Source organism: Streptomyces sp. NPDC050732 (assembly GCF_040654255.1).
Lineage (GTDB): Bacteria > Actinomycetota > Actinomycetes > Streptomycetales > Streptomycetaceae > Streptomyces.
In genome coordinates, this window is the sequence record NZ_JBFAHP010000013.1 from 1 (window position 1) to 193,647 (window position 193,647).

The 193,647-nt window shown below is 71.1% G+C and carries 166 protein-coding genes and 2 riboswitches; of the genes, 65 read left to right on the forward strand and 101 right to left on the reverse strand.

What is annotated here, in order from left to right; all coding sequences use genetic code 11:
• Positions 1-151 precede the first annotated feature (151 nt).
• The 3 genes from AB0H82_RS13955 to AB0H82_RS13965 are packed head-to-tail and all read right to left on the reverse strand — an operon-like array spanning position 152 to position 3,596.
• Positions 152-1,684 carry a precorrin-2 C(20)-methyltransferase gene (locus AB0H82_RS13955; protein WP_362992229.1) on the reverse strand — a complete coding sequence of 511 codons (1,533 nt, stop codon included), beginning with the start codon at positions 1,682-1,684 and terminating at the stop codon, positions 152-154.
• A complete protein-coding gene (locus tag AB0H82_RS13960; RefSeq protein ID WP_362992512.1) occupies positions 1,681-2,307 on the reverse strand; it encodes a precorrin-8X methylmutase in 627 nt (208 codons plus the stop codon). Before AB0H82_RS13960 ends, AB0H82_RS13955 begins: the two co-directional genes overlap by 4 nt.
• A gap of 11 nt (positions 2,308-2,318) precedes the next feature.
• Complete coding sequence (locus tag AB0H82_RS13965; protein WP_362992514.1) at positions 2,319-3,596, reverse strand: cobalamin biosynthesis protein CobG; 1,278 nt, start codon at positions 3,594-3,596, stop codon at positions 2,319-2,321.
• Between the two features lie 105 nt (positions 3,597-3,701).
• A riboswitch (cobalamin riboswitch) is annotated at positions 3,702-3,840 on the forward strand.
• A 33-nt stretch (positions 3,841-3,873) separates the two neighbouring features.
• Here AB0H82_RS13965 and cobN point away from each other — a divergent pair.
• Positions 3,874-7,491, forward strand: a complete 3,618-nt coding sequence (gene cobN / locus AB0H82_RS13970; RefSeq protein WP_362992231.1) for a cobaltochelatase subunit CobN — start codon at positions 3,874-3,876, stop codon at positions 7,489-7,491.
• Here cobN and AB0H82_RS13975 read toward each other — a convergent pair.
• A complete protein-coding gene (locus tag AB0H82_RS13975; protein WP_362992233.1) occupies positions 7,443-8,732 on the reverse strand; it encodes an amidohydrolase in 1,290 nt (429 codons plus the stop codon). The genes cobN and AB0H82_RS13975 overlap by 49 nt on opposite strands.
• Before the next feature lie 126 nt (positions 8,733-8,858).
• Here AB0H82_RS13975 and AB0H82_RS13980 point away from each other — a divergent pair, with 126 nt between their 5' ends.
• The gene (locus AB0H82_RS13980) at positions 8,859-9,503 is read left to right on the forward strand and encodes a histidine phosphatase family protein (protein WP_362992235.1); all 645 of its coding nucleotides are present in this window, start codon (positions 8,859-8,861) and stop codon (positions 9,501-9,503) included.
• 22 nt (positions 9,504-9,525) lie between these two features.
• On the opposite strand, the gene AB0H82_RS13985 is transcribed toward AB0H82_RS13980, so the two are convergent.
• Positions 9,526-9,738 (reverse strand): hypothetical protein, encoded by a 213-nt coding sequence (locus AB0H82_RS13985; protein WP_362992237.1) that lies wholly within the window; start codon positions 9,736-9,738, stop codon positions 9,526-9,528.
• Positions 9,739-9,919: 181 nt separating this feature from the next.
• Between AB0H82_RS13985 and AB0H82_RS13990 the strand changes: the two genes are divergently transcribed.
• Complete coding sequence (locus tag AB0H82_RS13990) at positions 9,920-10,120, forward strand: hypothetical protein (RefSeq protein WP_362992516.1); 201 nt, start codon at positions 9,920-9,922, stop codon at positions 10,118-10,120.
• Positions 10,121-10,266: 146 nt separating this feature from the next.
• Here AB0H82_RS13990 and AB0H82_RS13995 read toward each other — a convergent pair whose 3' ends face one another.
• A complete protein-coding gene (locus AB0H82_RS13995; RefSeq protein WP_362992239.1) occupies positions 10,267-10,464 on the reverse strand; it encodes a hypothetical protein in 198 nt (65 codons plus the stop codon).
• Positions 10,465-10,725: 261 nt separating this feature from the next.
• Between AB0H82_RS13995 and AB0H82_RS14000 the strand changes: the two genes are divergently transcribed.
• Positions 10,726-11,094 carry a hypothetical protein gene (locus AB0H82_RS14000; protein ID WP_362992240.1) on the forward strand — a complete coding sequence of 123 codons (369 nt, stop codon included), beginning with the start codon at positions 10,726-10,728 and terminating at the stop codon, positions 11,092-11,094.
• Here AB0H82_RS14000 and AB0H82_RS14005 read toward each other — a convergent pair.
• Complete coding sequence (locus AB0H82_RS14005) at positions 11,091-11,447, reverse strand: STAS domain-containing protein (protein WP_362992242.1); 357 nt, start codon at positions 11,445-11,447, stop codon at positions 11,091-11,093. The two genes, AB0H82_RS14000 and AB0H82_RS14005, sit on opposite strands and share 4 nt — an antisense overlap.
• Before the next feature lie 156 nt (positions 11,448-11,603).
• A complete protein-coding gene (locus AB0H82_RS14010; RefSeq protein WP_362992244.1) occupies positions 11,604-12,344 on the reverse strand; it encodes a GAF and ANTAR domain-containing protein in 741 nt (246 codons plus the stop codon).
• 290 nt (positions 12,345-12,634) lie between these two features.
• Here AB0H82_RS14010 and AB0H82_RS14015 point away from each other — a divergent pair, with 290 nt between their 5' ends.
• The 6 genes from AB0H82_RS14015 (at position 12,635) to AB0H82_RS14040 (ending at position 17,889) form a co-directional block, all read left to right on the forward strand.
• The gene (locus AB0H82_RS14015; protein WP_362992246.1) at positions 12,635-13,375 is read left to right on the forward strand and encodes an ANTAR domain-containing protein; all 741 of its coding nucleotides are present in this window, start codon (positions 12,635-12,637) and stop codon (positions 13,373-13,375) included.
• The gene (locus AB0H82_RS14020; RefSeq protein WP_362992248.1) at positions 13,372-14,100 is read left to right on the forward strand and encodes a GAF and ANTAR domain-containing protein; all 729 of its coding nucleotides are present in this window, start codon (positions 13,372-13,374) and stop codon (positions 14,098-14,100) included. Before AB0H82_RS14015 ends, AB0H82_RS14020 begins: the two co-directional genes overlap by 4 nt.
• 122 nt (positions 14,101-14,222) lie before the next feature.
• Complete coding sequence (locus AB0H82_RS14025; protein WP_362992249.1) at positions 14,223-14,909, forward strand: GAF and ANTAR domain-containing protein; 687 nt, start codon at positions 14,223-14,225, stop codon at positions 14,907-14,909.
• A 163-nt stretch (positions 14,910-15,072) separates the two neighbouring features.
• Positions 15,073-16,926 carry a thiamine pyrophosphate-requiring protein gene (locus tag AB0H82_RS14030; protein WP_362992251.1) on the forward strand — a complete coding sequence of 618 codons (1,854 nt, stop codon included), beginning with the start codon at positions 15,073-15,075 and terminating at the stop codon, positions 16,924-16,926.
• 208 nt (positions 16,927-17,134) lie between these two features.
• On the forward strand, positions 17,135-17,461 hold the full coding sequence (locus AB0H82_RS14035) for a plasmid stabilization protein (RefSeq protein WP_362992253.1): 327 nt from the start codon (positions 17,135-17,137) through the stop codon (positions 17,459-17,461).
• A 14-nt stretch (positions 17,462-17,475) separates the two neighbouring features.
• Positions 17,476-17,889, forward strand: a complete 414-nt coding sequence (locus tag AB0H82_RS14040) for an SRPBCC family protein (protein ID WP_362992254.1) — start codon at positions 17,476-17,478, stop codon at positions 17,887-17,889.
• 77 nt (positions 17,890-17,966) lie between these two features.
• Here AB0H82_RS14040 and AB0H82_RS14045 read toward each other — a convergent pair whose 3' ends face one another.
• From AB0H82_RS14045 to AB0H82_RS14060, 4 genes are all read right to left on the reverse strand, one after another.
• Positions 17,967-18,950 (reverse strand): TIGR03557 family F420-dependent LLM class oxidoreductase, encoded by a 984-nt coding sequence (locus AB0H82_RS14045; RefSeq protein WP_362992256.1) that lies wholly within the window; start codon positions 18,948-18,950, stop codon positions 17,967-17,969.
• A gap of 130 nt (positions 18,951-19,080) precedes the next feature.
• Entirely contained in the window at positions 19,081-20,724 is a 1,644-nt protein-coding gene (locus tag AB0H82_RS14050) for an AMP-binding protein (RefSeq protein ID WP_362992258.1), read from the reverse strand.
• A gap of 111 nt (positions 20,725-20,835) precedes the next feature.
• Positions 20,836-22,635 (reverse strand): hypothetical protein, encoded by a 1,800-nt coding sequence (locus AB0H82_RS14055; RefSeq protein ID WP_362992260.1) that lies wholly within the window; start codon positions 22,633-22,635, stop codon positions 20,836-20,838.
• A gap of 128 nt (positions 22,636-22,763) precedes the next feature.
• Positions 22,764-23,249 carry a peptidoglycan-binding domain-containing protein gene (locus tag AB0H82_RS14060; protein WP_362992262.1) on the reverse strand — a complete coding sequence of 162 codons (486 nt, stop codon included), beginning with the start codon at positions 23,247-23,249 and terminating at the stop codon, positions 22,764-22,766.
• Positions 23,250-23,589: 340 nt separating this feature from the next.
• Between AB0H82_RS14060 and pglW the strand changes: the two genes are divergently transcribed.
• On the forward strand, positions 23,590-28,314 hold the full coding sequence (pglW, locus tag AB0H82_RS14065; protein ID WP_362992264.1) for a BREX system serine/threonine kinase PglW: 4,725 nt from the start codon (positions 23,590-23,592) through the stop codon (positions 28,312-28,314).
• Positions 28,286-31,909: a BREX-2 system adenine-specific DNA-methyltransferase PglX gene (gene pglX, locus AB0H82_RS14070; RefSeq protein ID WP_362992266.1), complete on the forward strand. Its 3,624-nt coding sequence runs from the start codon at positions 28,286-28,288 to the stop codon at positions 31,907-31,909. Before pglW ends, pglX begins: the two co-directional genes overlap by 29 nt.
• A gap of 62 nt (positions 31,910-31,971) precedes the next feature.
• On the opposite strand, the gene AB0H82_RS14075 is transcribed toward pglX, so the two are convergent.
• Positions 31,972-32,181, reverse strand: a complete 210-nt coding sequence (locus tag AB0H82_RS14075) for a DUF397 domain-containing protein (RefSeq protein WP_362992268.1) — start codon at positions 32,179-32,181, stop codon at positions 31,972-31,974.
• Positions 32,163-33,005 carry a helix-turn-helix transcriptional regulator gene (locus tag AB0H82_RS14080; RefSeq protein WP_362992270.1) on the reverse strand — a complete coding sequence of 281 codons (843 nt, stop codon included), beginning with the start codon at positions 33,003-33,005 and terminating at the stop codon, positions 32,163-32,165. Before AB0H82_RS14080 ends, AB0H82_RS14075 begins: the two co-directional genes overlap by 19 nt.
• Positions 33,006-33,363: 358 nt before the next feature.
• Between AB0H82_RS14080 and AB0H82_RS14085 the strand changes: the two genes are divergently transcribed.
• The 7 genes from AB0H82_RS14085 (at position 33,364) to AB0H82_RS14115 (ending at position 48,065) form a co-directional block, all read left to right on the forward strand.
• Positions 33,364-33,495: a hypothetical protein gene (locus AB0H82_RS14085; RefSeq protein ID WP_362992272.1), complete on the forward strand. Its 132-nt coding sequence runs from the start codon at positions 33,364-33,366 to the stop codon at positions 33,493-33,495.
• 370 nt (positions 33,496-33,865) lie between these two features.
• Positions 33,866-35,806, forward strand: coding sequence for a DUF2075 domain-containing protein (locus AB0H82_RS14090; protein WP_362992274.1), 1,941 nt, complete (start codon positions 33,866-33,868; stop codon positions 35,804-35,806).
• Positions 35,807-35,896: 90 nt separating this feature from the next.
• Complete coding sequence (locus AB0H82_RS14095; protein ID WP_362992276.1) at positions 35,897-39,787, forward strand: phage resistance protein; 3,891 nt, start codon at positions 35,897-35,899, stop codon at positions 39,785-39,787.
• Entirely contained in the window at positions 39,784-42,702 is a 2,919-nt protein-coding gene (gene pglZ, locus AB0H82_RS14100; RefSeq protein ID WP_362992278.1) for a BREX-2 system phosphatase PglZ, read from the forward strand. Before AB0H82_RS14095 ends, pglZ begins: the two co-directional genes overlap by 4 nt.
• Before the next feature lie 42 nt (positions 42,703-42,744).
• Positions 42,745-44,493, forward strand: coding sequence for an AIPR family protein (locus AB0H82_RS14105; RefSeq protein WP_362992280.1), 1,749 nt, complete (start codon positions 42,745-42,747; stop codon positions 44,491-44,493).
• Positions 44,494-44,526: 33 nt separating this feature from the next.
• The gene (brxD, locus tag AB0H82_RS14110) at positions 44,527-45,876 is read left to right on the forward strand and encodes a BREX system ATP-binding protein BrxD (RefSeq protein WP_362992282.1); all 1,350 of its coding nucleotides are present in this window, start codon (positions 44,527-44,529) and stop codon (positions 45,874-45,876) included.
• On the forward strand, positions 45,876-48,065 hold the full coding sequence (locus AB0H82_RS14115; RefSeq protein ID WP_362992284.1) for a DEAD/DEAH box helicase: 2,190 nt from the start codon (positions 45,876-45,878) through the stop codon (positions 48,063-48,065). Before brxD ends, AB0H82_RS14115 begins: the two co-directional genes overlap by 1 nt.
• Before the next feature lie 194 nt (positions 48,066-48,259).
• On the opposite strand, the gene AB0H82_RS14120 is transcribed toward AB0H82_RS14115, so the two are convergent.
• The 3 genes from AB0H82_RS14120 to AB0H82_RS14130 all read right to left on the reverse strand — a co-directional run bounded on the left by AB0H82_RS14120 (position 48,260) and on the right by AB0H82_RS14130 (position 54,170).
• Entirely contained in the window at positions 48,260-49,621 is a 1,362-nt protein-coding gene (locus AB0H82_RS14120; protein ID WP_362992286.1) for a class I SAM-dependent RNA methyltransferase, read from the reverse strand.
• A gap of 121 nt (positions 49,622-49,742) precedes the next feature.
• A complete protein-coding gene (locus tag AB0H82_RS14125) occupies positions 49,743-51,797 on the reverse strand; it encodes an APC family permease (RefSeq protein WP_362992288.1) in 2,055 nt (684 codons plus the stop codon).
• 60 nt (positions 51,798-51,857) lie between these two features.
• The gene (locus AB0H82_RS14130) at positions 51,858-54,170 is read right to left on the reverse strand and encodes an MMPL family transporter (RefSeq protein ID WP_362992290.1); all 2,313 of its coding nucleotides are present in this window, start codon (positions 54,168-54,170) and stop codon (positions 51,858-51,860) included.
• A 170-nt stretch (positions 54,171-54,340) separates the two neighbouring features.
• Between AB0H82_RS14130 and AB0H82_RS14135 the strand changes: the two genes are divergently transcribed.
• From AB0H82_RS14135 to AB0H82_RS14150, 4 genes are all read left to right on the forward strand, one after another.
• Positions 54,341-54,691 (forward strand): winged helix-turn-helix domain-containing protein, encoded by a 351-nt coding sequence (locus AB0H82_RS14135; RefSeq protein WP_362992292.1) that lies wholly within the window; start codon positions 54,341-54,343, stop codon positions 54,689-54,691.
• Positions 54,691-54,930 (forward strand): hypothetical protein, encoded by a 240-nt coding sequence (locus tag AB0H82_RS14140; RefSeq protein ID WP_362992294.1) that lies wholly within the window; start codon positions 54,691-54,693, stop codon positions 54,928-54,930. The genes AB0H82_RS14135 and AB0H82_RS14140 overlap by 1 nt, the downstream gene beginning before the upstream one ends.
• Positions 54,931-55,091: 161 nt before the next feature.
• Entirely contained in the window at positions 55,092-55,760 is a 669-nt protein-coding gene (locus AB0H82_RS14145; RefSeq protein WP_356249822.1) for a TrkA family potassium uptake protein, read from the forward strand.
• Positions 55,760-56,428, forward strand: a complete 669-nt coding sequence (locus AB0H82_RS14150; RefSeq protein WP_362992296.1) for a TrkA family potassium uptake protein — start codon at positions 55,760-55,762, stop codon at positions 56,426-56,428. Before AB0H82_RS14145 ends, AB0H82_RS14150 begins: the two co-directional genes overlap by 1 nt.
• A gap of 147 nt (positions 56,429-56,575) precedes the next feature.
• Here the strand turns inward: AB0H82_RS14150 and AB0H82_RS14155 are convergent, their stop codons facing one another.
• Complete coding sequence (locus tag AB0H82_RS14155; protein WP_362992297.1) at positions 56,576-57,373, reverse strand: serine protease; 798 nt, start codon at positions 57,371-57,373, stop codon at positions 56,576-56,578.
• A 214-nt stretch (positions 57,374-57,587) separates the two neighbouring features.
• Here AB0H82_RS14155 and AB0H82_RS14160 point away from each other — a divergent pair, with 214 nt between their 5' ends.
• Positions 57,588-58,481 carry a hypothetical protein gene (locus tag AB0H82_RS14160; RefSeq protein ID WP_362992299.1) on the forward strand — a complete coding sequence of 298 codons (894 nt, stop codon included), beginning with the start codon at positions 57,588-57,590 and terminating at the stop codon, positions 58,479-58,481.
• A gap of 21 nt (positions 58,482-58,502) precedes the next feature.
• On the opposite strand, the gene AB0H82_RS14165 is transcribed toward AB0H82_RS14160, so the two are convergent.
• The 3 genes from AB0H82_RS14165 to AB0H82_RS14175 all read right to left on the reverse strand — a co-directional run bounded on the left by AB0H82_RS14165 (position 58,503) and on the right by AB0H82_RS14175 (position 61,610).
• Positions 58,503-59,405, reverse strand: a complete 903-nt coding sequence (locus AB0H82_RS14165; protein WP_362992301.1) for a pentapeptide repeat-containing protein — start codon at positions 59,403-59,405, stop codon at positions 58,503-58,505.
• 242 nt (positions 59,406-59,647) lie between these two features.
• Positions 59,648-61,264: a DEAD/DEAH box helicase gene (locus AB0H82_RS14170; RefSeq protein ID WP_362992303.1), complete on the reverse strand. Its 1,617-nt coding sequence runs from the start codon at positions 61,262-61,264 to the stop codon at positions 59,648-59,650.
• 142 nt (positions 61,265-61,406) lie between these two features.
• Entirely contained in the window at positions 61,407-61,610 is a 204-nt protein-coding gene (locus tag AB0H82_RS14175; RefSeq protein ID WP_037661310.1) for a cold-shock protein, read from the reverse strand.
• 345 nt (positions 61,611-61,955) lie between these two features.
• Between AB0H82_RS14175 and AB0H82_RS14180 the strand changes: the two genes are divergently transcribed.
• The gene (locus AB0H82_RS14180; RefSeq protein WP_362992305.1) at positions 61,956-62,897 is read left to right on the forward strand and encodes a tyrosine-protein phosphatase; all 942 of its coding nucleotides are present in this window, start codon (positions 61,956-61,958) and stop codon (positions 62,895-62,897) included.
• Here the strand turns inward: AB0H82_RS14180 and AB0H82_RS14185 are convergent.
• Positions 62,894-63,655, reverse strand: a complete 762-nt coding sequence (locus AB0H82_RS14185) for a VWA domain-containing protein (RefSeq protein WP_362992307.1) — start codon at positions 63,653-63,655, stop codon at positions 62,894-62,896. The genes AB0H82_RS14180 and AB0H82_RS14185 overlap by 4 nt on opposite strands.
• An 80-nt stretch (positions 63,656-63,735) precedes the next feature.
• On the opposite strand from AB0H82_RS14185, the gene AB0H82_RS14190 reads away from it, so the two are divergent.
• Positions 63,736-64,467, forward strand: a complete 732-nt coding sequence (locus AB0H82_RS14190) for a glucose 1-dehydrogenase (protein WP_362992309.1) — start codon at positions 63,736-63,738, stop codon at positions 64,465-64,467.
• Between the two features lie 39 nt (positions 64,468-64,506).
• Here AB0H82_RS14190 and AB0H82_RS14195 read toward each other — a convergent pair whose 3' ends face one another.
• The 10 genes from AB0H82_RS14195 to AB0H82_RS14240 all read right to left on the reverse strand — a co-directional run bounded on the left by AB0H82_RS14195 (position 64,507) and on the right by AB0H82_RS14240 (position 78,856).
• A complete protein-coding gene (locus tag AB0H82_RS14195; protein WP_362992311.1) occupies positions 64,507-64,860 on the reverse strand; it encodes a hypothetical protein in 354 nt (117 codons plus the stop codon).
• Positions 64,861-65,037: 177 nt separating this feature from the next.
• Complete coding sequence (locus AB0H82_RS14200) at positions 65,038-66,147, reverse strand: hypothetical protein (protein ID WP_362992313.1); 1,110 nt, start codon at positions 66,145-66,147, stop codon at positions 65,038-65,040.
• A 43-nt stretch (positions 66,148-66,190) separates the two neighbouring features.
• Positions 66,191-66,418 carry a hypothetical protein gene (locus AB0H82_RS14205; protein WP_362992315.1) on the reverse strand — a complete coding sequence of 76 codons (228 nt, stop codon included), beginning with the start codon at positions 66,416-66,418 and terminating at the stop codon, positions 66,191-66,193.
• Positions 66,419-66,481: 63 nt separating this feature from the next.
• Positions 66,482-68,053, reverse strand: coding sequence for an MFS transporter (locus AB0H82_RS14210; protein ID WP_362992317.1), 1,572 nt, complete (start codon positions 68,051-68,053; stop codon positions 66,482-66,484).
• 277 nt (positions 68,054-68,330) lie between these two features.
• A complete protein-coding gene (locus AB0H82_RS14215) occupies positions 68,331-69,164 on the reverse strand; it encodes a carbohydrate ABC transporter permease (RefSeq protein WP_362992319.1) in 834 nt (277 codons plus the stop codon).
• Entirely contained in the window at positions 69,161-70,153 is a 993-nt protein-coding gene (locus AB0H82_RS14220) for a sugar ABC transporter permease (protein WP_362992321.1), read from the reverse strand. Before AB0H82_RS14220 ends, AB0H82_RS14215 begins: the two co-directional genes overlap by 4 nt.
• 48 nt (positions 70,154-70,201) lie before the next feature.
• Positions 70,202-71,467 (reverse strand): sugar ABC transporter substrate-binding protein, encoded by a 1,266-nt coding sequence (locus AB0H82_RS14225; RefSeq protein WP_362992323.1) that lies wholly within the window; start codon positions 71,465-71,467, stop codon positions 70,202-70,204.
• Positions 71,468-71,760: 293 nt separating this feature from the next.
• Positions 71,761-73,221 carry a glutamate synthase subunit beta gene (locus tag AB0H82_RS14230; protein ID WP_362992325.1) on the reverse strand — a complete coding sequence of 487 codons (1,461 nt, stop codon included), beginning with the start codon at positions 73,219-73,221 and terminating at the stop codon, positions 71,761-71,763.
• The gene (gene gltB / locus AB0H82_RS14235; protein ID WP_362992517.1) at positions 73,214-77,734 is read right to left on the reverse strand and encodes a glutamate synthase large subunit; all 4,521 of its coding nucleotides are present in this window, start codon (positions 77,732-77,734) and stop codon (positions 73,214-73,216) included. Before gltB ends, AB0H82_RS14230 begins: the two co-directional genes overlap by 8 nt.
• Before the next feature lie 390 nt (positions 77,735-78,124).
• Positions 78,125-78,856 carry a VIT1/CCC1 transporter family protein gene (locus tag AB0H82_RS14240; RefSeq protein WP_362992327.1) on the reverse strand — a complete coding sequence of 244 codons (732 nt, stop codon included), beginning with the start codon at positions 78,854-78,856 and terminating at the stop codon, positions 78,125-78,127.
• Between the two features lie 287 nt (positions 78,857-79,143).
• Here AB0H82_RS14240 and AB0H82_RS14245 point away from each other — a divergent pair, with 287 nt between their 5' ends.
• The 7 genes from AB0H82_RS14245 to AB0H82_RS14275 all read left to right on the forward strand — a co-directional run bounded on the left by AB0H82_RS14245 (position 79,144) and on the right by AB0H82_RS14275 (position 87,335).
• Positions 79,144-80,148, forward strand: coding sequence for an ADP-ribosylglycohydrolase family protein (locus AB0H82_RS14245; protein WP_362992329.1), 1,005 nt, complete (start codon positions 79,144-79,146; stop codon positions 80,146-80,148).
• Between the two features lie 368 nt (positions 80,149-80,516).
• Positions 80,517-81,920, forward strand: coding sequence for an ADP-ribosylglycohydrolase family protein (locus AB0H82_RS14250; protein WP_362992519.1), 1,404 nt, complete (start codon positions 80,517-80,519; stop codon positions 81,918-81,920).
• Positions 81,904-83,079: an ADP-ribosylglycohydrolase family protein gene (locus tag AB0H82_RS14255; protein WP_362992521.1), complete on the forward strand. Its 1,176-nt coding sequence runs from the start codon at positions 81,904-81,906 to the stop codon at positions 83,077-83,079. Before AB0H82_RS14250 ends, AB0H82_RS14255 begins: the two co-directional genes overlap by 17 nt.
• A complete protein-coding gene (locus AB0H82_RS14260) occupies positions 83,076-84,407 on the forward strand; it encodes an ADP-ribosylglycohydrolase family protein (protein ID WP_362992331.1) in 1,332 nt (443 codons plus the stop codon). Before AB0H82_RS14255 ends, AB0H82_RS14260 begins: the two co-directional genes overlap by 4 nt.
• Positions 84,404-85,315, forward strand: a complete 912-nt coding sequence (gene rbsK / locus AB0H82_RS14265; protein WP_362992333.1) for a ribokinase — start codon at positions 84,404-84,406, stop codon at positions 85,313-85,315. The genes AB0H82_RS14260 and rbsK overlap by 4 nt, the downstream gene beginning before the upstream one ends.
• On the forward strand, positions 85,312-86,499 hold the full coding sequence (locus tag AB0H82_RS14270; RefSeq protein ID WP_362992335.1) for a CoA transferase: 1,188 nt from the start codon (positions 85,312-85,314) through the stop codon (positions 86,497-86,499). The genes rbsK and AB0H82_RS14270 overlap by 4 nt, the downstream gene beginning before the upstream one ends.
• Positions 86,496-87,335 (forward strand): CoA ester lyase, encoded by an 840-nt coding sequence (locus AB0H82_RS14275; RefSeq protein WP_362992337.1) that lies wholly within the window; start codon positions 86,496-86,498, stop codon positions 87,333-87,335. Before AB0H82_RS14270 ends, AB0H82_RS14275 begins: the two co-directional genes overlap by 4 nt.
• A gap of 22 nt (positions 87,336-87,357) precedes the next feature.
• On the opposite strand, the gene lgt is transcribed toward AB0H82_RS14275, so the two are convergent.
• The 10 genes from lgt to hisI all read right to left on the reverse strand — a co-directional run bounded on the left by lgt (position 87,358) and on the right by hisI (position 96,071).
• The gene (lgt, locus tag AB0H82_RS14280) at positions 87,358-88,332 is read right to left on the reverse strand and encodes a prolipoprotein diacylglyceryl transferase (RefSeq protein WP_362992339.1); all 975 of its coding nucleotides are present in this window, start codon (positions 88,330-88,332) and stop codon (positions 87,358-87,360) included.
• 88 nt (positions 88,333-88,420) lie between these two features.
• Positions 88,421-89,203 (reverse strand): thioredoxin domain-containing protein, encoded by a 783-nt coding sequence (locus AB0H82_RS14285; RefSeq protein WP_362992341.1) that lies wholly within the window; start codon positions 89,201-89,203, stop codon positions 88,421-88,423.
• A 63-nt stretch (positions 89,204-89,266) separates the two neighbouring features.
• Complete coding sequence (gene trpA / locus AB0H82_RS14290; protein ID WP_362992343.1) at positions 89,267-90,082, reverse strand: tryptophan synthase subunit alpha; 816 nt, start codon at positions 90,080-90,082, stop codon at positions 89,267-89,269.
• On the reverse strand, positions 90,079-91,365 hold the full coding sequence (trpB, locus tag AB0H82_RS14295) for a tryptophan synthase subunit beta (RefSeq protein WP_362992345.1): 1,287 nt from the start codon (positions 91,363-91,365) through the stop codon (positions 90,079-90,081). The genes trpA and trpB overlap by 4 nt, the downstream gene beginning before the upstream one ends.
• Before the next feature lie 296 nt (positions 91,366-91,661).
• Positions 91,662-92,471 carry an indole-3-glycerol phosphate synthase TrpC gene (gene trpC / locus AB0H82_RS14300; RefSeq protein ID WP_362992347.1) on the reverse strand — a complete coding sequence of 270 codons (810 nt, stop codon included), beginning with the start codon at positions 92,469-92,471 and terminating at the stop codon, positions 91,662-91,664.
• 140 nt (positions 92,472-92,611) lie between these two features.
• Positions 92,612-93,037 (reverse strand): DUF2752 domain-containing protein, encoded by a 426-nt coding sequence (locus tag AB0H82_RS14305; protein WP_362992349.1) that lies wholly within the window; start codon positions 93,035-93,037, stop codon positions 92,612-92,614.
• 100 nt (positions 93,038-93,137) lie between these two features.
• Positions 93,138-93,362: an HGxxPAAW family protein gene (locus tag AB0H82_RS14310; protein WP_362992351.1), complete on the reverse strand. Its 225-nt coding sequence runs from the start codon at positions 93,360-93,362 to the stop codon at positions 93,138-93,140.
• A 131-nt stretch (positions 93,363-93,493) separates the two neighbouring features.
• Positions 93,494-94,141, reverse strand: coding sequence for a TIGR02234 family membrane protein (locus AB0H82_RS14315; RefSeq protein WP_362992353.1), 648 nt, complete (start codon positions 94,139-94,141; stop codon positions 93,494-93,496).
• A gap of 7 nt (positions 94,142-94,148) precedes the next feature.
• Entirely contained in the window at positions 94,149-95,666 is a 1,518-nt protein-coding gene (locus AB0H82_RS14320; protein WP_362992355.1) for an anthranilate synthase component I, read from the reverse strand.
• Positions 95,667-95,675: 9 nt separating this feature from the next.
• On the reverse strand, positions 95,676-96,071 hold the full coding sequence (hisI, locus tag AB0H82_RS14325) for a phosphoribosyl-AMP cyclohydrolase (RefSeq protein WP_362992357.1): 396 nt from the start codon (positions 96,069-96,071) through the stop codon (positions 95,676-95,678).
• An 82-nt stretch (positions 96,072-96,153) separates the two neighbouring features.
• Here hisI and AB0H82_RS14330 point away from each other — a divergent pair, with 82 nt between their 5' ends.
• On the forward strand, positions 96,154-96,789 hold the full coding sequence (locus AB0H82_RS14330) for a TIGR03085 family metal-binding protein (RefSeq protein ID WP_362992359.1): 636 nt from the start codon (positions 96,154-96,156) through the stop codon (positions 96,787-96,789).
• A gap of 24 nt (positions 96,790-96,813) precedes the next feature.
• Here the strand turns inward: AB0H82_RS14330 and AB0H82_RS14335 are convergent, their stop codons facing one another.
• The 10 genes from AB0H82_RS14335 to hisD all read right to left on the reverse strand — a co-directional run bounded on the left by AB0H82_RS14335 (position 96,814) and on the right by hisD (position 104,460).
• The gene (locus AB0H82_RS14335) at positions 96,814-98,055 is read right to left on the reverse strand and encodes an MFS transporter (RefSeq protein ID WP_362992361.1); all 1,242 of its coding nucleotides are present in this window, start codon (positions 98,053-98,055) and stop codon (positions 96,814-96,816) included.
• Positions 98,052-98,645, reverse strand: a complete 594-nt coding sequence (locus tag AB0H82_RS14340; RefSeq protein ID WP_362992363.1) for a helix-turn-helix domain-containing protein — start codon at positions 98,643-98,645, stop codon at positions 98,052-98,054. The genes AB0H82_RS14335 and AB0H82_RS14340 overlap by 4 nt, the downstream gene beginning before the upstream one ends.
• A 72-nt stretch (positions 98,646-98,717) precedes the next feature.
• On the reverse strand, positions 98,718-99,473 hold the full coding sequence (gene hisF, locus AB0H82_RS14345) for an imidazole glycerol phosphate synthase subunit HisF (RefSeq protein ID WP_362992365.1): 756 nt from the start codon (positions 99,471-99,473) through the stop codon (positions 98,718-98,720).
• Positions 99,470-99,865 (reverse strand): Rid family hydrolase, encoded by a 396-nt coding sequence (locus AB0H82_RS14350; RefSeq protein ID WP_362992367.1) that lies wholly within the window; start codon positions 99,863-99,865, stop codon positions 99,470-99,472. The genes hisF and AB0H82_RS14350 overlap by 4 nt, the downstream gene beginning before the upstream one ends.
• Positions 99,862-100,587: a bifunctional 1-(5-phosphoribosyl)-5-((5-phosphoribosylamino)methylideneamino)imidazole-4-carboxamide isomerase/phosphoribosylanthranilate isomerase PriA gene (gene priA, locus AB0H82_RS14355; protein WP_362992369.1), complete on the reverse strand. Its 726-nt coding sequence runs from the start codon at positions 100,585-100,587 to the stop codon at positions 99,862-99,864. Before priA ends, AB0H82_RS14350 begins: the two co-directional genes overlap by 4 nt.
• The gene (gene hisH, locus AB0H82_RS14360; RefSeq protein WP_362992370.1) at positions 100,584-101,225 is read right to left on the reverse strand and encodes an imidazole glycerol phosphate synthase subunit HisH; all 642 of its coding nucleotides are present in this window, start codon (positions 101,223-101,225) and stop codon (positions 100,584-100,586) included. Before hisH ends, priA begins: the two co-directional genes overlap by 4 nt.
• 17 nt (positions 101,226-101,242) lie before the next feature.
• A complete protein-coding gene (locus AB0H82_RS14365; RefSeq protein WP_055563286.1) occupies positions 101,243-101,407 on the reverse strand; it encodes a hypothetical protein in 165 nt (54 codons plus the stop codon).
• 4 nt (positions 101,408-101,411) lie between these two features.
• A complete protein-coding gene (gene hisB / locus AB0H82_RS14370) occupies positions 101,412-102,005 on the reverse strand; it encodes an imidazoleglycerol-phosphate dehydratase HisB (protein WP_362992372.1) in 594 nt (197 codons plus the stop codon).
• Positions 102,002-103,123: a histidinol-phosphate transaminase gene (locus AB0H82_RS14375; protein WP_362992374.1), complete on the reverse strand. Its 1,122-nt coding sequence runs from the start codon at positions 103,121-103,123 to the stop codon at positions 102,002-102,004. Before AB0H82_RS14375 ends, hisB begins: the two co-directional genes overlap by 4 nt.
• A complete protein-coding gene (hisD, locus tag AB0H82_RS14380; RefSeq protein ID WP_362992376.1) occupies positions 103,120-104,460 on the reverse strand; it encodes a histidinol dehydrogenase in 1,341 nt (446 codons plus the stop codon). The genes AB0H82_RS14375 and hisD overlap by 4 nt, the downstream gene beginning before the upstream one ends.
• Before the next feature lie 223 nt (positions 104,461-104,683).
• Here hisD and AB0H82_RS14385 point away from each other — a divergent pair, with 223 nt between their 5' ends.
• The 4 genes from AB0H82_RS14385 to ybaK all read left to right on the forward strand — a co-directional run bounded on the left by AB0H82_RS14385 (position 104,684) and on the right by ybaK (position 108,632).
• Positions 104,684-106,198, forward strand: coding sequence for an oxidoreductase (locus AB0H82_RS14385; RefSeq protein WP_362992523.1), 1,515 nt, complete (start codon positions 104,684-104,686; stop codon positions 106,196-106,198).
• A 191-nt stretch (positions 106,199-106,389) separates the two neighbouring features.
• A complete protein-coding gene (locus AB0H82_RS14390) occupies positions 106,390-107,361 on the forward strand; it encodes a hypothetical protein (protein ID WP_362992525.1) in 972 nt (323 codons plus the stop codon).
• A 2-nt stretch (positions 107,362-107,363) separates the two neighbouring features.
• Positions 107,364-108,110, forward strand: a complete 747-nt coding sequence (locus tag AB0H82_RS14395) for an LON peptidase substrate-binding domain-containing protein (protein ID WP_362992378.1) — start codon at positions 107,364-107,366, stop codon at positions 108,108-108,110.
• A gap of 21 nt (positions 108,111-108,131) precedes the next feature.
• Positions 108,132-108,632: a Cys-tRNA(Pro) deacylase gene (gene ybaK / locus AB0H82_RS14400; protein ID WP_362992380.1), complete on the forward strand. Its 501-nt coding sequence runs from the start codon at positions 108,132-108,134 to the stop codon at positions 108,630-108,632.
• Positions 108,633-108,801: 169 nt separating this feature from the next.
• Here ybaK and AB0H82_RS14405 read toward each other — a convergent pair whose 3' ends face one another.
• The 4 genes from AB0H82_RS14405 to AB0H82_RS14420 form a co-directional block, all read right to left on the reverse strand.
• Positions 108,802-109,485 (reverse strand): DUF2567 domain-containing protein, encoded by a 684-nt coding sequence (locus AB0H82_RS14405; RefSeq protein ID WP_362992382.1) that lies wholly within the window; start codon positions 109,483-109,485, stop codon positions 108,802-108,804.
• A 46-nt stretch (positions 109,486-109,531) separates the two neighbouring features.
• Positions 109,532-110,329, reverse strand: coding sequence for an ABC transporter permease (locus AB0H82_RS14410; RefSeq protein WP_362992526.1), 798 nt, complete (start codon positions 110,327-110,329; stop codon positions 109,532-109,534).
• A 73-nt stretch (positions 110,330-110,402) separates the two neighbouring features.
• Positions 110,403-111,365, reverse strand: coding sequence for an ABC transporter ATP-binding protein (locus AB0H82_RS14415; protein WP_362992528.1), 963 nt, complete (start codon positions 111,363-111,365; stop codon positions 110,403-110,405).
• A gap of 135 nt (positions 111,366-111,500) precedes the next feature.
• Complete coding sequence (locus tag AB0H82_RS14420; protein WP_362992384.1) at positions 111,501-112,739, reverse strand: NYN domain-containing protein; 1,239 nt, start codon at positions 112,737-112,739, stop codon at positions 111,501-111,503.
• Positions 112,740-113,032: 293 nt separating this feature from the next.
• On the opposite strand from AB0H82_RS14420, the gene AB0H82_RS14425 reads away from it, so the two are divergent.
• Positions 113,033-113,212, forward strand: a complete 180-nt coding sequence (locus AB0H82_RS14425; protein WP_362992386.1) for a hypothetical protein — start codon at positions 113,033-113,035, stop codon at positions 113,210-113,212.
• An 81-nt stretch (positions 113,213-113,293) separates the two neighbouring features.
• Here the strand turns inward: AB0H82_RS14425 and dnaE are convergent, their stop codons facing one another.
• Entirely contained in the window at positions 113,294-116,836 is a 3,543-nt protein-coding gene (dnaE, locus tag AB0H82_RS14430; RefSeq protein ID WP_362992388.1) for a DNA polymerase III subunit alpha, read from the reverse strand.
• Positions 116,837-117,059: 223 nt separating this feature from the next.
• Between dnaE and AB0H82_RS14435 the strand changes: the two genes are divergently transcribed.
• The 4 genes from AB0H82_RS14435 to AB0H82_RS14450 all read left to right on the forward strand — a co-directional run bounded on the left by AB0H82_RS14435 (position 117,060) and on the right by AB0H82_RS14450 (position 121,764).
• A complete protein-coding gene (locus tag AB0H82_RS14435) occupies positions 117,060-118,388 on the forward strand; it encodes a DUF2252 domain-containing protein (RefSeq protein ID WP_362992390.1) in 1,329 nt (442 codons plus the stop codon).
• A 75-nt stretch (positions 118,389-118,463) separates the two neighbouring features.
• Positions 118,464-119,147, forward strand: coding sequence for a hypothetical protein (locus AB0H82_RS14440; RefSeq protein WP_362992530.1), 684 nt, complete (start codon positions 118,464-118,466; stop codon positions 119,145-119,147).
• Positions 119,148-119,191: 44 nt separating this feature from the next.
• Positions 119,192-119,992: a DsbA family protein gene (locus tag AB0H82_RS14445; RefSeq protein WP_362992392.1), complete on the forward strand. Its 801-nt coding sequence runs from the start codon at positions 119,192-119,194 to the stop codon at positions 119,990-119,992.
• Positions 119,993-120,090: 98 nt separating this feature from the next.
• Positions 120,091-121,764 (forward strand): alkaline phosphatase D family protein, encoded by a 1,674-nt coding sequence (locus AB0H82_RS14450; protein WP_362992394.1) that lies wholly within the window; start codon positions 120,091-120,093, stop codon positions 121,762-121,764.
• A 22-nt stretch (positions 121,765-121,786) separates the two neighbouring features.
• Here the strand turns inward: AB0H82_RS14450 and AB0H82_RS14455 are convergent, their stop codons facing one another.
• On the reverse strand, positions 121,787-122,356 hold the full coding sequence (locus AB0H82_RS14455; protein WP_362992396.1) for a dienelactone hydrolase family protein: 570 nt from the start codon (positions 122,354-122,356) through the stop codon (positions 121,787-121,789).
• A 69-nt stretch (positions 122,357-122,425) separates the two neighbouring features.
• On the opposite strand from AB0H82_RS14455, the gene AB0H82_RS14460 reads away from it, so the two are divergent.
• Positions 122,426-123,517: a mechanosensitive ion channel domain-containing protein gene (locus AB0H82_RS14460; RefSeq protein ID WP_362992398.1), complete on the forward strand. Its 1,092-nt coding sequence runs from the start codon at positions 122,426-122,428 to the stop codon at positions 123,515-123,517.
• A 17-nt stretch (positions 123,518-123,534) separates the two neighbouring features.
• Here the strand turns inward: AB0H82_RS14460 and AB0H82_RS14465 are convergent, their stop codons facing one another.
• From AB0H82_RS14465 to AB0H82_RS14485, 5 genes are all read right to left on the reverse strand, one after another.
• Positions 123,535-125,121 (reverse strand): Na+/H+ antiporter, encoded by a 1,587-nt coding sequence (locus AB0H82_RS14465; protein WP_362992400.1) that lies wholly within the window; start codon positions 125,119-125,121, stop codon positions 123,535-123,537.
• Positions 125,122-125,176: 55 nt separating this feature from the next.
• Positions 125,177-125,653, reverse strand: a complete 477-nt coding sequence (locus AB0H82_RS14470) for a GNAT family N-acetyltransferase (protein ID WP_362992402.1) — start codon at positions 125,651-125,653, stop codon at positions 125,177-125,179.
• Entirely contained in the window at positions 125,650-126,591 is a 942-nt protein-coding gene (locus AB0H82_RS14475; RefSeq protein WP_362992404.1) for an RluA family pseudouridine synthase, read from the reverse strand. Before AB0H82_RS14475 ends, AB0H82_RS14470 begins: the two co-directional genes overlap by 4 nt.
• Before the next feature lie 70 nt (positions 126,592-126,661).
• Positions 126,662-127,303 (reverse strand): signal peptidase II, encoded by a 642-nt coding sequence (gene lspA, locus AB0H82_RS14480; RefSeq protein ID WP_362992406.1) that lies wholly within the window; start codon positions 127,301-127,303, stop codon positions 126,662-126,664.
• A gap of 78 nt (positions 127,304-127,381) precedes the next feature.
• Positions 127,382-128,425: a TraR/DksA family transcriptional regulator gene (locus tag AB0H82_RS14485; RefSeq protein ID WP_362992408.1), complete on the reverse strand. Its 1,044-nt coding sequence runs from the start codon at positions 128,423-128,425 to the stop codon at positions 127,382-127,384.
• Between the two features lie 594 nt (positions 128,426-129,019).
• Between AB0H82_RS14485 and ileS the strand changes: the two genes are divergently transcribed.
• Positions 129,020-132,166 carry an isoleucine--tRNA ligase gene (gene ileS / locus AB0H82_RS14490; protein ID WP_362992410.1) on the forward strand — a complete coding sequence of 1,049 codons (3,147 nt, stop codon included), beginning with the start codon at positions 129,020-129,022 and terminating at the stop codon, positions 132,164-132,166.
• 155 nt (positions 132,167-132,321) lie between these two features.
• Here ileS and AB0H82_RS14495 read toward each other — a convergent pair whose 3' ends face one another.
• The 16 genes from AB0H82_RS14495 to rsmH form a co-directional block, all read right to left on the reverse strand.
• Positions 132,322-133,437, reverse strand: coding sequence for a DivIVA domain-containing protein (locus AB0H82_RS14495; protein WP_362992412.1), 1,116 nt, complete (start codon positions 133,435-133,437; stop codon positions 132,322-132,324).
• 58 nt (positions 133,438-133,495) lie between these two features.
• Positions 133,496-133,780 (reverse strand): YggT family protein, encoded by a 285-nt coding sequence (locus AB0H82_RS14500; protein WP_150166801.1) that lies wholly within the window; start codon positions 133,778-133,780, stop codon positions 133,496-133,498.
• A gap of 80 nt (positions 133,781-133,860) precedes the next feature.
• Entirely contained in the window at positions 133,861-134,496 is a 636-nt protein-coding gene (gene sepF / locus AB0H82_RS14505) for a cell division protein SepF (protein WP_362992414.1), read from the reverse strand.
• A 124-nt stretch (positions 134,497-134,620) separates the two neighbouring features.
• Positions 134,621-135,340, reverse strand: coding sequence for a YggS family pyridoxal phosphate-dependent enzyme (locus tag AB0H82_RS14510; RefSeq protein ID WP_362992416.1), 720 nt, complete (start codon positions 135,338-135,340; stop codon positions 134,621-134,623).
• 6 nt (positions 135,341-135,346) lie between these two features.
• The gene (gene pgeF, locus AB0H82_RS14515) at positions 135,347-136,078 is read right to left on the reverse strand and encodes a peptidoglycan editing factor PgeF (protein WP_362992418.1); all 732 of its coding nucleotides are present in this window, start codon (positions 136,076-136,078) and stop codon (positions 135,347-135,349) included.
• A complete protein-coding gene (gene ftsZ, locus AB0H82_RS14520; protein ID WP_362992420.1) occupies positions 136,075-137,313 on the reverse strand; it encodes a cell division protein FtsZ in 1,239 nt (412 codons plus the stop codon). The genes pgeF and ftsZ overlap by 4 nt, the downstream gene beginning before the upstream one ends.
• 275 nt (positions 137,314-137,588) lie before the next feature.
• Complete coding sequence (locus AB0H82_RS14525; RefSeq protein WP_362992422.1) at positions 137,589-138,380, reverse strand: FtsQ-type POTRA domain-containing protein; 792 nt, start codon at positions 138,378-138,380, stop codon at positions 137,589-137,591.
• 14 nt (positions 138,381-138,394) lie between these two features.
• The gene (murG, locus tag AB0H82_RS14530; protein WP_362992424.1) at positions 138,395-139,489 is read right to left on the reverse strand and encodes an undecaprenyldiphospho-muramoylpentapeptide beta-N-acetylglucosaminyltransferase; all 1,095 of its coding nucleotides are present in this window, start codon (positions 139,487-139,489) and stop codon (positions 138,395-138,397) included.
• 6 nt (positions 139,490-139,495) lie between these two features.
• A complete protein-coding gene (gene ftsW / locus AB0H82_RS14535) occupies positions 139,496-140,791 on the reverse strand; it encodes a putative lipid II flippase FtsW (RefSeq protein WP_362992532.1) in 1,296 nt (431 codons plus the stop codon).
• A gap of 63 nt (positions 140,792-140,854) precedes the next feature.
• Positions 140,855-142,294, reverse strand: a complete 1,440-nt coding sequence (gene murD, locus AB0H82_RS14540; RefSeq protein WP_362992426.1) for a UDP-N-acetylmuramoyl-L-alanine--D-glutamate ligase — start codon at positions 142,292-142,294, stop codon at positions 140,855-140,857.
• A complete protein-coding gene (mraY, locus tag AB0H82_RS14545; RefSeq protein WP_125512299.1) occupies positions 142,276-143,346 on the reverse strand; it encodes a phospho-N-acetylmuramoyl-pentapeptide-transferase in 1,071 nt (356 codons plus the stop codon). Before mraY ends, murD begins: the two co-directional genes overlap by 19 nt.
• Positions 143,343-144,758, reverse strand: a complete 1,416-nt coding sequence (murF, locus tag AB0H82_RS14550) for a UDP-N-acetylmuramoyl-tripeptide--D-alanyl-D-alanine ligase (RefSeq protein ID WP_362992428.1) — start codon at positions 144,756-144,758, stop codon at positions 143,343-143,345. Before murF ends, mraY begins: the two co-directional genes overlap by 4 nt.
• A gap of 4 nt (positions 144,759-144,762) precedes the next feature.
• On the reverse strand, positions 144,763-146,415 hold the full coding sequence (locus AB0H82_RS14555; protein ID WP_362992430.1) for a UDP-N-acetylmuramoyl-L-alanyl-D-glutamate--2,6-diaminopimelate ligase: 1,653 nt from the start codon (positions 146,413-146,415) through the stop codon (positions 144,763-144,765).
• A 19-nt stretch (positions 146,416-146,434) separates the two neighbouring features.
• Positions 146,435-148,414, reverse strand: coding sequence for a penicillin-binding protein 2 (locus tag AB0H82_RS14560; protein WP_362992432.1), 1,980 nt, complete (start codon positions 148,412-148,414; stop codon positions 146,435-146,437).
• 5 nt (positions 148,415-148,419) lie between these two features.
• Positions 148,420-148,977, reverse strand: a complete 558-nt coding sequence (locus AB0H82_RS14565) for a septum formation initiator family protein (RefSeq protein WP_362992434.1) — start codon at positions 148,975-148,977, stop codon at positions 148,420-148,422.
• A gap of 50 nt (positions 148,978-149,027) precedes the next feature.
• Positions 149,028-149,987, reverse strand: a complete 960-nt coding sequence (rsmH, locus tag AB0H82_RS14570) for a 16S rRNA (cytosine(1402)-N(4))-methyltransferase RsmH (RefSeq protein WP_362992436.1) — start codon at positions 149,985-149,987, stop codon at positions 149,028-149,030.
• 419 nt (positions 149,988-150,406) lie between these two features.
• On the opposite strand from rsmH, the gene AB0H82_RS14575 reads away from it, so the two are divergent.
• The 4 genes from AB0H82_RS14575 (at position 150,407) to AB0H82_RS14590 (ending at position 156,044) form a co-directional block, all read left to right on the forward strand.
• Positions 150,407-150,964 (forward strand): carbonic anhydrase, encoded by a 558-nt coding sequence (locus AB0H82_RS14575; RefSeq protein WP_362992438.1) that lies wholly within the window; start codon positions 150,407-150,409, stop codon positions 150,962-150,964.
• Positions 150,965-151,184: 220 nt separating this feature from the next.
• A complete protein-coding gene (locus AB0H82_RS14580) occupies positions 151,185-152,216 on the forward strand; it encodes a MoxR family ATPase (protein ID WP_362992440.1) in 1,032 nt (343 codons plus the stop codon).
• Positions 152,216-153,583, forward strand: a complete 1,368-nt coding sequence (locus AB0H82_RS14585) for a DUF58 domain-containing protein (RefSeq protein ID WP_362992441.1) — start codon at positions 152,216-152,218, stop codon at positions 153,581-153,583. The genes AB0H82_RS14580 and AB0H82_RS14585 overlap by 1 nt, the downstream gene beginning before the upstream one ends.
• Before the next feature lie 34 nt (positions 153,584-153,617).
• Positions 153,618-156,044, forward strand: coding sequence for a DUF3488 and transglutaminase-like domain-containing protein (locus AB0H82_RS14590; RefSeq protein ID WP_362992443.1), 2,427 nt, complete (start codon positions 153,618-153,620; stop codon positions 156,042-156,044).
• A 103-nt stretch (positions 156,045-156,147) separates the two neighbouring features.
• On the opposite strand, the gene AB0H82_RS14595 is transcribed toward AB0H82_RS14590, so the two are convergent.
• From AB0H82_RS14595 to AB0H82_RS14605, 3 genes are all read right to left on the reverse strand, one after another.
• Positions 156,148-156,561, reverse strand: coding sequence for a DUF3040 domain-containing protein (locus tag AB0H82_RS14595; protein WP_362992445.1), 414 nt, complete (start codon positions 156,559-156,561; stop codon positions 156,148-156,150).
• A 275-nt stretch (positions 156,562-156,836) separates the two neighbouring features.
• Positions 156,837-157,616 (reverse strand): methyltransferase, encoded by a 780-nt coding sequence (locus AB0H82_RS14600; protein ID WP_362992447.1) that lies wholly within the window; start codon positions 157,614-157,616, stop codon positions 156,837-156,839.
• A 97-nt stretch (positions 157,617-157,713) separates the two neighbouring features.
• Positions 157,714-158,262: an SAV_6107 family HEPN domain-containing protein gene (locus AB0H82_RS14605; protein ID WP_362992449.1), complete on the reverse strand. Its 549-nt coding sequence runs from the start codon at positions 158,260-158,262 to the stop codon at positions 157,714-157,716.
• Positions 158,263-158,434: 172 nt separating this feature from the next.
• On the opposite strand from AB0H82_RS14605, the gene AB0H82_RS14610 reads away from it, so the two are divergent.
• The 5 genes from AB0H82_RS14610 (at position 158,435) to AB0H82_RS14630 (ending at position 164,386) form a co-directional block, all read left to right on the forward strand.
• The gene (locus AB0H82_RS14610; protein WP_362992451.1) at positions 158,435-159,184 is read left to right on the forward strand and encodes an ATP-binding cassette domain-containing protein; all 750 of its coding nucleotides are present in this window, start codon (positions 158,435-158,437) and stop codon (positions 159,182-159,184) included.
• On the forward strand, positions 159,156-161,240 hold the full coding sequence (locus AB0H82_RS14615) for a YhgE/Pip domain-containing protein (protein ID WP_362992453.1): 2,085 nt from the start codon (positions 159,156-159,158) through the stop codon (positions 161,238-161,240). Before AB0H82_RS14610 ends, AB0H82_RS14615 begins: the two co-directional genes overlap by 29 nt.
• A 17-nt stretch (positions 161,241-161,257) precedes the next feature.
• A complete protein-coding gene (locus AB0H82_RS14620) occupies positions 161,258-161,878 on the forward strand; it encodes a TetR/AcrR family transcriptional regulator (protein WP_362992455.1) in 621 nt (206 codons plus the stop codon).
• Between the two features lie 363 nt (positions 161,879-162,241).
• Entirely contained in the window at positions 162,242-162,856 is a 615-nt protein-coding gene (locus AB0H82_RS14625) for a DUF4126 domain-containing protein (RefSeq protein ID WP_362992457.1), read from the forward strand.
• A gap of 30 nt (positions 162,857-162,886) precedes the next feature.
• Entirely contained in the window at positions 162,887-164,386 is a 1,500-nt protein-coding gene (locus AB0H82_RS14630; protein WP_362992459.1) for an NAD(P)/FAD-dependent oxidoreductase, read from the forward strand.
• A 27-nt stretch (positions 164,387-164,413) separates the two neighbouring features.
• Here AB0H82_RS14630 and AB0H82_RS14635 read toward each other — a convergent pair whose 3' ends face one another.
• The 5 genes from AB0H82_RS14635 to AB0H82_RS14655 all read right to left on the reverse strand — a co-directional run bounded on the left by AB0H82_RS14635 (position 164,414) and on the right by AB0H82_RS14655 (position 168,765).
• Entirely contained in the window at positions 164,414-165,340 is a 927-nt protein-coding gene (locus tag AB0H82_RS14635) for a hypothetical protein (protein ID WP_362992461.1), read from the reverse strand.
• Between the two features lie 51 nt (positions 165,341-165,391).
• Entirely contained in the window at positions 165,392-166,309 is a 918-nt protein-coding gene (metF, locus tag AB0H82_RS14640) for a methylenetetrahydrofolate reductase [NAD(P)H] (RefSeq protein ID WP_362992463.1), read from the reverse strand.
• A 103-nt stretch (positions 166,310-166,412) separates the two neighbouring features.
• Positions 166,413-167,069, reverse strand: coding sequence for a thiamine phosphate synthase (gene thiE / locus AB0H82_RS14645; RefSeq protein WP_362992465.1), 657 nt, complete (start codon positions 167,067-167,069; stop codon positions 166,413-166,415).
• A 43-nt stretch (positions 167,070-167,112) separates the two neighbouring features.
• Positions 167,113-167,478, reverse strand: coding sequence for an Rv2175c family DNA-binding protein (locus AB0H82_RS14650; RefSeq protein ID WP_362992467.1), 366 nt, complete (start codon positions 167,476-167,478; stop codon positions 167,113-167,115).
• A 51-nt stretch (positions 167,479-167,529) separates the two neighbouring features.
• Positions 167,530-168,765 carry an FAD-dependent oxidoreductase gene (locus AB0H82_RS14655; RefSeq protein WP_362992468.1) on the reverse strand — a complete coding sequence of 412 codons (1,236 nt, stop codon included), beginning with the start codon at positions 168,763-168,765 and terminating at the stop codon, positions 167,530-167,532.
• A 130-nt stretch (positions 168,766-168,895) separates the two neighbouring features.
• Positions 168,896-169,009: riboswitch (TPP riboswitch) on the forward strand.
• Between AB0H82_RS14655 and thiO the strand changes: the two genes are divergently transcribed.
• The 5 genes from thiO to AB0H82_RS14680 all read left to right on the forward strand — a co-directional run bounded on the left by thiO (position 169,007) and on the right by AB0H82_RS14680 (position 174,368).
• Positions 169,007-170,236: a glycine oxidase ThiO gene (gene thiO, locus AB0H82_RS14660; protein ID WP_362992470.1), complete on the forward strand. Its 1,230-nt coding sequence runs from the start codon at positions 169,007-169,009 to the stop codon at positions 170,234-170,236. Its footprint overlaps the riboswitch before it by 3 nt.
• The gene (gene thiS / locus AB0H82_RS14665) at positions 170,233-170,445 is read left to right on the forward strand and encodes a sulfur carrier protein ThiS (protein WP_362992472.1); all 213 of its coding nucleotides are present in this window, start codon (positions 170,233-170,235) and stop codon (positions 170,443-170,445) included. The genes thiO and thiS overlap by 4 nt, the downstream gene beginning before the upstream one ends.
• Positions 170,446-170,451: 6 nt before the next feature.
• On the forward strand, positions 170,452-171,255 hold the full coding sequence (locus tag AB0H82_RS14670; protein WP_362992474.1) for a thiazole synthase: 804 nt from the start codon (positions 170,452-170,454) through the stop codon (positions 171,253-171,255).
• A gap of 174 nt (positions 171,256-171,429) precedes the next feature.
• Positions 171,430-173,397: a Stk1 family PASTA domain-containing Ser/Thr kinase gene (pknB, locus tag AB0H82_RS14675; RefSeq protein WP_362992476.1), complete on the forward strand. Its 1,968-nt coding sequence runs from the start codon at positions 171,430-171,432 to the stop codon at positions 173,395-173,397.
• An 86-nt stretch (positions 173,398-173,483) separates the two neighbouring features.
• On the forward strand, positions 173,484-174,368 hold the full coding sequence (locus tag AB0H82_RS14680; protein WP_362992478.1) for a deoxyribonuclease IV: 885 nt from the start codon (positions 173,484-173,486) through the stop codon (positions 174,366-174,368).
• 13 nt (positions 174,369-174,381) lie between these two features.
• On the opposite strand, the gene AB0H82_RS14685 is transcribed toward AB0H82_RS14680, so the two are convergent.
• A complete protein-coding gene (locus AB0H82_RS14685) occupies positions 174,382-175,014 on the reverse strand; it encodes a sulfite oxidase-like oxidoreductase (protein ID WP_362992480.1) in 633 nt (210 codons plus the stop codon).
• A 165-nt stretch (positions 175,015-175,179) separates the two neighbouring features.
• On the opposite strand from AB0H82_RS14685, the gene bfr reads away from it, so the two are divergent.
• Positions 175,180-175,659 (forward strand): bacterioferritin, encoded by a 480-nt coding sequence (bfr, locus tag AB0H82_RS14690; protein WP_362992482.1) that lies wholly within the window; start codon positions 175,180-175,182, stop codon positions 175,657-175,659.
• Positions 175,660-175,670: 11 nt separating this feature from the next.
• Here bfr and AB0H82_RS14695 read toward each other — a convergent pair whose 3' ends face one another.
• Both AB0H82_RS14695 and AB0H82_RS14700 read right to left on the reverse strand, forming a co-directional pair.
• On the reverse strand, positions 175,671-175,907 hold the full coding sequence (locus tag AB0H82_RS14695) for a (2Fe-2S)-binding protein (protein ID WP_362992534.1): 237 nt from the start codon (positions 175,905-175,907) through the stop codon (positions 175,671-175,673).
• A 197-nt stretch (positions 175,908-176,104) separates the two neighbouring features.
• On the reverse strand, positions 176,105-177,457 hold the full coding sequence (locus tag AB0H82_RS14700; protein ID WP_362992484.1) for a class II 3-deoxy-7-phosphoheptulonate synthase: 1,353 nt from the start codon (positions 177,455-177,457) through the stop codon (positions 176,105-176,107).
• A gap of 286 nt (positions 177,458-177,743) precedes the next feature.
• On the opposite strand from AB0H82_RS14700, the gene AB0H82_RS14705 reads away from it, so the two are divergent.
• Positions 177,744-179,657 carry an anthranilate synthase family protein gene (locus AB0H82_RS14705; protein WP_362992536.1) on the forward strand — a complete coding sequence of 638 codons (1,914 nt, stop codon included), beginning with the start codon at positions 177,744-177,746 and terminating at the stop codon, positions 179,655-179,657.
• On the opposite strand, the gene AB0H82_RS14710 is transcribed toward AB0H82_RS14705, so the two are convergent.
• The 5 genes from AB0H82_RS14710 to AB0H82_RS14730 form a co-directional block, all read right to left on the reverse strand.
• Positions 179,600-180,604 carry a 2-hydroxyacid dehydrogenase gene (locus tag AB0H82_RS14710; RefSeq protein WP_362992486.1) on the reverse strand — a complete coding sequence of 335 codons (1,005 nt, stop codon included), beginning with the start codon at positions 180,602-180,604 and terminating at the stop codon, positions 179,600-179,602. The genes AB0H82_RS14705 and AB0H82_RS14710 overlap by 58 nt on opposite strands.
• Before the next feature lie 81 nt (positions 180,605-180,685).
• Positions 180,686-181,723, reverse strand: coding sequence for a 6-phosphofructokinase (locus tag AB0H82_RS14715; protein ID WP_362992488.1), 1,038 nt, complete (start codon positions 181,721-181,723; stop codon positions 180,686-180,688).
• 146 nt (positions 181,724-181,869) lie between these two features.
• A complete protein-coding gene (locus tag AB0H82_RS14720; RefSeq protein ID WP_362992538.1) occupies positions 181,870-182,523 on the reverse strand; it encodes a response regulator transcription factor in 654 nt (217 codons plus the stop codon).
• Positions 182,524-182,591: 68 nt separating this feature from the next.
• Complete coding sequence (locus AB0H82_RS14725; RefSeq protein ID WP_362992490.1) at positions 182,592-183,830, reverse strand: DUF5931 domain-containing protein; 1,239 nt, start codon at positions 183,828-183,830, stop codon at positions 182,592-182,594.
• A 43-nt stretch (positions 183,831-183,873) separates the two neighbouring features.
• Positions 183,874-184,656, reverse strand: a complete 783-nt coding sequence (locus tag AB0H82_RS14730; RefSeq protein WP_362992492.1) for a lysophospholipid acyltransferase family protein — start codon at positions 184,654-184,656, stop codon at positions 183,874-183,876.
• Positions 184,657-184,809: 153 nt separating this feature from the next.
• Here AB0H82_RS14730 and AB0H82_RS14735 point away from each other — a divergent pair, with 153 nt between their 5' ends.
• Together AB0H82_RS14735 and AB0H82_RS14740 are read left to right on the forward strand one after the other, a co-directional pair.
• Complete coding sequence (locus AB0H82_RS14735) at positions 184,810-185,589, forward strand: alpha/beta fold hydrolase (RefSeq protein ID WP_362992494.1); 780 nt, start codon at positions 184,810-184,812, stop codon at positions 185,587-185,589.
• Complete coding sequence (locus AB0H82_RS14740; RefSeq protein WP_362992495.1) at positions 185,582-186,223, forward strand: hypothetical protein; 642 nt, start codon at positions 185,582-185,584, stop codon at positions 186,221-186,223. The genes AB0H82_RS14735 and AB0H82_RS14740 overlap by 8 nt, the downstream gene beginning before the upstream one ends.
• 61 nt (positions 186,224-186,284) lie before the next feature.
• Here the strand turns inward: AB0H82_RS14740 and AB0H82_RS14745 are convergent, their stop codons facing one another.
• The 6 genes from AB0H82_RS14745 to AB0H82_RS14770 all read right to left on the reverse strand — a co-directional run bounded on the left by AB0H82_RS14745 (position 186,285) and on the right by AB0H82_RS14770 (position 191,239).
• Complete coding sequence (locus tag AB0H82_RS14745; RefSeq protein WP_362992497.1) at positions 186,285-187,046, reverse strand: endonuclease/exonuclease/phosphatase family protein; 762 nt, start codon at positions 187,044-187,046, stop codon at positions 186,285-186,287.
• A gap of 102 nt (positions 187,047-187,148) precedes the next feature.
• Complete coding sequence (locus AB0H82_RS14750) at positions 187,149-188,102, reverse strand: ROK family glucokinase (RefSeq protein WP_362992499.1); 954 nt, start codon at positions 188,100-188,102, stop codon at positions 187,149-187,151.
• Between the two features lie 52 nt (positions 188,103-188,154).
• Positions 188,155-188,592 carry a DUF5304 domain-containing protein gene (locus tag AB0H82_RS14755; protein WP_362992501.1) on the reverse strand — a complete coding sequence of 146 codons (438 nt, stop codon included), beginning with the start codon at positions 188,590-188,592 and terminating at the stop codon, positions 188,155-188,157.
• A gap of 34 nt (positions 188,593-188,626) precedes the next feature.
• The gene (locus AB0H82_RS14760) at positions 188,627-189,811 is read right to left on the reverse strand and encodes an ArsA-related P-loop ATPase (RefSeq protein ID WP_362992503.1); all 1,185 of its coding nucleotides are present in this window, start codon (positions 189,809-189,811) and stop codon (positions 188,627-188,629) included.
• 131 nt (positions 189,812-189,942) lie between these two features.
• On the reverse strand, positions 189,943-190,389 hold the full coding sequence (locus AB0H82_RS14765) for an SRPBCC family protein (RefSeq protein WP_362992505.1): 447 nt from the start codon (positions 190,387-190,389) through the stop codon (positions 189,943-189,945).
• Positions 190,390-190,462: 73 nt separating this feature from the next.
• Positions 190,463-191,239, reverse strand: coding sequence for a metallophosphoesterase (locus AB0H82_RS14770; RefSeq protein ID WP_362992507.1), 777 nt, complete (start codon positions 191,237-191,239; stop codon positions 190,463-190,465).
• A gap of 296 nt (positions 191,240-191,535) precedes the next feature.
• On the opposite strand from AB0H82_RS14770, the gene AB0H82_RS14775 reads away from it, so the two are divergent.
• Complete coding sequence (locus AB0H82_RS14775; protein WP_362992509.1) at positions 191,536-193,332, forward strand: AMP-dependent synthetase/ligase; 1,797 nt, start codon at positions 191,536-191,538, stop codon at positions 193,330-193,332.
• 127 nt (positions 193,333-193,459) lie between these two features.
• Positions 193,460-193,647, forward strand: a 188-nt coding sequence (locus AB0H82_RS14780) for a hypothetical protein (protein ID WP_362992510.1), incomplete at its 3' end; no start/stop codon positions are given.

The following is a 193,647-nucleotide window of genomic DNA, read 5'->3' on the forward strand; positions in this document are numbered from 1 at the left end:
GGGGGCCCTGGCCGGGGCGGGTGGTGGTGGGGGTCGGTCGTGCCCGGTCGCCCCGTCCCCCGCCCCCCTAAAAAACCGGGCCGCGCCCCGTAAGGGGCGCGGGGAACTGCGCGGTCAGCCCCCACGCACCCGCAGGTGACACACAAGAGCGTCACCCCTCGGGGGGATACCTCCGCGGTGTCCAGACGATCTGCTCCGCGCCCCCGCGCCGCCGCGACACCCGCGTCTGCGAGGAGCCGACGATCAGCAGCGTCCGCATGTCGACCTCGGCGGGGTCTAGATCACCCAGCCGCACCACCCGCACGCTCTCCTCGGGCCCGCCGACATCCCGCCCGAGGACGACCGGCGTGTCCGGCGCCCGGTGCTCCAGGAGCAGCTCACGTGCCTTGCCGACCTGCCAGGTGCGGCTGCGCGAGCCCGGGTTGTAGAGCGCGAGGACGAGATCCGCGGCGGCCGCCGCGGCAAGGCGCTCCGCGATGACCTCCCAGGGCTTGAGCCGGTCGGAGAGGGAGATCGTGGCGTAGTCGTGGCCGAGCGGGGCCCCGGCCCGGGCCGCCGCCGCGTTCGCCGCCGTCACACCGGGCAGCACCCGTACGGGAACGTCCGCGTACGCGTCCTGCGAGGCCGCCTCCAGGACCGCCGTGGCCATCGCGAAGACGCCGGGGTCGCCGCCCGACACGACGGCCACGCGGCGTCCGCGGCGCGCCAGTTCCAGGGCGAACTCGGCGCGTTCCGACTCGACGCGGTTGTCGGAGCCGTGCCGCCGTTGTCCGGGGCGGTGCGGCACGCGGTCGACGTACGTGGTGTAGCCGACGAGGTCGTCGGCGGCGGCGAGCGCGCCGCGCGTCTCGGGGGTCAGCCAGAGCGGCCCCGCGGGGCCGGTGCCGACCACGACGACCTCGCCGCGCTGCTCCGCGGGCGGTTCCGGCGCGGGCCCGCCGGTCAGCGGCGCCACCCGGCTCGGCAGCACCGCCACGGAGAAGTACGGCACCGAGTCGGGGTCCACGTCGGCGAGGCGGCCGGTGCGCTCGCCCTCCATGGTGGCGCGCTCGACGTAGCGGGCCTCGTCGAGGCGGCCCGCGCCCTCCAGGGCGCCGCGCACCTTCCCGAACGTACGGCCGAGCTTCATGACGACCGCCGAGTCCGTCGCCGCGAGGCGCGCGGCCAGCTCCTCCTCGGGGAGCGTGCCCGGCAGGATCGTGAGGATCTCCTCGGCCTCCACGAGGGGCTCGCCGAGCCGGGCCGCCGCCGCGCTCACCGAGGTGACGCCGGGGATCACCTCGGTCGGGTAGCGGTGCGCGAGGCGCTTGTGCATGTGCTGGTAGGAGCCGTAGAAGAGCGGGTCGCCCTCGGCGAGGACGGCGACGGTGCGGCCCGCGTCGAGGTGGACGGCGAGGCGGGCCGCGGCCTCCTCGTAGAACTCGTCGAGGGCGCCGCGGTAGCCGCCGGGGTGGTCGGTGGTCTCCGTCGTGACGGGGTAGACCAGCGGCTCCTCGATGTGGTCGGCCGTGAGGTGCTTCGCCGCGATGGAGCGGGCGATGGAGCGGCCGTGCCGGGCCGAGTGGTACGCGACCACGTCGGCGGACGCGATGACCTCGACGGCGCGCACGGTCATCAGGGAGGGGTCGCCGGGCCCGAGCCCGACACCGTACAGCTTCCCCGGGGCAGTGGTCTCGGTGTTCACTCCGCCTCGCTCGCAATCGCGTTGATCGCCGCCGCGGCCATCGCGCTGCCGCCGCGACGCCCCCGTACGACCAGGTACTCCAGGCCGGAGGAGTGCTCGGCCAGCGCGTCCTTGGACTCGGCGGCGCCGACGAAGCCGACCGGGATGCCGAGGACGGCGGCCGGGCGCGGCGCGCCTTCCTCGATCATCTCCAGGAGGCGGAAGAGGGCGGTGGGCGCGTTGCCGATGGCGACGACGGAGCCTTCGAGGCGGTCGCGCCAGAGTTCCATGGCGGCGGCGCTGCGGGTGGTGCCGAGCTCGGCGGCGAGGTCCGGCACCGACGGGTCGGCGAGGGTGCAGATCACGTCGTTGTCGGCGGGCAGCCGCTTGCGGGTGACGCCGCTCGCGACCATGTTCGCGTCGCAGAGGATCGGCGCGCCGTCGCGCAGCGCCTTGCGGGCGTCGGCGATCACCCGCGGGCTGTAGGCGAGATCCTTCACGAGATCGACCATCCCGCAGGCGTGGATCATCCGGACCGCGACCTGGCTGACGTCGGCGGGCAGGCCGTGGAGGTCCGCCTCCGCGCGGATGGTGGCAAAGGACTCGCGGTAGATCGCCGCGCCGTCCTTCTCGTAGTCGAACACTGTGCTCTCGCTCATCTCGTGGCCGTCGTTTTCATGGTGTTACGTGCCGTGGTGACCGTCTCGGTCAAGGTGCCGCCCGTTACGGGCACGGTCGAGCCGCCGGTGCGCACCGTCACCTCGTAGCGGTCGTCCCCGGTGGCGAGGACGTCGACCCAGTCGCCGTGCGGGTGCCCGCAGCGCCGCTCGCAGCCGGACCAGTGGACGGGGAGTCCGCCGGTGCCCGGCACGGCGTCGGCGCGGACGTCGGCGAGGGACTTGGCGCAGCCCGGGCGGCCGGTGCAGGCGCCGACGCCCAGCCAGGGCGAGTCGGGCGCGGTGACGTATCCGGCGTCGGCCAGCGCGGCCAGCCGTGCGCGGGCGGCGGCGCCGTCGGCGAAGCCGGGGAGCACGAAGCCGCGCCAGGGCGTGACCCGCAGCTCGTCGGCGGGGAGCGGGAGGAGGGCCCGCCACTGGGCGGCGCTCACGCGGCCGAGGGGCGCGTGGACCACCACCGCGCGGCCGACGACGCCCGGGGCGGGTGGCGCGGTGACCGGCGGCCGCGGGACGTCGGCGGGCGTGGCGGCGACGTCGGCCCGGGCCAGCGCGCCGGCCAGGTCCACGGCCTGCCCGGGGGGCAGTTCGCGCACGCGCCAGGCGCCGTTGCCCGCCTCGCGCGCGGCGTCGAGGAAGGCCCCGGCGGCGGCGAGCGCGGCGCGCGGGACGTCGGCCCCGGCGACCCGGAGGGCGTGCCCCCCGAGGCGTACGACCGCGGTCCCGCCCGATTCTGCGACCAAGGTCACATCGCCGCCGGGCCCGGCCACGTCCCCGCGGCCGTCGTCGAGGGCGAACAGGAAGCGGCCGGAGAGCGCTGTCGTCCACTCTTCGGCGCACAGGAGCCGGTCCAGGTCACGGGCCCACAACTGCACGTCGGCGTGGCCGAGTCCGTCGGTTCCTGCGAGCGGGGACGCCACCACGTTCCGCACCCGCTCGTGCCGCTCGGAGGGCAGCAGGCCGGCCTCCGCGAGCAGCCGGGAGAGTGCGTCGCCGCACGCGTCGCCGAGGCCGCGCAGCTCGATGTTGCCGCGCGAGGTGACGCTGAGGTTCCCGTCCGCGAGACGCTCCGCCGCGACCCCGAGCACCTCGGCCTGACGGCCCGTCAAAAGGCCGCCGGGCAGCCGGAGTCGGGCGAGGCGCCCGTCGTCCGCGAGGTGCAGTCGGAGGGCTCCGGGGCAGGCGTCGCCCCGGTCGCGTATGAGGGATTCGCCCTGGTCTGGGGATGGTGCTCGGGTGGGCGGCATGGCGGCGAGCATACCCACGCGGATCCGGCCGGTCGCCTCCCGAGACGGACCGTCCTGGCAGGTGGCCGCCCCATCGGCGGCGGCCAGGACTTACTATGCAGGCGGCGGGCTACCAAGTCCGTCGACGCCAGCGACGGCGTGGGTCCACCAGGACCCGAGGGAGGAAGCCCGGTGCGAATCCGGCGCGGTCCCGCCACTGTGAGCCCCACCCGCGTGGGGTGAGCCAGGAACTCCTGCCGTCCATACGACCACCCGGGGCGCGGACACCCCGAGGAAGGCCTGCGCCCGCATGCTTCTGCTGTTGTCGACCTCCGACACCGACCTGCTCAGCGCCCGTGCGGCGGGAGGCCCGGTCGACTACCGGTTCGCCAACCCGTCCCGCCTCGACCTCGACGGGCTGCCCGCCCTGCTCGACGGCGTCGACCTCGTCGTCGTACGCCTCCTCGGCGGCGTCCGCGCCTGGCAGGACGGCCTGGACCAGCTCATCGCCACCGGCCTCCCGGTCGTCGTGCTCACCGGTGAACAGGCACCCGACGCCCAGCTGATGGCCTCGTCGACCGTGCCGATCGGCATCGCCGCCGAGGCGCACGCCTATCTGGCGCACGGCGGCCCCGCCAACCTGGAGCAGCTGGCCCGCTTCCTCTCCGACACCGTGCTGCTCACCGGCCACGGCTTCGAGCCGCCCGCCGCCGCCCCCTCCTGGGGCCCGCTGGAGCGCACCGCCCGCGCCGGTGTCGAGGGCCCGACCGTCGCGGTGCTCTACTACCGCGCCCACCACATGAGCGGCAACACCGCCTTCGTGGACGCGCTGTGCGGTGCGATCGAGGACGCGGGCGCCCGCCCGATGCCGCTGTACGTGGCGTCGCTGCGCGCCCCGGAGCCCGAGCTGATCGACGAGCTGCGCGCCGCCGACGCCATCGTGACGACCGTCCTCGCGGCGGGCGGCACCAAGCCCGCCGAGGCCTCGGCCGGCGGCGACGACGAGTCGTGGGACGCGGGCGCGCTGACCGGCCTCGACGTGCCGATCCTCCAGGCGCTCTGCCTGACCGGGTCGCGCTCGGCGTGGGAGGAGAACGACGAGGGCGTCTCGCCGCTGGACGCCGCGAGCCAGATCGCGGTGCCGGAGTTCGACGGGCGCCTCATCACGGTTCCCTTCTCCTTCAAGGAGATCGACGAGGACGGGCTTCCCGCGTACGTGGCCGACGCCGAGCGGGCGGCCCGGGTCGCCGGCATCGCCGTACGGCACGCGCGTCTGAAGCACATCCCGGCCGCCGACAAGCGCCTCGCGCTGGTCCTCTCCGCGTACCCCACCAAGCACTCCCGCATCGGCAACGCGGTGGGTCTGGACACCCCCGCGTCCGCCGTCGCGCTGCTTCGCAGGCTCATCGCCGAGGGCTACGACTTCGGGCCCGAGGCCGAGATCCCGGGTCTCGTCTCCGGTGACGGCGATGAGCTGATCCGCGCGCTCATCGACGCGGGCGGCCACGACCAGGAGTGGCTCACCGAGGAGCAGCTCGCCGCCAACCCGGTGCGCATCCCGGCCGCCGACTACAAGCGGTGGTACGCGACGCTCCCGCAGGAGCTGCGCGACTCCGTCGAGCAGCACTGGGGGCCGCCGCCCGGCGAGATGTTCCTGGACCGCTCGCGCGTGGGCAACGGCGGTGACCCGGAGGGCGACATCGTGCTCGCCGCGCTGCGCCGCGGGAACCTCCTCATCCTCATCCAGCCGCCGCGCGGCTTCGGCGAGAACCCCATCGCGATCTACCACGACCCGGACCTGCCGCCTTCGCACCACTACCTGGCGGCGTACCGCTGGATCGCGGCGTCCGCGGCGGACGGCGGCTTCGGCGCCGACGCGATGATCCACCTCGGCAAGCACGGCAACCTGGAGTGGCTGCCCGGCAAGAACGCGGGCCTCTCCGCCGCCTGCGGCCCGGACGCCGCGCTCGGCGACCTGCCGCTGATCTACCCCTTCCTGGTCAACGACCCGGGCGAGGGCACGCAGGCCAAGCGCCGCGTGCACGCCACGCTCATCGACCACCTGGTCCCGCCGATGGACCGCGCCGACTCCTACGGCGACATCGCGCGCCTGGAACAGCTCCTCGACGAGTACGCGCAGATCAGCTCGATGGACCCGGCGAAGCTGCCGGCGATCCGCGCGCAGATCTGGACGCTCATCCAGGCCGCGAAGCTCGACCACGACCTGGGTCTTGAGGACCGTCCGGACGACGACGGCTTCGACGACTTCCTGCTGCACGTCGACGGCTGGCTCTGCGAGATCAAGGACATGCAGATCCGTGACGGTCTGCACGTGCTCGGTACCGCCCCGGCGGGCGCCGCCCGCGTCAACCTCGTCCTCGCGATCCTGCGGGCCCGCCAGATCTGGGGCGGCACGACCGCCCTGCCCGGTCTGCGCGAGGCCCTCGGTCTCGACGAGTCCGCGGCGACGCGCACCACCGCCGACGCGGCCGAGGACAAGGCCCGCGCGCTGGTCCAGGCGATGGACGACGCGGACTGGGACCTCGCCGCCGTCCCCCGCGACCAGGGTGAGCAGGTCGCCGCCGTCCTGGAGTTCGCGGCCCGCGAGGTGGTCCCGCGCCTCGCGGCCACCACCGCCGAGCTCGACCACTCCGTGCACGCCCTGAACGGCGGCTTCGTCCCCGCGGGCCCCTCGGGCTCCCCGCTGCGCGGCCTGGTCAACGTCCTGCCGACCGGCCGCAACTTCTACTCGGTCGACCCGAAGGCCGTCCCGTCCCGCCTCGCGTGGGAGACGGGCCAGGCCCTGGCCGACTCCCTCATCGAGCGGTACAGGACGGACAACGGCGAGTACCCCACCTCCGTCGGCCTCTCCCTGTGGGGCACGAGCGCGATGCGCACGGCGGGCGACGACGTCGCCGAGGCCATGGCGCTGCTCGGCGTCCGCCCGGTCTGGGACGACGCGTCGCGCCGCGTCACGGGCCTGGAGGCCATCCCGTACGAGGAGCTCGGCCGCCCCCGCATCGACGTGACGCTGCGCATCTCGGGCTTCTTCCGCGACGCGTTCCCGCACACGATCGGCCTGCTCGACGACGCGGTGCGGCTCGCCGCCTCGCTCGACGAGCCCGCCGACCAGAACTACGTACGGGCGCACGCCCAGGCCGACCTGGCCGAGCACGGCGACGAGCGCCGGGCCACCACCCGCATCTTCGGCTCGCGTCCTGGCACGTACGGCGCGGGTCTGCTCCAGCTCATCGACTCCCGCGACTGGCGCACCGACGCGGACCTCGCCGAGGTCTACACGGTGTGGGGCGGTTACGCCTACGGCCGCGGGCTCGAAGGCCGCCCGGCGCGCGCCGAGATGGAGACCGCGTACAAGCGCATCGCCGTGGCCGCGAAGAACACCGACACCCGCGAGCACGACATCGCGGACTCGGACGACTACTTCCAGTACCACGGCGGCATGGTCGCGACCGTGCGCGCGCTGCGGGGCACGGCCCCGGAGGCGTACATCGGCGACTCGACGCGCCCCGAGACGGTCCGCACCCGCACGCTGGTGGAGGAGACGAGTCGCGTCTTCCGCGCCCGTGTCGTCAACCCCAAGTGGATCGAGGCGATGCGCCGCCACGGCTACAAGGGCGCCTTCGAACTCGCCGCCACCGTGGACTACCTGTTCGGGTACGACGCCACGACGGGCGTCGTCGCCGACTGGATGTACGACAAGCTCACCGAGACGTACGTCCTGGACCCGACGAACCGGCAGTTCCTCCAGGAGGCCAACCCCTGGGCCCTGCACGGCATCGCGGAGCGCCTCCTGGAGGCGGAGTCGCGCGGCATGTGGGCCAAGCCGGACCCGGCGGTGCTCGAAGCGCTGCGGCAGGCCTACCTGGAGACCGAGGGCGACTTGGAGGACGGCGGCGACGAGGGCTGAGCCCCGAGCCAGGCGAGCGCGGCCGTCGTCAGCGCCGTGACACCGGTGGTGACGGTCGGCTCGACCAGCGGGGCGAAGAACGGCGAGTGGTTGGACGGGATGTCGCGCTCGAAGGTCCCGGCCTTCCGCGCGGCGGCCACCTCCGCCGGGTCGGCGCCGCCGAACAGCCAGTAGCAGAGCGGGACTTCGCGATTCGCGCAGGTCGCGAAGTACCCGACGTCCTCACTGCCGGTCACGGGACCCGGATCGAGGATCCGGTCCTCGCCGAGCACCGCGCCGATGGCCGCCATCGTCCTCCCGACGGCGGCCGCGTCGTTGTCGAGGACGGGGAACGCGTCGATCTCCGTGATCTCGGGCTCCCGCTCCGCCCCCGCCGTGACCGCCTCGCCCTTGACGATGCGCTCGACGGCGGCGAGGACCCGCGTGCGGACCTCGGGTGTGTACGTCCGGATGTTGATCTTCAGCTCGGCCTCGTCCGGGATGATGTTGTCCTTCGTGCCCGCCTGCAGCGAGCCGACGGTGACCACGGCCGTCTCGCCGCCCGCGATCTCCCGGGACACCACCGTCTGCAGCCGCATCACGGTCGCGGCTGCCATCACGACGGGGTCGATCGACGCCTCGGGGCGCGAGCCGTGCGCGCCCTTGCCGAACATCCGCACGCGCAGGGCGTCGGTCGCCGCGAAGGCGTGCCCCGGATGCGCCCCGATCATGCCGACGGGGAGCGGCGCGACGTGCTGCCCGAGCACGACGTCCGGGATGCCGAACCGCTCGTAGAAACCGTCCTCGACCATCGCCCGCGCGCCCTGCGCGGTCTCCTCCGCGGGCTGGAAGACCCCGACGATCCTGCCCGACCAGTCGGCGCGGGCGTCCGCGAGCAGCCGCAGCGCGCCCAGCAGACAGGTGACGTGCATGTCGTGGCCGCAGGCGTGCATCACACCGTCGTTGACGGACGCGTACGGCAGCCCGGTGCGCTCCGTCACGGGCAGCGCGTCGAAGTCGGCGCGCAGCAGGACGGTCGGGCCCTCGCCGTTCGCCAGGACGGCGACCACACCGGTGCGGCCGACGCCGGTCGTGACCTCGTACCCGTACGAGGCAGCGCGACGGGCGACCTCGGCGGCGGTGCGGTGTTCCTCGAAGGACAGCTCGGGGTGGGCGTGCAGATCGCGGTAGAGATCGCCGAGCTCCCCCTTGATGGCGTCGAGGCCCCGCAGGGCGGAGGCGTTCCGTTCGGCGGCGGTCATGTCACGCTCCTCGTCTGTCGTACTCCCGCCACCCTACGTACGACGTTCCCGGGACGCCCGGAACCGGTCACCCTGCGCGCACGTCACCCCTGTCAGCACCGAAGATCGGAAAGGGACCGCCGCGCCATGACCACATCACGCTCGACCGCCCCCTACACCACGCGTCACCTCTACATCGCCCGGCACGGCGAGGCCACGCCGGACGAGAGCGGGCTGACGGAGGGCGGCCTCAGACAGGCGGTGCTCCTCGGCGAGCGACTCCGGAGCGTGCCCCTCTCGGCGATCCACCACGGCCCGCTCCCCCGCGCCGAACAGACGGCCCGCCTGGTGGCCGACCGGCTGAACGGCGCCGTCCCCCTGCACCCCTCGGCCCCGGCGGGCGACTACCTCCCCCACATCCCGCACCCCGACGAACTGCCGCCCGAGACGGCCGACGCGACGCTGGCACGCCTGGCCGAGTTCCCTGAGGCCGAGCGCCTGGACGGCCCCTCCCTGGCCCGAGAGGCCCTCGCCCGCTTCACCGGCCCGGTCCCCGGCGACGAGCCGCGCCACGAACTGCTCGTCACCCACAACTTCCTGATCGGCTGGCTGGTCCGCGCCGCACTGGAGGCCCCACCGGCGCGCTGGCTCGGCCTCAACCACTGCAACGCGGCCCTGACGGTCATCCGCTACGCCCCGGGCCGCCCCGCCGCCCTGGTGTTCTACAACGACATGCGCCACCTCCCCGAGGAACTGCGCTGGACCGGCTTCCCCCCTGAGCTCCGCGCCTGAGCTCCGCGCCTGAGCACGCCCGTCACGGCGCGTTCGGCAGCACGATGTTGTTGATCAGCGGCCCCTCGACGGACACCCCCTCGTTGATCAGCGTGTCGACGACGGGCAGCGGAATGGGATTCGCCGAAACCGCGGCACCGCCCGGTGAGGCGACGGCGGTTGCGCCAGGGAGGGCGACCCCACCCACGAGCGCGACGGCAAGGGCGGCGATGGCAACGGCGTGCCGAGACGACATACAACAGCCTTCCTGCGTACGGCGGTTGGAGACGAACCGAGAAGCGGGCGACAACCCGTTCGTATGATCGTCGGTGACTTCCTGCCCGCGCCGGGGTTACACAGGGCGAACGGGCCGTGCTCGACGGCCCGGACGCGCACGTTTCAAGGAGGCCGCAGTGAACGGCAGTTGGGCCCGGAAGATGACCCGTTGGGCACTGGTCGCGGCGGTGACGGCCACGCCGGCCGTCCTGTGCTCCGGCACGGCACACGCCGACGAGGAGAACCACCACGCGCACAACGGCCCCAGGGTCGGGCTGATCAACACCGGCCAGATCGACGACCCGCTGGAAGACGTGCTGGAGCACACCCTGAACTTCGGCGACGGCTACCGCTGGGGCTGACGGCCCGGGCACCCCGAACACCAGGACGCGGGCGCGCCACGCCCCGAGCACCGCTCCCCGAGCGCCACGTCACGGGCGCCGACCCGCACTTGCGCGCCCCGGCCCGGGAAACGCAAGTGCGGTGCGGGTGCGGGCGGGCGCTCAGCTCACGGCGCGAGGCACGCCGCGCCCGGGACCTCCGCGGGGACGCCGGGGCTCGCCGGGTCGATGAGCGACGTGACGTCCCCGGCTGCCTGCGCCAGGCAGTCGACGGTCGCGACGGGGTCCGGCACGGCGCTCGCGGGCGCCGCGAGGACTCCCAGCAACGCGACGGCACCGAGGATGACGGCGGCGGTACGGCGCATGTGAACTCTCCTTCATGTCAACGGAGTTGCCTCCGGCTCGACGATCGGCGCGAGCCGCTCCGTGCCTCCCCAACCCCCGAACCCGATACGCCCCATATCACCCGTACGTGAAAGAAGTAACGATTCACCTGCTGTCCCGGGTCCGGGTATCGCGTTGACACGGGCCGCCGCCGGACGTTGACTGACTGCACGGCGCAGAGCCATGTCGCTACGGAACGCCGGCCAGGAACGGGCCCGCCGAGAAGACCGAACAACGCCTACATGCGGACGGAAGCGGCACCGATGATGTACGACCAGAGACGCGCCCAGCAGCCCGCGGACCAGCCGCGGGACCGTACCGAACCCGCCGCGGCGGGCTCCGGGCCGCTGCTGCCCGCGGACGAGCGCGACAGGATCATCCGGCGCCTCGGCCACGCCATCAACACCTTCGCCGACACCCCGCGCGACGCGCTGGAGGAGGCGGACGCCGCTCTGGACGAGACCTCCGCCCTGCTGACGGAGTCCATCGCGGAATTGCGGCGCGCACTGCGCGCGGACTGGCAGGAACAGGACCCCGGCACGGAGGCCGTCGAACTCCGGCTCGCACTGCGGCAGTACCGAGAGATCACCCAACGGCTGCTGCGCCTCTAGGCCACTGTCCGGGGTGCCGGTGGCGGGAGACGGTCCAGGATCTCGAAGTGCAGCCGCAGGCTCGGGTGGCGGAGCAGCCGGAGGGTGATCGACTGCGTGCAGATCAGGCGCAGCCGCCCGCCCTGTCTGGCACGGGCACGGGTCAGCACCCGTACGCCGGAACCGTCCATGAACGTGACCTGACGCAGGTCGATCAGCAGCCCGGCGCCGTGCGCTGTCGTCAGTGTGTCGAGGTACGAGGTGATGGCGGGCGCGGTGGAGACATCGATCTCCCCCCGCAGGCTGACCACGAGGTCGCGTCCATGCGCGTGCACGGACTCGACGCAGGACGTCGTGGGCGTCGAAGACGACATGACCCTCATTTGGCTGAGTGCGGTGCGTCCCTGGGGACCGGACGCCAACGGGGTCTGGGCCGGCGCTTCACGGTAATGGCCGGGAAGCGCCTGTCGCGACACTTCGGTCGATCGTCTGCGGCGCCCGCCCGGCACCTGCTAATGGGTCCACCGGGCCTAGAGGGCGTCCGTGGGGCCGGAGGGGGGTGCGTCGGGGAGGGTGAGGCCCTCGTGGACGATGGCGTGGGCGAGGGCCGTCAGGTCCATCTGCCGGGCGTGGGCGTGGGCCCGCAGCAGGGCCAGGGCCTGGCTGCCGGTGAGCGAGTGGCGGTAGCTGATCATGCCGATGGCCTGGTGGACCGTCGCGTCGACGGGCAGCAGCCAGGCGGTGGCGAGGTCGTCCTCGCCCGGCAGGGGCGCCGCGAGCAGCAGGAGGTCGGCGGCGTCGGCGTGGTCCTGCGCGGTGTGCAGGTCGGCGTCGGAGATCGGGCCGGGACGGTGCCGGTAGAGGCAGAGGACGAGACCGGCCTGCCGTGCCGGGTCGCTGCCGTTGAGGACGGGCAGGGCGAAGACCGCGCGGATGTGATGGGCCTTGGCGTCGTGGGCGTAGAACGGCCACTCGCGGGTGACCTCCGGGTCGTCGAGGTCGTCGGCGAGGACCTGGACGCGCCGGCTCAGGGCCTGTACGCACGGCCCCTCTCCGAGGTTGATCTGCAGCGCCTCGCCCTGGGCGGCCAGCGGGCCGACGGCACACAGCGACACCCGCTGCGCCAGGGCGGCGTCGACCGCCAGCGTCAGACCCACCGAATAGGTGCCGTGCAGGGCCGAACGGCACGACGCGCCGATGCGGCCCGCCGGGTCGGCGTGGCCCGTGTGCCGGGCGGCGAGGACCACGGCCGCCGGCCGTGGGGCGGTCATCGGATTCTCGATGCGGAATCGTGCGGACGAGCCGCCCCGTGGTGCGCGGGCATCTTGGCATCCGATCTCCGGCATTCACCGCCGATGCTGCCCCGATCGGAAGCCAATGTCAGGGGGGAGGGCGGCGTTCGCCTGCGGGCAGCTGTGTCTTCACCCTACGCCCGTTGCGGGCCCGCCACAGCGTCCGGCGCCCGCGTCCGCCGGACTGTCCCTAGACTGAACCTGTCCGGAGCGCGCCCCCGCACCGCAGGGGTGCTCCTCAAGGCGGCCGCATCGGGAGGTGAAGAGCTGTGGGCACCGACGATCTGGCCACCGTACTGGGCAGCCTGCGTCCCTCCTACGGCGATGCGGGGCTGATCGGTGCCGATCCGCAGCTGTGCGCACAGATCCTGCGGGTGGACGGCATCGCCGTCTCCGCGACGACGGACAGCGGGCTGAGCGAACTGCTGTGGTCCACCGCGGGCCCCAGCGCCCGTCTTGAGGACCTGCAGTTCACCCTGGGTCAGGGACCGGGGCTCGACGTGACCGCCTCCGTCGCGCCCGTCCTCGTACCGGACCTGTCGTCCGTGCCGGCCGACCGCTGGCCCGCGCTGTTGCCGGAGGCCACGGCGCTGGGCATCGGCGCGATCTTCTGCTTTCCGCTGTCCCTCGGCTCCGCCTGCCTGGGCACCATGACCCTGCAGCGCGGGACGCCCGGTCCGATCGCGGACGCCACCATGCTGGACGTCTCGCTCGTGGCCAACGCCCTGGTCGCCCTCCTCCTCGACGGCGGTCCGCGGCAGACCTCCTTCGCCGACGCCGACGACGCCTCGGACTTCTACCGGGCCGCCGTGCACCAGGCCAGCGGCATGATCAGTGTGCAGGCCGGGACCTCCCTGGCCCAGGCTCTCCTCCTGCTGCGCGCCCACGCCTACCGGCACGGGCGGCCCGTGGTGGAGGTCGCCGAAGACGTGGTAGCCAGACGGCTGAGCTTCCAGAATGATGAGAACGGGCCGGACACACCTGCCGGCGAAGGGACTGAAGGGCCATGACACGTGAAGAGCAACTGCTGGCAGCAATGGTCGAGGCCGTAGACACCCTCGTCGACGACTTCGACCTGATCGACTTCCTGCACCAGCTGTGCGACCGGTGCAACGAGTTGCTCGACGTCTCTGCCGTCGGCGTCATGCTCGCCGACCCCACCGGCGGTCTGCAACTGATCGCCGCGTCCGACGAGCACACCCGCCTGCTGGAACTCTTCTCGATCCAGAGCGACCAGGGGCCCTGCGTGGAGTGCTTCCACAGCGGCACCGCCCAGCTCAACATCGCCCTGACCTCGCCGGTGCAGACAGCGAACTTCCCGCGCTTCGCGGAGCGCGCCCGCCAGGACGGCTTCGTCACCACCCACGCCCTGCCGATGCGCATGCGGCAGCAGGTCGTCGGGGCGCTGAACCTCTTCGACACCCGCGACCAGAAGCTCAGCCGACGTGACGCGGGGGTGGCGCAGGCACTGGCCGATGTGGCGACCATCGCCATCCTGCAGCACCGCACCATCGTGCACGGCAACGTCGAGCGGACCCAGCTGCGGGCCGCGCTGTCGAGCCGCATCGTCATCGAGCAGGCCAAGGGAATACTGTCCGAACGCTGGCAGGCCAGCCTCGACGAGTCGTTCGACGCCCTGCGCCGGCACGCCCGCAGCCACCAGCAGTCCCTGACCGAGCTGTGCCGTCAGCTCATCGACGGCTCCCTCGACACCTCCGCCATCCAACGCCGCTGACCGGACGCTCCACCGCACGCCCCGGCCCCACCCGTCCAGCCCCATATATCCGCCCCGGCCCCCGGCGGAAGGATGTGTCCCTTCGCCGCCTGCCCGGCACCTACCCGTCGTAGGGACGCCTCGTGAACCAGGACCACCACGCCGCGGCCTGGCAGCGCATCAGCGCCGCCGCCGACACCCCCACGCTCGTCACCGCCTGCCGGGCCTGTGCCGACGACCTGGGAGCCGACTTCGCCGGCGTCAGCCTCGTGACCGCCGGTGAACTGCGCCTGATGGGCGCGGCCACCGATGAGCGCGCCCGGCTGGTGGAGGACGCCCAGCTGGTCACCGGGGAGGGACCGTGCACCGAAGCCTTCACCCAGCGTGCCCCCGTCGAAGTGCCCGACCTGCACCACGCGGCCGACCGATGGCCCGCCTACACCCCCACCGCTTGCGAACAGGGCGCTCGTAGCGTCCTTGCGCTGCCCCTCGCCATCGGCACGCTCGCCATCGGCGCCCTGGACCTCTACCGCTGCGCCCCCACCCGGTTCACCCCCGCGCAGCAGGAGCGGGCCGAGGCCTACGCAGGCATCCTGGCCGTCCTCGCCCTGTACGAGCACCCCCACCTGCTCACCACCCGGACCCAGCTGACCCGGAGCGGCCCGCAGGGCTACCCGCCCACCGTCCACATGGCCGCCGGCGTCCTCGCCGCCAAGTACGGGCTCAGCCCCGACGACGCCCTGGCCCGCCTGCGGGCGCACTCCTTCCGGAACGACCAGCCCCTGCTGCGCACCGCCGAGCACGTCCTCGACCACCAGCGGCTCGACTGACCGGTTTCTCCGGCCCCCGCCCTCCCGTGCTGGCCCACATGGCGGGCTCGGTGTCATCCGTTCCCCGGGCCGTGCCGTCACGTCGGATTCCCGCATGTCACCCGGTGTTAGGGGTACAGGGCGGCCACTACCGCACATAACGACACCACTCCGGAGATTCCCCATGGCCACCACGAAGGTTTCCGACTACATCCTCCAGCGACTGCGCGAGTGGGACGTGGAGCACGTCTTCGCCTACGCCGGGGACGGGATCAACGGTCTGCTCGCGGCATGGGGGCGGGCCGACAACAAACCGAAGTTCGTGCAGGCCCGCCACGAGGAGATGGCGGCCTTCCAGGCGGTGGGGTACGCCAAGTTCTCCGGCAAGGTCGGCGTATGTGCCGCCACCTCGGGTCCGGGCGCGATCCACCTGCTGAACGGCCTGTACGACGCGAAGCTCGACCACGTCCCCGTCGTGGCGCTGGTGGGCCAGACCAACCGCAGCGCCATGGGCGGCTCCTATCAGCAGGAAGTGGACCTCGCGAACCTGTACAAGGACGTCGCGTCGGACTTCTGCGAGACCGTGACGGTGCCCGAGCAGCTGCCCAACGTCATCGACCGCGCGATGCGCACCGCCTACGCCAAGCGCACGGTCACGGCGGTCATCATCCCCGCCGACGTGCAGGAGCTGGACTACTCCCCGCCGACGCACGCGTTCAAGATGGTGCCCTCCAGCCTGGGCCTCGGGCGGTACGCGCCCGTACCGGCCGACGAGGACATCGCCCGCGCGGCCGAGGTCCTGAACGCCGGCGAGAAGGTGGCCGTCCTGATCGGGCAGGGTGCGCGCGGCGCCCGCGACGAGGTCGAGCGGCTCGCGGACGTGCTCGGCGCGGGCGTGGCCAAGGCGCTGCTCGGCAAGGACGCGCTGCCGGACGACCTGCCCTACGTCACCGGTGCGATCGGGCTGCTCGGCACGAGGCCGTCGTACGAGCTGATGCAGGAGTGCGACACCCTGTTGACGATCGGCTCCAGCTTCCCGTACGCGCAGTTCCTGCCCGAGTTCGACCAGGCGCGGGCGGTGCAGATCGACATCGACCCGCACATGATCGGTCTGCGCTATCCCTTCGAGGTGAACCTCGTGGGCGACGCGCGCGAGACGCTGCGACGCCTGCTGCCGCGCCTGCACCGCAAGGAGAGCCGGGCCTGGCGCGAGAAGGTCGAGAAGAACGTCGCGCGGTGGTGGGAGGTCATGCAGCGCCGTGCCGCCGTGGACGCCGACCCCATCAACCCGGAGTACGTGGTCCACGCCCTGGACGGCAAGCTGCCCGACGACGCCATCATCTCCGCCGACTCCGGCTCCGCCGCCAACTGGTACGCCCGGCATCTGCGGCTGCGCGGCACCATGCGCGGTTCGCTGTCCGGCACCCTGGCGACGATGGGGCCGGGCGTGCCCTACGCCATCGGCGCCAAGTTCGCGCACCCGGACCGCCCGGCGATCGCCATCGTCGGCGACGGCGCCATGCAGATGAACGGCATGATGGAGATGGTCACCGCCGCGAAGTACCACCACGAGTGGTCCGACCCGCGCCTGATCGTGGCCGTCCTGAACAACGGCGACCTCAACCAGGTCACCTGGGAGATGCGGGCCATGTCGGGCGCACCGCAGTTCGAGGAGTCGCAGCACCTTCCCGATCTGCCCTACGCCGACATGGCACGGTCCATGGGCCTCGGCGGCGTACGGGTGGAGAAGCCCAAGCAGGTCGAGGCCGCCTGGGACCAGGCGCTCGCCGCGGACCGGCCCTTCGTCATCGACTTCCGCACGGACCCGGCCGTCCCGCCGATCCCCCCGCACGCGTCCCTTGACCAGATCGAGGCCGCCGCCTCGGCGATCCTGCACGGCGACAGCGACCGCGGCTCCGTGCTCAAGCAGGGCTTCAAGGCCAAGGTGCAGGAGATGCTGCCGGGCAGCCGGCACCGCGGCGACCGGCCCGGCGCCGGTCAGGACGACAGCGGCGGCAGCGGCGACAAGGACAAGTGACCGGCCTGCTCCGGGCCGCTGCCTCATCCGTTCGGTCGCCGTCTGCTCGCACACCTCCGGCGCCCCGCATCAGATGGATTCCATCCGGTCTGCCCGGATTTCCCGGCTTACCGTGATTCCCGGATGAGAAGCCGACCGTCGGGTACGCGAGAAGTCACCGTGAAGCGGATGCGGTCAAGCAGCCCATCCGGTCTGGAAGGAGAACACCATGCCGCAGGGTTCCAGCCCGAAGCGAGAGCGTCAGTACGAGCACATCAAGGAAGGCGCCGAGAAGCGCGGCACCTCCAAGGGCCGCGCGAAGGAGATCGCCGCGCGCACCGTGAACAAGGAACGGGCCCGCTCCGGCGAGTCGAAGACCGCGAGCAAGACGTCCACCCAGGACCGGAAGTCCGCCCCGCAGCGCGGCGGCGAGCGCTCGCACAGCGGCTCCCAGGGACCGACGAAGGACCAGCTGTACGCGGAGGCGAAGAAGCGGAACATCGACGGCCGTTCGTCGATGAACAAGGACGAACTCGCCAAGGCCCTCGGCCGCTGACCGCGGCGGACGCGATGACCGAGTACGAACGTTCACGCACGATGCCCGCGCTGCCGGAGCACGTTTTCGACCAGGCCGCCGACATCGACCAGATGGACGCCTGGCTGCCGCAGGACCTGCACGTGGACGCCGGGGAACCGCCCGCCGTCACCGTGCACGAGGACCGCACCGACCAGGACGTGTCCGCCCTGCTGCGGGCCCGGCGCGAGCAGCTGCGGCTCGAATGGGGCACCCGCGAGCAGGGCGGCTACACCGGCTGGCTCCAGGTCGCCGGCCTGGACAGCGGGACCAGTGAGGTCACGGTGCACCTGTCCTTCTTCGAGGAGGGGCACGACCCGGGTGAAGAGGCCGTGCACACCGCCCTCGACCGCAGCCTTCAGCGGCTGGAGGAACAGGTCCGGCTGCGCGTCGACAACGCGGCGGGCTGACGACGCCGAAGTCGACCGACGAGCCGAGGCCGGCCGCGTGCTCCACGCGGCCGGCCTCGGCGTCGACGGGGGTCGGCTCAGCCCTGCTGCCCGTCGCTCGGCCGCAACTGCCGCATGCGACTGTCGAGTTCGCGCTGGTAGAAGTCGATGAACCCGTCCGGGTCGGGGCCGGCGTTCTGCATGACCAGCCTGTCGAAGCCCGCGTCCACGAACTTCTGCGCCACCTCGACGAACCGCGCGGGGTCCGTGCCACAGGCGAACTTCTCCAGGATGTCCTCCTCGCGCACGGTCGTGGTCGCGGCGTCGAAGTTGACCGGATTGGGCAGCTCACTCATGACCTTCCACCCGGTCATGGCCCAACGCGACGTCTCCAGGGCGGCCTTGGCCCCGGCGTGCTCGTCGGGCGCCCACGCCATCGGCACCTCCGCGTACCGCGGCCCCGAACCGCCGGCCTCCCGGTACTGCCGGACGATCTCGGGCTTGTCCTCCGTGGCGAACAGACCGTCCCCCAGCTCCGCGGCGAGCGCCGTCGAGGCCTTGCCGCTGGCGGCCACCGCGATCAGCGGAAGCGTCTCGGGGAGGTCGAACACGCGGGCGTCCGACAGCCGCAGATGCTTTCCCTCGTACGACTGGTAGCCGCCGCTCCACAGCAGCCGGATGATCTCCAGGGCTTCCCTGAACATCTCATGCCGGGTGGACACCGCATCGGGGAAGCCGACACCGGTGACGTGCTCGTTGAGCCGCTCGCCCGAACCGAGTCCGAGCACGAAACGGCCCTCCGACAGCAGGGCCAGGGTGGCGGCCGCCTGCGCGATGATCGCCGGGTGGTAGCGCACCGTCGGGCACGTCACCCCCGTCGCCAGCTCGATCCGTTCGGTCTTGGCCGCGATGCTGCCGAGCACCGTCCAGGCGAACGGCGAGTGCCCCTGATTGTCGAGCCAGGGATGGTAGTGGTCGCTGATCTCGACGAAATCGAAGCCTGCCTGCTCGGCCAGGACGGCCTGCCGCACCAGTTCCGCCGGGCCGAAGGCCTCGGCGGCGAGCTTGTAACCGATCTGCATGTGCGTCTCGTCTCCTTTTATCCTTTTGCCCGGATAGAGGTACCCGCCGTCATACGGGCATAACGCACACATCCGCCGAGGCCACGCCGACGCCGCCGAAGGTCACCCACCCGGTCCGCGACGACGACGCCTACGCCGCGCCGCTGACCGCCCCGTCCACCCACGCGGCGCGCAGCGCCTTCTTGTCGACCTTGCCGACCTTGGTCGTCGGCAGCCGGTCGAGCAGGACCGTCTTCCGGGGCGTGTACAGGTGCCCCAGCTCGGCGGTCACCGCCGCGCCGACGGCGTCCGGGTCGACGTCGGCGTCCTCGGCCGTGGCCAGGAAGACCTGGACGGCCTCCCCGTACTCCTCGTCCGGCACGCCGAGCGCCGCCGCGTTGCGCACCCCGGGCAGCGTGAGCAGGAAGTCCTCAAGGACCCGGGAGTAGACGTTGTCGCTGGTGCTGCCGGTGACGATGATGTCCTTGGCCCGGTCGACGAGGAAGAGGTGCCCCTCGGCGTCGAGATAGCCCAGGTCCCCGGTGCGCAGCCAGCCGTCGTGCAGCGCCTGCGCGGTGCGCTCGGGGTCCTCGTAGTAGCCGAGCATCACGGTCTCGCCCCGGACGCAGACCTCGCCGACCTGCCGGACGGGCAGCGCCACGGCGCTGTCCTCACCGCGGATCTCGATCTCGGTGTCGGATATCGCGCGCCCGCAGCTGCGCCACAGTTCGGGCCGCTCGGCGCCCTCCGAGGCGAGCTCCTCCGCACCGTACGCGGCGATGCCGAGCGCCTCGGACTGCCCGTACCCCTGGCTGATCACGGGCCCGAAGACCTCGACGGCCTGCTGGAGCCGGCTGGGCGACGACGCGGCGCCGCCGACGACGATCCGCCGCAGCTCGGGGAGGACGCCGCGCCCACACTCCGGATGGTCGAGAAGCGCGTACAGCATCGGCGGTACGAACATGGTGGCGGTGATCCGCTCCTCCCGCAGCACCGCGAGCGCCGCGCCCGCTTCGAACTCGGGCAGTACGACGAGGACGGACCCGGTCACCAGGGCCTGGATCGAGGTGAGGTGGCCGCTGCCGTGCGTCAGAAGCGTGGCGGCGAGCACGCGATCCGTGCTCCCCGCGGGGGCCATGGCCGACAGCCCCGCGGGCCGGAGCCCCCGCTCGTCGTCCTCCGCCAGGTCCACCAGCGCGTCGTAGAGCCGGTGGCTGTGCGCGGCGAGCTTGGGGCGGCCGAGGGTGCCGCCGGTGTAGAGGACGGTGACGGCCTCGTCGGCCCCCGGGGCGGGCGCGGGCTCGGGCCGCACGTCCGGGCACTCGTCGGCGACGGTCAGCAGATCCACAGCCTCCTTTCCCGTCTCCTCACAAGGCCCGAGGCTGAGCAGCACGGGGGCATGGACGCTACGCCCCGCGGCATCGGCGGCGCGCCGCGCGAAGAGCGGATCGGTGACGACGGCACGGGCCCGCGACTGCTCGACCAGCGCGGCGAGCTCACCGGGCCCCGGCTCCGGCGGCAGGAACACGACGCGGCAGCCGATGAGATGGACGGCGAGCTGCACCAGCACGGAGTCGACCCGGTTGGCCAGGAACAGCCCCACGCCGTCGCCGGGCGAGAGCCCCTGCCGCCGCAGTGCATGCCCCAACCCGAACAGCCGCCGCCGAGCCTCCCCCCGAGTCAACCGCCGCTCCCCCTGCACGAGCGCCTCAGCGCCCTCGTCCTCGTGCCAGTGCTCCAGGATGCGGTCCACGTACGTCCGCGGCGCGGACGGTTCCGGTGCGTAAACGATCATGAACATATGCAAACATGCGGCGGGGCAGCGGTGACATGACAGGGGGCGTCTTCGGCCATTCACCTGCGGAGTACCATGCCCCCGGCTCCGGCCCCGGGAACGCACTGGAAATTACTGGTGCCACTCGTTCCAGGTGCCCGTGGCGGCGTTGCGCTCCTTGTAGTAGAGGTTCCCGTCGGTGCCGGTGGTGCGGAGGGTGACCGCGCCACCCGTCTGTTTGACGACCTCGATGGGGCCGGTGTGCCAGCCGCCGAAGGCCTGCCACCCGGTCCACCTGCCGTCCTTGGTGACGTTGTGGAAGCCCTGGCCGTCCTTGCGGACGGTGAACGCCTCCAGGGTGCCGTTGTCGTACTTGACCATGTCGGCGTCGAAGTCGCAGACGTACTCGATGCCCGGCAGGTCCGGCATGGTGCAGACGTCGTCGCCGGTCCAGCCCGCACGCGGCGCCTTCATGCCCGTCTCCGGGCGGGACCTCTCCTTCGCCGCGAGCCGCTTTTCGTACGCGCGGTGGGACGCTTCGTGGGCCTCCCGGGTTGCCGGGACATCGACGATCTTGACGTGGAAAGCGTCGCCGCCGTGCAGGATGTGGCCCCAGGAGTAGAAGAGCCGCAGGTCTCGGCCGGCTTTGCCGTTGTCGGAGCGGGGGATCATCCGCACCGAGAACTTCCACGGCTTGGGGGCCGTCGCCCGGTCCACCGTGTACTGAGCGCCCTCCCAGGTGGAGGCGAAGGGGTACTCGTCGCACTCCGGCCGGTCCATGCCCGGCGGCGACTGGTTGACGTGGTTGCAGGCCCGGCCGACGGTGTTGCGGTTCAGGTTCACCTGCGTGCCGGCGTGCTGGCCCTGCTGACTGCGTTCGTTGTGCACACCGATGTAGATCCGGTTCAGGAAGAGGCCGTTGGACGGGGCGCCGGTCCCGCCGCCGATGTTGAAGGGGCTCGCCCAGCCGAAGGGGTTGGCAGGCGCTCCCGGCCGGTTCGGGTCGGGCGCGTACGGCTGGGTCTGCAGCGGTTTCTGCTGGGCACCGAGTACATGGTCGGCCCAGGACGGGGCGAAGCCGTGCGGCACGACGTACGTGGCGTGGGTGTCGAGCCGGCCCCTGCCCGGGTCGCGGTCGGCTTGGAGGCGCTTCCACACGCAGCCGTGCCGGGCCCGTACGTAGGCGGCGTTGTCGCAGCGGAACTGGTCGTCGGCCGTGTAATCGTCGATGTCGCCCTCGCCGTCCATCGTGATGGACATCTGGTGGTACGACACGTTGTCGCTGTCCTGCTGTGCGCCCGCCTCGGGGAACTGCTGGAGCAGGAAGGGGGTCGTCTTCGACGCCGGGGAACTGGCCGTCTGATAGGACAGCGTCATCGGCTCCGTGGCCTGGTCCCGCATCTCCCAGTACCGGAAGTCCTGCGGAGCACCCTCGAAGAACTTGGGTGTCATCGGGTCGCCCGCGCCCTTGTCGTCGCAGGTCGAGCCCTCGATGCCGACGCATTCAAGAGAGAAGCTGAAGTCGATGGACCGCACCTTCTCGCGATCCGCGAGGGTGCCACCGGCGACCTCGGCGTCTGCGATCCAGAGGTTCGAGGTGACGGTACGGGTGAAGGGGTCGGTGTTGTTCACCATGACGACCCACATGTGGCCGACCACCCCGGGGACGTTGGTCAGACTGGCTGTCGCGGAGACGACGCGGCAGGTGCTGTAGCGGTTCGAGTGGGCGGTGGTGCCTCCCACGATGACGGTCCGGTCCGGATCGTCGGGGTCGGGGCGGCTCATCGCGGCCAGGCAGGAGGCGCGGTCGAAGCGTTCGCTCATGAACGCCTTCACCAGTGAGTCCTGTTGCAGCCGCTCGCCCTCCTGCCGCGCGGCGAGCCGGTCGTGCACCTCGCGCTGACTCACCGTACGCCCGGCATCGAACCGCACCCTCACCTCCCCTTCCTTCGCCTCGGCCGCCGCGGAAGGCGCCCCGCCGAGCAACGCGGCCAGCAGCGCACCCGCCCCGGCCAACGCCCCGCCCGCGGCCCTCAACCGACGCCGCCGTACCGGCCGCCTCATCGGGCGGCCGCCGGACAGACGGAGAAGGTGCACTGGTCGTACCAGAGGGTGCCCCACTGGCTGCCGAGCTTCATGTCCCAGTGGCCCGGGTCAGCCGGGCGCTTGAAGGTGATCTGGCGGCCCTCGGCTGAGCCGTAGTAGACCAGCGTGCTGTCCGGCCCCAGCGCGAGGCTGTCGATGGCCGCCTTCTTCCAGGTGTTACGTCCGATCAGCCCGTCGGCGTCCAGGCCGTGGTCGCCCTGCCACCTCTTCGACGCGGCGGTGGTGTCGGGCCCGAACTCACCGTCGATGTCCGCCCACGTCAGATACCCGTCGGCCCACAGCAGGTGCTGCCACATGACGGTCACGTTGCCGGTGGGGTGGTTGTGCGGCAGCGCGGACACGATCTGCTCGTCCCACCAGTCGTCGAGCGGATTCCCCGCCCCGTGGAACCCTGTGGTCCCCGCGAAGGCGACACCGGAGGCGAGAACCACACTCGCCATGGCGGCCGCGCCCAGGCCGAGAACGTGCGTTACGGTACGTCTGAGTCGCATAACTGCCCCTATGCAGCGCCTAGTTGAAGTAGCTGTTGACACAGCCCCTGATAAGCGCGGGACTGTAGTGGCCGGACTCAGGCCTTGACTAGGACACGACAAGCCAGTCGTATGCGACCACGCGGTGTCCCTTGCACGCGCTCGGAAGATCCACGGACGCGGTTCAACGCACGACTTACTCAGCGTCGTAGGCCACGGCTAGGATCACGAGGTCCGTGACGTGATGAAAATGCACACGGAAACACGAACGGACAACGGCTGGGCACAGATTCAAGGGCGGGGACAGCGCATGCGGCAAGGCCGGTGGACCACGGTCACCGAGTCGGAGTTCGACCATGAACACCGTGGCCTGGAAGCCATTCGGGAGCGGCTGGCGGACGCCGAACCCTGGCGCGCGTGGTCGAACTTCACCTTCACCGCCCACACCGGCCACGTCCGCGAGGTCGACCTCCTCGTCGTCGCGCCCGGCGGCGTCCACATGATCGAGCTCAAGGACTGGCACGGCTCCTTGACCAGCGAGAACGGCACCTGGGTACAGACCACCCCCGGTGGCCATCGGCGCCCCCACGGCAACCCGCTCCACCTCGTCAACAAGAAGGCGAAGGAACTGGCGACGCTGCTGGGCCAGCACGGCAGGCGGGTCTGGGTGGGCGAGGCCGTCTGCTTCACCGACGACGGGTTACGTGTCCGCCTGCCCGCGCACGATCAGAACGGCGTCTATACGGTCGACGAGCTGGTCACCATGCTGAAGCAGCCGCCACGAGACGAACGGCGCCGCATCAACGCCGTCGATTCCCGTGAGATCAAGGCCAAGCTCGAACGGATCGGCATCCGGCGCAGTGACGCCGAATACAAGGTCGGCCCGTATCAGCTCGACCGCAAGTCCTTCGATTCCGGCCCCACTTGGTCCGACTACAAGGCGAGCCACAGCGAATTACCTGAAGTGGCCCGGGTCCGCGTCTACCTCAGCGAGCGCGGATCGGATACGTCGATCCGGCGGTCGGTGGAGAACGCGGCCCGCCGCGAAGCAGCCGTACTGCAGCGCTTCAAGCACCCGGGCGTGGTCCAGCTCAAGCAGTACTACCCGTCCGGGCACTCCGCGGGCCCTGCCCTGATCTTCGACTACGACCCGCGCACGCTGCGCCTGGACGAGTACCTGCTCCAGCACGGCAAGGACCTCGACATACTCGCCCGGATGGCGCTGGTCCGCCAGCTCGCCGAGACGATACGTTCCGCGCACTCCGCCCGCATCCACCACCGGGCGCTGGCCGCCCGCGCCGTTCACGTGATCCCCCGCGACCGGGGCCGCCGCGGCCGGGCGCTCGGGGAGGACGCTGCATGGCTCACCCCCCGCCTGGAGATATCGGACTGGCAGATCGCCACCCAGCGCGCCTCCGGAGCGGACGGCGACAGCGGGCAAGGAGCGACCCGCTTCGCGCCGACCGCGTTATCGGCGATGCACCTGGCGGAGGGATCCGACCCCTATTTCGCCCCGGAGTTGACCGCCCTCAAGGCCGACCCGGTCTACCTGGACGTATACGGCCTCGGTGTCCTCACGTACCTCCTCGTCACGGGCCGGGCCCCGGCTGCGAGTCAGGCGGAACTCCTTGCCCGCCTTGAGGCGGGCGAGGGCCTGCGCCCCAGCTCGTTGGTCGACGACCTCTCCGAGGACATCGACTTCCTGGTGCAGGCGGCCACCGCCTACCGGCCCGGTCAACGCCTGTCGTCGGTCGATGAGTTCCTGGAGATGCTGGAAATCGTCGAGGATGGGCTGACCGCCCCGACCTCGCCGCCCGACCCCGAACCGGCCGAGGGCCCGGAGAAGGACCCCCTCGAAGCGGTGGCCGGCGATGTGCTCGGCGGCCGCTGGGAAGTCCGGCGCCGCCTCGGGACCGGCTCCACCAGCCGGGCCTTCCTCGTCCGCGACCTGGAGGCCGAGGCGCGCAAAACCCGGCCCCTCGCCGTTCTGAAGGTGGCCCTCTCGGACAGCAGGGGCCAAGTCCTGGTGCACGAGGCCGAGGTGATGAACCGGCTGCGCCCCGACTCCCGCGTGATCCGGCTCGTCGAGCCGCAACCCCTGCACATCGGCTCGCGTACCGTCCTCGCTCTGGAGTACGTGGGCGACGAACGCGAGGCGACGGAGCCGGACGCCGAGACCCCCGAATCCGGCACCGGCACCAATACGCGCACCCGTCGCCGCGAGGAGACGGTCGCGCGCCAGCTGCGCGAGCACGGCCGGTTGAAGATGGACCAGTTGGAGGCGTACGGCGACTACCTGTTCGGGGCCGTGGACTTCCTGGAGGGCGAGAGCGTCTGGCACCGCGATATCAAGCCGGACAACATCGCCATACGCATCCGCCCCAACCGCACCCGCGAACTGGTGCTCATCGACTTCTCCTTGGCCGGCTACCCGGCGAAGGACTACGAGGCCGGCACCGAGGGGTACCTCGACCCGTTCATCGGCAGCCTGACCCGCACCGCGTACGACTCGCACGCCGAGCGGTACGCGATAGCCGTCACCCTCCACCAGATGGCCTCGGGTGAATTACCGAAATGGGGCAACGGCTCGCTCCCGCCGAGGATGACGGACCCGAAGGACTTCCCGTACCCGACCGTCCAGGCCGACGCCTTCGAACCCGCCGTGCGGGACAGCCTGGTCGCCTTCTTCCGAAAGGCCCTCCACCGGGACGCGACGAAGCGCTTCGCCGAGCTGAAGCCGATGCGGGACGCCTGGCGGAAGATCTTCCTGGACGCTTCGCAGACGGTGCCGTCAAGCCACCGTTCCCGCCACCCGGACCCCGCACCTCAGATGACCGTGCCTGGTGCGCGCTCTACGGCGATCGCGGATGCCGAGCCGCTCACAGCAGACGAGCAGCGTGAGCGTCTGGCTGCGGCGGTCACCCGCGACACTCACCTCTCTGCGGCCGGTCTCACCCCGGCCGCGGAGTCCTTCCTCTACGGCCTCGACATCACGACCGTCGGCGGCCTCCTCGACTACAGCCGCAGCAAGCTCCTCAACGCGCCGGGCCTCGGCACCAAGACCCGCACCGAGGTACAGCGCCGCCAGCGCCAGTGGGGGAAGCTGCTGCGCGAGGCCTCGCTCTCGCCCCTCACGCCGAAGGGCCGTGCGGAGGCGAAGGAGGAACTCGCTCAGCTCACCGCCACCGAGTCGGCGGTGGCCGGAGCCCTGGCCACGGACGAGGGAGCGGCGCGCCTGACGGAGACCGTCCTGCGCTCGGTGAGCCTGGACACCCTCGCCACCCTCTTCGTGCCTGAGCTGAACAACAACCGCTCCAACAGCAACAAGGTCGAGATGGTGAGGCTGCTGCTGCGCCTTCCCGACGAGCGCGGAGAACTGCCCGGCATCGGCGTCTGGCCCAAGCAGAAGGATGTCGCCGAAGCGCTGGGCCTGTCCGCCGGGCGCATCCCGCAGATGCTGAAGGAGGAGCGCAAGCGCTGGAAGAAGCACCCTGCGGTCCGGGCGCTGCGGGACGAGATCGTCGGCCTGCTGGTGGGCCTCGGCCGGGTCGCCCCCGCCGTGGAGATCGCCGATGCCCTCGCCGTTCGACGCGGTACGCAGCTGCCGGGACGCGAGCAGCGGCGCGCCCTGGCGCTGGCCGCTGTACGGGCCGTCGTGGAGGTGGAGCAACTCCAACCGGAGGAAGCCGAGTTTCAGCACCAGCCCAACCGCAGGGCGACGGAGGATGTACTGGCGGCGGGTCTGCTCGCGCTGGACGTGCGTGAGGGCGACGCCCCGGACACCCCGACGGCTCCGGGACTCCTCGACTACGCCACCCGCCTGGGCAGGACGGCCGACCGCCTGACCCGTCTGGACACCTTGCCGACGGCCACGACGGTCCTGAGCGAGCTGGGTGCGCTGACCCCGCCGCCCGGTGTCGTGGACTGGGACGAACGGCGACTGGTCGTACTGGCCGCCGCCGCGTCCGTGAATGCGGCAGCCACTCCCCGCCTGGAGATCTACCCGCGTGACCTGCCCTTGGTACGGGCCCTGCGCCTCACCCAGGCCGGTCTGGTGCGGCTGATCCCGGGCGTACCGGAAGAGCGGCAGCCCGGTCTGACGGGCGAGGATGTCCATGATCGGGTCCGAGCCCGCTTCCCGGAGCTGGTCATCAGGGACGCCCGGGGCGCGAGCACGCACGAACTGCCGACCGGCGGCCCGCTGACCAAGGCGCTGCGCGAGGCAGGCTTCGACCTGACCCTCTCAACACGCGAGGACACGAAGACGCTCCGCTATCTGCCGACGCGGATGGACAGTGCCTCGACCTACCTGACGGCCGCTGAATGGCGGCAGTCGACGGAGGCCGGCGCGGTGACGCGCTACTCCGACGACCCGCTCGTCGCGAGCGGCGTCCGCGCTGACGAGCGCCTCCTCGCCTCGGCCCGGCGGGACGGCTACCGGGTTCTGACCGTGCACCACGCCCGTACGGTCGAGGCGGTCCGGAGGCTGGCGGGGCAGCGCATCGGCGCACAGGCGGTGTCCATGACCGAACTCTTCCTCTCCTCGATGCACGCGCTTGTCCCGCCGGGCACGAAGCCGACGTGGGAGACGCTGCTGAAGGCGGACGTGGCAGAGCCCGGCTCGCGGGGTGCGCTGAAGTTCAGCGAGTACGCGCGGACCGCATGGGGCTCGGTGGAGCCGCGGGTACGCGAACTGTTGGCGCCGGGGCTCGCCGGTTCGGGCCCGGTGCTGCTGACCGAGGCCGCTGTTTTCGCCCGGTACGACGGCATGGGCGTCCTCGACCGACTCGCGGAGGCGGCTCGGCAGGGCGGGCGGGGGTTGTGGTTGCTGGTACCGCAGGCGGACCCGTCGCGTGAGCCGAAGTTGGGGCATAAGGCGGTGGCGTACCAGGCCGGCCTGGGCGAGTGGATCGATCTTCCGGACTCGTGGGTGAAGAAAGACTACCTGTCCGGGACGACGGGGGATGTGGGCGCAGTGGACGTGAACGCGATGAGGGGTGCGGCAAGTGATCGACCGCAAGGGGCTGTTGAATGACCTTAAGCAGCAGGTCAAGTTAGTCGAGGCCGACCTTGGCAAGCAGGTCAAGGTAGTTGCGCAGGGGGAGACGTTACGCGTTGAGTACGAGCGGGCACGCAAGCTGGGCCGCACGGGCGCTACTTGGAACTCCTGGCTGGACGAGCGAATAACCCAGGTCGCGGTGGCGTGGGTACTGGGCACGGTCTTCGTCCGGTTCTGCGAGGACAATAGGCTGATACCGGAGCCGTACCTGACGGCTCCGGAGCCGGATCGGCGGGACTTGGCGCTGGCTCGCTTCGAGGATTACGTCGCGAAGTCGGAAGACCCGACGTATCGGGGCTGGCTTGAGCGGGCGTTCGAGGAGCTGGGGGCGGGGCAGGCGGGGCGGCTGCTGTTCGACCGGCGGCACAATCCGCTGTTCCAGATTCCGCTGTCGCATGACGCTGCGCGGGATTTGGTGGACTTCTGGCGAGGGCGGGATGAAGAGGGTTACCTCGTCCATGACTTCACGGATCCGCTGGAAGAGGACGGGGACGGGACGCGGGGCTGGGACACGCGGTTCTTGGGTGACTTGTATCAGGATCTGAGCGAGGCTGCCCGGAAGACGTACGCGCTGCTCCAGACGCCGGAGTTCGTGGAGGAGTTCATCCTTGACCGGACGATGAATCCCGCGGTGCGGGAGTTCGGCTACGAGGGCTTGAAGATGATCGACCCCACGTGTGGGTCGGGGCACTTCGTGCTGGGGGCGTTCCGGCGGTTGGTGCGGCTGTGGGCGGACGGCCGTCCGGGCAAGGACGTGCATGAGCGGGTGCGGGAGGCGCTGGACTCCGTACACGGGGTGGACTTGAACCCGTTCGCGGTGGCTATTGCTCGGTTCCGGTTGTTGGTGGCGGCTATGTCGGCCAGTGGGGTGCGAACACTAGCCGAAGCCAACAGCTACGAGTGGCCAATGCACTTGGCTACTGGGGACTCATTGATCAAGCATAGGCAAGAGGCCCTGTTCTATGAGTCGACGGATCTCGGCGACAGCGATGATCATGTTGCGGACTTCAGATACGCATCGGAGGACGTGCACGAGCACCCAGAAATTCTAAAAGCGGGCCGATATCATCTCGTGGTAGGTAACCCCCCCTACATCACGGTAAAGGATAAGAGCCTCAACCAGATTTACCGGGTCCTCTACGAGAGCTGCGCTCGAGAATACGCCCTCTCGGTACCTTTCGCCCAGCGGTTCTTTCAGCTCGCCAGACAAGGCGGGGGGGACGGCCGAGGGTACGGGATGGTAGGGCAAATCACATCCAACTCTTTCATGAAACGAGAATTCGGCACAAAGTTAATTGAGGGATATTTTCGAGACTACACCGAACTGACGGAAGTGATCGACACGTCCGGCGCTTACATACCTGGCCATGGAACACCCACCGTTATCTTGATCGGACGACGTCGCTCCGGCAGCAAACGTTCCCCGTCGATTCGAGTCGTCCGAAGCATACAAGGTGAGCCATCGACACCTCAGCGCCCGGAAGACGGACTAGTTTGGAATTCGATCACGGAGCAGATCGACCAACCCGGCTCCATGAGCAAATGGACTTCTTCAGGAGATTTTAACCGCACTGAATTTTCAACCCATCCCTGGGTACTCACCGACGGCGGGCTGGAAATGTTGGAATCCTTTGAACGTTTCAGCAGTAAAACGCTCAAGCACTCAGTCGCTATGGGTATCGGAGCAGGTGGTATCAGCGGTGACGACAGCGTCTTCCTCCTTCCGAGCCATGGGGCGGCTCGGCGATTCTCCGTCGGGGAAGCGATTCCGATCATCACAGGTGGCATGATCGAAAACTATACGGCGAACACACAGAATGTGACCATATGGCCCTATTCACCGCAGCTCTCAGTCTTGGATGACGAAGCCGCCACCCCAACGATTAAGCGACTTTGGCCCTACAGGCGCTCCCTTCAGAAGCGCAAGCGCTTCGGTGTAGAGATCGAAAAGATCCCCCAGCTAAAATGGTTTGAGTACCGCGAGCTTTACAGGGCCAAATTAGCCACACCGACATTCATCTCTTTTGCCGAAGTTGCAACCCACAACAGATTCATGCTCGCTAACGAAAGGGTCTTATGCAATCAAACTGCCCCTATGATTAAGCTTGGAGCGCAGGCAAACAGGCGGGACTATGCATCATTACTCGGCATCCTGAATAGCTCTACCGCATGTTTATGGATGAAACTCAACTGTCACAACAAGGGTGGTCAGGGAGTTAACGAAGGATTCAAGTCGCAAGAATGGGAACGGTTCTACCAGTTCAACGGAACAAATATCGAACGCCTACCGGTCCCATCGGTGCTCCCGGATTTCTTGGCTAGCTCCCTGGATGATCTTGCTCAGCGGTTCCGTTCAACGTTTCCATCCGAGATAATATCCGGTAAAGTTCCGACGCCCGTCATGTTGCATGAGGCCAGCGATGCTTGGCGCACGGTGCGAGCCAAGATGATCGCTCTGCAGGAGGAGTTGGACTGGCAGGTCTACTCGCTCTACAACTTGCACTCCAAAGACCTGCGTGTCTGTGTGGACCTTGAATTCAGATCTATTCCCGATCTGGCCCTAGGAGAACGGGCCTTCGAGATCCTCCTCGCCCGGCGCGTCGCCGCAGGAGAGGCTAGTGACGAGTGGTTCAAGCGGCACGGATCCACGCCAATCACCGAGATCCCCGCCCACTGGCCCGCCGCCTACCGCGAGGTCGTCCAGAAGCGGATCGACGCCATCGAGTCGTCCCGCGCCATCGGAATGGTCGAACGGCCTGAGTACAAGCGGCGCTGGGCTACGGAAGGTTGGGACTCGCTCCAAGAGAAGGCGTTGCGGAGCTGGCTGCTCGACCGGATCGAGGACCGTGCGCACTGGTTCGACGAGAACGGGATGCCCGCCCTCGTCACCCTCTCCCGCCTCACCGACAACCTCTCCCGTGACGAAGACTTCGTCTCCGTCGCCAAGATCTACGCTCCCCGCAAAGAACTGCCCACCGTCATCGCCGAGTTGATGACGGACGAGCACGTGCCCTTCCTCGCCGCCCTGCGCTACAAACCCACCGCCCTCAAGAAGCGCGCGGACTGGGAACACGTCTGGGATCTCCAGCGGCAGGAGGACGCCGCTCCCGATGAGCCGGCCAAGCGGAAGATCCGGGACAGAATCCCCGTACCGCCCAAGTACACCTCGGCCGACTTCCTCCGCCCCTCCTACTGGCGCGCACGCGGCAAACTGGATGTGCCCAAGGAGCGGTTCATCTCGTACGCGCGAGCCAACGTGGCCACCCCCGACCTGTACGGCTGGGCAGGCTGGGACCACCGTGAGCAGGCGATCGCCCTCGACACGTACATCGCCACCCACGAGGGCCTGACCACCGAAGAAGTCACCCCCCTACTGGCCGGGATGCTCGAACTCCAGCCGTGGCTGACCCAGTGGCACAACGAGCCCGATCCGCTCTTCTCTCCGACGCCCGCCAAGTTCTTCGAAGGCGACCGGCAGATGGAGCAGGGGAAGCACGGCCTCACCGACGATGACCTGCGTGCCTGGCGCCCGGCCGCCGCGGCCAGAGGGCGACGTACCACGAAGAAGTAGCCCGCCGGCTACGCCAACGACCCCGCGATCAGAACAGATCGCGGGGTCGTTGCCTTGCCTGGTCAGTCGCTCAACTGCCCACCCTTGATCGCCGAAACGAAGGAGGACCAACCAGTAGCGGGGAACACGAGGACCGGACCGTGCGAAACCTTGCTGTCCCGTACCGGGACGGCAGCGGCAAAGTCGTCGGAGACCTCGACACAAGCTCCACCGTCCTGGTTGCTGTAGCTGCTCTTGCGCCAGGAGGCGGCAGTCAGGTCGATGGATCGCACTTTGCTTCCTCCAGAATCCGCAGGATGAACTTGCGCGACTCAGCCGGGCTGAGCGCCATGTCGCGCACCGCATCGTACGTCTTCTGCAAACGCACGACCGGGCCTGCATCCTCGATGAGTTCGCCCCGGTATCCATTCTCGGTATACGCGACGGTCCTGCCATCCGGAAGGAGCAGGTACCACATGTCGGCGCTCACGAGACCGTGTAAACCTGCACTCTGCAGAAGCACATGGACCGTCACGTTGGGACGCTCCGCCACTTCCCCCAGGTACTCCAACTGCCCCCGCCACTCCCCCACATCCCGCAACGGCGTCCGCAGCACCGCCTCCGACAGGATGGTGCGGAACGGCGGCGCATCCTCCCCCGCCAGCAACTCCCGCCGCCCCATCCGGGCCTCCACCTGCTGCTCAAGCTCCTTCCCCTTGAGCCCGCCCGCCGCAAGCACCTCCCGTGCGTACCCCGGCGTCTGCAACAACCCCGGCAGCACGCTCACCGCGAAGTGCCACAAACTCCCCGCCTCCGCCTCCAGCGCCATGTACCGCCGGTACCGCTCGCGGAACTGCGTATGGTCCCCGGCCGCCAGCTCCCACAGTGCCAGCAGCAGGCCCGGCGTCCCGTAGTGCGTGTCGAGGGCCTGGACGACCTCCGGGCTGCCGAGCGTCTCGCCCTTCTCCATCTTGCCGAACAGCGACCAGTCCCAGCACAGCCGTTCACCCAGCGCCCGCAGGCTCAGCCCGCTCGCGGCCCGCAAAGTCCGCAATTCCTCGGCGAATCGCTGACGGGGTTCCTGACTGCGACCGGTGATGACGCGTCGTTGCGACATACCGCTCCTTCCGGGGCGTTCGCGAGACCGACGTGGAACCTGTGGAACCACCTCCGCGCGACGGGGAACCACCACCCCGTCCACAACCCGGTCGCCCACATCCCGGCGCATCCTCGTAACGGCCGGGCTACTCAGCGTAATTCACCCAGCGTAGACCGGTCATGAAATCAGCGAACCGCACCCACAACCCCCACTGCCCAGCAGCCGCACCTACGAGGACCCAAATGGACCCCACCTCCCACGCCCCTCACACCCCCCAGCCCCTCCATGCTCCCCCACCCCCAAAATCGAGGAAGCCCTGGAAGCCCGCGACGCCCTCGCCGCCGCCCTCTCCCAGGTCGGCATCCAGCTCCCCGCGATGGACATCCGCACGCCCTGGGCGGACGACAGCAAGGCCGAAGCCCATTACGCCCTCGTCCACTTGGGCGTGTGCTCGGCCCCCATCGCCCTGATGCTCGCGGACGTGATCACGAAGGGGCTCTCCGGGTGACGGAGAGCGTCGACGGCATCCCCGCGGTTGGCGAAGCCGTCCACGACAGCTCCCGCGACCGCGTCGGACGGGTCATGGGGCACGAGGGCCCGTGCGTCCAACTGCGTCCACTCTCCGGAGGTCGCGAATGGGACGCCGCCCCCGGCCACCTCCGCATCCTCACGCAGGATGAGCTGCTGAGTGCCCTCCTCGCCGAGGTGAACGCACGGAGCAGGCAGCCCAGATGAGAGCACCGCTCTCATGGCCGACCTCGCACCAGGCAACCCCTCCCCGTGATCAACAGCCTCACCTAGGATGGTCAGGACCAATCTCAGCGGCCCGACGGGCTTCCTGACCGCCTCGCGAGAGCGCACGGCGGACCACGAAGGACATGCCCCCACCCGCACGAGTCTTCTTCGTGCTGCCTGGGGGCATTTCCTTGCTGTTCCGCGAGTCCGCGGCGTCCGTGGCCGCCCGCATCCTCGAAGGGTCGCTGGCGCTGTATCTGTCCGAGAACTTCCGTCACCTGCACGGCCGGAACGCCGCGCAGTCGGAAGTCAGGTCCTGGGAACGCAGCCTTCCGGCTCTCGTGCACGCCCTCATCGAGGCCGGGCTCGACGACGTCGAAGTGCTCATCGAGTACAGCCTGCCCCTCACCAGCAAGCGCGCGGACGCCGTACTAGCGGGCGTACACCCCACGACGGGTGAACCGTCCTACGTCCTCGTCGAACTGAAGCAGTGGAGCGCGGCCCACCCCGAGGAGGACGAGCCGCTGCTATGCCGGATCGACGCGTATCCGGAAGCCGTTCTCAACCCGATCGAGCAGGTCCGGGGTTACTGCGAGTACCTGCTGTCGTTCAACGGTGCGCTTGAGCGGATGCCGGAGTCACTGGCCGGGGTCGCGTTCCTGCACAACGCCGCTGAATCCCGCATCGCGGGCCTGCGGGGCGTGGACGAGGATCAGCACGGGCGCCTGTACACCGGCGAGCAGCGCGGCGCCTTCCTGGACTTTCTGCGCTCACGGCTCGCCCCGAAGCCGGGCGCACAGGCCGCAGATCTCCTGCTGGACGGCAAGATCCGGCCGTCGAAGCAGCTGATGGCCCTCGCGGCGGCGGAGATCCGCGACCGAGAGCAGTTCGTGCTCATCGCCGAGCAGCGGGTCGCGTACGAGAAGGTGATGTCCGCCGTCCGCAAGGCCAAGCGGTCCAACCACAAGCAGGTCGTCGTGGTGACCGGCGGTCCCGGCTCCGGCAAGAGTGTCGTCGCCCTGTCGATCCTCGGCGAGCTGTACCGGCGCGGGGTGACCGCTCTGCACGCCACCGGTTCCGCGTCGTTCACCAAGACCATGCGCAAGGTCGCCGGGGCACGGAAGCCCGCCGTGCAGAAGCTGTTCATGTACTTCAACAGCTTCATGGACGCCGAGCCGAACGATCTCGACGTACTGATCTGCGACGAGGCTCACCGGCTGCGCAAGACCTCCGCCAATCGCTACACCAGGGCGGAACTGCGCACGGGTCGACCGCAGGTCGCGGAGTTGATCGACGCCGCCCGGGTGCCGGTGTTCCTGCTCGACCAGCACCAAGTGGTGCGGCCCGGGGAGATGGGCACCAAGGCGGCGATCCAGCAGGCCGCCGCCGCGCAGGGGCTGGAGTGCACAGTCGTGGAGCTGGACGGGCAGTTCCGGTGCGGCGGCAGTGACGCGTACGAGAAGTGGGTCATCGACCTGCTCGGCCTCGAAGGCGGCACGCCGCACCCCTGGGAGCCGGACGGCAAGCTGCAGCTGCGGACCGCCGAAAGTCCGCAGGAGCTGGAGGACTTCCTCGTCGCCCGCCGCGCGGACGGCTACAGCGCGCGAATATCCGCCGGCTACTGCTGGAAGTGGACCACCAAGATCACCCCGGGCATGACCGAGCTGCCCGCCGATGTCGTCATCGGACAGTGGGCGCGGCCCTGGAACGTGTACGGAGAGCGGTCCGTCCTCGGAGCGCCGCCCTCGCCTCTGTGGGCCACCGACCCGGACGGATTCGGTCAGGTCGGTTGCGTATACACCGCTCAGGGCTTCGAGTACGACTGGTCGGGGGTGATCATCGGCCCGGATCTGGTCTGGCGTACGGACCATTGGGTCGTGGACCGGTCTGCGTCCAAGGATCCGATCTTCACGAAGACGACGCCGGAGAGCGAGATCAACCGGTTGATCCGCAACACCTACAAGGTGCTACTGACGCGGGGCATGGTCGGCACGGTCATCTACTCGACGGACTCGGAGACACGCGACAAGCTGCGCTCACTCGTGAGTTCGACGTCCGGGGCGGAGGCAAACGTCCTCGTGTAGTCGGGCATATGCGGAAAGAGGTCATCCGATGACCGTTGCAAGTCATACGATCAGATGAACCCGCAACCGCCCGTCGGAGAGTGATCGTCCATGGCCCAACAGCCGCTCTTACTCCGGGATGTCATAGACATCAAGGAGTCCATATCCACGTCAGACTTCGTCCTCCAGCTCTCGGAGGCGACGGCCCCGGAGGGCTCCGAGCGCGCCCTCCGGGATTACGTGGTCACGGAGCGGCTGCTGGAGAACTTCGACGAGGCACTCGGTCTTATCCGGGCCGCTCTCGACGGACACACGTCGAAGGCGGCCTACCTCCATGGGTCGTTCGGTTCCGGTAAGTCACACTTCATGGCGGTGCTCCACGCACTGCTCAGCGGGTCCCCTGCGGCACGCGCCCGAACCGACCTGGACCCGGTTCTCACCAAGCACGAGTGGCTCGGCACGGAGGGAAAGCGATTCCTGCTCGTGCCGTACCACATGCTCGGGGCCAAGGCCCTGGAGCAGCGGATCCTCGGTGGATACGTGAGCCACGTCAAGAAGCTGCACCCCGAGGCTCCGACGCCGCAGGTGTACCGGACGGACGCCCTTTTCGAGGACATCCGCGCGACGCGGTCCCGCATGGGTGACCAGGCGGTGATCGGCGGCCTCACCTCGGCGGACGGCGGCGACGGCAGCGCGGAGGAAGAGGACGAGTGGGGCGAGGCGTTCGGCTGGACACCTCAGTTGCTCGACACCGCCCTCGCCGCCGAGGAGATCCACGAGGGCGGCCAGGCTCTCAACCTGGTCAGCCCGTCGACACCCGCCGAGCTGCGGGCACGCCTTGTCCAGGACGCGAGTACGCACCTGCTGCCCGGCTTCGCGAAGAACGCCGCTGAGGACGAGCACGGGTTCGTCTCGCTCGACGCCGGCCTTTCCGTGATCGCCGAGCACGCCAAGGCGCTCGGTTACGACGGGCTGATCCTCTTCATGGACGAGCTGATCCTGTGGCTCGCGACCCTCATCCACGACCAGAAGTTCGTGGCCCGGGAAGCCGGAAAGATCACCAACTTCGTGGAGGGCGGCGACGCCCGCCGTGCCGTTCCGGTGATCTCGTTCATCGCCCGCCAGCGCGACCTTCGCGAGCTGGTCGGCGAGGAAGTGTCGGGGGCGGCCGAGGCCTCCATCCAGGACACGCTCAACCTTGCCTCGGGGCGGTTCGACAAGATCACGCTTGAGGACCGCAACCTTCCGCAGGTCGCGCACGCGCGGCTGCTCAGGCCCAGGAACGACGAAGCCGCCGCCCTCGTGAACGCGGAGTTCGAGAAGACCCGCAGGATCCGCCAGGAGGTGTGGGACACGCTCCTGGGCTCCGACCGCGGCGCCGACGGCGTTGGCGCGGACGAGGAGAGCTTCCGGCTGACGTACCCCTTCTCGCCCGCCTTCATGGACACCCTCGTGCACGTCTCGTCCGCGCTCCAGCGCAACCGGACCGGCATGAAGCTCATGGGACAGTTGCTCGCCGAGCACCGCGCCGAGTTACGGCTCGGCGACCTGATTCCGGTCGGCGACCTGTATCCGCTGATCACAGCGGGCGGCGACAAGCCGTTCACCGACAGCCTGAAAGTGGTCTTCGAGGCAGCCGACAAGCTGTACCGGACGAAGCTGCGGCCCTACCTCCTCCTCACGCACAACGTGTCGGAGGAGGACATCGAGCAGTACGCCAATCGTCCCGACAGCATCACCGCCCCGGACCTGCTCACCCGTATCAAGCAGTTCATCGGCGACAATCGCATCATCGGTACGCTGCTGCTCTCGGCGCTCGCCCCGAGCGTCCCGGCCCTGTCCGATCTGACCATCCGCCGCCTCTCCGCGCTCAACTACGGCTCGGTGGCCGCCCCGATCCCCGGTCGCGAGTACGGCATCCTCAAGAACAAGGTGGCCGAGTGGGCGGGCCGCTTCCCCGAGATCAAGGAGACCGGCACCGAGGCCAACCCGGGTGTGCGGCTCGAACTGTCCGGCGTCGATGTCGACTCAGTGATCGCCAACGCCAACGTCAACGACAACCCCGGCAACCGCGAGGCCCTCGCCAAGCGACTCCTCGTCGAGGAACTCTGCGTAGATCAGGATCAGTTGATCAATGAGCTGCGCTTCGCGTGGCGCGGCACGGAGCGCAGTGTCGAGGTGGTGTTCGGCAATGTCGCCGACGTGGACGAGCTGCCGGACCACGACCTCATGCCTCAGCAGGACGGGCACTGGCGGCTCGTGATCGACCTGCCCTTCGACGAGAGCGAGTGGGGCCCGCGCGAGGACGCCATCCGGATGCAGCGGCTGCGTGAGCGCCAGGGTGAGCCGTCCCGCAGCGTCGCCTGGCTGCCCACCCACCTCTCCAGCCAGCGGTACGCCGACTTCCGCCGCCTCGTCGTCATCGACAAGGCCCTGTCCGACAGCCAGCGATTCGACGGCCAGTACGCGAGCCACCTGAGCCCCGACAACCGCGCCCGCGCGAAGGGACTCCTGGAGACCCAGCGGGAATCGCTGCTCAAGAACGTCAAGGCGGCCTTCAAGCAGGCATACGGCCTCGCCGACAAGAAGGCCACCGATGTGGAACTCGGCTTCGCCGACCATCTGCAGTCGCTCCGCGAGGTCGAAGGACTGACGCTGTCCTTCGGCCAGTCGCTGCGGGACGGCATCCGGCACATCGCCGGCAAGCTGCTCGCGAGCCAGTACCCGGGCCACCCGGACCTCGATCCCGAAGGCACCGGCACCGTCGTCAAGCCTGCCGACGCCAAGAAGGTCTTCACGCACGTACAAGCCGCCGCCGAGGCCCGCGACGGGCGCGTCGAAGTCCCCGCCCCCGACCGGAGCCTGATGCGCCGCGTAGCTGCTCCGCTGCGCCTCGGGCAGCAGAAAGAGGCGTACTTCGAGGTGTCGGAGTACTGGGCCGATCACTTCCGGCAGCTCGCCAGGGGGCAGGGCGTGACCGGAGACCTCAGCCTGATCACCCTCACCGACTGGACGGACCGGCCGACACCGCGCGGTCTGCCGGCCTTCCTCGCCCGCCTCGTCGTGGCCTCGTTCGCCGAGATGGACGACCGGGTGTGGGTCCGCGCGGGCACGCCGCTCGACCCTGCGCCCCAACTGCACGAGATCAAGGACCATGACGCGCTGCGCAGCCAGCCGCTGCCGTCCGAGGAGGACTGGTCTGCCGCTCGCGAGCGTTTCTCCACGGTCTTCGGCGATCCTGCCCCCACGCTGCGACGCGGGCGCATGGTCAACCAGCTCGCCCGGCAGATCGCCCAGCAGGCAGGCGCCCACCTTGAGGCTGCTCGCGAGCTGGTGACCCAGCTGGAGCGGCACGCCGGTTTTCTCCAGCTCGACGAGACCGCCGAGGGCGGGCGCCTCGCCCTCGCGCGGCGGGCCATCGAACTGCTCCTGGAGCTGACGCGTTCGGCCGGTCAGGGTGCGTCCGGCGCGCGGAAGACCGTCGAGGCCCTGGCTGCCTTCGACTTCGGTTCGGTGGGTGCTGACCGGTTCGGGACCTCCATCACGCAGGCCCGTGGGGTGGCGCAGGCGCTGGACTCGGCCTCCTGGACCACCCTCGACCTGGCCACCTCGGAAGGTCCGGAGGGTGAGGCGCTCCTTGAGTCCCTGCGGAACGCCGCGCAGAGCGACCAGCGGACCAACAACCTGAAGGAGGCCCTGGCCAGGACGCAGCGCGAGGTCCTCGCGCTGGTGAAGCGCAACCGGACGACGACGGCTCCGGTGCCCGCTCCCCGGGAACCGAGCCCCGGTGACGTACGCCTCGACACGCGCACGAGTCATCCGCCGATCCCCACGCAGCGATCGGGCACCGGCACGTCCGCTCCGGAACGGGTGAAGCGTTCCGGGGGCGGACGGACGACCGCCTCCAGGGCGGTGGCTGAACTTCAGGCCGAGATAGCCGAGTTGGCCGCACGCGAACCGGGCATTGAGGTCGAGATCACTTGGAAGGCCGTCGAGGGATGAGCACGTCTGCGCCCAGCAGGGTGGCCGTGCGGCTGAACCTCGCGACGATCGCCCAGTACCTGACGACCCAGACTTCTCTCGCAGACGCCCTGGCGGGCCGGGGCCAGCGACGAGCGGTGCTGCTCCGCTCCGCACCACAGTGGGAGGGGCCCGCCGAGCACGTCTGGGACGACGGCCTTTCGGCACGGATCGTGGCGGCCCCCTCCCCGCTCGCCGTGCACGAACTGCTGCTCGACCATCTGCCGGACACGGCGTCCGGCCCCGCCCTGCTCGTAGTCCTGACCGACCGTGAACAGAACGAGCTCGACCCCGCCATCCTGGCCCGCGCCCACAAGAAGCGCATCGACACGGTGGACAGCTGGGACGTGGTGCGGGACGCCTTCGGAGCGCGTCAGGTCGACCAGCGCCTCAGGGACGACAAGTGGGCTGCGGAGGCCCTCCTCGACGCGGCGCCACCAAGGGGTGGCTGGCCCCGGCTGGGAGGCGGCATCCTGTCGCGCGGCACAGCCTTGTCCGCGCTGGCGCTGCGCCGCCTGAGGCTGGGCAGTTACGAGGACGAGGCCGCACGGCAGGACCACACCACGTCCGCGGACCGCCTGGACACCCACGCGCTGTTGGGCTGGTCCCTGCTTCCGGGGCGTCCGGAGCAGTTCCTGGCGCTCCGCGGCCCCGAGCGCGGCGGCCTGGCGCAGTTCCTGGGCGAGGACGACCGGGCCGGACTCGCGGGGCGGGCACTTCTGGACCTCGTCGAGGCCGAGCACGGTCCCGACGCGGTGGCCTTCGGCCTCGTCTGCGCCGCACTGTGGTGCCATGGCGAACCGGATGCTGCCGTCTACACGGCGCGCGGTCGCGCGGAGCGCTGGTTCGGAGAGCGCCCTTCGGCCCAGGGGGAGCAGCTGGACGCCATGGCGACCGCCTTCGGCCGGGCCTCGGAGGATTACGTGGGCACAATGCTCGCCGCAGCCGCCAGGGACCGTGCGGCAGGACCGGAAACAGCCCGCGAGGCCCGCAGGAGCAGCGACACGGTGCTGGAGCGAGCGTCGGTACTGGTGCGTCAGTTCGGCGCGGAAGCCGCCGCCAGGACCAGCCCCCTCCTGTCGGCAGGCCTGGACGCCAGATTCACAGCCGTCGGAGAGGCTCTGACGGCCGGTGTGCCGGGACCGCTCGATGCCGCCGTGCGTTCCTTGAGCAGACACCAGCTTGCACACGGGCCGGAGGTTCGATCACGCATCGAACGGGCCCGGATGGCCCAGCGGCTCGTCCGATGGCTGGCCACCGAGCCGCAGACCGAAGCGTCCCACGTGGGAGGAGCCGTCCAGCGGCACCTCAAAGAGACCGCTTGGGTGGATCGCGCCCTTGAGCACATCGAGGCCGGAGGCGACTCCGACGACCGGCTGAGAACCGCGTACGACGCACTGACCGTGCGCGTGCGCGAGCGGCGCCACGCGATCGACCGTGGTTTCACATCCGTCCTGGCGACCTGGACCGCGGCCGGCACCGATCCCGGAGGAATGCTGACGGTGGAGACGTTCCTGGACCGGGTGGTGAAGCCCGTGGTCCGCGGTGCACCCGGCCGGCGCGTGCTGCTGATCGTCCTGGACGGGATGAGCGCGGCCATCGCCACCGAACTGGGCGAGGAGCTGCGCGCCACCTGGGCCGAGTTCGATCCAGTGGCCGCTGAGGGCGCTCCGCTGCGACGCGCCATGGCGGCGGCTCTTCCCACTCTCACCTCCGTATCCCGTACTTCGCTGTTCGCGGGCAGACTGACGCAGGGAACGCAGAAGGACGAGGCCCAGCTCTTTCCCGCCCTTCCGCTCTGGAACGGTGCGCAGGCGGCCGTCTTCCACAAGGACGACCTGCGAGCCGACAGCGCGGGAGACACATTCGGGGCCGCACTCACCGAAGCTCTCATGGACGGCCGCACGCATGTGGCCGTGGTCCTCAACGCGATCGACGACCGGCTCGCCAAGGAGCAGAAGCTGGGTGACGGCGCCTGGCAGGCCGGGCACATACCGGGCCTTACGGATCTGCTGCGGATCGCCGCCTCGCAGGGGATGGCGGTGGTGCTCACCAGCGACCACGGGCATGTCGTGGACCGGCACGGAGTGAAGGTCGATGCCGACTCGCCGCTGTCCGCCCGGCACCGGGCTCCGGGCAGCGAGGTGGGCGCGACCGAGGTCGCGCTGCACGGCCCCCGGGTCGTCGCGCCGGAACCCGGGGGCTCGATCGTCGCGCTGTGGGACGCGGACTCGCGGTACACAGCGCGCAAGGCCGGATACCACGGTGGGGCGTCCCTCGCCGAGTTCACGATTCCTGTGCTGGCCTTCCTTCCGTTCGGCGCGGCCCCTCCCCCGGCCTGGCGGGAGCTGGCGGATCAGCGACCGGTCTGGTGGCTGCTGGAGGAGTCCGCTCCTTCCGCTGTCCCCCTCACCGCCCTGCCCGCCCCTACGGCTACGACAAAGCGGCAGACACGACAGAAGCCGACGAAGGCCCAGGCACAGGCGCAGGCCCAAGTGGCGCGTACGCACGACTCATTGTTCGAGGTCGCGGTGGTCCCGGCACCCGATGCCGCGGAGACACTGGTAACCACCGCCTTCGTCGGTCACGACGACGTCCTCGTCCCTGCCCTCTTCGCTTCGGAGGCGTTCCAGGGGCAGATCGGCCTGCTCGCCCGCAAGCCGCCCATGGACAAGGTCGAAGGGGCGATTCGGGCTCTGCTCGATGCCGGGGGCACGCTGCCGGTGTCCGCGCTGGCGCAGCGCGTGTCCTACCCGGTGACCCGGGCAGACGGGTTTGCCGCGACCCTGCGCCAACTCCTCAATTATGACGGCGTGCAGGTCCTGGAAACGCTGCCGGACGGGCGGACCGTTCGCCTCGATGTCTCCTTGCTCCGCATGCAGTTCGACTTGGGCTGAAATGCCCCACACCGCCACACCACCACTGATGAGCCAGGAGCCATGAGCGCCAACGACCGCGTGTTGATCAACCAAATGATCGAGGAGCGCCGCACCACTCGCTCCGTCCCTCTCTCGTTCGACGCAGCCTTCGAGAGGTTCGCCGGCGAACACGCGCTGCACGGCTTCGACCTCTCGGAGGAGGAGATCGAGGCCGGCGTGATCGGAGGCGCCAACGACGGCGGCATCGACGGGGTCTACGTCTTCCTCGGCGGCCGGCTCCTCCACGAGGACAGCGAGATCTTTCAGCAGCACTCCGCCGTCTCGAACGTGGAGCAGGGAAGCCAGCTGACCCTCTGGCTCATCCAGGCCAAGACCAGCGCCGGTTTCTCCGAAACAGCGCTGGACAAGGTGGCTTCCACCTGCGCGAACCTGCTGAACATGGAGGTCGACGACAACACCGTCGCGGTGCTGTACACCGCCGATCTCCTCGCCCGCTTCAGACTCTTCAGAACGGCGTTGACGCGGCTCCTCACCCGCCACCCGACCGTACTCATCAAGTTCTCCTACGTGACGCGCGGTGAAGCGAGCGAGGTGCACCCCAAGGTTCAGGCAAAGGCCAAGATCCTGGAGGCGCAGTTCACCAAAGCCTTCGCCATCTCCACCGGCGAGGTCGAGTTCCTCGGCCCCTCGGAACTCTGGCAGCGTGCCAGCACACTCCCCTCGTACACCCTGGAACTGCCCTACAGGGAAAGCATCACTCACGGCACAAGCCATATCGCACTCGTCGGCCTGGGCGAGTACCTGGACTTCCTCAGCCACGAGAGCGGGGCGATCAAGTCCCACATCTTCGACTGGAACGTCCGTGACTATCAGGGAAACGTCGAGGTGAACCGGGAAATCACGGCTTCCCTCCAGAACCCCGAGGCGCCGGAGTTCTGGTGGCTCAACAACGGCATCACCATCGTGTGCTCGCAGGCGACCTCCGTCGGAAAGCGGCTCAGCCTCTCCGACGTACAGATCGTCAACGGTCTTCAGACGTCGTACACGCTCCACGAGACGCTGTACGACCTCTACTTGTCCGACCCGGCCGACCCTGTCTTCGACAGGCTCGTGCAGGTGCGCATTCTCGTCACCGTGGACCAGGCCGCCAGGGACTCCGTCATCCGCGCCACCAACCGGCAGACGAGCGTGCCGGTCGCCTCGCTCCGGGCCACGGACGACATACAACGGCAGATCGAGTCGTATTTCCTGGAACACGACTGGTTCTACGACCGGCGCAAGAACTTCTACCGGAACCAGGGGAAGCCGGCCGACCGTATCGTCAGCATTCCCCTGTTGGCACAGTCCGTGATGGCCATGGCCCTTGGCCAGCCCGACTACGCCCGCGCCCGCCCCTCAAGTCTGTTGAAGTCCGACACCGACTACAGGCGCGTCTTCTCGGCGAAGACGGAACTCCCCGTCTACCTGTGGCTGGCCAAGGCGCAACGCCAGGTGGACGAGTTCCTGCAGTCGACATCGGATCCCATCTCCCGCTCACTGCACACGAACCTCCACTTCCACCTCGCCATGCTCGGTGCCGTCGACCTCATAGGCCGCGTGTTCAGCAAGCCGGAGGCCCTGGACAATGCCGCCCGGGAGGGCGTCTTCCCGAGCACGGCCCGCCTCGAGTCGTTGTGGTCGTCTCTGCAGGAGCAGTTCGAGAAGTTCCAGCGAGAGAACCGGTCGGGGGCCGACAAGACCGCGAAGAGCAGCGAATTCGTCTCCTACCTCACGGCCAACCTCGGTTACGGCAGCCTCCGCCGCAGATGACCTCGGCGGAGGGCCGAAGCCCGGTGCTTCACCATGCGCGGATGGGACAATGAGCGAGTGATCGGCCCTCGTTCTTCTCCTGTCTCCGCTGCCCGGCGACGTACCGCCCTCGACGCGCTCCGGCGCGGCGCGGTGCCCGAGAGCGGCCTGGATCTTCTCGCCACCGGCCTCGGCCGTTTCGAGTCCGCGCTCGACGCGGAACTCGACGCGGTCGTCTCGGGTGCCTCGGTCTTCAAGGCGGTACGAGGTGAGTACGGGTCCGGCAAGACGTTCTTCACCCGCTGGCTCGGAGAGCGCGCCAAGCAGCGCAACTTCGCCGTCTCCGAGATCCAGATCTCGGAGACGGAGACTCCGCTGCACAAGCTGGAGACCGTCTACCGGCGCCTCACCGAGCGGCTGTCCACCCCGAGTTTCCCCCCAAGTGCCCTGCGGCCCGTGGCGGACGCCTGGTTCTATGCTCTGGAGGAGGACGCTCTCGCGGCCGGCGCCGACGAGGACGACCTGAGCGGCGCGGTGGAGGAGTTGCTGACCGCCAGGCTGACCGAGGTGTCCCGGCACGCCCCGTCCTTCGCGACAGCGCTGCGCGGCTACCGGACCGCGCTCGCCAAGGGCGACGAGGCGACGGCAGCGGCCATCCTCGCCTGGCTCGGCGGCCAGCCCCACGTGGCGGCAGCGGCACGCCGTTCCGCGGGAGTGCGCGGCGACCTAGACCACTTCGGAGCACTCGGCTTCGTACAGGGGTTGCTCACTGTCCTGCGGGATTCCGGCCACCGAGGACTCTTCGTCGTACTGGACGAGGTGGAAACCCTCCAGAGAGTGCGCTCGGACGCACGGGACAAGGCACTCAACGCCCTGCGTCAGTTGATCGACGAAGTCCATTCGGGGCGATTCCCCGGCCTCTACCTGGTCATCACCGGCACCCCCGCCTTCTACGACGGCCAGCAGGGTGTCCAACGGCTCCCGCCGCTCGCCCAACGGCTCGCCACCGACTTCACGACCGATCCTCGCTTCGACAACCCTCGGGCAGTCCAACTGCGGCTGCCAGGTTTCACCCTGGAGTCACTGACCGGCCTCGGGACAACCATCCGGGATCTCTACGCGTCCGGAGCGGACTCGCCCGACCGGATCAAAACTCTGGCGGACGACGCGTATGTCGCTGCTCTCGCCCGTGCGGTGGGCGGGGCACTGGGCGGCAAGGTGGGAGTCGCGCCCCGGCTCTTCCTCAAGAAGCTGGTCGGCGACGTCCTCGACCGCATCGACCAGTTCCCGGACTTCGACCCACGGCAGCACTACCGGCTCACGATAGGCGGCAGTGAACTCACCGACGTGGAGCGGAACCTGGCCGGGCCTCCGTCGGCCGACGACGTCGACCTCGAGCTGTGATGACGTCGGCCGCGGACCCTGTCGACCGGCTCGACCCCGTCATCCTGCACCACGTGGTCAACACGCTCGGCTGGCCGGACCTGCGGCCCCTGCAGCGGGCCGCGATCAATCCGGTGATGGACGGCGAAGACACCGTGCTCCTCGCACCCACCGCCGGCGGCAAGACCGAGGCAGCTTGCCTGCCGATCCTGTCGGCCATGTCAGCGCAGGGCTGGACCGGCACCTCGGTTCTCTACCTCTGCCCGCTCAAGGCACTCCTCAACAACCTGGTGACACGCGTCGACGGTTACGCGCAATGGCTCGGACGGCGCGCGGCTCTGTGGCACGGGGACACGCAGGAGTCACAGCGCCAGCGCATCCGCACCGACAGGCCCGACATCCTGCTGACGACGCCCGAGTCGCTGGAAGCCATGCTGATCGGGGTGAAGACGGATCACGCGCACCTGCTCGGAGGTGTCCGGGCCGTCGTTGTCGACGAGGTGCACGCGTTCGCGGGCGATGACCGGGGATGGCACCTTCTGGCGGTCCTCGAACGCCTCCAACGGGTCACCGGGCATCCGATTCAGCGGATCGGGCTGTCGGCAACCGTCGGAAATCCCCACCAACTGCTCACCTGGCTGCAAGGATCCGGTGCCGGTCAGCGGGTGGGGCGGGTCATCGGCCCGGATCTCACGGCCCCCTCGGTCGCGGCGTCCGCGCAGGTACCGGTGGACGACACGACCGGGCCTCCACCCGGCGAAATCGAACTCGACTACGTGGGCTCGCTGTCCAACGCCGCCAAGGTCATCGCGGCACTGCACAGGGGCGAAAAGCGACTGGTCTTCTGTGAGTCGCGACGGCAGGTCGAGGAGCTGGGTGCGGCGCTCCGGGCGCGTGACGTCTCGGTCTTCCTGTCTCACGCCTCCCTCTCGGCCGACGAGCGCACCCGGTCCGAGAAGGCGTTCGCCGAGGCTCGTGACTGTGTCATCGTGGCCACGTCCACCCTGGAACTGGGCATCGACGTCGGCGACCTCGACCGAGTCGTCCAGATCGACTCGCCCAGCACAGTCGCCTCGTTCCTTCAGCGTGTCGGGCGTACGGGTCGCCGTGAGGGCCACACCCGCAACTGCCTGTTCCTGGCCACCCGCAAGGACACTCTGCTGCAGGCTGCGGCCTTGCTGCTCCTATGGGGCCGCGGATGGGTCGAACCGGTTGTCGCACCACCCGCGCCGCGCCACCTCGTCGCACAGCAACTGCTCGCCGCCACGCTCCAGGAGCACAAGCTGGGCGATCAGACGTGGCCCGAGCAGTGGAACGGTCTGGCCCCCTTCGACCGTTCCGCCGCTCCCGTCCTGCGTCACCTGACGGAGGAAGGTTTCCTGGACACCGACGAAGGCATGCTGTTCATCGGCCTGGAAGCGGAACGGCGTTTTGGACGTCGCCACTTCATCGAACTGACCGCGTCTTTCACCGCGCCACCGCAATTCACTGTCCTGTCCGGTCGCGCCGAGATCGGCCGGATGGATCCGTCCGTACTTACGGAGGAACGTCCAGGCCCGCGACGACTGCTGCTGGCGGGCCGCAGCTGGGAGGTGACGTTCATCGACTGGGGGCGCAAGCGGGTGTTCGTCGAACCGGTCGACGGCGGTGGGATCGCCAAGTGGTCCGGCGGCACACTCGTCGGCCTCTCGTACGAGCTGACGCGCGCCATGCGGGACGTCCTCCTGGGCGCCGACCCTCAGGTCTCACTCACCCGACGAGCCGAGGTCTGCCTTCAAGAGTGGCGCGACGAGGACGCCCAGCACCTCGTCCACCCCGGCGGGACGCTGATCGCACGGCGCGGAAACGACGTCCGCTGGTGGACGTGGGCGGGCTATCGGGCCAATGCGACGCTGGGCGCGACACTGTCGTCCATCGCCGATCCCGTCCAGCGGCCAACAGATCTCTACCTGCGCCTACGGGAGGACCTGAGCCCCGGCATGTGGCGCGCTGCACTGGACGCCGTACAGAACGGTCCGGTGCGGGACACATCACAGGCGGGTCCGGCATTGGTCTTGCCCGAAGTCGACCAGCGTGCAGTGCGTGGCCTCAAATTCTCGGCAGCGCTCCCCCAGCGACTGGCCGTGGCCACGCTGTCGGCAAGGCTGGCCGACTTCGACGGCGCACGGGCCGCTCTGGCGGAAGCGAAGCGATTTTTGACCGTCCAATAGCCGGAGTGTCCCAGGCGCGCCCCGCAGCGGCATGCCCTTCCCCTTCCGGCCCCTGACGGCTTTCAGCGGAACTCCTCGACAGCTGACGCAGACAGGCCAAGAGACAGAGACAACTCCGTCGCCCCGGCAAGGGCCCCAGGTCGGCTCGTGCGAGCGCGCCCCGGGCCTGCCCAAAATCCCAGAAGAGGCGCAGGTCACGCGCCCGGCTTCACCGGCTCAAGAATCGCCACACACTCCACATGATGCGTCATCGGAAACAGATCAAACGCCCGCAAAGTCCGCACCCGGTACCCGCCCTCCCGGAAGTACCCGAGATCCCGTGCCAGCGCCGCCGGATCGCAAGCCACATAAGCGATCCGCCGCGCCCCCAGCCCCGCCAGCTGGCGGACCGTCTGTTTGCCGGCGCCCGCGCGCGGCGGGTCCAGGACGATGAGGTCGACCTCCGTGATGCCCGTGCGCGGGAGGACCGATTCGACCTTGCCCTGTTCGATGCGGACGCGGTCGAACGAGGCGAGGTTGTGGCGGGCGTCCTCCACCGCGCGCTTGCTGGACTCGATGCCGAGCACCGCGCCCTTCTCGCCGACGCGATCGGCCAGCGCGCCCGCGAAGAGGCCGACGCCGCAGTAGAGGTCGAGGGCCGACTCGCCCTTGCGGGGGGTGAGGCCCTGCATGACGGCCAGCATGAGGGTCTCGGCCGCCTTGGGGTGGACCTGCCAGAAGCCGCCGCTGCCGACGCGGTACGTGCGGCCGTCGGCCCGCTCGCGGACGAAGGGGCGGCCGTGGACCCGGTGGACCCCGCCGTCCTTCTCGCCCACGCGCATCACCGAGACCGGCTTGTCCAGTTCGACGATGGGCAGGCGCGCGCCGGGGCGAGGGGCCAGGATCACCTGGCGGTCCTGGGAGCCCGTCGCCGCGATCGCCTCGACCGACGCCATGCCCGTCCAGTCGCGCTGTTCGATGCCGAGTTCGGAGACGCCCTCCGCCGCGATCATGCAGTGTTCGATCGGCTCGACCTCGTGCGAGCGGTGCCGGCGCAGGCCCGCCTTGCCGGTCGAGGCGTCCACCGCGTACTGGACGCGCGTGCGCCAGGACGGGACCTCGCCGGGCGGCAGCTTGTCGCCCTCCGCGGGCATGACCGTGCCGTCCCAGCCCGCCTCCTCGGGGGTGAGCCCGGCCAGGCGCTTGAGCTGTTCGGCGATGACCTCGCCCTTGAGGCGGCGCTGCGCGCCCGGCTTCGCGTGCTGCCAGTCGCAGCCGCCGCAGCGGCCGGGGCCCGCGTAGGGGCAGGGGGCCTCCACGCGGTCCTTGGAGGGCGTCAGGATCTCCACCGCGTCGGCCCGGATGAAGCGTGCGCCCTCCTCGCCCTCGGTCACGCGTGCGACGACCTTCTCGCCGGGCAGCGCGTGCCGTACGAAGAGCACCTGGCCCTCGTCCGTGCGGGCGATGCAGTGGCCGCCGTGTGCGACGGGGCCGATCTCGACCTCGTACTCCTGGCCGATCAGCGACGCGGCAGCTTGAGCGTTCCCCGCCTGCGGATTGTTCGGTTCTGCCTGCATGGCGGGGTGACTCCACAACGTAAAAGGAAAAGGGGGACGGCCGGACTACAGCCCACCAGTCTACGTGGGTGTCGTCCGGCCGCCTTACCAAGAGCAGGATCGAGGGTGGGGCCTGAGGGCCTCAGGCCTTCTTGCTCGGCTCCTTCGTGCGCCTCGGCTTCTCCACCGGTCCCCGCCGCACCGCTCCCGGCGCGTTCCACTCCGAACGCCTGCGAGCGCGCTTCTTCGCGGCCTCGGAGGAGTCCAGCTGGTAGGGGACGGAGGTCACCATCACGCCGGGCGTGAAGAGCAGGCGGCCCTTGAGGCGCAAGGCGCTCTGGTTGTGGAGCAGGTGCTCGTACCAGTGGCCCACCACGTACTCGGGGATGATCACGCTGACGACGTCGCGCGGGCTCTCGCGGCGCAGGTTCTTGACGTACTCGATGATCGGGCGGGTGATCTCGCGGTACGGCGAGTCGAGGACCTTCAGGGGGACCGTGATGCCGCGGCGCTCCCACTCCTCCTTGAGGGCCTTGGTCTCCGCCGGGTCGACGTTGATGCTGAGCGCCTCCAGCGTGTTGGAGCGCATCAGCTTCGCGTAGGCCAGCGCGCGCAGCGTCGGGCGGTGGATCTTGGAGACCAGGACGATCGAGTGGACCCGGGAGGGGCGCACGCTGTCGTCGCCGGGCGTCTCCGGGGCCGCGATCTCCTCGGCGACGCGGTCGTAGTGGCGGCGGATCGCCGTCATCGTCGCGTAGAAGATGCACATGCCGAGCAGGGCGACCCAGGCGCCGTGCGTGAACTTGGTGACCAGGACGACGACGAGGACGAGGCCGGTGAAGAACGCGCCGAACGTGTTGATCGCGCGCGAGCGGACCATGCGGCGGCGCTTGTTCTGGTCCTTCTCGGTGGCCAGGTGGCGGTTCCAGTGCCGGACCATGCCGATCTGGCTGAGCGTGAAGGAGACGAAGACGCCGACGATGTAGAGCTGGATGAGGCGGGTCGAGTCCGCGCCGTAGACGACCACGAGGAGCGCGGCCGCGCCGGCGAGCAGCACGATGCCGTTGGAGAACGCGAGGCGGTCGCCGCGGGTGTGCAGCTGGCGCGGCAGGTAGCGGTCCTGCGCCAGGATCGAGCCGAGCAGCGGGAAGCCGTTGTACGCGGTGTTGGCCGCGAGGAAGAGGACCAGCGCGGTGGCCGCGGCGAGGATCATGAACAGGAAGCTGCCGTGGCCGAAGACGGCCTCGGCGACCTGGGAGATCACCGGGTTCTGGACGTAGTCGCTGCCGACCGGCACGCCGTTGTGGATCAGGTCGTGGGCCGGGTTCTCGGCCATGTGGACGTTGGTCGCCATGGCGAGGCCGATGATGCCGCAGAACATCGTGACGGCCAGGCCGCCCATGAGGGCGAGGGTCGTCGCGGCGTTCTTGGACTTCGGCTTGCGGAAGGCCGGGACGCCGTTGCTGATGGCCTCGACGCCGGTGAGCGCCGCACAGCCCGAGGAGAAGGCCCGCAGGAGCAGGAAGACGAGCGCGAAGCCCGCGAGGCCCTGGTGCTCGGCCTTGATCTCGTAGTCGGCGGTCGGCGAGTCCATGGCGTCGCCGAGGACGATGCCCCGGAAGGCGCCCCACGCGATCATGATGAAGACACCGGCCACGAAGACGTACGTCGGGATCGCGAAGAGCTTCCCGGACTCCTTCACTCCGCGCAGGTTCATCACGGTGAGGAGCAGGATCACCGCCGACGCGCAGAGCACCTTGTGCTCGACCACGAACGGGACCGCGGAGCCGAGGTTCTCGATGCCCGAGGAGATCGACACGGCCACGGTCAGGACGTAGTCGACGAGCAGGGCGCTCGCGACGGTGAGTCCGGCGCGGGGGCCGAGGTTGGTGGTGGCGACCTCGTAGTCGCCACCACCGCTCGGGTACGCGTGCACGTTCTGTCTGTAGGACGCCACGACCGTGAACATCAGCACGACGACCGCGACGGCGATCCACGGGCTGAAGTGGTAGGCCGACACTCCCGCGATGGAGAGGACGAGAAGAACCTCTCCCGGCGCGTACGCCACGGACGAGAGCGGGTCGGACGCGAAGACGGGGAGTGCGATGCGCTTCGGCAGGAGAGTCTCTCCCAGCCGGTCACTGCGCAGTGCGCGCCCGATGAGGATCCGTTTGGGCACGTCGGTCAGTTTGGACACGGAGAGGATCGTAAGCGTTCGAATGGGGGCGCGCCCACCCACCACCCCCAACTGCTCCGACTATCGGCCTTGTGCGATCCTGCGCCCCTCCGGACGGGCGGCGCGCTCCGGTGAAGGAGTGCGGCGCGCCTCCGCGACCCGCGCCTCCGCGCGGCGGATCGCGCCGGACGGCCACCACGTGGCGCGGCCGAGCAGGAGGAGCGCGGCGGGCAGGATCATGACGCGGATCACGAACGCGTCGAGCAGGACGGCCACCGCGAGGACGAGGCCCATCTGCTTCATCTCCAGGATGTGCAGCATCACGAAGCTCGCGAAGACGGTGACCATCACGAGCGCCGCGCTGGTGACGACCTTGGCGGAGGAGGTGATGCCGTCGATGACCGCCTGGCGCGTGGGCACGCCGTTCAGGGCGGCCTCGCGGATGCGGCTGACCACGAAGACCTGGTAGTCCATCGAGAGGCCGAAGAGGATCACGAAGAGGAAGAGCGGCACGCGCGAGGAGATTCCGTCGAGCGAGATGAAGGAGAGCAGGTCCTCGGCCCACTCGCCCTGGAAGACGAGGACGAGCACTCCGAGCGCCGACGCGGCGGAGAGCAGGTTGAGGACGACGCCGAGCAGGCCGAGGACGACCGAGCGGAACGCGAAGACCATCATGACGAAGGTCATCAGGAGCAGGAAGCCGAGGACGAGCGGCAGCTTCTCGTTCTGGTGTCCTACGTAGTCGACGCCGCGTGCCACCTCTCCGGTGACGGCCGTCTCGACGCCGGGCAGCCCGCCGACGGTCGCGGGGAGGTGGTCATGCCGGATGCGGTCGAGCGAGTCTTCAGCGTTCTTCGAGTACGTCGGGTGCGGAGCGTTGAGTTCCAGCGTGGTCGTCCGCCGGTCCTCGGAGGTGCGGAGCAGCGGGGTGCGCGAGGGGTGCGAGAAGAGCGGGTCGGCCTGGGCCCTGCGGTCCAGCTCCCCCAGGGCCGCCCTCACGTCGGCGGCCCGCGAGGCCTCGGCCTGCACCACGACCAGGTGCCGCAGGCGCTGCTCCGGGAAGGTTTCGAGCAGCGTGTCGTACCCCCGCATCGCCGGGATCTCGCGGGAGAAGCTGTCCCGCGCGGGGTTCTTGAGGTTCATGTCCAGGGCGGGCAGCGCCAGGCCCAGCATGGCGAGGACCGAGAGGCAGAGGGTGAGCGCGGGGTGCTTGCGGGCGGGGGCGAGCAGGGCGTTCCAGGCGCGGCCGGGCTTCTTCTCGCCGGACGACCCCCGCTCCTTCTCGCCGTTCGACCCCAGCTCCTTCTCTCCGTACGACCGGACCGGCTTGCCCCGCGCCGAGCGCTTGGCCGCGCGGCGCTCGGTCCTGCGGCCGAGCTTGACCAGGAGCGCCGGCAGGACCGTCACCGAGCTGACCACGGCGACGGCGACGACCAGGATGGTGCCGGTGGCCAGTGAGTCGAAGATGACGTCACGGGCGAGGAAGAGCGCGGTGGTGGAGACGATCACCGCGAGTCCGGAGACGACGATCGCCCGGCCCGCCGTCGCGGCGGCGGCCTCGACCAGCGCTTCCGAGGTGAGGCGGCCGCCCGCGCGGGCCCGCTCCTCGCGTTCGCGCTTGAGGTAGAAGAGCGTGTAGTCGACGCCGACCGCCATGCCGATGAGCAGGATCATGCTCATCCCGACGCCGGTGTCGGGCAGCAGGTGCGAGGCCACCATCGCGAGGCCCATCGTGGCCATGATCGAGGTGATGGCGAGCAGCAGCGGTACGCCGACCATGACGACCGAGCCGAAGACCACGGCGAGCGTGATCAGCGTGATCGGCAGGGTGATCGCCTCGGAGAACTTCAGGTCCTTGTCGCGCTGGCCGTCGACGCCCTTGCTCACGGAGGCGTCGCCGGTCTCCTCGATCCGCAGGTCCGGGTGGGCTTCGGCGGCCTTCTCCGTCTGGGCCTGGAGCGGCGGGACGCGGTCCTGGTCGTCCTGTTCGGAGCCGGTGAGTTCGACCGGGACCCGCAGGACGCGTCCGTCGGTGGAGGGGACCGGAGCCTTGACCGAGGCGACCTCGGGCAGTGCGCGCATCCGGTCGGTGATGTCCTTGACGGCGGCGTCGGCCGCCGCCCTGTCCAGCGGCTCCGGCTTGTCCCAGGAGCCCGACGCGGCGCGGATGAGTATGTGTTCCGTGGAGCGGAGCGGGATGCCGCCCTCGGCGGCCAGGGCCTCGGCCCGGCCCGCCTCGCCGACGCGGAAGTCCTCCGAGGTCGCGCTGTTCATCCCGGCGGCGATGCCGCCGCCGAGGCAGAGCGCCACGAAGACCAGCCAGCCGACGACCGCCCGCCATGGGTGCAGCGCGCTCCACCGGGCCACGCGCACCGTGGCCGATCGCTTTCTCATGTCCGTCCCCCGCCCCTCACCATCATCCAGTGCTTCATGTGTCAGAGGAGACTGACAGGTGAAGGAGTGAGGCGTCAACTGTCACTCGTTTGACAGCGGTTCTCGCCATACGTAAGCCTTGGCTGACAGGTTTTGGATCTCCGGTCTCCGGAAGAGCGCGAAGGCGGACCATGGACAGCGAGGAGCTGCTGGCTTTTCTCGCGGCGGTCGGCCACGCGCAGCGCATCCGGATCATCACCGAGCTCGCGTCCGGCAGGCTGTACGTCAGCGAGCTGGCCCGTCGGCTCGGAGTGTCCCGCCCCTTGCTCTACATGCACCTCGAACGCATGGAGAAGGCAGGTCTCGTCGTCGGCCACCTGGAGCTCTCCGACGACGGCAAGGCGCTCAAGTACTTCGAACTGGCGCCGTTCGACGTGCAGTTGAACGTGGATACGATCGTCGCGGCCGTCCGCCACGACCAGTCGGACCGGACAGGTCGGCCGGGCGATGACGGACAGCACTCAGCAAAGGGGACGCCCTAGTGGACGACGTGATCATTCCCGTCGCTTTCTTCCTGATACTCGCCGGCGCGATCGTCGCCGTCGCGTACTTCCAGTCGCAGCGCAACCGCGAGCGCGACCGGCAGTACGCCGAGGCCATGCAGGGGTACCGTGAGGCCGTCGAGCGCGCCAGGTCCGAGCAGGAGTCGACCCGCCTCCAGCTCGTCGAGCTCGGCCACCGGCTGGAGAAGGTCGAGGGGCTGCTGCGCAGCGTGGACTGACTTCCCACCGCGTGAGTGCACGGACCCGGTTGCGGCTTAAGCTCGTCTCTTGGCAACGCCGCACGCTGTTGCCCCGTTGTTGCCAGCAGAGTGAGAGAGAAGAGTGAGCACGATGTTTTCGCAGGTCAGCGGGATGACCAGGAGTGCGGGGTAAAGGACAGGTGCACATCGTCATCATGGGCTGCGGGAGAGTCGGGTCCGCTCTCGCCCAGAACCTGGAACAACAGGGGCACACGGTCGCCGTTGTCGACCAGGACCCCACCGCCTTCCGCCGCCTCGGCTCCGGGTTCGGCGGCCGCCGCGTCACCGGCGTCGGTTTCGACCAGGACACCCTGCGCGAGGCCGGCATCGAGGAGGCGGGCGCCTTCGCCGCCGTCTCCAGCGGCGACAACTCCAACATCATCGCCGCCCGCGTGGCCCGCGAGATGTTCGGCATCGAGAACGTCGCGGCCCGCATCTACGACCCGCGCCGCGCCGAGGTCTACCAGCGTCTGGGCATCCCGACGGTCGCCACGGTCCGGTGGACCGCCGACCAGATGCTGCGCCGGCTGCTGCCCTCCGGTGCCGAGCCGCTCTGGCGCGATCCCACCGGCGGTGTGCAGCTCGCCGAGGTGCACGCCTCCGCGGCGTGGATCGGGCACAAGATCAGCCAGCTGCAGGAGGAGACCGGCGTCCGCGTGGCCTTCCTCACCCGGCTGGGCGAAGCGGTCCTGCCGACCTCGCAGACGGTCCTGCAGGAAGGTGACCTGGTGCACGTCATGATGCGCACCGACCAGGTCGACAAGGTCGAAGCGGCGTTCGCCGAAGGCCCCGAGGAAGGCGGTCACTGATGAGGGTCGCCATTGCCGGAGCGGGCGCGGTGGGCCGTTCCATCGCCGGTGAGCTCCTGGAGAACGGGCACGAGATCCTGCTCATCGACAAGGCGCCGACCGCCATCTCGGTGGAGCGCGTCCCGCAGGCCGAGTGGCTGCTCGCCGACGCCTGTGAGATCACCTCGCTGGACGAGGCGGCACTGCAGCGCTGCAACGTCGTGATCGCCGCGACCGGCGACGACAAGGTGAACCTCGTCGTCTCGCTGCTCGCCAAGACCGAGTACGGCGTCCCGCGGGTCGTCGCCCGCGTCAACAACCCGAAGAACGAGTGGCTCTTCAACGAGTCCTGGGGCGTCGACGTCGCGGTCTCCACGCCGCGTCTGATGTCCGCGCTCGTCGAGGAGGCGGTGAGCGTCGGCGATCTCGTCCGGCTGCTGCGCTTCAGCCACGGCGACGCGAACCTCGTCGAGCTGACGCTGCCGCCCGAGTCGGCCCTCGCGGGCACACAGGTCGGCGACGTCCAGTGGCCCGAGGACACCTCGCTGGTCACGATCATCCGCGGCACGCGCGTCCTCGCGCCGACCGCGGACGACTCCCTCGAAGCGGGGGACGAGCTTCTCTTCGTCGCGGCGCAGGCGCGTGAGGAGCAGCTGGAGGATCTGCTCTCGGTGCGGCGCGAGAGCTAGCCCCTGGGCTCTGTACGTGGATGGGGGCGCCCGGCGATTGCCGGGGGCCCCCCACACGGACGTACGTGGGGGGGGGCGGGGGCGTGGGTTGGGGGGGCCCCCCCGCGGGGGCCCCCCCCGCCGGACGTCACGGCGTCGGCTCCGGCCTCAGAGCTCCGACGCCGCCTTCTCTATGTCGCCCGCGAAGGTCGACACCTCGGTGTAGACACCGGGGTACTTCGGCTGCGCGCAGCCGTTGCCCCAGCTGACGATGCCGACCTGGACGTACTCGCCGGCCTCGTCCTTGCGGAACATGGGGCCGCCGGAGTCGCCCTGGCAGGTGTCCGTGCCGCCCACGTTCAGCTTGCCGGCGCAGAGCTCCTCGCCGGGCGTGAGGTCGGCGCCGTACGCGGCCTCGCAGTCGGCGTCGCTGACGAACGGGACCTTCGCCTTGAGGAGGTGGCGCTGCTGGTCGCCGCCCTCCTTGTCGGCACCCCAGCCGGCGATGTCGAACTCGCCCTCGTTGTACTTGGTGTCCTTGGCGATCTTCAGCGTGGGCTGGTCGATCGGCTTCTGGAGCTTGATGAGCGCCCAGTCCTTGCCCTTGCCGTTGTAGCCGGGGGCCTGGAGGACCTTGGCGGACTTCACCTCGATCGCGTCGGGGCTCTCCAGGTCCACGACGCCCGCGGTGGCGGTGATGCCGGTGTTGGCACCGGAGCCGTCCACGCAGTGGGCGGCGGTCAGCACGATGTCCTTGGCGTACAGCGCACCGCCGCAGCCCATCGAGAGACGGACCATGAACGGGAACTCGCCCTGCTCGGCGGGGGTGCCGCCGACGACGCGCTCTCCCGGCTTCGGACCCGGGTGGGGAGCCGCCTGAGCGGCCACGGGCTGAAGGCTGACGGTGGCCAGAGCGATCGCGCCGAGGGTGGCGGCTCTCTTCACTCCACGCAGCTTGGTCTTCAACTGACTTCCCTTCGTGGGGGGTTGTGGGGGGATTCGCGCATGGCTGGCATGAGCCCGCCAAAGCGCTGCCCCGGATTATGGAGATCGGTGTCCGCTCAGGACAAGGGGCGGTTTCCGGCCACCGCCTGTCTCACGGACCCGCCCCCAGGGCTGCGGCCCCCGTACAGTGGAAGGCAGTTGAGCGGTCCGGTGGGTGGCGCCAGGAGGTGCGGACGTGACGGTCGGCGGCGGTCCAGTCGTGCACGGCTACCCCCACCTGGAGACCGTGCGCGCCGCCATCACCGCCCTGTACAGACGCCTCTCGTACGACACCGTGCACACCTTCGAGACCAGCGTCGCCCCCGCCGACGTGGCCTTCGGCGACCAGGACGACCTGTACCTCGGCGTGCAGCGGGTGGCGCGCGAGATGGTGCGGCACCTGCGCCTCCCCGACGCGCGGATGATCGTCAGCTTCCGCGAGATGGAGCACGCCGCGTACGTCGAACTCGCCGCGGGCCCCGAGTACTTCATCGAGCTGAACGACCGCTTCCGCACCCATCGCAGGGACATCGGCGCGGCCCTCGCCCACGAGGTCATGCACGTGTACCTGCACCGGCTCGACCTGTCGTTCCCCGGCACGCGCGACAACGAGATCCTGACCGACACCGCCACCGCCTACCTGGGCGCGGGGTGGCTGCTGCTCGACGCCTACCGCGAGGACGGCGCCTCGTCGCAGAAGCTCGGCTACCTCACACCGGAGGAGTTCGGGTACGTCCTGGCCAAGCGGGCGCTGGCGTTCGGCGAGGCGCCTGAGACGTGGTTCACCAGCGCGCAGGCGTACACGGCGTACACGAAGGGGCTCGCCCAGGCCCGCCGCGACGAGCAGCAGCCGCCGCTGACGGCGGCGGGGTGGGCGGGGCGGCGGCGGTACGCGAAGGACCGGCGGTACGCGCGGGACCACCGCGGGGCGGTCGAGGCGGGCGGGCCCTACTCGTTCTCCCTGGACGCCGGGACGCTGCGGGTGACGTTCCCGTGCCCCACCTGCCACCAGCGCATCCGGGTGCCGGCGCGGGGGCGCGTACGGGTGCGGTGCACGCTGTGCCGGACGGTGGCGGAGTGCGATACGTAGCGGGGCGCGGCCGCCGTGCGGTCAGCCCTGCGACCAGTGTCCGGGGCGGTTGAGCGAGTCGGACAGGTTCGTGCGGTCGTCGCCCCTGGCCGCGTTGACCTGCGACTGGGTGAGGAAGAGCGCGCCGGTCAGGTCGGCGCCGCGCAGATCCGTGTCGCGGAGGTCCGCGCCGATCAGGTCGGCGGCCCGCAGGTCCGCGTCGCGCAGGTCGGCGCCGATGAGGTACGACCCGCGCAGGTCGGCTCCCTTGAGGTCGGCGCCCCGGAGCCGCGCGCCGATGAGGTCGGCGCCGCGGCGGTCCTTCTTCGCGCCGCCCTTGCCCCGCTTACCGCCCTTGCCCTTGCCCTTGCCGCTGTCCTGGCCGAGGTGCTCGGCGCGGACGAGTTCGCTGGTGCGCAGGAGGAGCAGGTTGACGTTCTGGCGGTGGCTTGCCACGTCCGTCCCGGCGACGGCGTCGGGGGTGCCCGCGGCAAGCCGCTCCGTCTCGGCGAGCGCGCGCTCCAGGTCGGCGGCGATCGGCCGGGTCTGCGGGAACGACAGCGCCTCGGTCACGTACCAGAGCAGTTCGTGGAGCTGCCGCATGACCGGGAAGGCCTCGAACATCTGACGCGCGGTGGCCGGATCCCGACGCCAGTCGCGGCCCTCGAAGGTGCCCTGGGAGACGCGCTGGCCCGCCCCGAAGCAGTCGTACACCGTGCAGCCCCGGTAGCCCTTGTCCCGCAGGTCGCGGTGGATGCCGCAGCGGAAGTCCGCCCGGAGGTTGGTGCACGGCTTGCCCGCTTCCTTGTTCACGGGGAAGTCCGAGGACGCGGAGAAGGTGAGCGCCACACAGCACAGCCCGAAACAGCTGCCGCAGTCGGCGCGCAGCGCGGCGCGGTCGTCTTCGAGCAGGGGCAGGGCGACGGGGTCGCGCTCCGAGGACATCGAGCGGGGCTCCTTCGGGCCGGGTGGTGCGGGTGTCGTGAGTGGTGCAGGTGGTGCAGGTGATGTGGAAGGTGCGAGGGGATACGGGTGGTGGTCCAGATCAGGCGGCGGACCATGGACGCGGCGGCCCATCCTGCCGCGCGCCGCGCCACGCATCCTGACCGTCCCCCGCAGCACACCGCGAAGCGGCGACCCACTCCTCCCGCGCGCCGCCGCACCACCTACCGGGACCATCCCCCGCGTCACGCCGCGGAGCGGCGGCCCCCCTGCTCTCCGCCGGCGGGACGACCGCGGCGGGCGCGGCCGCCTGCGGCGCCGCCCGCGGCTCCACCGGATCCGCCCCTGCCCTGGCCGCCCTGGCCCTGGCGGGGCGTGCGGCGCTGTCCCTGTCCGCCGCCCTGCGCCTGCGCGCCGGCCCCGGCGCCTCCGCGGGGGCGACGGCGTCGCTGCGCGGGCGTCTTGGCCTGCTGCTGCTGCGGCTGCGGCGTCTCGATGACGACCGGCACACCCGACGGCTCCCGCGCTCCGGTGATCCGCGCCAGCTCCTCGTCGGAGGAGGAGACGCGCGCCGTGTGCGGCCGGATCTCCGCGTCGGTCATGAGGCGCGTCATGTCGCGCTTCTCCTCGGGGAGTACGAGGGTGACGACGCTGCCCGACTCCCCCGCGCGCGCGGTGCGCCCGCCGCGGTGGAGGTAGTCCTTGTGGTCGGCGGGCGGGTCGATGTTGACGACCAGGTCGAGGTCGTCGACGTGGATGCCGCGCGCCGCGACGTTCGTCGCGATCAACGCGGTGACCTGGCCGGTCTTGAACTGGTCGAGCGTCCGGTTGCGCTGCGGCTGCGAGCGTCCGCCGTGCAGTCCGGAGGCGCGCACGCCGTTGGCGAGCAGCCGCTTGGTGAAGCGGTCCACGGCTCGCTTGGTGTCCAGGAACATGATCACGCGGCCCTCGCGGGCGGCGATGCGCATGGCCACGGCCTTCTTGTCCGTCTCGTCGGCGACGTACAGCACGTGGTGCTCCATCGTCGTCACGGCGCCCGCCGACGGGTCGACGGAGTGCACGACGGGGTCGGTCAGGAACATCCGTACGAGCCGGTCGATGTTCTTGTCGAGCGTCGCCGAGAAGAGCATCGTCTGGCCGCCCTGGGCGACCTGCTTGAGCAGCGCCGTGACCTGCGGCATGAAGCCCATGTCGGCCATCTGGTCGGCCTCGTCGAGGACGGTCGTGCGCACCTGCGACAGGTCGCAGTCGCCGCGCTCGATCAGGTCCTTGAGGCGGCCGGGGGTGGCGACCAGGACCTCGGCGCCGCGGCGCAGCGTCCCGGACTGCCGGCTGATCGACATGCCGCCGACGACCGTGGCCATGCGGAGGTTGACCGACGTCGCGTACGGCGTGAGGGCGTCCGTCACCTGCTGGGCCAGCTCGCGCGTGGGGACGAGGACCATGGCGAGCGGGGACTTCGACTCGGCGCGCCGTCCGGCCGTGCGGGCCAGCAGGGCGAGGCCGAAGGCGAGGGTCTTGCCGGAGCCGGTGCGGCCGCGGCCGAGGATGTCGCGTCCGGCGAGGGAGTTGGGGAGGGTGGCCGCCTGGATCGGGAAGGGGTCCGTGACGCCCTGGGCGGCCAGCGTCTTCAGGAGTGCCTCGGGCATGTCCAGGTCGCCGAAGGTCTCGACGGCCGGCAGCGCGGGCGTGATGCTCTCGGGCAGCGCGAACTCGCCGCCCTGGACGGGCCTCGGCTTACGGCTGCCGGAATTCCTGCCGGAATTCGCGGAGCCCTTCGCCTGGCCGTTCGGCCTGCCCTTTCCTGCCGCGTTGGCGGGACGCTTGCGGGCGGGGCGTGCCGGGCGTTCGGGGCGGTTCATTCAGTGGTGCCTTCCTGGTCGCTGGACTTCCGGACCTCTGAGCCGGTGCGGCTCTGGGCCCGGTCGGGCCCGATGACAGCGCAAGCCGAGGCCCGCACCTTCCGGTGCGGGCCTCGGCTGTGAGGTTCGCGCGCTGCGACGATCAGGCAGGAACGATGTTCTCGGCCTGCAGGCCCTTCTGGCCCTGCGTCACGTCGAAGGAGACCTTCTGGCCCTCCAGGAGCTCGCGGAAGCCGGAGGACGCGATGTTCGAGTAGTGGGCGAAGACGTCGGGGCCGCCGCCGTCCTGCTCGATGAAGCCGAAGCCCTTTTCCGAGTTGAACCACTTAACGGTGCCGGTTGCCATGTCAATCTCCTCAACAGGGGCAGTGAATGGGGAACCGCGGTATTGCGATTCTCCAGCGCTGCAATGACCCCCATCCGGAGAGAACCGGAAAAAACAATTGTGCGCCCTCGGAGCATTCCCGTCAGGCGCACACAAAGTTCATGGGTACCAAAACTGCAACACATAACTTTAACACGCCCGCGGGACCCGTTGTTCCCGGCCCCGTGAGACGTACGTCGCGCGGGGTCGGCGTCCGTCCCCCGCATACCCCTTCCCCCTTCGGGAGGCCCTCGCTACCTTCTGCCAAACAATCGCTTGGTTGAGCCGAGGAGTGGCCGGCGCCCCTGCCGGTGGGAAGGCGGACCGATGCGCATCTCTCGTACCCGTACCGCGACCGGACTGGCGATCTCCGCGCTCGCCCTGGGCACCCTGCCCGCCTGGGCCGCCCCCGCCGAACCCGTCGCCCCCACGGCGCCCACGGCGCTCGCGGCCCCCGCCGCACCCCGGCACACCTCCGACACCGTCCGTCACATCCCGCTCCAGGGCGCGGTCAACGTACGGGACGTGGGCGGTCACCGGACCTACGACGGCGAGCGGGTCCGCCACGGCAGGGTCTTCCGCGCCGACGCCCTCAGCGACCTCACCGACGCCGACCTCGACAGGGTCGCCGGGCTCGGCCTGAAGAAGGTCATCGACTTCCGGGTGCCCGCCGAGGTGCAGTATGACGGCCCGGACCGGCTGCCCGCCGGGCTCTCCCCCACCGCACGGCCGATCACCGACAACGGCCTGTTCACCCAGCTCATCACCGCGATCGGCTCCCGGGACCCGGTCCGGCAGGAGGAGATGCTGGGCAACGGAAAGGCGGCCGCGTTCATGCACGGCGTCTACCGCACATTCGTCAGCGACTCCGCCAACCGCGCCCGGTTCGCGGCCACCCTCCGCGACATCGCCGACAGCCGCTCGCCGCTGCTCTACCACTGCACGGCGGGCAAGGACCGCACCGGCTGGACGACGTACCTCCTGCTGCGCCTGGTCGGCGTGCCCGGGCGGACCGCCCTCGGCGACTACCTCGCCTCCAACACCTACCGGGCCGCGCACGACGCGACCCTCCGCGAGCAGCTCAAGCAGGGCGGCCTGATGCAGAACCCGGACCTGATCATCCCGCTCCAGGAGGTCCGCACCGAGTACCTCGACACGGCGCTCGACGAGGCGACGCAGCGGTACGGCGGCTTCCAGGGCTATCTGACCAAGGGGCTCGGCCTGGACGCACGCACGATCCTGAAACTGCGCGACCGCATGGTCGGCTAGCCGCCCGCAGGGGCGACGATTCCCGCGTCCCGCGCCGCCGCGAGCCACGCGGGGAACTCCCCCACGAGCCGGTCGTAGAGCTCGTCGTCCGGCACGGCCGAGGGGTCCTCGCCCGCGTGGAAGAAGCCCGCGTTGTCGACCGGACGCCGGGCGGGCACGGCGAGCTCGTCGAGCCTCCTGAGGTAGTCGAACTGCTTGCTCGCCGGGTCGCCGAAGCCGACGAACTGCCAGAACAGCGGCAGCTTCGCCGCCTTGCACAGATAGCGCTCGGCGGCGAGCTTGTTGACCGGACCGCCGTCGGTCTGGAAGACGACGAGGGCGGGCGCCGTGGAACCGCCGTCGGCCCTGTCAGCCCTGTCAGCCCTCTCGACGTAGTGGTCGATGACCGCGTCCATCGCCAGGTGGTAGCTGGTCTTGCCCATGTGCCCGAGCCCGGCGACGATCTCGTCGACCCGCCCGTGGTGGTGGTCCAGCGAGATGTCCGTCACCGCGTCGACGTCGGTCGAGAAGAAGACGGTGGGCACGATCCCGTCGTCGTCCAGGTGCGCGGAGAGGCCGAGGACCCGGTCGGCGAGCGCCTGGACGCTGCCGTCCTTGTAGTAGGGCCGCATGGAACCGGAGTAGTCCACGACCAGGTAGACGGCGGCCCGCGCCCCGTCGAGGCCGTGCCTGCGCAGGGTGGCCCCGGCGCTCTTGTACAGGCTGACCAGGGCCGGCGCCGAGTCCTCCACCTTGCGCAGACCTATCGCGGATCCCATGTCCCGCCCGCCCTTCCACCGTGCACATATGACTGCTAGACACATGCCGATTCGGCACGTACGGACGTACGGAGGATGGCATGGACCACGGCCTGGACGGCAGGGTCGTCCTCATCACCGGCGCGGGCCGCGGTCAGGGCGCCGCGGAGGCGCGGCTCTTCGCGGCGGCCGGGGCGCGGGTCGTGGTCACGGACGTGCGGGAGGAGGAGGGCCGCGAGGTGGCCCGTTCGCTCGGGGGCCAGGGGCTGTTCGTACGCCATGACGTCACCGACGCGGAGAGCTGGGCGTCGGCCGTGGCCGGCGGGCTCGGCGCTTTCGGGCGGCTCGACGTCCTGGTGAACAACGCCGCGCTGTGGCGGACGGCGTCCGTGGAGGACGAGACGTACGAGAACTTCGAGGCCTTGCTCCGGGTGAATCTCCTGGGGCCGTTCCTGGGCATCCAGGCGGTGCTGCCCGCGCTGAAGGAGGCGGGCGGCGGCTCGGTGGTGAACGTGTCGTCGACGGCGGGCCTGGTCGGCGTCCCGGGCCACGCGGCGTACGGCTCGACGAAGTTCGGGCTGCGGGGGCTGACCCGCTCGGCGGCGCTGGACCTGGCGAAGTACCGGGTGCGGATCAACTCCGTGCACCCGGGGGCCATCGACACCCCGATGATCTCCGCGGCCTCCGCCGGGCGGGACTGGTCGCATCTGCCGCTGGGCAGGATGGGCCGCCCGGAGGAGGTCGGCGAACTGGTGCTGTTCCTGGCGTCGGACGCGTCGTCGTACGTCACGGGAGCGGAGTTCACCGTGGACGGCGGTTCGACGACGGGGTGAGTGCCCCGGTGCGCCCTGGTGGCCCTGGGGGCCGGTGGGTCAGACGCGGTCGTAGAGGTAGACCGAGCGGAGCTTGAGGCGGTCCGTGGCGGGCTTCCCGTGCGGCTTCAGGGTCCAGTGGTCGCCGCCGCAGTCGGCGTCCTCGAACACGATCGCCGTGGCGTCGGTGTCGTTGTACGGGGCGAACGCGGGCTTGGAGGTGTCGTCGTCCGCGACCTCCGGGAGGGTGATGCAGGCGGGGCTCGCCGGGTGGTGGAGGGTGGCGTAGCGGACCGTGCCGTCCTCGACGAACTTGTAGTGGAAGGCGCCGCCGGTGGCGCTCGCGGAGGTCGGCAGGGTGACGGTGAGGGCGAGCGCGCCGAGGAGGGCGGCGACGGTGTGGCGAGGGCGCATGTGACCTTTTTCCGTACGGGCGCCGGGCGGGAGCCCGGCGGCTTGGAGGGGTGGCCGGACCCGTACGGGAGTTGACGGGTCCGGCTGCGCCTTCCCCGGTCCCGCGCCCGTTTATGCGGGGTGTCACCCGCGCGGGGCCGCCACACCGGTTCCGCGTCCGCCGTGTGGGCGTACCCGTCAGGGTCGGTGTCCGGTCTGCTCCTGGAACGCCGGCAGCGCGAAGATCCGCGTCTTCGCCCCGTCGTCCATCAGCTCGACGAGCGGCAGGACCAGTTCCCACAGGTCCTGTTTGTCGACCTCTCCGGCGAGCGCGTCCAGGTCGGGTTCGGGCAGGGCTCCGGCGGTGTCGGCGACGGTCTTGCGGGACTCGGCGGGGAGCGCGTCCACGAGCGGCAGGAACTCGGCCCACAGGCCGGTGGCGACGACCGCGCGCACGACGGCGGCGAGGACGTCCGCACCGCGCAGGGACGGCAGTCCGGCCACCGTGCGGCGCTCCGCCTCGCTCAGCAGCGCGACCAGGGGCAGCAGGGACTCCCACAGGTCCTGCTCCGCCACCGTGGCGACGAGCGTGTCGAGCCGGTCCTGCGGCTGTCCGGCGGCGATTGAGGCGATGCGGCCCCGCTGTTCGCCGGTCACCATGCCGCCGACGGCCAGGGCCTCGGGCCACAGGCCGTCGGCGGACGCCGAGCCGATGACCGACGCGAGCCGGTCCGCGCCCATCAGGTCGATGATGTGGCCGAGCCGTTCGGGCACGTCGATGGCGAAGCCCGTCCTGAGGACGGTGGCGTCGTCGACCTGCGGCAGGATGCGGCGCAGCGCGGAGTCGGGCAGGTGGCCGACGAAGCGGCCCATCGTGAGGTGGTCGCCGCGCTCGGCGAGTGCGACGGCGATGCGTACGACGAGGTCCTCGTCGAGCCGGTCGACGATGCCCTTGATCCGGCGCGGGTCGAGGTGGGCGCAGGACCGGGCGGTGAAGGAGACCGGCAGTTTCTCGATGATGTCGGCGGCGCGGGCGGGTTCGAGGCGTCCGGCGACGGCGGCGGCCAGGCGCGGGCCGAGTGCCTTTTGGGAGATGGCGGCGGCGACTCCGGCGGGCACGAGTCTGGTCGCGGCGGCGATCCGGTCGAGCATGTCGGGTGACCGGTCGAAGAGGGCCGTGACGGTCTGGGTGCGGAAGCGGCGTACGTCGTCGACGGGCAGGTCCTGGAGGAAGGTGAGCGTCTCGGGTGGGACATCGAGCAGGTGGGCGATCTTGCGGGTCTCGGCTCTGACGCGCAGCTTGTCCATGCTGACTCCTCGCTCCTGTCGGCCGGTGCGGCTGGGGCAGGCCCTAGCGGAAGAGAATGCGGCGGACGGGGCCGCGGGCCAGGGCGGGCACGAGTTTCAGTGCGTCCTCGGCTGCCTCGTTCAGTCCCGCGGCCCGGCTCTCGCGCTGCCGCTCCAGCGCGTCGGCGAGCTCCGCCAGCTGGTGTGGCGTCAGGCGGTCGAAGGATTGCGGTGGTTCGTCGCGCAGCTCGGTGGCGAGCCGTTCGCGTTGCTGCCGTGCTTCGGTGCCCACGTGGCCTCCCGGGGACGGTCCCTCGGCTGCATCCGGGTCCCGAGAGTGGCGCCGATTTGACTTTTAGTCAATACAGGCGGGGCTGCGGATCTCTTCGCGGTCCGGCTCCGGTGCCGGGTCCTTCTTCTCTCCGGCGGCGGGCAAGGCGATCAGCAGCACGGCCGCTCCGAGGAGTGCGATGCCCGCGATCCAGCCCGCGCCGACGTGCATGGCGTGGATGAAGGCGTCATCGGCCGCCCGAGCCACGTCGGGCCGGTGGGCCGCGGCGGCGACGTGGCGGGCCTGTTCGGCGGAGACTCGCGCCTGTTCCCGCACCGGGCCGGGCGCGCCCTCCAGCGAGGGTTCGATCGCCCGTCGGTACATGATCGACATGATCGTGCCGCCGACCGCGATGCCGATGACGCTGCCGGTCTGCCGCACGGTGTTGGTGACGGCCGATCCCGCACCGGCCTGCGCCAACGGCAGGTTGCTGAGCAGTGCGGCCGTCACGGGGCCGATCACCATGCCGATCGAGAGGCCCTGCGCCAACAACAGGATCTCGATCCACAGGAGCGGGGTCTGCAGTCCGAGGAACCCGTACCCGCCCATGGTCAGCGCGGCCACGGTCAGCGCCGGCACGGTGACAAGGCGCAGCGACAGGCGGCGGACCAGGCGCGAGGCGAGGGGCGCCGCCGCGAGCGCGCCGCACGCGGTCGGGATATTGGCCAGGCCCGCCTTCATCGGCGAGAAACCGAGTGCGCCTTGCAGATAGAAGGCGTTGTAGAACGTCATGGCGGCCACCCCGAAGAGCAGCAGTCCGAGCGCCGCATTGCCGCCACCGAATGTGCGGTGCGCGAGCAGTCGCGGATCGAAGCTGGGCGTCTTGACGCGCAGTTCGACGACGACGAAAACGGCCAGCAGAGCGAGACCGACGGCGATGGGGCCCCACACGTCGGTACGGCTCCACGCCGCGACCTGCCCCGCCCGGATGAGACCGTAGGCCAGCGTCACGAGCCCGCTGATCGACAGCAGCATTCCGGCGGGGTCGAGTGGCCGCGGATTGGGCCTGCGGAAATTCGGTACCAGTACGGCGAGCCCGACCCATGCCAATGCCGCGACCGGGACGTTGATCAGGAAGACCGAGCCCCACCAGAAATGATCGAGCAGGAATCCGGCGAGGACCGGTCCCGCGGCCATTCCGACACCGGCCGACGTCGAGAAGATGCCGATCGCGGCAGCCCGCGCGGGGCCGGTGAAGGTCCACATGAGGATGGCCATCATGGCGGGCGTGATCAGCGCGCTGCCCGCCCCCATCGCCGCTCTGGCCGCGATCAGCTGGGCCACATCGCCGGCGTACGCCGCCCACAGCGACGACCCGGCGAAGATCGCAAGGCCGCCGAAGAACACGGTCCGGTGGCCGAACCGGTCACCCAGCGCGCCTGCGGTGAACATGAGTGTGGCGAAGGCCAGGGTGTACGAACCGGTCGCCCATTGCAGCTGGCCGGGATTCGCCCCGAGGCCGCGGGCCGGGTCCGCGAGGGTTTCCAGCGTGGTGCTGAGGACAGTATTTTCCAGCCAGATCAGCAGCGAACACACCATAAGAGCGGCAAGAATCAACTGTTGCCGGGATTTCGGCAACGTCGGAGGCGTGGTCATGAACACCTTCGGATATCGGTCGGCAGGGACTGGAACGCCTGGACCATAAGCAAAGTCCACGACGCCGTCAAGCTTGGAGTTTCCCGCCAGAAGTGTTGCGACCGAAAGGAATTCATGCCCTCCGCATAACCGCTACGAGATTTGCCGCCGGGTTAATTTTGTGCCCTACGGCGAATGTGCAAGGTGCCGGATGTCATGCCCCTCAAAAAAGCGGAAGGTGTACGGGGGGGGTCCCCGTACACCTTCCGCGCGGTTGTCAGGCGTCAGCCGTCGGTCGTCAGCCCTTGACCGCTCCCGCCGCCAGGCCCGAGCCCAGCTTCCTGTGCACGATCACGAAGAAGATCATCACCGGCACGGTGACCAGCGTGGAGCTGGCCATGACCGGGCCCCAGGCCGTGGAGTTCTCACCGAAGAACTGGTAGATGCCCACGGCCGCCGTGTACTTGTCGCTGCCCTTCATGAAGGTGTACGCGAAGACGAACTCGTTCCACGCCGTGATGAAGGCGAAGATCGAGGTGGCGACGAGCCCCGGCGCGACCAGCGGCAGCAGCACCGACCAGAACATCCGCGGCCAGGACGCCCCGTCGATGTAGGCGGCCTCCTCGACCTCCTTGGGCACGGTGGCGACGAAGCCGCGCAGCGTCCAGATGGCGAAGGGCAGCGAGAGCGCGATGTAGACGATGCTCAGGCCGAGCAGGGAGTTGAGCATGTCGTAGTCCCGCACCTGGATGAAGAGCGGGATGACCAGGGCCTCCAGCGGCACCATCTGCACGATCAGGATCATGATCAGCACGGAGGTGCGGAAGCGGAACTTGAACCGGGCCACCGCGATGGCCGCGAAGAGCGAGAGCAGCGCGGCCGCGACGATCGTGGCGAGGCCGACGAGCGCCGAGTTCAGCAGGTACGTACCGAAGTTGCCCTTGTCGAAGACGAACTCGAAGTGTTCGAGGCTGAGGCCGCTCGGCAGCACGTCCGAGCCGCGCAGGGCGGCCTTCGGGTCGAGCGCCGTGGAGATCATCCAGTAGACGGGGAAGAGCGTGAAGACCAGGAGCCCGACGACCGCGGCCGGCAGGCCGACGCGCGAGGCGAGCGTGGTGCGGCGGGTACTCACAGTTCCTCGTCCCCCTGCCGGAACAGCGTGCGGATGTAGACGACGGTGATGGCGAGGAGCAGCACGGTGAGCAGGACCGCGGCCGCCGCGCCCATGCCGTAGTCGTTCTTGGCGAAGGCCTGGATGTAGGAGAAGACGCCGAGGTTGTAGACGTCCTCGTTGGAGCCGTCGCCGCCGGGTTGCAGATAGACCTGGGTGAATACCTTGAAGTCCCAGATGGTGGAGAGGATGGTCACCACGAGGAAGACGGGCTTGATGGTCGGCACGGTGATGTTCCAGAACCGCTGCCAGGCGTTGGCGCCGTCCAGCTCGCCCGCTTCGTAGAGCTCCTTGGGGATCGTCATGAGTCCCGCGAGGACGGTGATGGCGACGAACGGGAAGCCGTGGTGGATGACGTTGAGCGTGGCGATCGCGTAGAACGGGCCGCGCTCGGTGAACCAGTTGGTGGTCTCGGGGTCGATCAGGCCGACCGAGCCCGCGATCTGGCTGACCATGCCGTCCTGCGGCTGGAAGAGCCAGATCCAGACGTACGTCCCCGTGACCGCGGGCATGGCCCAGGCGGCGAGGATCGCGATGGAGCAGATCATCCGCCAGGTGGCGCCGAGCCGGTTGAGCAGCAGCGCCACGAGGGTGCCGAGCGCGACGGTGAGACCGACGCAGGCGAAGGCGAAGAAGACGGTGTTGGGCAGGACCGTCTTCCACAGCAGGCTGCTGGAGAGCAGGTCGGTGTAGTGGTCGAAGCCGGTGAACGTCCCTGTGCCGCCGCCGAACTTGACCTCGTAGTCCTGCAGGGAGAGCTTGCCGACCTGGATCAGCGGCCAGAGCAGCAGGCCCACGAGGACCACGAGGGAGGGGGCGAGGAGGAGCCAGGGACGGGTGAGGGTGATCAGTTTCTTGCGACGGAGAGCCGCCTCGGCCGCGCCGTCCGGCTGCCGGGGGGCGCGACGGACCGGGGTCTCCGGCCCGTCGCTGACGAGCGTGTCTTTCACGGTAAGTCCTTCACAGTGCCGAACTCGCCCTTGCCTGCGCGTCCTTGCCTACTCGTCCTTGGCGAAGATGGCGTCCATGTCCTTGGCGGCCTTGTCCGCCGCTTCCTTGACGGACGACTTGCCGGTGAGGATCGACTGGACCATGCCGGGGATGACCTTGGAGGCCTGGATCTCGCCGTACGCCTGGGTCTTGGGAACGGTCGCGCCGGCCTCCAGCATCTGCTTGGCGAACGGCTCGACCAGCGGGTCCTTCTTCGCCTCGATCTTCTTCAGCTCGGAGTTCTGGCCGGGGAAGTAGTTCGTCTGCTCGGCCCACTTGGCGGCGAACTCGCCGGTGGTCAGCATCTTCACGAACTCCCAGGCGAGGGCCTGCTTGTCGGTCTTGAACGTGGAGAGGTAGGAGCCGCCGAGGAAGGACTTGCTCATGCCGCCGTTCTGGCCGGGGATCGGGACGGCGGCGAGCTTGCCCTTGAGGTCCGGGTTGTTGTCGACGATGGCCTTCGGGGTCCAGTTGCCGCCGATGGCCATGGCGACCTCGCCCTTGTTCCAGGCGTCGCCGACCTCCTTCTCGGTCCAGGTGTTGACCTTGGCCGGGGAGACCTTGTCCTTCGTGGCGAGGCCGGTGTAGAACTCGATGCCCTTGATCGCCTCGGGCGAGTTGATGCCGGACTTCCACTTGCCGCCGGACTCGGCGGCGAGTTCACCGCCCGCGCCCCAGACGAAGGGGGCCGCGAACATCTCCGCGCCGCCCGCCACCGGGAAGGAGACGAGCTTCGGCTCCTTCTCCTTGAGCTTCTTGGCGGTCGCCCGGAGCTCCTGCCACGTGGTGGGGGCCTTCAGGTCGTGCTTCTCGAAGATGTCCTTGCGGTAGACGATCGAGCGGACGCCCGCGTACCAGGGCATGCCGTACTGCTTGCCGTCGAGCGTGCCGGCGTCCTTGAGGCCCTCGACGAGGTCGTCGCCGAGGCCCGACTTCTTGACCTCGTCGGTGACGTCGATGAGCGCGTCCGTCTTGGCGAACTGCGGCACCCAGGTGGTGCCGACCTCGGCGACGTCGGGCACCTGGTCCTCGCCGCCCTCGATGGCGGTCGTGAACTTCTTCTGCGCGGTGGCCCACTGCTGGTACTCGACCTTGATCTTGGCGCCGGTCTTCTTCTCGAAGGCGTCCCCGGCCTCCTTGAAGAACGGCCGCGCGTCGGGGTTGGTCCCCTCCATGATCCATACGGTGAGCGTCTTGCCCTTGCCGTCGGTGGCCTTGCCGCCCTCGTCGCCGTCATCGCCGCCGCATGCCGTGGCGGTCAGTCCGAGACTCATGGCGATACAACCAGCGGCGATGACACGTCGATTCATGCCGGCCCCTCCAAATTCCGATTGGTGGGAGCGATTGTGGTCACACAGGGTCGAGGCGGTCTAGACCCATTGGGATAAGCGGCCGAACCGTGATGAGGGTTGCGGGTGACGCAACATACGCTCATAGCATTGCGCCCCATGCAACGCACCCGCCCCAGGATCGGGCGCGGACGCAACGACGCCCGCCCAGGTCCGGTCGGGGACGAGGCGGGCGTCGCTCAGTTCCGTACGCCGTTGTACGGGACGTGTGAGGGGTGTCAGACCGTCAGGGAGCGGTCCGTGGGGCGGATCGGGGCGGGAAGATCACTCGCACCGGTGAGGAAGCGGTCCACGCCGCGGGCGGCCGAGCGGCCCTCGGCGATCGCCCACACGATGAGCGACTGGCCGCGGCCCGCGTCACCGGCCACGAAGACGCCGGGGACGTTCGTCTGGAACTCGGCGTCGCGCGCGACGTTGCCGCGCTCGTCGAGCTCCAGGGCGAACTGGTCCACGAGGCCGTTCTCGCGGTCCGTGCCGGTGAAGCCCATCGCGAGGGTGACGAGCTGGGCGGGGATCTTCCGCTCGGTGCCCGGCTTCGGGGTCAGCTTGCCCTCGATGAACTCCACCTCGACCATGTGGAGGAACTGGACGTTGCCGTCCTCGTCGCCCTCGAAGTGGGTGGTGTTGACGGAGTAGACCCGCTCGCCGCCCTCCTCGTGCGCGGACGTCACCTTGTACAGCATCGGGAAGGTCGGCCACGGCTGGTGCGGGGCGCGGTCCTCGCCCGGCCTCGGCATGATCTCCAGCTGGGTCACGGAGGCCGCGCCCTGGCGGTGGGCGGTGCCCACGCAGTCCGCGCCGGTGTCGCCGCCGCCGATGACGACGACGTGCTTGCCCTCGGCGGAGACGGGCGTGGTGACGTAGTCGCCCTCCTGAACCTTGTTGGCCAGGGGCAGGTACTCCATCGCCTGGTAGATCCCCTTGAGCTCGCGGCCGGGGACGGGCAGGTCGCGGGCGGTGGTGGCGCCCGCGGCGATGACCACGGCGTCGTAGCGCCTGCGCAGCTTCGCCGCGTCGATGTCGCGGCCGATCTCCACGCCGGTGCGGAACTTGGTGCCCTCCGCGCGCATCTGCTCGATGCGGCGGTTGATGTGCCGCTTCTCCATCTTGAACTCGGGGATGCCGTAGCGGAGCAGACCGCCGATGCGGTCGGCGCGCTCGTACACGGCGACCGTGTGGCCGGCCCGGGTCAGCTGCTGGGCGGCCGCCAGGCCCGCCGGGCCCGAGCCGATGACCGCGACGGTCTTGCCGGAGAGCCGCTCCGGCGCCTGGGGCGCGACGTCGCCGCGGTCCCACGCCTGGTCGATGATCGAGACCTCGACGTTCTTGATGGTGACGGCCGGCTGGTTGATGCCGAGCACGCACGCCGACTCGCACGGCGCCGGGCACAGGCGGCCCGTGAACTCCGGGAAGTTGTTGGTGGCGTGCAGCCGCTCCTGCGCCGCCGACCAGTCCTCGCGGTAGGCGTAGTCGTTCCACTCCGGGATCAGGTTCCCGAGCGGACAGCCGTTGTGGCAGAACGGGATGCCGCAGTCCATGCAGCGCGACGCCTGCTTGGAGATGATCGGGAGGAGGGAGCCGGGAACGTAGACCTCGTTCCAGTCGCGGACGCGCTCCTCGACCGGGCGGGTCTGCGCGACCTCGCGGCCATGGTTCAGAAAGCCCTTGGGATCAGCCATTGGTCGCCGCCTCCATCATCTTCTCGGTGATCTCGGTCTCGGAGAGACCCGCTCGCTCGGCGGCGTCCTTGGCGGCGAGCACTGCCTTGTATGTCCTGGGGATGATCCTGCTGAAGCGCTCCACGGCGGTGTCCCACTCCGCGAGCAGCTTCTCGGCGACGGTCGAGCCCGTCTCCTCCTGGTGGCGGCGCACGACGTCGTGCAGCCACTGCTTGTCGGTGTCGTCGAGGGGTTCGACGGCCGCGAGGTTGCCGGCGTTGACGTTGTCGCGGTCGAGGTCGATGACGTACGCGATGCCGCCGGACATGCCGGCCGCGAAGTTGCGTCCGGTCTCGCCGAGGACGACCGCGTGGCCGCCGGTCATGTACTCGCAGCCGTGGTCGCCCACACCCTCGGAGACCACCGTCGCGCCGGAGTTGCGGACGCAGAAGCGCTCGCCGGTGCGGCCGCGCAGGAACAGCTCGCCGCCGGTCGCGCCGTACGCGATGGTGTTGCCCGCGATGGTCGAGTACTCGGCGAGGTGGTCGGCGCCGCGGTCCGGGCGGACGACGATGCGGCCGCCGGAGAGGCCCTTGCCGACATAGTCGTTGGCGTCGCCCTCCAGGCGCAGCGTCACACCGCGCGGCACGAAGGCGCCGAAGGACTGGCCCGCCGATCCTGTGAAGGTGATGTCGATGGTGTCGTCGGGCAGACCGGCGCCGCCGAACTTCTTCGTCACCTCGTGGCCGAGCATGGTGCCGACCGTGCGGTTGATGTTGCGGATCGGGACCTGCGCGCGGACGGGGTGGGCGTCCGTGGCGCTGTTCGCGGCGAGCGCGTCGGCGGCGAGCTTGATCAGCTCGTTGTCGAGGGCCTTCTCCAGGCCGTGGTCCTGGACCGTGATCTGGTGCCGGACGGCGCCCGCGGGCAGCGACGGCACGTGGAACAGCGGCTCCAGGTCGAGGCCCTGCGCCTTCCAGTGGCTGACGGCCTTGTCGGTGTCGAGGAGCTCGGCGTGGCCGACGGCCTCCTCGATGGAGCGGAAGCCGAGCTCGGCGAGGAGCTCGCGGACCTCTTCGGCGATGAACTCGAAGAAGTTGACGATGTACTCGGCCTTGCCGGAGAAGCGGTCGCGCAGCGCCGGGTTCTGCGTGGCGATGCCGACCGGGCAGGTGTCCAGGTGGCAGACGCGCATCATGACGCAGCCGGAGACGACGAGCGGCGCGGTCGCGAAACCGAACTCCTCGGCGCCGAGGAGCGCGGCGATGACGACGTCGCGGCCGGTCTTCAGCTGGCCGTCGGTCTGCACGACGATGCGGTCGCGCAGGCCGTTGAGCAGCAGGGTCTGCTGGGTCTCGGCGAGGCCGAGCTCCCAGGGACCGCCCGCGTGCTTCAGGGAGGTCAGCGGGGAGGCGCCGGTGCCGCCGTCGTGGCCGGAGATGAGGACGACGTCCGCGTGGGCCTTCGACACACCGGCGGCGACGGTCCCGACGCCGACCTCGGAGACCAGCTTCACGTGGATGCGGGCCTGCGGGTTGGCGTTCTTGAGGTCGTGGATCAGCTGGGCGAGATCCTCGATGGAGTAGATGTCGTGGTGCGGCGGCGGCGAGATGAGGCCGACACCGGGCGTCGAGTGCCGCGTCTTGGCGACCCACGGGTACACCTTGTGGCCGGGCAGCTGGCCGCCCTCGCCGGGCTTGGCGCCCTGCGCCATCTTGATCTGGATGTCGTCGGCGTTGACCAGGTACTCGGAGGTCACGCCGAAGCGGCCGGAGGCGACCTGCTTGATGGAGGAGCGGCGCGCCGGGTCGTACAGGCGCTCCGGGTCCTCGCCGCCCTCACCGGTGTTGGACTTGCCGCCCAGCTGGTTCATGGCGATGGCGAGGGTTTCGTGCGCCTCCTTGGAGATGGAGCCGTACGACATGGCGCCGGTGGAGAAGCGCTTGACGATCTCGGAGGCGGGCTCGACCTCGTCGATGGAGATCGGCTGCCGGCCGGACTTGAAGCCGAAGAGGCCGCGCAGCGTCATCAGGCGCTCGGACTGCTCGTTCACGCGGCCCGTGTACTGCTTGAAGATGTCGTAGCGGCGGCTGCGCGTGGAGTGCTGGAGGCGGAAGACCGTCTCGGGGTCGAACAGGTGCGGCTCGCCCTCGCGGCGCCACTGGTACTCGCCGCCGATGTCGAGGGCGCGGTGCGCCGAGGGGACGCCGGAGGCCGGGTAGGCCTTGGCGTGCCGGGCGGCGACCTCCTGGGCGATGACGTCGAGGCCGGCCCCGCCGATCTTCGTCGTCGTACCGCTGAAGTACCGCTCCACGAAGGACTGTTCGAGGCCGACGGCCTCGAAGACCTGGGCGCCGCGGTAGGAGGCGACGGTGGAGATGCCCATCTTGGACATGACCTTCAGGACGCCCTTGCCGAGGGCGTAGATCAGGTTGCGGATGGCCTGCTCGGACTCGATGCCGGGCAGGAACGTCCCTGCACGGACGAGGTCCTCGACGGACTCCATCGCGAGGTACGGGTTGACGGCCGCGGCGCCGTAGCCGATGAGGAGGGCCACGTGGTGGACCTCGCGGACGTCGCCCGCCTCGACGAGCAGGCCCACCTGGGTGCGCTGCTTGGTGCGGATGAGGTGGTGGTGGACGGCCGCGGTGAGCAGCAGCGAGGGGATCGGCGCGTGCTCGGCGTCGGAGTGCCGGTCGGAGAGCACGATCAGGCGGGCGCCGGCCTCGATGGCGGCGTCGGCCTCGGAGCAGATCTCGTCGATGCGGGCGGCGAGCGCGGTGCCGCCGCCGCTGACGCGGTAGAGGCCGGAGAGCGTGGCGGCCTTCATGCCGGGCATGTCGCCGTCGGCGTTGATGTGGATGAGCTTGGCCAGCTCGTCGTTGTCGATCACCGGGAAGGGCAGGGTGACGCTGCGGCACGACGCGGCGGTCGGGTCGAGCAGGTTGCCCTGCGGGCCGAGCGAGCTGTGCAGCGAGGTGACGAGCTCTTCACGGATGGCGTCGAGCGGCGGGTTGGTGACCTGCGCGAACAGCTGCGTGAAGTAGTCGAAGATGAGGCGCGGGCGCTCGGAGAGGGCCGCGATCGGGGTGTCGGTGCCCATGGAGCCGAGCGGCTCGCCGCCGGTCTTGGCCATCGGCGCGAGGATGATGCGCAGCTCTTCCTCGGTGTAGCCGAAGGTCTGCTGGCGGCGCGTGACGGAGGCGTGCGTGTGCACGATGTGCTCGCGCTCGGGCAGGTCGGACAGCTCGATCTCGCCGGCTTCCAGCCACTCCTGGTACGGCTTCTCGGCGGCGAGTCCCGCCTTGATCTCGTCGTCCTCGACGATGCGGTGCTCGGCGGTGTCGACGAGGAACATCCGGCCCGGCTGGAGGCGGCCCTTGCGGACGACCTTGGCGGGGTCGATGTCGAGGACGCCGACCTCGGAGCCGAGGACGACGAGGCCGTCGTCGGTGACCCAGTAGCGGCCGGGGCGCAGGCCGTTGCGGTCGAGCACGGCGCCGACCTGCGTGCCGTCGGTGAAGGTGACGCAGGCCGGGCCGTCCCAGGGCTCCATCATCGTGGAGTGGTACTGGTAGAAGGCGCGGCGTGCCGGGTCCATGGAGGCGTGGTTCTCCCAGGCCTCCGGGATCATCATCAGCACGGAGTGCGGCAGGGAGCGGCCGCCGAGGTGCAGGAGTTCGAGCACCTCGTCGAAGGACGCGGAGTCGGAGGCGTCCGGCGTACAGATGGGGAAGATCCGGTCCAGCTTCTCCTGGCTCCCGAAGAGGTCGGAGGCGAGCTGCGACTCGCGGGCGCGCATCCAGTTGCGGTTGCCCTTGACCGTGTTGATCTCGCCGTTGTGCGCGACGAAGCGGTACGGGTGCGCGAGCGGCCAGCTCGGGAACGTGTTGGTCGAGAAGCGGGAGTGGACGAGCGCGACGGCCGTGGCGAAGCGGCGGTCGGACAGGTCGGGGAAGAAGGGCTCCAGCTGGCCGGTGGTGAGCATGCCCTTGTAGACGATGGTGCGGGACGAGAGCGAGGGGAAGTACGTCCCGGCCTCGCGCTCGGCGCGCTTGCGCAGCAGGAACGCCTTGCGGTCCAGTTCGAGGCCCGCGGTGTCGCCGTCGGCGACGAAGATCTGCCGGAAGACGGGCATCGTCGAGCGGGCGGTGGCGCCGAGCAGCTCGGGGGCGACGGGGACGTCGCGCCAGCCGAGGACGGTGAGGCCCTCTTCGGAGGCGATCGTCTCGATCTGTGAGACGGCTCCGTCGGTGGTGCCCGCGGTGTCCACGGGAAGGAAGGCGATGCCGACGGCGTAGGCACCGGCCGCGGGCAACTGGAATCCGGCCACTTCGCGGAGGAAGGCGTCCGGGACCTGGAGCAGGATGCCCGCACCGTCACCCGAGTCCGGCTCGGAGCCGGTGGCGCCGCGGTGCTCAAGGTTGCGCAGTACGGTCAGCGCCTGTTCGACCAGTTCATGGCTGGCCACACCGGTGAGGGTGGCCACGAAACCGACGCCGCAGGCGTCGTGTTCGTTGCGGGGGTCGTACATCCCCTGGGGGGCGGGGCGACCGTCCATGGGCGACCAGGCGTGGGTACGCATCGGCACTCCCGTCGTCGTCGAGGCAACTACATGTGGCAAGGGACGACGTTGGCCCTGGCAAAATTTCGTGCAGATTACATGATGGAACGCTTCTCGAAAAGCGGATAGCTCATTCCACCATGTGGACACCGCTCGCGAAGGTGAGGAGCGGTTCGGAGGGGTACCCGCCCGTTCCGGAGAGGGACCCTCGGGACCATTGCGGACAGATCCATGACCGAAGGTCCGTAGCGACACAGGCCTCATTGCCCGCAGCGCTTACGGCTCATGCCCAGTGGTCACGGTGTCGAAACCGCCGAGTAACGACTACTTATGCAAGGTCTCGCATAGACCTGCAGCGGCTCATCCTACGGCGGTACCGAACAAGCTGCCCAGGGCGTACGTCACACCGGCCGCCGCTCCACCGAGCGCGAGCTGCCGCAGACCGCTGAACCACCACGACCTCGCGGTCACCTTGGCCACCACCGCGCCACAGGCGAAGAGCCCGATGAGCGCCAGCAGCAGGGCGGGCCACAGCACGGTGGCGCCGAGCAGATACGGCAGTACGGGGAGCAGGGCGCCCAGCGCGAACGAGCCGAAGGACGAGACCGCCGCGACGGTCGGCGAGGGCAGGTCGCCCGGGTCGATGCCGAGCTCCTCGCGGGCGTGGATCTCCAGCGCCTGCTCGGGATCCTTGGACAGCTGCCGGGCGACCTCGCGGGCCAGCTCCGGCTCGACACCGCGCGACGCGTACAGCTCGGCGAGCTCCTTCTCCTCGTCCGCGGGGTGCTTGCGCAGCTCGCGCCGCTCCACGTCCAGCTCGGCCTCGACGAGCTCGCGCTGGGAGGCCACGGAGGTGTACTCACCGGCCGCCATGGAGAAGGCGCCGGCGGCGAGCCCCGCCAGGCCGGTGATGACGATGGTCTCCCGCGAGACAGCGCCGCCCGCGACACCGGTCATCAGGGCGAGGTTGGAGACGAGTCCGTCCATCGCCCCGAAGACCGCCGGACGCAGCCAGCCACCGTTCACGTCGCGGTGGGTGTGGTTGTCGCGGTGCGCCTCGTGCAGAGTCGCTTCGGTCTCGATGATCGCCATGATGTGGGCCCCCTCGTACGTGCGTGGACGATCTCGAAAGTACGCGCGAAAAAAATCTCCCGCCAGCAAGGAAGGCCGTACTTACCTGCGAAAACGCGCCCCGCGGAGGCTCCGACGGGGAGCGGCGAAGGAGTGATCTGAGCCCGCACACGCTCGGGTGAGCACCCCGCGTGGCAGAGATGTAGTGGCAGAGATGTGGTGGCAGAGATTCCCCAAGCGCCGCATCCCAAGCACCGCACCCAGCGGTCCGCGCACGACCGGCGGTCCGCGCACAAGGGAGGCACGGCATGGCGTCCACCGCATGCGTTCCCTCGGTCCCGGCGCCCGGCGACGCCGACGACCTCCGCGAGCGGGCGCGCGGCGCGCTGCTCGGTCTCGCGGTCGGTGACGCGCTCGGCGCCCCCGCCGAGAACATGAAGCCGTCCGAGATCCGCCGACGCTGGGGCCGCATCACGGGATACGTCGCCGAGCACCCCGCCGGCACCGACGACACCGAGTACGCGATCTTCTCCGGGCTCCTGCTCGCCCGGCACGGCTCCGCACTGACGGTCGCCCACGTCGAGACGGCCTGGCACCAGTGGATCGCCGACCTCGACGAGGGCCCGTTCCGGGGCGCGGGCTTCAGCGAGCGCGGCACCCTGGAGAACCTGCGCAGGGGCCTCGCCGCCCCCATCTCCGCCCAGCACCGGCACGCCTGGAGCGACGGCCTCGCGATGCGGGCCGCGCCCTTCGGCGTCTTCGCGGCGGGCCGCCCGGACGAGGCCGCCCGCCTCGTCGCGATCGACGGCTCCGTCAGCCACGACGGCGAGGGCATCCACGGCGGCCGTGCGGTGGCGGCGGGTGTCGCGGCGGCCATGGCGGGAGCGCGCGTGGATGCCGTCGTGACGGCGGCTCTCTCCGTCATCCCGGACGACAGCTGGACGGCCCGTTCCCTGCGCCGCGCGGTGGCGGTCGCGCACCGCGGCGAGCGGGCGGTCCGCTCGGCGGTGGTCATCGGCGGCTACCCCTGGACGGACCTCGCCCCGGAGGCGGTGGGCCTGGCCTTCGGCGCGTACGCGGCGGCACGCGGCGACTTCCGCTGCGCGGTGCTCTCCGCGGTCAACATGGGCCGAGACGCCGACACGACGGCGGCGGTCGCGGGCGCCCTCGCGGGCGCGACGTGCGGCGCCGCAGCGATCCCCCAACCCTGGTCGGCAGCGATCGGCCCGGCCCGAGGCAGCTGCCTCCCCTCGATGCGAGGCCAACACGTACTGGACGTGGCGGACCTGCTGGCGCCGGACGGGGAAGCGTGATGAGCACCGTCCCCGCCACAGACAGGCGCGCCGCTCCTGCCGCGGGCGACCGCGCCGCTCCCGCTGTGGGCGACCGAGCCGCTCCCGCCGCGGGCGACCGTGCCATCCCCGCTGCGGACGACCGCGCCGTCCCCGCTGCGGACAGGCGCGCCGCTCCTGCCGCGTGCGAGCGCGCCGCTCCCGCTGTGGGTGACCGAGGCGCTCCCGCCGCAGGCGACCGAGCCGTCCCCGCCGCGAGCGCCCAAGCCGCTCCCACTGCGGGCGACCGCGCCGTCCCCGCTGCGGACAGGCGTGCCGCTCCCGCCGCAGGCGACCGAGCCGTCCCCGCCGCGAGCGCCCAAGCCGCTCCCGCCGCGGGTGACCGCGCCATCCCCGCTGCGGACGACCGCGCCGCTCCCGCCGCAGACAGGCATGCCGCTCCCGCCGCAGGCGACCGCGCCGTCCCCGCTGTGGGCGACCGTGCCATCCCCGCTGCGGACAGGCGCGCCGCTCCCGCTGTGGGCAGGCGTGCCGCAGGGCGATGGGGGTCCCCCCTGGTCGAGCGCAGTCGAGAGCTTGGGGGAGGGTGGGCACAGCCCACGGGGCCGGGTAAGCACAACGGAGGCCCCAACCGAAGCAAGGCGCCCCCAGCCGAAGCGCTCCTGCTGGGCCTAGCGGCAGGCGACGCCGCAGGATGGCCCTCGGCCAGGCACCGCGCCGCGCGGATGCCCGAGTGGACACGGCGGCTCACCCGCGAACTCGACACCTTCGCCGAGCAGAACGCCACGACCACCCTCCCCGTCCCCATCGCCCTGAACCAGTCCCCCGAACCCCTCCGCCTCGGCCCCTCGGACGACGCCGAATGGGCGGCCTTCACCGCCGAGTCCCTGCTTCGCGCCGCGGACGGCACCTTGGACAGCGGACTGGCCCCGGACCGCCGCGTGCGCGCGGCGCTCGACCTCTCCTGGAACGCCCTCGCCGCCGAGATCGCCGCCGCGGCGGCCCGCGCCCCCGAGGTCGAGTCCGCGGTCCTGCCGCTGCGCGCCCGCATCTCCGTCCGCGCGGGCCTCGGCAACCTCGCCGCGGGCCTGCGCCCGCCCGCCACCGGCCACGACAACCCGCACTACTTCGACGACGCGGCCTGCGTACGGGCCTGCGTGCTCGCCCTGGTCCACCCCGGCGACCCCGAACGGGCCGCCGCCCTCGCGGAGTTCGACGCCCGCTACACCCAGGACGGCGACGGCACGCACGGCGCCCGCGCGATGGCCGCCGCCATCGCCGCCGCGCTCGCGGGGGCCGACGTCGACGCCGCGGTGGAGTGCGCGCTCGACCAGCTCCCGGAGCACACGGAGATCGGCAGGAACGCCCGGCACGCAGTGAAGACGGCCCGCGCCCGGGCGGACGACGGCGCCTTCGCCCTCGTACCGCTCCTGGAGCACCAGATCGTCGACCACGTCTACAGCTACGGCATCGCCGCCGCCGAGACCGTGCCGGTCGCCCTCGCCCTGGCCACCGCCGCGCGCGGCCGCATCCGGGATGCGGTGCCCGCCGCCGCGTGCCTGTCGCGCGTAGCGGACTCCGCGCCCGCGCTCGCCGGGGCACTGACCGGCGTGCTCGGCACGGCGGCCGCGATCCCCGGGGCCTGGCGGGACGCCTGCCGCACCCTCTCGGGCTGCGCGCTGCCCCGTCTCGCGGGCACCGACCTGGTGGAACTCGCCGGTCACCTGGCAGACACGGAACTGGCCACTCCAGGTGGACAATTCCGACATGACGACCATGACGCCACGTCCTGAGACGCCCCGAACCGCGCTGTCCCTGGCCGACCGCATCGCGGGAAGCCTCGTCGGAGCCGCGGTCGGCGACGCACTCGGCGGACCCGTCGAGGGGTACGCGCCCGAACAGATCGCCGAGCGCCACGGGGGCCGCGTGCGCGGCATCGTCGGCCCCTGGAACGGCGACGCCTGGCGTACGGCCCGCCCCATCGCGCCGTACCACAAGGGCGACGGGCACGTCACCGACGACACCCTCATGACCCACGCGCTCGTCCGTGTGTACGCGTTGGTCCGCGACCACCTCGACGCGTACGCCGTCGCCGACCACCTCGTCCCCGACCTGATGACGACCCCGCGCTGGATCCCCGAGCTGGAGGCCGAGGCGCTCCCCCTGCACCGGATCTTCCTCGCCGAGAAGTGGCTCGTCGCCCGCCTCCACTACGGCCACGTCGACCCGCGCGAGGCCGGCACCGGGAACATCGTCAACTGCGGTGCGGCGATGTACATGGCGCCGGTCGGCCTGGTCAACGCGGCGGACCCGCGGGCCGCGTACGCCGAGGCCCTCGACGTCGCGGGCGCCCACCAGTCGTCGTACGGCAGGGAGGCCGCGGGGGTCTTCGCGGCGGCCGTGGCGGCGGCCTGCGCGCCCGGCGCCACGGCGGACTCCGTCGTCGAGGCGTGTCTGTCCGTGGCGAAGGACGGGACGCGCGCGGCGATCGAGGCGGTGGCCGAAGTCGCCGCGGAACACCGGGACTTCGAGTCGGCCCTGGCGCCGATCCGGGCCGCCGTCGCCCCCTTCGACACGGTCGGCCCCGACTACCGCGCCCCGTCCCTGGGCGCCCGCCGCCCCTCCCGCCTGCACGCCGTCGAAGAGCTCCCCGTTGCCCTCGGCATGCTCCTGGTCGGCGAGGCCGACTACCGCCGCACGGTGCTCGGCTCGGTCAACTACGGCCGCGACTGCGACTCCATCGCGACGATGAGCGGCGCGATCGTGGGCGCGCTGCGCGGCGAGGAGGCGGTCCCCGCCGACTGGGCCAAGCGGGTCGCCGAGGCCAGCCGCCTCGACCTGCACGCCCCCGCGGCGGCGCTCACGGCGGTGGCCGAGGAGGTCTTCGCCCGGGACGTCCGCCGTCGCCGCGCCCACGAGTCCGCGTTCGCGGCCCTGACGGCCGACCGGTGATCCGCCTGACGTGGGTCCAGCCCGAGGACCTGATCGGCCACGAACTCCGCCAGGCGGAACAGGAGGGCCGCGACATCACGGCGGTACGCGCCCGCTGGCTCGCGGCGGGCGGCCACCTCCCCCCGCCTCACGCGGGCGCCTCCCCCTCCCCCGCCCCGCCCCACCTCCGCGCCCTGGCGGAACGCCTCCTGGACGAACTGGCTGGTGCGCCGACGCCGCTCCCGCACCGGGTGCCGTTCACCGAGGCCCCCACCCCGCCAGGGCTGCGCCCCCGCCTGCACGCCGCCTGGCTGGGCAGAGCCGCGGGCTGTGTCCTCGGCAAACCCGTGGAGAAGCTCCCCCTGGACGGCATCCGGAGCCTCGCCCGGGCAACGGGCAACTGGCCCCTGCACACCTGGTTCACCGAACGGGGCGTCCCGCCCGAGCTCAGGGCGGCGTACCCCTGGAACAAGCGCTCCGCACCGACCTCCCTCGCCGAGAACATCGACGGCACGCCCGAGGACGACGACCTCAACTACCCCCTCCTGAACCTGCTCCTCCTCCGGCGCCACGGGAAGAGCTTCACCACCGAGGACGTGGCCCGGCTGTGGCTCGACGAGCTGCCCGCGGGCCGCACCTTCACCGCCGAGCGCGTCGCCTACCGCAACCTCCTCCAGGGCATCGAACCCCCGCACACCGCCACCCACCGCAACCCGTTCCGCGAGTGGATCGGCGCCCTGATCCGCGCCGACGTGCACGGCTGGACCAACCCCGGGGCCCCCGACGCGGCCGCCGAACAGGCCCGCAGGGACGCGGTCCTCACCCACACGGCGAACGGCGTGCACGGCGCCGAGTTCGCGGCGGCCACGATCGCAGCGGCGGCGGGCGGCACCGCCGACGTCCACACCTGTCTGCAGGCCGGCCTGTCCGTCGTACCGGCCGATTCACGCCTGGCCGCCGCCGTCCGTCACGCCGTGCAACTGGCGCGCGGGACACGGGACTTCGACGAGGTCGTCGACCACCTCCACGCGCGCTACGCCGGCCACCACTGGGTCCACGTCATCCCCAACGCCGCCCTCCTCGCCGCCGCCCTCACCCACGCCGACGGCGACTTCACCGGCTCCATCACCCGTGCCGTCTCCGGCGGCTGGGACACCGACTCCAACGGCGCCACCGCCGGATCGGTCGCGGGCCTGCTCGCCGGCCGCCCCGACGCGCTGCCCGACCGCTGGACGGCACCCCTGAAGAACCGGCTCGCCACCTCCGTGGGCGACTTCGACGGCATCGGCTTCGACACCCTCGCAGACCTCACCACCGCACTCACCGCCCGGGAGGCACCCCGCCCATGAGCCCCACGCCCCACATCGTCGTCCTCGGCAGCGCCAACATGGACCTCGTCGCGTACGTCGCCGAGGCGCCGCGGCGCGGCGAGACCGTGACCGGCCGCGAGTTCCGCACCGCGCCCGGCGGCAAAGGCGCCAACCAGGCCGTCGCGGCGGCCCGCGCGGGCGCCACCGTCTCCCTGGTCGGCGCGGTCGGCGCCGATGCCCACGGCAGCGCGATCCGCTCCTGCCTGGAGCACTCCGGCGTCGACACGGACCTCCTGCGCACCGTCGAGACACCCACCGGCACCGCGCACATCGTCGTCGACGACGACGGCGGCAACGCCATCGTCGTGATCCCCGGCGCCAACGGCACCGTCACCGCACTCGGCCCCGGCGACGAGGGTCTGATCGCCTCCGCCGACGCCCTGCTGCTCCAGTTGGAGGTGCCCCTGGAAGGGGTGATCGCCGCCGCGCGGGCCGCCCGGCGCCACGGCGTCCGCACCGTCCTCACCCCCGCCCCGGCTCAGCCCCTGCCACCCGAACTCCTCGCCGCCACCGACCTGTTGCTGCCCAACGAACACGAGGCCGCCGCCCTCACCGGCATCGCCGACGACCCGCGGGCCGCCGCCGAAGCCCTGCTCTCCCAGGTGCCCGAGGTCGTCATCACCCTCGGCTCGCGCGGCAGCCTGTACGCGGCGCGCGGCGCCGAACCGGTCACGGTCCCCGCCCAGCGGGTCACGGCGGTCGACACCACCGGCGCGGGCGACACCTTCGCGGGCACCCTCGCCGTGGCGCTCGCCGAGGGCAACTCCGTGCCGGACGCGCTGCGTTGGGCGTCGTCGGCGGCGGCGCTCGCCGTGCAGCGCCCGGGGGCGTCGACGTCCATGCCGTACCGCAAGGAGATCGAAGGACAGGCGGGCACCGCGTCATGACCGCTCCCCTCACCGGCCTCCGCGTCCTCGACCTCGCCACCCTCTTCGCGGGCCCCCTCGCCGCCACGATGCTCGGCGACTTCGGCGCCGAGGTCATCAAGGTCGAGCACCCCTCGCGCCCCGACCCGTCCCGCGGCCACGGCCCGTCGAAGGACGGGGTCGGCCTGTGGTGGAAGCTGCTCGGCCGCAACAAGCGCACGATGACCCTCGACCTGTCGACGCCGGGCGGGCGCGACACCCTGCTGCGCCTCGCCGCCACCGCCGACGTGATCGTCGAGAACTTCCGCCCCGGCACCCTGGAGAAGTGGGACCTGGGCTGGGCGGAGCTGCGCGCCGCCAACCCCCGCCTGGTCCTGACCCGCGTCACCGGCTTCGGCCAGTTCGGGCCCTACTCCCGCCGCCCCGGCTTCGGCACGCTCGCCGAGGCGATGAGCGGCTTCGCCGCGATCACCGGCGAACCGGAGGGGCCGCCGACCCTGCCGCCGTTCGGCCTCGCCGACTCCATCGCGGGCCTGGCCACGGCGTACGCGGTGATGACGGCCCTCGCGGCCCGCGACCGCACCGGCGAGGGCCAGGTCGTCGACATGGCGATCATCGAGCCGATCCTCACGGTCCTCGGCCCCCAGCCGCTCTGGTACGACCAGCTCGGCCATGTACAGCCCCGCATCGGCAACCGCTCCACGAACAACGCGCCGCGCAACACCTACCGCACGGCGGACGGCCGCTGGGTCGCCGTCTCCACCTCCGCCCAGTCGATCGCAGAACGCCTGATGCGCCTGGTCGGCCGCCCCGAACTGATCGCGGAGCCGTGGTTCGCGACCGGCGCGGACCGGGCGCGCCACGCCGACGTCCTCGACGAGGCGGTCGGCGGCTGGATCGCCCGGCACACCCGCGCCGAGGTGATCGAGGCGTTCGAGAAGGCGGAGGCCGCGGTCGCCCCCATCCAGGACGTACGCGACGTCATGACCGACCCCCAGTACGCGGCCCTCTCCACGCTCACCACGGTCGACGACCCGGAACTCGGCCCGCTGCGCATGCAGAACATCCTCTTCCGGCTCTCCGAGACCCCCGGCGCGATCCACTGGGCGGGCCGCCCGCACGGCGCCGACACAGACGCCGTCCTGACCGAACTCGGCCTGACCGAACGGGAGATCACCACCCTGCGCAAGGAGGGCGCGCTGTGACCGTCCACGCCCCACTGACCTGGCTGTACGTTCCCGGCGACCGGCCCGATGTGGTCGCCAAGGCCCTCCACGCGGGCGCCGACGCGGTGATCGTCGACCTGGAGGACGCGGTCGCCCCCGACCGCAAGGAGTACGCGAGAGCGGCCACGGCCGAGCTCCTCTCGGAGCCCCGGCCTTCCCCCGTCCCCGTCCACGTCCGCGTGAACGCCCTGGACGGCCCGCTCGCCGAGGCCGACCTCCGCACCCTCGCCCCGCTCCCCGGCCTGGCGGGCCTGCGCCTGCCGAAGGTCACGTCGCGCGCCGAGGTGATCCGCGTCGCCGAGCGCGCGGTGCCCGCCGACGGCGGCGCGCCCGCCCTCCACGCGCTCGTCGAGTCGGCGCTCGGCCTGGAGCACGCCTTCGCCATCGCCACCGCGCACCCGGCCCTGCGCGGCATCTCCCTCGGCGAGGCCGACCTCCGCGCGGACCTGGGGCTGCGCGAGGAGACCGGCCTCGACTGGGCGCGCTCCCGGGTGGTGGTGGCCGCGCGGGCGGCGGGCCTGGCCCCGCCCGCCCAGTCGGTCCACCCGAACATCCGCGACCTGGAAGGGCTCGCCGCCTCCTGCGCCCGGGGCCGGGCCCTCGGCTTCCTCGGCCGCGCGGCGATCCACCCCCGCCAGCTCCCGGTCATCGAGCGGGCCTATCTCCCCACCCCGGAGGAGATCGAGCGGGCGGAGGAGATCACCAAGGCGGCCGCGACGGACGCGGGCGCCCTGGCGCTGCCGGACGGCCGATTCGTGGACAAGGCGGTGGTGGAGGGCGCGCGGCGCGTCCTCGCGCTGGCCAGGAGGAAGTGACCGCCCACGCGCGGGAGGAGTGTCAGCTCTTCGGCTCGGCCGAGGACTTCGCCCCGTCGGTGTCCTCGGCGGCCTTGTCGGCCTTGTCGGCCTCGGTGTCCTTCGAGCCCTTGGAGTCCTCACCCTTGGTGAGCTTCACGGCGTCACCGGCACCGTCACCGCCGCCTTCGACCTCGCCGGAGGCGCCCGGCTCGACGATCTCCTCACGGCCGGGGCGGGTCCTCGCCGACATCACGAAGTAGGCGACCGCCAGGAGGAAGACCACGATGGCGGTCCACACGTTCAGCCGGAGGCCGAGCACGTGGTGCGCGTCGTCGACCCGCATGTACTCGATCCAGCCGCGCCCGGCGCAGTACGAGGCGACGTACAGCGCGAACGCCCGGCCGTGTCCGAGCTTGAAGCGACGGTCGGCCCAGATGACCAGGACGGCGACGCCGATGCACCACAGCGACTCGTACAGGAAGGTGGGGTGGTACGTGCCGGGGACCCGGCCGTCCTCGGCGGAGGTGATCTTCAGCGCCCAGGGCAGGTCCGTGGGCTTGCCGTACAGCTCCTGGTTGAACCAGTTGCCCCAGCGGCCGATGGCCTGCGCGAGGGCGATGCCGGGGGCCAGCGCGTCGGCCCAGGCCGGCAGCGGGATGCCCCGGCGGCGGCAGCCGATCCAGGCGCCGACGGCGCCGAGCGCGATCGCGCCCCAGATGCCGAGGCCGCCCTCCCAGATCTTGAAGGCGTCCACCCAGTCACGGCCGTCGCTGAAGTACAGCTGGTAGTCCGTGATCACGTGGTAGAGACGCCCGCCGACGAGGCCGAACGGCACGGCCCACACGGCGATGTCGGCCACGGTGCCTGACCGGCCCCCGCGAGCGATCCATCGCTTGTTGCCGAGCCAGACGGCTACGAAGACGCCGATGATGATGCAGAACGCGTAGCCGCGCAACGGGATGGGTCCGAGTTCGACCACACCGCGCGACGGACTGGGAATGAAGGCAAGGTCCATGACACGACCGACGCTACCGTGCCGGGCGTCGGGGGCGGCAACCGGTCCGGCTACGGGTGCATAACAGGAGCGCCGCCGCCCCCGGGCGTCACGTGCGGTTCGCCTCTGCCACCAGCTGCTTCAGCTTCTGGGGCGTCAGCGGCTTCTGCGGGTCCCCGAAGATGTCCTTGCCGTCGAGGCGCACGGTGGGCGTGCCGCGCAGCTTCGCGTCCTGGAAGGCCTTGTTGGACTTGTCGACCCAGCTGTCGTGCGTGCCGTCCTCGACGCACTTCTTGAAGGAGTCGGTGACCAGTCCGTCGACCTCACCGGCGAGCTCGATCAGCCTGTCGTTCTTGCCGAACGCGTCGTCGGGCTCCGGGGGCTGGTTCTTGAAGAGCACGTCGTGGTACGGCGTGAACTTGCCGGCGTCCTGGGCGCACGCCGCTGCGTTGGCCGAGCGGCGGGAGCCGCTGCCGCCCATGTTCCCGTCGATGAGGGTGGCCAGGTGGTACTCGACCTTGAGCTGTCCCTTGTCGGCGAGCTCGTGGATCGTCGAGCGGAAGCCGTCCTCGAACTGCTTGCAGGCCGGGCAGCGGAAGTCCTCCCAGATGGTGAGGGTCGACTTGGCGCTGTCCTTGCCGACGGGGATGGCCGGCCCGTCCTTGTCGGCCGCCCCCTTGGGCGCGACCACCGGGCCCGCCGAGTCGTCCTTCTTGTCGTCGCCGGCATGGGCGGCGAGCAGCCCGACCACGGCGGCGAGGCCGAGGACACCGACCACCGCGGCGCTCACGATCAGCGCCCTGCGCCGCTTGTCGCGGGCCTTCTGCCGCTCTCGCTCTGCCGCCATCCGCGCGCGGGCCGATCGCTTTTCCTCACGGTTCTTCTCGCTCACACCCCGCCAAACGAACCGGGGAGGCACGAGCGTGCCTCCCCGGTCCAGGTCCACCCGTACGAGTTACGCGGTGCCGCGGACCCCGTCCGCGAGCTCACCGGCGAGGGCGCGCACGGCGGCCAGGCCCGCGGCCTCGTCCGGCGCGTCGAGCATCCGCTGCACGAAGGCGGAGCCGACGATCACTCCGTCGGCGAAGCCCGCGACCTCGGCGGCCTGGCGGGCGTTGGAGACGCCGAGGCCGACGCAGACCGGCAGCTCGGTGGTGGCCTTGGTGCGCCGCACCAGGTCCTGCGCCTGCTCGCCGACGGACTCGCGGGTGCCGGTGACGCCCATCAGCGAGGCCGCGTAGACGAAGCCGGAGCCCGCCGCGGTGATCGTGGCGAGCCGCTCGTCCTTGCTGCTCGGCGCGACGACGAAGACCGTCGCCAGGCCGTGCTTCGCGGCGTGCTCCCGCCACAGCGCCGACTCCTGGACGGGCAGGTCGGGCAGGATGCAGCCCGCGCCGCCCGCCTCGGCGAGTTCGGCGGTGAAGCGCTCCACGCCGTAGCGGTCGATCGGGTTCCAGTACGTCATGACGAGCACCGGCTTGCCGGTCGCCTCGTGGGCCTCGCGGACGGTGCGCATGACGTCGCGGATCTTGAGGCCGCCGCGCAGCGCGATGTCGTCGGCGGTCTGGATGACCGGGCCGTCGAGCACCGGGTCGGAGTGCGGCAGGCCGACCTCGACGACGTCGGCGCCGCCCTCGAAGACGGCCTTGACGGCCGCGATGCCGCCGTCGACGGTGGGGAAGCCCGCGGGCAGGTAGGCGATGAGGGCGGACCGGCCCTCGGCCTTCGCGGCCGCGAGGGTCTCGTCCAGCAGTCTGACGTTGCCGCTCACTTGGCGTCCCCCTCGATCTCCGCGCCGGTGCCGGGCTCGTCGGCCTCGACGGTGGCGTCCGTGTCGTACAGGCCGAAGTAGCGCGCGGCCGTGTCCATGTCCTTGTCGCCGCGCCCGGAGAGGTTGACGACGATCAGCCCGTCCTCGCCGAGCTCCTTGCCGACATCGAGCGCCCCGGCGAGCGCGTGGGCGCTCTCGATGGCCGGGATGATGCCCTCGGTCCTGGAGAGCAGCCGCAGGGCCTGCATGGCCGCGTCGTCGGTGACCGCGCGGTACTCGCCGCGGCCGCTGTCCTTGAGGTAGGCGTGCTCGGGGCCGATGCCGGGGTAGTCCAGGCCCGCCGAGATCGAGTAGGGCTCGGTGATCTGGCCCTCCTCGTCCTGGAGGACGTAGGAGCGGGAGCCGTGCAGGATGCCCGGCTCGCCCGCGGTCAGGGTGGCCGCGTGCTCGCCGGTCTCGACGCCGTGTCCGGCGGGCTCGCAGCCGATGAGGCGTACGTCCGCGTCGGGGATGAAGGCGTGGAAGAGGCCGATGGCGTTGGAGCCGCCGCCGACGCAGGCGACGGCGGCGTCGGGCAGCCGCCCGGCGCGCTCCAGGATCTGGCGGCGGGCCTCGACGCCGATGACGCGGTGGAAGTCGCGGACCATGGCGGGGAAGGGGTGCGGTCCCGCGACGGTCCCGAAGAGGTAGTGGGTCCTGTCCACGTTCGCCACCCAGTCGCGGAACGCCTCGTTGATGGCGTCCTTCAGGGTGCGGCTGCCGGACTTCACGGCGACGACCTCGGCGCCGAGCATCCGCATGCGGGCCACGTTCAGGGCCTGGCGCTCGGTGTCGATCTCGCCCATGTAGATGGTGCATTCGAGGCCGAAGAGGGCGCAGGCGGTGGCCGTGGCGACGCCGTGCTGTCCCGCGCCGGTCTCGGCGATGACGCGGGTCTTGCCCATGCGCTTGGTGAGCAGGGCCTGCCCGAGCACGTTGTTGATCTTGTGCGAGCCGGTGTGGTTCAGGTCCTCGCGCTTGAGGAAGACGCGGGCACCGCCGGCGTGTTCCGCGAAGCGGGGCACCTCCGTGAGGCTGCTGGGCCTGCCCGTGTAGTGGACGAGCAGGTCGTCGAGCTCGCGGGCGAACTCCGGGTCGCTCTTCGCCTTGTCGTACTCGACGGCGACCTCGTCCACGGCGGCGACGAGGGCCTCCGGGATGAATTTTCCGCCGAAGGCGCCGAAGTACCCGTCGGCGCTGGGGACTTGACCCTCGGGGTCAGGAATGAAGTATTCGCTGGGCATGGCTGGATCCTTGTCAAGAACGGCGATGACAACGGGTGCTGGCGCGCGCCCCTCCAGGGGCGCGGGGAACTGCGCGACAAGCCCAAGACGGGCCGCTGCCGCGACGAAACCCTGGCCGGCAACGGCGCGGGGCTCTTCAGCTCAGGCGCCGCCCTGCCATCGCATTCCGGGGATCTGACCGGGCTCGGCCCCGATGTGGTACCGCACCCGCCTGCCCCGCACCCGCCGCGCGGGCGCCCGGCAGCCGCGGGGGCGGCAGCCGGGTGCGAGGCGGGCGGAGATCGGCATCGGGAGGGTCAGCTCCGTCCGTGCCGGAGCGCCGGGTGCGTGCCCGCGGCGACCAGGTCGGAGACCGCGCCCTTCGGATCGCGGCCGGTCACCAGGGACTCGCCGACCAGCACCGCGTCGGCGCCCGCGTTGGCGAAGGCGATCAGGTCGTGCGGCCCGCGCACACCGGACTCGGCGATCTTGACGACGCTGTCCGGCAGCTCGGCGGCGACCCGCTCGAAGGTGGAGCGGTCGACGTTCAGGGTCTTCAGGTCGCGGTTGTTGACGCCGATGACGCGCGCGCCCGCGTCCACGGCACGCTCCGCCTCGTCCTCGTCGTGCACCTCGACGATCGGCGTGAGGCCGATCGATTCGGCACGCTCGATCAGGGACTCCAGGGCGGGCTGCTCCAGGGCGGCCACGATCAGGAGCGCGAGGTCCGCGCCGTACGCCCGGGCCTCCCAGAGCTGGTACGAGGTGACGATGAAGTCCTTGCGGAGCACCGGGATGTCGACCTTGGCGCGGACGGCCTCCAGGTCGGCGAGCGAGCCGCCGAAGCGGCGCTCCTCGGTGAGCACGGAGATGACGGCCGCGCCGCCCGCCTCGTAGTCGGCGGCGAGACCCGCCGGGTCGGCGATCGCGGCGAGCGCGCCCTTGGAGGGGCTGGAGCGCTTCACCTCACAGATGACCTTGACGCCGTCGCCGCGCAGGGCCGCCGCGCCGTCCTTGGCCGCGGGAGCCTTGGCCGCACGCTCCTTGAGCTCGTCGAGGCTGACGCGTGCCTGCCGCTCCGCGAGGTCGGCACGGACTCCGTCGATGATCTCGTCGAGCACACTCACGCGAGCGGCCCCCTTCCCTGACGGTTGAGCTGACGTTCAAGCTGGTCACTGCGATGGTATCCGCAGGAGGGCGAAGGCCTCGCATCCGGTTGACAGCCGTCCCACGACCTGGACATTCACCACCCGTCCGGCCTGCACCTTCAGGGATGCAGCCAGGACCCGAACGGCAGATTCCGTACGACGGTGAAGAGCGCGACCAGGGCGCCGACGCCCCACAGCTGCAGCGGCCCCAACTCGATGCGCACCGGCCGCCCGCGCACCGTCCTGATCACCCAGGCGATCCACAGCACGGCGAAGAGTGCGTACCCGGCGACGGCGAGCGCGTTGGCGCCGAGGGCCGCCGCGAAGTCGCCGTGGACGAACGCGTGCGCGCTGCGCAGGCCGCCGCAGCCCGGGCAGTAGAGGCCGGTGAGGCGCAGCAGCGGGCAGGCGGGGTAGTGGCCGGGTTCGTTCGGGTCGACGGCGCCGACGTACGCGAAGGCGCCGGCGACCGAGGCGAGCACGCCGGCCGGGACGAGCAGGCGGGTCAGGACGGCGGGGGCGGCGCTGTCGGGTTCGGCGGTCACCCGTGCATTATGCGGAAGAGGCGGCCCTGGCACCTGCCGGACCGCCTCCTGTCGTACGCCTCGTACGCCTCGTACGCCTCGTACGCCTCGTACGGCGGAGTCAGCTCTCGGCGCCCGCGGCCCGGCGGTGCGGACGCTTGTCCTGGCCCAGGCCCATGAGGCGCATGATGCCGCCCACGATGCCGCCGATCGCGATGATGGCCATGCCGGCCCAGAAGCCGGGAACGTTGGCCATCACCATGAAGGCGCCCGCGACGCAGAAACCGACGAAGGCGATGATGGAACCGGTCCAGGCGGCCGGGGTGTGTCCGTGGCCGTGCGCCATGAAAGTGCTCCTTGTTGCTGTGTGCGCGGCGGTTGCTGGGGAGCCCGTCGCGCTGCGGACGCTCGCTGTCATTGTCCCGTACTCGCGCGTATGCCCCGAGCGCGGGGGTCATGTTGCGGGAGAGCGGGGGCTCAGGTTCCGCGGGTCGGGTCCTCGCCGCGGTCGAGGGCCTTCCACAGCTCCTCGGGCCGCTCGGGGTCCGCGACGCGGCGGGCCTTGCGGGGGCTCGGCGAGCCGTCGCGTTCGTAGCGTCCCGACATCGCGGGCCAGGAACGGCCGTACGTGAGGGCGAGGAGCCCGGCGAGCAGGATCAGGACGCCCGCGGCGGCCGCGGCGTACGGCCAGCCGGTGTGGCTCAGGTCGCCGATGGTGGCGGCGGCGTCGCCGGAGGCGGTGGCGGCCTTCTCGTCGAGCGCGTCGCTGTCGTCGGCGCCGAGCAGGGCGGCGGCGACGATGCCCGCGCCGCTGAGCGTGAGCAGCAGGGAGACGAGGAAGCGCCCGGCGCGGCGGACCGCGAAGACCGCGACGAGCGCGGCGAGGCCCACTATGGCGAGGGCCGCGGGCACGCCGGTGACGTCGCTGCCCTTGGCGGTCAGCGGCAGCTCGCCGCCGGCCACCGACGCGGTGCCGTGGGCCCAGTCCTGGCGGGAGGCGAGCAGGGCGAGGGCCGCGCCGACGGCGCCGAGCAGCAGCGCGGCGGCGATGCTGCGCCGGCTGCTGCGCTGGGCGCGGCTCTCGGACACGGCCTCGGTACGGGGCGGAGGTACGGCAGAAGTCACCCGTCCACTATCCCTCACGGCCCGAACGGTCGTGCAGCCGGTTCGCCGTGTGGATGGCGCGCAGCACGGCGGCGGCCTTGTTCCGGCACTCGGTGTCCTCGGCGACGGGGTCCGAGTCGGCGACGACCCCGGCTCCGGCCTGCACGTATGCCGTGCCGTCGCGGAGGAGGGCGGTGCGGATGGCGATGGCGGTGTCGGAGTCGCCCGCGAAGTCGAGGTAGCCGACGCAGCCGCCGTACAGGCCGCGCCGGGACGGTTCGAGCTCGTCGATGATCTGCATCGCGCGCGGCTTGGGGGCGCCGGAGAGGGTGCCCGCGGGGAAGCAGGCGGTGAGGACGTCGAAGGCGGTGCGGCCCTGGGCGACCTGTCCGGTGACCGTCGACACGATGTGCATGACGTGGGAGTACTTCTCGATGGACATGAAGTCGACGACCTCGACGGAGCCCGGTTCGCAGACCCGGCCCAGGTCGTTGCGGCCCAGGTCGACGAGCATCAGGTGCTCGGCGCGCTCCTTGGGGTCGGCGAGCAGTTCGTCGGCGAGCGCCTGGTCCTCGCGCGGGGTGGCGCCGCGGTGCCGGGTGCCGGCGATGGGGTGGACCATGGCGCGCCCGTCCTCGACCTTGACGAGGGCCTCGGGCGAGGAGCCGACCACGTCGAAGCCGTCGAAGCGGAAGAGGTACATGTACGGCGACGGGTTGGTGGCGCGCAGCACGCGGTAGACGTCCAGCGCCGTCGCGGTGCACGGGGTCTCGAAGCGCTGCGAGGGCACGACCTGGAAGGCCTCGCCGGCCCGGATGCGTTCCTTGATGTCCTCGACGGCTTCCTGGTACTGCTCGCCGCCCCACAGGGCGGTGTACTCGGGGAGCTCGGAGGGCGGCAGGGCGGCCGGGGGCTGGGAGACGGGCCGGGAGAGGTCGGCCTCCATGGCGTCGAGGCGGGCGACCGCGTCGGCGTACGCCTCGTCGACGCCTGTCTCCAGGTCGTTGTGGTTGATCGCGTTGGCGATCAGCATGACCGAGCCGTCCCAGTGGTCGAGGACGGCGAGGTCGCTGGTGAGGAGCATGGTCAGCTCGGGCAGGTGCAGGTCGTCGCGGTCGCCGGGGCCGATCTTCTCCAGGCGGCGCACGATGTCGTAGCCGAGGTAGCCGACCATGCCGCCGGTGAAGGGCGGCAGGCCGTCGGCGCTGACCACGTCGCGCGGGGTGTGCAGTATGCCGATGGTGGCGCGCAGTGCGGCGAGCGGGTCGCCGGAGGTGGGCACGCCGACGGGCGGGGTGCCGAGCCAGTGGGCCTCGCCGTCGCGGACGGTGAGGGCGGCGGCGCTGCGGACGCCGACGAAGGAGTAGCGAGACCACAGGAACGCGGCGCGGCCGTTCTCCGCCGACTCCAGGAGGAACGTGCCGGGGCGTTCGGCGGCGAGCTTGCGGTAGAGCCCGACGGGGGTGTCGCCGTCCGCGAGGAGCTTGCGGCTGACGGGGATGACGCGGCGGTCGGTCGCGAGCTTGCGGAAGGTCTCCAGGTCCATGGCAGGACCCTACTGACCGGGCGCGGGCGCGCCGGGCACGGGAAGCACGGGCAGCACGTCGGTGTCGAAGCAGGTGCGGGTGCCGGTGTGGCAGGCCGCGCCGACCTGGTCGACCTGGACGAGGACGGTGTCCGCGTCGCAGTCGAGCGCCACCTCCTTGACGTACTGGAAGTGCCCGGACGTGTCGCCCTTGACCCAGTACTCCTGGCGGCTGCGCGACCAGTAGGTGCAGCGCCCGGTGGTGAGGGTGCGGTGCAGCGCCTCGTCGTCCATCCAGCCGAGCATCAGCACCTCACCGGTGTCGTACTGCTGGGCGATGGCGGGGACGAGCCCGTCGGCGCTGCGCCTGAGGCGCGCGGCGATGTCCGGGTCGAGGTTGCTGCTGGGCGGGGGCACGCTGGTCATGGGCCCATTGTGCCGCCCTCGGGAGGCGCTTCTGGCGGGCGTCCACTGTGCGGACCGGTGGCACGGTCGTAGGCTGGCTGGTATGTCGACCCATGCGAAGCGTGAACGACTTCTTCTCGCCGACCTGTTGGAGGCGGAGGGGCCCGAGGCGGCCACTCTGTGCGAGGGCTGGAAGACCCGTGACCTCGCGGCCCACGTGGTGGTGCGCGAGCGGCGCGCCGACGCGGCGGGCGGGCTGCTGATCAAGCAGCTCGCGGGGCGCCTGGAGCGGGTGCAGGCCGAGTTCGCCGCGAAGCCGTACGAGGAGCTGATCCAGCTCATCCGGACGGGGCCGCCGCGTTTCTCGCCCTTCGCCCTGAAGCAGGTGGACGAGGCGTCGAACGCCGTCGAGTTCTACATCCACACCGAGGACGTGCGCCGCGCGCAGCCCGACTGGACGCCGCGCGAGCTCGACCCGGTCTTCTCGGACGCCCTGTGGTCCCGTCTCGAACGCACGGCCCGTCTGGTGGGCCGCAAGTCACCGGTGGGCCTGGTCCTGCGCCGCCCGGACGGCCGGACGGCGGTGGCGCACCGGGGCACTCCGGTGGTGACGGTGACCGGTGAGCCGTCCGAGCTGCTGCTGTTCGCGTTCGGCAGGCAGCAGGTCGCCGACGTCGGTCTCGACGGCGACAAGGAGGCGATCGCCGCGCTGCACGAGACCAAGCAGCTTGGCCTCTGAGCGGACCGCTGCGAACCGGCTTGCTCAGCGCGGGAGTTCGGCGCGGCGCAGGGAGCGCGCGCAGAGGCCGACGACGCCTCCGGCCGCGCTGAGCGCCGCGCTCGCGGCGAACACGGGCCCGGCGCCCCAGGCGCCGATCGCCGCGCCCGCGACGGGGAAGCTCAGCGGGGCGACGCCCGTGGTGAAGAACGTGACCACGGACGTGACACGGCCCAGGTAGGCGGGGTCCGTCACCGTCTGGGCCAGGGTGCCGATGACGGCGCCGCCCAGGCCGGTGAGCAGGCCCACGCAGAGCCCGGCCGCCGTCGCGGTCACGACGGAGGGGGCGAAGGCGATCGCGCCCAGGGCGACCGAGCCGCCGATCACCGCCCAGGACAGGACGAGCCCGGCGTGCGGAACGCGGCCGCGGACGGCGATGAGGAGGGCGGCGCACCCCGCGCCGACGCCGAAGCCGCCGATGATCCAGCCCTGTCCCGATGCGCCCCAGCCGCGTTCCTCGGCGAGCAGGACGAGCCCGATGTTGGCGGGCCCGGCGAAGCCCAGCTCCATCACGGCGGCGGTGACGACGAGCGGGGCGAGGACGCGGTGGCCGCGGATGTAGCGCAGTCCGTCGACGAGTTGCCGCCCGGCCGGTTCCGTCCGCCCCGCCGCCTCCCCGGGGGCGAGGTCGCGGACCCGTACTGCGAGAAGCAGCACCAGCGACACGGCGAACAGCGCCCCCGCCGCGCCGAACCCCGCCACCGGCCCGCCGGCCGCCACCGCGAGGCCGCCCAGCGGCGCCCCGGCCACCGTGGCGACGCGCTGCGCGAGCCCCCGCATGCCCTGCACGCGGCCCAGCTGGCCCGGCGAGGTGATGCGCGGGGGCAGCGCGCCCACGCTCGGCAGGAAGAGGGCGTCGACCGCGCCGAAGACGAGGGCGAGGGCCGCGAGCGGCCAGATTCCGGGCGTGGCCACCAGGAGCAGCACGGTCACGGCAAGGATCACCGCGCACCGCACCGCGTCGCTGCCGATGACCACGCGGCGCGGCCCGAAGCGGTCGGCGACGACTCCCCCGCCGAGCATGAGCGCGGCGCGCGGGACGGCCCCGACGGCGAGCACGAGTCCGGCCTGGGCGGGGCTTCCGCTGCGGGTGGCGGCCCAGGACAGCGCGAGGAAGTAGAGGCTGTCGCCGACCATCGAGGCGGTGTAGGCGCCGAGCCAGCGCAGGACGTTGCCGTCGCGGTGGGCGGGGCGTTCCGTGCGGGGGGCCGCGGCTGTGCCGGTCACAGCGATCGGAAGGGAAAGGCCTTCAGGTCGAGCAGCACGTTCTCGCGGCCGTCCGTGTCCCCGGCCTCCTCGGCGGCCCTGGCCCGCTGCTCGTGCGCGCGGATCACGGCGTGCAGTTCCTCGGTGAGGGCGGTGAGCTCGGCGGGGGTGTAGCGGCCGAGGAAGTCGGAGCTGTCGGCGGCGGAGCGCCACTCGGGGCTCCAGGCCGCGCGGTGGTCGAGCCAGGCGCCGAAGAGACGGGTGTGCTGCTCGTGGAGGGCGCGTGTCGTGGCGGCGAGCGCGGCGGCCTTCTCCGGGGTGTCCTCGAAGTCGCCGCTGCTGAAGGAGAGCGTTTCCTGCGCGGGGGTCCACCACCGTTCGCGCCCGTCGCCCCGCTGCGCCTGCGGTGCCTCCTCGATCAGGCCGTGCTCGGCGAGCTTGCGCAGGTGGTAGCTGACCAGGGACACGGCTTCGTCCACGTCGTCGGCGAGCTGCGAGGCGGTGGCGGCGCCGGCGACTTTCAGCGCCCCGTAGAGCTTCAGGCGCAGGGGGTGCCCGAAGGCCTTCAAGGTGCCTACGTCGGTCACTCGGCGCTTCTGTTGTCTGCCCATGACCTCACCGTAGATAGAAAAGAAAAGTTGCACAACAAATGTTGCGCAACTTTTCTTTTCTATCCGGGTGGCCTACCGAACCGGGTGCCCCGCCCCCCGCAGCGTCTCCTTGACCTCGCCGATCCGCAGATCCCCGAAGTGGAAGACCGAGGCCGCCAGCACCGCGTCCGCGCCCGCCCCGATGGCCGGCGGGAAGTGGTCGAGGCGGCCCGCGCCGCCGGAGGCGATCACCGGCACGGTGACGTGCTTGCGCACCGCCGAGATCATCTCGATGTCGTAGCCGTCCTTCGTGCCGTCGGCGTCCATCGAGTTGAGCAGGATCTCGCCCGCGCCGAGCTCGGCGGCCCGGTGCGCCCACTCGACGGCGTCGATGCCTGCGGACTCGCGGCCGCCGTGGGTGGTGACCTCGAAGCCGCCCGACGCCGTCCTGCGCGCGTCGACCGACAGGACGAGCACCTGCCGCCCGAACCGCTCCGCGATCTCGCGGATCAGGTCGGGGCGGGCGATCGCCGCCGTGTTGACGCCGACCTTGTCCGCGCCCGCCCGCAGCAGCTTGTCCACGTCCTCGGCGGTGCGCACGCCGCCGCCCACCGTGAGCGGGATGAAGACCTGCTCGGCGGTGCGGCGGACCACGTCGTACGTGGTCTCGCGGTTGCCGGACGACGCGGTGATGTCCAGGAAGGTCAGCTCGTCGGCGCCCTCCGCGTCGTACACCTTGGCCATCTCGACGGGGTCGCCCGCGTCGCGCAGGTTCTGGAAGTTGACGCCCTTGACGACGCGGCCGTTGTCCACGTCGAGGCAGGGGATCACGCGTACCGCGAGCGTCATGCGGTGGCTCCTCGGTAGGCTTCCAGTTCCACTTCGACCAGGATGCGCGAGTCGACGAAGCCGGAGACGACCACCATGGTCATCACCGGGCGCACGGAGTCGAAGACCTCCTTGTGCGCGCGTCCCACCGCGTCGACGTCCCGCGCGTGCGTGATGAGGAGACGCACGGCGGTCACGGACTCGGGGCCGAGCCCGAACTCGGCGATCGCCGCGAGCGCGTTGGCGACGGCGACCCGCGTCTGTTCGTAGGGATCGCCCTCGCCGTACAGGATGTCGCCCTTGAAGGACGTGGTGCCGCCGACCACGACCCGGTCGCCCGCCTCGACGGCCCGGGCGAAGCCGAAGGACTCCTCCCAGGGGCTGCCGCTCTGCACTCGTCGTACGCCACTCATCGGGAGACGGCCTCCAGCGCTTCCTCCAGCGTGAACGCCTTCGCGTACAGCGCCTTGCCGACGATCGCGCCCTCGACGCCGAGCGGCACGAGCTCGGAGATGGCGCGCAGGTCGTCCAGGGACGAGACCCCGCCGGAGGCGACGACCGGGCGGTCCGTCGCCGCGCACACGTTGCGCAGGAGCTCCAGGTTGGGGCCCTGCAACGTGCCGTCCTTGGCGATGTCGGTGACCACGTAGCGCGCGCAGCCCTCGTTGTTCAGGCGCTCCAGGGTTTCGTAGAGGTCGCCGCCGTCGCGGGTCCAGCCGCGGCCGCGCAGCGTCGTGCCCCGTACGTCGAGGCCGACCGCGATCTTGTCGCCGTGCTCGGCGATGACCTTGGCGACCCACTCGGGGGTCTCCAGGGCGGCGGTGCCGAGGTTGACACGCGTGCAGCCGGTGGCGAGGGCGGCGGCCAGCGAGGCGTCGTCGCGGATGCCGCCGGACAGCTCGACCTTGATGTCCATGGCCCCGGCCACCTCGGAGATCAGCTCGCGGTTGTCGCCGGTGCCGAACGCCGCGTCCAGGTCGACCAGGTGCAGCCACTCGGCGCCCGACCGCTGCCAGGCGAGGGCGGCCTCCAGCGGGGAGCCGTAGGAGGTCTCCGAGCCGGACTCGCCGTGGACGAGGCGTACGGCCTGGCCGTCGCGGACGTCGACGGCGGGAAGGAGTTCGAGGGTGCTCACAGGGTTCCGATCCAGTTGGTGAGGAGCTGGGCGCCGGCGTCGCCGGACTTCTCGGGGTGGAACTGGGTGGCGCTCAGGGCGCCGTTCTCGACGGCCGCCACGAAGGGCTCGCCGTGCGTGGACCAGTGCACGTACGGGGCGCGCATCGCCGGGTTCGCGACTTCCAGGGTCCAGTCGTGCACGGCGTAGGAGTGCACGAAGTAGAAGCGGGCGTCGTCGCCCAGGCCCTTGAAGAGCGGGGATCCGGCGGAGGCCTGGACGGTGTTCCAGCCCATGTGGGGGACGATCTCGGCCTTCAGCGGCTCGACCGTGCCCGGCCACTCGTCCAGGCCCTCGGTCTCCTCGCCGTGCTCGATGCCGCGCGCGAAGAGGATCTGCATGCCGACGCAGATGCCCATCACGGGACGGCCCCCGGAGAGGCGGCGGCCGACGATCCAGTCGCCGCGCGCCTCCTTCAGGCCCCGCATGCAGGCGGCGAAGGCGCCGACGCCGGGCACGAGGAGGCCGTCGGCGTTCATGGCCCTGTCGTAGTCACGGGTGATCTCGACGTCGGCGCCCGCGCGCGCGAGGGCGCGCTCGGCGGAGCGGACGTTGCCGAAGCCGTAGTCGAAGACGACGACCTTCTTGGGAGAGCTCATGTCGCGTACTCCTCCCGTCAGTTCCAGTAGTCGAGCCGCAGGATGCCCGCGGCCAGGCACATCGCGGCGCCGATCGAAAGCAGCGTGATCAGGCTCTTCGGCATGCCCTGCTTGACGAAGGAGATGATGCCGCCGATCAGGAAGAGCCCGACGACGATCAGGATGGTGTTGAGACCGGTCATGGGTTTACAGCGCGCCCTTCGTGGACGGAAGGATGCCGGCCGCGCGCGGGTCGCGCTCGGACGCGTAACGCAGCGCGCGGGCCAGCGCCTTGAACTGGCACTCCACGATGTGGTGGGCGTTGCGGCCGTACGGCACGTGGACGTGCAGCGCGATCTGGGCCTGCGCGACGAAGGACTCCAGGATGTGCCGGGTCATCGTCGTGTCGTACTCGCCGATCATCGGCGCCATCTTCTCGGGCTCGGTGTGCACGAGGTACGGACGGCCGCTCAGGTCGACCGTCACCTGGGCGAGCGACTCGTCCAGCGGGACGGTGCAGTTGCCGAAGCGGTAGATGCCGACCTTGTCGCCGAGCGCCTGCTTGAAGGCGGCGCCCAGCGCGAGCGCGGTGTCCTCGATGGTGTGGTGCGAGTCGATGTGCAGGTCGCCCTCGGTCTTGACCGTGAGGTCGAAGAGGCCGTGGCGGCCGAGCTGGTCGAGCATGTGGTCGTAGAAGCCGACGCCGGTCGACACGTCGACCTTGCCGGTGCCGTCGAGATCGATCTCGACGAGGACCGACGTCTCCTTCGTGGTGCGTTGGACCCGTCCTACGCGGCTCATGCGTGTCGCTCCTTCTTCAGTTCGCGTACCGCATCGAGGAACGCGTCGTTTTCGGCGGGGGTTCCTGCGGAGACCCGCAGCCATCCCGGCACTCCGTTGTCCCGTACGAGGACGCCCCGGTCGAGGATGCGCTGCCAGACCTCATGGGCGGCGCCTTCGCCTTCGAATCGCCCGAACTGCACGAAGTTGGCGTCGGAGTCGGTCACCTCGTACCCCATCGCGCGCAGCTCGGTGACGAGGCGGTCGCGCTCGGCCTTGAGCTGCTCGACGTACCCGAGCAGGGTGTCCGTGTGCTCCAGGGCGGCGAGCGCGGTGGCCTGTGTGACCGCCGACAGGTGGTACGGCAGGCGTACGAGCTGCACCGCGTCGACGACCGCCGGGGCGGCGGCGAGATAGCCGAGGCGCAGCCCGGCGGCGCCGAACGCCTTCGACATGGTGCGGGAGACGACGAGGTGCGGGCGCCCCGCGATCAGCGGGAGCAGCGAGTCGCCGTGGCTGAACTCGACGTACGCCTCGTCGACCACCACCATGGACGGCTTCGCGGCCTGCGCGGCCTCGTACAGGGCGAGGACCGCCTCGGCCGGGACGGCGTTGCCCGTGGGGTTGTTGGGTGTCGTGATGAAGACGACGTCCGGCTGGTTCTCGGCGATGGCCTTCGTGGCCGCCTCGACGTCGATCGTGAAGTCGTCGTGGCGCGGGCCCGAGATCCAGCCGGTGCCGGTGCCGCGGGCGATGAGGCCGTGCATCGAGTACGACGGCTCGAAGCCGATGGCCGTGCGGCCGGGTCCGCCGAAGGTCTGCAGGAGCTGCTGGATGACTTCGTTCGAGCCGTTGGCCGCCCAGACGTTGGCGAGGGTGACCTCGTGCCCGGTGGTGCGGGTGAGGTAGCGCGCCAGCTCGGTGCGCAGCTCCACGGCGTCCCGGTCGGGGTAGCGGTTGAGGTCGCGGGCGGCCTCGCGGACCCGCTCGGCGATGCGCTCGACGAGCGGTTCGGGCAACGGGTACGGGTTCTCGTTGGTGTTCAGGCGGACGGGCACGTCGAGCTGGGGCGCGCCGTAGGGGGACTTGCCGCGCAGCTCGTCGCGGACGGGGAGGTCGTCGATGCGTACGTCGCTCACTGGCCCGGCACCTTCCAGCCGAACCTCGCCTTGATCGCGGCGCCGTGCGCGGGCAGGTCCTCCGCCTCGGCGAGCGTCACCACGTGGTGGGCGACCTCGGCGAGGGCGTCGCGGGTGTAGTCCACGATGTGGATGCCGCGCAGGAACGACTGGACGCTGAGGCCCGAGGAGTGGCAGGCGCAGCCGCCGGTGGGCAGGACGTGGTTGGAGCCCGCGCAGTAGTCGCCGAGGGAGACGGGTGCCCAGGGGCCGACGAAGATCGCGCCCGCGTTCTTGACGCGCCCGGCGACGGCGGTGGCGTCGGCGGTCTGGATCTCCAGGTGCTCCGCGCCGTACGCGTCGACGACCCGCAGGCCCTCCTCCAGGCCGTCGACCAGGACGATCGCGGACTGGCGGCCGCTCAGCGCCGGGACGATCCGGTCCTCGACGTGCTTGGTGGCGGCGATCTGCGGCGCCAGCTCCTTCTCGACCGCGTCCGCGAGCGCCACGGAGTCCGTGACGAGGACGGCGGCCGCGAGCGGGTCGTGCTCGGCCTGGCTGATCAGGTCGGACGCGACGTGCGCCGGGTCGGCGGTGTCGTCGGCGAGGACCGCGATCTCGGTCGGGCCCGCCTCGGTGTCGATGCCGATGCGGCCGGTGAAGTAGCGCTTGGCGGCCGCGACCCAGATGTTGCCGGGGCCCGTGACCATGTTGGCGGCGGCGCAGGTCTCGGTGCCGTACGCGAACATCGCGACGGCCTGGGCGCCGCCGACCGCGTACACCTCGTCGATGCCGAGGAGGGCGCAGGCGGCGAGGATGGTCGGGTGCGGCAGCCCACTGAAGTCACCGCAGTCGGCCTGCGGCGGGGACGCGAGCGCCATCGATTCGACGCCGGCCTCCTGCGCCGGGACGGCGTTCATGATCACGGAGGACGGGTAGACGGACCGGCCGCCCGGGGCGTAGAGCCCGACGCGCTCGACGGGCACCCACTTCTCGGTGACCTTGCCGCCGGGCACGACCTGGACGGTGTGCGGGGCGCGGCGCTGCTCGCGGTGGACGGCGCGAGCGCGGCGGATGGACTCCTCCAGAGCCGCCCTGACCTGCGGGTCCAGCTCGTCGAGGGCCCGCGTGAGCGCCGCGGCGGGCACCCGGACCTGGTCAAGGCGCACCCCGTCGAACTTCTCCGCGTACTCGATCAGCGCCGCGTCGCCACGATGATGCACGTCCTCGCAGATGGGCCGCACCTTCTCCAGGGCGGCCGCGACGTCGAAGTCGGCACGGGGCAGCAGGGCGCGCAGGGCGGCCCCCGACGGGAAGTCCGTGAGGGTGTCGCCGCGCAGATCGATTCGAGAGATCACATGGCCAATTCTCTCAGACCTTCTTTCGAGGTCGGTCGCCCGTATCACTGGCTGATATGAGCCACGGAAGACCGTGTTCACCCCTGGCGTTCAGCCGGTCACAGAGCGGGCATGAAACGGGTGTACGAGGGAGACGCGCACCGCGGGACGGAGGGTGGTAGCAGTGGTCGACGACGCCGCTGCCGGCGACCCGCCGGACGGGTTGACCGCCGCCGAGATCGGCATGTGGCAGGCCTTCCGGAACGGCAGCGTCTACGACCTCCGATCGGGTGATCCGGCCGCCGACGATCCGCACGGCGGGCACCCCTGGGGCCCCGAGCGCAGCGTGCGGGCGCGCATCGTGTGCTGGCTGCTGCTCGACGGGCCGCCGGCGCTGGCCGGCCGGGTGTCGTCGCTGAAGCTGGCGGGCGTGCAGATCACCGATCCGCTCGACCTCGCGGGCGGCACGGTCGTCCCGTACACCGAGATGAAGCACTGCCGCTTCGAGAAGGAGGTCCTGCTCCCCGAGGCCCGCTTCGCGACGCTGCGGCTCGTCGACTGCTCCATCCCCCGCATCGAGGCCGCCCGGCTGCACACCGAGGGCGATCTGCACCTGCCGCGCTGCCGGGTGCACAACGGCATCCGCCTCACGGACGCGCACATCGGCACCGACCTGCTGCTCAACCAGGCGGTGGTCTACCGCGACCGGCGCGGCCACTCCATCACCGGCGACGGCCTCACCGTCGGACAGGACCTGCAGGCCGAGATGATGGAGTCGCACGGCCAGCTGAGCCTGCGCGGCGCGAAGATCGGCGTCTCGCTCAGCCTGCGCGGCAGCAGACTGATCAACCAGTACGGCCGACAGGCCCTCAACGCCCCGCAGATGACCGTCGAGCGCACCCTGTACCTGACCCCGGCGGCCGTCGGCAATCCGCCGCAGACCAGCGGCACGACCCCGGCCCGCGGCACGCGCGTGCAGCACTTCGAGTGCGTGGGCGGCATCCGTCTCGACGACGGCCGCTTCGGCGACGCCATCGACTTCGCGCACGCCCGCTTCACGCTCCGGCAGGACCAGGAGATCTCGCTGCGCCGCGTCCAGACGCCCGAGCTCCGCTTCCTCGGCGAGGCGCCGCGGCGCGGCAAGGTCGTGCTGTCCGGCGCCAAGGTCGTCAACCTCATCGACAGGGCGACCAGCTGGCCCGGGCCCGGCGGCCTCCAGATGGGCGGTTTCACGTACGAGAACCTCGTGCCGCAGGGCAGCTTCCCGCTCTCCAGGCGCCTCGACTGGGTGCAGGCCGCCACGGCCGAGTACAACCCGGAGCCGTACGAGAAGCTCGCCGCCGTCCTGCGCAACGGCGGTGAGGACGCCGACGCCCGCGAGGTCCTCCTCGCCAAGCAGCGGCGGCGCCGCGAGACCCTGCCACTGGCCGGGAAGCTCTGGGGGTACGCGCAGGACTGGACCGTCGCCTACGGCTACCGGCCGGGCCGGGCCGCGGTGTGGATGGCCGTGCTGTGGGCGGTCAGCGCCGTGGCGTTCTCGCGCGCCGACCATCCGGCGATCAAGCCCGGCGAGCACCCGCACTGGAACCCCGCGCTCTTCGCCCTCGACCTGCTGCTGCCCGTCATCAACCTCGGCCAGGACACGTACTGGCAGCTGCACGGCGGCTGGCAGTGGTTCTCGACCGCGCTGATCCTGCTCGGCTGGGTCCTCGCCACCACGGTCGCGGCGGGCGCGACCCGGCTCCTGCGCCGCAACTGAACTCCGCCGGGGGCGGTGGCCGGCGGCTGAACCGTTATGCGCCGCCGGGCAACCATCGCCCTCCCCCGGCCGTCATCCCTGCGACCAACAAACGAGCAACCACGACGGTGACCGGCGAGCCCGCGCGAGCGGCGCCGGTTGAGGCGCAAAGGAGGGCACGGGTGCTGCGTGCCTTCATCCGTACCGCCCGCATGCTCCGGCACACCCCGCGGCTCGCCGCCGGGCTGCCGCCGGACGACGAGGTGCTTCTCGACGTGCCCGACGAGCGGCTCGCCCCCGCCCTGGTCGCCGCCGGGCGCGGCGACTACGGCCCGGCCGCGAAGGTCCTCGCCACCACCCGCGAGGCCGCCGAGTGGGAGAACCGCGACCGCTACGCCACGCGGCTCGCCGCCTTCGCCCGCTCCCGTCCCGAGTGGTTCGACGACTGGCTGGGCGCCTCCCCGCACGACCCGGACGCCCTGCTCGTCAAGGCCGAGCTGGCCGTCGTCCGCGGCTGGGAGTCACCGGCCCGCGCCGAGCTCCTGCGCGATTCGGGGCCGCTGCTCACCGCGGCCGCAGAGGCCGACCCGCGCGACCCGGTGCCCTGGCGGATCGCCCTCGACCACGCCCGCGGCACGCACGCGTCGCACACCGTCTTCGAGCGGCTGTGGGAGGAGGCGGTGCGCCGCTCCTCGTACCACTACGGCTGCCACGCCTCGGCCCTGCAGTACCTGTCCGCCGCCTGGTACGGCTCGCACCGCGAGTGCTTCGACTTCGCCGAGCGCGCCGCGGCCGACGCGCTGCCGGGCTCGCTGATACAGGTCCTCCCGGCGCGGGCCGCCTTCGCCTACCTGACCAGCCCTTCGGGGAACCTGCCGCGGGAGCGCCTGGACGCGGCCGCGGACCTCGCGATCGCGCTCTCGTACGAGTACGAGGCCGGGGACCCGTGGCCCGCCGAGGTCCGCAACCTCCTCACGTACGTCCTGGTCCGCCTGGAGCGGTGGGACGACGCGCTGGAGCAGCTGCGCCTGATCGGGCCGTACGCGACGTCGTTCCCCTGGGACCGGATGTCCGACGATCCGCTCGGCCAGTTCCTCGAACTGCGGGACGGCGTACGCATCGAAGTGGCGTCGATGACGCCGCTGCGCGCTCCACGCGAACGCGACCCCTCCGGCGAGCATTAGGCTTGCCGGTCGTGACCACCCGGCTTCCGCTCTTTCCGCTCAACTCGGTGCTGTTCCCCGGCCTCGTCGTGCCGCTGAACGTCTTCGAGGAGCGATATCGCGCCATGATGCGCGACCTGCTCAAGACCCCCGAGGAGGAGCAGCGTCTGTTCGCCGTCGTCGCGATCCGCGACGGCCTTGAGGTGGCGCCGAGCGCGCCCGGCCTCCCCGACCCGACGGCGCTGCCCGAGCACGGCCCCGCGGCGGGCTTCGGCGGCGACCCGCTCAAGGCCTTCCACGCCGTGGGCTGCGTGGCGAGCGCGGCGACGATCAGGGAGCGCGACGACGGCGGCTTCGAGGTCCTCGCCACCGGCACGACCCGCGTGCGCGTCCACTCCGTCGACGCATCGGGAGCCTTCCTCACCGCCGAGGTCGAGGAGCTGCCCGAGGAGCCGGGCGACGGCGCGGGCGCCCTGGCCGAGGGCGTCCTGCGGGCCTTCCGCTCCTACCAGAAGCGGCTGGCCGGGGCGCGGGAAGGTTCCCTGTCGACGGGGGCCGAGCTGCCCGACGACCCGTCCGTCGTGTCGTACCTCGTCGCCGCGGCGGCCGTCCTGGACACCCCGACCAAGCAGCGGCTCCTGGAGGCGCCGGACACCGCGTCGCGGCTCCGGGACGAGCTGAAAACGCTTCGCTCCGAGACCGCGATCATCCGTAATCTGCCGTCGCTGCCCGCGACGGACCTGACGCGCGGGACGACCAGCCTCAACTGAGCCACGGAAGGCGCGCACACCTTGGCGAAGAAGCAGAAGAAGCAGCAGTCGGCGGGGACCCCGGCGACGGTGGCCCTCACCGCGGCCGGCGTGGAGTTCACCGTCCACGCCTACGACCACGACCCGTCCCACCCCTCGTACGGCGAGGAGGCCGCCGAGGCGATGGGCGTCTCCCCCGACCGGGTCTTCAAGACGCTGGTCGCCGAGGTCGACGGGGAGCTTACCGTGGCCGTCGTGCCCGTCGCGGGCTCCCTCGACCTGAAGGCGCTGGCCGCCGCGGTCTCGGGCAAGCGTGCGGTGATGGCCGACCCGGCGGCCGCCGAGCGCACCACGGGCTATGTGCGGGGCGGCATCTCCCCGCTCGGCCAGCGCAAGAAGCTGCGCACGGTCCTGGACGAATCGGCGTCGGCGCACGCCACCGTCTGCGTCTCCGCGGGCCGCCGCGGCCTGGAGGTGGAGCTGGCGCCGGGCGACCTGGCCGAGCTCACCGGCGCGGTCCTCGCGCCCATCGGGCGGGCGTGAGAGGGACGACGTGAAAGCGCCCTCGACACATGTCCCGTGCGGGACTAGTACCGAGGGCATGTCGAAGAAGACGCGCATGCGGAAGTGGCGGGCGAAGAAGCGCAAGGCCAACCACGGGAAGCGTCCCGCTTAGCGGGCGCGGGCCCGGGGCTGATCCGAAGGACACGCCCTAGGAGCCGGAGCGCAGGCCCTCGGGATAGTCGTCGTCCTGGGGACCCCCGTAGGACACCGGCGCGGGGTACGGTTCCGGGTCGCGCGGTCCGAAGAGTCCGGTGAGCCCGAGGTGCACGGCGAGCGCGGCCACCGGCCAGGCGAGGAGCGTGCCCTTGGCCTTCAGCTCCAGCGGCGCGTCGAAGACGACGCCCTTGCCGACGGACTTCGCGTGCGCCACGACGTCCTTCTCCGGACCGAGCCAGACGCCGGCCTTCCACGCGATCAGCGCCCCGAACAGGCTGCCGAGCGCGAGCCCCACGACCAGCGGGATCCCGCCGCGCCTGCGCAGCAGGAAGACGACGGCACCGCTGAGGAGGCCGAAGCCGAGCGAGAGCAGCGTAAACGTTCCGTCTACGCCCATCGCCTGCTCGCCCTCGGTGTCCTTGAGGTACACCGCCTTGCCGTCCGAGACGAGCGGCACCCGCGGCGCGAGCCACGTCCACAGCAGCGCGAGCAGTACTCCGCAGACGGCCACCACGACCATGGTCACCACGGCCGGCAGCACTTCGTCCTTGATGCCGGCGCCGGCTTCCCCGGAGCCGTGCGGAGACGTCGGTCCCGACGGCTGCGCGGCGGTCTGCCAGGACTCGTGCGGGGTGCGGTCGTGCGGTGGTTGGGAGGGTGTATGCGGTGCGGTCACCCCCACATCGTGCCAGCACTCCCTGTGCGGCGCGTCACCGGACGTGTCACCGGACGGCCGCCCGGCGGAAAGCCCACGTTGCCACGGCCAGGGAGACCACGCCGACGCCCGCGCAGACCGCCAGGTCCAGCGCCACGACCGCCCAGTCCGGATCCGGCCCGAACGTACGGGCGAAGGCCTCCACGCCGTACGTCGAGGGCAGCAGGTCGCGCGCGTACTGCAGCAGGGCCGGCATGCGGTCGGCCGGGAGCACGCCGAGCAGCAGCGCCGCCGACATGCCCATCTGACCGAGGAGCGTGGCCAGTTCGGGCCGCGGCGCGAGCAACCCGAGGGCCGCGCCGAGCCCGGCGAGCGCGGCACCGGCCAGCGGGATCACCGCGAGGAGCACCCACAGGTGGGTGAACGGCAGCCCGAAGAGGCCGCACCCGACGATCGCCGTGACGAAGGTGCCGGGCACCGTGAAGGAGGCGTAGGCGGCCGCGGCCCCGAGGACCACCGCGGCGGGCGGCACGGGCAGGGTGGCGTAGTGGTCGAGCCCCCCGTCCGAGCGGAGCTGCCCGAAGTACTGCGCGAGCAGGTTGAGCGCGACGAACGCGACGACGAGCACGGAGGAACCGGCGACGACGGCCCGCGCCTCACCGCCCCCGTCGACGACACCGCGCATCAGGATCATGATGCCGACGGACTGGAAGGTCGCCACGAACAGCAGCGGTATGCGGGCGACCCTGGCCCGGGACAGCTGGGCGCGGTAGATGGCCGAGAGCGCCGGGAACAGCCGCGCCGGCGGCCCGAGGGGCGCGGGGCCTTCGGCCTCCCGCTCCGCACGGCCGCCGTCGGCCCGCACGGCGGCTTCCAAGGGAACCGCACTCACCGGACAACCCCTCCGTCTTCGTTCCTACCAGGGTTCCTACCACGAGTCACGCCTTGACCAGCCCCTGCCCGCTTCCGCCCAGCGCGAGATAGACGTCCTCCAGGCTCGGCGTGGCCAGCGTGAAGTCGTCCAGCGCGGCGAACGCGGCACCGCCGGTCACCGCGGCGACGGCGGCCCGCGCCTCGTCGGGCGCGAGCCGCAGGGTCCACCGCCGCCCCGACTCGACGGCGAGGGAGCGCAGCGCGGCCACTTCGGGGACGCCGAGCGGTGCCCGCTCCCGCCACACCAGCTCCACCCTGACCTCGTCGGCGACCTTCTCCTTGAGCCCGGCCGGGCTGTCGCAGGCGATGACCTTGCCCTGGTCGAGGACGGCGACGCGGTCGAGGACGGTCTCGGCCTCGATCACGTTGTGGGTGACGAGGACGACCGTCGTGCCGCGCTCGGCGCGCCGCGAGTCGATCGCCGCCCAGACGGCGCGCCGCGCGACGGGGTCCATGCCGGTGGTCGGCTCGTCGAGGACGAGCAGCGGCCGCTCCCCCACCAGGGCGGTGGCGAAGCAGGCGAGCCTGCGCTGCCCGCCGGAGAGCTTCTTCAGCGGCCGCGAGGCCAGCGCGGTGAGTCCGAGCTCCGCCAGGACCGCGTCCCGCTCGGCGCGGGCCCGCGGCACGTCGAGCCCGCGCAGCCGCCCGGTCGTCTCGACGGCGAGCGACACGGTGAGCTCGTCGAGGGCGGTGGACTCCTGGCCCAGGTACGCGAGGAGCCGCGCGGCCCGCTCGGGGTGGCGCACGATGTCGTGGCCGAGGATCTCGACGCTCCCGCTGTCGGGCCGCATCAGGCCGGTCAGCTGGCGTACGAGGGTGGACTTGCCGGCGCCGTTGGGGCCGAGCAGGCCGAAGATCTCGCCGCGGCCGACCGTCAGACCGATGCCGTCGGTGGCGCGGACCTCGGGGGTCGCGGGCCTGCCGCGTCGGGCGCGGGCGGCGGGATAGGTCTTCACCAGGTCGCGCACCGCGCAGACGGCGTCGTTGCCGTGTTCCTGACGGAGTCCCTGTCGGACTGCCGGTGCCGGGCGCGTACTCACGAAGGACGAGCCTACGGGGTCCGCGGGCGCGGGCGACGCCCGGGGCGGCCCGTACGGCCCGTGTCAGTCACCGGCGCGGTCCCCCGCGGGCACGTGCTCGGCGGCCGTGCGCACGTCGACCTCCCGCCAGAAGCCCGCCCTGATCGCGTACCGGTCGTGCTCGTCGATCTGGTCGTCCTTGTGGGCGAGGAGGCCGAACCGTGCCGCGTAGCGGAGCAGCTCGCCGTCGATGCGGTGCGGGATGCGTGGATACATCGTCGACAGTTTCTGCAGGTTGTGCTGTTCCGGGAGGCGCGCCATCCAGCGTCGGGCGAACACCTGTCCGACCTCGAAGGGGTCGCCGCCGACCGTGGTGATGTCCTCCTCGCGGTCGGCCCAGCGCTGCTCGGCCGTGGTCAGCTGGGCGAGGGTGGGCAGGGCGGCGGCCTCGGTGCTCTCGGCCGCGCCGCCGGGCCGCTCGACCCAGCCCTTGTCGGAGGACCAGCGCAGCGTCGCGTTCGTGGGGTGCTGGGCGGGCTGGGTGCCGGGGCCGCGCAGGGCGGCGAGGTCCTTGGGGGTGGGGACGCCCTTGCCCGGGGGGACGCGGTGCTCGTCGGCCTGCCGGCCGTTCGCGGCGGGTTCGGCGTGCCGGGCGGGGGTCTCCTCCTCGGCGCGCTGCGCGGCGGCGGCGAGCGCGGACTCCGGGAGGGGCGCCGAGAGGATCGCGGCGATCTCGGGACGGGGCGCGGGCGGCGGCGCGCAGCTGCCGGTGAGCTCCTTGGGGCGTACGGCCTTGGTGATCCAGGCCCGGTCGAGCACGCGCCGCTCGTCGGCCTCTGCGACCAGGTCCTCGGACTGGTTGTAGTCGCCGTCGGCGGCCTGGACGGCCCACAGGTGGACGGCGACGCCGTGCTCCTTGGCGGCCATCATGCCGGGCAGCAGATCGCCGTCGCCGGTGACGAGCACGACGTCGGAGCAGGCGCGGTTGCGGGCCAGTTCGGTCAGCTCGGCGTGCATCGCGGCGTCGACGCCCTTCTGGGCCCACCGTCCGTCGCTGCGGGTCAGGGCGCCGAGCCGGACCGTCACGCGGGGCATGACGCGCAGCCGCCGGTGCTCGGGCTGCGGGACCCGGTCGGGGGCGCCGTCGAACCAGTAGATGCGCAGCAGGGGGCGCTCGGTGTCCGCCTCCGCGCGCTCGCGGAGCCCCTGGATCAGGGCGGTGTGATCGACAGTGATCCGGGACCTGGAGGGCTCGCCCGCGAGGAGACTCGCGGCGGCACCCAGCAGATACCCGGCGTCCACCAGGACGATGCAGCGATCCACGCGGTCCACCCTCTTTCCCTGCCCGGAGGTCTCTGGACGTTCCCTCGAAGTCCCACGAAGACACCCTGTAAGGACAACGAATCAGGGGTGCGGGTCCGCGGCGGGTTCCCTTCGAGTCTGCCCGACCCGGCGGAGGTTAACGGCCGGAACTCGATCTTCGGCGTGGCGCATCCGCGGATCGTCCGCCCACAGGCCTTATTACGCACGGTAATTCTCTGAAATGCGCTCTTTGTCGGCATATGTGAATCTGAACGCGTCCTGGCCCCCAGATCCCCTTCAGGAGGAAGATCACCATGGCCAAGAACAAGAACCGCAAGCAGGGCGGCGAACAGAACCGCGCCTCGCAGGCCGAGCAGGCGCAGGAGCAGGCCAAGACGTCCGCCACCGATGCCCAGTCGCCGATGCAGTCGCAGGCTCAGGGCAGCCCTGCCGATGTTGCCCGTAAGCACCAGCGTCGCTTCGGCCACAACTGACACACATCCAGGCACACATGAGGGGCGCACCCGGTCCGGGTGCGCCCCTCATGCCGTGGAGTAAGGGGTCCGTGCGGCGGGTCAGCCCGCCAGGCAGGACGGGCCGAGCAGCACCTTCAGGTCACCGAAGAGCGCCGGGTCCGGCTTGACGCGGTGCCGGTCGAGCCGCAGCACGGTGGTCTTCTGCGCCCCCTGGAGCTTGATCCGCACCTCGCTGTTGCCCCGGTGGTGGCTGAGCACCTCGCCGAGGCGGTGGACCATCGGCGGGCTCACCTTGACGGTCGGGATGGTGATGATCACGGGGGCGTTGGTGCCCGCGTTCGACAGGTCGGGGACCTGGAGCTCCATCGCGACGAGCCGCGGCACGTCCTCGCGCTTGTCGAGGCGCCCCTTGACGAAGACCACCGCGTCCTCGACGAGTTGGGTCGACACCAGCTGATACGTCGCCGGGAAGAACATGCACTCGATGGAGCCCGCGAGGTCCTCGACGGTGGCGATGGCCCAGGCATTGCCCTGCTTGGTCATCTTGCGCTGCAGGCCCGAGATGATGCCGCCGATGGTGACGACGGAGCCGTCGGAGAAGTCGCCGCCGGTGAGCTGTCCGATGCCCGCGTCCGCCTTGTCGGAGAGCACGTGCTCCAGGCCGAAGAGCGGGTGGTCGGAGACGTACAGACCGAGCATCTCGCGCTCCTGGGCGAGGAGGTAGGTCTTCTCCCACTCGTCCTCGGAGAACTCCACGTCGAGTCCGAAGCCGGGCTCGTCGCCGCCGGACTCGTCGCCCATGCCTCCGAAGAGGTCGAACTGGCCCTCGGCCTCCTTCCGCTTCACCGCGACCACGTTGTCGATCATCGGTTCGTACTGCGCGGTGAGGCCCTTGCGGGTGTGGCCCATGGTGTCGAAGGCGCCCGCCTTGATGAGCGATTCCGTGGTGCGCTTGTTGCAGGCGGCGGCCTCGACCTTGTCGAGGTAGTCCGGGAAGGAGGTGAACTTCCCCTTCGCCTTGCGCGAGCGGATGATCGACTCCACCACGTTCGTACCGACGTTGCGGACGGCCTCAAGGCCGAAGAGGATCACGTCGTCGCCCTGGGCGGCGAAGTTGTGGACGGACTCGTTCACGTTCGGCGGGAGGACCTTGATGCCCATGCGGCGGCACTCGTTCAGATAGACGGCCGACTTGTCCTTGTCGTCCTTCACCGAGGTGAGCAGCGCGGCCATGTACTCGGCCGGGTGGTTCGCCTTCAGGTAGGCGGTCCAGTAGGTGACCAGGCCGTACGCGGAGGAGTGCGCCTTGTTGAACGCGTACCCGGCGAAGGGGACCAGGACGTCCCACAGGGCCTGGATGGCCTCGTCCGAATAGCCGTTCTTCCGGGCGCCGGCCTGGAAGAGGACGAAGTTCTTCTCCAGCTCCTCGGGCTTCTTCTTGCCCATCACGCGGCGCAGGATGTCGGCTTCGCCGAGGCTGTAGCCCGCGACGATCTGGGCGGCCTTCTGCACCTGCTCCTGGTACACGATGAGGCCGTAGGTGAGGCCCAGCGTCTCCTTCAGGGGCTCTTCGAGCTCCGGGTGGATCGGCGTGATCTCCTGGCGGCCGTTCTTCCGCTCGGCGTAGTTCGTGTGCGAGTTCATGCCCATCGGGCCCGGCCGGTACAGGGCCGAGACGGCGGAAATGTCCTCGAAGTTGTCGGGCTGCATCTGGCGGAGCAGCGAGCGCATCGGGCCGCCGTCGAACTGGAAGACGCCGAGCGTGTCACCGCGGCAGAGCAGTTCGAAGGTCTTCGGGTCGTCGAGCGGGAGGGAGAGCATCTCCAGGTCGATGCCCTTGTTGGCCCGCACCATCTTGACGGCGTCGTCCATGATGGTGAGGTTGCGCAGGCCCAGGAAGTCCATCTTGAGCAGGCCGAGCGACTCGCACTGGGGGTAGTCCCACTGCGTGATGGTCACGCCGTCGGTGTGCCGGGTCCAGAGCGGGGCGTGGTCGACGATCGGCTCGCTGGACATGATCACGCCGGCCGCGTGCACACCCATCTGCCGGACCAGGCCCTCGACGCCCTTCGCGGTGTCGATGACCTTCTTCACGTCCGGCTCGTTCTCGTACATCCCCCGGATCTCGCCCGCCTCGCTGTAGCGCGGGTGCTTGGGGTCGGTGATGCCGGAGAGGTCGATGCCCTTGCCGAGGACGTCGGCGGGCATCGCCTTGGTGAGGCGGTCGCCCATCGCGTACGGATATCCGAGCACGCGCGCGGAGTCCTTGATGGCGTTCTTCGCCTTGATCTTGCCGTACGTGCCGATCATGGCGACCTTGTCGGCACCGTACTTCTCGGTCACGTACCTGATCACTTCGACGCGCCTGCGCTCGTCGAAGTCGATGTCGACATCGGGCATGGAGACGCGCTCGGGGTTGAGGAACCGCTCGAAGATCAGGCCGTGCGTGATCGGGTCGAGGTCGGTGATGCCCATGGCGTACGCGACGATCGATCCCGCCGCGGAGCCTCGGCCGGGGCCGACCGCGATGCCGTTGTTCTTGGCCCACATGATGAAGTCGGCGACCACGAGGAAGTACCCGGGGAACCCCATCTGGATGATGATGTCCATCTCGTACTCGGCCTGCTTCTGCCGGTCCTCGGGGACACCGCCCGGATAGCGGCGCTCCATGCCGCGGCGGACCTCCTCCTGGAACCAGGTGACCTCGGTGAAGCCCTCCGGGATGTCGAACTTCGGCATCAGGTCGCGCTTCTCGAACATCCCCGTGGTGTCGATCTGCTCGGCCACCAGGAGCGTGTTGCGGCAGCCCTCCTGCCAGGCGTCGGACGAGTCGATGGCGTACATCTCGTCGGTCGACTTCAGGTAGTAACCGGTGCCGTCGAAGCGGAAGCGGTCCGGGTCCGAGAGGTTCTTGCCGGTCTGGATGCAGAGCAGGGCGTCGTGGGCGGTCGACTCGTGCGCGTACGTGTAGTGCGAGTCGTTCGTCACCAGGGGCGGGATGCCGAGCTTTTTGCCGATCTCCAGGAGTCCGTCGCGGACCCGGCGCTCGATCTCGATGCCGTGGTCCATCAGCTCCAGGAAGTACCGGTCCTTGCCGAAGATCTCCTGGTACTCGGCGGCCGACTTCAGCGCCTCGTCGAACTGGCCGAGGCGCAGCCGCGTCTGGAGCTCACCCGACGGGCATCCCGTGGAGGCGATGAGGCCCTCGGACCACTGGGAGATCGTCTCCTTGTCCATGCGCGGCCACTTCTGGAGCCAGCCTTCCGCATAGGCGTCCGAGGAGAGCCGGAAGAGGTTGTGCAGTCCGGTCTTGTTCGCCGCCCAGATCGTTTTGTGCGTGTAACCACCCGAACCGGACACGTCGTCGCGCTTCTGGTGCGGCTGGCCCCACTGGATCTTCCGCTTGTTCCTGCGGGACTCCGGCGCCACGTACGCCTCGATGCCGATGATCGGCGTCACACCCGCCTTCTGCGCCGAGTGGAAGAAGTCGTACGCCCCGTGGAGGTTGCCGTGGTCGGACATCGCGATATGGGTCATGCCCATCTCGTTGCACGCGTTGAACATGTCCTTCAGCCGCGCGGCACCGTCGAGCAGCGAGTACTGGGTGTGCACGTGCAGGTGCGTGAAGGGCGGCTTTGTCACGACGGGAGGCCTCCGGAGAACGGTTGGTGACAGGCTGCGGGCAGTCTGGGGGGACAGCGGGGAAGTCTAATCCGCGGCAGTGACAGCCGGCGGGCACTCGGGGGTACGGTCGAGCGTTGGAAGGGGCGGAACATCCGTCCCGAGGGGGGCGGAACAGCTGCCCCACGGGGCGGCGCATCCGCCCCCATGTCACGCACCACCCCGCACCAGGAGGCACCCAGCGATGTCGGTCCCGCAGCCCACTGCTGAGCAGCGCGGCGAGCAGATCCTCGCCGTCTTCGACACCGCGTTCGGCGAGCTGCTCGCCGCGGACCCCGCCGCGTTCCGGGTGAAGTTCCGGAAGATGGCCTCCTCCGCCTTCGCGTTCTACCGCGGCACGGCCTGCCTGTTCTACGCCGACCTGGAGCGCGAGCAGCACGGCGGGCCCTACCTGGACGACCGCACGGGCCGGGTGTGGATCCACGGCGACCTGCACGCGGAGAACTTCGGCACGTACATGGACTCCCAGGGCCGCCTGATCTTCAACGTGAACGACTTCGACGAGGCGTACGTCGGCCCCTTCACCTGGGACCTGAAGCGCTTCGCCGCCTCCGTGGCCCTCATCGGCTACACGAAGGCGCTCGGCGACGAGCAGATCACCGACCTCGTGCGGACCTACGCCGCGGCGTACCGCGAGCGCATCCACGACCTCGCGACGGGCGCCAAGAGCGACGAGGTGCCGCCCTTCACGCTGGACACCGCCCAGGGCGCCCTCCTGGACGCGCTGCGCGACGCCCGCTCCCTGACCCGCTTCGGGCTGCTCGACTCGATGACGGAGATCCGTGACTTCGAGCGCCGCTTCGCGCCCGGCGGCGGCTCCATCGAGCTCGACGCGGCCACGCGCTACAAGGTCCTCGCCGCGTTCGACGGCTATCTGGAGACCCTTCCGGAGTCCTCCCTGACCCGCCCCGACTCGTACCGCGTGAAGGACGTCGTCGGCCGCCGCGGCATCGGCATAGGCTCCGCCGGCCTCCCCTCGTACAACATCCTCCTGGAGGGCAACAGCGACGCCCTGGAGAACGACGTCGTGATCTACCTCAAGCAGGCCCAGACCCCCGCGGTCTCCCGCCACATCACGGACCCGGCGGTCCGCGACTACTTCCAGCACGAGGGGCACCGCACGGTCATCTCGCAGCGCGCCCTCCAGGCGCACGCCGACCCGTGGCTGGGCTGGACCGAGCTGGACGGCGCGGGCCAGCTCGTCGCCGAGGTCTCGCCGTACGCGGTGGACCTGGACTGGTCGGACATCGACGACCTGGAGGAGATCTCCGCGGTCGTCGCCGACCTGGGCCGCGCCACGGCCACGATGCACGCCGCGGCGGACGACGAGAGCGGCCACTCGGACCTGGTGCCGTTCTCCACGGAGCGCGCCATCGACGCCGCCATCGCGGCCGACGAGGGCGGCTTCGCGGACCTGCTCGTGGACTTCGCGCACAGCTACGGCGCACGCGCGCGTGCGGACCACCAGATCTTCGTCGACCTGTTCCGCAACGGGCGGATCCCGGGCCTGTAGGCGTCCGAGCACCCGGGGGACTCACAGGCACCCTTTATGGGGCTCCCACAGGAACACATGGCACACTCCTCCGCGATGGACATATCCGGGACCCAGCTCAGAGCCGTGCGCGCGGCACTGTTCACGGCACTCGTCGTGACGCTCTCCGCCGCGTCGCACGTGCTGCTGTCCCGTGTCCCCCTGCCGCCGGCCACCGTCGCGGCGATCGCCGCCCCCGTCTTCCTCATCGCGTACGCGACGGCGGGGCGCGAGCGGGGGTACGGGCGGATCGCGGCCCTGCTGATCCCTCTCGAACTGGCCGCCGACACGGTGTTCACCGCGGGCCAGCACGTCTGTTACGGCGAGGCCGGCGGCCCCGTCGCGGGCCCGCTGCGCTCCGTCGGCTTCGACGTGCTGTGCGGCGGGGCGCCCGTGGGGTCGCCCCTGGCCCGGATGACCGCGGACGGGCACGGTGCCGCCGTGCTGCTCGCCGAGGTGGACCCGGCCGCCGCCTGGCTGCTGCTCGGGGCGCACGTCGGCGTGGGCCTCCTCGCGGCCGCCTGGCTGCGGCGCGGCGAGCGGGCCCTGGCCCAGCTGCTGCGCGCGGTCGCCGCCGCGACCTTCCGGCCCCTGCTGATCGCGGTCGCCGCGGTCGCCACCTCCCGCCTGCCCGTCCGCCGCGCCCCGCGCCCCGCGCGCCGGGTGCGGGCGGCGCGCACGCGGCTGCTCGTGCACTTCGTGGGACGGCGTGGACCGCCGTGCTCGGCCGTCTTCGCCTGAGCACAGCACCCCCACGCAGTTCCACCCACACGGAGAAAAAGATCATGAGCAAGCGCAACAGCCAGGCCGCCAAGTCCGCCGCCCGCGAGCGGATCCGCGCCCAGCAGGAAGCCGAGCGCAAGCGGGAGAAGCAGAAGCGGGCCGCCATTGTCGGCGTCTCGATCGTCGCCGTCCTGGCGCTCGCGGGCGGCGTCGGCTACGCCGTCATGCAGTCCAACAAGCCCGGTTACTGGGAAGAGGCCAAGGACAAGAAGCTCGTCAAGCCCGCGAACACCTCGGGCGAGGACGGCACCACGGTCACGATCGGCAAGTCCGACACGAAGAACACGGTCCACCTGTACGAGGACCCGCGCTGCCCCGGTTGCGCGGCCATGGAGCAGTCCATCGGCTCCGCGATCGACAAGGGTATGAAGGACGGCGACTACAAGCTGAACTTCACCATCGGGACGTTCCTCGACAACAACCTCTCGGGCGAAGGGTCGAAGAACGCCCTCAGCGCGCTCGGCGCCGCGCTGAACGTCAGCCCCGACGCGTTCCTGGAGTACAAGACCGCGCTGTTCTCCACGAAGTACCACCCTTCGGAGTCCACCGACGACTTCGCGAAGGACGAGTACCTGATCAAGGTGGCGAACAGCGTGGACGCCCTCAAGGACAACAACAAGTTCAAGAGCGCGGTCGAGAAGGGGACCTTCGACCCCTGGGCCCTCAGGATGAGCGACTCCTTCCAGTCGGCCAAGGGCGTGGAGTCCACCCCGACCATCAAGATCAACGGCAAGGTGGTCGAGACGCCGAAGACCGCCGACGCCTGGAAGGCCGCCTTGAAGAAGGCGGGCGTCACGAAGTAGTGAACTGAACCCTCTTCGAGGGGAACAGTGTTCAAGAGGGGGCGAACTTGACGAGTTCGCCTCCCTCTTGCGATTACCGATCAGTATCGTGATCGCCCGTGACCAGTCGAAACGATCTTCAGTCGTCGCTCAACTCCCCTGCGCTCAACTCTCTGGCGCCGAGCCGCCGTACCGTCGTCAAGGCCGCGGCCGCCGGCGCCGCGCTCGCCGCACCGCTCGCCTCCATACCCGCGCACGCCGCCGAGAGACCCGCCTTCCACCACGGGGTCGCCTCCGGAGACCCGCTGCCCGACGGCGTCCTGCTCTGGACCCGCGTGACCCCCACGCCGGACGCCGTGCCGGGGTCCGGCAAGGGACCCGACGTGGAGGTGAGGTGGGAGGTCGCCGAGGACAAGGGCTTCACCCGGGCCGTGGCGCACGGCGCCATCACCGCGCGGGCCTCCTCCGACCACACGGTCAAGGCCGATGTAAGGGGCTTGCTCCAGGCGACCACGTATTACTTCCGCTTCTCCGTAGGAGACGTCCGCTCCCCCGTGGGGCGTACCCGCACCACCCCCGCGCACGACGCCTCCGCGCACGGCGTCCGCTTCGGCGTGGTGTCCTGCGCGAACTGGGAGGCGGGTCACTTCTCCGCCTACCGCCACCTCGCGGCACGCACCGAACTCGACGCGGTCCTCCACCTCGGGGACTACATATACGAGTACAAGAGCGGCGAGTACCCGTCCGCCGAACACGTCGTCCGCCCGCACGAGCCGAGGCACGAGATCCGGACGCTCGCCGACTACCGCACCCGGCACGGCGTCCACAAGACCGACCCCGACGCGCAGGCGATGCACGCGGCACACCCGGTCATCGCGATCTGGGACGACCACGAGTTCGCCGACAACGCCTGGTCGGGCGGGGCCGTGAACCACTCCCCGGAGACCGAGGGCGACTGGGCGGGGCGCATGGCAGCGGCCAAGCAGGCCTACTTCGAGTGGATGCCCGTGCGCACCTCCACCGAAGGCACCGTCTACCGCCGCGTCCGCTTCGGGAAGCTCGCCGATCTGCACCTGCTCGACCTGCGGTCCTTCCGCTCCGAGCAGGCGGGCTTCGGCAGCGGAGAGGTCGACGATCCGGACCGCACCCTCACGGGCCGCGCCCAGCTCGACTGGCTGAAGTCGGGCCTGGCGTCGTCGGACGCGGCCTGGAAGCTGGTCGGCACCTCGGTGATGATCTCACCGGTCGCCTTCGGCTCGCTGCCCGCTCATCTCCTGGAGCCGCTGGCGGAGTTGCTCGGCCTGCCCAAGGAGGGCCTGGCCATCAACGCCGACCAGTGGGACGGCTACACGGACGACCGCAAGGAGCTCATCGCCCACCTGCGGGACCGGAACATCCGCGACACCGTCTTCCTGACCGGCGACATCCACATGGCCTGGGCGAACGACGTACCGGTCAAGGCGGCCACGTACCCGCTCTCACCGTCCGCCGCCACGGAGTTCGTGGTCACCTCGGTGAGCTCCGACAACATCGACGACATGCTCGGCGTCGCCCCGCACACCGTCTCCCTCGTGGCCGCAGGCGCGCTCAAGGCCGCCAACCGCCATGTGAAGTGGCTGGACATGGACTCGCACGGCTACGGAGTCCTCGACGTCACCGCCGAGCGTTCGCAGATGGACTACTACGTGATCTCGGACCGGACCGATCCCGGGGCGACCTCTTCCTGGACCCGTTCGTACCGCACGCGCAGCGGCACGCAGAAGGTGGAGCGGGTGCACGCCCCCGTCCGCTGACCGTGCGGAGCGCTGCCGGGGACTAGAGGGTCTCCAGGAAGCCCAGCGCCGTGCGCCACGTCGCCTCCGCGGCCTCGGCGTCGTAGTCGTCGAGGTCCGGGTCGGTGTAGAGGTGCCCGGCGCCCGCGTAGCGGTAGATCTCCACGTCGGCCCCGGCCCGGCCCATCCTGAGGTACCAGGCGCTCAGCCAGTCGTCGGACTCGAACGGGTCGGGTTCGGCGACGTGCAGCTGCACGGGCAGCTCGTCCACGGCCGCGTTCTCCGCGAGGTCGGAGGTGCCGTGCAGGAGCAGCAGGCCCCGCGCCTTCTCGTCGCCGAGGGCGAGGGTCTGCGCGGTCGCGGCGCCGAGCGAGAAGCCCGCGTACACGAGCCCGCGCTCCGAGTAGGGCGCGGCCGCGAGGATGGCCCGCTTCAGGATCTCGTCCTTGCCGAGCTCGTTCTGAAAGGCCCTGCCTTCCTCGACGCCGTCGAAGACGCGGCCCTCGAAGAGGTCGGGGGTCCACACCTCGTGCCCCGCGGCACGCAGCCGGTCGGCCGCCGCGTGCACCGCGGGCCGCAGGCCGTACGTCGAATGGAAAAGCACGATGTTCATAAAGCCATCGTGCCATCCCCCCAGGGCCCCCTCCCCTCCGAGCCACCCCGTGCCCCTACTCTCGGAGGCATGGAGAACGTACTGCGTCCGTTGATCGTGATCGGCGGCTCGGTCGTGCTCACAGTGCTGGTCGGCTGGCTGGTCGACTTCGCTATGCGCCGGGCCGACGAACGGCACCACGAGACCCCGCTGTGGGGTCTGCTGCGCCGCTGCCGTGTCCCCTTCCACGTCGTCCTGTGCGCCGCCCTGCTGAGAGGGACCTACGGCCACGCCGAGCTCGCCCGGGACCACTCGGCGGCCATCGGGCGGATCCTGTCCCTCGTGCTCATCGGCTCCACGGCCTGGCTGGTCGTGCGGATCGCCGCGGCGATAGTGGAGTCCACGTACGCGCGTTACGCCGCGGTCCACCGCGACCCGGCCAGGGTCCGCAGGGTCCGTACGCAGGTGACGCTCATCCAGCGGGTGGTCACCGCGATCGTCGCCGTGGTGGCCACCGCCGCGATGCTGCTGACCTTCCCCGCCATGCAGGCCGCGGGCACCTCCCTGCTGGCCTCCGCGGGCATCCTCGGCATCGTCGCCGGTGTCGCCGCCCAGTCCACCCTCGGCAACCTCTTCGCTGGCCTGCAGATCGCCTTCGGCGACATGGTGCGCATCGGGGACACCGTCGTGGTGGAGGGCGAGTGGGGCACCGTGGAGGAGATCACCCTGACGTTCCTCGCGGTCCGCACCTGGGACGAGCGCCGGATCACCATGCCCGTGTCGTACTTCACGTCGAGGCCCTTCGAGAACTGGTCGCGGGGCGGTGCGCAGATGACCGGCACGGTCTTCTTCCACCTGGACCACTCGGCGCCGGTCCACAAGATGCGCGAGAAGCTGCAGGACATCCTGCGGGACTGCGCGGCGTGGGACGGCCGGGACTGGGGGCTCGCCGTCACGGACACGACGCCGAGCACCATGCAGGTCCGCGCCCTGGTCACCGCGAAGGACGCGGACGACATATGGACCGTGCGGGTCACGGTGCGCGAACAGCTCGTCCAGTGGCTCACCGAGCACCATCCGTACGCGCTGCCGCGGGTCAACACGGCCTCTGCGGAGCCGAGCCCGAACGGCCACCGCCCGCTCCACCTGGCACCGAAGCCCCCGCGCACCGGCCGCGGCTGAACCTCGAAGGCAGGCTCTCAGCGCAGGCTGCGTACGTCGAGGTGGTGCAGGACCCGGTCGACGACCTCCGGGTCGGCCCCGGCCTCGCTGCGGGCGGCGAGCACTTCGTGGCGGGCGGCCGACATCATCTCGCGCTGGATGCGCTGGACGGCCTTGAGACGGTCGACGCGCTTGGCGTACCGCTCGCGCCGCTCGTCGTCGAGCAGGTCGGGGCTGATTCTGGTGCCGATGTCGAGGGCGCCCCGCTGGAGCCGCTCGCTGACGTCGTCGGGGAGCTCCTCGACCTCCTGGATCTCCTTGAGGCGGCGCTTGGCGGCCTTGGCGGCGCGGAGCGCGAGCGTGCGCTCCAGCTCGCGCTCCGCGTCGGCGTCGGCGCGCACCCCGAGCTTCCGCACCAGCCAGGGCAGGGTGAGCCCCTGGACGACGAGGGTCGCCATGATGACGCAGAACGCGATGAAGATGATCTCGTCGCGGGCCGGGAACGGACTTCCGTCGTCCGTCTTGAGCGGAATGGCGAGCGCCAGCGCGACGGACGCCACGCCCCGCATCCCCGACCACCACATGACGACGGTCTCCCGCCAGGTGGTCGGGATCTCCTCGTCGACGTCGCGCCGCTTGTGCAGCCGCTTGGCCAGCCAGGTCGCGGGCAGCAGCCACAGCAGTCGTACGCCGACGACGACCGCGACGACCGCCGCGCCCCAGCCGAACATGTGCCACTCGCGGTCGTTCGCGATGCCGAAGACGTTGTGCAGTTCGAGGCCGATGAGCCCGAAGGCGATGCCGGTGACCAGGGTGTCGACGATCTGCCAGAAGGTCTGCCCGGTGATGCGCCCGAGCACGTCGTCGGCGTCGACGGCGTTCTCGGCGAGGTAGAGCGCGGTGGTGAGGACGGCGAGCACGCCGGAGCCGAGGAGCTCCTCGGCGAGGACGTAGCTGACGAACGGCACGAGGAGCGTCAGGCCGGTCTGCAGGGTGGCGTCACCGAGCAGCCCCATGAGCTTGTTGGTGAGCCAGCCGAGCACGAGACCGACGACGATGGCGACGACGGCCGAGAGCACCAGGAGGCCCACGGCGGACGGCCAGGAGAAGGTGCCGCTCACCGCCGCCGCGATCGCCACGTGGTAGAGCACGATCGCCGTGACGTCGTTGAAGAGCCCCTCGCCCTCCAGGATCGACACGAGCCGGCGCGGCAGCCCGAGCGACCCGGCGACCGCGGTCGCGGCCACAGGGTCGGGCGGCGCGACCAGCGCCCCGAGCGCCACGGCCGCCGCGATCGGCAGCCCCGGCACGATGGAGTTGGCCATCGCGGCGACGGCCGCCGTCGTCACGAACACGAGCGCCACGGCGAGCAGGAAGATCGGCCGGATGTTGGCCGTGAACTGCCGCCACGAGGTGCGCTGCACGGAGGCGTAGAGCAGCGGCGGGAGCACCAGCGGAAGGATGTAGTCCGGCGGGATCTCCACATTGGGCACGAACGGCAGCAGGGCCATGCCGATCCCCACCAGCGTCATGAGAACGGGCGCCGGCAGCCCGAGCCGGTCCCCCAGCGGCACGGTGAGCACAGCGCCGAGCAGCAAGATGAGCACCAGTGCCAGTTGATCCACGGGTGTGCCCTCCGGCGGTCGAGGCTTGGACGATCAAGACCTCAACCCTGCCACGCTACTCGCCCAGCGACTTGCGCATCGCGCGGTGCGGGATGCCCGCGTCGGGGAACTCAGGTCCGTACACCTCGTACCCGAGGCGTTCGTAGAAACCCAGGGCGTGCGTCTGCGCGTGCAGGTCCACCGCTGTCAGGCCACGCGCGCGTGCCGCGTCCTCGATGGCCGCGACCAGGGAGGCGCCCACGCCGAGCCCGCGCGCGGACCGCGTCACCGCGAGCCGGCCGAGCGCGCCCACTCCGGCCTCGCCGCCGTTCTTCGCCGCGGCGGCGGCACCGGTCAGGAGCCGACCCGTGCCCAGCGGAACGCCGTCCTCGCGCACGGCCAGGACGTGCACCGCGTCGGCGTCGTACGCGTCGTACTCAAGCTCCTCGGGGACCTGCTGCTCGGCCACGAAGACGTCCTTGCGGACCGCGAAGCAGGCCTCCAGGTCGTCCGTGTCCCGGGCGACCCGGACGGTCACGTCCGCTGCGGTCACGAGCTCTCCGCCCGCACTCGGTCGAGCGCCAGCTGGAGGTCGTCGGGATAACCGCTCTCGTACTCCACCCACTGGCCGTCGCCCGGGTGCTCGAAGCCGAGCCGGACCGCGTGCAGCCACTGGCGCGTGAGGCCGAGGCGCTTGCCGAGCGTGGGGTCCGCGCCGTACGTCAGGTCGCCCACGCAGGGGTGCCGGTGGGCCGACATGTGGACGCGGATCTGGTGCGTGCGGCCCGTCTCCAGCTTGATGTCGAGCAGGGAGGCCGCGCGGAACGCCTCGATGAGGTCGTAGTGCGTGACGGAGGGCTTGCCCTCGGCCGTGACGGCCCACTTGTAGTCGTGGTTCGGGTGGCGGCCGATGGGGGCGTCGATGGTGCCGCTCATCGGGTCGGGGTGGCCCTGCACCAGCGCGTTGTACCGCTTGTCGACCGTGCGCTCCTTGAACTGGCGCTTCAGCGACGTGTACGCACGCTCCGACTTGGCGACGACCATCAGCCCCGACGTGCCGACGTCCAGGCGGTGCACGATGCCCTGGCGCTCGGCGGCGCCGGAGGTGGAGATGCGGTAACCGGCCGCCGCGAGGCCGCCGATCACGGTCGTCCCCGTCCAGCCGGGGCTCGGGTGCGCGGCCACGCCGACCGGCTTGACGATCACGACGATGTCGTCGTCGTCATGCACGATCTCCATGCCTTCGACGGGCTCGGCGACGATCTGCACGGGAGCGGGTGCCTGCGGCATCTCCACTTCCAGCCAGGCGCCGCCGTGCACCCGCTCGGACTTGCCGACCACCGAGCCGTCGACCGAGACCTTCCCCGCCGCGGCGAGCTCGGCGGCCTTCGTACGGGAGAACCCGAACATGCGCGAGATGGCGGCGTCGACGCGCTCGCCCTCCAGGCCGTCCGGCACGGGCAGGGTACGGATCTCGGGAATCGTGCTCACCCATTGAGTATGCAGGAGCGCACCGACACTCCCGCACCACAGGGCACTCCGGGGGGGCTCCCGCCGGACCTCAGTCCTTGTGGACGGTGCCGTCCGGGTCGAGGCCGCGGAAGGACAGCAGCACGATCAGGATGCCGCCGCAGACGATCGCCGAGTCCGCGAGGTTGAAGACCGCGAAGCCCTTCGGGGCGATGAAGTCGACGACCGCGCCCTTGAAGACGCCGGGCGAGCGGAAGAGGCGGTCGGTGAGGTTGCCGAGCGCGCCGCCGAGCAGCAGGCCGAGCGCGATCGCCCACGGCAGGCTGTACAGCTTGCGGGCGAGCCGGGCGATCACCACGATGACCGCCGCGGCGATGCAGGTGAAGATCACGGTGAAGGCCTCGCCGAAGCCGAAGGCCGCGCCGGCGTTCCTGATGGCGGAGAGGCGCAGCCAGTCGCCGATCAGCTCGATCGAGTCGCGGTGCTCCAGCTTCGCCACCACGATCATCTTGCTGATCAGGTCCAGGGCGTACGCGACGACGGCCACCGAGAACAGCACGGCGATCTTGCGCTTGCCCCTGCCGCCGGTCCCGGCCTCGTCCCGCTGCCCGTCCCGGCCGCCCGCCGCCGTCTCCTCGGAAGTCTCCTCGGAGTCCGAACCGGACTGCGCCGACTCGTCCCCGGCCGCCTCAGGGATGTCCGGCGTACCGATGATGCGCTCCGCCTCTGCCACGTGAGTCCCTCAACCTAGGTACCTGACTGGGGACGAGGGTACGGCACACGCGTACGGTTCCCGGCGCCCAGGCCGCGCTCAGGAGCGCCGCTCCTGCTTCTGCTTGCACTCCACGCACAGCGTCGCGCGCGGGAAGGCCTGCATCCGCGCCTTGCCGATGGGATTGCCGCAGTTCTCGCAGAGGCCGTACGTCCCGGCGTCGAGGCGCTCCAGGGCGCGCTCGGTCTGCTCAAGCATCTCGCGCGCGTTGGCGGCCAGCGACATCTCGTGTTCCCGCGTGATGTTCTTCGTGCCGGTGTCCGCCTCGTCGTCGCCCGCACCGTCGCCGGAGTCCCGCATCAGCCCGGCGAGGGCGTCCTCGGAGGCCGCGATCTCGCTGCGCAGCCGCAGCGCTTCGCTCTGGAGCTCCGTGCGGGCGTCGGCGACCTCTTCCGGAGTCCAGGGGTCCTCGCCCGGCCGTACGGCGAGCTCGCCGGGCTCCGCCGCGGCGGCCCGCGCCTTCGGCACCGCCTGGGGCGCCGCCGTGGGCTGCTTCGCCGCTGTCGCCGTGCCCGGAGTCTTCTTCGCAACCACCGTCGTGGCTCCCGTCGTCTCCGCGGCCTCAGCCGCATCCTCGGCCGCGGACGCGGCCGTTCCGTTGTCCGTGCTCCGTCCGGCCGCACTCTTCTTGGCCGCGGTTTTCTTGGCCGCACTCTCCTTGGCGGTGCTTTCCGCGGCCGAGTGCTCCTTGGCAGCGCTCTCAGGACCCGCCTCGGCCCCCGCCTCCTGGGCCTCCTCGGCGGCGGTCTTCTTGACCGGGCCCGGCGCCTTTTTCGCCGGCGCCTTTTTCGCCGCCACCTTCTTCGCCGGAGCCTTCTTCGCAGGGGCTGCCTCATGCTCGGCAGCGGTGGCGTGCTCGCCCGCGGCCGCCCTCACCGGCTCCCCCATCACCGCCTTCTTCGCCACCGCCTTCTTCGCGGCGACCTTCTTGGCCACCGCCTTCTTGACGGCGGCCTTCTTCCCCGCCGCCTTCTTAGCCGCTGCCTTCTCCCCCCGCACCGTCCCTTCGGCGTCGGACGCCGCCCCCGCGTCGGTGGATCTGCCGGACGCCGACTGCTGTACGGCGGTCTTCTTCGCCACCATGGCCGCGGCCCCTTCACATATTGTGATCTTGCTCGCGAATCGTGCTGGGACGATAAATCGACTCCAGGCCCGCGGCAACGGGGCACGCCGCCCGATCCCCCCGCCCCACGGGTGCCGCGCGGCGAGTCTGCATGCGTTGTGCCCAACTCCCCGGCGGGTAATCCGCCGGTGGGCGCCCGCCCCGATCCGCCCGCCCCGCATGTCGCCATTCGGGTCAGTCGTCCCCTCCTCCCCCACCCGCCCCAGGGCTCCCGTAAAACCGGTCGGCCGCCCCTCACCGGGCGCCGTACACTGGGCGGCAGCGAGAAGCGTGGATGGGGACGAGTAGCGGCGTACGCAGCCATGAGCGACCCGGGGACGGTGTGAGCCCGGGGGCCGGCGCGACGTGAAGATCACCCCGGAGCCGCCGGAAGAAAGCCGAGGCGTACCGGCCGAGGCGAGTAGACCCGGTTTCGCGACCCCAATGAGAGGGCTCACCGGCACGGACCCCGTTCCGGAGGGCCAAGGAGGGTGGTACCGCGGGAGCGCGCCGCACCAGGCGCACACGGCTCTCGTCCCTCCGACGGAAGGCAGCACATCCGCCGGAGGACTTCGTTGAATACGCCGCCGCAGTACCGTCAGGTGCCCGCCCAGGTCGACCTGCCCGCCCTTGAGCACGCCGTGCTCGACTTCTGGCAAGAGCAGAAGATCTTCGCCAAGAGCCTCGAACAGTCCGAGGGCCGCCCCGAGTGGGTGTTCTACGAGGGCCCGCCGACCGCCAACGGCATGCCGGGCGCCCACCACATCGAGGCCCGCGTCTTCAAGGACGTCTTCCCCCGCTTCCGCACCATGCGGGGCTATCACGTGGCCCGCAAGGCCGGCTGGGACTGCCACGGCCTCCCGGTGGAGCTCGCCGTCGAGAAGGAGCTCGGGTTCAACGGCAAGAAGGACATCGAGGCGTACGGCATCGCCGAGTTCAACGCCAAGTGCCGCGAGTCCGTGACCCGGCACACCGACGCCTTCGCCGAGCTCACGACCCGCATGGGGTACTGGGTCGACCTCGACGACGCGTACCGCACGATGAACCCGGAGTACGTCGACTCGGTCTGGTGGTCCCTGAAGGAGATCTTCAACAAGGACCTCCTCGTCCAGGACCACCGGGTCGCCCCGTGGTGCCCCCGCTGCGGCACGGGCCTCTCCGACCACGAGCTGGCGCAGGGCTACGAGACGGTCGTCGACCCGTCCGTCTACGTCCGTTTCCCCCTCACCTCCGGTCCCCTCGCGGGCGAGGCCGCCCTCCTGGTCTGGACGACGACCCCCTGGACCCTCGTCTCCAACACCGCCGTCGCCGCGCACCCCGATGTCACGTACGTCGTCGCGACGAACGGTGAGGAGAAACTGGTCGTGGCCCAGCCGCTCGTCGAGAAGGCCCTCGGCGAGGGGTGGACGGTGACCGGCGAGACCTTCACCGGCGCCGAGATGGAGCGCTGGAACTACCAACGTCCGTTCGAGCTCGTGGAGTTCCCCGAGCCGGCGCACTACGTCGTCAACGCCGAGTACGTCACCACGGAGGACGGCACCGGCCTCGTCCACCAGTCCCCCGCCTTCGGTGAGGACGACCTCAAGGTCTGCCGGGCGTACGGTCTGCCGGTCGTGAACCCGGTCCGCCCGGACGGCACCTTCGAAGAGGACGTCCCCCTCGTAGGCGGCGTCTTCTTCAAGAAGGCGGACGAAAGCCTCACGAAGGACCTGGCCGACCGCGGCCTGCTCTTCAAGCACATCGCGTACGAGCACAGCTACCCGCACTGCTGGCGCTGCCACACGGCGCTGCTGTACTACGCACAGCCGTCCTGGTACATCCGCACCACGGCCATCAAGGACCGCCTCCTCCAGGAGAACGAGAAGACCAACTGGTTCCCGGACTCCGTCAAGCACGGCCGCTTCGGCGACTGGCTGACCAACAACGTCGACTGGGCGCTGTCCCGCAACCGCTACTGGGGCACCCCGCTGCCCATCTGGCGCTGCGAGGAGGACCACCTCACCTGCGTCGGCTCCCGCGCCGAGCTCTCCGACCTGACGGGCACCGACCAGTCCTCCCTGGACCCGCACCGCCCCTTCATCGACGCGATCACCTTCACGTGCCCCCAGGAGGGCTGCTCCAGCACGGCCACGCGCGTGCCGGAGGTCATCGACGCCTGGTACGACTCAGGCTCGATGCCGTTCGCGCAGTGGGGATACCCGTACAAGAACAAGGAGCTCTTCGAGAGCCGGTACCCCGCGCAGTTCATCTCCGAGGCCATCGACCAGACCCGCGGCTGGTTCTACACACTGATGGCCGTCGGCACCCTGGTCTTCGACAAGTCGTCGTACGAGAACGTGGTCTGCCTCGGCCACATCCTCGCCGAGGACGGCCGCAAGATGTCCAAGCACCTGGGCAACATCCTCCAGCCCATCCCGCTCATGGACCAGCACGGCGCCGACGCGGTCCGCTGGTTCATGGCGGCCGGCGGCTCCCCCTGGGCGGCCCGCCGCGTCGGCCACGGCACCATCCAGGAAGTCGTCCGCAAGACCCTCCTCACGTACTGGAACACGGTCGCCTTCCAGGCGCTCTACGCCCGTACGTCGAAATGGGCCCCCAGCGACGCCGACCCGGCGCCCGCCGACCGCCCGGTCCTGGACCGCTGGCTGCTCAGCGAGCTGCACGCGCTCACCGACCAGGTCACCCAGGCCCTGGAGAGCTACGACACCCAGCGCGCGGGCAAGCTCCTGTCCGTCTTCGTCGACAACCTCTCCAACTGGTACGTGCGCCGCTCCCGCCGCCGCTTCTGGCAGGGCGACAAGGCGGCCCTGCGCACCCTGCACGAGGTCGTCGAGACGGTCACGCGCCTGATGGCCCCGCTGACACCGTTCATCACGGAGCGTGTCTGGCAGGACCTGATCGTGCCGGTCACCCCCGACGCCCCGGAGTCCGTGCACCTCTCCTCCTGGCCGGAGGCGGACCTCTCCGCCATCGACCCGGAGCTGTCGCAGCAGATGGTGCTCGTACGCCGGCTCGTCGAGCTCGGCCGCGCCACGCGCGCGGAGTCGGGCGTCAAGACCCGTCAGCCGCTCTCCCGCGCGCTGATCGCGGCCACGGGCTTCGAGTCGCTCAACCCGGAGCTGCACACCCAGATCACCGAGGAGCTCAACGTCTCCTCGCTGGCGTCGCTCTCCGAAGTCGGCGGTTCGCTGGTCGACACCACGGCCAAGGCCAACTTCCGGGCGCTCGGCAAGCGGTTCGGCAAGGGCGTCCAGGCGGTCGCCAAGGCCGTCGCCGAGGCGGACGCGGCCGCGCTGTCGCTGGCCCTGCGCGAGGGCACGGCGTCGGTCGAGGTCGACGGCGAGACGGTGACGCTGGCCCCGGACGAGGTCATCATCACGGAGACCCCGCGCGAGGGCTGGTCGGTGGCGTCCGAGTCCGGCGCCACGGTCGCCCTGGACCTGGAGATCACCGAGGAGCTGCGCCGCGCCGGCCTGGCCCGTGACGCGATCCGGCTGATCCAGGAGGCCCGCAAGAACAGCGGCCTGGACGTCGCCGACCGGATCGCCCTGCGGTGGGCCTCCGCGGACCCGGCGGTGGAGACGGCCCTGTCCGAGCACGCCGAGCTCATCGCGGACGAGGTCCTCGCGACCGACTTCGCACAGGGTGAGGCGGACGACACGTTCGGACAGCCGTTCACGGATGACTCCCTGAAGCTGACGTTCCGCCTCCGCAAGGCGTAGCACCCCGGAAACCAGAAGGCCCGGTCCGCCAGAAGAATCTCTGGCGGACCGGGCCTTCTGCGTTGTCCACCCACGTACGGCAAAGGGCCGGGCCCCCGGAAAATCCGGGGGCCCGGCCCTGAACGCTGCCGACGCCTAAGGCGTGGTCATGCCCGTCAGTTGTCGTCCTCGTCGATGAGGAAGCCACGCATCGGCGACGGAGCCTGCTGCATCGGCTGCTGGCCCTGCGGCCGCACCGGCGCCATCGGCTGGGTCATCGCCGGGGACATCTGCTGCTGGCCGCCGTAGGACGGACCGCTGCCCGGCTGGTTGCCGCCCATCGACTGGTTGCCGCCGTACGACGGGGCACCCGCACCGGCCGGAGCCATCGACGGCGCCGGGGACGGCGGCAGCGAGGCGGTGGCCGGCGTGCGCGGCGGGGCCAGCGAGTCGTCGGCCTGGGTCTCCAGCTGGCGCAGCTGCGACTCCAGGTAGGACTTCAGACGCGTGCGGTACTCGCGCTCGAAGCCGCGCAGGTCCTCGACCTTGCGCTCCAGCGTGGCGCGAGCGGACTCCAGGGAGCCCATCGCGACGCGGTGCTTCTCCTGCGCGTCCCGCTCCAGGGCGTCGGCCTTGGCACGGGCGTCACGCTCAAGGCCCTCGGCGCGCGAGCGAGCCTCGCCGACGATCTTGTTGGCCTCGGAGCGGGCCTCCGCGATCGCCTGGTCGGCGGTCTGCTGCGCCAGGGAGAGCACCCGGGCGGCGCTGTCGCCACCGGGGCCCTGACCGGGCTGCGGCATCTGCGGACCGTGACCGCCCATGGGGCCACCCATGGGACCGCCCATCGGGCCCTGACCCATCGGTCCCGGACCCTGCGGACCGCCCTGCGGGCCGTGCCCCTGGCCGTGGCCGCTGGGGCCTGCGGGCAGCTGCGGCGCGCCACCGGGCAGCTGCGGCGGGCCGCCCATGGGGCCGCCCATCTGCTGCTGCTGATGCTGCTGCGGCGGCACCGGCTGCGGACCTGATATTGCGGCGGGCACGGGGGCGCCGGGACCGCGCTGGTCCTGCGGCCCGTCGGGGCCCTTGCGCATCCCGCCCTGCTGCTGGTTCTGCGCGGCGGCGCGGGTGGCCGCGGCGAGCTTGGCGCGCAGGTCCTCGTTCTCGCGGAGGAGTCGCGTCAGTTCGGCTTCGACCTCATCGAGGAAGGCATCGACCTCGTCCTCGTCATAGCCTTCTCGGAGGCGGACGGTCGTGAACTGTTTGTTCCGCACGTCCTCGGGGGTCAACGGCATCTCTTCACCTCAACGTAGTCGTCGGCATTCGGCAAGACCGTATTAGACATCGCACTCATCACAGCTGACTCACGATGTGGATCAGGATGTAGACGATGATCATCAGTACGAAGAAGGACAGGTCGAGCGCCACGCCCCCGAGACGCAGCGGCGGAATGAACCGCCGCAGGAGCTTGAGCGGTGGATCAGTGACAGTGTAGGTGGCCTCCAGAACGACCACCATCGGCTTGCCGGGTTGCCATGAGCGGGCGAACTGGAAGACGTAGTCCATGACGAGCCGGAAGATCAGCACGATGAGGAAGCACATCAGCGCGATGTAAAGCACCTGCACGACCACGCTCATGTTCGCGGTTCCCTCTCCCCTGTTACTCGTACTTCGTCGTTCCGGTACTGCGTCTACGGCAACTACTGCATCACTGCGTCTCAGCTCTGGTTGAAGAACCCGCCCTCTGCGATGCGAGCCTTGTCCTCCGCCGTTACATCGACGTTAGCAGGCGACAACAGGAACACCTTCTGCGTCACTCGTTCAATGCTGCCATGCAGGCCGAAGACCAAACCGGCCGCAAAGTCGACAAGTCGCTTCGCGTCCGTGTCGTCCATCTCGGTCAGATTCATGATCACCGGGGTGCCCTCACGGAAGTGTTCCCCGATGGTACGGGCCTCGTTGTAGGTCCGGGGGTGCAATGTGGTGATGCGGTAGGGCTCCCGCTCGGACACGACCTTGGGCATGATCACCGGTGCGTTCTTCTCCAGGCTCTGGCGTTCAGGTGTGATGGATGCCACGGGGGCGATTCGCGCCGGACGTCCGGATTCCGCGGATGGCGAAGCGGAATGGGCCGCCGGCTCGCGCGGGGCGGGCGGCTGCACCACTCGTACCGATTCGTCCCGTTGTGACTGATGGGACTGGTGCGACTGATGCGGTGGTTCGTGCCTCCTGCGGTCGCGCTCGGGCTCCGGCTCGGGTTCGAACTCGTCATCGGGGTCGAACCCCGGACCGTCGTACCCATCGTCCTCCACGAGGCCGAGGTAGACCGCCATCTTGCGCATCGCGCCGGCCATGCTCTGAGTCCTCCGCTCTGTGGTGGATCGGCTGTCGTCGTCAACTGCCCGCGATCCACGAGGTATCCCCGCCCAACAGCGAGAATGACCATATTTTCTGCTGTGGTCCGACTTCTTGGCGACGTTACCCGAGGCCGGGTCGGACTCCGAGTACCGCCGTACCGACGCGCACATGTGTCGCCCCGGCCGCCACAGCCTGTTCGAGGTCCGCACTCATCCCTGCCGACACCATGTTCGCAGCAGGATGAGCCGCGCGCATGAGGGTTGAGAATTCCATCAGCCGCTCGAACGCCGCCTGTTGCCGTCCGGCGTACGGACCGGTCAGCGGCGCTACGGTCATCAGACCATCGAGCCGCAGCCCCGGCGCCCCCGCCACGAGGTCGGCCAACTCTTCGATTCCACCGGGCCCCACGCCCCCTCGCTCGCCCCGGCCGTTCTCCTCGGCGTCGAGCGCGACCTGGATCAGGCAGCCGATCTCGCGCTCGGCGCGCACCGCGGCCGTCGAGAGAGCTGTGACGAGCTTGGGACGATCAACGGACTGCACCAGATCGGCATAACCGGTCACGGAACGGACTTTGTTGGTCTGCAGCTGACCGACGAAGTGCCATGTGAGGGGCAGGTCCGCGCTCTCGGCCGCCTTCGGCGCCGCGTCCTGGTCGCGGTTCTCCGCGACGTGCCGCACACCGAGTTCGGAGAGAATCCGCACATCGCTCGCCGGATAGGTCTTCGTGACCACGATCAGGGTCACTTCTTCCCGCTTGCGCCCGGCCGCCGCGCACGCCGCGGCGATGCGCTCCTCGACCTTCGCCAGATTTGCGGCGAGTTGAGACTTACGCTCCGTCATGCCCTATCAGTCCAGCCAGACATAGCCCGCGAGGCGGCCGGTGGTCCGGTCGCGGCGGTACGAGAAATGGTCACCGGATTCCAGGGTGCACACCGGCGGCTGCCCCCGGTCGCACACCCCCAGCCGCTCCAGTTGCGCGTGCACCCCGGCGGTCACGTCGACCGCCGGCGTACCCCAACTCGTCCCGGCGTACGCCGCGGGCTCGACGGCGGCGACATCGGCGCGCATCGCCTCCGGCACTTCGTAGCAACGCCCGCAGACGGCGGGGCCGGTGCGGGCGACGATGCGCCCGGGGTCCGCGCCGAGCTTCACCATGGCCTCGACGGTGGCGGGCACGACTCCCGCCACCATGCCGGGGCGGCCCGCGTGCGCCGCGGCCGCGACCCCGGCCACCGGATCGGCGAGCAGGACGGGCGTGCAGTCCGCGGTGAGGACGGCGAGGGCGAGGCCCCTGCGGGCGGTCACCACCGCGTCGACGGCCGGGATCTCGGCGTCGGACCCCCAGGGCCCTTCGACCACGGCGACGTCGCGGCCGTGCACCTGGTTCATCCAGACGACCAGGGCCGGGTCGAGGTCGAGGGACTTGGCGGCCAGCGCGCGGTTGGTGCGCACGGCCTCGGGGTCGTCGCCGACCGCGCCGCCGAGGTTGAGCTCTTCGTACGGAACGGCGCTCACCCCGCCCCACCTGTCGGTGAAGGCGAAGTGCGCGCCGCTCACGGTGCTGTGCTCGCTTATCACTTCAAGAAGTCCGGCACGTCCAGCTCTTCGGCCTGGCTGTCCTGGTAGGGACGGGCCGGCGGCACCTGCGGCGGGGCCGACGGCGCGGACGGGGCCTCGCTCACCGGGGCCGGCTCCGCGGGCTCCGGGGCCGAGGGCTCGTCGCGCGGGGTGACGCTGCCGAGGCTGCCGAAGGCCGGGCGGGACGATTCCGCAGGGCGGGACGTTGCGGAGGACGGGGCCGGCTCCTCGCGCTTGGGGGCTCCCGACGACGCCGAGCCGAGGACGTTGTCCCGCTTGGACGGTGGCTGTCCGCCGTCGAAGCCCGCCGCGATGACGGTGACCCTGACCTCGTCGCCGAGCGCGTCGTCGATGACCGCTCCGAAGATGATGTTCGCCTCGGGGTGTGCGGCCTCGCTGACCAGCTGGGCCGCTTCGTTGATCTCGAAGAGGCCGAGGTCCGAGCCGCCGGAGATGGAGAGCAGCACGCCGCGGGCGCCGTCGATGGACGCCTCAAGGAGCGGCGAGGAGATCGCCATCTCGGCGGCGGCCACCGCGCGGTCGTCGCCGCGGGCCGAGCCGATGCCCATGAGGGCCGAACCGGCCTCGGACATGACCGACTTGACGTCGGCGAAGTCGAGGTTGATCAGGCCGGGCGTGGTGATCAGGTCGGTGATGCCCTGGACACCGGAGAGCAGGACCTGGTCCGCCGACTTGAACGCGTCGAGGACGGAGACCTGGCGGTCCGAGATGGAGAGCAGCCGGTCGTTGGGGATGACGATGAGGGTGTCGACCTCTTCGCGCAGCTCCGCGATGCCGTCCTCGGCCTGGTTGGCGCGGCGGCGGCCCTCGAAGGTGAACGGCCGGGTGACCACGCCGATGGTGAGGGCGCCGAGCGAGCGCGCGATGTTGGCGACGACGGGTGCGCCGCCGGTGCCGGTGCCGCCGCCTTCGCCGGCGGTGACGAAGACCATGTCGGCCCCCTTGAGGACCTCCTCGATCTCCTCGCGGTGGTCCTCTGCGGCCTTGCGGCCGACGGCCGGGTTGGCGCCGGCGCCGAGGCCGCGGGTGAGTTCACGGCCGACGTCGAGCTTGACGTCGGCGTCGCTCATCAACAGGGCTTGCGCGTCGGTGTTGATGGCGATGAACTCGACGCCCTTGAGACCGACCTCGATCATCCGGTTGATGGCATTGACACCACCGCCGCCGACACCGATGACTTTGATGACTGCGAGGTAGTTCTGCGGTGCTGCCACGTCGAAGGCCTCTCGCCTCGAGTTACGTGTCGCCGTTTCGCATCGATGCGATGCGGCGACTGATGCCGAATGGGACGGTCCGAACGCCGACCCGAACCCTAACGCTGAAGTTTAGGGTTACCAGTGTGTCTGTTCCTTGGACTCTTCCGAACAGGACACTAAGTCGACAAGTGGCGCACGTTCAACGAACACGCCGAACCTCCCGTTTTTCTTTTCACCCTATGTGATCAGCCGTAGCGCTGCCGAACCAGGGTGCTGGCCTGCGACGATATGCGTCAACTCCCCGCTGACGCAGGGGCGGTGGGGACGCTCACATCGAAGTGCCGTGCCTTGGGAGCCGCTTTCATCAGCGCGACGAGGGTAGTGGCCTTGGCCCGGCCCTTCTCGCCACTGCCCCAGGCGACGGTGCGCCCGTCGGTCAACTCCAGCGAGATGGAGTCGTACGAGCGGACCTTAAGGTTCCGGGTGTCGCGGGCCACCGCTTCGGGCAGGTCACCGGCGACCCGCACCGCCTCGCGCAGCAGCCGGCCGGTGCCGAACCGGCGCAGGCTGGCCGCCCCGCTCTCCCGGTCCAGCGCCAGTTCGAGCTCCGGCACCCCCTTGGGCGCGCGCTCGACCGTGGCGAATCGCACTCCCTTGGCGTCCACTTCGACGAACTTTCCGCCCTTTTCGAGAACGAGCGCCGGCTTGCGTTCCGTCACTTTGAGTCCGATTCCGTGCGGCCAGGACCGGACGACGTCAACCGAGTCAATCCGGGGCAATTTTGAGCGCAGCCGCTCCTCGATGGCATCCGTGTCGACCGAAATCAGTGGTGTCCCGACGGGGGCGTCGGCCGCCTCCCGCACTTCTTCGGGCGTCAGGACGCCGGTTCCCGACGTCGTCACGCGCTCAAGGCGCAGCCACTGCGAGCCGTAGAGCGCCCAGAGCCCGCCGGCGCCGAGCAGCACGGCGAGCACCAGTACGACGATCAGAGTGCGCGAACGCGGGAGCCGGAGGCGGCGGACCCGCTGCGGGCGGGGCGGGCCGGACTTCTGCCGCTGCCGTTCGGCGGTGGTCGGTCCGGCCACGGTCCCCTGCCTTCTCACGCGTTGCGGCGTGACGCAATCGCCTCGTACACCATGCCGACGAGGAGGTCGTCGGCGTCCCTGCGGCCGAACTCCGAGGCCGCGCGGGACATCTCGTACAGCCGGTGCGGGTCGGCGAGCACGGGAAGCACGTTGCCCTGGACCCACTCGGGCGTCAGTTCCGCGTCGTCGACGAGGAGTCCGCCGCCCGCCTTGACCACCGGCTGGGCGTTGAGCCGCTGTTCGCCGTTGCCGATCGGCAGCGGCACGTACGCGGCGGGGAGCCCGACGGCGGAGAGTTCGGCCACGGTCATCGCGCCCGCGCGGCAGAGCATCATGTCGGCCGCGGCGTACGCGAGGTCCATCCGGTCCACGTACGGTACCGGGATGTACGGGGGCATCCCCGGCATCTGGTGCACCTGCGGCAATTCGTTCTTCGGGCCGACCGCGTGCAGGATCTGGATGCCCGCGCGCTGGAGCACCGGCGCGACCTGCTGGACGACCTCGTTGAGCCGCCGGGCGCCCTGCGAGCCGCCCGAGACGAGCAGGGTCGGCAGGTTCGGGTCGAGGCCGAAGGCGGCGCGCGCCTCCGGGCGGACCCGGGCCCGGTCGAGCGTCGCGATGGTGTGCCGCAACGGGATGCCGATGTAGCGGGAGTTGCGCAGCTTGCTGTCGGGGGTGGCGACGGCCACCCCGTGGGCGTACCGCGAACCGATCTTGTTGGCGAGGCCGGGGCGCGCGTTGGCCTCGTGCACGACGATCGGCGTCCCGGTCCGCTTGGCCGCGAGGTAGCCGGGCAGGGCGACGTAGCCGCCGAAGCCGACGACGCAGTCCGCCTTGGTGCGCTCCAGGATCTGCTCGGCCGCCTTGATGGTGCCGCGCAGCCGCCCCGGGACGGTGATCAGCTCAGGGGTGGGCTTGCGCGGCAGCGGGACGGCCGGGATCAGCGCGAGTTCGTAGCCCCGCTCGGGTACGAGCCGGGTTTCGAGTCCGCGCTCCGTGCCCAGGGCCGTGATGCCCACGGTCGGGTCCTGCCTCCGCAGGGCGTCCGCGAGGGCGAGCGCGGGCTCGATGTGGCCGGCGGTCCCCCCACCGGCGAGTACGACATGCACCGAAATTCACCGCTCTCCGGACGAACGCGCCTTGACGCGCCGTCGCATCGTGTTCCATCTCACCCGAGGTTGCCGCATGGCCAGGGCCGCCTTCGCCGCCGGGTCCGATCGCGCGAAGGCGATGAGGAGTCCGATGGCGAACATGGTCGGCAGCAGGGCCGAACCCCCGTAGGAGAACAGCGGGAGCGGGACACCGGCGATCGGCAGCAGACCGAGCACCGCACCGACGTTGATCACGGCCTGCGCCGTGATCCAGGTGGTCACGCCTCCCGCGGCATACCTCACGAAGGGGTCCTCCGTGCGTCCGGCCACGCGGATACCCGCATAGCCTAGAGCCGCGAACAGGGCGAGCACCGACAGTGTCCCCGCCAGACCGAGTTCCTCCCCGGTGATGGCGAAGATGAAGTCCGTGTGGGGTTCAGGAAGTTGACCCCATTTTTCCACACTCGCGCCGAGTCCGGAACCGAAGAATCCGCCGGAGGCCAGGGCATAAATGCCGTGTACGGCCTGCCAGCACTGGTCGCCGGGGCCGGGGTCGGTGGCGCCGATGCACGCCAGCCTGGCCATGCGGTTGGGGCTGGTCTTGATGAGAATCACACCGAGCAGCGCCGCGATGCCGAGCACGCCGGCGAAGAGCCGGGTCGGTGCTCCCGCGAGCCACAGCAGGCCGAAGAGGATCGCGGTGAGAATGATCGCGGTACCCATGTCGCCGCCGAGCATGATGAGTCCGAGCAGCATGAAGGCGACCGGCACGAGCGGCACCAGCATGTGCTTCCACTGGGCGAGGAGCCGCTTGTCGTGTTTGCGCGCCAGCAGGTCGGCGCCCCACAGGACCAGGGCGAGCTTGCCGAACTCACTGGGCTGGAGCTGGAAGGGGCCGCCCAGGTAGATCCAGTTCTGGTTGCCGTTGACGCTGCGCCCTATCCCCGGGATCTGCACGAGGACCATCAGGAAGACGGTCACCGCGAGGATCGGATAGGCGAGCGCCCGGTGCAGCTTGATGGGCATCCGCATGGCGACCAGGAGCAGGATCGCGCCGAGCACGGCCGCCACGAACTGCTTGCGGAAGAAGTACGAGGCGGGCAGGTCGAGCTGCAGCGCCTGGATCATCGAGGCGGAGTAGACCATCACCAGGCCGAGCCCGGTGAGCAGCAGGCTGCTGCCGAGGATGAGGTAGTACGCGGTGAGCGGCCGGTCCCACGCCCGGCGGACCCTGTTCAGGAGCCGCCGGGGCCCGCTCTCGCCCGGCGGGTGGGAGGCACCTCTGGCGCGTACCGGAGCCGGTCGTCTGGCGACCCGCACGGATGACCTGGCCACGTTCCCCTCCCAAGGGTGTGCCCGGCGCCCGGCGGGCGGAGAGCCCGGTCAGGCGCGCGTGGGACCGAGTTCGCGGACGGCCGCCGCGAACGCTTCACCACGCTTGTTGTAGTTGGTGAACATGTCCATCGACGCACAGGCCGGAGCCATCAGCACGGTGTCCCCCGGCTGAGCCAGCTCCGCCGCCCGCCGTACCGCCTCGGACATCGCCCCAGTGTCGGTCCGGTCGAGGTCGACGACCGGGACCTCGGGCGCGTGTCGCGCGAGGGCTTCGCGGATCAGCTCGCGGTCGGCGCCGATGAGGACGGCACCGCGCAGCCGCTTCGCCGCACCGGCGACGAGCTCGTCGAAGGTGGCGCCCTTGGCGAGCCCGCCCGCGATCCAGACGATCGACTCGTACGCCGCCAACGACGCCTGGGCGGCGTGGGTGTTGGTGGCCTTGGAGTCGTCGACGTAGGCCACGCCCTCGACGTCGGCGACGTGTTCGATGCGGTGGGCGTCCGGGCGGAAGGCCCGCAGCCCGTCGCGTACGGCCGTCGCCTGCACGCCGAAGGCGCGCGCGAGGGCCGCGGCGGCCAGCGCGTTGGCGATGTTGTGCGGCGCGGGCGGCTGGACGTCGGAGATCTCGGCGAGCTCCTGGGCCTGCTTCTGGCGGTCCGGCACGAAGGCACGGTCGACCAGGATGCCGTCGACGACGCCCAGTTGCGAGGGCGCGGGCGCGTTCAGCGTGAAACCGATGGCGCGGCAGCCCTCTTCGACGTCGGCCTCGCGGACCAGGTCCTCGGTCGCCTTGTCCGCCACGTTGTAGACGCAGGCGATCCGGTTGCCCTCGTAGATGCGGCCCTTGTCGGCGGCGTACGCCTCCATGGAGCCGTGCCAGTCCAGGTGGTCCGGCGCGAGGTTGAGGACGGCCGCGGAGTGGGCGCGCAGCGAGGGCGCCCAGTGCAGCTGGTACGAGGACAGCTCGACGGCGAACACGTCGTACGCGTCGTCGCCTTCGAGGACCACGTCCACGATCGGGGTGCCGATGTTGCCGACGGCCGCCGTACGCAGGCCCGCCGCCGTCAGGATCGAGGCGAGCATCTGCGTGGTCGTGGTCTTGCCGTTGGTGCCCGTGACGGCGAGCCAGGGCGCCGCGTCGGGGCCGCGCAGCCGCCAGGCGACCTCGACGTCGCCGATGACGTCCACGCCCGCCTCCGCGGCCGCGGCGAACAGCGGTGACGACGGCTTCCAGCCCGGCGAGGTGACGACGAGGTCCGTGCCGGGCGGCAGGCTCTCGGCGTCGCCCAGGCGTACGGAGATGCCCTCGCTCTCCAGCGAGGCCGCGCGTTCCCGATGCGCCTCTCCGGAGCCGCCGTCCACGACGGTCACCGTCGCGCCGAGGCCGGCCAGGGCGCGGGCGGCGCTGACGCCGCTCACGCCGAGACCGGCGACGGTGATGTTCCTGCCCTGCCAGTCGGACACAGAGGTCACTTTTCGGCTGCCCATCCCGCGTAGAAGAGACCGAGGCCGACGATCACGCACATGCCCTGGATGATCCAGAAGCGGACCACCACAAGGACCTCGGACCACCCCTTGAGTTCGAAGTGGTGCTGGAGTGGCGCCATCCGGAAGACCCGCTTACCGGTCATCCGGAACGAGCCGACCTGGATGACGACCGACATGGTGATGAGGACGAAGAGGCCGCCGAGCAGCGCGAGGAGCAGCTCCGTGCGGGAGCAGATCGCGAGGCCCGCGAGCGCGCCGCCGAGGGCGAGCGAGCCTGTGTCACCCATGAAGATCTTGGCGGGCGAGGTGTTCCACCACAGGAAGCCGAAGCAGGCGCCCATCAGTGCGGAGGCCACCACGGCGAGGTCGAGCGGGTCTCTGACCTCGAAGCACGCCTGCGGGTTGGTCAGCGTCGTCGCGTTGGCGCAGGACTCCTGGTACTGCCAGACACCGATGAAGGTGTAGGCGCCGAAGACCATCACGGAGGCGCCGGTGGCGAGGCCGTCCAGACCGTCGGTGAGGTTCACGCCGTTCGACATCGCGAGGATCATGAACAGCGCCCAGACCACGAACAGGACCGGGCCGATCGACCAGCCGAAGTCCGTGACGAACGACAGCTTGGTGGAGGCCGGGGTCTGGTTCCGGTTGTCCGGCCAGTTCAGCGCGAGCACGGCGAAGCCGATGCCGACGATCAGCTGGCCGGCCATCTTCGCCTTGGCGCGCAGACCGAGCGAACGCTGCTTGACGATCTTGATGTAGTCGTCGAGGAAACCGACGAGGCCCATGCCCGCCATCAGGAAGAGCACCAGGAGGCCGGAGAGCGTGGTCTCCGTGCCGGTGATGACCTTCGTGAGGAAGTACGCGATGAGCGTGGCCAGGATGAAGGCGATGCCACCCATGGTCGGCGTACCGCGCTTGCTGTGGTGCTCGCGCGGGCCGTCGTCCCGGATGAACTGGCCGTAGCCCTTGCGGGCCAGGAGCTTGATCAGCAGCGGGGTACCGACCAGGGTCAGGAAGAGCCCGATCACGCCCGCGAAGAGGATCTGCCTCATCGGCCGGAGACCTGCCCCTCAGAAGACACCGCGGCGTCGTCGAGGAGCGCCGTGGCGACCTTTTCGAGACCGACCGATCTGGACGCCTTCACCAGCACGACGTCTCCTGGGCGCAGTTCATTGCGCAGCAGGTCGATCGCCGCCTGTGCGTCGGACACGTGCACCGACTCCTCACCCCACGAACCCTCGTTGTATGCGCCCAGTTGGAGCCAGGACGCTTCCCTGCCCCCGACTGCCACGAGCTTGCTCACGTTGAGCCGGACGGCAAGTCGTCCGACCGCGTCGTGCTCGGCGAGACCCTCGTCCCCGAGCTCGGCCATGTGACCGAGCACCGCCCACGTACGGCGCCCCTTGCCCATGGCCGCGAGCGCGCGCAGGGCGGCTCGCATGGACTCGGGGTTCGCGTTGTAGGCGTCGTTGACGACCGTCACGCCGTCCGGGCGCTCGGTGACCTCCATCCGCCAGCGGGACAGCGTGCCCGCCTCGGAGAGCGCGAGGGCGATCTCGTCCACGGACATGCCCAGCTCATGGGCGACGGCGGCCGCGGCAAGCGCGTTCGACACGTGGTGCTCACCGTACAGCCGCAAGGTCACGTCGCTGCACCCGGAGGGTGTGTGCAGCGTAAAAGCGGGCTGTCCGTTCTCCGTGAGCCGGACATTCTCCGCACGTACGTCGGCGTCCTCGGCCTCTCCGAAGAGGAGCACGCGCGCCTTCGTGCGCGACGCCATCGCGCGGACGAGCGGGTCGTCGGCGTTGAGGACCGCGGCGCCTTCCGCGGGCAGCGACTCGACCAGCTCACCCTTCGCTTGTGCGATCTGCTCGCGTCCGCCGAACTCGCCGATGTGGGCGGTTCCGACGTTCAGGACGAGGCCGATCCTCGGCGGGGTGAGGCCGGTGAGGTACCGGATGTGGCCGATTCCGCGCGCTCCCATCTCCAGGATGAGGAAGCGCGTCTCGTCGGTGGCGCTGAGCGCGGTGAGCGGCAGGCCGATCTCGTTGTTGAACGAGCCCGGCGTCCAGACCGTCGGCGCGTGGCGCCGCAGGACCTGCGCGAGGAGGTCCTTGGAGCTGGTCTTGCCGACGGAGCCGGTCAGCGCCACGAGGGTCGCGCCGAGCCGCTCCACGACGTGTCTGGCAAGGGCGCCGAGCGCCGCCTGCACGTCGTCCACGACGATGGCGGGCACGCCGACGGGCCGCGAGGCGAGGACGGCCGCGGCGCCTGCCGCGACGACGTCCGCCGCGTAGTCGTGGCCGTCGACGCGCTCGCCGACGAAGGCGACGAAGAGGCTGCCGGGCTCCACCTCACGGGAGTCCCGGACGACGGGTCCGGTGACCTGGACGGCCGGATCCGGTATGTCGTACGTCTGCCCGCCGACGACGCTGGCGATCTCGGCGAGGGAGAGGGCGATCACAACTTCATCCCTGGGTTTGCTGGATAGCTTCGCGAAGTACCTGGCGGTCGTCGAAGGGACGCACCACCCCGGCGATGTCCTGTCCCTGCTCGTGGCCCTTGCCCGCGACGAGGACGGTGTCACCCGGCCGCGCGCGGACGACGGCCGCGCGGATGGCGGCGGCGCGGTCCTCGAACACGGCGACGTCGCCGCGCTCGTGGGCCGGGACCTCGGCGGCACCGGCGAGCATCGTGGCGAGGATCGCGAGGGGGTCCTCGCCACGGGGGTTGTCGGAGGTCAGTACGGCGGTGTCGGCGAGGCGGGCCGCGGCCGCGCCCATCGGCATCCGCTTGGTCTTGTCCCGGTCGCCGCCGCAGCCGAGCACGATGTGCAGCTTGCCCTCGGTGACCTTGCGCAGCGCGCGCAGGACCGATTCGACGGCGTCCGTCTTGTGGGCGTAGTCGACGACGGCGAGGTAGGGCTGGCCCGCGTCGACGCGCTCCAGGCGGCCCGGCACGCCGGGCACCGCGGCGATGCCGTCGGCGGCCTGCTGCGGGTCGATCCCCGCGACGGCCAGCGAGACGATCGCGGCGAGGGTGTTGGCGACGTTGAAGGGGCCCGCGAGCGGCGATTTGGCGGTGATCCGCTCGCCGCCGGGGCCGACCGCGACGAACGTCGAGTCGAGCGGCCCGACCTCGACGTCCTCGGCCCGCCAGTCGGCGTCGGGGTGGCCCTCGGCGGAGAAGGTGGTGACGGGCACCTCCGACTCGGTGATGAGCCGGCGCCCGTACTCGTCGTCGAAGTTGACCACGCCGAGGCGCGAGCGGTGCTTGGTGAACAGCTGCGCCTTGGCCTGGAAGTAGTCCTCCATGCCGGAGTGGAACTCCATGTGCTCCGGGCTGAGGTTGTTGAAGACGGCGACGTCGAAGACGCAGCCGTCCACCCGCCCGAGCACCAACGCGTGGCTGGAGACCTCCATCGCGACCGCCTCGACGCCGCGCTCGCGCATCACCGCGAACAGCGCCTGGAGGTCGGTGGCTTCGGGGGTGGTGCGCTCCGACTTGATGCGCTCGTCGCCGATGCGCATCTCGACCGTGCCGATGAGGCCGGTCGAGCGGGCGCCCTTGAGGCCGCCCTCGATGAGGTACGCGGTGGTGGTCTTGCCCGACGTGCCGGTGATGCCGATCTGCAGCAGGTCGCGGCCGGGGTGGCCGTAGACCGTCGCCGCCAGCTCGCCCATGCTGCCGCGCGGGTCGTCGACGACCAGGACCGGCAGCCCGGTCACGGCCGCGCGCTCGGCGCCGGTCGGGTCGGTGAGCACCGCGGCGGCACCGAGGTCGGCGGCCTGCGCGACGAAGTCGGCGCCGTGCAGCCGGGCGCCGGGCAGGGCGGCGTAGATGTCGCCGGGGCGCACGGCGCGCGAGTCGTGCGTGATACCCGTGATCCGCGCACTGCCCGGGTCGGCGACGCCCAGCTGGCCTGCGAGCTCCGTCAGCGAGGTCGGGGAGACCCGGTCCGGCCGCGGCGGTCCCGGATATGTCACGGGAACGCCCTTCTGGGTGGTTTGGGACTGATCAGCGTGTGGCACGGCGGTGAGCGTACCGGGCGTACCCCTCTCGGAGCGAAGTGAGGGGCGTGCCGGGGGGTGGTTCCCCGAGCCTGGCGTGATGGTTGTCACGAGCTGTTCCTGGTGGGTCTCAGGGCTTGAAGGTCACCGGAAGGCGGGCCGGGCCGCTTCCGGTGGGGGGCACTTGGAGCGTCTTGAGGGCGAACTCCATGACTTCCTTGTAGATGGGTCCGCAGATCTGGCCGCCGAAGTAGCTGCCCTTGGTGGCGTTCTGGATCGCGCAGTAGACCGTGACGCGCGGCTTGTCGGCGGGCGCGAAGCCGGCGAACGACGAGGTGTAGCCCTTGTAGCGGCCGGTGGCCGGGTCGACCCGGTTGGCCGTACCGGTCTTGCCCGCGACGCGGTAGCCGGGGATGCGGGCCTTGGTGCCGGTGCCCTCTTCGTCGTCGACGACGGATTCGAGCATCCGCGACACGGTCTTCGCGGTCTTCTCGCTCACCACCCGGGTCTTCTTGGGCCTCGGCGCGGGCGTGAAGCGGCCGTCGGGGCCCTTGGTGCCGCGCACCAGGGTGGGTTCGACGCGTACGCCGTCGTTGGCGATGGTCGAGTAGACCGAGGCGGCCTGCATGGCGTTGATCGAGACGCCCTGGCCGAAGGGGATCGTGAACTGCTGCGAGGTGGACCACTTGTCGGCGGGCGCGAGGATGCCGGAGGTCTCGCCGGGGAAGTCGAGCCCGGTCTTCTTGCCGAGGCCGAACTTCCGCAGGTACGAGTAGAGGACCCGGTTGACCTCCTTCTGCGTCTTGCCGAGCTCTCCGGTGGCGAGGATCGTGCCGATGTTGGAGGACTTGGCGAGCACTCCGTTGAGCGTCAGGTGCCAGGTGGGGTGGTCGATGTCGTCCTGGAAGAGGCGGTCGCCGCGGTGCAGCCGGTTGGGCACCGTCACATGGGTGCCGGGCGTGGCGGCGTTCTCCTCCAGGACGGCGGCCATCGACATGACCTTGGCGGTGGAGCCGGGCTCGAAGGCGTCCTGAAGGGCGGCGTTGCCGAGGGCGGCGTTGCCGAGGGCGGCGCCGTCGGCCTTCGAGAGGTCGTTCGGGTCGAAGCCGGGGGCGTTGGCCATCGCGAGGACCTCGCCGGTCCGCGTGTCCTGCACTATCACGTAGCCGCGGTCGGCCCCGGACTTCCTGACCTGCTCGCTGATGGCGTTCTGCGCGGCCCACTGGATGTCGCGGTCGATGGTGAGCTCGACGTCGGAGCCGGGCACGGCGGGCGTCTCCGTGGAGCCGGCGGTCGGCACCTGGCGGCCGCCGGACTGGGCGTAGCGGACCTTGCCGTCCTCGCCCGCCAGCTGCTTGTCGAGCTGTGCCTCCAGGCCGCCCGCGCCCTTGCCGTCGGAGTTGACCCAGCCCAGTATCCCGGCGCCGAGATCGTCGTTCGGGTAGACCCGCTTGCTGCTGGGGTCGGCGAGGACGCCGGCCAGCACGTTCGGCGACGCGGGGTCGGTGCCCGCCTTCTCGGCGAGCGCGCCGCGCAGGTCCTTGATCTGCTTCCACACCTGGGGGCTCTGGCGGCGGGCCAGCAGGACGTAACGCGTCTTCGGGGTCTTGAGCTTCTCGGTGAGCTCGGCGACGTCCTTGTCGAGGATCGGGGCCAGCAGCGCGGCCGCCTGCTCGGGCGCGTCGTCGGTCTTCATCTCCTTCGGCGTGAACAGGGTGGGGTCCGCCGTGATGTCGTACGCGTCCACGCTGGCCGCCAGTTCGACGCCGGCGCGGTCGGTGATGCGTCCGCGCTCGGCGGCCAGGGTGTGGGTGAAGTAGCGGTTCTTCTCGGCCTTGGCGGCGTACGCGCTGGCGTCGACGGCCTGCACCTGCAGCAGCCGTACGACGAAGGCCAGCATCACCAGCGTCAGGCCGAGGCTGACCATGCGCAGGCGCGGCCGGGGGCTGCCCAGGCGGATGGTACGGGCCTTGGCCTTGCCCTTGGCGGCGGGCCTGCGGGATGCGGGGCGGCCGCCCTGGGCGGGGCGGCGCGGGGCGCCGGTCCTGGCGGGGCGGACGGGCTTCGCGGGTCCTGGCACCCGGCGCCGCGGGGGTTCCCTGTCGGACACTTGCGTCACCTGCCGGAGGTCGTCGTGGGGAGGCCGGGCTGCGCGGGCGGCCGGGCGGCGGGGGCGGGCGGCGGCGGGGCGGATGCCGTGGCGTCCGGGGCCGGGGGCGGCACGGGGGGCGCGACCGGGATCGAGACGGACGCGGCGGGGGACGCGACCTCCTGCGGGCGCGGCGCGGGGTACGCCAGCGACGAGGGGCGGGCCGCGGCGCCCGGCACGCCGCGCACGGTCCCGTCGGGGTCCAGGAAGGCCGGGTCGCCGCCGGGGACCATGCCGAGCTCGCGGGCGCGACGCTGGAGGGCGTCGGGGGCCGCATAGCCGTCCACGTCGCGCTGGAGCTCCTGCTCCTCCTCGGTGAGCTCCTTGGTCTCCTTCTTCAGCTCGCTCAGCTGGAACGAGCCTTCGTTGAGGGAGGAGTTCAGGATGAGCAGCACGATCAGACCGCCGCCCAGGAGCACGACGACCAGGAGGACGAAGGGCGTGCGCGCGGCCTGGTTCGGGCCCTGGGGCAGCAGCCGCGCGAGGCGGGCGGCCCTCCCCCGCAGCTCGGGCTTCTTGCTCATGGAGCCTCCTCGCGGACTCTGATCAGCGGACTCCGGTCAGCATGTGCTGCTCAGCGGACGTCTTCGCGTACGCGCTGCGCGCCCCGCAGCCGGGCCGGGGCCGCCCTGCGGTTCTCGGCGACCTCTTCCTCTGTGGGGAGTTCGGCGCCGCGCGTCAGAAGCTTGAGCCGCGGCTGGTAGCGCTCGGGGACGACGGGCAGGCCGGGCGGTGCGGTGTTCGCGGCGCCGGCCGCGAACACCTGCTTGACCAGGCGGTCCTCCAGCGAGTGGTACGAGAGGACGGCGATCCGGCCGCCGACGGCGAGCGCCCCCACGGCCGCCGGGACGGCTCGCTCCAGGACGCTCAGCTCGCCGTTGACCTCGATGCGCAGGGCCTGGAAGGTGCGCTTGGCGGGGTTGCCGCCGGTGCGCTTGGCGGCCTGCGGCAGCGAGTCGCGGATGAGCTCGACGAGCCGCGCGCTGTTGCTGAACGGCTCCTTCTCGCGCTCGCGCACGACGGCGCTCACGATGCGCTTGGCCTGCTTCTCCTCGCCGTACTGGCGCAGGATCCGCACCAGTTCACCCGGTGCGTACGTGTTGAGGACCTCGGCGGCGCTGATGCCGGTCGTCTGGTCCATGCGCATGTCGAGGGGGGCGTCCTGGGCGTACGCGAAGCCGCGGTCGGCCTCGTCGAGCTGCATGGAGGAGACGCCGAGGTCGAAGAGGACGCCCTGGACGCGGGGGATGCCGAGGCGGTCGAGCACGTCGGGGAGTTCGTCGTAGACCGCGTGCACCAGGGTGGCCCGGTCGCCGTAGGGGGCGAGCCGCTCGCCGGAGAGGCGCAGCGCTTCCTTGTCGCGGTCCAGGGCGACGAGGCGGGCGGCCGGGAAGGTGGCGAGGAGGGCCTCGCTGTGGCCGCCGAGTCCGAGGGTGCAGTCGACGACGACGGCGCCCGGCTCGGCGAGCGCGGGGGCCAACATGTCCAGGCACCGCTGGAGCATCACCGGGACGTGTCGGCTGTTGTCGCTCAAGGGGCCCTCTCAGGTCCGGCGCGGCGTGCGCACGCACCGCCGGGTCCCCACCCGCTCCGTGAAGGGGAATGGACTGCTGGCGCCGGGGAAGTGGCGTCAGCCGACCGGGAGCGGGAGGAGGCCGAGCCGTACGTACGCGCCGCGCACGTGGGGGGATTCTGGGAATCCCCGGGATGTGCGGTCCAGCAGGGAGCAGGTCACGTCTCCCGCTTCGCGTCACTTTAGTCCACCGTGTCTCCCGGTCAATCAACCGGCCTGCGCGTCGTGGACCGGCCCCGACAGGGGTGCGAATCCGGTGGGCTCACCCGTTCGGCCGTATGCCGACCGGCCTGTGGGTTAGCTCACAACAAGAGTCTTTGACGTTCTTTGTCCCTCCTCACAGCGGGCCTGGACGATCAACGCGCATTAACGTCTTAGCCATGTCGACTTCCGCAGCCTCCTCGGACAACACCCCCGCTGAGCCCATCGGCGACATAGCCGTCGGGACGGTCACCGACCGCCTCGTGGACGCGAACGCGAAATACGCCGCCCGGTTCACCGACCCCGGCATGGACGCCCGGCCCGTCCTGCGCGTCGCCGTCGTCGCCTGCATGGACGCCCGTCTCGACCTGCACGAGGCCCTCGGCCTCGAACTGGGCGACTGCCACACCATCCGCAACGCGGGCGGGGTGGTCACCGACGACGTCGTCCGCTCCCTGACCATCAGCCAGCGCGCGCTCGGCACCCGCAGCGTGGTCCTGATCCACCACACCGGCTGCGGCCTGGAGACCCTCACCGAGGAGTTCCGCCAGGAGCTGGAGACCGAGGTCGGCCAGCGGCCGACGTGGGCGGTGGAGTCCTTCCGCGACGTCGACCAGGACGTGCGGCAGTCGATGGAGCGGGTGCGGACCTCGCCGTTCCTGGTGCACACCGACGACATCCGCGGGTTCGTCTTCGACGTGCGGACGGGCCTGCTGCGGGAGATCGATCCCGCGTGACGGACAAAGTGTCGTAAGACCCGACAAATCAGCGCCAGTTATCCACAGGCGAGTGACACGACCCGGTATGCCCAACAACAATGCGGGGGTGGCATCACGCAGAACCATTCATGTGTGACGCCCGTGAATTCGGGGTGTACCGGGTCGCACGCTTGAGTGGCGGCCCGACTGGGGTATCCCCTGCTCCTTGGGAGCGCGGGGAAGGGCCGAGGAGGGCCGGGTGACGACCTATGACGATCGAGCGAGCCTCACAGATCTGACCACGACGGCGGAGCGTGTCCGCAGGTCGGTGGAGGGTGTGATCGAGGGCAAGCCAGAGGTCGTACGGCTTTCGCTGACTGTGCTCCTGGCGGAGGGGCACCTGCTCATCGAGGATGTGCCGGGCGTGGGCAAGACCATGCTCGCCAAGGCACTGGCGCGGTCCATCGACTGCTCCGTGCGCAGGATCCAGTTCACACCGGATCTGCTGCCGTCGGACATCACCGGCGTGTCCATATTCGACCAGCAGCGCAGGGACTTCGAGTTCAAGCCGGGGGCGATCTTCGCGCAGATCGTGATCGGCGACGAGATCAACCGCGCTTCTCCGAAGACGCAGTCCGCGCTCCTGGAGTCCATGGAGGAGCGCCAGGTCACCATCGACGGGCAGACCTATGAACTGCCCAGCCCGTTCATGGTGGTGGCCACCCAGAACCCCGTCGAGATGGAGGGGACCTACCCGCTGCCCGAGGCGCAGCGCGACCGCTTCATGGCGCGGGTCTCGATCGGCTATCCCGGGCCCGAGGCCGAGCTCCAGATGCTCGACGTGCACGGCGGCGTCTCGCCCCTGGACGACCTCCAGCCGGTGGCGCACGCCCACGACATCGTGAAGCTCATCGACGCCGTGCGCACGGTCCACGTGGCCGACCCCGTCCGGCGGTACGCGGTCGACCTGGTCGGCGCGACCCGCAACCACCCCGACCTCAGACTCGGGGCGTCCCCGCGCGCGACGCTGCACCTGCTGCGCGCCGCCAAGGCCTCCGCCGCGCTCAGCGGCCGCGAGTTCGCCCTGCCGGACGACGTGCAGGCGCTGGCCGTCGCCGTCCTCGCGCACCGCCTGCTGCCCACGGCACAGGCCCAGCTGAACCGCCGCACGGCGGAATCCGTCGTCCTGGAGATCCTGCAGCGCACCCCGGTGCCCGCCGCAGCGCCATCACAGCCTCCGGGCACCGGCGCCTACTTCGACCAGCAGCCGCCCGGCGCCCGGAGGCTGTGATGGCGCTCGGGGGGAGCCCGGCGGGCCCCGCCGAGGACGAGAAGGGCGGGATGCGCACGGCCCTCGCGGGCCTGACCACCCGCGGCCGCTCCTTCCTCGCGGCCGGCGTCGCCGCCGCCGTCTGCGCCTATGTCCTGGGCCAGAGCGACCTGCTGCGCGTCGGGCTGCTGCTCGCCGTGCTGCCGCTGGTGTGCGCGACCGTCCTGTTCCGCACCCGCTACCGCGTCGCGGGCAGCCGCAGGCTCTCCCCCGCGCGCGTGTCCGCCGGTTCGGAGGCCCGCGTCCACCTGCGGATGGACAACGTCTCGCGGCTGCCCACCGGCCTCCTCATGCTCCAGGACCGGGTGCCGTACGTGCTGGGGCCGCGGCCCCGCTTCGTGCTCGACCGCGTCGAGGCGGGCGGGCGGCGCGAGGTGTCCTACCGCGTCCGCTCCGACCTGCGCGGCCGCTATCCCCTGGGACCCCTGCAGCTGCGCCTGACGGACCCCTTCGGGATGTGCGAACTGACGCGCTCCTTCTCGACGTACGACATGCTGACGGTCATCCCGCGCGTGACGGCCCTGCCACCGGTGCGCCTCACCGGTGAGGCGAAGGGGTACGGCGAAGGGCGGAACCGCTCGCTGGCGCTGGCCGGCGAGGACGACGTCATCCCGCGCGGATACCGCCACGGCGACGACCTGCGCCGGGTGCACTGGCGCTCCACCGCGCGCTACGGCGAGCTGATGGTGCGCCGCGAGGAGCAGCCCCAGCGGGCCCGCTGCACGGTGCTCCTGGACACCCGGGGCGTCGGCTTCCGGGGCGCGGGCCCCGACTCGGCCTTCGAGTGGGCGGTGTCGGGCACGGCGTCCGCCCTGGTGCACATGCTCGAACGGGGCTTCTCGGTGCGCCTGCTGACCGACGCGGGCACCTCCGTGCCGGGCGAGGGCTCGGACGGCTTCGCGGGCTCCGGCCAGGAGTCGGCGGACGCGGCCGGACTGATGATGGACACCCTCGCGGTGATCGACCACTCGGACGGCGCCGGGCTCTCCCGCGCCTACGACGTGCTGCGCGGCGGGAACGAGGGCCTTCTCGTCGCCTTCCTCGGCGACCTGGCGGAGGAGCAGGCGGCGGTGGTCGCCAAGATGCGCCAGCGCAGCGGCTCCGCGGTCGCCTTCGTGCTCGACAGCGCGGCCTGGGCGCAGGGCCAGGGCGCTCTGCCGTCCGAGGCCGGTGACGCGCGCGTGCGGATGCTCCGGCAGGCGGGCTGGACGGCCCTCGCCGTGCCGCCGGGCGCGGATCTCGCGGATCTGTGGCGGCAGGCGGACCACGCCCGCACGAGCGCGGGCCCCGCGCCCGCGGCGGGCACGACGACCGGGGGATGGGCATGAGCGGCCGGGGACGTACGAGGATTCGGGGGCGGTCATGAGCGGGCGCGCGCGGCTCGCGGTGTGCGCCACCGCGGCCACCCTGATGGCGTCCGGCTCGCTGCTGCCGCTGGTCGACCCGGCGACGTGGTTCCTGCAGGCGGTGATCCTGCTCGTGCTGCAGAGCGGGGTGGGCGCGCTGGCCCGGCGGGTGCCGCTGGCCAGGCCGCTGACCGTGGCGGTGCAGGCGCTGTTCTCGCTGGTCCTGCTGACGCTGGTCTTCGCCCGCGAGCAGGCCCTCGCCGGGATCGTGCCGGGACCTGAGGTGTTCCAGCGGTTCGGCGTGCTCCTGGAGGCGGGCGGCAACGACGTCAGCAAGTACATGATCCCGGCGCCGCTGAGCGACGGCATCCGGCTGATGCTGGTCGGCGGTGTCCTGGTGATCGGCCTCGCGGTGGACGCGCTCGCGGTGACGTTCCGCACCGCGGCCCCCGCCGGGCTTCCGCTGCTCGCCCTGTACTCGGTCGCGGCGGGGCTCTCCGACGGCGGCGCCGGGTGGCTGTGGTTCCTGCTGGCCGCGGCCGGCTATCTGCTGCTGCTCCTGGCGGAGGGCCGCGACCGGCTCTCGCAGTGGGGCCGGGTGTTCGGCGGCGCGGCGCGCGCGCCGGGCCGGGTCTCCGGGGGCCTGGAGAGCAGCAGCGGGGCGCTCGCCCCGGTCCGCACGGGACGCCGCATCGGCGCCGTGGCCCTCGGCATCGCCCTGGTGGTGCCGCTCGCGCTGCCCGCCCTGGACGGTGGCCTGCTGGACGGCTCCGGCGGTCCGGGGGGCGGCGGCTCGGGCGGCGGCGGCACGATCTCGGCCGTGAACCCGCTGGTCGCGCTCCAGGACAGCCTGAACCAGCCGGAGGACCGCGAGGTCCTCTCGTACCGCACGAACGCCGAGGCGACCGACGACCTGTATCTGCGCATCGTCTCGCTCGACCAGTTCGACGGCACGACGTGGAAGACCACCGTCCGGCGCATTCAGGACGTGCCGTCGCCACTGCCGAACCCCGAAGGGCTGCGCCCCGACGTCCGCAGGACGGAGATCCAGACCAACCTCTCCGCCGCCGACGGCTACGCGCAGAACTGGCTGCCCATGCCCTTCCCGGCCAGCCAGGTCGACATCGGCGGCCGCTGGCGGTTCGAGCCGGTGGGCCGCGCCCTCGTCGGCGACCGGGGCCAGACCACGCGGGGCGTCCGGTACCAGGTCAAGAGCCTGGTCGTGGAGCCCACGGCCGAGCAGCTGGCCGCCGCGCCGGCGCCGCCCGACGGCCTGCGGCGCGAGTTCACCGATGTGCCGGAGTCGCTTCCGGCGATGGTCGGGGCCAGGGCCCGGCAGGTCACCAAGGGCGCCGCGAATCCGTACGAGCAGGCGGTCAAGCTCCAGGACTACTTCGCCTCGGACGGCGGCTTCACGTACAACACCCAGGTGCGGGCGGGCAGCGGTCCCTCCGCGATCGAGCGGTTCCTGAAGCAGAAGGAAGGGTTCTGCGTCCACTTCTCCTTCGCGATGGCCTCCATGGCGCGGACCCTGGGGATACCGGCGCGGGTCGCCGTGGGCTTCACGCCGGGCACCGCGCGCGGGGACGGTTCGATGTCGGTCGGGCTGCGGGACGCGCACGCCTGGCCCGAGCTGTACTTCGAGGGCGTGGGCTGGACCCGTTTCGAGCCGACACCGAGCCGCGGCACGGTGCCCGAGTACACCCGTTCGGACGTCCCTTCGGGCGACGCGGGCGACCCGGACTCCCCGGAGCCCACCGAGTCCACCGAGCCGTCCACGGCGCCTTCCGCGTCGGACACCTGCCCGCCCGACATGAAGAAGCAGGGCGGCTGCGCGAGCGCTGCCCCGCAGGTCGCGGCCGGGTCGGGCGGTGAGGGTCCGCCCATCGGGATGATCGTGGGCATCGGCCTGGCGGCGCTGCTCGTCGTCGGGGTGCCGCTGCTGCCCCTGCTGTGGCGGACCCGTACGCGGGCCGTGCGGCTGGGGTCCGGCGGCCGCACCGAGGCGGAGGCGGCGGCGCGCACGCTGGCGGCCTGGCTCGAAGTGACCGATACGGCCTGGGACCACGGCATCGCGCCGGACGAGTCGCTGACTCCCCGGAAGGCCGCGGCGCGCATCGTCCGTGTGGGCCGGCTGACCGCGGCTCCCGCGGAGGCCGTCCATCGGGTGGCGGCCGCGGTGGAGCAGGTCCTCTACGCCCCGCGCCCGCAGCCCGCGACCGGACTGGCCGAGGACGTGCGGCGGATACGGGACGGGCTGAACGCCTCGGTGGGCCGGGCCACCCGGCTGCGGGTGACGCTCGCGCCGCGTTCGGCCGCGCGGGTGGTGTGGGCGGTCTCGGACCGGTGGACTGCGTTCGGCGCGCGCTGGCGCGGGCGGGCCGCCGAGCGGTGGGCGACGGTCGCGCGGAAGCTGCCGCGACGGGCGGGCCAGCAGGGCTGAGCAGGCCGGTGCGTGCGCACACATGTGTGAGGGGTGACCGCCCGGTGGGTGGTCACCCCTCACACATGACTACGTCTGTTCGGTCAGTCCTGAGCGGCTGCGCTCACTGACCGCCCTGCTGTTCGTCGCGGCGGCGCTGCCACCGCTGCTCGATGCGGTCCATTACGGAGCGGCGCTGCCTCGCCTGCCGTGGGGCCGCGGCCCCGCCCGGCGCGGCGGCCGTGCCCGGAGGTTGTTCGCCCGGCTTCGGCGCTTTGCGCCAACCGGTGACGGCGAGCACCGCGCAGCCCAGCATGACGAGGAACCCCACCACGCTGATCCAGATCTGCTGGGCGACCATTCCGGCCATGAGAAGGGCGATACCCACCAGGAAGCCCGCGACCGCTTGGTAGACCCGCTTCCGGGTGTACGTACGCAGCCCGCTTCCCTCAAGCGCTGTCGCGAACTTGGGATCTTCGGCGTACAGCGCTCGCTCCATCTGCTCGAGCATGCGCTGCTCGTGCTCCGAGAGCGGCACGGAGTCCTCCTCATCGTGCAGTCGCCGGGGCGACCGGGGGTCCCCTTCAGGATAGGCAGGGAATCGCCCCCGTGAAACCCGCCCCTCTACGCCAACTTCGCCAAACCGGACCCTCACGCCGATCCGGCTCGCTGAAGCGTGCATTCCCCAGCGGCCGAACCCTCATGCAGAACGGTGTCCCTCGATCATACGGCGCCCGTAGCCCGTTCGGGGGGCCTGTGGCGTACTCCATGTGCGGCTGCGGCCCTGATCAGCCGGTCAGCCGCCGGAGCGCCTCAGGCTCCGGCCGCGTCCTGCGCCTCGCCGAGCACGTGCAGCTGGGTGGCCACGGAGTGGAAGGCGGGCAGCTCCGCGGCGGCGGCCTCCAGCTTGAGGAGGGCGTCCAGGGCGCCCGGCTCGGTGTCCACGAGGACGCCGGGGACCAGGTCGGCGAAGACCCGGACGCCGTGCACCGCGTCGACGCGGACGCCCGCGGCCTCGACCAGACCGGTGAGCTGCTCGGCGGTGAAGCGCCGCGGCACGGGGTCGCCCGCGCCCCAGCGGCCCGCCGGGTCGGTGAGCGCGGTCTGCGCCTCCTTGAAGTGCCCGGCGAGGGCCCGCGCGAGCACGGCGCCGCCGAGGCCCGCGCCGAGCAGGCTGAGGACGCCGGAGGGGCGCAGCGCGTCCACGGCGAGGCGCACGCCTTCGGCGGGGTCGTCCACGTACTCCAGGACGCCGTGGCACAGGACCGCGTCGAAGCCGCCGCGCTCGACGACGTCGAAGAGGCCGAGCACGTCGCCCTGGACGCCGCGCACGCGGTCGGCGACGCCGGCCTCGGCGGCCCGGCGCTCCAGCGCGAACAGCGCGTTCGGACTGGGGTCGACGACGGTGACGCGGTGGCCGAGGCGGGCGACCGGCACCGCGAAGTTGCCGCTGCCGCCGCCGGTGTCGAGCACGTCGAGTTCCGTGCGCGACTCCCGGCCGGTGGCCTCGGCGCGGCGGTCGAGGGCGTCCTTCAAGACGTCCCAGACCACTGCTGTACGAAGAGAAGCGCGGGGGCGCATCGGGTCCGACACGGCAGGTGACTCCTCGGCGCGTGGGGTGCGATTGCCCCCACCCTATTGCCTGTCGCGGCGTGCCCCTGTCACCCGTCCCGGGGCACGGACGGGCCGGTCAGCCCGCGTCCGGCGGCTCCCGGCCCGCGTCCTGCGGCTCCTGCCGGGGCTGGGGCAGCACGGGCTGGAGCACGAGCATCCGCTCAACGAGGCGCAGGAACATCGCGACGTCGCGGAGCAGGTCGTCGGCGTCGCGGGCGGTGGCGGCGGCCGCTATGCCGGCCTCGGCGCGGGCCCGCCGGGCGGCGCCGGAGGCGAACAGGGCGCTCCACTCGGCGAGTTCGGGAGCTATTTCGGGGAGGACTTCCCAGGCGCTGCGGATGCGCTGCCTGCGGCGCGGTGTCGTCTCGGGGCGGCCGCGCGCGGCGAGGACGGCGGCGGCGGTGCGCAGGGCGGCGAGGTGGGCGGTGGCATAGCGCTCGTGGGGGGCGTCGAGGCGGGTGGCCTCGTCGATTCCGGCGCGGGCCTGGGCGAGCAGTTCGAGGGCGGCGGGCGGGGCGGTCGCGCGGCGCAGGACGGGGTGGACATCGCTCGCCGGGCCGGTCAGTGAGGGAGCAGGGCCGACGGCGCGGTGCCGGCGGGCGGCTGCTGCGGAAGTGCTGGCCATGACGAACCTCCTGTCGTCGTGTGACGGCGCAGTGGCCGTATGTGTCCATCGTGGAGTACCCCACTGACAATCGGCTCTGACCTGCGTCTTTGCCTGAATCGCGGATGCGGGCTTACTTTTGAACTGACCAGTCAGTGCAAAAAGCCGGTTCGACGGAGGGGCAGGGGGGACTGTGGACGGTCCGACCGACGGCGCGCGCGGAGCCGCCGTCACCGCCGAGGAGTTCGGGCTCAAGGGGCCGCGGGGCTGGGCGTTCCGCGACATCGGGATCGAAGCGGAGCCCGGGTCGCTGATCGCGCTGGAGGGCCCCTCGGGTTCCGGCCGCACCTGTCTTCTGCTCGCGCTCACGGGACGTATGCGCGCCACCGAGGGCCACGCGTCCGTGGACCGCTTCCGGCTGCCCGAGCAGCTGGCCGCGGTGCGCCGGATCAGCGGGCTCGGCCCCGTGCCCGGCGTCACCGACCTGGACCCGGCCCTGACCGTCGCCGAGCACCTGCGCGAGCGGGCGCTCCTGGAGCGGCGGTTCGGCGGGCCGCTGCGCGGTCTGCTGCGGCCCCGCGCCGAGCGGGCGGCCCAGACGCGGCTGCGCGTGGACACCGCGCTGGCCGCCGCCGGGCTCGACATGGAGAGCCTGCCCAAGGGGCGGCGGACCTCCGTGCGCGACCTGGAGCGGCTGGAGGCCCTGCGGCTCTCCGTGGCCCTGGCCCTGATCGGCCGGCCGCGCGTGCTCGGCGTCGACGACACCGACCTGAAGCTCTCGGACGCGGAACGGGCCGAGGCGTGGGGGATGTTGAAGTCCCTCACGGAGCACGGGACGACCGTCGTCGCGGTGTGCAGCGAGGCTCCGGAGGGCGCGGTCGTGGTCCGCACCGACGACGACAAGGAGGCAGCGGATGCGTTCGCCGAAACTGGCCGCGCTTGAGCTCAGGCGCTTCGGCAGGGGGAAGCTGCCGCGCGCCGCGCTCGTCGCCCTCCTGCTGCTCCCGCTGCTCTACGGCGCGCTGTACCTGTGGTCGTTCTGGGATCCGTACGGCCACCTGAACCGCATCCCCGTGGCGCTCGTCAACGACGACAAGGGAGCCACCGCACAGGGCAAGAAGCTCGCGGCGGGCGACAACATCGTCGAGGGGCTGCGCGACAGCAAGACCTTCGAGTGGCACGAGGTGAGTGACGCCGAGGCGCGCAAGGGCGTGGAGGACGGGACGTACTACCTGTCGCTGACCATGCCCACGGACTTCAGCAAGCGCATCGCGTCGAGTTCGGGGGACTCTCCGGAGACGGGCGCCCTGCGGGTGCGCACGAACGACGCCAACAACTACATCGTCGGGCAGATCTCGCGGACGGTCTTCTCCGAGGTGCGCTCCGCCGCGTCCACGAAGGCGTCGCGTTCCTTCCTCGACAAGATCTTCATCTCGTTCTCCGACATCCACGGAAAGACGCAGCAGGCCGCCGAGGGCGCCGACAAGCTGGACGACGGCATCGGCAAGGCGAAGAAGGGCACCAAGGACCTCGCGAACGGCCTGACGGACGCCAAGAAGGGCAGCGGCGACCTCGCCAGGGGCGTGCGGAAGCTCCACACGGGCGCGGGCAGGCTTGAGGACGGCTCGAAGAAGGTCGCGGACGGCACGCAGAAGCTGGCCGACGGGGTCAACGGCGCGGCGGACAAGGTGCGCCCCTTCCTGAAGGACAACGGCAGGAGCATCGGCCACACCGCTCAGCTCGTCGCCGACTCCTCCAAGGCGATGCGCCACAACCTGGACACCTGGGTGAAGCACGCACCCGGCGCCGCGAAGGGCGCCGAGGAGGCCTCGAAGATCATGGACGACCTCTATACGAAGCAGTGCGTGAAGGCCCCCGTCCCCGGCCCCGACTGCCCGAAGCTCAAGGAGGCCAAGAAGGCCGCGGAGAACGTGTCGACCATCGCGGACGACATGAACACCGTGATCAAGGACCAGAACAGCGACGTCAAGAAGCTCGACAAGCACCTGGCCAGGCTCCAGAAGAAGTCCCAGGCACTCGCCGACCGCGCCCCGCACCTCGACGAGGACCTGAACACCGCCGTCACGCAGATCAACGACCTCAACCAGGGCGCGGGCAAGGTCGCCAAGGGCGCCAAGAAGCTCCACACCGGCCTCGGCACCGCCAAGACCGGCGCCGACGACCTCGACACGGGCATCGGCAAGCTGGAGACCGGCGCGGGCGACCTCAAGGGCGGCATGTTCAAGCTGGCCGACGGCTCCGCGAAGCTGTCCGGCGGGCTGCATGACGGCGTCAAAAAAATCCCGGACTACGACAAGAAGGACCGTGACGAGCGCACCGGAGTCATGTCCGACCCCGTGCGGCTGGCCTCCGAGTCGATGCACAAGGCGCCCAACTACGGCACGGGCTTCGCGCCGTACTTCATCCCGCTCTCCCTGTGGGTCGGCGCGATGGTGGCGTACATGCTGATCCAGCCGCTCAACCGGCGCGCGCTCGCCGCGGGCGCCTCCGCGTGGCGCATCGCGATCGCGGGCTGGCTGCCGGTGGCCGCCCTGGGCGTGCTGCAGACCGCGGCCCTCCTCTCGGTCCTGCACTGGGGGCTCGGCCTGGAGATGGCCAGGGCGGCCGGGACGGCGGGCTTCCTCTGCCTGGTGACCGCGTGCTTCGCGGCGATCGTGCAGTGGCTCAACGCCCGCTTCGGAGCGGCCGGGCGGATCCTGGTCCTCGCCGCGCTGATGCTGCAGCTGACGTCGGCGGGCGGCACGTACCCCGTGCAGACGAGCCCCGGCTTCTTCGGCGCGATCCACCCCTTCCTGCCGATGAGTTACGTCGTTGAGGCTCTCCGGAGACTCATCACGGGCGGCGGCCTCGGTCCCGTCTGGCTGGGCTGCGCGGTCCTGTCGGCCTTCACCCTGGGCGCGCTCGCGCTGACCGCGCTCTCCGCGCGCCGCAAGCAGGTGTGGACCCTGGACCGGCTGCACCCGGAGCTGAGCCTGTGAGTGTGAGAATCAGGGCCATGGACAGTAGTGCAGTCAGCACCCGCCGCGAGGCCACTCGGCAGAAGCTCTACGAGGCCGCCGTCACCCTCATCGCCGAGCAGGGTTTCTCGGCCACGACTGTCGACGAGATCGCCGAACGGGCCGGTGTCGCGAAGGGCACCGTCTACTACAACTTCGCGAGCAAATCGGTCCTCTTCGAAGAGCTGCTGCGGCACGGCGTCGGCCTGCTGACCGCCTCCCTCAAGGAAGCCGCCGAGGAGGCCGACAGGAGCGGCGGCAGCAGGGTCGACGCCCTCGACGCGATGATCCGCGCGGGTTTGGTCTTCATCAACCGCTATCCGGCCTTCACCCAGCTGTACGTCGCCGAGCTGTGGCGGACCAACCGGGCCTGGCAGTCCACGCTGCTCGTGGTCAGGCAGCAGGCCGTCGCGGTGGTCGAGGACGTGCTGCGGGCGGGCGTGGAGAACGGTGAGCTCAGCGAGGAGATCGACATCCCGCTGACGGCCGCCGCGCTGGTCGGCATGGTCCTGGTGGCCGCGCTTGACTGGCAGGCCTTCCAGCCGGAGCGCTCGCTGGACGACGTGCACGCGGCCCTCTCGCGGCTGCTGCAGGGCCGGGTCAGCGGCACGCGCGCGTAGGGACACGGAAACTCCGCACGACGGCGCCGGTCCGGAGCCCCCGTTCCCGGGCGGCACCGGACCGGCACTTTCTTCGTGTCCCCCCGTGACCCCCGTGCGACCCCCGTTTGGTCGTCCCCCCGAGTCACCCCCGTACCTCGCTCCCGCCGTGTCGGCGGGAGGAGCGGCCAAGGGCGCGGCACCGTTCCGCCGCCCCGTGTCGGCGGTACCGGCGCCACGCCCCTCTCCGTGCCCCACACTCTTCCGTCTCCGCAGGTGGGGCCCCATCCGCGCGCGTACTCATCTCACCCACTAGGTACGGATACTCAGGCGTACGCACTCATCCCCAGGCCGCTTCGTCCCCGACTGGTTACGATCACGTCCGTGTCCGTACTCCCCCTGGTGTTCACCAGCGGCTGGGCGAGCGGGATCAACGCGTACGCCGTTGTCCTGCTGCTCGGCGTCTTCGGCGCGACCGGAGTCAGTGACGAGGTTCCCGAGGCGCTGCAGCGGCCCGATGTGCTGATCGCGGCCGGTGTGCTCTTCGTGTGCGAGGCCGTCGCCGACAAGATCCCGTACGTCGATTCGGTCTGGGACACGGCACACACCGTGATCCGGCCGGTCTCCGGCGCCGTGGTGGGTGCGCTCCTCGCCGGGCAGAGCGGGTCGCTCCCCGACCTGGCCGCGGGCGCGGTGGGCGGCACGACCGCGCTGGCCAGCCACGCGGTGAAGGCCGGCACCCGGATGGCGATCAACACCTCGCCGGAGCCGTTCAGCAACGTCGTGATGAGCACCGCCGAGGATCTCGGCGTCGGTGGCGTCATCAGCTTCGCGATGTTCTACCCGGAGGCCGCCGCGATCATCGCGGCCGTCCTTCTGCTGCTCGGCCTGCTCCTGCTGTTCTTCCTCGTCTCGCGGATCCGCCGGTTCCTGCGGCGCAGGGCGCAGCGGCGCGAGGAGAAGCGGCTTGCGGGGCGGACCGGACCACCGCCGCCGTGACTGTCGGTGGCTGCCGATAAAGTCCCTGGCATGGCACGGATTGTGGTGATCGGCGCCGGTCTCGGCGCGATGACGGCGGCCGCCCGGCTGGCCGTCGCTGGCCACCGGGTGGTGGTGTACGAGCGCGGTGGGACGTACGGCGGCGCGCTCGGCCGCGTCGAGCGGGACGGCTTCGCCTTCGACACCGGACCGGGGCTGCTCCAGCTCCCCGCGGTCTACCGCGACTTGTTCGTCAAGACGGGCAAGGAGCCGCTGGAGAAGTGCGTCGAGCTGTCCCAGGTGGAGCCCGCCGTGCGCCACGTCTTCGCGGACGACACCGCGGCCGACCTGCCGAACGCCTCGCGGGCGGGCGTGGGCGAGGCCCTGGACACGGCCCTCGGCGAGGGCGCGGGCGCGCGCTGGTCGGCGTTCATGAACCGTGCCAGGGAAGCCTGGGACCGCACCCGTCGCCCCCTCCTGGAGGAGCCCCTCTGGCCGAACTGGGAGGTGCTCGCCGCCCGTGAGCCGTATCCGTCGGTGCCGTTCAAGCGCCTGCTGCGCCGCGAGCGCCGTGCGGTCACGCTCAGCGAGGTCGGCGAGCTGGAGCTGGGCGGCGACCCGCGCCTTGTCGCGCTCCTGGAGCAGTTCGCCCTCGCGCACGGCCTGGATCCCCGGGTGACGCCGGCGAGCGCGGCCGTCCTGCCCTATCTGGAGCAGACGTTCGGCACCTGGTCGGCGCGGGGCGGCATGCGCGCCCTGGCCCGTGCGGTGTACGAGCGGTGCGTGGCCCGGCGGGTCGAGTTCGTGTTCGGTTCGGCGGTGACGCGGATCGTCGAGAAGGACGGCCGGGCGGCGGGCGTGGAGCTCGCGGACGGCACCGTCGTAGACGCGGACTTCGTGGTCGCCGGCGTGGCCCCCACGCTTCTGGACGGCATGCTGCCCGGCACGGACGTGCGGGCGGCGGATGACGTTCCCGCGCGCTCGGGCCTGCCCAGCCGGCTGACGGTGTTCCTCGCGCTGTCCGGGGTGCGGCCCGAGGGCACCCCGCTCCGGACGGTGCTGCACTCGGCCGACCGGGAGGACGAGCTCGACCGCCTCTTCGGCGAGCGGCCCGGACTCCCCGCCTCACCCACCGTCGCCGTGCTGCGCCCCGACGACCCGGATGTGACGCCGGACGGCGCGCACGAGGCGGTGACGCTGACGGTGACGGTGCCCGCGCACCTGGAGGTCACTCCGGCGGACGTGGAGCGGGTGATCGCCCGCGCCGAGGCCGTGGTCCCGGACCTCCGGAGCCGTCTCCTCTGGCACGAGGTCCGCACCCCGGCCGATGTCGCCGACGCCACCGGTGCCGACGGCGGCGCGGTCCCGGCCCCGGCGCTCGCGGCGGCCGACGGCACGCTGCTGCACCCGTCCAACAGCACGCGGCTCCAGGGGCTGTACGCCGTGGGCGGCTGGGCGCACCCCGGCGGCGGCCTCCCGCACGCCGGCATGTCGGGCACCCTCGTGGCGGGCCTGATCGTGGAGGGCCCGGAGTTCCGCGGCTCCCAGTGAGCCGCGTGTTCCAGTGACCCTCGTGCCTCAGTAGCGGTACTGCTGCTCGTTGTAGCCCGGCCCGTCGTACCCGGTGTGGCCGCCCTCCTGGTACGGGGGATGCGGCTGCTCGGGCGGCAGTTCGCCGCCGAAGTGCTCGTCGGTGGTGCGCTGCTGCGGCACCCAGACGCCGCCGGGCGGAGTGTCCTCGTACGTACCGCCGAGGGAGCCGCTGTAGGTGTCGCCGCCGTACGGGGCGTACTGCTGCGGGTCGCCGTAGGTGTCGTAGCTCTGGCTCGCGCCGTAGGTCTGCGTGCCGATGTACGGGTCGGAGTAGGCGGCGTACTGCTGCTGGCCGGTCTCGTCGTACGTGTAGTTCTGCTGGGCGTGCTGCTGGTCGTAGCCGGTGTAGGCCGCGGCGTCGTAGCCGTAGCCCTCGCTCTGGTGGGTGTCGCCCGCGCTCGGCGGGGCGTACGGAGCGTCGTCGTACACGCCGTACTGCCCGGTGTCGTCGGGCAGCGGCTCCGGCTCGTATATCCCGGCCGCGGGGACGTCCGGGCCGTGCGCGGGCGGCGGCGGGACCTGGCCGTACTCCAAGTCGGGGACGTCCTGGTCGGAGCCGTCCCGGTCGGAGACCTCCAGGTCGGAGACCCGGAGCGTCGGTTCCCGCACGGCCGTCGCGGCCCGTGCCGGCCGCTTGCGGCGCTTGCTCAGGCCCGGCTGTCCGCCGAGCGCCCAGCCGGTGGAGAAGCCCCGGCGGAACGACATCGTCACGTACGTCTGGCCCGTGGCGAACGCGATGGCGCCGATCCCGATGATCCACACCTCCGGGGTCAGCACGCCGACGACGACGCCGAGGAAGCCCACGAAGGCGAGCAGGCGCCAGCGCAGCCTGGCCTTGTACTGCAGCAGCACCTCGCCGAGCAGCCACAGCGCGACGCATCCGAACGCGATGTAGAGGACCGTCCAGCCCATGTACGCCCCTCTCCCCTGCGGTCGCCGCCCCTCGGGTGCGGGTACGACCGTTCAGGCCTGGTGGTGCAGGCCCAGATTCTCGTAGATCTCCAGCGTCGCCGTGGAGTTGTTCAGCGTGATGAAGTGCAGCCCGGGCACGCCTTCGGCCAGCAACCGCGCGCAGAACTCCGTCGCGAACTCGATGCCAATGGAGCGTACAGCGGCGGGATCGTCCTTGACCGAGAGGATCCGCTCTTTCAGCTCGGCCGGGAACACGGCGTTGCTGAGCTGCGGCAGCCGGTCGAGCTGGCGGACGTTGGTGACCGGCATCATCTCGGGGATGATCGGCGTCTCGCACCCCGCCGCCTCGACGCGGTCGCGCAGCCGCAGGTACTCCTCGGGGTCGAAGAACATCTGCGTGATCGCGTAGTCCGCGCCGGCCCGGCACTTGTCGATGAAGTGCCGGGTGTCGGACTCCCAGTCGGGCGAGCGCGGATGCATCGCGGGGAAGGCGGCGACGCCCACGCAGAAGTCGCCGGACTCCTTGATGAGTTCGACCAGTTCGGCGGCGTAGGTGAGGCCGGCCGGGTGCGCGATCCAGTCGCCGAGCGGGTCGCCGGGCGGGTCGCCGCGGACCGCGAGCATGTTCCGGATCCCGGCGTCCGCGTACTGCCCGATGATGTTGCGCAGCTCGGCCACGGAGTGGTCGACCGCCGTCAGGTGCGCGACGGGCGTCAGGGTCGTGTCGGCGACGATCTGCTGGGTCTCCTTGACCGTGCCGGTGCGCGTCGAACCGCCCGCGCCGTAGGTCACGGAGACGAAGTCCGGGGCGACCGCCTCGACCCGCCGCAGCGCGTTCCAGAGGTTCCGCTCACCCTTCGGGGTTTTCGGAGCGGAGAACTCGAACGAAAATGTCGTTTTCCCGGTCGCGAGCATGTCGCGCACCGTGCGCGCACGGTCAGTCCTGGTCGAAGCTGTGCCTGAGGCCATATGGGCAGGTTAGCCAGGCCGCGACGGTCACCCAACCAGACCTGGGAGATTTAGCCGATTTGCCGCTTTGTTGTCCACGGATCGGACACTTCCGGGTTGTTGCTCAGACAGCCGTACGGAGTCGCTTGGCGAACTCCGCGGCCGCGGCGCCGGGGTCGTCGGCCTCGGTGATCGCCCGCACGACGACGACGCGCCGCGCACCCGCCTCCAGCACCTCGTCCAGGTTGCCCGCGTCGATGCCGCCGATGGCGAACCAGGGCCGGTCCGTGCCGAGCGAGGCCGTGTACCGGACGAGGTCGAGGCCCGGGGCGTGGCGGCCCGGCTTGGTGGGCGTGGGCCAGCACGGCCCCGTGCAGAAGTAGTCCACGCCCTCCTGGACGGCGGCCGCGGCGGCCTCCGACTCGGCGTGCGTGGAGCGGCCGATCAGCACGTCGTCGCTGCCGCCGAGGATGGCGCGGGCCGCGGGGACGGGCAGGTCGCCCTGGCCGAGGTGCAGCACGTCGGCGCCGACGGCGTGCGCGACGTCCGCGCGGTCGTTCACCGCGAAGAGCTTGCCGTGCCGCCGCGCGGCGTCCGCGAAGACCTGGAGGTGCGCCAGCTCCTCGCCGGCCTCCATGCCCTTGTCGCGCAGCTGCACGATGTCGACGCCGCCCGCGAGGACGGCGTCGAGGAACTCGGGGAGGTCCCCCTGGCGCTTGCGGGCGTCCGTGCAGAGATAGAGCCGGGCGTCGGCGAGCCGGTCGCGGTGGTCGGCGGCCATGGAGAAGTCCCCCCGTTGTCGATGATGTACTGGTGTGCTCAGGTCAAACGGCCAGCGCCTGGGCGCGGCGCTTCACCTCCGTGCCGCGATTCTCGCCCAGTGCCTGCACGGGGGTGCCGGGCAGGGTCGGGTCGGGGGTGAAGAGCCACTCCAGCATCTCCTCGTCGGAGAAGCCGTCGTCCCTCAGGAGCGTCAGGGTGCCGGCGAGGCCCTTGACGACCTTGTCGCCGTCGATGAAGGCGGCGGGCACCTGGAGCGCCCGGTTCTCCCCACGGCGTACGGCGATCAGCTGGCCCTCCTTGACCAGCTGGCGCACACGGGTCACCTCGACATCGAGCATTTCCGCGATGTCGGGGAGGTGCAGCCAGGCGGGGACAAGAGCGTCAGTCTTTGCGTCAATCTCGGTCACCGTCCCAGCGTATCTCTGGCCGGTGACACGCACCGGACGGCGGCCGTCCGGCTACCGGACCGCCTTCTTCAGGGGCACCGCCGGATCCGCCGTCAGAGCCGGGTCCAGCCGGGCGCCCGACTCGATCAGCCTGCGCCCCTGGGCCAGGTCCCTGGGGCGGCCCACCGCGAGGACCGCCACCAGGGCGCCCTCCCGCAACCAGCACACCGACCAGGCCACCCCCGACGGGTCGCCGCGCCACACCAGCTCGTCCGCCGATGCGTGGTGGCCCGCGTACTGCACGAAGCGGCCGAACTGCTCCGACCAGAAGTACGGCACGGGGTCGTACGCCGCGGGTGTCTCGCCGATGATGTTCGCCGCCACCGTGCGCGGGCCCTGCAGGGCGTTGTCCCAGTGGTGGACGAGCAGACGCTCGCCGTACCTTCCCGAAGGGAAGGAGGAGCAGTCGCCGACCGCGTACACGTCGGGCGCCGAGGTGCGCAGCCCGTCGTCGGCCACGACCTCCCTGTGGCTGCCCAGCTCGATCCCGGAGCCGGTCAGCCAGGCCGTCGCGGGCCGCGCCCCGATGCCGACGACGACGGCGCCCGCGGGCAGCCGGGTCCCGTCGGACAGGACGACGGTGCCCGGTTCGACACGCTCCACGCGCGCGTGGGTGCGCAGGACCGCTCCGGAGTCCGCGTACCAGCCCGTCATGGGGGCCGCGACCTCTTCGGGCAGCGCCCCGGCGAGCGGCCGTGCGGCGGCCTCGACCACGGTGACGGAACAGCCCGCCTCACGCGCGGCGGTCGCGAACTCCGCGCCGATCCAGCCCGCCCCGACGACCACGATCTCCCGCTGCTCGGCGAGGACAGGGCGCAGCCGCTCGGCGTCGTCCAGGGTGCGCAGCAGGTGGACGCCGGGGACTCCCTCGGTGCCGGGCAGCCGGATCGGTTCGGCGCCGGTCGCGAGGACCAGGACGTCGTACGCGAGGGGGCCGTCGGCGGTGTCCAGCTCGTGGTCGGCGGGGCGCACGCCGGTGACCTCGCGGCCCAGGACCAGCTCGATGCCGAGCGCCTCGAAGTCGATGTCGAAGGCGGAGCCCTCCGCCTTGCCGAGCAGCACCGCCTTGGACAGCGGCGGCCTGTCGTACGGCTGGTGCGGCTCCGCCCCGACGACGGTGACCGGACCGGCGAACCCCTGTTCGCGCAGGGCCACCGCGGTCTGCACCCCGGCCATTCCGGCTCCGACGATGACGACGCGCCGCGCCGCCTGCCGCTGACTTCCGCTCTGCCTCTGCTGCTCGCTCACCCGATCACTGTAGGGCGGCGTGCCGCGGCGCCTTGAGATGGCTGCGGGGAGATCTCTGACACACCGTCACCGCCCATACCCGGACAGCTCCCCTACTGCCACGCGAAGCGACGGGCTAGGGTGGCCGGTGCAGAGCACTCGCGGGAGCCCGGGCGCACCGGGCTGAGAGGGAGGCTGGGACGGCCTCCGACCGTACGAACCTGATCCGGGTCATGCCGGCGAAGGGAGGGGCTGGACGCCCATGCATCCACGTACGCCACCAGCGCGTCCGAGTACGACACCACCATCCGCCACCTCTGACGTCCTCGTCGTCGGAGGCGGCGTCATCGGCCTGGTCACGGCCTGGCGGGCCGCTCAGCGCGGGCTCTCCGTCGCGCTCGTCGACCCCGCGCCGGGCGGGGGCGCCGCGCAGGTCGCCGCGGGCATGCTGGCCGCCGTCACCGAACTCCACTACGGCGAGCAGACGCTGCTCGGCCTCAACGTCGAGTCCGCCCGCCGCTATCCCGCCTTCGCCGCCGAGCTGACCGAGGCGAGCGGACGGGACCTCGGCTATCGCGCGTGCGGCACGCTCGCCGTCGCGCTCGACTCCGACGACCGCGCCCACCTGCGCGAACTGCACGCCCTGCAGCGCCGTTCGGGGTTGGAGTCCGAGTGGCTGAGCGGCCGCGAGTGCCGCCGTCTTGAGCCGATGCTCGCTCCGGGCGTACGGGGCGGGCTGCGGGTCGACGGCGACCACCAGGTCGACCCGCGCCGGCTCGCGGCGGCGCTCGTGGTGGCCTGCGAGCGGGCCGGTGTGGCCTTCCACCGCGCGTGGGCCGAGCGCCTCTCGGTCGTACGCGACCGGGCGCGCGGCGTCGTCCTGGCGGACGGCACCGAGCTGGGCGCGGGCCTGACGGTGCTCGCGGCGGGCAGCCTCAGCGGGCGTCTCGGGGGCGTGCCGGAGGACGTCCTGCCGCCCGTGCGGCCCGTGAAGGGCCAGGTTCTGCGGCTGACGGTGCCGGAGCCGTACGCGCCGTTCCTGAGCCGCACCGTGCGGGCCGTGGTGCGCGGCAGCCACGTCTACCTCGTGCCGCGTGAGAACGGCGAGCTCGTCGTCGGCGCGACCAGCGAGGAGCTCGGCTGGGACACCACGGTGACCGCCGGCGGCGTCTACGAACTCCTGCGGGACGCGCACGAACTGGTCCCCGGCATCACGGAACTGCCGCTGACCGAGACCTGCGCGGGTCTGCGCCCCGGCTCCCCCGACAACGCGCCGCTGCTCGGCCCGACGCGGCTCGCCGGACTCCACCTGGCCACCGGCCACCACCGCAACGGCATCCTCCTGACGCCCCTCACGGGTGACGTCATGGCGCACGCCCTGACCACCGGTGAACTGCCGGACGTGGCGCGTCCGTTCACCCCGCGCCGCTTCGCCGAGCCCTCCCCCGTACCCCCTCCCGCCACGCCGCACTTCACGGAGCAGCACGCATGAGCACGCCCTTCGCCGTTTCCGTCAACGGGGAGGCACGCGACGTGGCCTCGGGCACCACGCTCGAAGCCGTCGTGGCCACCCTCTCCTCGGCGCACTCCGGTGTCGCCGCCGCCGTCAACGAAACCGTCGTCCCGCGCGCGCAGTGGCCCACCACGACGCTCGCCGCCGGCGACCGCGTCGAAATCCTCACCGCCGTCCAGGGAGGCTGAACCACCATGGCAGACGACCCCTTCGTCATCGGCGGGCTCACCCTCTCCTCGCGCCTGATCATGGGCACGGGAGGGGCGCCCAGCCTCGACATCCTGGAGCGGTCCCTGATCGCGTCCGGCACGGAGCTGACCACCGTCGCGATGCGCCGCCTCGACCCGGGCGTGCAGGGTTCCGTGCTCTCCGTCCTCGACCGGCTCGGCATCCGCGTGCTGCCCAACACGGCGGGCTGCTTCACGGCGGGCGAGGCCGTCCTCACGGCCCGGCTCGCCCGCGAGGCGCTCGGCACGGACCTGGTGAAGCTGGAGGTGATCGCCGACGAGCGCACCCTGCTGCCCGATCCCGTCGAGCTCCTGGACGCCGCCGAGACCCTGGTGGACGACGGTTTCACCGTGCTGCCCTACACGAACGACGACCCGGTGCTCGCGCGGAAGCTGGAGGACGTGGGCTGCGCGGCGATCATGCCGCTCGGCTCGCCCATCGGCTCCGGGCTCGGCATCCGCAACCCGCACAACTTCCAGCTGATCGTGGAGCACGCGCGCGTGCCGGTGATTCTCGACGCGGGGGCGGGCACGGCGTCCGACGCGACGATCGCGATGGAGCTGGGGTGCGCGGGTGTGATGCTCGCCTCCGCGGTGACGCGGGCGCAGGAGCCGGTCCTGATGGCCGAGGCCATGCGGCACGGCGTCGAGGCGGGGCGGCTCGCGCACCGGGCCGGGCGGATTCCGCGGCGGCACTTCGCGGAGGCGTCGTCTCCTGCGGAGGGCATGGCCCGGCTGGACCCGGAGCGGCCGGCCTTCGGGGCGCCTTAGGGGGTGCCGGGATCTGTCCGTTCGCGGCTCACCGCCGGTGGGGGCTTGTCGCGCAGTTCCCCGCGCCCCTTACGGGGCGCGGTCGCCCTGGCGCCTGTCACAGCTCGGCTGCAGTAGCGCCATGAGCATGCCCGCCCCGGCCGGGGTGTCGGTGGCTGCTCGTAGACTCCCTCCGTGGACACGACCCTTCAGGACCCGCTCGTCGGGCAGCTGCTCGACAGCCGTTACCGCATCGACGGGCGCATCGCGGTCGGCGGGATGGCCACGGTCTACCGGGCCGTGGACACCCGCCTCGACCGCGTGCTCGCGCTCAAGGTGATGCATCCGACGCTGGCGGCCGACGCCTCCTTCGTCGACCGCTTCATCCGCGAGGCGAAGTCGGTGGCCCGCCTCTCGCATCCGAACGTGGTCGGCGTGTTCGACCAGGGCACGGACGGGTCGTACGTCTACCTCGCGATGGAGTACATCGCGGGCTGCACCCTGCGCGACGTCCTGCGCGAGCGCGGCGCCCTGCAGCCGCGGGCCGCCCTCGACATCCTGGAGCCGGTCCTCGCCGCGCTCGGCGCCGCGCACCGCGCCGGGTTCGTGCACCGCGACATGAAGCCGGAGAACGTCCTCATAGGGGACGACGGCCGGGTGAAGGTCGCCGACTTCGGGCTCGTCCGCGCGGTGGACACCGTCACGAACACCACGGGCACCGTCCTCGGCACCGTCTCGTACCTCGCCCCCGAGCAGATCGAGCACGGCACGGCGGACACCCGCGTGGACGTGTACGCGTGCGGCGTCGTGCTCTACGAGATGCTGACCGGCGCCAAGCCGCACTCCGGGGACTCCCCCGCCCAGGTCCTCTACCAGCACCTGAACGAAGACGTGCCGCCCCCGTCGGCGGCCGTCCCCGGGCTCCCCTTCGCGCTCGACGAGCTGGTCGCCTCCGCCACCGCGCGCACCCCGGACATCCGTCCGTACGACGCGGTGGCCCTCCTCGCGCAGCTCAGGGAGGCGCGGGCCGGCCTGACCGAGGAACAGCTCGACGCGGTGCCGCCGCAGGCGCACCCGACGGACCAGGAGCCCCGCGACATCTCCGGGGACCGCACGAGCGTGATCCCGCGCGCGGCGCGCTCCGTGCAGCTCCCGCTGCCCGCGGAGGGCGGGCCGGCGGAGCGGCAGGCCGAGGACGCGCTGAACCGCACCAGCGTCCTCACGACTCCGCCGCCCGGACCGCCCACCGCAGCCCCGGCCTCCCGGCGGCGGTTCGACCCGCGCCGCCGCACGATCGCGGTCATAGCCGGTGTCCTGCTGGTCCTGGGCCTCGGCACGGGCATCTGGTACATCAATTCCGGCCAGTTCACGGAGGTCCCGCCGCTCCTGGCGAAGACCGAGGCGCAGGCGAAGCAGCGGCTCGACGACACCGGACTTGAGGTGAAGGGCGTCGAGCGCGAGTACAGCGACACGGACAAGCGGGGCACGGTCATGAAGACCGACCCGGCGGTGGGCGACCGCATCCGGCAGAACGACGGGGTGACGCTGACCATCTCGCTGGGCCCCGAGACCGTGAAGGTCCCGAACGTGAAGAACCTCCCGCTGGCCACGGCCAAGAAGGAGCTCAAGAACTCCGGACTCGCGCCGGGCATGGTCACCAAGAGGTTCAGCGAGAACATCGACAAGGGCTCCGTGATCAGCACGGACCCGCGGGCCGGCTTCACCCGCAAGGCGGGCTCGGCCGTCGCCCTGGTCGTCAGCAAGGGCCGCCCGGTCGAGGTCCCCGACGTGACGGGCGAGTCCCAGGCCGAGGCCACCGAGGACCTGGAGGACGCCGGCCTCAAGGTCGAGATCGCCCCGGCGCGGGTCCACTCCGACGAGGACAAGGGCGACGTCGTCAGGCAGTCGCCCGCCGAGAACGAGACGGTCGCGGAGGGTGACACGGTCGAGCTGACGATCTCCAAGGGCCCGCCGATGGTCGAGGTGCCGGACGTCACCGGCATGAGCGTCGACGAGGCCAAGGACGAGCTGGAGGGCGCGGGCTTCGAGGTCGACGAGGACCGCGGTCTCCTCGGCATCTTCGGGGACACCGTGAAGAAGCAGTCGGTGGACGGCGGCGACAAGGCCCCGAAGAACTCGACGATCACCATCACGATCCGCTGAGCCGGGCGCCGGGCCCCGGCCCGGCCCCGCCCCTCTCCTCCCGGACCGTTCGGGAGCATCCACGCGCGCGTGCCACCCTTGACGTCGTGAGCAGCAACAAGTCCCCCAACGCAGTGTCCCGCAATCCCGTCGGCGGCCATGTCCCGGTGGCCGGCGGACTCGCCTCCGTCGGCCTCTCGTACGCCCGTGACCTCGGCGCCGAAGCCGTCCAGGTCTTCGTCGCCAACCCGCGCGGCTGGGCGACCCCGCCCGGCAACCCGAAGCAGGACGAGGCGTTCCGCGCGGCCTGTGCCGACGGGAACATCCCGGCGTACGTCCACGCGCCCTACCTCATCAACTTCGGCTCGCACACCGAGGCGACCGTCGAGAAGTCCGTGGAGTCCCTGCGCCACTCGCTGCGCAGGGCCCGCGAGATCGGCGCGCTCGGCGTCGTCGTGCACACCGGCTCGGCGACCGGCGGCCGGGACCGGGCGGTCGCCCTGCGGCAGGTGCGCGACCGGATGCTGCCGCTCCTCGACGAGCTGACGCACGACGACGACCCGTTCCTGCTCCTGGAGTCGACGGCGGGCCAGGGCGCCTCGCTCTGCTCACGCACCTGGGACTTCGGCCCGTACTTCGAGGCGCTGGACTCCCACCCCAAGCTGGGCATCTGCCTGGACACCTGCCACATCTACGCGGCGGGCCACGACCTGACGGGTCCGGGCGGCATGAAGCAGACCCTGGACCTCCTGGTGGACACGGTCGGCGAGGGCCGCCTGAAGCTCGTGCACGCCAACGACTCCAAGGACGTCGTCGGCGCCCACAAGGACCGCCACGAGAACATCGGCACCGGCCACATCGGCGAGGAGCCCTTCCGCGAGCTGATGCTCCACCCGGCCACCGAGGGCGTACCGCTGGTCATCGAGACGCCCGGCGGCAAGGAGGGGCACGCGGCGGACGTGGCACGCCTGAAGGCGCTCCGAGGCGTGTAGCACCCCGGCCGGGCTAGAACTCGGGGCCGTCCCCGGGCTCCTCCTGGTATGAGTAGCGCTGTTCCCGCCAGGGGTCGCCGAGGTTGTGGTAGCCGCGCTCCTCCCAGAAGCCGCGGCGGTCGGCGGTCATGTACTCGATGCCGCGGACCCACTTGGGGCCCTTCCACGCGTACAGGTGGGGGACCACGAGCCGGAGCGGGAAGCCGTGCTCGGCGGTGAGCAGTTCGCCGCCTTTGTGAGTGGCGAAAATTGTGCGGTCGGAGGCGAAGTCCGCCATCCGCAGATTCGAGCTGAAGCCGTACTCGGCCCAGACCATCACATGGGTGGCGTTCGGCGCGGGCGGGGCGATCTCCAGGAGCGTGCGGGCCGGTACCCCGCCCCACTCGGCGCCGAGCATGCTGAACTTCGTGACGCAGTGCAGGTCGGCGACGACGGTGGCGTACGGCAGGGCGGAGAATTCCTCGTGCGTCCAGCAGTGCTTCGCACCGTCGGCGGTGGCTCCGAAAACCCTGAACTCCCAGCGCTCGGGACGGAACTTCGGCACCGGTCCGTAGTGCGTGACCGGCCAGCCGCGCTGCAGCCGCTGACCCGGCGGAAGCTCCGGCTCCGCCGCCTGTCGAGATGCGCGTTCCGCCGGCTGACCCATGACTCCATCCTGACAGACCCGGGGCGGTGGACGTGACCAGACGAAGTCTGACAGATACGGATTCGGGCAACTCCTACTAAGCGTGCACTTACTGGACGCCCTCCGAACACCGGTGCAAAGATGCGCGCTACCTGCCCAGTCAACCGCGTGGAAGGAGCCTCTGCGATGCAGGGCGACCCCGAGGTCATTGAATTTCTCAACGAGCAGCTGACCGCCGAACTGACGGCGATCAACCAGTACTTTCTCCACGCCAAGATGCAGGAGAACTTCGGCTGGACGAAGCTCGCGAAGTACACCCGGTCCGAGTCGTTCGACGAGATGAAGCACGCGGAGGTGCTGACCGACCGGATTCTGTTCCTCGACGGTCTGCCCAACTACCAGCGGCTCTTCCACGTCCGGGTGGGCCAGACGGTCACCGAGATGTTCCAGGCGGACCGGCAGGTCGAGGTGGAGGCGATCGACCGCCTCAAGCGCGGCATCGAGGTGATGCGCGCCAAGGGCGACATCACGTCCGCGAACATCTTCGAGTCGATCCTCGCCGACGAGGAGCACCACATCGACTATCTGGACACCCAGCTGGAGCTCGTCGAGAAGCTGGGCGAGCCGCTCTACCTGGCGCAGCTCATCGAGCAGCCGGAGAGCTAGGCGGCCTCCTGCTAGGCAGCCTGCTGGGCGGTCCCGTCGAGGCCGGAGAGGACCGGCTCTCCCTGGTCCGCCAGCTCACGGCGGGGGCACGCGCCCCGGCCGAGCAGCGCCTGGATGCGTCGTACGCACGAACCACAGTCCGTGCCCGCCTTGCAGGCCGAGGCTATCTGGCGGGGGGTGCAGGCCCCGTCCGCCGCGTGCTTCTTCACCTGCGCCTCGGTGACCCCGAAGCAGTTGCAGACGTACACGCGGTTCACCTCCCGGACAGGACAGACAGGACGGACAGGACTCATCGACAGCGCCGTCCCGATTGATCGGTGAGGCTAACCTAACCTTACCCATGTCTCCGGGCCCACAAAAGCCCCGGATACGCCGGTGGGGCACGGATCACATGGATCCGTGCCCCACTCGTGCGTACAGCCGTACAGCCGTGCAGCCTCAAGGCCTACTGGTCGCGGTACATCTCCGCCACCAGGAACGCCAGGTCGAGCGACTGGCTGCGGTTGAGCCGCGGGTCGCAGGCGGTCTCGTAGCGCTGGTGGAGGTCGTCGACGAAGATCTCGTCGCCGCCGCCCACGCACTCGGTGACGTCGTCACCGGTGAGCTCGACGTGGATGCCGCCCGGGTGGGTGCCGAGGGCCTTGTGGACCTCGAAGAAGCCCTTGACCTCGTCGAGCACGTCGTCGAAGCGGCGGGTCTTGTGACCGGAGGCCGCCTCGTACGTGTTGCCGTGCATCGGGTCGGTGATCCAGGCGACGGTCGCGCCGGAGGCGGTGACCTTCTCGACCAGCTCGGGCAGCTTGTCGCGGACCTTGTCGGCGCCCATGCGGACGATGAAGGTCAGCCGGCCGGGCTCGCGGTCGGGGTCGAGGCGCTCGATGTACTGCAGCGCCTCCTCGGCCGTGGTGGTCGGGCCGAGTTTGACGCCGACGGGGTTGCGCACCTGGGAGGCGAACTCGATGTGCGCGTGGTCCAGTTGGCGGGTGCGCTCACCGATCCAGACCATGTGGCCCGAGGTGTCGTACAGCCGGCCGGTGCGGGAGTCGACGCGGGTCAGCGCCGATTCGTAGTCGAGCAGCAGCGCCTCGTGGGAGGCGTAGAACTCGACGGTCTTGAACTCCTCCGGGTCGGTGCCGCAGGCGCGCATGAAGTTGAGCGCGTTGTCGATCTCGCGGGCCAGCTGCTCGTACCGCTGGCCGGACGGGGACGACTTCACGAAGTCCTGGTTCCAGGCGTGCACCTGGCGCAGGTCGGCGTAACCACCCGTGGTGAAGGCGCGGACCAGGTTGAGCGTGGACGCGGAGGCGTTGTACATCCGCTTCAGGCGCTCGGGGTCCGGGATGCGGGCCTCTTCGGTGAAGTCGAAGCCGTTGACGGAGTCGCCCCGGTAGGTCGGGAGCGTGACGCCGTCGCGGGTCTCGGTCGGCTTGGAGCGCGGCTTGGAGTACTGCCCCGCGATGCGGCCCACCTTCACGACGGGAACGGACGCCGCGTACGTGAGGACGGCGCCCATCTGGAGCAGCGTCTTCAGCTTGTTCCGGATGTGGTCGGCGGACACCGCGTCGAAGGCCTCGGCGCAGTCGCCGCCCTGGAGCAGGAACGCCTCTCCCTTGGCGACGGACGCCAGTCGGGCGCGCAGCTGGTCGCACTCGCCCGCGAAGACGAGCGGCGGATACGATTCGAGGTCCGCGATCACATCGCGCAGAGCCTCGGCATCGGGGTACTCGGGCTGCTGCGCCGCGGGCAGGTTTCGCCAGGTGTTGCCACCGGTAGCGGTGGTCTTAGCGTTCACGGTCACCTCGTCAACATTACGTGGTGCAGCGCGCCGTCCATCCCCCCGCTCACGAAGTGAGACGGAGCCGACACGGTGGAGTGATCGGATGCGCTAGGGTGCCGGACATGCACGCGCAGACGACGACTCGTAACTGGTGGTGGCCCGCTCATCCGGCGGCCCACTGACTGCGCGTATCCACAGACTCGCGAAGGCCGCCCGAGGGGCGGCCTTCAGTGTTTTCCGGACTCCCGGGGCCGGGCCGTTCCTCTCCGAGTGAGAAGGAACCCTTCCCATGCACCCCACGCACCCTATGCACCTCACCGACCTCCTGTCCGACGACCGTCCCTTCGCCCTGCTGCGCCGCCGCACGCCGGGCCGCGACCACGACACGGTCGAGGTCCTGATCGGCCCGACGGGAACGTACGAACGACTCGCGGACATCCCCGAGGGTCTCGCGCTCGTGCCCTTCCGGCAGATCAGGGAGCGCGGCTTCGACGTCCGCGACGACGGCACGCCGCTCACCGTCCTCACGCCCGAGGAGACGTACGACATCCCGCTCGACGTGGCTCTCCGGGCGCTTCCCGCGCACGACGTGCGGGTCGAGGGCGGGGCCTTCGACGTGGACGACGCCGCCTACGCGGACATCGTGGGGCGTGTCCTGCGCGAGGAGATCGGCCGGGGCGAGGGCGCCAACTTCGTCATCCGTCGCACGTACGAGGGTGAGATCCCCGGCTTCGACAGGGCCGACGCCCTCGCGCTCTTCCGGCGGCTGCTCGTGGGCGAGCGGGGCGCGTACTGGACGTACGTCGTGCACACCGGGGACCGCACGCTCGTCGGGGCCAGCCCCGAGGTGCACGTGCGGATGTCCGGCGGGACCGTCGTCATGAACCCGATCAGCGGCACCTACCGCTACCCGGCCGAGGGGCCAACGCCGGACGACCTGCTCGCCTTCCTCTCCGACGGCAAGGAGATCGAGGAGCTCTCGATGGTCGTCGACGAGGAGCTGAAGATGATGTGCACCGTCGGCGACATGGGCGGCGTCGTGATCGGGCCGCGTCTGAAGGAGATGGCCCATCTCGCGCACACCGAGTACGAGCTGCGCGGCAAGTCGTCGCTGGACGTGCGGGAGGTCCTGAAGGAGACGATGTTCGCGGCGACCGTCACCGGGTCGCCCGTGCAGAACGCCTGCCGCGTCATCGAGCGGCACGAAGCCGGCGGCCGGGGCTATTACGCGGGCGCCCTCGCCCTCATCGGCAGGTCCGCAGGGAGCGGTGGGCGGGAAGGGGGCTTCGGCGCGCAGACCCTGGACTCCCCCATCCTGATCCGCACCGCCGACATCTCCCCGGCCGGGCGGCTGCGGGTACCGGTGGGCGCCACGCTGGTACGCGGCTCCGACCCCATGGGCGAGGTCGCCGAGACGCACGCGAAGGCCGCCGGAGTGCTGGCCGCGCTGGGCGTGCGCCCCGGGCGTCCGCACGAGGAGAGCGCGCGGCCCGCCCTCGCCGACGATCCGCGGGTGCGGGCGGCGCTGGACGGCCGGCGCGCCTCGCTCGCGCCGTTCTGGCTGCGGATGCAGGAGCCCGCGAGCGAGCTGGCCGGCCACGCGCTCGTCGTGGACGGCGAGGACACCTTCACCGCGATGCTCGCGCACGTCCTGCGCTCCTCGGGCCTGCGGGTGTCGGTCCGGCGCTACGACGAGGAGGGGCTGCGGGAGACGGTGCTCGCGCACGAGGGGCCCGTCGTGCTCGGCCCAGGGCCCGGCGACCCGTCCGACCTCACCGACCCGAAGATGCGGTTGCTGCGCTCGCTGGCGGCCGAGGCGATCCGCGGCCACGAGTACGGCGTGCTCGGCGTCTGCCTGGGGCACGAGCTGATCGCCGCCGAGCTGGGCCTGGAGATCGTGCGGAAGGAGGTGCCGTACCAGGGCGCGCAGACGGGCATCGACCTGTTCGGGCGGCCCGAGACCGTCGGCTTCTACAACAGCTTCGTGGCGCGCTGCGACGACGGGTCCGCGGCGGAGCTGGCCGCACACGGCGTGGAGGTCAGCGGGGACGGGACGAGCGGCGAGGTGCACGCGCTGCGCGGGCCTGGCTTCGCGGGCGTGCAGTTCCACCCGGAGTCGGTGCTGACGCTGCGCGGCACCGCGATCGTGCGGGAGCTGCTCGGTCAGCTGCTGCCCGCCGCGGGGACCAGGACGTTCTCGGAGCGGCGGCCCGCCAGGTAGTCCAGGACGTTGTGCACCGTGGTGTCGATGATCTGGCCCACCGCGTCCGCGGTGTAGTAGGCCTGGTGGGAGGTGACCACGACGTTCGGGAACGTGACGAGGCGGGCCAGCGTGTCGTCCTCGACGACCTCCAGGGACTTGTCGAGGAAGAAGAGTCCCGCCTCCGCCTCGTACACGTCCAGGCCCACCCCCGTGAAGCGTCCCGCGCGCAACTCCCCGACCAGGGCGTCGGTGTCGATCAGGCCGCCGCGGCTGGAGTTCACCAGGATCGCGTCGTCCTTCATCGTCCGCAGCGCCTCGGCGTCGATGATGTGCTGGGTGGCCGGGAGCAGCGGCACGTGCAGGGAGACGAGGTCCGCCTCGGCGAGGAGTTCGTCCTTCGTCACGTACTCCATGCCGAGCTCGGCGCAGGCGGGGTTCTCGGCGACGTCCCAGCCGAGCAGCCGCATGCCGAAGCCGTGCGCGATGCGGGTGAACGCCTCGCCGATCTTGCCGGTGCCGAGCACGCCGACCGTGCGGCCCCGCAGGTCGCGGCCCATCAGGCCGTCGAGGCGGAAGTCGAAGTCGCGGGTGCGGTTGCTGGCGCGGACGATGCGGCGGTTGACGGCCATCGCCAGGGTCCAGGCGAACTCGGCCACGGAGTAGGGCGAGTAGGACGAGACGCGGGCGACGGTCAGGCCGAGCCGTTCGGCGACCGGCAGGTCGATGTTGTTGAACCCGGTGGAGCGCTGGGCGATCATCCGGGTCCCGCCGGCGGCGAGGGTCTGGAGGACCCGGTTGTCGAGGGTGGCGTTGACGCTGGAGGAGATGATCTCGTAGCCGGCGGCGATCGGGGCGGTGTCCTCGTTCAGGAACACGTCGAGGCAGCGGATGTCGTGGTGCCCCTCGAAGGCCTTCTCCATCAGCGGCTTTTCATCGGACTGCACGCCAAATGCGAGAATTTCCATGGTTGTGAGTCTATTGACCGGTTTCCGGGACGGCACCGCGGGGGGGGCCGTCCCGGACGCGTCAGGGCCGCCCTCCCCGGGTCAGCCGAAGAACACCCCCACCTCCGCGTACAGCGCCGGGTCCACCGTCTTGAGGCGGGCCGTCGCCTCCGCGATCGGTACGCGGACGATGTCCGTGCCCTTGAGGGCGACCATCTTGCCGAAGTCGCCGTCCCGGACGGCCTCGATCGCGTGCAGGCCGAAGCGGGTGGCGAGCCAGCGGTCGAAGGCGCTCGGGGTGCCGCCGCGCTGGACGTGGCCGAGGACCGTGGTGCGCGCCTCCTTGCCGGTGCGCCCCTCGATCTCCTTGGCCAGCCACTCGCCGACCCCGGAGAGCCGGACGTGCCCGAAGGAGTCCTGCGTCCCGTCCTTGAGGACCATCTCGCCGTCCTTGGGCATCGCGCCCTCCGCGACGACGACGATGGGGGCGTACGACGCCTTGAACCGCGAGGTCACCCAGGCGCAGACCTGGTCGACGTCGAAGCGCTGCTCGGGGATGAGGATGACGTTGGCGCCGCCCGCGAGGCCCGAGTGCAGGGCGATCCAGCCCGCGTGGCGGCCCATGACCTCGACGACGAGGACGCGCATGTGCGACTCGGCGGTGGTGTGCAGGCGGTCGATCGCCTCGGTCGCGATGCCGACGGCCGTGTCGAAGCCGAAGGTGTAGTCGGTGGCGGAGAGGTCGTTGTCGATGGTCTTCGGGACACCGACGACCGGGACGCCGTACTCGTCGGTGAGGCGCGCGGCGACGCCGAGGGTGTCCTCGCCGCCGATCGCGATGAGGGAGTCGACCTCGTGCTTGGCGAGGTTCTCCTTGATGCGGCGCACGCCGTTCTCCACCTTGAACGGGTTGGTGCGCGAGGAGCCGAGGATGGTGCCGCCGCGCGGCAGGATGCCGCGGACCGCCGGGATGTCGAGCGGGACGGTGTCGCCCTCCAGCGGCCCGCGCCAGCCGTCCCGGAACCCGACGAAGTCGTAGTCGTACTCCTGCACGCCCTTGCGGACGACGCCGCGGATGACCGCGTTGAGCCCGGGGCAGTCGCCGCCGCCGGTCAGTACGCCAATTTTCTTGGCCCCCATGGAACAGTCCCTTCGCCTCAGTGACCTGATGCGAGTCACGCTAATGGTGATCCAGGTCACTCAGGGACGGTGCGAATGGTCAATTCCTTTGCTGTGCAGGGGAGTTGATCAAGCGCTTTCACCCGTACGAGGGGTTGTACGAGGGGTCACGCATGGTCGGGCCTGTCGATGCCGCGCTCTATCGCGTACCGCACGAGCTCCACCCTGTTGTGCAGCTGGAGCTTGCCCAGGGTGTTCTGGACGTGGTTCTGCACGGTGCGGTGCGAGATGACCAGGCGCTCGGCGATCTGCTTGTAGCTCAGGCCCTTGGCGACCAGGCGCAGGACCTCCGTCTCGCGGTCGGTGAGCTGCGGGGCCTTCGGGTCGTCCGGGGTGCCGGCCGCGGGCTCGGTGGCCAGCCTGCGGTACTCGCCGAGGACGAGGCCCGCGAGGCCCGGGGTGAAGACCGCGTCGCCGACCGCCGTGCGGCGCACCGCGTCGATCAGCTCCTCCGTGGACGCCGACTTCAGGAGATAGCCGGTGGCGCCGGACTTGACCGCCTCCAGGACGTCCGCGTGCTCGCCGCTCGCGGAGAGGACGAGGACGCGCAGCGCCGGGTTGGCGCCGACCAGCTCCTTGCAGACCTGCACGCCCGGCTTCAGGGGGAGGTTCAGGTCGAGGACCAGGACGTCGGGCGCCACCGCCCGGGCGCGGCGGACGGCCTGCTCGCCGTCGCCCGCGGTGGCGACCACGTCGAGGCCCGCCTCGGCGAGGTCACGGGCGACGGCGTCGCGCCACATGGGGTGGTCGTCGACGACCATGACCTTGATCGTGCCGACCGCCGGCCCGTCCCCCGCGGTGGCCGGTTCCTGCCGTTGCTGCTGCTCGTTCATCTCGCCTTTCCTGCCTTCCCCCGGGTGTCCCGCGCCTCTTCGCGCGGCACTTTCAGTTCCACTTCCGTCCCCTGGCCCGGCACCGAGATCAGCTCGGCCGTGCCGCCGATGTCCCGCAGCCGCCCCCGGATCGACAGGGCCACGCCCATGCGCCCCTCCCCCTCGGCCTCCGCGAGCCGGCCCTCCGGGATGCCGGGGCCGTCGTCCCTGACGGTCACGATCACCCCGTCCGGCTCGTCCTCGACCAGGATCCAGGCGTGCGCGTCCGGTCCCGCGTGGACGCGGACATTGTCCAGGGCGGCACCGACGGCGGCCGCCAGCTCCTTCGCGGCCCGCGGCGCGAGGAGGACCGGCGCCCCGGGTTCGGAGAGCGTCACCTTCGCCCCCGCGTGCCGGGCGAGGAGCGGGCGCAGGTCGCGGGGCCCGTCGTCGTCCGGCTCGTCGGGCACCTCGACGGCGCGGACGACGGCGCCCTGCGCGAGGTCCTCCGACGCGTACGAGGCGGGGGCCATGCCGCCCGCGACCAGGGTCCGCAGGGCGACCTCCTGCTCGCCCGCGAGACGGCCGAGCTCCGCGGCCTCGCCGCCGATGGCGGTGCCGCGGCGCTGCACCATGGCGAGGACCTGGAGGACGCTGTCGTGGATGTCGCGGGCGAGCCGTTCGCGCTCGCGGGTCGCGGCCTCGATCTCCAGGGCGCGGGCCAGGGTGCGCTCGGAGGCGCGGGCCAGCTCCACGACGTAGCCGATGGCGATGGAGGCGATGCAGACCAGCAGGACGTTGTGCACGGTGTCGCGGCTGAACGCGCCGCGCTGCACCACGTTGGCGACGCCCACCAGCAGGGACGCCGAGGCCGCCCAGCGCCAGCCGCCCTTGATCGCGAAGGCGAGGACGGAGCCCGCCGTCCATATGGAGGGCAGCGTCGGGCCGCCGTCGACGATCCGCTGCTGCGAGTCGGCGAGCGGCGTGAGCAGGATGCCGACGATCGCGACGGTCAGGTCCGCGACGAGGAACCGCTTGGTGCAGCTCGCCGCGTTCGCGACGCGGGGCAGGGTGGCGAGGGTCCAGGAGGCGAGCACCGCGTAGTAGGCGACGGCCAGCCAGGGCCGGTCCAGCTTCTCGTGTGCCGCGCCGAAGAGGCCGATCGCGTACAGCATCGTCAGCACGCGGTACGCGGTGAGCGCGCGCCACAGCGGCTGCTCGACCGACATCCTCATGACTTTCTCGCGCTCGGCCATGTCCCCCGCCCCCCCCGTGTGCCCCACCCCTGAACGGACGCGGTTAAGAGCCGGCCCGTTCCTTGCGCCCGCCCTTGTGTCCGTCCTTGTTGCCGTCCTTGTGTCCGCTCTTGTTGCCGTCCGCCGCCTTGGCCGCCTTGGCCGCGTCGGAGATCTGGCGCTTCGCGGCCGTCGCGTACATGTCGACGTACTCCTGGCCGGAGAGCTTCATGATCTCGTACATGACCTCGTCGGTCAGCGCGCGCAGCACGAAGCGGTCCTGCTCCATGCCCTGGTAGCGCCGGAAGTCGAGCGGCTTGCCGATGCGGATGCCGGGCCGCATCAGCTTGGGCATCACCTTGCCGGGCGGCTGGATCTTCTCCGTGTCGATCATCGCGACGGGGAGCACGGGCGCGCCGGTGGCGAGGGCCACGCGCGCGAGGCCGCCCGGTTTGCCGCGGTAGAGGCGCCCGTCGGGCGAGCGCGTGCCTTCGGGGTAGATGCCGAAGAGCTCACCGCGCTCCAGGACCTCGATGCCGCTCTTGATGGCGGCCTCGCCCGCGCCGCGCGCGCCGGAGCGGTCCACGGGGAGCTGGCCCACGCCCTTGAAGAAGGCCGCGGTGAGCTTGCCCTTCACGCCGGGCGAGGTGAAGTACTCCGCCTTGGCGATGAAGGTGACCTTGCGGTCGAGGACCGCGGGGAGGAAGAAGGAGTCCGAGAACGAGAGGTGGTTGCTCGCCAGAATCGCAGGGCCCTCGGCGGGGACGTTCTCAAGGCCCTCCACCCAGGGCCTGAAGCCGAGCTTCAGCGGCCCTCCGATGGCAACCTTCATTGCGCCGTAGATCAAACCGAGTGCCTCCTGTTTCTGTGGATCAGACCTTAACCCGGGGTGCGGCCAATGGGCCCGACGACCCTGGTCGGTGTCAGTCCGGTCGCGTACGGTGAAGTACTCCTCACGACCCTTGAATCCCCTCGTCACATCTCACGAAGGAGACCGAAGGTGCCGGTCCTCCCCGGAGCCGAGCCGTACCGCCACGAAGGCGGCGAGGTCGGCGTCCTCCTCTGCCACGGCTTCACCGGATCCCCGCAGTCGCTGCGTCCCTGGGCCGAGTATCTGGCGGAGCGCGGCCTCACCGTCTCGCTGCCGCTGCTGCCCGGGCACGGCACCCGCTGGGAGGACATGCAGGTCACCGGCTGGCAGGACTGGTACGCCGAGGTGGAGCGCGAGCTGCGGGGCCTCCTCGACCGGTGCGCGCGGGTCTTCGTCTTCGGGCTCTCCATGGGCGGCGCGCTCGCGCTGCGCCTGGCGGCCAAGCACGGGGACGCGGTCAGCGGCCTCGTCCTGGTCAACCCGGGGAACAAGGTGCACGGCGTCGCGGCGCACGCGCTGCCGGTCGTGCGGCACTTCGTGACGACGACCAACGGCATCGCGAGCGACATCGCCAAGCCCGGCTCCGTCGAGATCGGCTACGACAAGGTCCCGCTGCACGCCGCGCACTCCCTGCGCCGCTTCTTCCGCCTGGTCGACGCGGAACTGCCGCAGGTGACCCAGCCGTTGGTGGTGCTGCACAGCCCGCGCGACCACGTGGTGCCGCCCGCCGACTCGGCCCGCATCCTCGGCCGCGTCTCGTCCACGGACGTCGAGGAGATCCTGCTGGAACAGAGCTACCACGTCGCGACGTTGGACTACGACGCGGACCGGATCTTCGAGGAGAGTTACGCGTTCATCGCCCGGCTCGCCCCCAGCGTCGGCAAGGAAGGGACGGCCACCGGTGGCTGAGCACGAGGCGGCGGACCGCGACGAGAGCCGCGAGCCCGAGAAGAGCAAGGTCCCCGGTGACGGGGTGCCGCTGGACGAGGACGCCGCCTGGCGGGCCATCGTCGCGGGGTACGGCGAGGAGCCCGCGGACCCGCCGGGCGCCAAGCCCTTCAAGTCCGTCGAGGACCTGGCACTCCTGGAGACGGAGACGAACGGCCCCACGGACGGCTCCGGCGGCTCGGGCCCTGTGAAGAGCCCCGCCGAGCCCGCCCCGGACGACAAGTCCGGCACCGACAAGCCGCTCGGCAGCTCCGTCTCGTTCGCGCCCGGAGTCGGCATGGGCGGCGGGCCGCGCGACTACACCACGCCCGAGCCCTCCGAGAAGGACTTCGACGCCGACGACGAGGGGCACTTCGTGCCGCCCGAGCCGCCGCCGCTGCCCGAGGCCGACGTGACGGCCAGGTTCGCCTGGCTCGCCGTGCTCGGCGGCCCGCTGCTCATCCTGCTCGCCGTGCTGCTCGGCTGGCAGATGACGTGGTGGCTGACCACGCTCGGCATCGGCGGCTTCCTGGGCGGCTTCGCGACGCTGGTGATGCGGATGAACAGCGGCGACGACGAGGAGGACGACGACCCGGGACGCGGCGCGGTCGTCTGAACCGCTCCGGGCCCTATGGCGTGTCTTTCGGATCAGCCCGGGCCCGTCCAAAAGACACGCCCTAGGCGGCCGGGACCCTGAGGGCGGCCAGGACCGGTAGGTGGTCCGTGGCCGCCCTCAGGTCCGCCGCGCTCACCCCGGGCAGGTCCGACGGCACGCCGCAGCCCAGGACCTCGATCCCGGAGGTCGCGAAGATCGCGTCGATGCGCTGGTGCGGGTCGTCCGGCGTCGAGGTGTTCTCGCCGCCCCACGGCTTGGCCGTCCAGCAGTCCTGGAGCCCTTCGGCGAGCCTGCGGAACGTCCGGCCGCCGGGCCGCTCGTTGAGGTCGCCGCCCGCGACGGCGTGCTCCACGCCCATCCCGGCGAGCCGGTCGAGCAGCATCCCGCCCTGCGCGTACCGCTCGTCGGTCTGGAGGCTCAGGTGGCAGCTCAGGACGCCGACGCGGGCACCGCCGAAGCGCACGACGGCGGTCGCGAAGCCGCGCCGGTGCAGTCCGGGGGTGAGCGGCAGCAGCACATCCTCGGTGCGCTCGACGGTGGCGCGCAGGGAGCAGAGCAGCGCCGGTCCGGCCGCGCTGCCACCGCCGGAGAGGATCACCAGGTCGGCGGCGCGCGCGAGGCGGGCCAGCTTCTTGCGCCAGCGGAAGAACCGCGGCGCCTCCTGGACCAGGACGAGGTCGGGGGCGCAGGCGGCGATGGTCCTGGCGAGCGCGGCGGTGTCGTCGCGCATCGAGCGGATGTTGTAGCTGAGCACCCGGATGACGGCCGAACCGTCGGGTTCGGTACGCGAGTCGGGGAGCGTGGAGCTCGGGCTCGTCGGCATGGCGATCAAGATACGCGAACGCCGGACAGGCCGAGGATATTCGGCCTGTCCGGCGTTTGAGGACGAGCGCGCGGCGCGGTCGGCGGCGCCCCCGTCACGGGGTCACATGACCGGGTCGGGCTCCCGCGCCAGGTCGGCCGCGCCGACCAGGCCCGCCTTGTTGCCCAGCTGGGCGGCGATGACCTGGGCCTCGGGGCGCCAGGCGGCGCCGACGAGCCAGCGCTTGAAGGACTTGCGGATCGGGTCGAGGACCAGCTCGCCCTCGTCCGAGAGGCCGCCGCCGACGATGAACGCGGACGGGTCGAAGAGCGACGCCAGGTCGGCGAGTCCCGCGCCCGCCCAGCGGGCCAGCTCGCGGTAGGAGTCGATGGCGACGGCGTCGCCCTGCCGCGCGGCCATCGAGATGTGCTTGCCCTCGATGCCGTCGGGGGTGCCGTCGCCGAGCGAGAGGAGGTACTCGGCGTTCTCCGGGGTGGCGTTGGCGCGCTGCTTCGCGTACCGCACGAGGGCGCGTCCTGAGGCGTACTGCTCCCAGCAGCCCTGGCTGCCGCAGCCACAGAGCAGGCCGTCCGGCACCATCCGGATGTGGCCGAACTCGGCGGCCACGCCGAAGTGCCCGCGGCGCAGCTTGTTGCCGATGATGATGCCGCCGCCGAGGCCTGTGCCGAGCGTGATGCAGATGACGTTGCGGTGGCCCTTGCCGCCGCCGAACCTGTACTCGCCCCAGGCCGCGGCGTTGGCGTCGTTCTCGACGACCACGGGCAGGCCGACGCGCTTCTCGACCTCGTCCTTGAGCGGCTCCTGCCGCCAGTCGATGTTCGGCGCGAAGTAGACCGTGGAGCGCTGGCGGTTGACGTATCCGGCGGCGCCGATGCCGACGCCGACGATCTCGTGTCCGGCCCGTGCGCCCGCCACCGCGGAGGCGATCGCGTCGACGATGGCCTCGGAAGTACCAGGGGTCGGCACCTTGAAGGTCGAGAGGATGTTGCCGTCCTCGTCGACCACTCCGGCCGCGATCTTGGTGCCGCCGATGTCGACGCCGATGGTGAGTCCCATGAATCCCTCAGTTCGATCGAGCCCCGCTACGGCCCACCGTACCCGAGGGGGGTCAGTCCAGATCGATGTGTTCGCCCGCCGCGGGACCCTCGTCCTCGCGATCCTCGCCGCGGGTCCAGCGGCGCTCCTGGCCCTCGACCGCGGAGCGGTAGGCGGCGAGCAGCTCGGAGCCGGCCGCCGCGAGGTGGTCGAAGACGTCGGGGTTGCGCTCGATGACCGGTTCGACGACGGCCTTCGCCTCCCTGACGACCTGCTTCAGGGTCTGCTCGACGGCACCCTGCGCGACCGCGCCGAGCAGCGGCGTCTGCAGTCCCGAGAGCTTCTCCGAGACCGCGTCGACAAGCTTGCGCAGCTCCTCGGCCGCCGAGCCGGGCGGCGGACCGTACTGCGCGCGGCGGCGGGCCTGCTCCGCCGCGAGATCCTCGGCGCACGCCTGCTCCCAGGCGTTGGCGTCGGCTTCGGGGGCTTCGTGCCCGGTGGCATCGCTCATGCCACTCGACGTTACCCGAATGGCGGTAGGACGTTCACCGTCCGGACGGCCACAGGTCCGGGTCCGGCGCGAACCGGACCCGCAGCTCGCCCTCGTGCAGCCCGGCCCCCGCGACGGTGCAGCGGCGCAGCGCGGAAGGGAGGGGGACGATGCGGCGGAAGGGGCCCGCGGTGACGACGATTTCATCGCCGCGCCGGATGAGGCCGAGCTCGTCGCGTGCGGCGCCGGGCAGCGGGATGTGCCACACGTAGATGCGGCTGCCGTCGTCGGCGGTGGCGTCGGTGACGGGCCAGGGAGCCGCTTCGGGGCCGGCGGGGGCGGGCGCGGTGAGGCCGAGGGCGGCGAGGTCGTCGGCGCCGCGCGGGTCGCGGCCGAGGTGTGGGACCCTGCGGACCGGGCCGACATGGTCGTACGCCGACTCCCACTCGGTGAGCGTCTTGTGCTGCTGGGCACAGACGCCGGCCAGCCAGGTGTCGGAGCTGGTGTCCGGCAGGACGCGGTTGGCGACCAGGAGGTCGGTGCGCAGGCCGTGCAGGGCGAGGCCGGTGGCGGCGGCTCGGACGGCGTCGGCGCCCGCGGGGCCGGGTTCGGCGACCAGGCGGACGGTGGTGGTGGGGGCCTCGATCACGCGCTGGACGGCGGCGAGGTCGTCCTCCCGGCGGGCCGCGGCCTCGTACAGCCAGGCGGCGGGCATCGGGACGCCCGCGAGACGGCCGAGCACGGGGCGCAGGGCGCGGGCCGCCTGCCGCTCGGGCGGGAGCAGGCGGCGCAGGTAGCGGCGGAGCTGCTCGGGGAGCGCGAGGGTCGCGAGGGCCTTGGCGGTGGGCGGCAGGTCGACGACGACGGTGTCGTACGTGTCGTCGCGGGCGGCGTCGCGCAGGGCGCGCAGCAGGGCCAGCTCCTCGGCGCCCGGCAGCGCGGTCAGCTCCTCGCCGTCGAGCCGTTCGGCGCCGAGCAGGTCGAGGGCGGAGGCGGCACGTTCCTGCAGGGCGAGCAGGTCGTCCCGGAAGCGGGCGTCGGCGTCGGGCCTGTGGGTGGTGAGCCCGGGGTGCGTGGCCGGGGCGCCCGGCGCTGTGCCGAGCGCCGTGCCGAGGGTGTCGGCGCGGTCGGCGGAGATCACGAGGGTCCGGTGGCCTGCGCGGGCCGCGGCGAGTGCGGTGGCGGCGGCGACGGTGGTTCGGCCGGAGCCGCCGGGGCCGGTGACGAGGAGGGTGCGCATAGGGGTGACCGTACGTCAGCGCGTTGCGGAGGCGGGGGGCGCCCACTCGCCGTGGGGGGCTGCGCTTTTCCCGCGGCCGACGGGTGTGGGTGGTTGCTCGCGCAGTTCCCCGCGCCCCTGAAAGCCCCCGGTTACGCCGTGCCGGAGCCGGACTCCACGCGCTTCTTCAAGCCCGCCAGTGCGCGGTCGATGATGACCTTCTCGGCCTTGCGCTTGATCATGCCGAGCATGGGGATCTTGACGTCGACGGTGAGCTGGTAGGTGACCTCGGTGCCGGTGCCGACGGGCTTGAGGAGGTACGAGCCGTCCAGCGAGCGGAGCATCTGGGACTTGACGAGGGTCCAGCTGACCTCGTTGTCGCCGGTCCAGGTGTAGCCGAGGGTCTGGTCGTCCTTGATCGCGCCGGCGTCCATGACGAGGCGGACCTGCTCGGCGCGGCCCCGCTCGTCGGTGGCGAGCACCTCGGCCTCCTTCACCTCACCGGTCCAGTCCGGGTAGCGGGCGAAGTCGGCGATCACTCCCATGACCTCGGCCGGTGCCGCCTCGATCGTGATGCTCGAGCTGGTGTGTTCCGCCATCGCTGTGGCTCCTCCAGATGCGGTCCGGGACAGAGGGGTGTGTACCGCGTGAAGGCTACCGCGCGCCGCGTGGTCACCACTCCAGGGCCCAGGGCCTGGACGACCCGGCGAAGTGGCCGACGTTCACGCACTCCGTCGCGCCGACGCGCATGCGCCGGACCAGTGGCTGGTGGACGTGGCCGAAGAGGGCGTACCGCGGACGGGTCCTGCGGATCGCTTCGAGCAGGGCGCGGCTGCCCCGTTCGAAGCGGCGGGCCACGGTGTCGTAGAGGAGCTCGGGCACGTCCGGCGGGATGTGCGTGCACAGGACGTCGACCTCGCCGACGGCCTCGATCTTCGCGGCGTACTCCTCGTCGCTGATCTCGTAGGGCGTACGCATCGGGGTGCGCAGGCCGCCGCCGACGAAGCCGAAGACGCGGCCGCCGATCTCGGCCCGCTCGCCGTCGAGGACGGTGGTGCCGGGGCGCGCGTACTCGGGCCAGAGGGTCGGGATGTCGACATTGCCGTAGGTGGCGTAGGTCGGGGTGGGGAAGGCCGCGAACATTTCGGCGTACTGCTTCCGGACGGCGTACTCGATCGCCGTGGCCCGGTCGCTGCCGATGGTCCCCCACAGTTTCCGGCCGAATTCCCTGGCCTCCTCGAAGCGGCGGGCGGTGCGCAGCTCGACGAGCCGGGTCGCGTTCGCCGGGCCGAAGAGGTCGGGGAAGATGCCGCGCGAGTGGTCGGCGTAGTCGAGGAAGAGCACGAGGTCGCCGAGGCAGACGAGCGCGTCCGCGCCGTCTCCCGCGCGGGCGAGACCCTCGGCGTTGCCGTGCACGTCACTGACCACATTGACCCGGAAAGCTGGCATGCCGATCACCCTAGGGCGGTCGCCCGGCGGGCGGTAGAGGCTCTTGACCGTGTGCGACCTGCGGTTACTTCCGAGTCAGGAAGACCGTGGCGTACTGTGCGATTCAGACCAGAACGACGTGTGACGCACCGAACATCTGGCCCTGCCCCCCTACCGAACCAGCCATACCGATGGGTAACGTCCGGGCAGTCCAGTAGTGCTCAGCCCCCACTCGACTGAGCACCTGCCCGATCTTGGACCGCACCGTCGCAGCACACAACGTCGTGGCGCCGGCGCCCTATGTAGGAGCAGCAGTCTTGCGCGAGTTCAGCCTTCCGGCCCTGTACGAGGTCCCTGCGGACGGCAATCTGACCGACATCGTCCGTAGAAATGCCGCGCAGTACCCGGATGTCGCCGTCATCGGCCGCAAGGTCGACGGCCGCTGGCAGGACGTCACCGCGAAGGCTTTCCTCGCCGATGTGCGCGCCACCGCCAAGGGTCTGATCGCCGCCGGCGTGCGCCCCGGCGACCGCGTCGGCCTGATGTCCCGCACCCGGTACGAGTGGACGCTCTTCGACTTCGCCATCTGGAGCGCGGGCGCCGTCACCGTCCCCGTCTACGAGACGAGCTCCGCCGAGCAGATCCAGTGGATACTGGGCGACTCCGGCGCCGTGGCCTGCGTCGTCGAACTGGACGCGCACGCCGCGGCCGTCGACTCGGTGCGCGACCGGCTGCCCGCCCTCTCCCACATCTGGCAGATCGACAAGGGCGGCGTCGAGGAGCTGCACCGCACGGGCGCCGACGTGCCGGACGCGACCGTCGACGAGCGCGGCGCGGTGGCCGGCGCCGACGACCCGGCCACCATCGTCTACACCTCCGGCACCACCGGCCGGCCCAAGGGCTGCGTCCTCACCCACCGCAGCTTCTTCGCGGAGTGCGGCAACGTGGTGGAGCGCCTCAAGCCCCTCTTCCGTACGGGCGAGTGTTCGGTTCTCCTCTTCCTGCCCGTCGCGCACGTGTTCGGGCGGCTCGTCGAGGTCGCCGCGCTGATGGCGCCCATCAAGCTCGGCCACGCGCCGGACGTCAAGAACCTCACGGACGAGCTGGCCTCCTTCCGGCCGACCATGATCCTGGGCGTGCCGCGCGTCTTCGAGAAGGTCTACAACTCGGCGCGCGCCAAGGCGCAGGCCGACGGCAAGGGCAAGATCTTCGACAAGGCCGCCGACACGGCCATCGCGTACAGCCGCGCGCTCGACACGTCGTCGGGCCCGTCCCTGGGCCTGCGGATCAAGCACGCGATCTTCGACAAGCTGGTCTTCAGCAAGCTGCGGGCCGTCCTCGGCGGACGCGGCGAGTACGCGATCTCCGGCGGCGCCCCGCTCGGTGAGCGCCTCGGCCACTTCTTCCGCGGCATCGGCTTCACGGTCCTGGAGGGCTACGGCCTCACCGAGTCCTGCGCGGCCACCGCCTTCAACCCGTGGGACCGCCAGAAGATCGGCACGGTCGGCCAGCCGCTGCCCGGCTCGGTCGTCCGCATCGCCGACGACGGCGAGGTGCTCCTCCACGGCGAGCACCTGTTCAAGGAGTACTGGAACAACGAGGGCGCCACCGAGGAGGCCCTCGCCGACGGCTGGTTCCACACCGGTGACATCGGCACGCTCGACGAGGACGGCTATCTGCGCATCACCGGCCGCAAGAAGGAGATCATCGTCACCGCGGGCGGCAAGAACGTCGCCCCCGCCGTGATCGAGGACCGCATCCGCGCGCACGCCCTGGTCGCCGAGTGCATGGTCGTCGGGGACGGCCGCCCGTTCGTGGGCGCGCTGGTCACCGTGGACGACGAGTTCCTTGGCCGCTGGGCGGCGGACCACGGCAAGCCCGCCGGTTCGACGGCGGCCTCTCTCCGTGACGACCCGGATCTCCTCGCCGCGATCCAGAGCGCGGTGGACGACGGCAACGCGGCGGTCTCCAAGGCGGAGTCCGTACGCAAGTTCCGGGTCCTGTCCTCCCAGTTCACGGAGGAGTCGGGGCATCTGACGCCGTCGCTGAAGCTGAAGCGGAATGTGGTGGCCAAGGATTACGCGGACGAGATCGAGGCGATTTACCGCGGGTAGCGTTGGCGGAGCCGCCCACTCGCCGTGGGGGGCGCCCTTGCCTCGCGGCTCGCGGTCTCTTGTGGTTGCTCGCTGCGCCCACTCGCCGTGGGGCGTGGCTTGTTGTGCGACTCCCGGTCTCTTGTGGTTGCTCGCGCAGTTCCCCGCGCCCCTGGAGCGGGGGCTGCGCCCCGCTCCCCCACGACGCGCCCCTGAAAGCGGCGCAGCCGGCTTTTCAGGGCTGGGCGACTCCGGCGCCGTGGCCTGCGTCGTCGAACTGGACGCGCACGCCGCGGCCGTCGACTCGGTGCGCGACCGGCTGCCCGCCCTCTCCCA

Excerpts from the sequence above, each read along its gene's own strand:
- AB0H82_RS14310 (WP_362992351.1), bottom strand. The coding sequence starts at position 93,362 with ATGGCGCACGGCCACGGACACACCCCGGCCGCCTGGACCGGTTCCATC.
- AB0H82_RS14620 (WP_362992455.1), top strand. The coding sequence starts at position 161,258 with ATGGACAGTAGTGCAGTCAGCACCCGCCGCGAGGCCACTCGGCAGAAG.
- AB0H82_RS14385 (WP_362992523.1), top strand. The coding sequence starts at position 104,684 with ATGTGGCAGGCCTTCCGGAACGGCAGCGTCTACGACCTCCGATCGGGT.
- gltB (WP_362992517.1), bottom strand. The coding sequence starts at position 77,734 with ATGTACGACCCCCGCAACGAACACGACGCCTGCGGCGTCGGTTTCGTG.
- AB0H82_RS14320 (WP_362992355.1), bottom strand. The coding sequence starts at position 95,666 with ATGGACCTGGAGACCTTCCGCAAGCTCGCGACCGACCGCCGCGTCATC.
- AB0H82_RS14510 (WP_362992416.1), bottom strand. The coding sequence starts at position 135,340 with ATGACGGAGCGTAAGTCTCAACTCGCCGCAAATCTGGCGAAGGTCGAG.
- AB0H82_RS14230 (WP_362992325.1), bottom strand. The coding sequence starts at position 73,221 with ATGGCTGATCCCAAGGGCTTTCTGAACCATGGCCGCGAGGTCGCGCAG.
- AB0H82_RS14635 (WP_362992461.1), bottom strand. The coding sequence starts at position 165,340 with ATGGGCTGGACGGTCCTCTACATCGCGTTCGGATGCGTCGCGCTGTGG.
- AB0H82_RS14590 (WP_362992443.1), top strand. The coding sequence starts at position 153,618 with ATGAGCGGGCGCGCGCGGCTCGCGGTGTGCGCCACCGCGGCCACCCTG.
- AB0H82_RS14270 (WP_362992335.1), top strand. The coding sequence starts at position 85,312 with ATGACCGCTCCCCTCACCGGCCTCCGCGTCCTCGACCTCGCCACCCTC.
- AB0H82_RS14200 (WP_362992313.1), bottom strand. The coding sequence starts at position 66,147 with ATGGACAAGCTGCGCGTCAGAGCCGAGACCCGCAAGATCGCCCACCTG.
- AB0H82_RS14715 (WP_362992488.1), bottom strand. The coding sequence starts at position 181,723 with ATGGGGGCCAAGAAAATTGGCGTACTGACCGGCGGCGGCGACTGCCCC.
- AB0H82_RS14710 (WP_362992486.1), bottom strand. The coding sequence starts at position 180,604 with ATGGAAATTCTCGCATTTGGCGTGCAGTCCGATGAAAAGCCGCTGATG.
- bfr (WP_362992482.1), top strand. The coding sequence starts at position 175,180 with ATGCAGGGCGACCCCGAGGTCATTGAATTTCTCAACGAGCAGCTGACC.
- AB0H82_RS14210 (WP_362992317.1), bottom strand. The coding sequence starts at position 68,053 with ATGACCACGCCTCCGACGTTGCCGAAATCCCGGCAACAGTTGATTCTT.
- AB0H82_RS13985 (WP_362992237.1), bottom strand. The coding sequence starts at position 9,738 with ATGTCGTCTCGGCACGCCGTTGCCATCGCCGCCCTTGCCGTCGCGCTC.
- AB0H82_RS14565 (WP_362992434.1), bottom strand. The coding sequence starts at position 148,977 with ATGAGCAAGAAGCCCGAGCTGCGGGGGAGGGCCGCCCGCCTCGCGCGG.
- AB0H82_RS14445 (WP_362992392.1), top strand. The coding sequence starts at position 119,192 with ATGAGCAAGCGCAACAGCCAGGCCGCCAAGTCCGCCGCCCGCGAGCGG.
- metF (WP_362992463.1), bottom strand. The coding sequence starts at position 166,309 with ATGGCCTCAGGCACAGCTTCGACCAGGACTGACCGTGCGCGCACGGTG.
- AB0H82_RS14050 (WP_362992258.1), bottom strand. The coding sequence starts at position 20,724 with ATGATCGTTTACGCACCGGAACCGTCCGCGCCGCGGACGTACGTGGAC.
- AB0H82_RS14040 (WP_362992254.1), top strand. The coding sequence starts at position 17,476 with ATGACCGAGTACGAACGTTCACGCACGATGCCCGCGCTGCCGGAGCAC.
- AB0H82_RS14035 (WP_362992253.1), top strand. The coding sequence starts at position 17,135 with ATGCCGCAGGGTTCCAGCCCGAAGCGAGAGCGTCAGTACGAGCACATC.
- AB0H82_RS14165 (WP_362992301.1), bottom strand. The coding sequence starts at position 59,405 with ATGTCCTCGGAGCGCGACCCCGTCGCCCTGCCCCTGCTCGAAGACGAC.
- AB0H82_RS14485 (WP_362992408.1), bottom strand. The coding sequence starts at position 128,425 with ATGGTGGCGAAGAAGACCGCCGTACAGCAGTCGGCGTCCGGCAGATCC.
- AB0H82_RS14765 (WP_362992505.1), bottom strand. The coding sequence starts at position 190,389 with ATGGCGGAACACACCAGCTCGAGCATCACGATCGAGGCGGCACCGGCC.
- cobN (WP_362992231.1), top strand. The coding sequence starts at position 3,874 with ATGCTTCTGCTGTTGTCGACCTCCGACACCGACCTGCTCAGCGCCCGT.
- AB0H82_RS14180 (WP_362992305.1), top strand. The coding sequence starts at position 61,956 with ATGCGCATCTCTCGTACCCGTACCGCGACCGGACTGGCGATCTCCGCG.
- AB0H82_RS14585 (WP_362992441.1), top strand. The coding sequence starts at position 152,216 with ATGGCGCTCGGGGGGAGCCCGGCGGGCCCCGCCGAGGACGAGAAGGGC.
- AB0H82_RS14060 (WP_362992262.1), bottom strand. The coding sequence starts at position 23,249 with ATGGCGAGTGTGGTTCTCGCCTCCGGTGTCGCCTTCGCGGGGACCACA.
- AB0H82_RS14770 (WP_362992507.1), bottom strand. The coding sequence starts at position 191,239 with ATGCCAGCTTTCCGGGTCAATGTGGTCAGTGACGTGCACGGCAACGCC.
- AB0H82_RS14130 (WP_362992290.1), bottom strand. The coding sequence starts at position 54,170 with ATGAGAAAGCGATCGGCCACGGTGCGCGTGGCCCGGTGGAGCGCGCTG.
- thiS (WP_362992472.1), top strand. The coding sequence starts at position 170,233 with ATGAGCACGCCCTTCGCCGTTTCCGTCAACGGGGAGGCACGCGACGTG.
- AB0H82_RS14045 (WP_362992256.1), bottom strand. The coding sequence starts at position 18,950 with ATGCAGATCGGTTACAAGCTCGCCGCCGAGGCCTTCGGCCCGGCGGAA.
- AB0H82_RS13975 (WP_362992233.1), bottom strand. The coding sequence starts at position 8,732 with ATGACCGCCGCCGAACGGAACGCCTCCGCCCTGCGGGGCCTCGACGCC.
- AB0H82_RS14135 (WP_362992292.1), top strand. The coding sequence starts at position 54,341 with ATGGACAGCGAGGAGCTGCTGGCTTTTCTCGCGGCGGTCGGCCACGCG.
- AB0H82_RS14705 (WP_362992536.1), top strand. The coding sequence starts at position 177,744 with ATGCACCTCACCGACCTCCTGTCCGACGACCGTCCCTTCGCCCTGCTG.
- AB0H82_RS13980 (WP_362992235.1), top strand. The coding sequence starts at position 8,859 with ATGACCACATCACGCTCGACCGCCCCCTACACCACGCGTCACCTCTAC.
- AB0H82_RS14170 (WP_362992303.1), bottom strand. The coding sequence starts at position 61,264 with ATGAACCGCCCCGAACGCCCGGCACGCCCCGCCCGCAAGCGTCCCGCC.
- AB0H82_RS14390 (WP_362992525.1), top strand. The coding sequence starts at position 106,390 with ATGCTCCGGCACACCCCGCGGCTCGCCGCCGGGCTGCCGCCGGACGAC.
- AB0H82_RS14105 (WP_362992280.1), top strand. The coding sequence starts at position 42,745 with ATGAGCGCCAACGACCGCGTGTTGATCAACCAAATGATCGAGGAGCGC.
- AB0H82_RS14720 (WP_362992538.1), bottom strand. The coding sequence starts at position 182,523 with ATGGTCGTCGACGACCACCCCATGTGGCGCGACGCCGTCGCCCGTGAC.
- AB0H82_RS14095 (WP_362992276.1), top strand. The coding sequence starts at position 35,897 with ATGGCCCAACAGCCGCTCTTACTCCGGGATGTCATAGACATCAAGGAG.
- AB0H82_RS14750 (WP_362992499.1), bottom strand. The coding sequence starts at position 188,102 with ATGGGACTCACCATCGGCGTCGACATCGGCGGCACCAAGATCGCGGCC.
- AB0H82_RS14685 (WP_362992480.1), bottom strand. The coding sequence starts at position 175,014 with ATGGGTCAGCCGGCGGAACGCGCATCTCGACAGGCGGCGGAGCCGGAG.
- AB0H82_RS14225 (WP_362992323.1), bottom strand. The coding sequence starts at position 71,467 with ATGAGTCTCGGACTGACCGCCACGGCATGCGGCGGCGATGACGGCGAC.
- AB0H82_RS13995 (WP_362992239.1), bottom strand. The coding sequence starts at position 10,464 with ATGCGCCGTACCGCCGCCGTCATCCTCGGTGCCGTCGCGTTGCTGGGA.
- AB0H82_RS14085 (WP_362992272.1), top strand. The coding sequence starts at position 33,364 with ATGGACATCCGCACGCCCTGGGCGGACGACAGCAAGGCCGAAGCCCAT.
- AB0H82_RS14495 (WP_362992412.1), bottom strand. The coding sequence starts at position 133,437 with ATGCCGTTGACCCCCGAGGACGTGCGGAACAAACAGTTCACGACCGTC.
- lgt (WP_362992339.1), bottom strand. The coding sequence starts at position 88,332 with ATGGACCTTGCCTTCATTCCCAGTCCGTCGCGCGGTGTGGTCGAACTC.
- AB0H82_RS14195 (WP_362992311.1), bottom strand. The coding sequence starts at position 64,860 with ATGCGCCCTCGCCACACCGTCGCCGCCCTCCTCGGCGCGCTCGCCCTC.
- AB0H82_RS14745 (WP_362992497.1), bottom strand. The coding sequence starts at position 187,046 with ATGCCGACGAGCCCGAGCTCCACGCTCCCCGACTCGCGTACCGAACCC.
- AB0H82_RS14455 (WP_362992396.1), bottom strand. The coding sequence starts at position 122,356 with ATGAACATCGTGCTTTTCCATTCGACGTACGGCCTGCGGCCCGCGGTG.
- AB0H82_RS14330 (WP_362992359.1), top strand. The coding sequence starts at position 96,154 with ATGTCGACCCATGCGAAGCGTGAACGACTTCTTCTCGCCGACCTGTTG.
- AB0H82_RS14350 (WP_362992367.1), bottom strand. The coding sequence starts at position 99,865 with ATGAGTGGCGTACGACGAGTGCAGAGCGGCAGCCCCTGGGAGGAGTCC.
- AB0H82_RS14425 (WP_362992386.1), top strand. The coding sequence starts at position 113,033 with ATGGCCAAGAACAAGAACCGCAAGCAGGGCGGCGAACAGAACCGCGCC.
- pglZ (WP_362992278.1), top strand. The coding sequence starts at position 39,784 with ATGAGCACGTCTGCGCCCAGCAGGGTGGCCGTGCGGCTGAACCTCGCG.
- AB0H82_RS14245 (WP_362992329.1), top strand. The coding sequence starts at position 79,144 with ATGGCGTCCACCGCATGCGTTCCCTCGGTCCCGGCGCCCGGCGACGCC.
- AB0H82_RS14755 (WP_362992501.1), bottom strand. The coding sequence starts at position 188,592 with ATGAGCGATGCCACCGGGCACGAAGCCCCCGAAGCCGACGCCAACGCC.
- AB0H82_RS14340 (WP_362992363.1), bottom strand. The coding sequence starts at position 98,645 with ATGGGCAGACAACAGAAGCGCCGAGTGACCGACGTAGGCACCTTGAAG.
- thiO (WP_362992470.1), top strand. The coding sequence starts at position 169,007 with ATGCATCCACGTACGCCACCAGCGCGTCCGAGTACGACACCACCATCC.
- AB0H82_RS14440 (WP_362992530.1), top strand. The coding sequence starts at position 118,464 with ATGGACATATCCGGGACCCAGCTCAGAGCCGTGCGCGCGGCACTGTTC.
- hisH (WP_362992370.1), bottom strand. The coding sequence starts at position 101,225 with ATGAGCTCTCCCAAGAAGGTCGTCGTCTTCGACTACGGCTTCGGCAAC.
- AB0H82_RS14605 (WP_362992449.1), bottom strand. The coding sequence starts at position 158,262 with ATGGCCAGCACTTCCGCAGCAGCCGCCCGCCGGCACCGCGCCGTCGGC.
- AB0H82_RS14500 (WP_150166801.1), bottom strand. The coding sequence starts at position 133,780 with ATGAGCGTGGTCGTGCAGGTGCTTTACATCGCGCTGATGTGCTTCCTC.
- AB0H82_RS14010 (WP_362992244.1), bottom strand. The coding sequence starts at position 12,344 with ATGACCGCCCCACGGCCGGCGGCCGTGGTCCTCGCCGCCCGGCACACG.
- AB0H82_RS14000 (WP_362992240.1), top strand. The coding sequence starts at position 10,726 with ATGCGGACGGAAGCGGCACCGATGATGTACGACCAGAGACGCGCCCAG.
- AB0H82_RS14020 (WP_362992248.1), top strand. The coding sequence starts at position 13,372 with ATGACACGTGAAGAGCAACTGCTGGCAGCAATGGTCGAGGCCGTAGAC.
- AB0H82_RS14615 (WP_362992453.1), top strand. The coding sequence starts at position 159,156 with ATGCGTTCGCCGAAACTGGCCGCGCTTGAGCTCAGGCGCTTCGGCAGG.
- AB0H82_RS14185 (WP_362992307.1), bottom strand. The coding sequence starts at position 63,655 with ATGGGATCCGCGATAGGTCTGCGCAAGGTGGAGGACTCGGCGCCGGCC.
- hisI (WP_362992357.1), bottom strand. The coding sequence starts at position 96,071 with ATGACCAGCGTGCCCCCGCCCAGCAGCAACCTCGACCCGGACATCGCC.
- AB0H82_RS14365 (WP_055563286.1), bottom strand. The coding sequence starts at position 101,407 with ATGACCGGTCTCAACACCATCCTGATCGTCGTCGGGCTCTTCCTGATC.
- AB0H82_RS14175 (WP_037661310.1), bottom strand. The coding sequence starts at position 61,610 with ATGGCAACCGGCACCGTTAAGTGGTTCAACTCGGAAAAGGGCTTCGGC.
- murD (WP_362992426.1), bottom strand. The coding sequence starts at position 142,294 with ATGGGCAGCCGAAAAGTGACCTCTGTGTCCGACTGGCAGGGCAGGAAC.
- AB0H82_RS14030 (WP_362992251.1), top strand. The coding sequence starts at position 15,073 with ATGGCCACCACGAAGGTTTCCGACTACATCCTCCAGCGACTGCGCGAG.
- AB0H82_RS14725 (WP_362992490.1), bottom strand. The coding sequence starts at position 183,830 with ATGGCCGAGCGCGAGAAAGTCATGAGGATGTCGGTCGAGCAGCCGCTG.
- AB0H82_RS14240 (WP_362992327.1), bottom strand. The coding sequence starts at position 78,856 with ATGGCGATCATCGAGACCGAAGCGACTCTGCACGAGGCGCACCGCGAC.
- mraY (WP_125512299.1), bottom strand. The coding sequence starts at position 143,346 with ATGAGGCAGATCCTCTTCGCGGGCGTGATCGGGCTCTTCCTGACCCTG.
- AB0H82_RS14460 (WP_362992398.1), top strand. The coding sequence starts at position 122,426 with ATGGAGAACGTACTGCGTCCGTTGATCGTGATCGGCGGCTCGGTCGTG.
- sepF (WP_362992414.1), bottom strand. The coding sequence starts at position 134,496 with ATGGCCGGCGCGATGCGCAAGATGGCGGTCTACCTCGGCCTCGTGGAG.
- AB0H82_RS14005 (WP_362992242.1), bottom strand. The coding sequence starts at position 11,447 with ATGTCGTCTTCGACGCCCACGACGTCCTGCGTCGAGTCCGTGCACGCG.
- brxD (WP_362992282.1), top strand. The coding sequence starts at position 44,527 with ATGCGCGGATGGGACAATGAGCGAGTGATCGGCCCTCGTTCTTCTCCT.
- AB0H82_RS14435 (WP_362992390.1), top strand. The coding sequence starts at position 117,060 with ATGTCGGTCCCGCAGCCCACTGCTGAGCAGCGCGGCGAGCAGATCCTC.
- hisB (WP_362992372.1), bottom strand. The coding sequence starts at position 102,005 with ATGAGCCGCGTAGGACGGGTCCAACGCACCACGAAGGAGACGTCGGTC.
- AB0H82_RS13965 (WP_362992514.1), bottom strand. The coding sequence starts at position 3,596 with ATGCTCGCCGCCATGCCGCCCACCCGAGCACCATCCCCAGACCAGGGC.
- AB0H82_RS14080 (WP_362992270.1), bottom strand. The coding sequence starts at position 33,005 with ATGTCGCAACGACGCGTCATCACCGGTCGCAGTCAGGAACCCCGTCAG.
- AB0H82_RS14115 (WP_362992284.1), top strand. The coding sequence starts at position 45,876 with ATGACGTCGGCCGCGGACCCTGTCGACCGGCTCGACCCCGTCATCCTG.
- AB0H82_RS14760 (WP_362992503.1), bottom strand. The coding sequence starts at position 189,811 with ATGCGCACCCTCCTCGTCACCGGCCCCGGCGGCTCCGGCCGAACCACC.
- AB0H82_RS14150 (WP_362992296.1), top strand. The coding sequence starts at position 55,760 with ATGAGGGTCGCCATTGCCGGAGCGGGCGCGGTGGGCCGTTCCATCGCC.
- AB0H82_RS14090 (WP_362992274.1), top strand. The coding sequence starts at position 33,866 with ATGCCCCCACCCGCACGAGTCTTCTTCGTGCTGCCTGGGGGCATTTCC.
- hisF (WP_362992365.1), bottom strand. The coding sequence starts at position 99,473 with ATGACGCTCGCGGTACGCGTGATCCCCTGCCTCGACGTGGACAACGGC.
- trpB (WP_362992345.1), bottom strand. The coding sequence starts at position 91,365 with ATGCCCAGCGAATACTTCATTCCTGACCCCGAGGGTCAAGTCCCCAGC.
- AB0H82_RS14120 (WP_362992286.1), bottom strand. The coding sequence starts at position 49,621 with ATGCAGGCAGAACCGAACAATCCGCAGGCGGGGAACGCTCAAGCTGCC.
- AB0H82_RS14255 (WP_362992521.1), top strand. The coding sequence starts at position 81,904 with ATGACGCCACGTCCTGAGACGCCCCGAACCGCGCTGTCCCTGGCCGAC.
- pglW (WP_362992264.1), top strand. The coding sequence starts at position 23,590 with ATGCGGCAAGGCCGGTGGACCACGGTCACCGAGTCGGAGTTCGACCAT.
- thiE (WP_362992465.1), bottom strand. The coding sequence starts at position 167,069 with ATGGCCGCCGACCACCGCGACCGGCTCGCCGACGCCCGGCTCTATCTC.
- rbsK (WP_362992333.1), top strand. The coding sequence starts at position 84,404 with ATGAGCCCCACGCCCCACATCGTCGTCCTCGGCAGCGCCAACATGGAC.
- AB0H82_RS13990 (WP_362992516.1), top strand. The coding sequence starts at position 9,920 with ATGACCCGTTGGGCACTGGTCGCGGCGGTGACGGCCACGCCGGCCGTC.
- AB0H82_RS14190 (WP_362992309.1), top strand. The coding sequence starts at position 63,736 with ATGGACCACGGCCTGGACGGCAGGGTCGTCCTCATCACCGGCGCGGGC.
- AB0H82_RS14630 (WP_362992459.1), top strand. The coding sequence starts at position 162,887 with ATGGCACGGATTGTGGTGATCGGCGCCGGTCTCGGCGCGATGACGGCG.
- AB0H82_RS14575 (WP_362992438.1), top strand. The coding sequence starts at position 150,407 with ATGTCGACTTCCGCAGCCTCCTCGGACAACACCCCCGCTGAGCCCATC.
- AB0H82_RS14670 (WP_362992474.1), top strand. The coding sequence starts at position 170,452 with ATGGCAGACGACCCCTTCGTCATCGGCGGGCTCACCCTCTCCTCGCGC.